Origin of the sequence: Brachybacterium sp. EE-P12 (assembly GCF_003711805.1) — a bacterium.
Classification (GTDB): domain Bacteria; phylum Actinomycetota; class Actinomycetes; order Actinomycetales; family Dermabacteraceae; genus Brachybacterium.
Map to the genome: position 1 here is coordinate 1 of NZ_QXCP01000001.1, position 174,573 is coordinate 174,573.

General features: G+C 72.7%; 160 protein-coding genes, 3 tRNA genes, 3 pseudogenes and 1 riboswitch. Of the genes and pseudogenes, 87 read left to right on the forward strand and 79 right to left on the reverse strand.

What is annotated here, in order from left to right; all coding sequences use genetic code 11:
• The first annotated feature begins 54 nt into the window (after positions 1 to 54).
• Entirely contained in the window at positions 55 to 810 is a 756-nt protein-coding gene (locus D1648_RS00005; protein ID WP_164518516.1) for a phosphotransferase enzyme family protein, read from the forward strand.
• A gap of 39 nt (positions 811 to 849) precedes the next feature.
• On the opposite strand, the gene D1648_RS00010 is transcribed toward D1648_RS00005, so the two are convergent.
• Entirely contained in the window at positions 850 to 1,650 is an 801-nt protein-coding gene (locus D1648_RS00010; RefSeq protein ID WP_122938773.1) for an SDR family NAD(P)-dependent oxidoreductase, read from the reverse strand.
• Position 1,651: 1 nt separating this feature from the next.
• Entirely contained in the window at positions 1,652 to 2,836 is a 1,185-nt protein-coding gene (locus tag D1648_RS00015) for an NAD(P)/FAD-dependent oxidoreductase (RefSeq protein ID WP_122938953.1), read from the reverse strand.
• A 261-nt stretch (positions 2,837 to 3,097) separates the two neighbouring features.
• On the opposite strand from D1648_RS00015, the gene D1648_RS00020 reads away from it, so the two are divergent.
• Positions 3,098 to 4,486 (forward strand): amino acid permease, encoded by a 1,389-nt coding sequence (locus D1648_RS00020; protein ID WP_122938774.1) that lies wholly within the window; start codon positions 3,098 to 3,100, stop codon positions 4,484 to 4,486.
• A 27-nt stretch (positions 4,487 to 4,513) separates the two neighbouring features.
• Here D1648_RS00020 and D1648_RS00025 read toward each other — a convergent pair whose 3' ends face one another.
• Positions 4,514 to 5,797, reverse strand: coding sequence for an LCP family protein (locus D1648_RS00025; protein ID WP_122938775.1), 1,284 nt, complete (start codon positions 5,795 to 5,797; stop codon positions 4,514 to 4,516).
• A 137-nt stretch (positions 5,798 to 5,934) separates the two neighbouring features.
• Positions 5,935 to 6,867 carry a LysR family transcriptional regulator gene (locus tag D1648_RS00030; RefSeq protein ID WP_122938776.1) on the reverse strand — a complete coding sequence of 311 codons (933 nt, stop codon included), beginning with the start codon at positions 6,865 to 6,867 and terminating at the stop codon, positions 5,935 to 5,937.
• A gap of 130 nt (positions 6,868 to 6,997) precedes the next feature.
• On the opposite strand from D1648_RS00030, the gene D1648_RS00035 reads away from it, so the two are divergent.
• Entirely contained in the window at positions 6,998 to 8,170 is a 1,173-nt protein-coding gene (locus D1648_RS00035) for an acetyl-CoA C-acetyltransferase (RefSeq protein ID WP_122938777.1), read from the forward strand.
• A gap of 8 nt (positions 8,171 to 8,178) precedes the next feature.
• The gene (locus tag D1648_RS00040; protein WP_122938778.1) at positions 8,179 to 9,081 is read left to right on the forward strand and encodes a phosphotransferase; all 903 of its coding nucleotides are present in this window, start codon (positions 8,179 to 8,181) and stop codon (positions 9,079 to 9,081) included.
• Here the strand turns inward: D1648_RS00040 and D1648_RS00045 are convergent.
• Together D1648_RS00045 and D1648_RS00055 are read right to left on the reverse strand one after the other, a co-directional pair.
• Entirely contained in the window at positions 9,042 to 9,572 is a 531-nt protein-coding gene (locus tag D1648_RS00045) for a GNAT family N-acetyltransferase (RefSeq protein WP_122938954.1), read from the reverse strand. The genes D1648_RS00040 and D1648_RS00045 overlap by 40 nt on opposite strands.
• A gap of 206 nt (positions 9,573 to 9,778) precedes the next feature.
• Positions 9,779 to 11,896, reverse strand: coding sequence for a heavy metal translocating P-type ATPase (locus D1648_RS00055; protein WP_370239725.1), 2,118 nt, complete (start codon positions 11,894 to 11,896; stop codon positions 9,779 to 9,781).
• 109 nt (positions 11,897 to 12,005) lie between these two features.
• On the opposite strand from D1648_RS00055, the gene D1648_RS00060 reads away from it, so the two are divergent.
• The 3 genes from D1648_RS00060 (at position 12,006) to D1648_RS00070 (ending at position 13,933) form a co-directional block, all read left to right on the forward strand.
• Complete coding sequence (locus tag D1648_RS00060) at positions 12,006 to 12,398, forward strand: metalloregulator ArsR/SmtB family transcription factor (protein WP_122938779.1); 393 nt, start codon at positions 12,006 to 12,008, stop codon at positions 12,396 to 12,398.
• Positions 12,395 to 13,333 (forward strand): cation diffusion facilitator family transporter, encoded by a 939-nt coding sequence (locus D1648_RS00065; protein WP_122938780.1) that lies wholly within the window; start codon positions 12,395 to 12,397, stop codon positions 13,331 to 13,333. Before D1648_RS00060 ends, D1648_RS00065 begins: the two co-directional genes overlap by 4 nt.
• 306 nt (positions 13,334 to 13,639) lie before the next feature.
• Positions 13,640 to 13,933, forward strand: coding sequence for a hypothetical protein (locus D1648_RS00070; protein ID WP_122938956.1), 294 nt, complete (start codon positions 13,640 to 13,642; stop codon positions 13,931 to 13,933).
• A 37-nt stretch (positions 13,934 to 13,970) separates the two neighbouring features.
• Here the strand turns inward: D1648_RS00070 and D1648_RS00075 are convergent, their stop codons facing one another.
• Positions 13,971 to 15,215: an MFS transporter gene (locus tag D1648_RS00075; RefSeq protein WP_122938781.1), complete on the reverse strand. Its 1,245-nt coding sequence runs from the start codon at positions 15,213 to 15,215 to the stop codon at positions 13,971 to 13,973.
• A 216-nt stretch (positions 15,216 to 15,431) separates the two neighbouring features.
• Positions 15,432 to 16,658, reverse strand: coding sequence for an MFS transporter (locus D1648_RS00080; RefSeq protein WP_164518517.1), 1,227 nt, complete (start codon positions 16,656 to 16,658; stop codon positions 15,432 to 15,434).
• A gap of 170 nt (positions 16,659 to 16,828) precedes the next feature.
• On the opposite strand from D1648_RS00080, the gene D1648_RS00085 reads away from it, so the two are divergent.
• The 5 genes from D1648_RS00085 (at position 16,829) to D1648_RS00105 (ending at position 20,568) form a co-directional block, all read left to right on the forward strand.
• Complete coding sequence (locus D1648_RS00085) at positions 16,829 to 17,737, forward strand: ABC transporter ATP-binding protein (protein ID WP_122938958.1); 909 nt, start codon at positions 16,829 to 16,831, stop codon at positions 17,735 to 17,737.
• 235 nt (positions 17,738 to 17,972) lie between these two features.
• Positions 17,973 to 18,515 carry an ABC transporter permease gene (locus tag D1648_RS00090; RefSeq protein WP_241155286.1) on the forward strand — a complete coding sequence of 181 codons (543 nt, stop codon included), beginning with the start codon at positions 17,973 to 17,975 and terminating at the stop codon, positions 18,513 to 18,515.
• A 75-nt stretch (positions 18,516 to 18,590) separates the two neighbouring features.
• Positions 18,591 to 19,151 (forward strand): hypothetical protein, encoded by a 561-nt coding sequence (locus D1648_RS00095; protein ID WP_122938782.1) that lies wholly within the window; start codon positions 18,591 to 18,593, stop codon positions 19,149 to 19,151.
• Positions 19,148 to 19,561: a BlaI/MecI/CopY family transcriptional regulator gene (locus D1648_RS00100; protein ID WP_241155287.1), complete on the forward strand. Its 414-nt coding sequence runs from the start codon at positions 19,148 to 19,150 to the stop codon at positions 19,559 to 19,561. Before D1648_RS00095 ends, D1648_RS00100 begins: the two co-directional genes overlap by 4 nt.
• On the forward strand, positions 19,558 to 20,568 hold the full coding sequence (locus D1648_RS00105; RefSeq protein ID WP_122938783.1) for a M56 family metallopeptidase: 1,011 nt from the start codon (positions 19,558 to 19,560) through the stop codon (positions 20,566 to 20,568). Before D1648_RS00100 ends, D1648_RS00105 begins: the two co-directional genes overlap by 4 nt.
• Before the next feature lie 27 nt (positions 20,569 to 20,595).
• Here D1648_RS00105 and D1648_RS00110 read toward each other — a convergent pair whose 3' ends face one another.
• The 4 genes from D1648_RS00110 to D1648_RS00125 all read right to left on the reverse strand — a co-directional run bounded on the left by D1648_RS00110 (position 20,596) and on the right by D1648_RS00125 (position 24,147).
• Complete coding sequence (locus tag D1648_RS00110; RefSeq protein WP_122938784.1) at positions 20,596 to 21,810, reverse strand: PQQ-binding-like beta-propeller repeat protein; 1,215 nt, start codon at positions 21,808 to 21,810, stop codon at positions 20,596 to 20,598.
• Positions 21,807 to 22,685: a cytochrome c biogenesis CcdA family protein gene (locus tag D1648_RS00115; protein ID WP_122938785.1), complete on the reverse strand. Its 879-nt coding sequence runs from the start codon at positions 22,683 to 22,685 to the stop codon at positions 21,807 to 21,809. Before D1648_RS00115 ends, D1648_RS00110 begins: the two co-directional genes overlap by 4 nt.
• 1 nt (position 22,686) lies before the next feature.
• On the reverse strand, positions 22,687 to 23,466 hold the full coding sequence (locus tag D1648_RS00120; RefSeq protein ID WP_122938786.1) for a thioredoxin domain-containing protein: 780 nt from the start codon (positions 23,464 to 23,466) through the stop codon (positions 22,687 to 22,689).
• A 96-nt stretch (positions 23,467 to 23,562) separates the two neighbouring features.
• Positions 23,563 to 24,147 carry an ABATE domain-containing protein gene (locus tag D1648_RS00125; RefSeq protein WP_122938787.1) on the reverse strand — a complete coding sequence of 195 codons (585 nt, stop codon included), beginning with the start codon at positions 24,145 to 24,147 and terminating at the stop codon, positions 23,563 to 23,565.
• Between the two features lie 92 nt (positions 24,148 to 24,239).
• Here D1648_RS00125 and D1648_RS00130 point away from each other — a divergent pair, with 92 nt between their 5' ends.
• On the forward strand, positions 24,240 to 25,304 hold the full coding sequence (locus tag D1648_RS00130) for an LLM class flavin-dependent oxidoreductase (RefSeq protein WP_122938960.1): 1,065 nt from the start codon (positions 24,240 to 24,242) through the stop codon (positions 25,302 to 25,304).
• Between the two features lie 55 nt (positions 25,305 to 25,359).
• The gene (locus tag D1648_RS00135; RefSeq protein ID WP_122938788.1) at positions 25,360 to 25,713 is read left to right on the forward strand and encodes a hypothetical protein; all 354 of its coding nucleotides are present in this window, start codon (positions 25,360 to 25,362) and stop codon (positions 25,711 to 25,713) included.
• On the opposite strand, the gene D1648_RS00140 is transcribed toward D1648_RS00135, so the two are convergent.
• From D1648_RS00140 to D1648_RS00150, 3 genes are read right to left on the reverse strand one after another with little or no spacing between them, the layout of a single operon-like run.
• The gene (locus D1648_RS00140) at positions 25,705 to 26,352 is read right to left on the reverse strand and encodes a TetR/AcrR family transcriptional regulator (protein ID WP_122938789.1); all 648 of its coding nucleotides are present in this window, start codon (positions 26,350 to 26,352) and stop codon (positions 25,705 to 25,707) included. The two genes, D1648_RS00135 and D1648_RS00140, sit on opposite strands and share 9 nt — an antisense overlap.
• Positions 26,353 to 26,393: 41 nt before the next feature.
• Entirely contained in the window at positions 26,394 to 28,817 is a 2,424-nt protein-coding gene (locus tag D1648_RS00145) for a beta-glucosidase (RefSeq protein WP_122938790.1), read from the reverse strand.
• 2 nt (positions 28,818 to 28,819) lie between these two features.
• The gene (locus D1648_RS00150; protein ID WP_122938791.1) at positions 28,820 to 30,121 is read right to left on the reverse strand and encodes an MFS transporter; all 1,302 of its coding nucleotides are present in this window, start codon (positions 30,119 to 30,121) and stop codon (positions 28,820 to 28,822) included.
• 214 nt (positions 30,122 to 30,335) lie between these two features.
• Between D1648_RS00150 and D1648_RS00155 the strand changes: the two genes are divergently transcribed.
• On the forward strand, positions 30,336 to 31,088 hold the full coding sequence (locus tag D1648_RS00155) for a sulfite exporter TauE/SafE family protein (protein ID WP_164518518.1): 753 nt from the start codon (positions 30,336 to 30,338) through the stop codon (positions 31,086 to 31,088).
• A 22-nt stretch (positions 31,089 to 31,110) separates the two neighbouring features.
• Here D1648_RS00155 and D1648_RS00160 read toward each other — a convergent pair whose 3' ends face one another.
• Entirely contained in the window at positions 31,111 to 32,085 is a 975-nt protein-coding gene (locus D1648_RS00160) for a GlxA family transcriptional regulator (protein WP_122938793.1), read from the reverse strand.
• A gap of 102 nt (positions 32,086 to 32,187) precedes the next feature.
• Here D1648_RS00160 and D1648_RS00165 point away from each other — a divergent pair, with 102 nt between their 5' ends.
• The 5 genes from D1648_RS00165 to D1648_RS00185 all read left to right on the forward strand — a co-directional run bounded on the left by D1648_RS00165 (position 32,188) and on the right by D1648_RS00185 (position 35,468).
• Positions 32,188 to 32,835: an isochorismatase family protein gene (locus D1648_RS00165; protein ID WP_122938794.1), complete on the forward strand. Its 648-nt coding sequence runs from the start codon at positions 32,188 to 32,190 to the stop codon at positions 32,833 to 32,835.
• A 104-nt stretch (positions 32,836 to 32,939) separates the two neighbouring features.
• Positions 32,940 to 33,362, forward strand: a complete 423-nt coding sequence (locus D1648_RS00170) for a VOC family protein (protein WP_122938795.1) — start codon at positions 32,940 to 32,942, stop codon at positions 33,360 to 33,362.
• A gap of 102 nt (positions 33,363 to 33,464) precedes the next feature.
• On the forward strand, positions 33,465 to 33,704 hold the full coding sequence (locus D1648_RS00175) for a TraR/DksA family transcriptional regulator (protein ID WP_370239728.1): 240 nt from the start codon (positions 33,465 to 33,467) through the stop codon (positions 33,702 to 33,704).
• Between the two features lie 16 nt (positions 33,705 to 33,720).
• The gene (locus D1648_RS00180; protein WP_122938797.1) at positions 33,721 to 34,686 is read left to right on the forward strand and encodes a ribokinase; all 966 of its coding nucleotides are present in this window, start codon (positions 33,721 to 33,723) and stop codon (positions 34,684 to 34,686) included.
• Between the two features lie 119 nt (positions 34,687 to 34,805).
• Entirely contained in the window at positions 34,806 to 35,468 is a 663-nt protein-coding gene (locus tag D1648_RS00185) for a carbonic anhydrase (protein ID WP_122938798.1), read from the forward strand.
• On the opposite strand, the gene D1648_RS00190 is transcribed toward D1648_RS00185, so the two are convergent.
• A complete protein-coding gene (locus tag D1648_RS00190; protein ID WP_122938799.1) occupies positions 35,458 to 37,236 on the reverse strand; it encodes a bifunctional chorismate-binding protein/class IV aminotransferase in 1,779 nt (592 codons plus the stop codon). The genes D1648_RS00185 and D1648_RS00190 overlap by 11 nt on opposite strands.
• Positions 37,237 to 37,265: 29 nt before the next feature.
• On the opposite strand from D1648_RS00190, the gene D1648_RS00195 reads away from it, so the two are divergent.
• Together D1648_RS00195 and D1648_RS00200 are read left to right on the forward strand one after the other, a co-directional pair.
• Positions 37,266 to 38,633, forward strand: a complete 1,368-nt coding sequence (locus D1648_RS00195) for a LarC family nickel insertion protein (RefSeq protein ID WP_122938800.1) — start codon at positions 37,266 to 37,268, stop codon at positions 38,631 to 38,633.
• Between the two features lie 43 nt (positions 38,634 to 38,676).
• A complete protein-coding gene (locus D1648_RS00200; RefSeq protein ID WP_316249084.1) occupies positions 38,677 to 38,934 on the forward strand; it encodes a hypothetical protein in 258 nt (85 codons plus the stop codon).
• 87 nt (positions 38,935 to 39,021) lie between these two features.
• Here D1648_RS00200 and D1648_RS00205 read toward each other — a convergent pair whose 3' ends face one another.
• From D1648_RS00205 to D1648_RS00220, 3 genes and pseudogenes are all read right to left on the reverse strand, one after another.
• Complete coding sequence (locus D1648_RS00205; RefSeq protein WP_241155288.1) at positions 39,022 to 40,458, reverse strand: alpha-amylase family protein; 1,437 nt, start codon at positions 40,456 to 40,458, stop codon at positions 39,022 to 39,024.
• Between the two features lie 604 nt (positions 40,459 to 41,062).
• A complete protein-coding gene (locus D1648_RS18345) occupies positions 41,063 to 41,614 on the reverse strand; it encodes an HIT family protein (protein WP_255414272.1) in 552 nt (183 codons plus the stop codon).
• Positions 41,581 to 41,943 (reverse strand): annotated as a pseudogene (locus D1648_RS00220) (L-lactate permease); the annotation flags it as partial. The gene D1648_RS18345 and the pseudogene D1648_RS00220, both read right to left, overlap by 34 nt.
• 336 nt (positions 41,944 to 42,279) lie before the next feature.
• On the opposite strand from D1648_RS00220, the gene D1648_RS00225 reads away from it, so the two are divergent.
• Positions 42,280 to 42,663, forward strand: coding sequence for a hypothetical protein (locus D1648_RS00225; RefSeq protein ID WP_122938803.1), 384 nt, complete (start codon positions 42,280 to 42,282; stop codon positions 42,661 to 42,663).
• Positions 42,664 to 42,674: 11 nt separating this feature from the next.
• Here the strand turns inward: D1648_RS00225 and ppsA are convergent, their stop codons facing one another.
• From ppsA to D1648_RS00260, 7 genes are all read right to left on the reverse strand, one after another.
• The gene (ppsA, locus tag D1648_RS00230; protein ID WP_122938804.1) at positions 42,675 to 45,041 is read right to left on the reverse strand and encodes a phosphoenolpyruvate synthase; all 2,367 of its coding nucleotides are present in this window, start codon (positions 45,039 to 45,041) and stop codon (positions 42,675 to 42,677) included.
• A gap of 27 nt (positions 45,042 to 45,068) precedes the next feature.
• Positions 45,069 to 45,995, reverse strand: a complete 927-nt coding sequence (locus D1648_RS00235; RefSeq protein WP_122938805.1) for a pyruvate, water dikinase regulatory protein — start codon at positions 45,993 to 45,995, stop codon at positions 45,069 to 45,071.
• Positions 45,996 to 46,183: 188 nt separating this feature from the next.
• On the reverse strand, positions 46,184 to 46,804 hold the full coding sequence (locus D1648_RS00240; protein ID WP_122938806.1) for a bifunctional 2-polyprenyl-6-hydroxyphenol methylase/3-demethylubiquinol 3-O-methyltransferase UbiG: 621 nt from the start codon (positions 46,802 to 46,804) through the stop codon (positions 46,184 to 46,186).
• A 22-nt stretch (positions 46,805 to 46,826) separates the two neighbouring features.
• Positions 46,827 to 47,867 (reverse strand): hemolysin family protein, encoded by a 1,041-nt coding sequence (locus tag D1648_RS00245; protein ID WP_122938807.1) that lies wholly within the window; start codon positions 47,865 to 47,867, stop codon positions 46,827 to 46,829.
• Complete coding sequence (locus D1648_RS00250; protein WP_122938808.1) at positions 47,864 to 49,243, reverse strand: hemolysin family protein; 1,380 nt, start codon at positions 49,241 to 49,243, stop codon at positions 47,864 to 47,866. The genes D1648_RS00245 and D1648_RS00250 overlap by 4 nt, the downstream gene beginning before the upstream one ends.
• Positions 49,244 to 49,426: 183 nt before the next feature.
• Positions 49,427 to 51,232 carry a hypothetical protein gene (locus D1648_RS00255; RefSeq protein WP_122938809.1) on the reverse strand — a complete coding sequence of 602 codons (1,806 nt, stop codon included), beginning with the start codon at positions 51,230 to 51,232 and terminating at the stop codon, positions 49,427 to 49,429.
• Positions 51,233 to 51,304: 72 nt separating this feature from the next.
• A complete protein-coding gene (locus tag D1648_RS00260; protein WP_122938810.1) occupies positions 51,305 to 51,982 on the reverse strand; it encodes an alpha/beta hydrolase in 678 nt (225 codons plus the stop codon).
• A gap of 294 nt (positions 51,983 to 52,276) precedes the next feature.
• Here D1648_RS00260 and D1648_RS00265 point away from each other — a divergent pair, with 294 nt between their 5' ends.
• Entirely contained in the window at positions 52,277 to 53,959 is a 1,683-nt protein-coding gene (locus D1648_RS00265) for a DUF4091 domain-containing protein (protein WP_241155289.1), read from the forward strand.
• Positions 53,960 to 53,969: 10 nt separating this feature from the next.
• Here the strand turns inward: D1648_RS00265 and D1648_RS00270 are convergent, their stop codons facing one another.
• From D1648_RS00270 to D1648_RS00285, 4 genes are all read right to left on the reverse strand, one after another.
• Positions 53,970 to 54,263, reverse strand: a complete 294-nt coding sequence (locus D1648_RS00270; protein WP_164518519.1) for a hypothetical protein — start codon at positions 54,261 to 54,263, stop codon at positions 53,970 to 53,972.
• 52 nt (positions 54,264 to 54,315) lie between these two features.
• On the reverse strand, positions 54,316 to 54,870 hold the full coding sequence (locus tag D1648_RS00275) for a type 1 glutamine amidotransferase domain-containing protein (protein WP_122938811.1): 555 nt from the start codon (positions 54,868 to 54,870) through the stop codon (positions 54,316 to 54,318).
• A gap of 97 nt (positions 54,871 to 54,967) precedes the next feature.
• On the reverse strand, positions 54,968 to 56,269 hold the full coding sequence (locus D1648_RS00280) for a mechanosensitive ion channel (protein ID WP_122938812.1): 1,302 nt from the start codon (positions 56,267 to 56,269) through the stop codon (positions 54,968 to 54,970).
• 118 nt (positions 56,270 to 56,387) lie between these two features.
• On the reverse strand, positions 56,388 to 57,821 hold the full coding sequence (locus D1648_RS00285) for a YdiU family protein (RefSeq protein WP_122938813.1): 1,434 nt from the start codon (positions 57,819 to 57,821) through the stop codon (positions 56,388 to 56,390).
• A gap of 139 nt (positions 57,822 to 57,960) precedes the next feature.
• Between D1648_RS00285 and D1648_RS00290 the strand changes: the two genes are divergently transcribed.
• The 6 genes from D1648_RS00290 (at position 57,961) to D1648_RS00315 (ending at position 66,668) form a co-directional block, all read left to right on the forward strand.
• Complete coding sequence (locus tag D1648_RS00290) at positions 57,961 to 59,085, forward strand: ROK family transcriptional regulator (protein ID WP_122938814.1); 1,125 nt, start codon at positions 57,961 to 57,963, stop codon at positions 59,083 to 59,085.
• Between the two features lie 25 nt (positions 59,086 to 59,110).
• Positions 59,111 to 59,992, forward strand: a complete 882-nt coding sequence (locus D1648_RS00295) for a sugar phosphate isomerase/epimerase (protein ID WP_122938815.1) — start codon at positions 59,111 to 59,113, stop codon at positions 59,990 to 59,992.
• A 34-nt stretch (positions 59,993 to 60,026) separates the two neighbouring features.
• Positions 60,027 to 61,088: a Gfo/Idh/MocA family protein gene (locus D1648_RS00300; RefSeq protein WP_122938816.1), complete on the forward strand. Its 1,062-nt coding sequence runs from the start codon at positions 60,027 to 60,029 to the stop codon at positions 61,086 to 61,088.
• 134 nt (positions 61,089 to 61,222) lie between these two features.
• On the forward strand, positions 61,223 to 62,449 hold the full coding sequence (gene fdhA / locus D1648_RS00305) for a formaldehyde dehydrogenase, glutathione-independent (protein WP_122938817.1): 1,227 nt from the start codon (positions 61,223 to 61,225) through the stop codon (positions 62,447 to 62,449).
• Between the two features lie 150 nt (positions 62,450 to 62,599).
• Positions 62,600 to 66,007, forward strand: coding sequence for a phosphodiester glycosidase family protein (locus D1648_RS00310; RefSeq protein ID WP_122938818.1), 3,408 nt, complete (start codon positions 62,600 to 62,602; stop codon positions 66,005 to 66,007).
• A gap of 70 nt (positions 66,008 to 66,077) precedes the next feature.
• Positions 66,078 to 66,668, forward strand: a complete 591-nt coding sequence (locus D1648_RS00315; RefSeq protein ID WP_122938819.1) for a TIGR00730 family Rossman fold protein — start codon at positions 66,078 to 66,080, stop codon at positions 66,666 to 66,668.
• A 21-nt stretch (positions 66,669 to 66,689) separates the two neighbouring features.
• Here D1648_RS00315 and D1648_RS00320 read toward each other — a convergent pair whose 3' ends face one another.
• On the reverse strand, positions 66,690 to 68,348 hold the full coding sequence (locus D1648_RS00320; protein ID WP_122938820.1) for an HNH endonuclease signature motif containing protein: 1,659 nt from the start codon (positions 68,346 to 68,348) through the stop codon (positions 66,690 to 66,692).
• A 578-nt stretch (positions 68,349 to 68,926) separates the two neighbouring features.
• Here D1648_RS00320 and D1648_RS00325 point away from each other — a divergent pair.
• Entirely contained in the window at positions 68,927 to 69,475 is a 549-nt protein-coding gene (locus D1648_RS00325; protein ID WP_122938821.1) for an NYN domain-containing protein, read from the forward strand.
• 239 nt (positions 69,476 to 69,714) lie between these two features.
• Here the strand turns inward: D1648_RS00325 and D1648_RS00330 are convergent.
• The 15 genes from D1648_RS00330 to D1648_RS00400 all read right to left on the reverse strand — a co-directional run bounded on the left by D1648_RS00330 (position 69,715) and on the right by D1648_RS00400 (position 82,730).
• Positions 69,715 to 69,798, reverse strand: a tRNA-Leu gene (locus D1648_RS00330).
• Between the two features lie 189 nt (positions 69,799 to 69,987).
• Positions 69,988 to 71,418, reverse strand: coding sequence for an amino acid permease (locus D1648_RS00335; RefSeq protein ID WP_122938822.1), 1,431 nt, complete (start codon positions 71,416 to 71,418; stop codon positions 69,988 to 69,990).
• Positions 71,419 to 71,498: 80 nt separating this feature from the next.
• Complete coding sequence (locus tag D1648_RS00340) at positions 71,499 to 71,738, reverse strand: hypothetical protein (RefSeq protein ID WP_122938823.1); 240 nt, start codon at positions 71,736 to 71,738, stop codon at positions 71,499 to 71,501.
• 140 nt (positions 71,739 to 71,878) lie between these two features.
• A complete protein-coding gene (locus D1648_RS00345) occupies positions 71,879 to 72,163 on the reverse strand; it encodes a hypothetical protein (RefSeq protein WP_122938824.1) in 285 nt (94 codons plus the stop codon).
• 167 nt (positions 72,164 to 72,330) lie between these two features.
• Positions 72,331 to 72,801 carry a 50S ribosomal protein L9 gene (gene rplI, locus D1648_RS00350; RefSeq protein ID WP_122938825.1) on the reverse strand — a complete coding sequence of 157 codons (471 nt, stop codon included), beginning with the start codon at positions 72,799 to 72,801 and terminating at the stop codon, positions 72,331 to 72,333.
• Between the two features lie 17 nt (positions 72,802 to 72,818).
• Complete coding sequence (gene rpsR, locus D1648_RS00355; RefSeq protein WP_010533203.1) at positions 72,819 to 73,055, reverse strand: 30S ribosomal protein S18; 237 nt, start codon at positions 73,053 to 73,055, stop codon at positions 72,819 to 72,821.
• A 99-nt stretch (positions 73,056 to 73,154) separates the two neighbouring features.
• The gene (locus D1648_RS00360) at positions 73,155 to 73,706 is read right to left on the reverse strand and encodes a single-stranded DNA-binding protein (RefSeq protein WP_122938826.1); all 552 of its coding nucleotides are present in this window, start codon (positions 73,704 to 73,706) and stop codon (positions 73,155 to 73,157) included.
• Positions 73,707 to 73,766: 60 nt separating this feature from the next.
• Positions 73,767 to 74,057, reverse strand: a complete 291-nt coding sequence (rpsF, locus tag D1648_RS00365) for a 30S ribosomal protein S6 (RefSeq protein WP_122938827.1) — start codon at positions 74,055 to 74,057, stop codon at positions 73,767 to 73,769.
• A 176-nt stretch (positions 74,058 to 74,233) separates the two neighbouring features.
• Positions 74,234 to 74,431, reverse strand: a complete 198-nt coding sequence (locus tag D1648_RS00370; RefSeq protein WP_122938828.1) for a hypothetical protein — start codon at positions 74,429 to 74,431, stop codon at positions 74,234 to 74,236.
• 13 nt (positions 74,432 to 74,444) lie between these two features.
• The gene (locus tag D1648_RS00375; RefSeq protein WP_122938829.1) at positions 74,445 to 75,284 is read right to left on the reverse strand and encodes an ABC transporter ATP-binding protein; all 840 of its coding nucleotides are present in this window, start codon (positions 75,282 to 75,284) and stop codon (positions 74,445 to 74,447) included.
• Complete coding sequence (locus D1648_RS00380; RefSeq protein ID WP_122938830.1) at positions 75,281 to 76,273, reverse strand: iron chelate uptake ABC transporter family permease subunit; 993 nt, start codon at positions 76,271 to 76,273, stop codon at positions 75,281 to 75,283. Before D1648_RS00380 ends, D1648_RS00375 begins: the two co-directional genes overlap by 4 nt.
• Complete coding sequence (locus D1648_RS00385; RefSeq protein ID WP_241155290.1) at positions 76,273 to 77,319, reverse strand: iron ABC transporter permease; 1,047 nt, start codon at positions 77,317 to 77,319, stop codon at positions 76,273 to 76,275. The genes D1648_RS00380 and D1648_RS00385 overlap by 1 nt, the downstream gene beginning before the upstream one ends.
• Before the next feature lies 1 nt (position 77,320).
• The gene (locus tag D1648_RS00390) at positions 77,321 to 78,370 is read right to left on the reverse strand and encodes an iron-siderophore ABC transporter substrate-binding protein (protein WP_122938831.1); all 1,050 of its coding nucleotides are present in this window, start codon (positions 78,368 to 78,370) and stop codon (positions 77,321 to 77,323) included.
• 142 nt (positions 78,371 to 78,512) lie between these two features.
• Positions 78,513 to 81,080 (reverse strand): transglycosylase domain-containing protein, encoded by a 2,568-nt coding sequence (locus D1648_RS00395; RefSeq protein ID WP_122938832.1) that lies wholly within the window; start codon positions 81,078 to 81,080, stop codon positions 78,513 to 78,515.
• Positions 81,081 to 81,251: 171 nt separating this feature from the next.
• Positions 81,252 to 82,730 (reverse strand): CCA tRNA nucleotidyltransferase, encoded by a 1,479-nt coding sequence (locus D1648_RS00400; RefSeq protein ID WP_164518520.1) that lies wholly within the window; start codon positions 82,728 to 82,730, stop codon positions 81,252 to 81,254.
• A 106-nt stretch (positions 82,731 to 82,836) separates the two neighbouring features.
• On the opposite strand from D1648_RS00400, the gene D1648_RS00405 reads away from it, so the two are divergent.
• The 6 genes from D1648_RS00405 (at position 82,837) to D1648_RS00430 (ending at position 91,916) form a co-directional block, all read left to right on the forward strand.
• Complete coding sequence (locus D1648_RS00405; RefSeq protein WP_241155291.1) at positions 82,837 to 85,218, forward strand: DUF6049 family protein; 2,382 nt, start codon at positions 82,837 to 82,839, stop codon at positions 85,216 to 85,218.
• Complete coding sequence (murJ, locus tag D1648_RS00410) at positions 85,215 to 86,963, forward strand: murein biosynthesis integral membrane protein MurJ (protein WP_122938833.1); 1,749 nt, start codon at positions 85,215 to 85,217, stop codon at positions 86,961 to 86,963. The genes D1648_RS00405 and murJ overlap by 4 nt, the downstream gene beginning before the upstream one ends.
• 55 nt (positions 86,964 to 87,018) lie before the next feature.
• Complete coding sequence (locus D1648_RS00415; RefSeq protein WP_122938834.1) at positions 87,019 to 89,616, forward strand: hypothetical protein; 2,598 nt, start codon at positions 87,019 to 87,021, stop codon at positions 89,614 to 89,616.
• Between the two features lie 20 nt (positions 89,617 to 89,636).
• Positions 89,637 to 90,179 (forward strand): hypothetical protein, encoded by a 543-nt coding sequence (locus D1648_RS00420; protein ID WP_241155292.1) that lies wholly within the window; start codon positions 89,637 to 89,639, stop codon positions 90,177 to 90,179.
• 85 nt (positions 90,180 to 90,264) lie between these two features.
• A complete protein-coding gene (gene trxB / locus D1648_RS00425) occupies positions 90,265 to 91,365 on the forward strand; it encodes a thioredoxin-disulfide reductase (RefSeq protein WP_122938836.1) in 1,101 nt (366 codons plus the stop codon).
• Positions 91,362 to 91,916: a hypothetical protein gene (locus D1648_RS00430; RefSeq protein ID WP_122938837.1), complete on the forward strand. Its 555-nt coding sequence runs from the start codon at positions 91,362 to 91,364 to the stop codon at positions 91,914 to 91,916. Before trxB ends, D1648_RS00430 begins: the two co-directional genes overlap by 4 nt.
• A 2,894-nt stretch (positions 91,917 to 94,810) precedes the next feature.
• On the opposite strand, the gene D1648_RS18050 is transcribed toward D1648_RS00430, so the two are convergent.
• A complete protein-coding gene (locus D1648_RS18050) occupies positions 94,811 to 95,854 on the reverse strand; it encodes a ParB/RepB/Spo0J family partition protein (RefSeq protein WP_241155293.1) in 1,044 nt (347 codons plus the stop codon).
• Between D1648_RS18050 and D1648_RS18055 the strand changes: the two genes are divergently transcribed.
• On the forward strand, positions 95,829 to 96,962 hold the full coding sequence (locus D1648_RS18055) for a hypothetical protein (RefSeq protein ID WP_241155294.1): 1,134 nt from the start codon (positions 95,829 to 95,831) through the stop codon (positions 96,960 to 96,962). The genes D1648_RS18050 and D1648_RS18055 overlap by 26 nt on opposite strands.
• Before the next feature lie 15 nt (positions 96,963 to 96,977).
• Here the strand turns inward: D1648_RS18055 and D1648_RS00440 are convergent, their stop codons facing one another.
• The 7 genes from D1648_RS00440 to rpmH all read right to left on the reverse strand — a co-directional run bounded on the left by D1648_RS00440 (position 96,978) and on the right by rpmH (position 101,329).
• Entirely contained in the window at positions 96,978 to 97,907 is a 930-nt protein-coding gene (locus D1648_RS00440) for a ParA family protein (protein WP_241155295.1), read from the reverse strand.
• Complete coding sequence (rsmG, locus tag D1648_RS00445; RefSeq protein ID WP_122938839.1) at positions 97,894 to 98,559, reverse strand: 16S rRNA (guanine(527)-N(7))-methyltransferase RsmG; 666 nt, start codon at positions 98,557 to 98,559, stop codon at positions 97,894 to 97,896. Before rsmG ends, D1648_RS00440 begins: the two co-directional genes overlap by 14 nt.
• An 8-nt stretch (positions 98,560 to 98,567) precedes the next feature.
• Complete coding sequence (locus D1648_RS00450) at positions 98,568 to 99,233, reverse strand: R3H domain-containing nucleic acid-binding protein (RefSeq protein ID WP_122938840.1); 666 nt, start codon at positions 99,231 to 99,233, stop codon at positions 98,568 to 98,570.
• Between the two features lie 65 nt (positions 99,234 to 99,298).
• Positions 99,299 to 100,408 carry a membrane protein insertase YidC gene (gene yidC, locus D1648_RS00455; RefSeq protein ID WP_122938841.1) on the reverse strand — a complete coding sequence of 370 codons (1,110 nt, stop codon included), beginning with the start codon at positions 100,406 to 100,408 and terminating at the stop codon, positions 99,299 to 99,301.
• Positions 100,409 to 100,494: 86 nt separating this feature from the next.
• The gene (gene yidD / locus D1648_RS00460; protein WP_122938842.1) at positions 100,495 to 100,791 is read right to left on the reverse strand and encodes a membrane protein insertion efficiency factor YidD; all 297 of its coding nucleotides are present in this window, start codon (positions 100,789 to 100,791) and stop codon (positions 100,495 to 100,497) included.
• The gene (rnpA, locus tag D1648_RS00465; RefSeq protein WP_122938843.1) at positions 100,788 to 101,156 is read right to left on the reverse strand and encodes a ribonuclease P protein component; all 369 of its coding nucleotides are present in this window, start codon (positions 101,154 to 101,156) and stop codon (positions 100,788 to 100,790) included. Before rnpA ends, yidD begins: the two co-directional genes overlap by 4 nt.
• A 35-nt stretch (positions 101,157 to 101,191) precedes the next feature.
• Positions 101,192 to 101,329 (reverse strand): 50S ribosomal protein L34, encoded by a 138-nt coding sequence (rpmH, locus tag D1648_RS00470; protein ID WP_102235578.1) that lies wholly within the window; start codon positions 101,327 to 101,329, stop codon positions 101,192 to 101,194.
• A gap of 380 nt (positions 101,330 to 101,709) precedes the next feature.
• Between rpmH and dnaA the strand changes: the two genes are divergently transcribed.
• From dnaA to D1648_RS00525, 11 genes are all read left to right on the forward strand, one after another.
• Complete coding sequence (gene dnaA, locus D1648_RS00475; protein ID WP_122938844.1) at positions 101,710 to 103,404, forward strand: chromosomal replication initiator protein DnaA; 1,695 nt, start codon at positions 101,710 to 101,712, stop codon at positions 103,402 to 103,404.
• Between the two features lie 487 nt (positions 103,405 to 103,891).
• Positions 103,892 to 105,016, forward strand: coding sequence for a DNA polymerase III subunit beta (gene dnaN, locus D1648_RS00480; RefSeq protein ID WP_122938845.1), 1,125 nt, complete (start codon positions 103,892 to 103,894; stop codon positions 105,014 to 105,016).
• Positions 105,017 to 105,035: 19 nt separating this feature from the next.
• On the forward strand, positions 105,036 to 106,295 hold the full coding sequence (recF, locus tag D1648_RS00485) for a DNA replication/repair protein RecF (RefSeq protein WP_122938846.1): 1,260 nt from the start codon (positions 105,036 to 105,038) through the stop codon (positions 106,293 to 106,295).
• The gene (locus D1648_RS00490; RefSeq protein WP_122938847.1) at positions 106,292 to 107,050 is read left to right on the forward strand and encodes a DUF721 domain-containing protein; all 759 of its coding nucleotides are present in this window, start codon (positions 106,292 to 106,294) and stop codon (positions 107,048 to 107,050) included. The genes recF and D1648_RS00490 overlap by 4 nt, the downstream gene beginning before the upstream one ends.
• An 82-nt stretch (positions 107,051 to 107,132) precedes the next feature.
• Positions 107,133 to 107,262: riboswitch (FMN riboswitch) on the forward strand.
• A 113-nt stretch (positions 107,263 to 107,375) separates the two neighbouring features.
• Positions 107,376 to 108,455, forward strand: a complete 1,080-nt coding sequence (gene ribD / locus D1648_RS00495; protein ID WP_241155296.1) for a bifunctional diaminohydroxyphosphoribosylaminopyrimidine deaminase/5-amino-6-(5-phosphoribosylamino)uracil reductase RibD — start codon at positions 107,376 to 107,378, stop codon at positions 108,453 to 108,455.
• Between the two features lie 17 nt (positions 108,456 to 108,472).
• The gene (locus D1648_RS00500; RefSeq protein WP_122938848.1) at positions 108,473 to 109,096 is read left to right on the forward strand and encodes a riboflavin synthase; all 624 of its coding nucleotides are present in this window, start codon (positions 108,473 to 108,475) and stop codon (positions 109,094 to 109,096) included.
• Complete coding sequence (ribB, locus tag D1648_RS00505) at positions 109,093 to 110,385, forward strand: 3,4-dihydroxy-2-butanone-4-phosphate synthase (protein WP_122938849.1); 1,293 nt, start codon at positions 109,093 to 109,095, stop codon at positions 110,383 to 110,385. The genes D1648_RS00500 and ribB overlap by 4 nt, the downstream gene beginning before the upstream one ends.
• Positions 110,382 to 110,864, forward strand: a complete 483-nt coding sequence (ribH, locus tag D1648_RS00510) for a 6,7-dimethyl-8-ribityllumazine synthase (RefSeq protein WP_122938850.1) — start codon at positions 110,382 to 110,384, stop codon at positions 110,862 to 110,864. Before ribB ends, ribH begins: the two co-directional genes overlap by 4 nt.
• Before the next feature lie 421 nt (positions 110,865 to 111,285).
• A complete protein-coding gene (gyrB, locus tag D1648_RS00515) occupies positions 111,286 to 113,436 on the forward strand; it encodes a DNA topoisomerase (ATP-hydrolyzing) subunit B (protein WP_122938851.1) in 2,151 nt (716 codons plus the stop codon).
• Positions 113,437 to 113,521: 85 nt separating this feature from the next.
• Positions 113,522 to 116,290 (forward strand): DNA gyrase subunit A, encoded by a 2,769-nt coding sequence (gyrA, locus tag D1648_RS00520; protein ID WP_122938852.1) that lies wholly within the window; start codon positions 113,522 to 113,524, stop codon positions 116,288 to 116,290.
• A 3-nt stretch (positions 116,291 to 116,293) separates the two neighbouring features.
• Positions 116,294 to 116,851: a DUF3566 domain-containing protein gene (locus D1648_RS00525; protein WP_122938853.1), complete on the forward strand. Its 558-nt coding sequence runs from the start codon at positions 116,294 to 116,296 to the stop codon at positions 116,849 to 116,851.
• 499 nt (positions 116,852 to 117,350) lie between these two features.
• Here the strand turns inward: D1648_RS00525 and D1648_RS00530 are convergent, their stop codons facing one another.
• Entirely contained in the window at positions 117,351 to 117,830 is a 480-nt protein-coding gene (locus D1648_RS00530; protein WP_122938854.1) for an aminoacyl-tRNA deacylase, read from the reverse strand.
• 18 nt (positions 117,831 to 117,848) lie between these two features.
• The gene (locus D1648_RS00535; protein ID WP_122938968.1) at positions 117,849 to 118,289 is read right to left on the reverse strand and encodes a GNAT family N-acetyltransferase; all 441 of its coding nucleotides are present in this window, start codon (positions 118,287 to 118,289) and stop codon (positions 117,849 to 117,851) included.
• Positions 118,290 to 118,416: 127 nt separating this feature from the next.
• Here D1648_RS00535 and D1648_RS00540 point away from each other — a divergent pair, with 127 nt between their 5' ends.
• Entirely contained in the window at positions 118,417 to 119,205 is a 789-nt protein-coding gene (locus D1648_RS00540; RefSeq protein ID WP_122938855.1) for a hypothetical protein, read from the forward strand.
• Between the two features lie 54 nt (positions 119,206 to 119,259).
• Here D1648_RS00540 and D1648_RS00545 read toward each other — a convergent pair.
• Positions 119,260 to 120,120: pseudogene (locus D1648_RS00545) on the reverse strand (molybdopterin-dependent oxidoreductase); the annotation flags it as partial.
• Positions 120,120 to 120,533, reverse strand: a pseudogene (locus D1648_RS18405) (fasciclin domain-containing protein); the annotation flags it as partial. The pseudogenes D1648_RS18405 and D1648_RS00545, both read right to left, overlap by 1 nt.
• A gap of 266 nt (positions 120,534 to 120,799) precedes the next feature.
• Between D1648_RS18405 and D1648_RS00555 the strand changes: the two are divergent.
• The 4 genes from D1648_RS00555 to D1648_RS00570 all read left to right on the forward strand — a co-directional run bounded on the left by D1648_RS00555 (position 120,800) and on the right by D1648_RS00570 (position 122,504).
• Positions 120,800 to 120,873, forward strand: a tRNA-Ile gene (locus D1648_RS00555).
• A gap of 21 nt (positions 120,874 to 120,894) precedes the next feature.
• Positions 120,895 to 121,065 (forward strand): DLW-39 family protein, encoded by a 171-nt coding sequence (locus D1648_RS00560; RefSeq protein ID WP_122938856.1) that lies wholly within the window; start codon positions 120,895 to 120,897, stop codon positions 121,063 to 121,065.
• 41 nt (positions 121,066 to 121,106) lie between these two features.
• Positions 121,107 to 121,182: transfer RNA gene (locus tag D1648_RS00565), tRNA-Ala, on the forward strand.
• A gap of 89 nt (positions 121,183 to 121,271) precedes the next feature.
• Positions 121,272 to 122,504, forward strand: a complete 1,233-nt coding sequence (locus D1648_RS00570) for a nucleoside permease (protein ID WP_122938857.1) — start codon at positions 121,272 to 121,274, stop codon at positions 122,502 to 122,504.
• Between the two features lie 21 nt (positions 122,505 to 122,525).
• On the opposite strand, the gene D1648_RS00575 is transcribed toward D1648_RS00570, so the two are convergent.
• Complete coding sequence (locus tag D1648_RS00575; RefSeq protein ID WP_122938858.1) at positions 122,526 to 122,954, reverse strand: Lrp/AsnC family transcriptional regulator; 429 nt, start codon at positions 122,952 to 122,954, stop codon at positions 122,526 to 122,528.
• A gap of 172 nt (positions 122,955 to 123,126) precedes the next feature.
• Here D1648_RS00575 and D1648_RS00580 point away from each other — a divergent pair, with 172 nt between their 5' ends.
• The 3 genes from D1648_RS00580 (at position 123,127) to D1648_RS00590 (ending at position 125,411) form a co-directional block, all read left to right on the forward strand.
• On the forward strand, positions 123,127 to 123,747 hold the full coding sequence (locus tag D1648_RS00580; protein WP_126281954.1) for a LysE family translocator: 621 nt from the start codon (positions 123,127 to 123,129) through the stop codon (positions 123,745 to 123,747).
• Positions 123,748 to 123,779: 32 nt separating this feature from the next.
• Positions 123,780 to 124,472 carry an SDR family NAD(P)-dependent oxidoreductase gene (locus D1648_RS00585; protein WP_122938860.1) on the forward strand — a complete coding sequence of 231 codons (693 nt, stop codon included), beginning with the start codon at positions 123,780 to 123,782 and terminating at the stop codon, positions 124,470 to 124,472.
• A gap of 162 nt (positions 124,473 to 124,634) precedes the next feature.
• Positions 124,635 to 125,411 (forward strand): VOC family protein, encoded by a 777-nt coding sequence (locus tag D1648_RS00590; RefSeq protein ID WP_122938861.1) that lies wholly within the window; start codon positions 124,635 to 124,637, stop codon positions 125,409 to 125,411.
• A gap of 15 nt (positions 125,412 to 125,426) precedes the next feature.
• Here D1648_RS00590 and D1648_RS00595 read toward each other — a convergent pair whose 3' ends face one another.
• Positions 125,427 to 127,052 carry a helix-turn-helix domain-containing protein gene (locus D1648_RS00595; RefSeq protein ID WP_122938862.1) on the reverse strand — a complete coding sequence of 542 codons (1,626 nt, stop codon included), beginning with the start codon at positions 127,050 to 127,052 and terminating at the stop codon, positions 125,427 to 125,429.
• 167 nt (positions 127,053 to 127,219) lie between these two features.
• Here D1648_RS00595 and aceA point away from each other — a divergent pair, with 167 nt between their 5' ends.
• Both aceA and aceB read left to right on the forward strand, forming a co-directional pair.
• Positions 127,220 to 128,557, forward strand: a complete 1,338-nt coding sequence (aceA, locus tag D1648_RS00600; RefSeq protein WP_122938863.1) for an isocitrate lyase — start codon at positions 127,220 to 127,222, stop codon at positions 128,555 to 128,557.
• 154 nt (positions 128,558 to 128,711) lie between these two features.
• Entirely contained in the window at positions 128,712 to 130,397 is a 1,686-nt protein-coding gene (aceB, locus tag D1648_RS00605) for a malate synthase A (RefSeq protein ID WP_122938864.1), read from the forward strand.
• Positions 130,398 to 130,492: 95 nt separating this feature from the next.
• On the opposite strand, the gene D1648_RS00610 is transcribed toward aceB, so the two are convergent.
• Positions 130,493 to 130,897: a MerR family transcriptional regulator gene (locus tag D1648_RS00610; RefSeq protein ID WP_122938865.1), complete on the reverse strand. Its 405-nt coding sequence runs from the start codon at positions 130,895 to 130,897 to the stop codon at positions 130,493 to 130,495.
• Positions 130,898 to 131,044: 147 nt separating this feature from the next.
• Between D1648_RS00610 and D1648_RS00615 the strand changes: the two genes are divergently transcribed.
• A complete protein-coding gene (locus D1648_RS00615; RefSeq protein WP_122938866.1) occupies positions 131,045 to 131,431 on the forward strand; it encodes a barstar family protein in 387 nt (128 codons plus the stop codon).
• A gap of 94 nt (positions 131,432 to 131,525) precedes the next feature.
• Here D1648_RS00615 and D1648_RS00620 read toward each other — a convergent pair whose 3' ends face one another.
• The 5 genes from D1648_RS00620 to D1648_RS00640 form a co-directional block, all read right to left on the reverse strand.
• Entirely contained in the window at positions 131,526 to 133,376 is a 1,851-nt protein-coding gene (locus tag D1648_RS00620) for a DUF222 domain-containing protein (protein ID WP_122938867.1), read from the reverse strand.
• Between the two features lie 290 nt (positions 133,377 to 133,666).
• A complete protein-coding gene (locus tag D1648_RS00625; protein WP_122938868.1) occupies positions 133,667 to 133,948 on the reverse strand; it encodes a hypothetical protein in 282 nt (93 codons plus the stop codon).
• Between the two features lie 26 nt (positions 133,949 to 133,974).
• Entirely contained in the window at positions 133,975 to 134,784 is an 810-nt protein-coding gene (locus D1648_RS00630) for an alpha/beta fold hydrolase (protein ID WP_122938869.1), read from the reverse strand.
• Entirely contained in the window at positions 134,781 to 135,323 is a 543-nt protein-coding gene (locus tag D1648_RS00635; protein WP_122938870.1) for a PadR family transcriptional regulator, read from the reverse strand. The genes D1648_RS00630 and D1648_RS00635 overlap by 4 nt, the downstream gene beginning before the upstream one ends.
• 32 nt (positions 135,324 to 135,355) lie before the next feature.
• Entirely contained in the window at positions 135,356 to 137,587 is a 2,232-nt protein-coding gene (locus D1648_RS00640; RefSeq protein ID WP_122938871.1) for an ATP-binding cassette domain-containing protein, read from the reverse strand.
• Positions 137,588 to 137,649: 62 nt separating this feature from the next.
• Between D1648_RS00640 and D1648_RS00645 the strand changes: the two genes are divergently transcribed.
• Together D1648_RS00645 and D1648_RS00650 are read left to right on the forward strand one after the other, a co-directional pair.
• Entirely contained in the window at positions 137,650 to 138,747 is a 1,098-nt protein-coding gene (locus D1648_RS00645) for a YafY family protein (RefSeq protein WP_122938872.1), read from the forward strand.
• Between the two features lie 121 nt (positions 138,748 to 138,868).
• The gene (locus D1648_RS00650) at positions 138,869 to 139,417 is read left to right on the forward strand and encodes a GNAT family N-acetyltransferase (RefSeq protein WP_122938873.1); all 549 of its coding nucleotides are present in this window, start codon (positions 138,869 to 138,871) and stop codon (positions 139,415 to 139,417) included.
• On the opposite strand, the gene fdxA is transcribed toward D1648_RS00650, so the two are convergent.
• Positions 139,369 to 139,698, reverse strand: coding sequence for a ferredoxin (gene fdxA, locus D1648_RS00655; protein ID WP_122938874.1), 330 nt, complete (start codon positions 139,696 to 139,698; stop codon positions 139,369 to 139,371). The two genes, D1648_RS00650 and fdxA, sit on opposite strands and share 49 nt — an antisense overlap.
• 109 nt (positions 139,699 to 139,807) lie before the next feature.
• Between fdxA and soxR the strand changes: the two genes are divergently transcribed.
• Positions 139,808 to 140,284 (forward strand): redox-sensitive transcriptional activator SoxR, encoded by a 477-nt coding sequence (soxR, locus tag D1648_RS00660; protein ID WP_122938875.1) that lies wholly within the window; start codon positions 139,808 to 139,810, stop codon positions 140,282 to 140,284.
• Between the two features lie 67 nt (positions 140,285 to 140,351).
• Here the strand turns inward: soxR and D1648_RS00665 are convergent, their stop codons facing one another.
• Positions 140,352 to 141,581: a macrolide family glycosyltransferase gene (locus tag D1648_RS00665; RefSeq protein ID WP_206424746.1), complete on the reverse strand. Its 1,230-nt coding sequence runs from the start codon at positions 141,579 to 141,581 to the stop codon at positions 140,352 to 140,354.
• Positions 141,582 to 141,753: 172 nt separating this feature from the next.
• Here D1648_RS00665 and D1648_RS00670 point away from each other — a divergent pair, with 172 nt between their 5' ends.
• Positions 141,754 to 142,383, forward strand: a complete 630-nt coding sequence (locus tag D1648_RS00670; RefSeq protein WP_122938876.1) for a superoxide dismutase — start codon at positions 141,754 to 141,756, stop codon at positions 142,381 to 142,383.
• Positions 142,384 to 142,407: 24 nt separating this feature from the next.
• Here the strand turns inward: D1648_RS00670 and D1648_RS00675 are convergent, their stop codons facing one another.
• Positions 142,408 to 143,397 carry a helix-turn-helix transcriptional regulator gene (locus D1648_RS00675; RefSeq protein WP_122938877.1) on the reverse strand — a complete coding sequence of 330 codons (990 nt, stop codon included), beginning with the start codon at positions 143,395 to 143,397 and terminating at the stop codon, positions 142,408 to 142,410.
• Between the two features lie 82 nt (positions 143,398 to 143,479).
• Between D1648_RS00675 and D1648_RS00680 the strand changes: the two genes are divergently transcribed.
• From D1648_RS00680 to D1648_RS00700, 5 genes are all read left to right on the forward strand, one after another.
• Positions 143,480 to 143,848 carry a cupin domain-containing protein gene (locus D1648_RS00680; RefSeq protein WP_122938878.1) on the forward strand — a complete coding sequence of 123 codons (369 nt, stop codon included), beginning with the start codon at positions 143,480 to 143,482 and terminating at the stop codon, positions 143,846 to 143,848.
• Between the two features lie 58 nt (positions 143,849 to 143,906).
• A complete protein-coding gene (locus D1648_RS00685; protein WP_122938879.1) occupies positions 143,907 to 144,284 on the forward strand; it encodes a YciI family protein in 378 nt (125 codons plus the stop codon).
• A 92-nt stretch (positions 144,285 to 144,376) separates the two neighbouring features.
• Entirely contained in the window at positions 144,377 to 145,813 is a 1,437-nt protein-coding gene (locus D1648_RS00690; RefSeq protein ID WP_122938880.1) for an MFS transporter, read from the forward strand.
• Positions 145,814 to 145,936: 123 nt separating this feature from the next.
• Positions 145,937 to 146,296, forward strand: a complete 360-nt coding sequence (locus tag D1648_RS00695) for a helix-turn-helix transcriptional regulator (RefSeq protein ID WP_122938881.1) — start codon at positions 145,937 to 145,939, stop codon at positions 146,294 to 146,296.
• Complete coding sequence (locus tag D1648_RS00700) at positions 146,293 to 147,189, forward strand: SRPBCC family protein (RefSeq protein ID WP_122938882.1); 897 nt, start codon at positions 146,293 to 146,295, stop codon at positions 147,187 to 147,189. Before D1648_RS00695 ends, D1648_RS00700 begins: the two co-directional genes overlap by 4 nt.
• 234 nt (positions 147,190 to 147,423) lie before the next feature.
• Here D1648_RS00700 and D1648_RS00705 read toward each other — a convergent pair whose 3' ends face one another.
• Both D1648_RS00705 and D1648_RS00710 read right to left on the reverse strand, forming a co-directional pair.
• Positions 147,424 to 148,176 (reverse strand): ABC transporter ATP-binding protein, encoded by a 753-nt coding sequence (locus tag D1648_RS00705; protein WP_122938883.1) that lies wholly within the window; start codon positions 148,174 to 148,176, stop codon positions 147,424 to 147,426.
• A 5-nt stretch (positions 148,177 to 148,181) separates the two neighbouring features.
• On the reverse strand, positions 148,182 to 149,258 hold the full coding sequence (locus D1648_RS00710; RefSeq protein WP_122938884.1) for an ABC transporter permease: 1,077 nt from the start codon (positions 149,256 to 149,258) through the stop codon (positions 148,182 to 148,184).
• Between the two features lie 187 nt (positions 149,259 to 149,445).
• Here D1648_RS00710 and D1648_RS00715 point away from each other — a divergent pair, with 187 nt between their 5' ends.
• A complete protein-coding gene (locus tag D1648_RS00715; RefSeq protein ID WP_241155297.1) occupies positions 149,446 to 150,843 on the forward strand; it encodes a histidine kinase in 1,398 nt (465 codons plus the stop codon).
• Positions 150,840 to 151,481, forward strand: a complete 642-nt coding sequence (locus D1648_RS00720) for a response regulator transcription factor (protein WP_122938885.1) — start codon at positions 150,840 to 150,842, stop codon at positions 151,479 to 151,481. The genes D1648_RS00715 and D1648_RS00720 overlap by 4 nt, the downstream gene beginning before the upstream one ends.
• Before the next feature lie 33 nt (positions 151,482 to 151,514).
• Here D1648_RS00720 and D1648_RS00725 read toward each other — a convergent pair whose 3' ends face one another.
• Positions 151,515 to 152,063 (reverse strand): hypothetical protein, encoded by a 549-nt coding sequence (locus D1648_RS00725; RefSeq protein ID WP_122938886.1) that lies wholly within the window; start codon positions 152,061 to 152,063, stop codon positions 151,515 to 151,517.
• Between the two features lie 217 nt (positions 152,064 to 152,280).
• Between D1648_RS00725 and D1648_RS00730 the strand changes: the two genes are divergently transcribed.
• Genes D1648_RS00730 through D1648_RS00740 form a run of 3 tightly spaced genes read left to right on the forward strand, consistent with a single transcriptional unit; the run spans position 152,281 to position 153,500 of the window.
• Complete coding sequence (locus tag D1648_RS00730) at positions 152,281 to 152,775, forward strand: flavodoxin domain-containing protein (protein WP_122938887.1); 495 nt, start codon at positions 152,281 to 152,283, stop codon at positions 152,773 to 152,775.
• A 41-nt stretch (positions 152,776 to 152,816) separates the two neighbouring features.
• Positions 152,817 to 153,095 (forward strand): type II toxin-antitoxin system prevent-host-death family antitoxin, encoded by a 279-nt coding sequence (locus tag D1648_RS00735; protein ID WP_122938888.1) that lies wholly within the window; start codon positions 152,817 to 152,819, stop codon positions 153,093 to 153,095.
• A gap of 3 nt (positions 153,096 to 153,098) precedes the next feature.
• A complete protein-coding gene (locus D1648_RS00740) occupies positions 153,099 to 153,500 on the forward strand; it encodes a PIN domain-containing protein (RefSeq protein ID WP_102237169.1) in 402 nt (133 codons plus the stop codon).
• A 25-nt stretch (positions 153,501 to 153,525) separates the two neighbouring features.
• Here D1648_RS00740 and pdxT read toward each other — a convergent pair whose 3' ends face one another.
• Entirely contained in the window at positions 153,526 to 154,071 is a 546-nt protein-coding gene (pdxT, locus tag D1648_RS00745; protein WP_241155307.1) for a pyridoxal 5'-phosphate synthase glutaminase subunit PdxT, read from the reverse strand.
• A gap of 71 nt (positions 154,072 to 154,142) precedes the next feature.
• Positions 154,143 to 155,090, reverse strand: a complete 948-nt coding sequence (gene pdxS / locus D1648_RS00750) for a pyridoxal 5'-phosphate synthase lyase subunit PdxS (RefSeq protein ID WP_122938889.1) — start codon at positions 155,088 to 155,090, stop codon at positions 154,143 to 154,145.
• Between the two features lie 292 nt (positions 155,091 to 155,382).
• Here pdxS and D1648_RS00755 point away from each other — a divergent pair, with 292 nt between their 5' ends.
• From D1648_RS00755 to D1648_RS00765, 3 genes are all read left to right on the forward strand, one after another.
• On the forward strand, positions 155,383 to 156,750 hold the full coding sequence (locus D1648_RS00755; protein WP_241155298.1) for an aminotransferase class I/II-fold pyridoxal phosphate-dependent enzyme: 1,368 nt from the start codon (positions 155,383 to 155,385) through the stop codon (positions 156,748 to 156,750).
• A gap of 178 nt (positions 156,751 to 156,928) precedes the next feature.
• The gene (locus D1648_RS00760; RefSeq protein WP_122938890.1) at positions 156,929 to 157,921 is read left to right on the forward strand and encodes a Gfo/Idh/MocA family protein; all 993 of its coding nucleotides are present in this window, start codon (positions 156,929 to 156,931) and stop codon (positions 157,919 to 157,921) included.
• Positions 157,915 to 158,931: a Gfo/Idh/MocA family protein gene (locus tag D1648_RS00765; protein WP_122938891.1), complete on the forward strand. Its 1,017-nt coding sequence runs from the start codon at positions 157,915 to 157,917 to the stop codon at positions 158,929 to 158,931. Before D1648_RS00760 ends, D1648_RS00765 begins: the two co-directional genes overlap by 7 nt.
• Positions 158,932 to 159,220: 289 nt before the next feature.
• On the opposite strand, the gene D1648_RS00770 is transcribed toward D1648_RS00765, so the two are convergent.
• Positions 159,221 to 159,691 (reverse strand): Lrp/AsnC family transcriptional regulator, encoded by a 471-nt coding sequence (locus tag D1648_RS00770; RefSeq protein WP_122938892.1) that lies wholly within the window; start codon positions 159,689 to 159,691, stop codon positions 159,221 to 159,223.
• A gap of 178 nt (positions 159,692 to 159,869) precedes the next feature.
• Here D1648_RS00770 and D1648_RS00775 point away from each other — a divergent pair, with 178 nt between their 5' ends.
• The 10 genes from D1648_RS00775 to D1648_RS00820 all read left to right on the forward strand — a co-directional run bounded on the left by D1648_RS00775 (position 159,870) and on the right by D1648_RS00820 (position 171,846).
• Complete coding sequence (locus D1648_RS00775) at positions 159,870 to 161,150, forward strand: thiamine pyrophosphate-dependent enzyme (RefSeq protein ID WP_122938893.1); 1,281 nt, start codon at positions 159,870 to 159,872, stop codon at positions 161,148 to 161,150.
• Positions 161,147 to 162,139 carry an alpha-ketoacid dehydrogenase subunit beta gene (locus D1648_RS00780; protein WP_122938894.1) on the forward strand — a complete coding sequence of 331 codons (993 nt, stop codon included), beginning with the start codon at positions 161,147 to 161,149 and terminating at the stop codon, positions 162,137 to 162,139. Before D1648_RS00775 ends, D1648_RS00780 begins: the two co-directional genes overlap by 4 nt.
• Complete coding sequence (locus D1648_RS00785; protein ID WP_122938895.1) at positions 162,139 to 163,527, forward strand: dihydrolipoamide acetyltransferase family protein; 1,389 nt, start codon at positions 162,139 to 162,141, stop codon at positions 163,525 to 163,527. Before D1648_RS00780 ends, D1648_RS00785 begins: the two co-directional genes overlap by 1 nt.
• 5 nt (positions 163,528 to 163,532) lie before the next feature.
• Positions 163,533 to 165,149, forward strand: a complete 1,617-nt coding sequence (locus D1648_RS00790; RefSeq protein WP_164518521.1) for a carboxyl transferase domain-containing protein — start codon at positions 163,533 to 163,535, stop codon at positions 165,147 to 165,149.
• A gap of 7 nt (positions 165,150 to 165,156) precedes the next feature.
• A complete protein-coding gene (locus D1648_RS00795; RefSeq protein ID WP_122938896.1) occupies positions 165,157 to 167,112 on the forward strand; it encodes a biotin carboxylase N-terminal domain-containing protein in 1,956 nt (651 codons plus the stop codon).
• Positions 167,109 to 167,594 (forward strand): MaoC family dehydratase, encoded by a 486-nt coding sequence (locus D1648_RS00800; RefSeq protein WP_122938897.1) that lies wholly within the window; start codon positions 167,109 to 167,111, stop codon positions 167,592 to 167,594. Before D1648_RS00795 ends, D1648_RS00800 begins: the two co-directional genes overlap by 4 nt.
• Positions 167,591 to 168,484: a CoA ester lyase gene (locus D1648_RS00805; RefSeq protein ID WP_122938898.1), complete on the forward strand. Its 894-nt coding sequence runs from the start codon at positions 167,591 to 167,593 to the stop codon at positions 168,482 to 168,484. Before D1648_RS00800 ends, D1648_RS00805 begins: the two co-directional genes overlap by 4 nt.
• Positions 168,481 to 169,692, forward strand: a complete 1,212-nt coding sequence (locus D1648_RS00810; RefSeq protein WP_122938899.1) for an acyl-CoA dehydrogenase family protein — start codon at positions 168,481 to 168,483, stop codon at positions 169,690 to 169,692. The genes D1648_RS00805 and D1648_RS00810 overlap by 4 nt, the downstream gene beginning before the upstream one ends.
• Positions 169,693 to 169,866: 174 nt before the next feature.
• A complete protein-coding gene (locus D1648_RS00815) occupies positions 169,867 to 170,967 on the forward strand; it encodes a sorbosone dehydrogenase family protein (protein WP_122938900.1) in 1,101 nt (366 codons plus the stop codon).
• A gap of 186 nt (positions 170,968 to 171,153) precedes the next feature.
• On the forward strand, positions 171,154 to 171,846 hold the full coding sequence (locus tag D1648_RS00820) for a GntR family transcriptional regulator (protein ID WP_122938901.1): 693 nt from the start codon (positions 171,154 to 171,156) through the stop codon (positions 171,844 to 171,846).
• Positions 171,847 to 171,870: 24 nt separating this feature from the next.
• Here the strand turns inward: D1648_RS00820 and D1648_RS00825 are convergent, their stop codons facing one another.
• From D1648_RS00825 to D1648_RS00835, 3 genes are all read right to left on the reverse strand, one after another.
• Positions 171,871 to 172,812, reverse strand: a complete 942-nt coding sequence (locus D1648_RS00825) for a hypothetical protein (protein ID WP_241155299.1) — start codon at positions 172,810 to 172,812, stop codon at positions 171,871 to 171,873.
• A gap of 238 nt (positions 172,813 to 173,050) precedes the next feature.
• Positions 173,051 to 173,545, reverse strand: a complete 495-nt coding sequence (locus tag D1648_RS00830) for a nucleoside deaminase (RefSeq protein ID WP_122938902.1) — start codon at positions 173,543 to 173,545, stop codon at positions 173,051 to 173,053.
• A 152-nt stretch (positions 173,546 to 173,697) separates the two neighbouring features.
• Entirely contained in the window at positions 173,698 to 174,471 is a 774-nt protein-coding gene (locus tag D1648_RS00835; RefSeq protein WP_122938975.1) for a triose-phosphate isomerase, read from the reverse strand.
• Positions 174,472 to 174,573: the final 102 nt, after the last annotated feature.

A 174,573-nucleotide genomic window follows, 5' to 3' on the forward strand; every position in this document is an offset into this window, starting at 1 on the left:
TCAACCACCTAGTCAAAACAGCCTGACCAAACCAACCGACTGACTCCAACCAGCTTGACAGTCAACGGGGACGAGCGCCAGTTCTCTCGCCTCGAGGCGACGACCGGGCTGATCACCCGCCTCGCTGACCAGGGGATCCCCGTCGCGGCTCCCGTTCCCGCACGCGACGGTGCCGTGCGCGTGGCCACGGACGGCCTGATCGGCCCGCTGTCGGTCGCGGTGCTCCCCGAGATCGACGGCACCTGGCTGGACGTGACCGACCTCGAGGCGGTGCGTACCGTGGGCGTCTGCCTCGCCCGGATGCACGAGGTCCTCGGAGGGCTCGAACTCCCCACGCTCGAGGGGCAGCCGCCGCGCCCACCGCGCGAGCGGGTGCGCGCCTGGCTCGAGGACCACGACCACGGCCGCGCCCCGTCGGCCTCGGCCCGGCTCGCCGCAATGCTCGAGGACCTGCCTGACCTCGTCGACACCCCGCAGCTCCTCCATGGCGACGTGCGCGCCGCGAACCTCCTGATGCGGGGCGGGCAGGTCGCGGCGGTGCTGGACCTCGACGAGGTCCGCGTCGACCATCGCATCGTGGAGCTCGCGCAGTCGAGCGTGCTGCTCGGGACCCTGTTCCGCGACTGGCGTCCGACGCCCGTCCCCGCCCGACGTGCGCTGCGCGAGGGCTACAGGCGGCTGCGTACCCTCGACGCCCGGGAGCACGCCTGGCTCGAGGCGCTCACCCTCTGGATCGGCCTCGCGTCGGTCCCCGCGGGGGACGCGGCGCAACCCTGGATCGCCGCGGTCGAGGACTCGCCGTTCGGCTGAGCTCGGCGCCGGCCCTCACAAGCCCGGGCCGACGCCGGGTCAGAGCGTCGCCACCGAGCCCCCGTCGACCCGGTAGTTCGAGCCGACCACGAACGAGGCCCGGTCCGAGCACAGGAAGGCGATCACCGCGGCGACCTCCTCGGGTTCGCCGCGCCGCTCGAGCTCGAGGTGCGGTCGCTCCTGCTCGAGGAAGGAGCCGATCGCCTCGTCCCGGTCCACGCCGAGCTGCGTGGCGCGCCTGTCCATCATCGCGTCGGTCATCGGCGTGCGGATGAACGCCGGGGAGACGGCGTTGACCAGCAGGCCGTCACGGGCGTAGGTGCGCGAGAGGCCCTTGGACAGGGCGAGCAGCCCGGCCTTGGAGGCGCAGTAGGGCAGCTCGTCGTCGTAGGGCTGCACGGCATCCTCGGAGGTGAGGAACACCAGACGGCCCCAGCCGCCGCGCCGCAGCGCCGGCAGGAACTGCCGGGTGATGCGCACGGCGCCGAGCAGGTCCGTGGTGAGCGTGTCCACCCAGCCCTCGTCGTCGATCTCGTGGAACAGCCCCTGCGCGCCGGTGACCCCGGCGGCGTGGACCAGGATGTCGATGTCGCCGACCGCCTCCTGGACCGCCGCGCCGAGCGCCTCGATCTCGTCGAGACGGGTCACGTCGGCGGCATGGTGCAGCACCCGCCCCTCGGCCACGTCGAGGGCGTCCGCGGCGCGGGCGAGCTCGTCGGGGTCGCGGTCGGTGAGGAACACCGTCGCCCCTTCGTGCAGCAGCTCCTGCGCGGTGTGCCAGCCGATGCCCGAGTCCCCTCCGGTGATCAGCGCTGTCTTCCCGGTGATGCGCAGGTCCATGTCAGCCGATGCTCCCTCGCAGCAGGTCCCGGTCGGTGATCCCGTCGGCGATGACGGTGCGGGCGGCGTCCCGCGCGCCGTCGATCTGCCACATGAGCACCCCGACGGGCCGACCCTGGTCGTCGAGGTAGTGGACGACGCTGCGCTGGGTGTCGTGGTGGACCTCGAGCATCTCGAGGGAGGGGTCGAGGGTGCCGACGGCCTCCCAGCGCACGCCGTAGACCATCGAGTAGAAGTACGGGGTGTGGTCGTAGGGGGCGTCGGAGCCGGCCATCGCCCGCCCGGCGGCGGCACCGGATTCGCGTGCGTGGTCGACGTGCTCGATGCGGGTGCGGCCGAGGATCGCGTCGGGGTATTCGATGATGTCGCCGGCCGCCCAGATCGCGGGGTCCGAGGTGCGCAGGTGCTCGTCGACCACGACGCCCTCGGCGACCTCGAGCCCTGCCTGTCGGGCGAGGTCGAGGCGGGGTTCGGCGCCCAGGCCGATCACCACGACGTCGCCGCCGACGGCGGTGCCGTCATCGAGGGTGACGCCGACGTCCGCGTCGTCCTGCACGGTGACCTTCTCGGCGCGGCGGCCCGGCAGCAGCTCGACGCCGTGGTCGGTGAACAGCTTCTGGTAGCGCTGGGCGATGCTCGGCGGGAACTGGGAGGCGCCGAGCACGTCGTCGGGGAACACGAGGGTGACGTGGGCGCCGTTCTGCGACAGCGCCGCGGCGATCTCGGCGCCGATGTATCCGCCGCCGACCACCACGGCGCGTGTCCCGTCGGTCACCAGATGCCGCAGCGTGCGGTAGTCCGCGAAGCTGCGGAAGTGGATGATGCGCTCGTCCTCGGGGCCTTCGAGGCGACGCGGCTCGGAGCCGGTGGCCAGCAGCAGCATGCCGTAGCCGATGCGCTCCCCGCCCTCGAGCTCGACCTGCTTCGCCTCGCGGTCGATCGCGGTGACGCGCGTGCGCACACGCAGCTCGGCGCCGGTGTCCTCGACCGTGTTCAGCGGGACGGCGTCCTCGCCGAAGTCGGGATCGACCCACAGCTTCTTGGTCAGGGCGGGGCGGGTGTAGGGGGCGTCCTCGTCGGAGCTGAGGATGCCGATGCTGCCCTCGGCTCCGTGCTCGCGCAGAGCGCGGGCGGCGTCGTCGGCGACCTGGCCGCCCCCGATGATCAGTTGGTCGTACGAGGTCATCTCGGAGATCTCCTTCGTCACGGCGTCGGGATATCCCGAGTAGACCCGCTGAGACGGAGGACGTCGAGCCCTGGGCGGAGGATCGACCGTTCGGTTCCTCGCCGAGGCGGGCAGTGCGGGGGTCGGCGACGCCACCGCGTCGGCCACCCGACGTGGCCGGACACACGTCGCCCGTCCCGTCCGACCGCCGTACCGTGTCAGGGGCACAAGAAGTGCCGCAGGCGCCTGAGCCTCCCTCCCCCTCCCCGGAGCCACCCAGCGATGAGCACGACCACGCAGCCGCCCGCCGCCCCCGCGACCACGCGTCGCCGGCCCGGGCTGAAGGCGCGGCATCTCCACTTCATCGCCCTGGGCTCCGCGATCGGGACGGGCCTGTTCTACGGCTCGGCCGGTGCGATCCAGGCCGCGGGCCCCTCGGTGCTGCTGGTGTACCTGCTGGGCGGCGCGGTCGTGTACTTCATGCTGCGAGCGCTCGGCGAGATGGCGGTGCGGATGCCGATCTCGGGCTCCTTCGCCGAGTACACCCGCCGCTTCCTGGGTCCCTGGGCCGGGTACATCACCGGGTGGATGTTCGCCTTCGAGATGCTGATCGTGTGCCTCGCGGACCTCACCGCGATCGCGATCTACATGCGCTTCTGGTTCCCGGACACCGCCCAGTGGGTCTGGGTCGCGCTCACGCTGCTGATCGTGGGCGCCGCGAACCTGGCCAGCGTGCGCTGGTTCGGCGAGCTCGAGTTCGCCTTCACGATCGTGAAGGTCGGCGCGGTGGTCGCGATGATCGCGGGCGGCGCGGCGATCCTCGCCTTCGGCCTCGGCGACGCCGGGACGCCGACGGGCCCGGCGAACCTCACGGCCGACGGCGGCTTCTTCGCGAACGGGCCCGGCGGGATGATCAGCGCCTTCATCCTGGTGCTCTTCGCCTTCGGCGGCACCGAGATCATCGGCGTGGCCGGCACCGAGGCGGAGGATCCCGGCAGGGCGATCCCGAAGGCCGTGAACACGGTCCCGGTGCGGATCCTGCTGTTCTACGTCCTCGCGATCGGGGTGATCCTGCTGCTGACCCCGTGGCGGCAGATCACCGGCGAGGAGTCCCCCTTCGTGCAGATCTTCGACACGCTCGGCGTGAGCTGGGCAGCCGCGGCGCTGAACATCGTGGTGATCACGGCGGCGCTCTCGGCGATCAACGCGGACCTCTTCGGCGCGGGCCGCGTCGTCGCAGGCATGGCCCGGCAGCGCCTGGCCCCGGCGGCCCTGTCCCGCACGATCCGCGGGGTGCCGGTGATGACGACGCTCGCGATGCTGGGCGTGCTCGTCGTGGGCGTGGCTCTGAACTGGGCGCTGCCGGACGAGGTGTTCACGATCGTCGCGTCGCTCGCGACCTTCGCGACCGTGTTCGTGTGGCTGATGATCCTGCTCGCCCAGGTCGCCTCCCGTCGCGGGATGAGCCGCGCCGAGCGCGAGGCGCTCGAGTTCCCGGTCCCGCTGTGGCCCTACGGGCAGGTGTTCGCGATCGTGTTCATCCTGTTCACGCTCGGGATCATGGTGTGGGAGAGCGAGTACCACATGGCCCTCGCCGTCGGCGCGGGGTTCACGGCGCTGATGTCGGCGCTGTATCTCGCGACGGTGCGGCGGCGGGCGCTCGCGGGCTGAACCGCCGCCCGGCGGCATGAGCCGGGCTCAGCCGGCGCAGAGGTCCGTGTCCGCCGTCCGTGCCGTGGACGACGATGCCGGGGACGCACCGGCGGCGCTCGAGTCCCGGCTCCCGGTGCCGTCCTCGCTCGCGGGAGAGTCCGACGCGTCGGCCCTGCCCGCTTCCGGAGCGCTGTCCTGTTCGGAGGACCCGTCAGACTCCGCAGCTCCGTCCGGAGCCGAGTTCCCCTTCGACCCCGCGCCCCTGCCCTGCTCCGGGTTCTCCCCCGGCTCCGGGCTCTCCGCCTGCGGGAGGGCCGGCTCGTCGGCCGCGAGCGCGGCGAAGAGCGGGGCGGCGTCCGCGGAGGGCACCACGCGGTTGTGGTCCGTGGGGGCGGGCTCCCACGGCATGGTCACGAAGGTGATGTGACCGGGGTCGACGCGGGAGGCCCGCGTCCCGAGACCGGCGAGGTCCGCGGCCCTGCCGAGCCCCGGGTCCACGGTGAGGGCGGAGGAGGTCGCGTCGAGGAAGGCGTAGAGCCGGTCGGGGCGGGAGAGGATGCGCGAGCTGGTGGCCTCCTGCACCACCGCGGACATCACCATCTGCTGGTGGCCGAGGCGGGCGATGTCGCTGCCGTCCCCGACCGCGTGGCGCGTGCGGGCGAGCGCGAGGGCGTCCTTCCCGTCCACCATCTGCGCGCCGCCTGGGAGGTCGAGATCCGCGGAGGGGTCCTCGAGCGGTTCGGGGAGGCACACCGGCACCCCGTCCAGCGCGTCGACGATGGCGATGAAGCCCTCGAAGTCGAGCTCCATGAAGTGGCCGATCTGCACCCCGGTCAGCTCCTCGACCGCCGCGACCGAGCAGGCCGGACCTGCGTTGAGGGCGGAGTTGAGCATCCCGCGACCGCCCTTCGAGGCGCCGCTTCCGGTGTCAGGACAGGCGGGGAGGTCCATGAGGGTGTCGCGCGGCAGCTGGACGGCGTCGATGCGGTTGTCGTCGGCGGAGAGGTGCACCAGCACCATCGCGTCGCTGCGCCGGGAGCCGTCGCCCTCGCCGTAGGACGCGTCCTCGAGATCGCGGCTGTCCGAGCCGATCAGCAGCACGTTCATGGCGCCCCCGCTCTCGTGCGGGGCGGGGGTCTCGCCCGTGTGCAGCGGGGCGGTGCTGAGGTTCCCCTCCAGGTGGGTCACGGTGCCCAGGAGCCCTCCGGCCACGATCAGGGTCGCTGTGATCGCGGAGGCCGCGAGACCGACGGCGATCCTCCGACGCCTGCGCACCGGAGCCTCGCGGCGGCGGTGTGCGGGTCCACGGACTCTCGGGGGATGCTCCATCGGTATGCCGTCCTCCCGCTGTGCGCTCGCCTCGTGCCTGGTCCGCAGGCCAGGTCACCACGGCAGGCCCCCTCACCGCCAATAGTTGCCGCGACCGGATCCATGCGGGCGGTGCATGCCGGGCCCGGCCGCGCAGGTCACGCGGGGTCGGCGGACTGCATGAGCGTGAGGAAACCCTGGAGGGCCGGGTTCGGCAGCGCGTCGCGGCGATGGACGATGCCGATCGCGCGCCGCACGGGGGCGGGCAGCGGAACCACCCGGCCGCCGTAGGCGGGGGCGGTGCGGGCGAGGGCGGCGGGGACGATGGTGAGCCCCTGCACCGCGACCGCGAACGGGACGAGGCTGTCGCGCTGGGTGGTGGTGATCCGGTGTGCCGGCGAGGCGTCGAGCCCGCGCAGGGCCTCGTCGGCGAGCTGTCGCATCGACGTGCCCCGCGGGAGGCTGACGACGGTGCGCTCACGGATGTCAGCTCTGGTCAGCGGGGCGTCCGCCGCATCGGGGCGCGCACTCGCGGGCAGCACGGCCGCGAACTCCTGCGCGGGCAGCGGGATCGCTGCGAGATCCGCCGGCACGCGGTCGATGACGCCGACGGCCGCGTCGAGGCGCCCCACACGGACCGCCTCGACCAGCTCCTCGGCGTCCTCGACGGTGGAGACCTCGATGCGCACCCCGGGATGCGCGAGGTGGAAGCGGCCCAGATGGGCGGGCAGCTCAGTCGCGACCAGCGAGGGCAGCCCGCCCACGCGCAGCGACCCCGAGGTCAGCGCCCGGGAGGCGCCGACCAGGGCCTGGATCGACCCCATCTCCGAAAGGGCTCGACGCCCCGCCGCGACCACTCCGCGGCCCGTCTCGGTCAGCTCCATCCGTCGGCCGACGGGGACGAGCAGCCGGGCGCCGAGCGTCCCCTCGAGCGAGCGGATGCGGCGAGAGAGGGAGGGCTGGGAGATCCGCAGGACGTCGGCCGCAGCGGTGTGGGAGCCGTGGTCGGTCACAGCGATGAGCGCCTCGAGCTGGGCGAGGCTCGGCCCGTCGGCCGTGGTCGACTCCCGCTCAGGGCTCTGCTGGCTCATCTCGCTGCGCCTCCTGCACCCGGCCCCCTGCCGCGGTCGCAGGCCGAGGATACCGACGCCGCGGCTCGCCGCGCCGTCTCCGCACCGGCACAATGACGGCAGACACCGTCGCCACCGCCGGGAGGCCCCCATGTCCGAGATCGTCATCGTCGCCGCGGCCCGCACCCCGCAGGGCCGCCTCCAGGGGGCGCTCGCCTCGTTCTCCGCCCCGCAGCTGGGCTCCTTCGCGATCCGGGGGGCGCTCGAGCGCGGCGGCGTGGACCCCGCGGCGGTGGACGCCGTGATCATGGGGCAGGTGCTGCCGGCGGGCTCCGGGCAGAACCCCGCCCGGCAGGCCGCGCTCGGGGCCGGGATCGGCTGGGCCACCCCCGCGCACAGCGTGAACAAGGTGTGCCTCTCGGGCCTGACCGCCGTGATCGACGCAGCGCGGATGATCGCCTCCGGGGACGCGGAGGTCGTGGTCGCCGGCGGCATGGAGTCCATGTCCCAGGCCCCTCACCTGCTGATGGGCACCCGCGCCGGCTGGAAGTACGGGGCCGTCGAGGCGCTGGACCACATGGCGCACGACGGGCTCACCGACGCCTACGACCAGGTGAGCATGGGCGAGTCCACCGAGCGGCACAACCCCCGCTTCGAGGTCACCCGCGAGGACCAGGACCGCGTCGCGGCCCTGTCCCATCAGCGCGCCGCCGCGGCGGCCGAGCTGCTCGCCGAGGAGATCGTGCCGGTCGCGGTGCCGCAGCGGCGCGGCGAGCCGATCCAGGTCACGGCCGACGAGGGCATCCGCCCCGAGACGACCGAGGAGAGCCTCGCCCGCCTGCGCCCGGCCTTCGCCGAGGGCGGCACGATCACGGCCGGGAACTCCTCGCAGATCTCCGACGGCGCGGCCGCGCTGGTGCTCACCACCTCCGCCCGCGCCGATGCCGAGGGATGGCGGGTCTTCGCCCGCCTCGGCGCGAACGGGCAGACCGCCGGGCCGGACAGCTCCCTGCAGGCGCAGCCCGCCGACGCAATCGCGCGGGCGCTCGAGAAGCAGGGGATCACCGCCGCGGATCTCGATCTCGTCGAGATCAACGAGGCCTTCGGCGCTGTCGTCGCGCACTCCCAGCGCGCCCTCGGCGTGGACGAGGAGATCGTCAACATGCACGGCGGCGGGATCGCGCTCGGCCACCCGATCGGCGCCTCCGGGGCCCGGCTCGTCGTGCACATGGCCCATGAACTGGCCCGACGCGGCACCGGAACCGCCGCGGTGGGCCTGTGCGGCGGGGGCGGCCAGGGCGAGGCGCTCGTGCTGCGGCGATGATCCCGCCGATGCACCCCGACCAGCTCGTGCTCTCGCAGGAGCTCGCCGCGCAGCTGGTCGCACGCCTGCTGCCCGGTGCGGACCCGGCGACCGTCCGGATCCTGCCCAGCTCGGCGACGACGAGCACCGTGGTGCGGATCGGCGAGGACCTCGCGGCGCGCTTCCCGCTGGAGCCGTCGGACCCGGACGCCGCTCGCACGGCCCTCGAGGCCGAGCACGAGGCGATGGGCGAGTTCGCGGCCGTCTGCCCGCTGCCCTGCCCGGAGCCGGTCGCGCTCGGGACGCCCTCGGCCGAGTTCCCGATGCCCTGGTCCGTGCAGACCTGGGTCCCCGGCGAGGTCGCGGACCCGCAGGCGATCGCCGGCTCCGATGCCGCGGCCGACGACCTCGCCGCCCTACTCCTCGCGCTGCGCGCCGCCCCCACCCGGGGACGGCGCTTCCGGGGCCCGGGTCGCGGCGGCGAGCTCACCGCGCACGAGGACTGGGTGCGCGAGTGCCTCGAACGCTCCCGCGACCTGCTGCCCGTCGGCTCCCTCACTGCACGCTGGGAGCGCTGGAACACCCTCGCACGACGCGATCCCGACGTGATGAGCCACCGCGACCTCATCCCCGCGAACCTCCTCACCGCGGACGGCCGCCTGGTCGGCGTGCTCGACTCCGGCGGGTACGGGCCCGCCGATCCGGCGCTCGACCTCGTCGCCGCCTGGCACCTGCTGGACGCGGAGCGTCGCGAGCGACTGCGGGAGCGCTTGGGCTGCTCGGACCTCGAGTGGGAGCGCGGAGCGGCCTGGGCGTTCGTGCAGGCCATCGGGCTCGTCTGGTACTACGTGGACTCGAACCCGACGATGGCCGCGCTCGGCCGCTCAACCTGTCAGCGGCTGCTCGAGGACCCGTCGGCCGGTCCGCCCTGATCGAGCACGAGCTGGAGGAAGGCGAGATCGAGCCAGCGCCCGAACTTCGTGCCCACCTGGGGCAGCACCCCCACGCGGGTGAAGCCGAAGCGCTCGTGCAGGCGCACCGACCCCTCGTTGTCCGCGTCGATCCCGGCGACCATCACGTGGATGCCCTGCGCGCGGGCGCGCTCGAACAGAGCGGTGAGCAGCGTCGATCCGGTGCCCCGGCCGCGCAGTCCCTCGCGCACGTACAGCGAGTGCTCGACGGTGTGGCGATAGCCGTCGTGCGGACGCCACGGCCCGTAGGTCGCATAGCCGAGCACGGTCCCGTCGTCCTCGAGAGCGACCAGCACGGGGAAGCCGCCGCCCTGCCGCTCGGCGAGCCAGGTCGCGCGGTCGTCGGCGTCGACGAGGCGCTCGTTCCAGATCGCCGTGGTGTGCACGACGGCGTGGTTGTAGATCGCGGCGATGCCCTCCGCATGGTCGGCGGTCGCGTCGAGGATCTGCATGGGGCCCTCCCAGGGCATGGGGAACCCGCAGAGCATAGTCGTCCTCGCTCCGACTCCACGGACGTACCGCTCCTCCACGGACGACGCCCCTGAGGTCCCGCCGGGCCGCGGTTCATCGACCTGGAGACCTTCTGCCGCGGGCCGGTCGAGTTCGGCCTCTCCCACGCCCCCGCCGAGGTGCGGGAGCGCGTCGGAGGCTGAGGCGCTCAGCGCCGGGCGGCGACCGTCTCGGTGCGCAGGTCCAGGCGGCGCAGCAGCTGCGCGTTCAGCGCGACCACGACGGTCGAGGCGCTCATCAGCAGCGCGCCGACGCTCATCGGCATGACGAACCCGATCGGGGCGAGCACCCCGGCCGCGAGCGGGACGGAGATCAGGTTGTACCCGGCCGCCCACCAGAGGTTCTGTCGCATCTTGCGGTAGGCAGCGCGGGACAGCTCGATCACGGACAGCACGGCGCGCGGGTCCGAGGAGGCGAGCACCACCCCGGCGGAGCCGATCGCGACGTCGGTGCCGGCGCCGATCGCGAGGCCGACGTCGGCTCGGGCGAGGGCGGGCGCGTCGTTGACACCGTCGCCGACCATCGCGACCCGTCGGCCCTCCTGCTGCAGCGCGGCGACGCGATCCGCCTTGTCCTCGGGGCGCACCTCGGCGAAGATCCGGTCGATGCCGAGCTCGGCGCCGACGTGCTCGGCGACGTTCTGCGCATCGCCGGTGATCATGACGACCTGGATGTCGCGGGCGTGGAGCGCGTCGATCGCCTCGCGGGACTCCTCCCGCACCGCGTCGGCCAGCTTCAGCACGCCGACGGGCTCGCCGTCGCGCAGCACGTGCAGCACGATCGCGCCCTCCTCGCGCCAGGCAGGGGATTCCTGCAGCTCGGCGGCGCCGGTCTCCTCGAGCAGGCGCGGCCCGCCGACGCGGATCTCGCGGCCCTCCACCTGGGCGCTCACGCCGAGCGCGGGGGCGGAGGCGACCTCGGAGGCGTCGGGGACGGCGACCCCGTCGGCCGCGGCGCGCTCGCGGATCGCGCCGGCGAGTGGGTGCTCGCTCTCGGACTCGGCGGCGGCCGCGAGGCCCAGCAGCGTCTGCTGGTCGAGCCCGCTCCCCGGGGCGACGGCGATCTCGGAGAGCTCGGGCTCACCGCGGGTGAGGGTGCCGGTCTTGTCGAACAGCACGGTGTCCACGGTGCGCATGCCCTCGAGCGCGAGCCGGTCGGTCACGAGCACGCCGGCGCGGGCCGCCCGCTCGGTCGCGAGCGAGACGACCAGCGGGATCGCGAGGCCCAGGGCGTGGGGGCAGGCGATGACCAGCACGGTGACTGTGCGGATGACGGCGTCATCGGGCAAGCCCAGCAGCGTCCACACGAGGGCGGTGATGACGGCCGCGCCGAGCGCGAACCAGAACAGCCAGGCGGCGGCGCGGTCCGCGATCCGCTGGGCGCGGGAGGAGGAGCTCTGCGCCTCGGAGACCAGGCGCTGGATGCCGGCGAGCGCGGTGCCCTCGCCGGTCTCGGTGACCTCGATGCGCAGGTTCGAGTCGGTCGCGACGGTGCCGGCGACCACGCGGTCCCCGGCGGTGCGCGGGGCGGCCCGGGACTCGCCGGTGATCATCGACTCGTCGACGTCGGCGCGCCCCTCGACGACGGTGCCGTCGGCCGGGATCGAGGCGCCGGGGCGGACCAGCACGAGATCGCCGGTGCGCAGGTCGGAGGGGGCGACGGTGACGATCTCGTCGCCCTCGATCCGCTCGGCCTCATCGGGCAGGAGCGCGGCGAGGGAGTCCAGCGCCGAGGAGGTCTGCGCGAGGGAGCGCATCTCGATCCAGTGCCCGAGCAGCATGATCACGATCAGCAGCGCGAGCTCCCACCAGAACTCGAGCGAGTGGTGGAGCAGGCCGAGCGTCGCACCCCAGGAGGCGAGGAAGGCGACGGTGATGCCGAGGCTGATCAGCAGCATCATCCCGGGGGCGCGGGAGCGGAGCTCGGAGAGGCCGCCGGTGAGGAACGGCCGTCCGCCCCACACGTACATGACGGTGCCGAGCAGCGGCGCGACCCAGGCGAGGCCCGGCACGTCCGGGATCTCGTAGCCGATCAGGTGCGCGAACATCGGCGAGAGGCCGACGACCGGCACCGCGACCACCAGCATGATCCAGAACAGCCGACGGAACTGCGCGACGTGGTCCCCGTGCCCGCCGTGGCCATGATGGCTTCCGTGCCCGGCGTGCATGTCGTGCCCGCCGTGGTCCCCGTGGTCATGGCCGTCGTGGGCGTCGCCGGGAGCGGCGTGGGAGGGGTGGGGCTTCGGTGCGTCGTGGTGCGGGCTCATGCCGACACCGTATACCCCCTAGGGGTATAACAGAAGGGGTGGCGCCGGAGGCGGCGTCATGCTCCGCCAGCCCCTCCCATTCATCGCCGCCAAGCGATATGATCGCCGCATGGCGATGCCGATGGAATCCGCTCCCCCGCTCTTCGACGTGGACGAGTCCCAGGCCGCGCTCTTCCACGCCCTGTCCGAGCCGACCCGTCTCACGCTCCTGCAGCATCTCTCCACCGGGGAGCACCGGGTGCGAGACCTCGTGGACCACCTGCACCTGGCCCAGTCCACGGTGAGCAAGCACCTGGCCTGCCTGCGCGACTGCGGGCTGATCAGCTGCCGCAGCGAGGGCCGCGCCTCATGGTTCTCCCTGACGGACCCGCAGCAGCTCCGCGAGCTGCTCGCCCTCGCCGCCGCACTGCTCTCCGGCGCGGGCGCGGCACCGACGGTGCACGAGCACCTCCACGACCCGCGCGTCGGCGGCGGCCCGGACGACGGGGGCGATGCCTCATGACCGCCTCGCACACCCACGAGCACGGCCACAGCCACGCCTCACCGGGCACCGCCCGCACCCGCCTCGCGATCGCCTTCGGGCTGACGGCCCTGATCGTCGTGGCTCAGGCGGTGGGCAGCGTGCTCACCGGCAGCCTCGCCCTGCTCACCGACACCGCGCACGCCCTCGTGGACGCCTCCGGCCTGCTCGTCGCCCTCATCGCGGCGACGATGCTGCTGCGTCCCGCGAGCCCCACCCGCACCTGGGGCTTCGCCCGGATCGAGGTGCTCGCGGCGCTGGCCCAGGCGACGCTGCTGATCGTCGTCGGCACCTACACCGCGATCGAGGGCGTCCGCCGTCTCGCGTCCCCGCCCGAGATCGCCTCGACGGAACTGCTCGTCTTCGGCGTGATCGGGCTGGCGGCGAACCTCGTGGCGATCCTGGTGCTCGCCGGCGGCCGGGACGCGAACCTGAACATGAAGGCCGCCTTCCTCGAGGTCGCCAACGACGCACTCGGCTCGCTCGGGGTGATCGTCGCGGCGCTGGTCATCCGCTTCACCGGCTTCCAGCAGGCCGACGCGCTCGCCGGCCTGTTCATCGCGGCGCTCATCGTGCCGCGGGCGGTCCGAATCCTGCGCGACACCCTGCGGATCCTCATGGAGTACACCCCCGAGGGCGTGGACCTCGACGAGGTGCGCGAGCACCTGCTGGCCCTCGAGCACGTCCAGGACGTCCACGACCTGCACGCCTCCTCCGTCGGCAGCAGCCTGCCGATCCTGTCCGCGCACGTGGTGGTGGCCGAGGAGTGTTTCGGCTCCGCGCATGCGATGGAGATCCTCGAGGAGGTGCACGAGTGCGTGCGCTCCCACTTCCCCGTCGCCTTCGAGCACGCCACGATCCAGATGGAGAGCCCCGCCGTGCAGGCGCGCGAGGCGGCGCGCACGCTGCACGCGTGAGTCAGGCGGGCCGCGGCAGCGCCCAGCAGCTCGCGGTGGAACTCGGCGAGCGCGCGCGGATCGCGGGCGTCGATCGCGGTGCAGCTGAGCTCGGGGTACGCCATCGTGGCCTCCTGGTCGGTCCCGTCATGGCAGACCGGCCCCGGTCCGTCCGCCAGAGGTCCGGGCGACGCGGGGCCCGACGGATCAGACCCCGGGTGGACCCGCTCCATCCCGTGGGATGATCCGGTGCGACGCACCGATTCCTACGCTGGGGTCAGCGACCTGGAGCACCAGGTCCGCACGCACCTCAGGGAGGGATCCTCCGTGGCCACCTACGGAACCACCATCAACCACGGCACGGGCAAGGGCACGGCGAGCCTGCTGCTGGGCATCTGCTCGCTGCTGGCGGGGTGGACGCTGATCGCGCCGATCCTCGGCCTGGTCCTCGGGGCCATGTCCCGCAGCGACGAGCCGTTCGCCCGAGGCCGTGCGGGCTGGGGCATCGTGCTGAACCTGCTGGCGATGCTGGGCTGGATCCTCGCAGGCATCCTCCTGCTCGCCGCCGGGGCCGGCTGGGCGATCGGGGAGGTGAACCTCGGCGCCCTGTTCGGGCGCTGAGCGATGTCCTCCCCGCTGCGGGGCCTCGAGAAGGGGTTCACGCTCGGCCCCCGGTGTCGTCGGCTGCTGCAGCCGCCTCGCTGACCGGTGGCGATAATCTGCGCAGCGTGCCGCGTCGAGCAAGGGTCCACGTCGCCGCCGCGGCGATCGACAGCGCAGGCACGAGCAGGAGGCCCCGGGCGCCGACGGCACCGACCAGCTGGCCGGCGCCGGCATTGCCCAGCGCCGTGGCGACCAGCCCGGATGCCACGATCACGGTGTAGGCACGACCCACCGCGCCCTCGGGGACGACGACGTCCAGCAGGGAGGAGGTGAGCACGGCGACAGGTGCCGCCAGCGCTCCGGCGACGAACATCGCGGCCAGGAGGAGTGCCGGCTGACCGGTCGAGAGGAACACACCGAGCGCCGCGAGGACGGCCATGGCCTGGACAGCGGGGAGCCGGCTTCGACGGCTCCCGGGCCAGGCGACAGCCCCGTAGACCAGCGCACCGCTCACCTCGCCGATGGCGAGCACGGTCAGCGCGATCCCGGCGAGCACCGGACGAGAGGTCTCCGTCGCCAGGGCGGAGATCGCCAGGACCGTCACGCCCAGCGCAGCACCGTGGAGGAACGTCAGGACCATCAGCGTCAGGAAGCCCCGTCCCCGAAGCGCTCCCTGAGCTCCCCGACGCCGCGGACGTCGCCTCCTCGGCGGCGGAACCCCGTCGTCGGCCCTCGCGAGGAGCACGGTCGCGGCCAGCACCAGCAGTCCCGCCGCCGAGATGGCCAGCGACGGCTCGTGCACGATCAGGGCAAGGGACACCGCTGCAGGGCCGATCGTCACGCCCGCCTGGAAGAGCGCGGCGAGCAAGGCATACGCCGCGCCCTGGAGCACCTCTCCCGAGAGCGCGCGCCCCAGCCAGGCCCGGACCGCCGCCGTCACCGCAGGGATGGTCACGCCGGACGACGCCGCAGCCAGCGCGGTCAGTGCGAGCGGGGCACCGAGCTGCCCGCTCAGGAGGAGGCAGAACAGCATCGCCGTGCAGAGCAGCCCCGAGGTCACGATGGTCCGACGCGCGCCGAACCGGTCGATGGCCGCTCCCTGGAGCGCGAGGCCCAGGGCGTTCCCTCCGCTGAAGAGCCCGCTGATCACGCCGGCGGCCCCGAAGGATCCGGTCCACTCCCGGACCGAGAGCACGATGGCCAGGGACAGCATCCCCAGGGGCATCGCGCTCATCAGCACCGCGAGGAGGCGAGGGATGAGACCCGGTGTCGACAGGATGGTGGCATAGGGGCGCGGCATGACAGCCTCCTCGGAGGATGCCCACCCGCCCGGGAGCCGAACTCCCTCGTGTGACGAGGCACCGGTCGGTCCTCGCGATGCGATGCACGCTACCCCTCCGGGCCCTCCTCGTCGACGACCTCCGCGCAGCGGGAGCGTCAGCTCGGGGCCGGTCGCCGAGACCTGGTCGGCGATGGCACGGTGGAACCGGCCCTCACCGCGGCCTCGCGCAGGTCCTCATCGCGCGGCCACGGTCTGCACCTGCTCGTCTGCCGTCGGCCGACGCACACCGGTCGCGGGCGACAGCACCACCGCCACCAGCACCACCGCCAGCGGGACCACGAGCGCGCCGCGCAGCCCGATCTCCTCGCCGAGGAACCCGAGCGTCGGCGGGCCGACGAGGAAGGCGAGATAGCCGATCACCGAGGCGAGCGCGACGCGCGCGGCAGGGCTCGGGCCGGAGTCCCCGGCGGCGGAGAGCGCGAGCGGGAAGCCGAGCGAGGCGCCGAGCCCCCACAGCACGACCGCGGCGACGGCCACGACCTGGCTGTCCACATACGCGATGAGCGCGAGACCGCTCGCGGCGAACAGGGCGCTGACCAGGAGCACGCGGGAGCGGCCCGCGCGCTCCACGATCGGTCCGCCGGCGAAGCGGCCGACGGTCATCGAGGCTGCGAACAGCGCGAACACGGTCGAGCCCATGGTGGCGCCGAAGCCGTGCCCGTCGACCATGATCAGCGGCAGCCAGTCGTTGGCGGCGCCCTCGGCGAGCGCCATCGCGAGCACGACCCCGCCGATGCACACGAGCCTCACGTCCTTCCACAGCGCCGGGCGGGGCGTCGCGGCCTGCGCCGCGCGCTCCGCGGCGGTGACCTTCCCGACCCCGGAGGGGACCGCGCGCATCGCCCACAGCAGCAGCCCGGCGCCGACGGCGGCGGTGGCGACGAGATGAGGCACCACCGGGAAGCCGGCCGCGTTGGCGAGGATGCCGAGCACCGCCCCGATCACGGTGCCGAGGCTGAAGCAGCCGTGGAGGGCGGGGAGGAAGGAGCGCCCGCCGAGGCGCTCGACGTCGGCCCCCTCGACGTTCATGGCGACCTCGCCGCCGCCCATCCCGCCGCCGAACAGCGCGAGCCCGACGGCGGTGAGCAGGGGCAGCCCGGCCCCGGCGCCGAGCGCGATCGTGGGCAGGGCGACGACGACGAGGGTCGAGCCGAGGATCACGACGGGACGGGTGCCGAGCCGCATCACGAGCGGTCCGGAGGAGAGGATCCCGGCCATCGAGCCGACGGAGAGCCCGAACAGCACCAGCCCCATCTGTGCGGTGGAGGCCTCGAGCAGGTCGCGCACGGCGGGGGTGCGCGTGACCCACGCGGACATGCTCAGGCCCGGCAGCAGGAACAGGGCGTAGAGCGCCCAGCGTCGGCGGCGCAGGCTGGGCAGAACGGGAGAGCGCGACGACATGAGGACGATCGTACGCACCGAGTGGGGATGGTGGACAGCCCGGCCCGGGCCAGAGAGCATGAGCGGCGTCATAGCGGGACGGGGCCCGCCTCCGCTCCCCCGATCGGCGGACCCCGCTCCGGCGAGACGGGGGATCCGCCGCTGCCCCGCCTGCGCGGATGCTCGACGTCATGGCACTGATCGAGATCGAGGGACTGACCAAGCGCTACGGACACCGCACCGTGGTGGACGACGTGAGCTTCACCGTCGAGCGAGGCGAGATCCTCGGCATCCTGGGCCCGAACGGGGCGGGCAAGACCACGACGGTCGAGATGATCGAGGGGCTGCGCCGGCCCGATGCGGGGCGGATCTCCGTCGCAGGCCTGGATCCGCACCTCGACGAGGCCGCGCTGCGGCTCGTGCTCGGGGCCCAGCTCCAGCAGAGCGCGCTGCCGGAGCGGATCACGGTGGGCGAGGCGATGGCGCTGTTCGCGTCCTTCTACCCCTCGCCCGTCGACTGGCGCGAGCTGCTGGAGGCGCTCGACCTCGGCGGGACCGTCGGCCGACAGTTCCGCCGCCTCTCGGGCGGGCAGAAGCAGCGGGTCTCCGTCGCGCTCGCGCTCGTCGGCGCCCCGCAGGTGGCGGTGCTCGACGAGGTCACCACGGGCCTGGATCCGCAGGCCCGGCGCGACGCCTGGGCGGTGATCGGGTCGATCCGCGACCGCGGGGTCACGATCCTGCTGGTCACGCACTTCATGGAGGAGGCCGAGCGGCTCGGCGACCGGCTCGCCGTGATCGATGCGGGGCGGCTCGTCGCCCTGGACACCCCCGCCGGCCTGATCGACGCGGTCGATGCGGCCCAGCACCTCCGCCTCCGCCTCTCCGCTCCGCTGCCCGACTCCGTGCTCACCGCCCTCCCGCAGGTCACCGCCGTGGAGCGCGAGGGCGAGCTGCTGCGGGTCTCCGGCACCGGCGACGTGCTCACCGCCGTGGTCACGGCCCTCGCCGCCGAGGGCGTCGCCCCGCTGGACCTGCGCACCGAGCGCGCCAGCCTCGACGACGCCTTCCTCGCCCTCACCGGCCGCCCGCTCACCTCCTGAGGAGACCTCATGACCGCCACCGCCGTCCCGTCCTCCCTCCCGGCGCTGCCGCGCCTGACGCTCATCGAGACCCGGCTGTTCCTCCGCGACCCCGCGGCGATCATCTTCGGCCCGCTGCTCGCCCCGGTGCTCATGCTCATCCTCGGGTTCGTCCCCCTCTTCCGCGAAGTCCGATCCGGCGCTCGGCGGGCAGCGGGTGGTGGACCTGTTCGCTCCGATCCTGGTAGGGGTGGGGGTGGCGAGCCTGGCCCTGACGGTGCTGCCTCAGCTGCTGGCCTCCTACCGTCAGCAGGGGATCCTGCGCCGTCTGCGCACCACGCCGATGCGCCCGGTGGTGCTGCTGCTCGCGCAGCTGGTGATGTGCACGGGCCTGGCCGCCGCCTCGGCCGCCCTCGTGCTCGCGATCGCGCGGATCCCCCACGGCGTGGCCCTGCCCCAGAACCTCCTCGCCTACGCGTTCTCGTTCCTGTGCACGTCGGTGGCGATGATGGGCCTGGGGGTGCTGATCGGGGCGCTGTCCCCGAACGGCCCGGCCGCGAGCGGCGTCGGGATGCTGGCCTACTTCCCGCTGCTGTTCCTGGGCGGGCTGTGGCTGCCGCGGGAGGCGATGCCGGAGGTGCTGCGCACCCTCAGCGACCTCTCCCCGCTCGGCGCGGGCGTGGCCTCCCTGCAGCACGCCGCGGTCGGCGACTGGCCGGAGCCGGGGCACCTGGCCGTGATGGCGCTGTGGAGCGCTGTGACGATCGCGGCGGCCTCCCGCTTCTTCCGGTGGGACTGATCCCGTGGGCGTCGTGCGACGAGCCTCCCTCGCATCGACTATGCACGGTAGTAATGGATAGGGCATAGTGGGGCCATGCCGCAGATCTCTCGATGGCCCCGACGCCTCGGGGAATCACTCCGCCTCTCCGCCGCCGCGCTGCGCGCCTGGGGGCCCCGGCAGGTGCTGACCGCCGTGGTCGCCGGGACCGCCGTCACCGTGGTGATGGGTCTGGCCACGGTGCTGATCCCGAACTCGCTCTTCTCCCGCGACATCCCCACCGTCCCCTGGAACTACCCGGTGTGGATCCTCAGCTCCGCGCTGATGGGCCTGCTCATCGCCACCTACGTGACCCCTGCGGAGGATCGGGCCGCACGGGAGGACAGTCCGGTCGAGGTCGGCGAGCGCCGTGACGCACGGACCGGCACCGCCGCCGGGGTGCTGGCCTGGTTCGCCGTCGGCTGCCCGGTGTGCAACAAGCTCGCGCTGCTCGCCCTCGGGTACGGAGGGGCGCTGACCTGGTTCGCCCCGGCGCAGCCCTTCCTGGCCGCGCTCGCCCTGGCACTCGCGCTGGTCGCGGTGATCTCCCGCCTGCGGGGCCAGGTCGCCTGCCCGCTGCCCGCCGCGGCCAGGGCCCGCCGGGTGACTGCGCTGTGAGCGGCACCGAGGGCTCCCGCCCCTTCGAGCAGCTGCGCCTGGGGCCGCTGGAGCAGCAGGTGATGGAGCAGCTGTGGGCCCATGACGAGCGGACGATCCGCGAGCTGATCACCGGCCTGGGTGATCATCATGCCTACACCACCATCGCCACGGTGCTCACGAACCTCGAGCGCAAGGACCTGGTGACCGCGAGGCGAGCTGGTCGTTCCGTGCGCTATCGGCCGCGCCATCCGCGCCCCGAGCACGCGGCCCGGCTGATGGAGCAGGCGCTGTCGAGCAGCGATGATCGCAGCGCCTCGATCCTCCACTTCGTGCGAGGCATGGACGAGCGCGAGACGGCGCTGCTGCGCCGATACCTCGAGGACATGGACGGCGGCGGCGCCCCTGACCGCACGACGGGAGCATCGTGAGCGTCGACCTCTTCGCCCTGTTCGCCCTCGCGCTGGTCGCCCTCGCGCTGGCCGGCCCCCAGCTGGTGCGCTGGAGCACCCCGGTGCTGATGCGCGCGCCGCGTCTGGCCTCCGCACTGCTGCTGGGCACGCTGGCGGTGTGGTCCGTCGCGGCGGTGGTGCTCAGCGCGGCCCTGGCGGGCCTCGCGCAGGGGCCGCAGCTGTTCGCCGGCGCCGCCGCCGACGTCTGCCAGCGCTGCGTCGCCGCAGCGAGCCCCTTCTCCGCCGGCGGACCGGTCCAGCTGCCGGTGCCGATGGCCGTGCTGGTCATGCTCCCGCTGGCCGGGACGGTGCTGATGGGGGTCCTCGCCGCGCGGGCCCTGCTGCGCCGGGCGGCGTCGAGCCGGTCGATCCTGGCCCAGGTCCGCACGACGGGGCTGCGCACCGTCGTCGCCGGGCACCCGGTGCTGCTGGTCCCGGACCGGGCCCCGCTCGCGTTCGCGCTGCCGCGCCGCCATGGCGGCATCGTGCTCTCCCGCGGCCTGATGGACTCGCTGACCCCGCAGCAGCTCTCCGCCGTCCTCGCCCACGAGCAGGCGCATCTGTCCCAGCACCATCACGCGATGCTCGCCGTGCTGGGCGCGATGCCGGGTCCGCTGCGGATGATCCCGCTGTTCGACGCGGTCGCGACCACGGTGCCGCATCTGCTGGAGATCGCCGCGGACGACGCCTCGCGGCATCGCAGCGGCACGCCGGCCCTGGCCAGTGCGCTGCTGCGACTCGCCGAGGCCGGTGCCGCCCCGTCGGCGTCCCTCTCGGCGGCACCGGGCGCGCTGCTGCATGCGACCGGACCGGCCGGAAGCGGCCCGGACCGGATCGGGCACCTGGTCTCGCCCGCCGCCGCGCGCTCGGCGCTGATGCCGACGGCGGCCCTCGCCGGCCTGCTCGCCGTGCTGGGCGGCTCCGCGGTCGTCCTGGTCGCGCCGTACGCGGTGCTGCTGCTGAACGGGTGCGCCGTGCCGCTGTGAGCCTCCGGTCACCGGGCGCTCGACCGGTCATCCCCGCTGGCCGTACTCCTCGTCGAACTCGGTGGTGACCAGGAGATAGCGCTCCTCGACCCGTACGGCGGCGGCGGTGTCCGCGGAGAACAGCTGAGGCACGGCCAGCGGCCCCTCCTGGTCCACGTCGTAGGGCTGGACCATGATCCCGCGGTTCGTGTCCAGCACCACGAGCGTGCCCTCCTCGGGGCGGACGGCGTAGGCCAGCCGCTCCCCGGCGCAGAGCAGCTGCAGCGGCTCGGAGTCCTCGTGCGTCCACTTCTCGGTGCCGTCGTCCTCGAGCCCGCGCACGGTGGTGCCGGAGACCACGACCGTGGTCTCGAGGACGTGGTCGCGGGCGACGGCGCTCGCGTCGCGGGCGATCACCCGGCCGTCGGCGAGATCGACCACCGCGCCGCGGGAGTCCTCGCCCGCGACCACGGCGAAGGAGGTGGTCGGGTCGATGGTGCCGAGCAGCTGCGCCCGGGCGGGTTCGATGCCGGCGGGCAGCGGGATGCTCCAGAGCTCCTCGCCGTCGGCGCCGCTGGCCCGCAGCTCGTCGCCCGCGAGATGCACCACCGTGCCCAGATGCTCGCCGAGGATCCGGCCGCCGGCGAGATCCTCCTCCCGCAGCAGCGGCTCCCCGGTGGCGCCGGACAGCGCCGTGCGGGGGCCGCCCTCGCCCTCCGGCTCAGCGGCCGCGGCCGCGTGGACCAGGCCCGGTGCGGCCTGCGGACCAGGCGCCTCGATCGGCCCCCACAGCAGCTCGGCGGTGCGCAGGTCGTAGCCCGTCAGGGTCGTGGCGGGCGGCTCCTCCGCGGCGGCCTCGGCGAGGTCCGCGAGCACGGCCACCGGCGCATCCTCCGCCCCCCGGGTGAGCACGAATCCGGTGCAGCCGAGCGGACGGTCCGCCCGCCACAGCACGGTGCCGTCCTGGTCGACGGCGAGGAACCGCAGATGGGTCCCCTCCTCCCGATAGCCGAGGAAGATGCCGTCCAGCTGGCGCGGGACGGCAATCCACCCGGGATCGACGACGACCATCGGCGTCATCTCGAGCGGGAGCCGCAGCTCGGTGTACGCCACCACCTCGGCACGTTCGCCCACCTGGACGGGCTCGATCTGCTCGACCGGGGGCACGGACGGCGATGCATCGGCCCCGTCCTGCTCCGGGCCGCACGCGGCGAGGCCGAGCACCCCCAGGGGCAGGCCCGCCAGGACCGCGCGGCGCCTCATGGCCGCCGTCCCGGGGCGAGGGTGATCGGGGCGGAGGGCTCCTCCTCCCGCCGACGACGACGGTCCCGCCTCCACCACAGCAGGAGGGCCAGAAGGCCCAGGACGAGGATCGCGGCGACCTGCACGACGGGGTCGTTGAGCCCGGCGCTGCTCGCCTGCCAGCGGGCGAGGGTGCTGGTGGGGACGAGCGACGGCAGGGTCACCAGCCCGTTGGTGGCCCAGAACAGGATGCCGAGCGCGATGATCACGAGACCGGTGATGAAGGTCGTGGTGTGCAGGCGCCGTCCCAGCAGAGTGAACTGGCGCCCGCGCAGCCTGCTGCGTCCCCGGTCCCCGAGCCGGTTCCAGACCGCCGCGAGCACGGTCAGCGGCACCACCATGCCGGCGCCGTAGACGGCCAGCAGGATCCCGGCCAGGAGCATGCTCCCCTGCCCCATGGCCAGGGTGAGCACGGCGCCGAGGATGGGCCCGGCGCAGAACCCGGCGATGCCTCCGACCGCCCCGAGCACGAAGGTGCGGGCGAACCCGGAGCCGCGCGTGGAGCGCTGCTGGAGCCGGTCGAAGCCCGGGAGCAGCCTGCTGAGGTCGAAGCCGAGCCCCAGGGCGTGCAGCGCTCCGAGCAGCACCAGCACCGCGGAGGTGAGCCCGATCAGCAGGGTGCGATGCCCGACCACGAGCGCGCCGAGCGCGCCCGCGCCGATGCCGAGGGGGACCAGCGTCACCGCGAGGCCGAGGTAGAACACCAGCGCATGCGGGAGCAGCGCCGCCCTCGAGGTCACGGTGGAGGCGAAGAAGCCCGGCAGCAGGAGCGCCCCGCAGGGGCTGAGCAGAGCGAGCGCACCGCCGAGGAAGGCGGTGAGGAGTCCGACCTCCATCTCAGCCCTCGCTCTCGGCCAGGGCCTCGTCCACCAGCTGGGTGAACACCTCGGTGGGCTGCGCCCCGACGGTCGGGGTGCCGCCGACGATGAAGGCCGGGGTGGACATCGCGCCGAGATCGATCCCCTGCTGGGCGTTCTCGGAGATCGTGGCCTCGACCTCCTCGGAGTCCATGTCGGCCTCGAACTGCTCGGCGTCCAGCCCGAGCTCCTCGGCGAGCGCGACCAGGGACTCCTGGTCGAGCTCGCCGGAGGAGCGGATCTCGCCGTCCGCGAAGAGCCGTGCGTGGTATTCGGCGTGCTTCCCCTGCATCGCCGCCGCGAGGCTCGCGCGGGCGGCGCGCTCGGAGTCCTCGCCGTAGATGTTCACATCCCGGTACTCGACCCGCAGCTCCCCGCGGTCGACGTACTCCCGCAGCTCGGGAAGGGTCTCGTCGGACCATTTCGCGCAGTACGGGCACTGGTAGTCCGAGAACACCACCAGCACGACCGGGGCGGTGGCCGGCCCCTCGGCGAGCAGATCGTCGGGATCCCTGCCCTCCTCCGAGCTGAGGTCGGGAGCGGCGACCGACTCCGGGTTCTCGACCGCCGCCGGCGCCTCGGCGCTCGAGGAGCTGGACGCGCCGCCCTGCGCGGGGGGCTCCGACGGGCGCTGCTGCGTCCAGAGCACCCCGATGATCAGGGCGGCGGCGGCGATCACGATCCCGAGCGGGACAGCCCAGCGGCGCAGGACACCACCCGTCGCGGATGACGTCGTCTCGGGTCGGTGGGCGCGAGCCATGGTGCCTCCGGTCAGGTCGAGGGGAGCGGACGGTCGCCACTATCCCACATAGTTACTATGGACGATAGTAATGGCGGGGGTGATCCATGCCGCCCATCACAGGGCCTCGCGCCGCCTGCGCGCATACGCCCGGGAGGCGCGCACCCGGTCGCCGCAGCGCGTGGAGCACCAGTGGCGCCGGGCGTGGGTGCGCAGCAGGAACCGGTCGCACGGCGGCGCGGCGCAGCGCGCGACGGCGTCGGCACTCTCGCCCGTCAGCAGCGCGGCGGCATCCTCGGCGATCTGAGCCATGGCGTGCTCGACGAGCTTCGTCACCGGATGGGCCGGCACCCGGTGGAGCCCTCGGTCCCCGTCGTGCCGAAGCAGCAGCGCGCTCGGCACCCGGGTGAGGGCGCGGTTGACGCCGTCGAGCACCTCGGGGTCCGGCGCGAGCCCCTCGACCTGGGCGGAGAAGAGGGCGCGCAGCGTCCCGCGGAGCTCCGCGAGCCGGCCCTGGCAGTACTCCAGCAGCGCAGCCCCCGCGGGCGCCAGATCCTGCTCGACCAGCCAGAGGGTCGCCGCCTCGGGGCTGTCCAGCTCATCCACGACCCGCCCTCCGGGCAGCGTGACGCGCGTATTGAGCAGGGCGAGGCTGACGTGCTCGTCAGCACCGGGCGCCGGGGGCAGGGGGATCATCGACATTTTCTCACGGTAGCACCGACGCCCTCGCATGAGGTGACTGCTACGGTTGCTCATGTATACATGACATCTTTACCGTGAGAATCGAGTTGATCGTGCACCCCGTCGCTCCGTCCGGCAGCGCCCCCTTCGCCCTCTCCGTCCTGGACAACGCCCATACCGGCGTGGGGCAGACAGCGCAGGAGACCTTCGCCGAGATCATCGCCCTCGCCCAGCTCGCGGAGCGGCGGGGCTACCACCGGTTCTGGATGTCCGAGCATCACGCCATGCCCGCCGCGGCGACCTCCTCGCCCCAGATGATGCTGGCCCGCCTCACCGGCGAGACGGAGCGGATCCGTCTCGGTGCCGGCGGGGTGATGCTCCCCAACCACGTGCCCCTGCTGATCGCCGAGCAGTTCGGGATGCTCGAGACCCTCGCCCCCGGCCGCATCGACCTGGGTCTGGGTCGCGCCCCCGGCACGGATCACGCGACGGCCGCCGCCCTCCGCCGCGGACGCGAGGCGAACGACACCTTCCCGGAGCAGGTGCTCGAGCTCCTGGCCTTCCTGGAGGACGACTTCCCCGACGGCCATCCGTACCGCGGCGTGCACGCCGTCCCCGGGCCGTGGCAGGCCGAGGAGAACCAGGTGGCGCGCCCGGGCACGCCGGAGGCATGGATCCTCGGCTCCTCCCCCTTCTCCGCGCAGCTCGCCGGCCAGCTCGGCCGCCCCTACGCCTTCGCGCTGCAGTTCGGGGACGCGGACATCGTCACCGCCCTGAACCTGTACCGCGACAGCTTCCGCCCCTCGGAGACGCTTTCGGAGCCGCACACTCTGGTCAGCATCGGCGTGGTGGCCCATGACGACGCCTCCGAGGCGCGCCGCCAGGCGCACACCGCCGCCATGGCGATGCTGCGCATGCTCACTCGGAAGTCCTACAGGCTGCTCACCCCCGAGGAGTCCATGGCGTACTCCCCCACCGTGCAGGAGCAGCAGATCCTGGACATGTACCTCCGGCGCTTCGTCAACGGCACCGGCGAACAGGTCGCCGAGCATCTGGATCAGCTGCACGACGCCACGGGGGTCGACGAGATCATGCTGGTGACGATGGGCCACTCCCGCGAGGTCCAGTCCCGCACCCTGGAGCTGATCGCCGATCACTACGGGCTCCCCCGCCTCTGAGGTCGTCGTGCCCGATCCCGCCACGGCGCTGCGGGAGTGCCGAGAGGAGACGGGGATGATCCTCCCGCGGCAGCTCGTGCTCGGGACGCTCCCGGCCCTGCACGTCCGGGTCAGCGGGAACGTCGTGACCCCGGTGCTCGCCTGGTCGCCGCACGAGGCCCGCGAGCACCGGCCCGCAGCGGCCCGCGACCTCGAGTCCGACGCGGTCGGCTGGGTCCGCCGTCGTCGTCTCGTGGATCCCGAGCGCCGGGTGACGGTCTGCGACGGGGAGGGGTTCACGGGACCCGGCTTCCTCACCGACGGCGGGGTGATCTGGGGATTCACCGGGAACGTGCTGCACTGGATCCTCCAGGAGACCGGGTGGGAGAGGCCGTGGGACGCCACCCGGACCCATCACCTGTCAGGATGACTCGGGCCCGATTCCCCAGAGCATCTTGAGCCCGCGCACGTAGGCGCGCACCCCTCCGGTCATCGCGACGGCCTCGGAATCGAGCACCCACTGCTGCTGGAGGCCGTCGAGCACCGCGATGGCGGTCGAGATCGTGGCCGCCTTCGGGAGCTCCTCCTTCATCGTGCCCTCAGCGATGCCGCGGTCGATCGCGTCGGAGAGCCAGGCACGCAGCCCGCTGTAGTGGCGGGCCAGCCAGTCGTGCGCCGGATGGGCCGGGTCGGTCGCCTCCGCCGCGATGCGCACGAACAGCTGCACCATCTCCGGCCGGGTGGAGTTGCGTGCGCTGAGCGAGACCAGCGCGTCGAAGGCGTCCCAGCCCAGCGGCACCTCCCCGTCTCCGAAGAGGAAGAGGTTGTCCTCGCTCTCGCGCTGCTCGAGGACGGCTGAGAGCAGCGCCGCCTTCGAGCGGAAGTGGTGGAGCAGCCCCGACTGGGAGACCCCGGCGTCCTTGGCGACGCTCGCGATGGACATCTTGTGGAAGCCGGCCGCCGAGATGTGCGCGGCCGCGACCTCCAGCAGGCGCTCCCTCGTGCCCTCGCCGTCACGGCGCCCTCGGGGATGCTCGGGCGGGCGCTCGTAGTGCGCAGGGAACGACACGGTCGCACCTCTCTTCCGGGGCTGCTCGGACGGGGGGAAGGCTACAGGACGGGGCGCAGGTCACCGCTGTGGCGGCCGACGAGGACCCTGCCCTCCACCAGCGGGTCCCATGCCTGCTCGTCGCGGTTCCAGCTGCGCAGCATCCGCGGCTCGCACATGACCTCCGCCGTGACCGTCTCGCCGGGCGCGACCTCGACCCGGGCCCAGCCGACCAGGCGTGTGGGCAGCTGCGGATCGGCGGGCTCGACATAGACCTGCACCGTCTCGATGCCGGAGTGGGCACCGGTGTTCTCGACCGTCACCTCGACCGACTGCGGGCGGCTCAGCTCATCACGACCGGTCACCCGCGGGTCTCTCCAGGACCAGCGGGCGTACCCGAGCCCCTCGCCGAACCAGTGTGCGGGCCGCTCCTCGTCTCGGATCCAGCCCCTGTACCCCACGTGACGGCCCTCCGCATAGGTGAGCACGCCGTCGCTCGGCGTGGTGGACCAGGCCGGCCCCTGGCCGTCGTGACGCGGATAGGTGGTCACGAGCCGCCCCTCGGGGAGGACCTCTCCCGTCAGTGCCGCGGCGACGGCGCGCCCCGCCTCCTGACCGGGCATCCCCGCGATCAGGATCGCGTCGACCTGGTCCTCCCAGGGCATCAGCACCGGGGTGGCGGCGTTGACGACCACCACGGTGCGCTTCGCGGTCGCGGCGACCGCGGCGACCAGCGCGTCCTGGTCGCCGGGCAGGCGCAGCGTGGTCTTGTCCTGCCCCTCGGTCTCCTGGTCGGGGGTGAGGCCCACGACCACGACGGCGAGCTCGGCGCGCGCGGCGGCCGTCGTCGCCTCGGTCAGGACGCTCGCCGAGGCGCGACGGGCCGGGGAGACGACGAGGCCGAGGATGCGGGCCAGAGAGGTCCGCGTGGTGCGCGCGGTGAGGACGTCCCCGGGGCTGACGCGCACGGTCCGGGCGTGGCTGCGGGGGCGGAAGAAGCCGCCTCCGGGCCCGTCGTGGAAGGGGATCGTCACGGTCTCCTTGAGCGAGGGCGCGGAGATGCTCCACTCGCCCGGCCCACGCACGCCGAGCTGCACGTCCCTCGGCTCGGGGACCTGGATCGCGGCGCTGAGCTCGATCGTGTACGCGTGCTCGAGCCATCCCGTGCGGCTGTCCTCGAGCTCGGCGACCTCGAGCCGACCGTCGTGGAGCACCTCGCCGTCGGCGTCGAGGGCGCGCACCCGGATCCCCTGCTCGCCCGTGAGCGGATGGGAGACGAGCTCGGGCGGGGCGACCGGCAGGGTCTGCCGGGTCTCGACCCCGTCGACCACCAGCAGCCGGTCCTCGCCGAGGGTCTCGGCGAGCCCGTCGGCGATCGAGACCGCGTACGGCTCGCGCACCCGGGCCGATCCTCCGCCCTGGACGATCGTGTCGGTGGCGTGGCGGCCGATGAGCGCGATGGCGCCCTCGCCGTCGACGGGGAGCGGCAGGACCTGGTCCTCGTTGCGGAGCACCACCATGCCGCTCGCGGCGAGGCGCGTGAGCTGCTCACGGCGCTGTGCGGAGGTCGGGGCTGGGACCTGCTCGGACCAGGCGCGCGGGGCCCCCAGGGCCCCGGTGCGCTCGGCGAGCAGCAGCAGGCGCTCGAGGTGGTCGTCGAGGTGGGCCTCGGCGACGACCCCGTCGTGCACCCTCTCGACGAGCTCTCGCGACCACGGGGTGTCGGGACCGGGCATGACGAGGTCGAGGCCGGCGGTCACGCTCTCGACGGTGCGGGAGACCGCGAACCAGTCCGAGACGACGACGCCGTCGTACCCCCACTGGTCCTTCGCGATCGTCTGCAGCAGCTCGTGGTGCTCGGTGGCAGAGGTCCCGTTGACCAGGTTGTAGGAGGCCATCAGGGTCCAGGGGTTCGCGTCGGCGAGCACCATCTCGAAGGGTGCGAGGTACACCTCGCGCATCGTCTCCTCGTCCATGCGCACATCGACGGTGGTGCGCTCGGTCTCCGACTCGTTGCCGAGGAAGTGCTTGAGGCTCGCCCCGATGCCGCGCTGCTGCAGCCCCGCGACGTAGGAGCTCGCGAGGCGGGCGGTGAGCAGCGGGTCCTCGCTGAACGCCTCGAAGAGCCGGCCGCCGAGCGGGGAGCGGTGGAGGTTGATCGTAGGACCGAGCACCACGTGGGTGCGCTGGTCGATCGCCTCCTCGGCCAGGATGTCGCCGACCTCCGTCAGCGCCGCCTCGTCCCAGGTCTGGGCGAGCAGGCTAGCGTTCGGCAGCAGGCAGCTCTGCCGCCCGCCGACGACCACTTCGCCGCGCACGCCGGTCGGGCCGTCGGAGAGGACGATCGGCTCGAGGCCGATCGAGGGTTCGCCGGCGAGGGCGAACTGGGCGGCACCGGAGAGCAGGCGGACCTTCTGCTCGAGGCTCAGGGAGCGCACGGCGGCGGTCCGGCCGGCGGAGCCGGCAGTGTCGGCGGAACGGATCATGGTCACTTCACCTTCTTGATCGGCAGGATGAGGAACGCTCCGACGAGCGCGATCACCGCGGCGAGGATGAGCATCGTGTCGTATCCTCCCGCGCCCCCGTTGCTGATGACGAGGGCGGCGACGCCCGGGGCGAGCACCTGAGGGCCGGCCATCGCGATGTTGAAGACGCCGAGGTCCTTCGCGGCCTCGTCGGGGTCGGGCAGGATGTCCACGACCAGCGCCAGATCGACGGCCACGTAGGTGCCGAAACCGATGCCCAGGACGACTTCGGCCGCGTAGAACCCGCTCGGGTCCGAGGTATGGGTCAGCAGATAGATGCCGAGGGCGAAGAGGATCGCCGAGCCGATGATGAAGGGCTTGCGCCGCTTCACCACGTCGGAGAGCCAGCCGGCGACCTGCCCCGAGACGATCAGCGCGATCGTGTAGGCGAGGACGCCCGTGGCCATGACCTCCGTGGCCCGGGCCGGCGTGAGACCGAACTCGTGCTGGATCCACAGCAGGCGGTAGGTGACGAACATGAAGTTCGCCAGCACCAGCAGGAACCGCGACCACCAGGCGAGCCCGAAGTCCGGGTTCTTCAGCGGGTTCACCCAGAACGTGGTCAGCAGCATCAGGAGCCCGAGTCGTCCCTCGGGCTTGCGAGGCAGCCGCTCGTCCGGGAGCACGGCGGCGTACAGGGCGATGAGCAGGAGCCCCAGGATTCCAGGCACCAGGAACAGCAGCAGCATGTGCGAGTTCAGCAGCTGAGCGGCGTAGGCGGCCCCCAGGAAGGCGGCCTGCTGCGCGACGCCGGTGGCGCCGCTGACCTTGCCGCGCTGGAGCGGGGTCAGCTGGTCCGCGAGGGTGGCGGTGTGCGCCCCGATCGCGGCGTTCCCGATCATCTGCGCCAGCACCCAGCCGATGCCGACGACCACGACGTTCGGTGCCGCCCCGATCAGGCCCAGCGCCAGCAGCAGACCGACCGCACCGATGATCATCCAGGGCCGGCGGCGCCCGAACCGGCTGGTGGTGCGGTCGCTGAGACGTCCGAAGATGGGGTCGAAGAAGAGCGAGCTGAAGGCGCCGAGCGAGGTGATGATGCCGAGCGTCGCGACGACGTCCTGCGCAGCGACGAGCTCCTGCAGCTTCAGGGTGAGGCCCGCGCTGAGGGGCGTGGCCAGTGCGGCCATGACGCCGAAGCGGGCGAGGATCATCGTGACCACGACGCGGGCGGGAGCCTTCTCGCTGGGCGGCGGGATCAGAGGTCCGCGATCGGCGGACCCGCCCTGAGCGGCGACCGGCGAACCCGGTGAATACGCGGACATGAGCTACCTCCACACTGAGCGCCTCCAGGAACCAACCGACTGCTCGGTCGGGCAATCGAGAACACTAGAGAGGCACGAGTCGACTGTCAACCCTCCTGCAGTAACATCGCGCTCACCAGGGACGGCTCTCAGGCACATCGTCTCACCATTGCCGACCGGTCGCTCGGTCTGGCATGATCCCAGGGGTCCGTGCCGTCCTGTCGAAGGAGACCCCATGCTCATCGGTGCCCTCGTGATCGGCGTCCTGGTGGGTTCCCTGACCGGCCTGCTCGGCGCCGGGGGCGCGATCATCGCGCTCCCCCTGCTGGTCTACGCGCTCGGCATCCCGATGGCGGACGCAGTGCCGATGATGCTGGCCGTCGGCGTCCTCTCCCCGATCTCGGCGCTGCTGCCCCGGCTCCGCACGGACGTGGACTGGCGCAGCGTCGCCGCCGTCGGTGCGGCAGGGATCCTCGGGGCCTACGGCGGGACGGTCGCGGGAGCGCATCTGCCCGAACGGCTCACCCTGACGGCCTTCGCCCTGCTCATGATCCTCGCCGGGGTCCGGATGCTGCGCCGCAGCCGTCCGAGCGACCAGCCCGCTCCGCAGCCGGGGACCGGGGCGAGGATCCTGCGCGGCCTCGGCGTGGGCCTCCTCGCCGGCTTCCTCACGGGACTGCTGGGACTCGGCGGCGGATTCATCGTCATCCCGCTGCTGATGCTCGCTCTGCATCTCCCCTTCAAGCGAGCTGTCGGCACCTCGCTCGCGGTGACGGTGATCAACGCCGCCGCCGGCCTGGTCTCGCACTGGGGCACGGCGCAGCTGGACTGGGGGCTCACGGCGACCTTCGCGATCGCGACCGTGCTCGCCGCCTTCCTCGCCGCACGGTTCGCGACGAAGGTCCCCGGGGAGCCGCTGCAGCGGGCCTTCGCCCTCCTGGTCCTGGTCCTCGCCGCGTTCACCCTGATCCAGAGCCTCGTCCTCTGAGGCGCGGGACCGGCGGGGCACCTCAGCGGTCCCGGAACTGTCGGCGGTACTGCGTCGGCGTGATGCCGAGGGAGCGCGCGAAGGCCTGGCGCATCGTGACGGCGCTGCCCCATCCGACGTCGCCGGCGATCTGCTCGACGGATCGATCGGTGGTCTCCAGCAGCCGCCGTGCGGTGTCGACGCGACGGGCCGCCACCCAGACCGCGGCGGTGGTGCCCATCGCCGCGGGGAAGGCCCGCGCGAAGGTGCGCGGACTCATGTGCGCCGCACGGGCGAGCCGGGCCGCCGGGAGCGGCTCGTGCAGGTGCTCGAGCGCCCACGCCAAGGCCCGGGAGAGCTGGTCGTGCTCATCCTGCTCGGGCACCGGGTGCTCGATGTACTGGGCCTGCCCGCCCTCGCGGTGCGGGGCGATCACCAGCGAGCGGGCGACCGCCGTGGCGGCTGCGGCACCGAGCCGGGACCGCACCAGGTGCAGGCAGGCGTCGAGACCGGAGGCGGTGCCCGCCGAGGTGAGCACGTCCCCGTGGTCGATGTAGAGCACGGTCTCGTCGAGCTCGAGCCCCGGGTGCCGCGATCTCAGGTCCTCGAAGGCCTGCCAGTGGGTCACGGCGGCACGCCCCTCCAGCAGCCCGGCGTCGACCACCGGGATCGCCCCGAGGCACAGGCCCACGACCACGGCGCCGCGGCGGTGCGCGTCGGCCAGGCGCGTCGCCATCTCCTCATCGGCGCGACGACCGTCCGCATGCCAGGTGGGCACCACGATCATCTCCGCCTCCGCCGCGGCCTCCCAGCCCGCGACCCCGTCGACGCAGTACCCCTCCGACGTCGTGACCGCCCCGGCTCGCTCCGCGAAGAGGAAGGTCTCCCACGGCGCGAGTCCCTGCCGGGCGACCTCGTCGAAGACCATCTGCGGCACCGCGAGGTGGAACATCGTGCTCCCCTCCACGGCGAAGATCCCGATGCGCACCGCGCCCTCCTCCACCTGGCAGGATTCCATCGTATATCGGCATCTCTGCCACTGGGAGGGGCGGGGGATCCCGACGAGGATCGACAGACGCCGCCGCTCGGCGGCGACCCGGACCGCTCAAGGAGATCCCTCATGACCAGCCCCCGCCGCGCCCTCGTCCTCGTCGACGTGCAGAGGGACTATTTCGACGGTCCGCTCGAGATCCAGTACCCGCCGCACGCCGACTCTCTGGCCCGGATCACGCAGGCCATCGACACGGCGACGCAGGCGGGCGTCCCGGTCATCGCGGTGCAGCACACCATGGGTGACGAGGCCCCCGTCTTCAACCCGACCCTGCCCGGCTACGCCGACCACCCCGAGATCGAGAGTCGCCGCACTGACGAGTGGAAGTCCGTCGTCAAGCGGTTCGGCTCGATCTACGCGCACACCGACATCGCCACCTGGCTGCGTGAGCAGGAGATCGATACGGTCACGCTGGTCGGCTACATGACCAACAACTGCATCCTCGCCTCCGCCGTGGAGGGCGAGGGCCTCGAGCTGGCCACCGAGGTGCTCTCCGACGCCACCGGTGCCATCGACATCGCCAACGACGCGGGCTTCGCCCCCGCCGAGACAGTCCACAGGACGATCATGACGGTCCTGAACTCGAACCTCGCCGCAGTCGCCACCACCGACGCGTGGGCCGACGCGGTCCGGGCCTCGACATCGCTGCCGAAGAGCGATCTCGGCACGTCCGCAGTCCAGGGTGCTCAGCGGGCCCTCGCCGAGCGGACGCTCTGACCCCGGGATCTGCCCTTCCCCCTGGCGGCTGTCGGCCCCCGGGCCTACGCTCGGCCCTGAGCGCCCGGCACCGGCCGGCGCCGACGCCGAGGAGGACGTCCGCCATGCCCGCAGCACTGCACCCCTACCTCAATTTCGACGGGAACGCCCGCGAGGCGTTCGAGTTCTACGGCGAGGCCCTCGGGGCCACGCCCCGGTTCGCCACCTTCGGCGAGTTCCAGGCGGTCCCGGAGGGGCATCCCGCCTCCGACAGGATCATGCATGGCTCGCTCGAGGTCACCGACCTGATCCGCCTGTACGTCTCGGACGTGATCGAGGGGATGGCCCCGTACGTCCCGGGCACCAACGTCACCCTCTCCCTCATGGGCGATGACGAGGCGGTGCTGCGCAGCGCCTACGAGAAGCTCTCGGTGGGCGGCGAGATCACGATGCCGCTCGAGAAGCAGATGTGGGGCGATGTGTACGGCTCCTTCACCGACCGCTTCGGCATCGTGTGGCAGGTGAACATCTCCGGGGCGGAGGGCTGAGCCGTCCCCGACGATCTCCGTGAGCTGCTCGCGGCGGAACGTTCCCGCACCCGGGAGCGGATCGCCGCGCTGCGCCGCGACCATGCCGCGATCGTCGAGGGCATGGCGCTGACCTCGACCGACGACGAGCACGACCCCGAGGGCCAGACCACTGCCGTGGACCGCTCGCGCACGGAGGCGCTGCTCGCGGGCGCCGAGCGGCGCCTCGAGGATCTCGACGCCGCGGAGCTGAGGCTCGAGGAGGGGACCTACGGCGTCTGCGAGGTGTGCGGGCGACGGATCCCGCTCGCGCGGCTGGAGGTACGGCCGACGGCGAGGACCTGCGTGGACCACGCCGCCTGACCGTAGGCTTCCTGCCATGACCCACCAGGCCGCCCCCTCCGGCGTTCCCGCGGGAACGTCCTCGTCCGACGGCTCGATCGTCGTCGTCGGCTCCGTGAACGTCGACCTCCTCGCCCAGGTGCGGCGCCACCCCCGGCCCGGGGAGACGCTGCACGGCAGCGGCGGGCGGATGCTGCCCGGCGGCAAGGGCGCGAACCAGGCCGTGGCCGCCGCGCGCCTGGGCGGCCAGGTCGCGTTGGTGGGCGCCGTCGGCACCGACGCCCAGGCCGAGGTGGCGCTGTCCGCGCTGCGCGAGGCCGGGGTGGACCTCGCGCATCTGGCCGAGGTCGAGGGGCCGACGGGCCTCGCGATCGTCACCGTCGCGCAGGACGGCGAGAACTCGATCGTCGTCATCGCGGGCGCGAACGGCGCGATGGGCGCGCAGCGGGTGCGCGCGGCGGGCGACGCGATCGCGGCGGCGCGCATCGTGGTGTGCCAGGGAGAGATCCCGCGAGAGGGCATCGAGGCGCTGCCCGCCCTGGTCACGGGACGGTTCCTCCACAACCCCGCGCCGGTCATGGAGCTGGACCCCGCGGTGCTGCGCGCCTCGGACCCGCTGGTCGTGAACCAGCACGAGGCCGCGCTCGTCCTCGCCCAGCTCACCCCCGATCTCACCCCGCCCGAGACCCCGGAGGCGGTGCTCCGCGCGCTCACGGACGCGGGCGTCCCGGCCGCCGTGCTCACCCTCGGCGCGGAGGGCGCGCTCGTCGCCGACGCCGACGGGCTCCACCGCATCCCGCCCGCCCCGGTCGACGCCGTGGACACCACCGGCGCCGGGGATGCGTTCATCGGCGCGCTCGCCCTCGGCCTCGCCCGCGGCGACGACCTGCCCTCCGCGGCCCGACTCGCCTCGCGCGTCGGCGCCTTCGCGGCGACCGGCGAGGGCGCCCAGCCGAGCTACCCGTCGGCGCAGGACCTCCTGCCGGAGCTCGACGAGGCCTGAGGGCGCCCATCGGGCCCGCCCCGGGGCGGGAGTATCCTGCGTCGGGGCGTGTCCCCGCGAGGCCGCGCCCCTGCGCCGGGCGGACCCGCTCGGCGGACCTCACACGAAGGATCTCCCCCATGACCTCTCCCCGCGTCACCGTCCAACAGGCCTGGGATGCCCTCGCCGAAGGGAACGAGCGCTTCATGGCAGGGGATCTGCGTCATCCGCAGCAGAACGCGGCCCGACGCAGCGAGCTCCGCGGCAGCCAGGCGCCGAACGCCGCGTTCCTGGGCTGCTCGGACTCGCGCGTCGCGGCGGAGATCCTCTTCGACTGCGGCCTGGGCGACCTCTTCGTGGTGCGCAACATCGGCCAGATCGCGAACGAGAACACGGTCGCGACCATGGAGTTCGCGGTCGCGGAGCTCGGCGTCGCGGTGATCGTGGTGCTCGCCCACGGCTCGTGCGGCGCGGTGAAGGCCGCGATCGACCAGACCACCGCGCACCCGAGCGAGGTCACCCCCGCGATCCGCAAGGAGCTCGAGGAGATCCGACCCGCCGTGCAGCAGGAGTGGTTCGCGACCCAGCAGGTCAGCCCCTACGTCGACACGGACGTCATCGAGCCCGACGCCGTGGGGCGGCGCCATCTCGCCGAGACCGTCAACGCGCTCATGCGCCAGTCCACCGTCATCTCCGACGCGGTCGCCGCGGGCGAGCTCGGGATCGTGGGCTGCCAGTACCAGCTCGAGGAGGGGCGCGTCGCCCCGATCTCCTGGGTGGGGCAGCTCGACATCACCCGCTGAGCGGCTCCAGCGCCGCACGCCGCCAGCCCCGGGCGGAGCTGATCACCGCGAGCTCCTCCGCCCGGGCCAGGTCCTCGACCTCGAGCGGGCGTTCCACGAGCTCCCCGGCCTCGAGCGCGAGCCGACGGCCCATCCCGTCGAGGCATCCGTCGGCCAGCGGCGGGGTGCACCAGATCCCCGCCAGCCGCACGGCAAGCGTCGCGATCGTGGTCTCGACGAGCCGGCCGTGGGCGCCGCGCAGGATCACGTCATCGACTTCCGGGTGGCGGGCACGCGCCGCGTCGAAGTGCTCGCGCACGGTGGTCTTGTGGGCGCTGAGCTGGGCGGGGACGACGGTGAGGCGGGTGTCCAGGGCCAGGCGCACCGGCTCCGGGGCGTGGCGGAGCGGCCTCGGCTCGAGCGCGCAGCCGCCGTCGCGGCGCAGTCTCAGCCGCATCAGCTGCTCGCCCTCGAGCCCGGCGATCTGCGCGAGCGCCGCGGCGAGCGCCGTCTCGTCGATCCTGATCCGGAAGTGCTCGGCCGAGCCTCGCAGGCGGCGCAGATGATGCTCGAGGTGCCGGGCGCGGCCGTCCGCGACCGCGAAGGTCTCCAGCAGGGCGAAGGGCTCCCGCTGCCCCGTCGGCAGCACGGCGGCCTTGGCGAGCAGCTCGTCGTACTCCCCGTCGGCGGTGGACTGCCAGGTCACGCCGCCGCCCGCGCCGTAGACGGCGGAGCCGTCGGTGCGGTCCACGACGACGGTGCGGATCGCGACGGAGAGGCTCGCCCGGGGTCGCTCTCCCGCGGCACCGGGGGCGATCACGCCGATCGCGCCGCAGTACACGCCGCGCGGGGAGTCCTCGAGGCGGGTGATCAGCTCCATCGTGGACAGCTTCGGGGCGCCGGTGATCGAGCCGCAGGGGAACATCGCGCCGAGCACGTCGACGAGGCCGGTGCCCGGCCGGGGACGGGAGCGGAGGCGGGAGACCAGCTGGAGCACGCTCGGGTACTCCTCGATGCCCAGCAGCTCGGTGACCTCGACGCTGCCGGGCTCGCTGATCCGGGCCAGGTCGTTGCGCAGCAGGTCCACGATCATGATGTTCTCGGCGCGGTCCTTCTCCCCCGTCGCCACCCCCGCGCGTGCCGCCTCGTCCCGGGCGGGATCGCCCGTGCGCACGGCGGTGCCCTTCATCGGCGCGGTCGTGATCTCCTCGCCGTCCCAGGTCAGGAAGCTCTCCGGGCTCGCCGAGACGACGACGTGCCGGCCCAGGTCGAGATAGGCGTGGTGGGCGCCGCGCTGGCGGTGGGCGAGGTCGCCGTAGAGCCCGTAGGGGTCGCCGGCGAGGCGGGAGCGCAGGCGGGTGGTGAGGTTCGTCTGGTAGGTCTCGCCCTCGGCGATCGCCTCCCGCACCGCGGCGATGCGCTCGGCGTGCTCGGCGCGGGACCAGTCCGGGCGCCAGGGCTCGAGGGCGTAGCCGCCGGCGGGGGTGAGCGGGGCGGGGCCCGGGTCCGGGGCGTCCGCGATCCCGCACCACACCAGCGGCAGCCCCTCCTGACCGGGGCGCACGTGCGCATGCGGGTCGAGTCCGGCAGCGGCCTCGTAGGCGAGCATCAGCACCGCCCAGGACCCGGCGGCGACGGCCTGCTCCGCCTCGGCGAGCACGGGGAGCACCTGCTCGGGACGCTCCGCCCGGAGCTCGCGCGCGAAGCGGCCGAACTGCAGCGTCGTGCCCGCGACGAGGTCGTCGAGCCGGGCCCGCGGCGCGGGGGCGGGGTCGGGGCGGGTGCTCACCGCGCCATGATGCCCGATACGCTCCGACTATGGATCTCGCCGCCTCTCGCCACGCCTACATCGACGCGACCGCCGGGATCGCCGGCGACATGCTGCTCGCAGCGCTCGTGGACGCCGGCGCGGACCTCGACGAGATCCAGCGGGTGCTGGATGCCCTCATCCCGGGCTCGGTGCGCCTGGTGTCCTCGCGCGTGGACCGCGGCGGGCAGCGGGCCGTGAAGGTCGACGTGGAGGTGCTGGTGGAGGATCCGCCGCACCGCACCTGGTCCTCGATCCGGGCCCTGCTCGAGGAGGCACGCGGCCGCGATGACGTCCCCGGCCGCACCCTCGACCTGGCGCTCGCGGTCTTCGGGCGCCTCGCCGAGGCGGAGGGCGCGACGCACGGGGTCCCGGCCGACGAGGTCCACTTCCACGAGGTGGGGGCGCTGGACTCGCTGGCCGACGTGATCGGGGCCTGCGAGGCGTGGCGGCAGCTCGGCATCGCCGAGGGCACCGGCAGCGTGCTCGCCGTGGGCTCCGGCCGGATCCGCGCCGCGCACGGCGACATCCCGGTGCCGGTCCCCGCGGTCGCGCGCCTCGCGCTCGGCTGGCCGACGGTCGCCGGCGAGATCCTCCCCCCGCGCGGCCACGGGCACTCCCACGACCATCATCACGCCGACGCCGACGCCGACGCGGCGCTGCCCGCCCACGCCCGGGGCGGCCCGCACGAGCACGGCGGCAGGAGCGTCCCCGCCGGTGTCGCTCCGGGCATCGGCGAGCTCGCGACCCCCACCGGCGTCGCCCTCCTGCGGGGCCTCGCGGCGTCGGCCGGGCCGCAGCCGATGATGACCACCGAGGCGCTCGGCGTCGGCGCCGGCACCAAGGACACCCCGGGCCGCCCCAACGTGGTGCGGGTGCTGGTGGGCCGCCCGCACGGGGACGGGCTGCCGCCGGACGCTCACGCCACCCCCACCGCCGCCCTCCAGCTCGAGGCGAACGTCGACGATCTCGATCCGCGGCTGTGGCCGCGCGTCATCGAGGAGCTGCTGGAGACCGGGGCTCTGGACGCCTGGCTCGTGCCGATCTCGATGAAGCACGGCCGCCCCGCCGTCACGGTCCACGCCCTGGTCCGGGAGGGGTCGGAGGACGCGGCGGCGACCCTGCTCATGGACCGCACCGGCACCCTCGGCGTGCGGAGGCACCGCGTCGAGCGGGTCATCCGCACCCGCGAGTTCACCGAGGTCGAGGTGCGCGGTCATCGCATCGCCGTGAAGATCGCCCGCGATCAGGACGGCGCCGTGGTGCGCCGCGAGCCCGAGTTCCGCGACGTCGCCGCTGCGGCGTGGGCCCTCGGCATCAGCGAGCGGACGATGCTCGACCTCGCCCGGGAGGCCGCCGCAGGGCTCGCGGGCAGCTGAGCTGCCGGAGCACAATTCCCCGCCCGCCGCATCGGTCCAGGTGATGCGCGGGAGCCTGCGGGTCACGGGGCAGGATCCGGTGGTGCTCCAGGCCGGCGCGCCCGAGGCGCTCACCCACTCCCGCCATGCGGTCGAGGCGCTGGAGGACACCGTCTTCCTGCCCACCACGGTCACCTGGCAGCAGGACACCGGCAGCCACGCCACCTCCACCGGAGAGATGCTCGTGCTCAGCGCCGAGGAGCAGGCCTCGGAGTATGCGGAGATGGATCAGGGCTCCGGCGGCGGCCGCACCGACCACTGAGCACTCCCGCAAATTCCTGCGCGTCCTTTCAGTGCGCGGACGCGTCGCCGCGTCACGGGACGAGCCTCCCGTGACGCGGCCGATGCATCACCGCGCCGCTGTCGCGGGACCCGCCATGTGCTCGACGTCGATCGCGACCGCGCCCTTCGCGGGTACGACCGCCTCGAACGAGCCGCCCTCGGCAACGGTCACCGTCTCGGTGCAATCGGTTCCGGCGGCCATGTTGCAGTAGGTGCCGGCCGGCAACGAGCTGCGGTAGGTGTTCGTCACCTCGCCCTCGGTGTTGTTCAGCGCGGCGAAGCCCTTCTCCCCGCGCCCGAAGGCGATGTTGTTGTCGCCGTCGTCCCACCAGTCGGTGACCTCGGTACCCGCGACTGCGTTGTGGAAGGAGACCATGCCCTGGATCTCCGGCAGCCGCTGCGTGCAGGTCCACTCCTCGGCGCCGCAGGAGGCATCCCCCACCTCGGTGGCGGTGGACCCAGGTGCGCCCGCGTCGGTGTCCTCGAAGGTGTAGCCCGTGTAGACACTGGGGCGGCCGTAGTCGTAGGCCAGCATGAAGTCATTGGCCAGGGTGTAGGTGTCGCCGTCCTTGTAGTTCAGCGTCTCGCCGTTGCGCTCGGTGTCGTGGTTGTCGACGAACACGCCGGCATCCTCGGAATCGAGCTTGCCCTCGGCGATCGAGTCCAGCCCGGCGATCGATCCGCCGAAGGCGGACTTCAGCTGCCGACCGTAGTCGAACTCGTGGACGTCTCCGGTGCCGGTGTACTCCGAGGGCTGGATCGGCTCACCGGCGGCGCCGATGACCTCCTGCACCCAGTACACGTCCGGGTCGGAGAGCTTCGACTTGATGGCGGCGAGGTCCTCAGCCGGCATGTGCTTCGCGGCGTCGATGCGGAAGCCCTCGACCCCCATGTCGAGGAGATCGTTCATGTAGGCGGCCAGTGTGTCCTGGACCTCCTCCGATCCCGTTGCAAGGTCTTGCAGCGAGGAGAGACGGCAGTTCTGCACGTTGTCGCGGTCGGTGTAGTCGGATATGTCCTCGCGGCAGTCGTTGAAGTGCTCAGGTCCGTAGATGCCCGGGAAGTCGTCCAGGGCGTAGGAGGATCCTGCGGTGCCGGTGCCGGCGCCCTGGTCGGCGCCGGTGGTGTGGTTGATGACGGCATCCGCGATGACACCGACCCCCGCCTCATCGCACTTCTGGACCATCTCCGCGAACTCTTCGCGGGTTCCCATCTTCCCTTCGATCCGGTAGCTGACAGGCTGATAAGAGGTCCACCACTCCGTGCCCTGGATCTCCTCCTGCGGAGGGGAGACCTGCACGTAGCCGAACCCTGCGGGGCCGATGGTGCTGCCGCACTCCTCGGCGACCGAGGTCCAGGACCACTGGAACATGTTGAGGATTACATCGCTGCCGCGAGCGTCTTCCGTCGTCTCGTCGGCACTCGCCGGGAGGCCGGCGTCGCTCCATGCGCATGCCGAGAGCATGATCGTCGCGCCGAGCGCGGCGGCCGTGCGGCGCATCATGCTCCTCGGTGAGCGGGCTGTCGTCGTCGTATGCAGCATCGCGTACTCCTGTTCGTCACTGCGAGCCCGGATTCCCGGGCTCTCCTCGGGCAGCGGCGCCCGAGGAGGACTGCAAGTTCTTGCACATTTCTTGCAGTCTCGACCGAGGATCGTAGCCCACCGGCTCGCGGGAAGTCGAGACGTGCATCACGGAGCGCCCCCGACGTGAGAGCGCACTCATCGGACATCCCGGACTCGACGAGGCGCCCTAGCGCTGCGCCGTCGCCTCATTTTCGCGGGCTCACCCGCTCACTCATGGATCGGGACCCTCCACCACCGATATGACCCCGATTTTGGACAGACTTCACCCACATTTTGAGAGATCCCCACAGGCCCTCAGGCGTTGCGGCTCCGCTCCTCGCCAGCCCTCGTCGCGGCGGAGCTGTCATGGCGAGGATCCCCAACAGGAAGCCGTCGTCGGCCGGTCGCAGGTCCCAGGCGCTGAAGCGCTGCTCGAGGCGCAGCGAGGAACCGCGTGGAGTGAGCTGCCGGCGACGAGCGCCGATCCTCGTGGAACCGCCGAGGGCGGATCGGCCGTGCCCCGGCACGATGCGCGTTCCTGCGGTCACGGCACCAGACACGCCCGGACCTCGTCGAACCAGTCGTCGTCGATCTGCCGGTTCGACACCGTCGAGGGCCACGTGTCGAGGCCGTCGCCCTGCCATCGCGGGATGACGTGCAGGTGGAGGTGCGGCGCGGACTGATCCGAGCCGGGACCACTGGCGTTGAGGGCGTTCACGCCCCGCGCACCGAGAGACGTCTCCGTGGCCCGAGCGGCCTCCTGGGCGAGCAGCAACACTGCCTGCAGAGCCTCGGCGGAGGCATCGTGGATGCTGACGGCGTGCTCATTCGGCACCGCGAGCGTGTGCGCCGGGGAGAGTAAGCTCTCCGCTTCTCCGGTTCGACAGCGCCCTCCCCCCCTTCCGGGCGATGGTCGAGGTGCGCGGCCAGCGCATCGCGGTGAAGATCGCCCGCGACGCCGCCTCCCGGGCGGCTGAGCGCCGCCCCGAGGGGCGACCTCGGCTCCCTGGTGTCGGCTCTCGTGGGATCCCCTGCAGATCGACCGGACCAGGTGCGGGTGCCTCAGGTCAGGACCAGGGAGAGCACGAGGTTCCACACGCAGATCACTGCCAAGATCCCGAGGCTGTACAGGATCGACGCTCTCAGGATGTCGCTCTCGCGCCCCGAGAGGCCGACGGCCCCGGCCGCTATGGCGATGGACTGCGGGGAGATCACCTTCGCGGCGTTCCCACCGGCCGTGTTGGCTCCGACGAACAGCGCGGGATCGGAGCCGATGCCCTCGGCCGTGGCGACCTGCAAGGGAGCGAAGAGAGTGTTGTTGTTGACGACCGAGCCGGTGAGGAAGACGCCGATCCACCCGATGACCGGTGCGATGAGCGGGAACAATGCCCCGGTCGCTGCGAGCGCGGATCCCATCGAGGAGGTGGCCGTTGCCGCACTTCTCCTTCTCATACTGCCCCTCACCACATTCAGCGCACTATTGACGGCGGGTGCGGCCTGACCGATGCTGATCGGGATCGGTGCCGTCGTGACGCTGCTCCTCACCCTACGGGGACAGACCCTCGAACGCTCGGCACCCGGCAGGGTGTGAATCGCCGACCAGGCATGGCTCGGGCCGGGAGACGCCTCCGTCGCGAGCACGATGTCGAGCGCACGGCCGGTGAAGGGCGGCCTCCCCGTCCTTCGCCGATTCGCCAGCGCCGCAGCAGCGCCTGACCGATACTGGGAAGGGACCCACGCCGCCCCGAGGAGGAGGACCCCATGCCTGCCCTGCCCGATGCGATCACCCGGGCCATGAACGCGGCCCGCACAGCGGAGAACGGCCGTCACGCGGAGCTCTTGGTGAGCGACGGCCCCCTGCGTCAGAGCGTCATCGCGCTGCGCCGCGGCGTGCGCCTGCCCGAGCACAACTCGCCGCCCGCCGCCTCGATGCAGGTGGTGCGCGGCGCCGTGCGCGTGACCGGGCAGGAGGAGGCGGAGCTGCGCGCCGGGGACCTCGAGGCGCTCACCCACTTCCGGCACGCCGTCGAGGCGCTCGAGGACTGCGCCTTCCTGCTCACCACCGTGACCTCGCAGCCCAGCGGCGGCAGCCACGCCACCCGCACCGGGGAGATGCCCGTGATGGAGGACGAGGACCGCGCCTGACCCTGCGGCGCTCAGCCCAGCTTCGCGAGCCGCAGCCAGGTGTCCACCACGGTGTCCGGGTTCAGGGACATCGAGGCGATGCCCTGCTCGAGCAGCCACTCGGCGAGATCCGGGTGGTCGCTGGGCCCCTGCCCGCAGATGCCGACGTACTTCCCCGCCGCGCGGCACGCCTCGATCGCGCGGGAGAGCATGAACTTCACCGCCGGGTCGCGCTCGTCGAAGGCGTCGGCGACGAGCGCCGAGTCGCGGTCCAGGCCCAGGGTCAGCTGGGTCATGTCGTTCGAGCCGATCGAGAAGCCGTCGAAGTGCTCCAGGAACAGCTCCGGGGTCGCGGCGTTCGCGGGGATCTCGCACATCATGATCACCTCGAGGCCGTCCTTGCCGCGCACCAGTCCGTGGGAGGCGAGCAGCTCGATCACGCCCTTGCCCTCGGCGGGGGTGCGCACGAAGGGGATCATGAGCTTCACGTTCGCCAGCCCCATGTCCTCGCGCACGTACCGCAGCGCCTCGCACTCCATCGCGAAGCAGTCCGCGAAGTCCTCCGAGAGGTACCGCGAGGCGCCGCGGTAGCCGATCATCGGGTTCTCCTCCTCCGGCTCGAACAGCGTCCCGGCCAGGAGGTTCGCGTACTCGTTGGACTTGAAGTCGCTCATCCGCACGATCACCGGCTCGGGGTGGAAGGCGGCGGCGATGGTGGCGACACCCTCGGCGACCCGCTGGACGAAGTACTCGCGCGGGCTCGGGTACGCCGCGACCTTCTCCGCCACCCGCGCGGCCGTCTGCTCGTCGAGGCGCTCCGGCTCGAGCAGGGCCCGAGGATGGATGCCGATCTGGCGGTTCACGATGAACTCGAGCCGCGCCAGGCCCACGCCCGCGTTCGGCAGGCGGGAGAAGGAGAAGGCCTGCTCGGGGTTGCCCACGTTCATCATGATCTTCGTGGACAACGGCGGCATCGCGTCCACCTCCGAGGAGGAGACGGTGAAGTCCAGAGCCCCCTCGTACACGTAGCCGGTGTCGCCCTCGGCGGCGGAGACGGTCACCTCCTCCCCCTCACGCAGCTCGCGGGTGGCGGTGCCGGTGCCGACCACGGCGGGGATCCCCAGCTCGCGGGCGATGATCGCGGCGTGGCAGGTGCGGCCGCCGCGGTCGGTGACGATGGCGCTCGCGCGCTTCATGATCGGCTCCCAGTCGGGGTCGGTCATGTCGGCGACGAGCACCTCGCCCGGCCGGAACTCGTGCATGCGGTCGATCGAGTCGAGCACCCGCACGGGGCCTGCGCCGATCCGGGCGCCGATCGCACGGCCCTCGACCCGCACCGGTCCGCGGGAGGAGAGGTGGTACTTCTCCACGGTGCTGCCGGTCCTGGACTGCACGGTCTCGGGGCGGGCCTGGAGGATGTACAGCCGCCCGTCGGCCCCGTCGAGCCCCCACTCGATGTCCATCGCTCGCCCGTAGTGGTCCTCGATGATCAGCGCCTGCTTCGCGAGGTCCTCGACCTGCTGATCGGTGAGCGACAGGCGCGCCCGCTCGGCGGGGTCCACCTCGACGAAGGCGGTGGTGCGGCCGACGGCGGTCTCGGTCGTGTAGACCATCTTCGTCGCCTTCTCCCCCACCTGGCGCTTCAGGATCGCGGGCCGGTCCGCACGCAGCCCGGGCTTGTGGACGTAGAACTCGTCGGGGTTCACCGCGCCCTGGACCACGCCCTCGCCGAGCCCGTAGGCGGAGGTGATGAACACGGCCTGCTCGAAGCCGGACTCGGTGTCGACCGTGAACATGACCCCGGAGGAGCCGATGTCGGAGCGGACCATCTTCTGCACCCCGGCGCTGAGCGCGACCGCGGCGTGCTCGAAGTCGTGGTGGACCCGGTAGGCGATCGCCCGGTCGTTGTACAGGGAGGCGAACACCTCCCGGATCGCGAGCAGCACGTCGTCGATGCCGCGCACGTTCAGGAAGGTCTCCTGCTGCCCGGCGAAGGACGCGTCCGGCAGGTCCTCGGCGGTCGCGGAGGAGCGCACCGCGAAGGACGCCTCCTCGCCGCTGCCCTCCGCGAGCTGCGCGTAGGCCGAGCGGATCCCCTCCTCGAGCGCGGCGGGGAAGGGCTGCGCGATGACGAGCTCGCGGATCTCGCGCCCCGCCTCGGCGAGCGCGATCGTGTCCTCGGTGTCCAGGCCCGTGAGCCGTGCGTCGATCCGTTCGGCCAGCCCCGTGGCGCCCAGGAACTCCCGATACGCCTCGGCGGTGGTCGCGAAGCCGTCGGGCACCGCGACGCCGAGGGCGGCGAGGTTCGAGACCATCTCGCCGAGGGAGGCGTTCTTGCCTCCGACCTGCTCGAGATCGGCCATGCCGAGCTCGGAGAACCACCGGATGCTCTGCGTCATTGCTGCTCCTTCGGGGGTGGGGGATGCTCACCGGGCGGTGGTGCCGCGGCGGGCGAGGGATTGGAGGATCAGGGTCGACATCTCCTCGACGGACTTGCTCGAGGAGTCGACGAAGTCGATGCCGTGGGTGTCGTAGACGCGGCGGGCACGGGAGAGCTCCCAGCGGGTCTGCGCGAGGGAGGCGTAGCGGGAGCCGGCGCGCCGCTCGGAGCGCACGGCCGTGAGGCGCTCGGGCGAGGTGAGCAGCCCGAAGCAGCGGTCGGCGAAGCGGGCGATCGAGCCGGGCAGCACCTCGCCGGCGAGGTCCTCGTCCACCAGCGGGTAGTTCGCCACGAAGATGCCGTGCATCAGCGCGAGGTACATCGAGGTGGGGGTCTTCCCGCAGCGGGAGGGCGCGATGAGGACGACATCCGCTTTCTCGATCGCGCGCACGGACTGGCCGTCGTCGTGCTCGATCGCGAACTCGACCGCCTGCATGCGGCGGTTGTAGCGGCGGGAGTCGCCGACGCCGTGGAGCCGAGCGGGGGCGTGGTCGCCGGTGACGCCGAGCTGCGCCTCGAGCTGGGCGAGGTGGCCGCTGACGAAGTCGACGACGGGGGCGCGGGTGCGCAGCAGCTCCTCGCGCACCGCTTCGTCGACGACGGTGAGGAACACGATCGGCGCGACCGCGCCGTCCATCGCGGCGTCGAGGTCCTCGCGCACCTCTCGCGCCTCCTCGACGCTGCGGAGGAAGGGGATCAGGTGCCGCTCGAAGGGGACCGACGGGAACTGCAGCAGCAGGGCGTTGCCCATGGTCTCGGCGCTGATGCCGGTGGAGTCCGAGACGAAGAAGACGGGCACCGCCTCCGGCGCGTCCGGGCGAGGGTCCGTCGAGCCGGTCGATGCGGCCGACGCGGGTGCCGCGCCCCGCGCGGCGCCGGGCAGCGGCGGCGGGATCGGAAGCGATGCGGTCATACGGCGCCCCTTGCGGTGGGCCCGACCTCGGGGCCGGGGACACGTCGATGTGCTGGCCACACCGTAGCGGGAGGGGAGACCGGCGGGCGCTCCGGTCCGGGAAGGTGGCGCGGCTCACCCCGTCGCTGCGCGAGATCGCCGTCGTGCGCGTTCACCCGAGCGCGATCGTGCACGAGGCGCCGCCGCGCTCAGCCGTGCTCGAGCACGCCCACCAGGAAGTCGTCCGAGGCGGGGCGGAGGTCCCAGGAGGAGAAGCGCTGGACGAGCACGAGCCCCTCCACCTCGGCGTCGGCCGTGAAGTCCTCGAGCGCGTACCCGCGGTCCAGGCCGAAGCCGACCACGAGCCGTCCCTGCGGGGCGAGATGGGAGGCGAGCGCGGCGAGGGCCGGGCGGCGCTCGGCCCCGGCGAGGAAGGTCAGCACGTTCCCGGCGCTGACCTGCAGGTCGAACAGCAGCCGCGCGCCGCCCTCGTCACGCAGGTCGAGGGCGGCGAGGTTCCCCACCTCCCAGCGCGCCCCGGGGTGCTCGGCGCGGGCCACCTCGATCAGATGGGGATCCAGGTCCACGCCGACGACGTCGTGCCCGGCCCGGGCGAGATGACCGCCCAGCCGACCGCTGCCGCATCCGGCATCGAGGATGCGGGCTCCTCGCTCGGCCATGGCGTCCAGCAGCCGCGCCTCCCCCAGGATGTCCTTCCCCGCGGCCTCGAGGCGGCGCCACCGCTCGGCGTACCCCTTCGCGTGCTCGGGGTTGCGGCGCAGCGCCGCCGTCCACAGGTTCTCGTCCGGGCCGGGGATGGGTGTCGTCATGCCCCCATCCTGCCCTCTCGGTTCACGCGGCCACTCTGGAGTCGTCGCGGATCTGGCCCACGAGCTCCTCGAGCATGTCCTCGAGGGTGACCACGCCGATCACCTCGCCGCCGGGCCCGGTCGCGGCGCCCAGATGCGCGCCGGAGCGCTGCATCTCGGCGAGCGCGTCACGCAGCGCCTGGTCCGCGCCGATCCGCGGCAGCGCCCGGATCCGGGCCGCGGGGATCGGCTCGTCGCGGGTGTCCTGGACCGAGTCGAGCAGGTCCTTGATGTGGACGTACCCGGTCAGGGCCCCGTCCGCGGCGCGGATCGGGAAGCGGGAGTAGCCCTCGACCGCCGCGGCCTCGGCCTGCGCGGCCGTCGCCCCCTCGGGGAGGGTGGAGACCTGGTCGAGCGGGATGACGAGGTTGGCGACGGAGCGGGCCTCGAAGCGCAGCGCGCCCAGCAGCAGCGCCTCGTCGTTGTCCTCGAGCAGCCCGCCCTCGCGCGACTCGCTCACCATCGCCGCGACCTCGTTGCGGGTGAAGGCGCTGGTGACCTCGTCCTTCGGCTCGATGCCCAGCATGCGCAGGACGAGGTTGCCGCTCGCGTTCAGCAGCCACAGCACGGGCCGCAGCACGGCGACGACGCCCATCAGCATCGGCGCGAGGATCAGCGCCATCCGCTCCGGCCCGGCGAGCGCGATGTTCTTGGGCACCATCTCGCCAAAGACGACGTGGAGGTAGGTGACCAGGGCCAGCGCGATCACGAAGCTGATCGGGTGGGTGAGCGCGCCGGGCACGCCGATCGCCTCGAAGGGTCCCTCGAGCAGGTGCGCGATCGCCGGCTCGCTGATCGCGCCGAGCGCGAGCGAGCACACGGTGATGCCCATCTGGGCGCCCGCCATCATCAGCGAGACCTGCTCCATCGCGGAGATCGTGACCTTCGCGGCCCAGTTCCCCTCGAGCGCCTTCGGCTCGATCACGGAGCGCCTCGCGGAGATCAGCGAGAACTCCGCGCCGACGAAGAAGGCGTTCGCGAGCAGCAGCGCGAGCGTGGCGAGCAGTCCGAGATAGTCGCTCATCGCTCCCCCTCCCGCTCGTCGTCCGCATCCTTCCCGTCGTCCACGGGGGTGGACTCGACCTTCACGTGCACGGTCTCGATCCGCATCCCGTCGACCTCGGTGACCTCGATCCGCAGCCGGGCCGGCCGCTCCCCGGGCACGGGGTCGGTGTCCACGACGATCTCGTCGCCCACCTCGGCCAGGCGTCCCAGCTCCATCGTGACCAGGCCGCCCAGGGTGTCGTAGTCCTCGTGCTCGGGCACGGTGACGCCGAGCCGCTCGGCGGCCTCGTCGGGCCGCATCCGGGCGTCGAGGTCCCAGGAGCCGTCGGGCTCGGGGGTGTCGTCCATCTCCTCGTCGTGCTCGTCGCGCACCTCGCCGACGATCTCCTCGACGAGGTCCTCGAGGGTGATCAGCCCGGCGTGGTCGCCGAACTCGTCGACCACGATCGCCATCTGCAGCCCGCCGGCGCGCAGCGTGTCCATCAGGTCGTCGAGCGGCACCGTGTCGGGCACGAACGTCGCGGTGCCCATGACCTCCTCGACCCTGGTGGTGGGCCGCTGGTCGAAGGGGACGGCGAGGCCGTGGCGGATGTGCGCGACGCCCGCGATCTCGTTGTCGTCGTCCAGCACCGGGAAGCGGGAGTGGCCCGTCTCCCGCGCCAGGGCCAGCAGCTCGGCGACGGACTGCTCGGTCTCCAGGGAGTCGACCCTGCCGCGCGGCACCATCGCGTCGTGTGCGCGACGGTCGCCGAAGGCGAGGGTGCGCTGGACCAGGGAGGCGGTCTCCTCGGCGAGGGCGCCCTCGTCGGCGGAGCGCTTGACCAGCACGGAGAGCTCGTCGGCGCTGCGGGCGGAGCCGAGCTCCTCCTGCGGCTCGATGCCGAGGGCGCGCACCACGGCGTTGGCGTTGCCGTTGAACAGCCGGATGGGCAGGCGCAGGACCGAGCTGAAGAGGCGCTGGAAGCCGACGACGAGCTTCGCGGTGCGCAGCGGCTGGGCGATCGCCATGTTCTTGGGGACCAGCTCGCCGAAGATCATCGTCATGCCGGTGGCGAGGACGAGGGCGAGCGCGACGGAGGCCGAGCGTGCCGCGACCTCGCCCACCCCGGCGTCCACGAGCGGCGGGCCGACGAGGGCGGCGATCGCGGGCTCGGCGAGGAAGCCGATGCCGAGGTTGGTGACCGTGATCCCCAGCTGCGCCCCGGAGAGCTGCGTGGAGAGGGTCTTCATGCCCTGCAGGACGCCGCCGGCGCGCTTGTCGCCGCTCTCGGCGGCGGCCTCCACGTCGTTGCGGTTGACCGTGATCAGGGAGAACTCCGCGGCGACGAAGCAGCCGCAGGCCAGCACGAGCAGGAGCCCGATCGCCAGCGAGACGAGGGGACCGATCAGGTCCATGGACGGATCCCCCCGCGGGAAGTGAATGAGTGCAGGCCCGAAGGCCTGGGACTGTCACTGGGGGCGTCGCTGGCGGCGCTCATGATCTCCTGGTGCTCCTCATCGCCCCGCCGGCGCTCGACGGGGAATGCAGGAATGCTACAACCCGCTCCCTGGATGCGGGAGCGGGCGGTGCAGGTCGTCTCAGAAGCTCGGTCCGGCCGGGCCCGAGGAGGAGTCCGGCACGTCGGTGTCCGACCCGCCGCGCAGCAGGCCCGCGATCTTCTCGCGGTGCAGGAAGCCGACGACGCCCGCGGCGATGAGCAGGCCGAGCACGGCCAGACCCACCAGGAGCAGCACGATCGTGACGCCGCTGAGGCCGGTGCGCTCGGCGGAGAAGGTCATCCACACGCCGTGGGAGTCCTTCACGGTGATCGCGTCCTCTCCGAGGGAGGCGCTGTCGGTCTGGTCGCCGGTCAGGGAGGTGGGGCGCAGCCCGTCGCCCTGGACGGTCCAGGTGCCGGGGCCGACGATCTTCTCCCCGATGTCGCCGCCCGGGCCCATCACGACCGTGACCGCGTAGGACTTCTTCCCGCTCTCGGCGACGTCGACCTGGGGCGCGCCGTCGGCGCCCTCGAGCCCGAGGGCCTGGAGCGCGCCGGGGAAGTCCTCGGAGGTCTTCGCCTCGGCGGTGCGGGTGTAGACGGCCGTGCCGTCCTCCTCGGAGCGCTCGGCGTCGCCGCCGAGGAACGCGAGGATCGCATCCTCGGTGACCACCTCTTCGTCGGCCACGGGGATCGACAGGGCCATCTCGAGGCTGCCGCCGCCCTCGCGGTTCACGGTGAGGTCGTAGTCGGCTCCGGTGAAGCCGTAGCTGCGGGTGATGGTCTGCGGCTCGGGGCCGCCCTCGAGGGAGATCTGCTCGGTGCCGCCCTCGGCCGCGGCCTGGGCGTCGCCCTGGAATCCGGCGGGCACCTCGAGGGACTGGCTGAGGGCGCCGTACTCGCCGCAGGCGACGGAGCACTCGATGTTGTCGACGACGTTGGTGTCGACGGAGAAGGGGTCCTCGGAGTCGGGCGCCGCCTCGACGGTGAAGACGCTGTCGCTCGTGGCGAGCGCCGCGTCGGTCCAGGTGCCCACCTGCTCGGCGGTCCCGGCGGGGAAGGCGAGGACCCAGGTGGTGCCGGCGTCCCCGGCGGGGGTGAGCTCGCCGCCCTCGGGGGTGGCCTCGGCGAAGAAGGCGTCGAACTCGTCCTTCGCGTCGAGATAGGTCTCGCGCGGCAGCTCGTAGGTGACGGTGCGGGTGTAGGAGTCCTCGGCGGGGTCCTCGACGCCCGCGGTGACCACGGAGACGCTCTCGAAGGAGGCGGTCGCCGCGTTGGTCCAGACGTCGGCCCCGTCGGCCTCGCCCCAGCCCTTCTCGAGCCCGTCCCCGTCGACCTCCACGGTGGTCTCGCCGGGATCGAGCGCGGAGTCGATGTCGCCCTCCTCGGCGTCGGCGATCTTCCCGTCGTCCACGAGCGCCTTGACGGCCCAGCGGGTGAGGTCCTTCTCGGAGAAGTTGCGGGTGAGGGTGTAGCCGGAGCTGAAGGGCGGGCTGGGCGGGGTGAAGGTGACCTCGGCGGTCTTGGTGAGCTCCCCGGCCTCGAGCGCCTTCTGGGCCTTGGCGGCGTAGTCCTTCGCGTCGGAGAACTCGAGGGTCATGGTGAAGACGGTGTCGGTGCCGTCCTTCTCGCTGCCCTCGTAGGTCAGCCCCGGGTTGTGCTCCTCGATCGCGGCCTCGACGGTCTTCGTGCCGCCGTCGATCTTGTCCATGTCGGTCTCGGAGATCGTCACGGCCAGGGTCTGCGTGCCGGAGCCGTCGGCCGCGATCTCGGTCGTGGAGCCCACCTTCCCGCAGGCCGAGAGGGCGAGCAGCGCCCCGAGCCCGGCGAGCAGCACGAGCAGCAGACGGGCGCGGGAGATCCCGGCGAGCGGACGGCGTGGTGACGCGACGGCGACAGAGTGCATGACCCCTCCTGAGCACTTCCGGCGGGGCCCCCGCCCCGTCGGTGACAGTTCGTCCGAGAATCCTAGCCGGGCTCAGGCCTCTCGTGGGCAGCTGTCCACGAGCTCCTCGGCCCGGCGGCGCAGGAACGCGGCGACGGCGCGCAGCTCGATCTCGTCGACCGCGTGGGCGAGGTGGGGTCGACGCTCCTCCTCGAGCGCGGTGTGGGCGGTGAGGAACTCCCGCACACGTGCCTCGGCGGCCTCGTCGTAGAGGGGGTCGGCGCCGCCGTGGCCCCACAGCACGGGCGGTCGACGGGCGGCGAGCGCCGCATCGCCCGGCAGGGCTCCCGGGGAGGGCCAGCCGGAGAGGTTCACGACGAAGTCCAGGCGGTTCGCGTCCCGGCGCAGGAGGTGCAGGGCGAGCAGGCCGCCCTGGGAGAAGCCGATCGCGCCCGCCACGGGCCGGTCCTGCGCCGCGATCCACGCCTCGACCGCCTCGGCCGCCGTCTCGGCCTCGACCGGGTGCGTGCGATCGGGCGGCATCGGGAACCAGGCATAGCCCTGCACGTAGCGGTGGGTGCCCCGCAGGGAGGCGTACTCGAAGACGGGCGGGAGGAAGGGGATGAGGCTCGCGAGGTCGCGCTCGTCGCTGCCGAGCCCGTGCAGGAGCAGCACGAGCGGGCGCGCCGCGTCGCCGCCGCGCACCACCGCGGTCTCGTCGAGGTGCGGGGAGATCAGCTCCACCGGGCCGTACTGGGGAGGTGTCGTCATGACCGCAGGCTACGGCCTCCGCCGGGGCGCTGGCGTGCGGGCAGGGAAGAACCCCCAGGTCGCGCGGTGCGCTGGTCGGAAGGACGAGGTCCGACCCCTGGGGGTCCCGGCAGCTCGGTGGGATTCGCTGCGCGTCCGGATGAACGGTCGCCTCAGCGGCGAGCCACCTCACATGTCCGATAAGAAATCACTTCTCGGATCACCTCCTTCCCTGTGTGCCTCCACCGTAGGGCCGGTCCCCCGCACGGGCAACGGATTATTCGGGGAGCGTGACGGGTCGGGGAGCGTGGCAGGATGGCTGCCGGCCACCGCCCCGTGCTCGACGAGGAGTTCCCCGTGCAGTCCGTGCTCACCGATTCCCTGGAGAAGGTCCTCGGGCAGGAGACGCCGCGGCCCGCGACGCCGCTCGACGGGGTCCACGTCTCCGGATTCCTCGACGAGCTGCTGTCGCTGCAGCTGGCGGTCCGTCTGGACGAGGGCGAGCAGGCCGGAGAGAAGCGGGTGCGCCTCAGCGGCTCCGCCGCCTCCCTCGCGCGGGTGCACGCGGTGCGTCGCGTGCCGGTCTCCCGTCCCGCGCCCGAGGACGCCGACGAGCACTATCTCGTCACCGCGCCGGGTGAGTACCCGGACCTGCTCGAGCCCCTCGACTCGGACACGGTGCTGCTGCGTCCCGGCCTCTGGGAGGCGCTGTGGATCGACGTGCGCGCCACCGAGGGGGCCGAGGCCGGGGACCTGGATCTCACGATCACCCTCGCCGGCGCCGGCGGTCACGTCCTCACCGAGCAGACCGCCCGGGTGCGGATCCACCCCCACCGCCTTCCGCCGCTGACGATCACGAACACCCACTGGTTCCATGCCGACAGCCTCTCGACCCACTACGAGGTGGAGGTCTTCTCCGAGGAGCACTGGGAGCTGATCCGCACCTTCCTCGCCTCCGCCCGCGAGATGGACGTGACCAGCGTGCTCACCCCCACCTGGACACCGCCGCTGGACACCGCCGAGGGGCGCACACGGCCGTTCGTGCAGCTGGTGGGGATCCGGGAGGACGGCGGCCGGTACGCGCCGGACTTCACGCAGCTGGACCGGTGGCTCGGGATCTGCCGCGAGCTGGGCTTCACCGGGATCGAGATCGCGCACCTGTTCACCCAGTGGGGCGCCCGGCACACCCCCGCGATCCAGGTGGCGACCGACGAGGGGCTCGAGCACCGCTTCGGCTGGCACGTCCCGGCCACGGATCCGGAGTACCGCCGGCTGCTGGAGACGCTGATCCCGGCGCTGCGCGCCCATCTGGAGGCGCACTGGGAGGGGCAGGTGCTCTGGCACATCTCCGACGAGCCCTCCGCCGAGCACCTCGAGGCCTACCGCGCCGCGAAGGCGCAGGTCGAGGACCTGCTGGAGGGCGCCGAGGTGGTCGATGCGCTCAGCTCGCTGGCCTTCGCCGAGCAGGGCGCGGTGGAGGTCCCGATCGTTGCGACGGACCACGTCGGCCCGTTCCTCGAGGCGGGCCGCCGGCCGTGGGTGTACTACTGCGTCTCGCAGAACCGGGAGGTCGCGAACCGCTTCATCGCCCTGCCCTCGGTGCGCAGCCGCGTGCTGGGGCGGCAGCTGTTCGCCTTCGACGCGCCGGGCTTCCTGCACTGGGGCTTCAACTTCTGGTGGACGCAGTTCGCGCTGCGCCCGGTGGATCCCTTCGAGGACACCTGCGCGGGCGGGCCGTTCTTCGGCGGGGACGCCTTCGCGGTCTACCCGGGGCCCGACGGCAGCGCCTGGCCCTCGCTGCGCCATCGCGTGCTCGCCGACGCCATGGCCGATCACCGTGCCCTGACCTGGCTGGCCCAGCTCACCGACCGGGCGCGTGCGCGGTCGCTGATCGACGAGGGCGGGACGCTGAGCTACGCGTCGTTCTCGTACGACGAGGTCGAGCACCTGCGCGCCCGGCGGGCGGTCGACGCGGAGATCCTCGCCGCTCTGGGCTGACCCGCCCGGCTCACTGCTCGGGCAGCTCCTCCTCGGGCAGCTCGGCGTCCATCCGGTCCTCGTCCCGGTTGCCCTGCTCGGCGGCGGTGGCGTCGTCCGTGCCGCGCTCCACGTCGCCGTCGAAGCCGTAGCCGTCGGCGTTGCGGGAATCGGGGCCCTCGGCGGCGACCCGATCGGTCTCCAGGGCGTCGTCGATGCTCACCTCGCCCGGCTCCTCGTCGGCACCGCGGTCGTACTCGTCCTCGCTGGTGGCGACGATCCGGTCGACCTCGGGGTCCTCGGCGGGGTCGTACGGCTCGGTCATGGCGTCCTCCTGGTCATGGGGTCCGATGTCGGTGCTCGGCGGCGGTGGGCGGTCAGCCGAGCGCGTCGATGATCGCCGCGTCGAAGGCGTCGAGGTCGTCGGGGGTGCGGGAGGTGATGAGGCGGAAGCCGCCGCGGTCGTCGACCACGACCTCGCGGTCGCTCCAGCGCGCGCCGGCGTTGACGAGGTCGGTGCGGATGGTGGGGACGGAGGTCAGGTCGCGGTCCGCGGCGAGGCCCGTCTCGACGAGCATCCAGGGTGCGTGGCAGATCGCGGCGACGACCTTGCCGTCCGCGGCGATCGCGCGCACGAGCTGCTGGGCGGTCTCGTCGGCCCGGAGGGTGTCGGCGTTCAGGGTCCCGCCGGGCAGGACCACCGCGTCGACGTCCGCCGGGCGGACGGCGTCGAGGGTGGTGTCGACGGGGACCTCGGCGCCGGGCTCGCGGTCGAGCTCGAGGGTCGTGACGGCTCCCGGGGAGGGGGCGGCGACGATCACGGCGGCGCCCGCCTCGCGCAGTGCGGCGATCGGTGTGCGGATCTCGCTGGTCTCTGTACCGAAATTGCTGGTCAGGACCAGGACCGTGCGTCCTTCGAGGGGGGAGGTCATGGGTGCTCCTTCCGTCGAGCGGATCGGGGTTCGACCGTAGCACCCGGGAGCGGGGGGAGCGGCGGGCGTCCCCGAGGGCCCCGCCGCTCCTCTCGGCTCACTCCTGCGGGGTGTCGGGCCGCGCCGGCGCCGCAGGGGGCGCGGCAGGAGCCGCGGGCGCAGTCTTCTCGCGCTCGAGCTTCGCGAGCTGACGCGCGGCGGCATCGCGGCCGCCGAGCCCGAAGGCGAGCACGGCCGCGGCGGCGGCGCCGATCACGAGGGCGCCGAAGGCCATCTCGATGATCGAGTCGGCCACGCCCATGGACTGCAGGCCCATCGCGGTGAACAGGATGATGATCGCCCAGCGCACCACCGTGGAGACGGTGCCGGAGAGGATCCGGCCGACGATCGTGGCGAGGAAGAAGCCCGCCGCGATGATCGCCCCGCCGAACAGCACATTGCCGCCCAGGGCGAGGATCTCGCTGAGGAACGAGGTGATCTGCGGGAAGCCGAGCACCTGGGCGCCCATCACGGCGAAGAACAGCACCACGGCGATCTCGACCACGCGCAGCACGGCCGGCACCACGGAGGAGCCCTGCGGGAGGATCTCCTGCTTGATCAGCCAGGAGTCCACGCCGGAGCTCTCCAGGAGCGGGCGGAACAGGCCGGAGACGAAGCGGGCGATGAGCACGCCGATGCCCACGAGCACGACGGCCGCGATGATGTTCGGGATCGCGGTGAACACGGCGGTGAGCATCGCGGCGGCCGGCTCGGAGATCGAGGCGATGCCGAGGATCTGCAGCGCCGCGATCGACACCACGATCATGATCAGCGCGAACACGACCTGCGCGAGGATCTCGGGCACCTTCGAGGGCTCGTTCGAGGACTGTCCGGAGGACTGCGGCGCGGCCGGGGCACCGGTCTGCTGCCCGGCAGGAGCGGTCTGCGCGGCGGGGCCGCCCGTGACGCCCCCTGTCGCGCGGTCCAGGCCGGACTGTGCGGTGCCCAGCAGCTTCCCGAAGTCGACGGTGTTCAGCGCGGTGCGGATCAGGGCGCGGACGATCTTCGCGATCGTCAGGCCGATGATGAAGACGAACGCGGCGCCGATGATGTTCGGGAGATATCCCAGGGCGCTCTCGAGCATCACCACGACGGGCGAGAGGACCTGGGAGAGCTGGAAGATGCCCAGCACGACGATCAGCCCCAGCAGCCACACGATCATCGAGGCGATCGCGCCGAGCGAGGTGCCGAGACCGGCGCCGTCGACGCCCGGCTTCTGCAGGGCGGGGATCTTCCGGGTGAGGCGGGCGACGGCTCCCTTGACCACTGCGGCCAGGATCGCGGTCACCACGAGAATGACGATGGCGGCGAGGACCTTGAGTCCCAGCTCCGCCCAGTTGACGCTCGACAGGAAGTCCACGAGGTCCTCCGATGCTCGGGGAAAGGGTCGAAGGCCGTGACCGGCCTTCGCCCCACCTTCCACTATGAGCTGCGTCACGTCCAGAGTCGCAGGTGAGCGGATTACCGAGCAGAAATGTTCAGGTCCCGCAGAACGTCAGGAAGTCCTCTCCGCCGTCCCCGGGCCCTTCGAGATGCGCCCGTTCCGGCCGGCGGACGAACGGCGCGCCGACGGCCTCGAGCATCTCGCCCGCGGGTCCGAGGTCACCCAGATGGGCGGCGCGCAGCGCGGCGTCGAGGTGGACGTTGCGCGGCACGTAGAGCGGGTTCGCGGGCGTCGCGCCGGCCGGGGCGGCGGGCGCGGCGCGCATCTCCTCCCGCCGCGCCGCCCAGCGCACGAACGGGTCCTGCTCGGCGAACAGCGGCTCCGCCCGGCCTTCGTCGAGCGCGCGGAAGAACCCGGTGTGGTCGATCCGCTGCTGCTCCAGCAGCGCGAACAGCTCCGTGCCCAGGCCCAGCACCTCCTCGCGCTCGCCGTCGATCCCGAGCTTCGCGGCGAGCCCGCGCGCGTAGGCGTCGAGGAAGCGCGTCTCGAAGGTCTCGAGCACCGCGGTGGCCCGCTCGACGGCGGCGTTCGGATCCTCGGGGTCGATGAGCGGCACGAGGGTCTCGGCGAAGCGGGAGAGGTTCCACAGGGCGATGCCGGGCTGGTTGCCGTAGGCGTAGCGTCCGCTGCGGTCGATCGAGCTGAACACGGCATCGCGCCGGTGCGCGTCCAGCACCGCGCAGGGGCCGTAGTCGATGCCCTCGCCGGAGATCGCCATGTTGTCGGTGTTCATCACGCCGTGCACGAAGCCGAGCAGCATCCACTGCGCGACGAGCTCCGCCTGCGCGCCCGCGACGGCGTCCAGCAGGCCCAGCGGCCCGTCGGCCGTGGGATGGTGCCGGGCGATCGCGTGCTCCACCAGGCGCTCGGTCGCCTCCGGTCCCAGGTGCCAGGCGGCGTACTCGAAGGTCCCCACGCGCAGGTGGCTCGCGGCGACGCGCACCAGCAGCGCGCCGGGCTCGTCCGTCACGCCCTGGCGCGGGGCGATCCGCTCCCCGGTGGTCAACACGGCGAGGGCGCGCGTGGTGGGGACGCCGCAGGCGTGCAGCCACCGTCCGATCACGGCCTCGCGCAGCATGGGCCCGAGCGGTGCCTTCCCGTCCCCGCCGCGGGCGAAGGGGGTGCGTCCGGAGCCCTTGAGGTGCAGGTCGACGCGTCGCCCGCAGGGGTCGACGAGGTCGCCGAGGAGCACGGCCCGCCCGTCGCCGAGCAGGGGGTTCGCGGTGCCGAACTGGTGGCCGGCGTAGGCCTGCGCGGTGGTGCCCTCGACCTGTCCGGTCAGCAGCGCGATCCCGTCCTCGCTGCGCAGCCATGCGGGGTCCAGGCCCAGCTCGCGGGCGAGCTCCTCGTCCAGCCACACGAGCTGCGGGTCCGGCGGCACGTCGGCGCGCCAGGGCACCGAGAGCTCGGGCAGGGCCTCGGCATAGGTCTGGTGGAGGGCGGGGGCGGGCGGCACGGAGCTCTCCATGTCCCCAGTCTCCCACCGGGCCGGCGGCGCCGTCCGGTCCGGGCCGGCGCGCTTGACTCGCCTCGCCCGGAGCGCGCAGACTTCTGATTGCGCAACCCCCTTACGAAATTCGTGGGGCGGCTCCGAGCGGGGGGATCACATGGCTGTGGAAGGCGTGACGCCGTCCGCTCTCCGGCGCGCGAACGCCCGGGACTGCCTGCTGGCCCTGCGCGAGGCGCCGGAGTCGCTGACCCTCGCCGAGCTCGCCGCCGCGACCGGCCTCTCGCGCCCCACCGTCGATGCGGTGCTGCAGGACCTGGCCGCCGCGGGCACCGTGGTCCCGGCGCCGCCGGCCCCCTCCGGCGGCGCCGGTCGCCCCGCCCGTCGCGTCGCCTTCGCCCCGTCGGCCGGGTGCGTGGCCGCCCTCGACATCGGCGCGCGCTCGGTGCGCTGCCTCGTCACCGACCTGGCCGGAACCGAGCTCGCGCGCAGCGAGGTGCCCCTGCCCGCCGGGGCGCCGCTGGACGCGCTCGTCGAGGCCATCACCAGCACGGGCCGCGACCCGGGCGCAGTGGGCATCGCCGCCCCCGGCATCGTCACTGCCGACGGGCGGATCGTGCAGAGCCTCGCCGCGCCCGCCCTCGTCGGCCTCGACCTCGCCGCCCGGCTCGCGCAGAGCCTGGGGAGCCCCGTGGTGGTCGACAACGACATCAAGCTCGCCGCCCTGGCCGAGCACCACCTCGGCGAGGACGCCGAGAGCATGCTCTTCGTGCAGCTCGGCCACCGCATCTCGGTCGCCGCGATCCTCGAGGGCCGGATCCTGCAGGGCGCGCACCGCCTCGCCGGCGAGCTCGGCTCCCAGCGCGGCATGCGCTGGACGCCGACCTCCGAGCGCGGTCGGCTGGTGTGGTCGACCGGTGCCGATGCCCGGCCGCTGCTCGAGCGCGCGTCCGACGGCGAGGAGGCGGCTCGCACGGAGATCGCGGAGTTCTGCGAGGAGATCGCGCCGCGCCTGGCCACCGTGCTGCTGACCCTCGACCCGGCCCGGGTGGTCGTCGGCGGCGGGCTCTCCCGGGCGGGCGAGACGCTGCTGGGCCCGCTGCGTCGTGCCGTCGGCCGACTGCTGATGACCGAGCAGACCCCCGAGCTCGTCGCGGCGCGCCTGACCACGGACGGCGCCCTCGCCGGCGCGCTCGGCGCCGCCTTCCGCCACGGCTCCGTCTCCCTCAACGGCGTCCCGGACGTCCCCGCCCCCTGGCCGCGCCTCGGCGCCTCCCTGACCTGACCCCTGCACAGAACGAAGGATCACCATGACCGCCGACATCGTCCTCGGCTTCAGCTCCTACAGCTTCCACTCCAAGCTCTCGACCGGCGAGATGACGCTCCCCCAGGTCATCGACTGGGTCGCGGCGAGCGAGGGCGAGCATCTCGAGCTCGCCTCCCTCGGCGACGACCCCGACTCGCCGATCCCCAACATCAACTCCCCGCAGCAGTACGTGGACCAGATCCGCGAACACGCCGCCGCGGCCGGAGTGCCGCTGACCAGCCTCGCCATCGGCGCAGACCTCTCCACCGGGGACCGCGCCGAGATCGCGCGGGTGACGGCGCACGTGGACCTCGCCGAACGGCTCGGCATCACCCGGATGCGCCACGACGTCGTCGGCCACGCGGGCGTCGAGGGCGATGACACGCCCCTGTTCGAGCAGGTCCTGCCGCACATCGTCGCCGGCGCCAAGGAGATCGCGCAGCACGCCGCGCCCAAGGGCATCACCACCAGCATCGAGAACCACGGCTTCTTCGTGCAGTCCGCGGACCGCGTGCGGCGCATCCTCCACGCGGTCGACGAGCCGAACTTCCGCACCACCCTCGACGTGGGCAACTTCGTCTGCGTCGACGAGACGCCCGAGGTGTCCGTCGCCCAGAACCTGCCCTACGCGATGGTCGTGCACCTCAAGGACTTCTACATCCGCCCGGCCGATGCCTCCCCCGGCGAGGGCTGGTTCCGCAGCCGCGGCGGCAAGCACCTGCGCGGCGCCGTCGTCGGAAACGGCGACATCGACCTGCGCGCCGTCGCCCGCGCGATCCGCGACTCCGACTTCCGCGGCTTCGCCGCGATCGAGTTCGAGGGCTGGGAGGACTGCCTGCTCGGCTGCGAGCGCAGCATCGCGAACGCCAAGGCCCTCTTCGCCTGACCCCGACCCCTCACCACAGAGAGTAGACCCCTTCATGACCACCTTCCGAGTCGGCGTCATCGGCGCCGGGAGCATCGCCCAGTCCCACCTCACGGCGTACTCGCAGAACCCCGACGTCGAGCTGATCGCCGTCGCCGACATGAACCTCGAGCGCGCCCGGCAGGTCGCCGAGCAGCACGGGGCGACGCGCGCCTACGCCGATCCGCACGAGCTGCTCGCCGATCCCGAGATCGACGGCGTCTCGATCTGCACCTGGAACGACTCCCACGCCGCCTGGGCGATCGCCGCGGTCGAGGCGGGCAAGCACGTGCTCGTCGAGAAGCCGATCGCGCGCACGCTGGCCGAGGCGGAGGAGCTGCAGCGGGTGGTGGAGGCGCACGATCGCGTCGTGCAGGTGGGCTTCGTGCGCCGCCACTCCCCGAACTGCCAGGTGCTGAAGTCCTTCATCGACGAGGGCGACCTGGGCGAGATCTACTACGCCAAGGCCTCGTGCCTGCGCCGTGCCGGGAACCCCGGGGGCTGGTTCGCGGACAAGGAGGTCTCCGGCGGCGGTCCCCTGCTGGACATCGGCATCCACGTGCTGGACCTGTGCTGGTACCTGATGGGCTCGCCGAAGGTCGTCTCCGTCAGCGGCAACACCTACGACCGTCTCGGCAGCCGCGGCAACATCACCACGATGCCCCGCTACAAGGCGGCGGACTACGACCCCGACCGCAACAGCGTCGAGGACCTCGCCAATGCGGTGATCCGCTTCGAGAACGGGGCGTCGCTGCTGCTGGACTGCTCCTACTCCCTGCATGCCACGAAGGACTCGATCGACGTGGCCGTGTACGGCGAGAAGGGCGGCGCGGAACTCGAGCCGTCCCTGCGGATCGCCACCGAGATGCACGACTCGGTGGTGAACATCGAGCCGCAGATCTCCTCGCGCACCTTCGAGTTCGGGGTCGGGTTCGCCAGCGAGATCCAGAACTTCGTCGACGCGTCGCTGGGCCGTGCGGAGACGATCGCCCCCGCCTGGCACGGCGTGGAGATCGTGCGGATCCTCGAGGCGATCTACGAGTCCGCCGAGGCCGGCCGGGAGGTCTCCCCGGGCTGACCCGCCGCCCGGCCCGTGAGCGCCGACGACGCGCCCGCCCCGGCGCCCGTTGACTTCCCGGGGCGGGCCCTGGAGGCTTCTGTGATCGGCCCGCGCACGGCGCGCCGACCGGGCAAGCAGGCAAGGAGGCCGCCATGTCCACGAACCGCGCGATCGCCTATCAGGGACCGGGGAAGGTCGACGTCGTCGACATCGACTACCCGGGCTTCGAGCTGAAGGACGGACCGGGGGTGAACCCGGCCAACGTGGGGCGGAAGCTGCCCCATGCGGCGATCCTCAAGGTCGTCACCACGAACATCTGCGGCTCGGACCAGCACATGGTCCGCGGCCGCACCACCGCGCCGGAAGGTCTCGTGCTCGGCCACGAGATCACCGGCGAGGTGGTCGAGACCGGCCCCGGGGTCGAGTTCATCGAGGAGGGCGACCTCGTGTCGGTGCCCTTCAACATCTCCTGCGGCCGCTGCGAGATGTGCAAGTCGCGCCGCACCGAGATCTGCCTGAACGTGAACCCGGACCGTCCCGGCAGCGCCTACGGCTATGTCGACATGGGCGGCTGGGTGGGCGGCCAGGCCGAGTACGTGGTCGTGCCCTATGCCGACTGGAACCTGCTGAGGTTCCCCGACAGGGACCAGGCCATGGAGAAGATCATGGACCTGACCATGCTCTCGGACATCTTCCCCACCGGCTTCCACGGCGCGATCACGGCCGGGGTCGGTCCCGGCAGGTCCGTGTACATCGCGGGCGCCGGGCCCGTCGGCACCGCCGCGGCCGTCGGGGCGCAGCTGCTCGGCGCCTCGGTCGTGATCGTGGCCGACATGAACGCGGACCGCCTGGCCAACGCCGCGAAGTTCGGCTGCGAGACGATCGACGTCTCGCAGGAGGACCCCCGCGAGGGCATCGCGAGGATCCTCGGCCGCGAGGAGGTCGACGCGGGCGTGGACGCCGTGGGCTTCGAGGCCCGCGGTCACGGCAAGGACGCGAAGGAGGCGCCGGCGACGGTGCTGAACACGCTCATGGACGTCACCCGCGCCGGCGGTGCCCTCGGCATCCCGGGCCTGTACGTCACCGGCGATCCGGGCGGCGTGGACGAGGCGGCGCAGGAGGGCTCGCTCTCGATGCGGCTCGGCCTCGGCTGGGCGAAGGCGCTGAGCTTCACCACCGGCCAGTGCCCGGTGATGAGGTACCACCGCCAGCTCATGGAGGCGATCCTGCACGACCGGGTGAAGATCGCCGAGGCCGTCAACGCGACCGCGATCTCGCTGGACGACGCACCGAAGGGCTACGCCGAGTTCGACTCCGGCGTCGCGAGGAAGTACGTCATCGACCCGCACGGCATGACCGGGGAGGTCCAGGCCGTCTGACGCGCAGCTCCTGCCGCTGACACGGGTGTGAGGTCCTCACGGGCCTCACACCCGTGTCAGGTCATGGGGAGTTCACCCGGAACCCGCCCGCATGTCGCCCAGGACACATAGGTTCGTGGGGTCCCTCCCCCTTCGCGAGCAGGATCCTCGATGCCCTCCGTGCCACCGCCGCCCGCCGCCGTCGCCCACCGGAGCCGCTGGCTCGCGCTCGTCGCGGCCCTCGCCCTCCTCCTCCCCGTCCTCCCGGCCCTCCAGCCCGCTCCCGCCGCGGCGGAGGTCACCGACGAGCAGCTCGCCGCCGGAGGAGTGCTGCGCGACTCGCAGGACCATCGCATCGCGCCGGGCCTGGACCTCACCACCTTCTCCCGCCTCGAGGAGGGCGGCTGGAAGGAGGGCGGCGTCCTCACCGCGGACCTGACCGAGCCCTCGCTGTCCGTCGACGTCACCGATGACGGCACGGTGACGGGCCGCGCCCCGCTGACCGACGTGATGCGCTCCGGCGAGCGCGGCGAGCGGGCCGTCGCCGCGGTCAACGGCACCTTCTTCGACATCGACCACTCCGACGCCCCGCTGCGCACCTCGATCAGCAGCGACGGCGTGCGGATGGGCACCTCGGAGGCCATGCCGGGCCTGACCCTCGCGGGCGGCCGCGCCGCGGTCCAGGCGCTCTCCGCCTCCGGCGAGCTGACCACGGCCGACGGCACCGTCCACGAGCTCGAGGGGATCAACAACCCCGCCCTGCCGGAGGACGGGATCGGGGTGTACACCCCGGCGTGGGGCGAGTACACGCTGGACCGCCCCGTCGGCGCGCCCGACGCGATGGCCGAGGAGGTCGCCCTCGCGACCCTCGTCGACGGCGAGGTCACCGAGGTCACGGAGGTGCAGGATGCCGCCGGGGATCCGCAGATCCCCGAGGACGGCCAGGTGCTGCTGGGTCGCGAGGACGGCGCGGAGCTGCTCGCGGGCCTCGAGGTGGGCGACGAGGTGGACGTCGAGATCGGCCCCGATCAGGACGTCGACCTCGGCATCGCCGGCAGCCACCAGATCCTCGAGGACGGCGTCGTGCCGGACATGGGCGAGGACTCCCTGGTCACGACCTCCCACCCGCGCACCGCAGTGGGCGTCAGCCGGGACGGCGGCGAGCTGTTCGTGCTGGTCCTCGACGGCCGCAGCACCGCCTCGACCGGGATGACGCTGCCCGAGCTCGGGCAGATCCTCGCGGACATGGGGGCGCACAACGCGATCAACCTCGACGGCGGCGGCTCCTCCGCCCTGGCCGCCCGCGCCGCGGGCGCCGAGAGCGAGGCGATCTGGAACACCCCCTCGGACGGTACGGTGCGTGAGGTGCCCAATGCGCTCGTGTTCTACTCCGACGCCCCCGCCGAGGAGCTCAGCGGGGTCGAGATCTCCACCGCCCTCGAGGACGAGGACGCGGTCTTCCCCGACCTGCACCGCAGCCTGCGGGCGACCGGCCTCGGCGCCGACCTCTCCCCGCTCCTGGTCGACGGCGCCTTCACCGCGGACGGGGCGGTGGAGCTCGAGGACTCCGATCCGACGGGCGCCGTCGTGCGCGGCACCGAGCCGGGCGGCGGCACCGTCACCTACAGCGCCGACGGCCATGAGGCGGTCCAGGAGCTGCGCGTGCTCGGCGATCCCGTCGGCCTGCAGCCCAGTGCCCGCTCCCTGAACCTCAGCGACACCGAGGACACCGCCGCCGTGACCCTCACCGGCTACGACGCCGACGGGCAGCGGGCGCGGCTCGAGACGCAGGACGTGGAGGTCTCCGTCGAGGGCGGCTTCGAGGTCGCCGACGACGGTCTGGGCGGCTGGAGCATCACCGCGACCGGGCAGACCCCGACCGGCACGCTCACCTTCCGCGCGGCGGGCCTGTCGACGACGGTCGCGCTCACCCACGGCACCGAGGTGCAGCAGGTCCTGGATCTCTCCGACCTCTCCGCCTTCGGCGACGACAGCGACCGGGCGACGGGCTCCTTCGAGGCGGCCGACGGGCCGGCCGGGGAGGACGGCACCCCCGCGTCCGCGGTGTGCATGACCTACGACTTCACCACCTCCTCCGCGACGCGCGGCTACTACCTGGTGCCCGAGGAGCCGGCCCCGATCGAGGGCTCCGCGCTCGCGGTCACGATGGACGTCCTCTCCGACGGCTCCGGCGCCTGGCCCCGCCTGCAGGTCCGCGACGGGGAGGGCACCGTGACGAACCTGGACGGGGAGCACCTGGACGGCGAGGGCTGGCAGCAGGTGCGCTTCACTGTGCCCGAGGGGCTGCCGCAGCCGCTGACCGTGGAGCGCCTGCGGATCATGGAGACCCGTCCCGAGGCGCAGTACACGGGCGACATCACGGTCGCGAACCTCCGCGCGGTGACGACCCCGTCGGCCGAGCTCCCGGAGGAGCCTCGGATCCACGACGCGGCGCTGCTGGGCCACGGCAGCGTCGCGGAGCGCCCGCAGCGGATCGCGGTGATGAGCGATGCCCAGTTCGTCGCCGCCTCGCCGGAGTCCGACGCGGTCGAAGGTGCGCGGCGCACCCTGCGCGAGATCCGTGAGGCGGCCCCGGACCTGCTGGTCATCAACGGCGACTTCGTCGACGAGGCCACCCCCGAGGACTTCGCCCTCGCGCAGCGGATCCTCGACGAGGAGTGGACGAGCGACATCCCGTACGTCTACGTGCCCGGCAACCACGAGGTGATGGGCGGGGACATCGGGAACTTCGAGGAGGCCTTCGGACCGACCTCGACCGAGCAGGACCTCGGCGGCACGAAGGTGATCACGATGGACAGCTCCTCCGGGAGCCTCGCCGGGGACGGGCTGGTTCAGCTGGAGGAGCTCGAGCGCCAGCTCGCGGAGGTCGCGGAGTCCGCGACTCTCACCGGTGCCGTCGTCGTCTTCCACCATCCGACGGCCGATCCGCTGCCCGATGCGCTCAGCCAGCTCTCCGATCAGCGGGAGGCCCGCGCTCTCGAGGCGCAGCTGGCCGAGTTCCGGCGCAGCTCGGGGAAGTCGGTCGCGCTGGTCGGCGGGCATGTGGGCGTGTTCCACGGCGGCGCGGTCGAGGGCGTGACCACGCTGGTGAACGGCAACTCGGGGAAGTCCCCGGCGGGGACCCCGGCCACCGGCGGCTTCACGGGCTGGACGATGCTGGGCCTCGATCCGGACGCGGGCGTGGTCGGCGAGCATCCCTCCACGCAGGACCGGGTGGACTGGCTCGCGGCGGAGACCCGGCCGTGGGTCGACGAGATCACGCTCGAGGGGCAGCAGCAGCTCGCCGTCGGCGAGGTCGGCGACGTCTCGGCGCACATCACGCAGGACGGCCGCGAGGTGCCGGTCGCCTGGCCTGTCACTGCGCAGTGGGGCGGGGCCGGCGTGCAGGTGGACACCGGCGGCCTCGACGCGGAGCGAGTCGATCCCCGCGCGGTGGTGCAGGTGGACCCTCGCACCGGGGAGATCACGGGACTGCGCCGCGGCGCCGCGACGGTGGAGGTCACGGTGAACGGAGAGACCGCCCGGCTCACGGTGCGCGTCGCCGGTGACGGCCGGTGAGCCGCCCCGGGCCGGCGGGGCCAGGGCGTGTCTCCCCTATCGTCGTGAGGCTCGCCCTAGGCTCCGAGGCATGACCGCAGCGCACGACCATCAGGACCCCCGCCGGATCACGGTCTTCACCGGATCGGCCCCCGGCGGCTCGCCCGTCTTCGCCGAGCGCACGGCGCAGCTCGCCCGCGCTCTCGCGGAACGGGGCATCGGTGTCGTGTACGGCGGCGGCAAGGTGGGTCTGATGGGAGTGCTGGCCGACGCCGCGCTCGCTGCGGGCGGCGCGGTCCACGGGGTGATGCCCCGCTCGCTCGTGGACGACGAGATCGCGCACGATGGCCTCACAGGCCTCGACGTCGTAGCGGACATGCACGAGCGCAAGCTTCGGATGGGCGAGCTCGCGGAGGCATTCGTCGCCCTCCCCGGCGGTGCGGGCACCCTGGAGGAGCTGTTCGAGGTCTGGACCTGGCAGCAGCTCGGCATCCACGCCAAGCCCGTCGCTCTCTTCGATGTGGACGGCTACTGGCGTCCGCTGCTGACGGCGCTCGAGGGCATGAGCGCGCACGGGTTCCTCTCCCCGCAGTTCCTCGCCTCGCTCGTGGTCGCCGACACCGCCGAGGACCTGCTGGCGAAGCTCTCGGCATGGACGCCGCCGCGCGCCAAATGGTCCTGACCTGTGCCGACGCGGTGCACCCTAGAACGGCGGGTCACCGATCGCGGCGATCGCGTCCGGGTCGGGCGGCAGGAGCCGGGTGCGGAGGTGGGGGTGCGCGATCGCCAACGCCTCCCGGCGCTGCTCGTCGACCCGTTCGCGACGGGGGCGCGCCCTCTCCGCCGCGGCGAGGCGCTCGGCGTCGGCGCGGGTGCGCTGGTGTATCCGCCATGCCGCCTCGAGGGCCTCGGCGGCCACGGGGGTGAGCAGGTCGGTGTGCTCGACGCTGCGGGTGCGGATCCCTCCCTCGACGGTCCACTCGGTGGTGACCGGGCCGGAAGCGGGGACCGGATCGCGGGTGGGGTCGAGGAGTCCGGCGGTCTTGAGCTGGTGGTGTCGCCAGCAGAGCCGGTGCAGGTTCGCGAGCGTGGTCTGCCCGCCTCCGCCGGGGTCGCGGTGGTCGTATTCGAGGATGTGGTCGTCCTCCGCGCCGAGCCGGGTGGGTCTCTCGCATCCGGGCGCCGCGCAGACGGGGTGGCGCAGCCGCAGCTGGAGCCTCTGCTGAGCGCTCGGGTGGTAGGTCTCGGCGGCCGCGTCGCAGGGGCTCCCGGTGATCGGATCGGTGAGGATCCTCAGCCAGATCGGCTCCCCGGCGGCGAGCTCCCGGGCGAGCTCGGCGGGGATCGGGGTGATCCCGTCGAGCATCGCGGGGGTGTTCTCCAGGCCCATCAGCGTCGTCACGGGCACGGTGACCAGGATCTTGTAAGGGCTGCGGGTCTCCTGGACGGGGTCGATGTCCATCACGGAGTGGGTGAGGATCGCGTAACGCAGGCTCGCGCGGGACATGGCCCGGCCCCGTGCGGCGAGGTCCCCGTCGATGTCGAAGGGCAGCGGCCCCTCCGCCCCGTCCCGGAGGGCGGCGCGCTGGGCCTTCTGCACCGTGCGCGCGGCGACGTCGAGCCGATGGGCGAGGGACTGGATCTCCGGGATGGGTCCGGTGACGTACAGCGACGCGGTCCCGGCCTTCGTGTCCAGCTCGACGAGCTCCACCGAGCGTGACGCGGTGGGCACGACGGGGACGGTGCCGGCGGTCGCGAGGCGCACTGCGAGGCGTACCTGGGCCTCGAAGGTGTCCTTCGAGACGGAGGGGATCTCCACTCCCGCCAGGTGCCGATCCACGGCCTCCTTCTGCTCGTCGTCGAGCCGGCGCACCTGGCGCAGCAGGTAGCGGTGGAAGTCCTCGGGGAGGTCGCCGGCGGAGAGGTGCACGAACGTCGCCGGCATCAGGTCCACCGACGTCCGCGCGTCCAGCACCATCGCCCAGGCACGCGCGGGGCTCGTGCGCAGCCCGACGGCGACCTTCAGCCCGGCCATGTCCGCATTCTCGGGGATCCCCTGCGTCTCGGGGTCCTCCCGGAAGAAGGTCGCCAGCTGGCGCAGCTGATGCGCATACAGGCGTGCCCGCGTCTTCATCGTGCGATGCAGGGCCAGGACCCGTGATGCCTCCACGGAGCCCGGCTCCACCTGCGAGAGCACGTACTCGTCGTCCAGCGGGCGCCGCGCTCGCACGCGCCATCGCGGACTGCGGGGAGGAGCGGAGGCGGGATCGGCTCCGGGCACGGCCCCGGGATCCGTGCCGAGGTCGGCGTCGGACTCGACAGGAAGCGAGGGCTGGTCGGATCCGTCGTCGAACTCACCCATCGTGCCCACCCTCCCTGGCCTCGGATACCGCGCGGCTCCGGCGCCGCTCGACGTTCTCCAAGAATACCCGTCACGCACCTCGGCAGAAAGGTCCGCGCCGCAATCGCATGAATTTGTGGATAACCCACCTCCGGGGAGGAGAGGTCACCTCGATCACCACGGCGAAGCACCCGGACAGAACCCCGCCGCTCCCGGGGAAGACAGCCTCCGAACCGTCACCTGAACGCGCATCACCCCTGTTCACAACGTCTTCGCCCCCGGTCGTCGGCTATTCTCGCGCGCGATGATGCGAGACGGACGCCGAGCCTCGCAGCCCCGGCGGATACCCCGACCCATCGCAATGCCGCGATGTCAATCGACCTCTCGAATATGTGGACAACGCGAAGTGGGGAGGAAACGTCAGGATTTATCTTCTCGCTTTTCCGGGCCGCGATGGGTGCCTCCTCGAGCGGATCAGCACCAGCTCCTCACGTCGTGCGCCGTTCCCCCGCGCCGGGATCTGCGCGCTGAATCCCTCCGCTCCCGTCCCACATCCTCCCGATGCACGCCCCACCCCCTGCAGCGCGTATGGTCATCCCATGACGGCACGCACCACGTACCTCCTGGTCGACGGCGAGAACATCGACGCGACCCTCGGCGTCTCGGTACTCGGACGGCGCCCCCACTCCGAGGAGCGCCCCCGCTGGAACAAGCTCCTCCAGCACGCCGAGGAGGCGTGGGACCAGCCTGTGAAGGGCCTGTTCTTCCTCGCGGTGAGCGACAGCCTCCCGATCGGCTTCGTGCAGGCCCTGATCGCGCTGGGCTACACGGCGATCCCGCTGCGCGGCGAGGGCAAGGTCGTGGACATCGCGATCCAGCGCACGGCCGAGGCGCTGCAGGAGCGCGAGTCGGACGTGATGCTGGTCAGCCACGACAAGGACTTCGTCCCCCAGATGGAGGGGCTCGCCGCGACCCCGGGACGGCGCACCGCGCTCGTCGGCTTCCGCGAGTTCATGGCCTCGGACCTGCAGCACATCCCCGGGATCGAGTTCCACGACCTCGAGTACGACGTCGGCGCGTTCACGAGCCCGCTGCCGCGCGTGCGGGTCATCGAGATCGACGAGTTCGACCCGCTGGAGTTCCTCTGAGCCGCTGCCGGCTCGCATCCATCCGCTGCGCCTGACGGCGGACGCCGCAGCATCGTCGCGTCATGACGGCTCTCGCCGACGCCCGTCTCGCCCCTCGAGGGCTCCGCCGGCACCGCCTCCGAGCCCTCGGGGCACGCCCTGGCCATCCACTCATCGTGGCCGATGACCCGACGCAGAGGGAGGGCCGCCAGAACGCGAAAAACCCCGGCTCACCTGGTGAGCCGGGGCAATCCCTGCGGTGCGCAAGGGGGGACTTGAACCCCCACGCTGTTGCCAGCACACGGACCTGAACCGTGCGCGTCTACCAATTCCGCCACTTGCGCGTATCTCCGGCACCGGGTCTCGAGGCGCCGAGGCCGAAGGTTCCCTCAGGTTACCCCCGCATCACCCTCGGCCCAAGTCGACAGCGGGCACAGTAACGAAGACCACTCCGAGCGCGGCCGACGGAGCGACGATCGACGGAGCGACGATCGACGGGTCCGTCGGCCGGGCCCGCCCGCATGTCGCGGGAGTCACCGCATCGAATCGGCCTCGTCGAAGGCGGCGTCGATGTCGCGGTGGTCTATGCGCCGGCGGCCCACCATCACGTAGAGCACGGTCGCGAGGAGGACGGCGGGGATCCCGACCAGCGCGGCGACCTGCATGCTCGGCCGCACGAACACGGTCGCGAAGACGGCGGCGAGACCGACGAGGCCCGCGCACGCGGTGACCACACCTCCGGGCATGCGGAAGCTGCCGCCCCGCTCGCCGCGACGTCGGAAGGCGATGTAGGTGGCGAGGATCAGCGCCCACACCATGATCACGGCGAAGACCACGAGGCTCATCATGTAGCCGAACACGCCGCCCACGCCGCTGAAGGCCAGCAGCGCCGCGCCGATCAGCCCGATGGAGCTCAGCGCGATGCCGACGGCGGGGACGCGGCGGCCCGTCAGGTGCGCGGCGAAGCGCGGGGCGAGCCCGTCGGAGGCGAGGGAGTGCAGGATGCGGCTGCCCGCGTAGAGGTTCGCGTTCGCGGCCGACAGCGCCGCGATCAGCACCAGCAGGTTCGTGATGTGGGCGGCGCCGGGGATGCCGATCCGGTCGAAGACCATCACGAAGGGCGAGGTGGCGACGTCCTCGCGGGTGCCGGCCGCCTGCTGCCACGGCACCAGACACACCACTATCCCGATGCACAGCACGTAGAAGAAGGCCAGGCGCACGATCGTGGTGCGGGCTGCGGTGCGGATGGAGCGGGCGGGATCCCTCGCCTCGGCCGCGGTGATCGAGAGCAGCTCGATCCCGCCGAAGGAGAACATCACCACCGACAGGGCGAGCCACACCGAGGTCCAGCCCATCGGGGCGAAGCCCCCGTCGGCCGTGAGCTCTGTGAAGCCGGGCGCGGGCTGGCCGGGCATGCCGAAGAGGACCAGCACCGCGCCGATCAGGATGAACACGAACACGGCGATCACCTTGATCGAGGACAGGAAGAACTCGATCACGCCGAAGGAGCCGACGCTGGCGAGGTTGATCGCGATGATCAGCGCGGCGAACAGCAGGATCCCGGCCCAGATCGGCACGCCAGGCAGCCAGTAGGCGAGATAGGCGGCGCAGGCAACGAGCTCAGCGCCTGTCACGCACACGGTGACGATCCAGTACAGCCAGCGGCTGAGATATCCCCAGAACGGGGAGAGGAAGCGTGCCGCGAGGGTGCCGAAGCCGCCGCGCACGGGGTGGCGGGAGGCCATCTCGCCCATCGCGAGGGCGATGGTCGCGGCGATCGCGGCGCCGAGGGCGAAGGAGATGATCACGGCGGGGCCGGCGATGCCGATCGCCTCGCCGGAGCCGAGGAAGAGGCCGGTTCCCAGCGCGGAGCCCATGGCGATCATCGCCATCTGGCCGTGGCCCAGGGAGCGGGCGAGATGCCCGCCGGTGCGCTGGTCGGTGGAGGGGGTCGAGGTGGTCACCCGACGAGGGTATCGGGGAGGTGCCGGGTGTGGCCCGCAAGTCCCCGTGGCGCTCTCATCGGCTGCCCGCGGCCGACGGGTCAGCCCTCGGCGTCGAGGTCGTCCCGCACGGTCCCCTCCAGGCCGATCAGCAGCAGGATCCCGGCCAGCACCAGGAGGAGCAGACCGAGGTCGCCGGCCTCCGGATGCAGGGCGAGGCCGAAGCCGGCGGAGAGCAGCAGCACGGCGAGGCCGACCAGCAGCATCGAGGACGGGCCGCGCGAGCGGGGCTCGCGCGGGGGGCGGTCCGGGGGTCGGGTGGGCTTCTGGAGCGTCGTCATGTCACGACTCTGCCGGAACCGTTGGCCGGGCACATCCTGCGATCGGAGGAGCCGACGGGGGGATGGTCGGGCACAGGGGCGACGATGGTCGTGGGGGCGAGCCCCCGGCCGACGGACGCGCGACGAGGCGGAGCGGCGGCTCAGCCGCGGCCCTCGCGATATCGGTCGATCGCGTCCTTGGCCTCCTTGAGCCCGGCCCCGGTGTGCTCGCGATAGACCTTGATGGCCTCGATGACCTCGCCCTCGGCGACCAGGCGCGCGCACGGCTCGGGGATCATCGCCCCGGCCCTGCCCCGCAGCTGCGAGAGCTCGGCCTCGTCCACGCCGGCCCGGTCGGCGAGCACCTGGACCAGTGCCTCGAGGTGGCGGTTCCTCTCCCGGAGGTGATCGATCTGCTTCTGCAGCTGCGCCGCGCGTCCGAACATGCGCCCGACCCTATCGGGCCCGCACAGCGCAGCACCCCGCCCACCATGCGGTGGACGGGGTGCTGCGAGGCTCGCTGGCCCGCCGGTGTCAGATTCTGAACCGCTTCCGCGCCGGAAGTGGTTCAGAATCGCTCAATCCCGCGGGTGGCGTCGGCGGTCGAGCGCTATCAGGCCTTGACGGAGCCCTTGGCGGCGACGACCTGGACGACGAGGTTCGCGAAGATCTCGTCGTGCAGGCGCACGGTCGCCTTGTGCTCGCCGAGCGCCCGGATCGGGGCCGGGAACTCGACGGTGCGGCGGTCGATGTCCTTGTCGAACATCGCCTTGACGCCCTCGGCGACCTCCTTGGAGGAGACCGCGCCGAAGAGGCGGCCGTTCTGGCCGGCGCGCTCCGCGATGACGACGGGCTTCGACTCGAGCGCGGCCTTCAGCGACTGCGCCTCCTCGATGTTCGCGATGGCGCGCTTGCCGCGGGCCGCACGGATCTGGTCGAGCTGACGCTGACCGCCCTTGGTCCACGGGGTCGCGAGACCGCGGGGCAGGAGGAAGTTGCGGGCGTAGCCGTCCTTGACCTCGACGACGTCGCCGGCGGCACCGAGGCCGGTGACCTCGTGGGTGAGGATGAGCTTGCTGGTCATGTGCTTCCCTTCCTCGCTCAGCGACCGGAGGTCGAGTACGGCAGCAGGGCGATCTCGCGGGCGTTCTTCACGGCCTTCGCGATCTTGCGCTGCTCCTGGACGGAGACGCCGGTGACCCGACGGGCGCGGATCTTTCCGCGGTCGGAGATGAACTTGCGCAGCAGCGCGGCGTCCTTGTAGTCGACGGTCTCGAGACCGGCGGCCTTCAGCGGGTTCTGCTTCTTCTTCGGCTTGCGAAGAACAGGCTTGGCCATCGTGGTGCTCCTTCTTTCTGAGGGGAGCCCGGGCGTGGACCCGGGATGGGGTTGTTCTATGGGGTTCTCTGTGCGGGGTGCCGGGATCCGGCGCGCCGATCAGAAGGGCGGGTCGTCGTACCCGCCCTGGTTGCCGCCGCCGGCCCACGGGTCGGCGGAGGGAGCGCCCTGGGGCGCGTTGTAGCCGCCCTGACCGCCCTGGTTGCCGTATCCGCCCTGGCCGCCGAAGCCGCCCTGGCCGCCGCCCTGCGGGGCGCCGCCGCCGAAGCCGCCTCGCCCGCCGCCGCGCTGGACCTTGGTGGCCTTCGCGGTCGCGTAGCGCAGGGAGGGGCCGATCTCGTCGACGTCCAGCTCGATGCTGGTGCGGTTGTTGCCCTCCCGGTCGGTGAAGGAGCGCTGCTTGAGGCGGCCCTGCGCGACGACGCGGGTGCCCTTCTCGAGCGACTCGGCCACGTTCTCCGCGGCGTCGCGCCAGATGGAGCAGCGCAGGAACAGCGCCTCGCCGTCCTTCCACTCGTTCGCCTGACGGTCGAAGGTGCGGGGGGTCGACGCGATGGTGAACGACGCGACCGCGACGCCGGACTGCGTGAAGCGCAGCTCGGGGTCCGCGGTGAGGTTGCCGATCACCGTGATGACGGTGTCATTCGCCATGGGTGCTCCTCTGCTCCGGGGGTTCTGGGGATCGTGCGGGGATCAGTCAGGGACGACGGATCACTCGGCGTCGAGGCGCATGAGCTTGGTGCGCATGACGGACTCGTTGAGCCCGAGCTGGCGGTCGAGCTCCTGCGCGGTGGAGGCCTTCGCGGTGAACTGCAGGACGATGTAGATGCCCTCGGACTTCTTGTCGATCTCGTAGGCGAACTTCCGCTTGCCCCAGACGTCGACGTTGTCGATGGTGCCGCCCTCGGTCGGGATGACCTGGACGAGCTTCTCGAAGGTCCCGCTGACGGTCCGCTCATCGACGGACGGGTCGAGGATCACGACCATTTCGTACTTGCGCATGTTCTGGTACCCACCTCCTGTGGTCTCTGCGGCCACGGTCTCTCCGTGGCAGGAGGGTTCATGCCGCCCGCGCGGGCATCGGCGATGCACGTCACGGACCGGCACAGCCTACCCGGCGCCCCGAGCGGGAGCCAGGGGCGGTCCCGACGCTGCGCCAGGTATCACAGGCGCTGTGCTCAGTCCTTCTTCCCCATCGCCCTCCGGGCGCGGGCGTACCAGCCGCCGGTGGCGCGGCGGCCGCCCCTGCCGAAGCCGCCCAGGGCGCCGGCGGTGCGGCCCTGCAGCCGGGCCCCGCAGCGGCCGCAGAGCCTGCGACCGGTCACCGAGACGTACGGCTCGCCGCGGATCTTCCGCTTGCACTGTTCGCATCGCATGCCCGCGATGCTGTCATCCGCGGCGCAGCGGCACCACCATCGGTGTGTCGCTCTGCGGGTCCGCGGCGATCTCCGCCTGCAGGGAGAAGACCTCGGCGACCAGTTCCCGGGTGAGCACCTCGGCCGGCCGGCCTGAGGCGACCACCCGCCCGTCGTCCATCACCACCAGGTGGTCGGCGTAGCGGGCGGCCTGGTTCAGGTCGTGGAGCACGGCCAGCACGGTGCGGCCCTGGTCGCGCAGGTCCTGGCACAGGTGCAGCACGTCGATCTGGTGGGCGACGTCGAGGAAGGAGGTGGGCTCGTCCAGCAGCACGTACTCGGTGTCCTGGGCGATGATCATCGCGATCCACACCCGTTGGCGCTGGCCTCCGGAGAGCTCGGCGACGGCCTGATCGGCGAGCTCGGCGACGCCTGTGGCGGCCATCGCCGCATCGACCGCCTCGTCGTCCCCGGGCAGCCACTGTCGCAGGGCGGAGTGGTAGGGGTGGCGTCCGCGGGCCACCAGCGCGCGCACGGTGATCGCATCGGGCACGACGGGGTCCTGCGGGAGCAGCCCGATGCGTCGAGCGATCGCCTTGGAGCGCCAGCGCTCGAGCGGGCGCCCGTCGAGCAGGGCGCCGCCGGCGCGCGGGCGGAGGGTGCGCGCGAGCGTGCGCAGCATGGTGGACTTCCCGCAGCCGTTGGGGCCGATGACGGCGGTGAAGACGCCGGCGGGGACCGCGAAGTCGAGCTCCTCCAGCACGGGGCGCTCGGCGTATGCGACGGTCGCCCCGGCCAGGCGCAGGGAGGAGCCGGCCGACGGGGGCCCGGCGGCGCCGGGTGCGTCGGGGGCGTCGGCGATCGGGGAGGTCATGCGTCGGCCCTCTTCCATTCGGTGATGAGCAGATAGCCCAGGTACATCCCGCCCACCCCGGCGGTGACGACGCCGACGGGCAGGTTCTCGAGCGGGCCCCCGTGCTGGACGGCGAAGTCCGCGAGCACCATGATCAGCGCCCCGACCAGGGCGGACAGGGTCAGGTGCGCGCCGGGTGCCCCGCTCATGCGGCGGGCGATGTGCGGGGCGGCCAGGGCCACGAAGGCGATGGGTCCGGCCACGGCGACGGCCGCGGCGGCGAGCGCCACGGCGAGCAGGATCGCCAGGGTGCGGGTGCGGATCGCGCTGCCGCCGAGGGCGTCGGCGAGCTGGTCGCCGAGGTCCATCATCCGCAGGTCGTGGCTGAGCAGGGCGATCAGCGGGATCAGCACCAGCAGCGCGACGGCGATGAACAGCGCCTGCTGCAGGCTGCGGGAGTTCAGGGAGCCGACGAGATAGCCGGCCAGCTGCGTGGACGCGTCCCGCAGCGCGACGGCGACCACGTACTGGGTGATCGCGAGCGCCATGGCGGAGACACCGATGCCGGTGATGATCACCCGGGACGGGGAGGCGAAGCCGAGCCCGGTGGAGACGTGGACCAGCGCGATCGCCGCTCCGGCTCCGGCGAGCGCGCCGACGGGGGCGGGGACGAGGCCCGGGGCGAAGAGGGTCGCGACGGCGACGCCCGCGCCCGCTCCGGCGCCGAGGCCGATCACGTCGGGACTGCCCAGGGGGTTGCGGGTGACGGTCTGGAACAGGGAGCCGGCGAGGCCCAGGGCGAGGCCCACGCCGATGCCCACCAGCAGGCGGGGGCCGCGCAGGCGCTCCAGGACGAACATCGTCTTCGCCCCGGCCTCGCCGCGGGTCGCCTCCAGCAGGTCCCGCGGGCCCACGCCGAGGTCTCCCCAGGCCAGGGTCGCGATCCCGCCGAGCAGCACCGCGGCCAGGAGCACGGCCCCGACAGCGGCGGAGCGGCGCGTCACGGCCATCAGCCCTTCACCGTCCCGCGACGCACGGCCAGCAGCAGGAAGGGGGCGCCGAGGAAGGCGGTGATCACGCCGACCATGAGCTCCTGCGGGCGGGCGACGACGCGCGCCAGCACGTCGGAGCCGATCAGCAGCGCGGCGCCCAGCAGCAGCGCGACGGGCAGCTGCCAGCGGTGGTCGCCGCCGATCATCCCGCGCACCAGGTGCGGGACCGCGAGGCCGACGAAGGCGATCGGCCCCGCGGCCGCGGTCGCGGCGGCGGCGAGCAGGGTGGCGCCGAGGATCGCGGCGGCGCGCAGCAGGGGCACGGGAGTGCCGAGCGCGGTGGCGACGTCATCGCCGAGGGCGAGGGTGTTCAGCCCCGGCGCGACCGCCGCGGCGAGCAGCACGCCGAGCACGAGGGCGGGCGCGATCGCGGCGAGCGTGCCGAAGGAGGCGCCGGCGAGGGAGCCGACGGCCCAGAACCGGTAGGAGTCGAAGACGTCCGGGCGGGTGAGGATCATGGCCTGGATGTAGGCGTAGAGCACCGCCGAGATCACGGCGCCGGAGAGGATCAGCGGCACCAGCGAGTGGGTGTGCGCGGGGCGGCCCAGCAGGTACACCACCACCACGGCGAGGAGCGCGCCGGGCAGGGCGATCCAGACCGTCGCCGCGCTGGTCGGGGTGCCGAGCAGCGCGGTCGCGGTGACGACGGCGGCCGCCGCCCCGGAGGTGACGCCCAGCAGGCCCGGCTCCCCGAGGGGGTTGCGGGTCACCCCCTGGATCAGCAACCCGGAGGCGGCGAGGGCGGCCCCCACCGCCGCGCCGAGCACGGTGCGCGGCACGCGCGCGGCGACGACCTGGCGCATGTGCTCCTCGCCGCCTCCGCGCAGCACCTGCCACACGGCACCGAGGTCGGTCTCGCGCGTCCCCAGGAACACGCTGGTGATCGCGGCGAGGCCGAGCAGCGCGCCGACCGCCCCCAGCACGAGCAGGGGCGGGAGCCGGTGCGACGGGGATCGTCGGGACGCCGCCCGGGGCGGGGCCGCCGCGGTCGGTGCAGTGCTCACCTCAGGAGGCAGGGACCTGCGCGATCGCCTCGTCGATCATCGGGATGTACCGCTCGAGGGCCCACGGCACGGTGAGCGGGGTGATGATCGAGGAGCCGGTGACGAAGGACTGGTCGGTGGGGGCGACCACCGCACCGTTCTGGACGGCGGGGATCGCGGCGTAGAGGTCCTGCGCCTCGGTCTCCTCGCGGTTGGCCTCGTCGGAGTAGAAGGTGAACAGCAGGTCGGAGTCCGCGAGCTTGTCCGCGTTCTCCAGCCCGATCATCGCGGAGTCCGTTCCGGGCACGTCCCACTCGTCGAGCTGCTGGTTCACGGGATCGACCGTGAGCCCGAGGGAGCGGACCATCACCACGCGCTGCTCGTCCTGGTAGAAGACGCCGAGGGTGCCGGGGCCGTCGTTGTAGACGAAGGAGAAGGTGTAGTCGCCGTAGCCCTCCTGCGTCGCCTCCTCGAAGGTCGTGCGGATCTCGTCGATCAGCCCGGCGGCGGCCTCGTCCTCGCCCAGCGCCTTGCCGATCACGGTGATCTGCTCCTCCCAGGTGATGACCCAGGGCTGCTCCTCGTAGGCCACCGTGGGGGCGATGTCGGTGAGCACGTCGAACTGCTCCTGGGTGATGCCGGACCAGGGAGCCAGGATAACGTCGGGCTCGAGCTCGAGGATCGCCTCGACGTCGAGCTCGGTGGAGCCGGTGAACTGGGCGGGCAGCTCGCCGCCCGCCTCGGTGACGGCCTCGTGGATCCAGGGGAGGTAGCCGGTGTCGTCGGCGCCCCAGGGGTACTCCTCGATGCCGACGGGAATGATCCCGAGAGCGATCGAGGTCTCCGCGGAGCCCTGGCCGAGGGTCACCACGCGCTGCGGCTTCTCGGTGATCTCGGCGGTGCCCAGCGCATGCTCGATGGTGACCGGGCTGAAGTCGCCCGAGGCGCCGCCGTCGGAGGCCGCCCCGGACTCCCCGCCTCCGCCGCCGCTGCAGGCGGCCAGGGCGAGCGGGGCGGCGAGCGCCCCGGCGATCCAGGTGCGGCGGGCGAGGCGTGCGGTCACGAGGGACATGGTTCTCCTGTGAGGGGGACGGCGTCGCCGGGGTCTCTCGCCCCGGACAGGTGAGGCGAGGCTATCCTCACAGACCGTTCGTGGAGGGCGCCACGGTCCTGCCGGGTGATCCGCGCAACTCCTGCCCGTCGGGCGTCAGCGGTCAGTCGCGCTCGCGGGCGGCGGGGTCCGACTGAGTGTCCTGGTTAGGCCCCTCCGAAGGCCCCTCGTCGGGGGACTCCTTCTCGGTGGGCTCCTCCTCGGTCGTCTCTTCCGCGGACGGCTCCTCGGAAGGCTCCTCCTCGGCGGGCTCTTCCTCCTCGGGAGTCTCCTCCTCGGTGGTCTCCTCCTCGGACGGCTCCTCGGAAGGCTCCTCCTCGGTCGTCTCCTCCTCGGAGGGCTCCTCGCTGGGCTCCTCGGAGGGCTCCTCGCTCGGCTCCTCGGCAGGCTCCTCCTCGGTCGGCTCGGGGGCCTGAGTGGGCTGGGGGGCCTGCGTGGGCGGCGGGGTGTAGCTGCGCTCGCGCGTCTCGTTCTCCAGCCGCACCCGGCCGGGGAAGTCGATGAACTCCTCGCCCTCGAGCGAGGTGGACATGATGTCGCCCCACACCTGGGTGGGGAAGGTGCCGCCGGTGATGTTCCGCTCGCCGCCGAAGGGGGTCAGCGACTCCTCGGCGGTCCCGTCCTCGGAGGGCTGGAACATGCCCACGGCGGTGACGAGCTGCGGGGTGAAGCCCACGAACCACGCGGAGCGGAACTTCTCGGAGGTGCCGGTCTTGCCGGCCACGGGGCGGCCGCCCATGACGTTCTGCAGGCTGCGGGCCGAGCCCTGGGTGGGCGGCCCCTGCAGCGCGACGGTCGCATTGATCGCGACCTCCTCGTCCATGGCCCGGGTGTCGTCGGCCTCGTGCTCGTAGCGCGAGGAGCCGTCGGGCCGGGTCACGGTCTGGACGATGTAGGAGTCGCGATGCACCCCGCCGGAGGCGATCGAGCCGTAGACCTCGGCCATCTCCGCGACGGTCGGGGAGGCGGAGCCGAGCACGTTGGAGGCGTCGGCGTTCAGCCCCGGGGTCTTCTCCGGCAGGCCCAGCGAGATCGCGGTCTCCTGGGTGCGCTCGGGGCCGATCTCGAGGTTCGCCTCCGCATAGGCGGTGTTGATCGAGTTGGTGGTCGCCTTCTCGAGGGTGACCCGGCCGTAGTCGACATTATTGAAGTTGTTCACGGTCCAGCCGCCGCGGAAGGACTTCGGGGAGTTGCCGTCCCAGCGGGAGTCCAGCGGGTAGCCGTCCTCGAGCGCGGCGATCAGTGTGAAGGTCTTGAAGATCGAGCCGGCCTGCATGCGGGACTGGGTCGCGTCGTTCTGCGCCTGGGTGACGTAGTCCGCGCCGCCGTACATGCCGCGGATCGCGCCGGTGGAGGGGTCCATCGTCACGGTGCCCACGCGGTTCGCCTCGGGGCGGTCATCGGGCAGGTTCTCGACGGCCTGGACGGTGTTCTCCTGGATCGCCGGGTCGATCGTGGAGACGATCGTGAAGCCGCCGGTGTTGATCTCGTCCTCGGTGAAGCCCTCGGAGACCAGCTCGTTGCGGACCTGCGCGAGGAGATAGCCGTTGGTGCCGCCGAGGGAGTTCTCGGACGTCGGCTCGACGGTCTCGGGGAACTCGAGCGCGTCCGCCTCCTCGGGGGTCAGCTGCCCCTCGGCGACCTGGCGCGTGATCACCCGATCCCAGAGCTGCGTGGCCTGCTCGGGGCTGTTCGCGGGGTCGTAGGTCGAGGGGCTCGGGATCACGGCCACCAGCAGCGCGGCCTCGGCCTCGTCCAGCTCGGAGGCGTCCTTGTCGAAGTAGGCCTGCGAGGCCTCCTGCACGCCGTAGGCGCCGCGACCGAAGTAGATGGTGTTGAGATAGCGGGAGAGGATCTCGTCCTTGCTGAGCTCCTGGTCGATCTTCAGCGCCATGATCGCCTCCTTCGCCTTGCCGACGTAGGAGGTCTCGGTGCCTGTGTAGTACCGCTCCACGTACTGCATGGTGATGGTGGACGCGCCCTGGCGGGCCCCGCCCTGGAGGTTGTTCACGGCCGCGCGGAGGATCCCTCGCGGCGAGACGCCGCGGTTCTCGTAGAAGCTCGAGTCCTCGCTGGCGACGACGGCCTCCTTGACGGTGTCGGGGACCTCGTCGGCCGGCAGCTCGGTGCGGTTGACCTCGCTGAACTGGCCCATCTCGGTCTCGCCGTCGGCGAAGTAGACGCGGGAGGTCTGGGCGAGGGCGAAGTCCGAGGGCTCGGGCACCTCGGTGTCGTTGTAGAGCCACACCGAGAAGCCGAGGCCGGCGAGGACGAACAGCGCGATCGCGCCGACGACCAGGCGCAGCGAGGGGATCCAGCGCCAGGGGTTCTCCTTCCCGGCGCGCGGGTAGTTCAGGAAGTTGGTCGCGGCGGCGTTCTTCCCGCGCGAGCCCGCGGCGCCCTTCGGGGCGGCGCCGGCATGGCGGGCGCTGACGGAGGTGCGAGAGGTGGGTCGCTTCGCGGCGGCCGACGTGCCCTTCGAGCCGGCCGACGCGCCTCCGGCGGTGCGCGCGGTGCGGCTCGAGCCCTTGGCGGACCCGGACGTCGCGGCGCCGGGCTTCGCAGCGCCGCTCTTGGCGGAGCCGCTCCTGGCGGACTTCCCCGCAGGCGTACGGCGCACACCCGCGGCACGGCGGCTGCCGCCGTTCGACGAGCGTCGGGACTCGCTCATGGCTGCTCCTGGTCCTTCGGGGGGCATGATCGGGGAGGGCGCCTCGGCGTCCAGCCCCCCAGTATGATCACGGCCCCGCGCCCGACGGAACGCCGCGGCGGCGAAGCACACAGGGTGTGCACGTCCGGTGCGTCCTCGCTCACACCGTCGTGCGTGCCCGGCGGCTCCCGCCTACCTCTCGGTCCGCGCCGCCCACCAGGCCAGCAGCTCCTGTTCGGCGCGCTCCTCGCCGAGCGGGCCGTGCTCCATGCGCAGCTCGAGCAGGTGCTTGTAGGCCTCTCCCACCTCGCGCCCCGGGGGGAGGTCGAGGATCTGCATGATCCGGTTGCCGTCGAGGTCGGGGCGGATCCGTCCGATCTCCTCCTGCTCGGCGAGGTGATCGATGCGCGCCTCGAGCTCGTCATAGGCGCGGGCCAGCGTGCGGGCCTTGCGCCTGTTGCGGGTGGTGACGTCCGCGCGGGTCAGCCGGTGCAGGTGCTGCAGCAGGTCCCCGGCATCGGTGACATAGCGGCGCACGGCGGAGTCGGTCCAGGGCGAGTCGACGTAGCCGTGGAAGCGCAGGTGCAGCTCGACCAGGCGCGCGACCTTCTTGGTGGTGTCCTTGTCGAAGGTCAGCGCCTTCATCCGCTTCGCGGTCATCTTCGCGCCGACGGTCTCGTGGAAGCGGAAGGTGACCACGCCCCCCTCCTCGAAGCGCCGCGTGGCGGGCTTGCCCACGTCGTGCATGAGCGCCGCGAGGCGCAGCACCAGGTCGGGGCGCTCGCAGGGGCCGCCGGAGCCGGCCGGGCTCTCGAGGTCGATCGCCTGGTCGAGCACGGTGAGCGTGTGCTGGTAGACGTCCTTGTGGTGGTGGTGCTCGTCGATCTCGAGCTGCAGCGCCGGCAGCTCGGGCAGCACGTGCGCGGCCAGCCCCAGCTCCGTCATCATCTCGAGCCCGCCGCGGGGGTCGGCGCCGAGCATGAGCTTCACGAGCTCCTCCCGCACCCGCTCGGCGGAGACGATCGTGATCCGCTCGGCGAGCTCCTCGACCGCGTCGGCCGTCGCGTCCTCGATCCGGAACCCGAGCTGGGAGACGAACCGGACCGCGCGCATCATCCGCAGCGGGTCGTCGCTGAAGGACTGCGCGGGCGCGACGGGCGTGCGCAGCAGGGTGCGGGCGAGATCGGCGAGCCCGTCGAAGGGGTCGACGAGCTCCAGGGAGGGAAGGCGCACCGCCATGGCGTTGACGGTGAAGTCGCGCCGGGAGAGGTCGCCGGCGAGGGTGTCGCCGTACTCGACCTGCGGCTTGCGGGAGGCGGGGTCGTAGGACTCGGTGCGATAGGTCGTGATCTCGACCTTCACCCCGTCGCGCATCCCGCCGAGGGTGCCGAAGTCCCGGCCCATGTCCCAGATCGCGCCGTCCCGCGTCCAGGAGCGCAGGATCTCCTCGGTCTCCTCCGGGCGGGCGGAGGTGGTGAAGTCGAGGTCCGCGCTCGAGCGGCCGAGCACCGCGTCGCGCACCGGCCCGCCCACCAGCGCGAGCTCGTGCCCGGCGGCCTCGAACAGCCTCCCCAGCTCATGGACCTCCTCCGGCAGGGCCCGGAACATGGAGGCCGCACGGGTGCGGGCGGTCGCGAGACGCTCGGCGGTGTCGTCGGCGGGTTCGGTCACGGGCGGTCCTGTCCTGGAGGCGGGGCGGGGAAGGGGCGGGGGCGCAGGTGTGGAGGTGTCGTGCCCCCTCAGCTCCTCTACGGTAGCGGCCGCTTACAGTGTCCTCATGCCGTCGTCCCTGCCTGCCGTGCGCCCGGCGCTCACGGCGCTGCTGACGGTGCTGGTCGTCGCCTCGTCAGCGCTGGTCAGCGCACCGGCGACGCAGCTGCCCGCGGCACAGGCCGTCGGCGCGGAGGCACCGGCCTCCCCGTCCGCGCCGCAGCGCGACACGCCGCTGAGCATGGACCTCGTCTCACTGACCCCCACCTCCCTCGCCCCCGGCGGCACGCTCCGGGCAGAGGTCGAGGTGACCAACACCTCCTCCGAGCCGCTCGAGGACCTCGACCTCGAGCTGCGCACCCGCGCCCCCCGGGTCACCGATCGGGCGGTGCTGGCCGACTGGCAGTCGCAGACGGACCCCGACACCGACGGCCCCGCCCTCGCCACCGCCGTCGCCGCGGACGACGAGGTCGATGCGCTCGCCCCCGAGGAGTCGCGGACCCTCGAGGTGGAGATCGACGCGGAGGAGCTCGGCTACTCCGAGGAGACCTACTTCTGGGGCACGCGCCGGCTGTCCCTGACCGCGGTCGCCGCCGACGAGCCGCTCACGAGCCTGCGCACCTTCGTGGTGTGGCGACCCGAGGGCACCGAGGCGCGGATCACCCAGTCCACGCTGCTGCCGCTGGCCGAGCCCGACGCCGCCGCGGCCGTGGCCTCGCCCGAGGCGCACACCGCCTCCGGCGAGGAAGGGCATCTCGCCGCGATGCAGCAGCTCGCGACGCGCGAGGACGTCGACTGGTGGCTGGACCCCGCGCTGCTGGACCCGCCGAACCTCCCCGAGCCCGGGAGCGAGGACGGCACCGGTGAGGAGAGCTCCACGACCCCCGAGCTGCGACCCGACCCGGTCTCGAGCACGATCGCCGACGAGCTCGACGCCGCCGTCGGCGCCCGCACCGTCCTCGCCGCCCCCTACGCCGACGCCGACCGGGTGAGCCTGCGCGCGGCGGGAGCGCTCGTGCTCGAGAGCGCCGCCCGGGACGCGGCCGACGACGTGTGGCGCAGCGCCGGGATCTCCCCGCGCGCCGAGGCGCTCGAGGTGCCCGGACCGGAGGCGGACCCCGAGGCGCTCGAGCAGGCGATCGAGGTGGGGGCGAGCACGGTGGTGGTGCCCTCGAGCTCGGTGCGCCCCGACCCCGCCGCCTCGGTGACCCCGAGCTCGGTGGGCAGGTACGAATCCTCCCGCACCGAGGGCGGCGAGCTCTCCGTGCTCGCCCCCGACCCCGTCCTGTCCCAGGAGTTCTCGCAGCTCACGACCGACGGGGACACCGAGCAGACCCGCCAGCGGCTGCTCGCCGAGACCGCGACCATCGCCTCGGAGTACACCACCGCCTCGCGCCACGTGCTGATCTCCCCGTCGGCCGCCGCGGAGCTGGACCCCGAGGCGGCCGGCAGCGTGCTCGACGCCTTCGCCGAGGTGCCGTGGCTCGCGTCCGGCAGCACCGCCTCGCTGCTGGACGCCGCCGACCAGCAGGACTGGACCACGGATCCGCAGGCCGGGGACGAGGAGCTGCTGGCGCTCGGCCGGCTGCGCGCCGAGGACATCCACCCCAGCGCCCCCTCCGACGGCACCTGGACGGTCCAGGACGAGGCGCAGGAGCCGCAGCTGCTGGAGGAGCGGACGCTCACCTCGCTCGAGGACAGCTGGCGCCGCCTGGAAGCGCTGGGCACCGCGATGGAGGACGACACGTCCCTGGACGCCGCCCGCCTCGAGGTCCTCGGCGCGACCTCCGCGCACTGGCGCGGGGATCCCGCGACGCCGGCCGCGCGGGCCCAGGACGCCGCCGAGCGCGCCGACGCGCTGCAGGAGCGGATCCAGGTGGTCCCCGCCTCCGGCTACAACGTCGTCTCCGACACCGCCGACGTGCCCATCACCATCACCAACGGTCTGGACACCCCCATCACCGTGAAGGTCGCGGTGACCTCCGACAAGCCGCTCGTGCAGATCGGGGAGCCGGCCGTGGTGGAGGTCCCCGCCCACGGACAGGTCAACGCGACCGTGGACGTGGAGGCGGTCGCCAACGGCGCCGTCACCCTCACCACGACCCTGACCACCGAGGACGACCGCGCCCTGGCCGACCCCGTCGAGGTGCCGCTGACGGTGAACCCGTCGTGGGAGAACTGGACCACGCTCGTGCTCGTGATCGCGATGGGCCTGCTGGTGATCATCGGCGTCGCCCGGGCCCGACGCACCGGTGCCAGCACCCGCGCCCCCGCGATCCGCGGCCCCGAGGATCCCGAGGAGCTCGCCCGCACGGGCCGGACCACGCTGGACACCTCGATGCCGCAGCGCACCTGGGCGGAGCGGGCGGGGTATCGCGAGGACGACCCGGGCCCCGCCGCCGACGACGCCCCAGATCCCGACGACCGCCCAGAGGAGGATCCCCGATGAGCAGCACCCGCCGGGTCCCCAGGGTCCATCACGTTCCCCGCCACCGCCGCCACGGCAGCCCCTCCAGCCGGTCCCGCCTGCTGCAGGCGAGCGTGCTCATGGCCTCGGGCTCGCTGGTCTCCCGCCTGCTCGGCTTCGTGCGGAACTTCCTGTTCGGCGCGATCCTCGGCGGGTCGATGTCCTCGGCCGCGAACGCCTTCAGCGCCGCGAACACCCTGCCCAACACGATCTGGCTGCTCGTGGGCGGCGGCACCCTGAACGCGATCCTGGTGCCCGCGATCGTGCGCGCCGTGAAACGCCCGGACCGCGGCAGCGACTACATCTCCCGCCTGATGACCCTCGTCGCGGCGCTGTCCCTGGGCGTGACGGCGGTCTGCATGATCGCGGTGCCGCTGCTGCTCACCCTCACCAGCGGCGTGCTGCCGCCGTCGACCTACGCGCTCGCGGTCCAGCTGGGCTACTGGATGATGCCGCAGATCTTCTTCTCGGCGCTGTACGTGATGTGCGGTCAGCTGCTGAACGCCCACGACTCCTTCGGCCCGTACCAGTGGGCTCCCGTGGTCAACAACCTCGTGGGCATCCTCGGGGCGGCGCTGTTCCTGGGCCTGTGGGGCACCGTCGGCGATCCCTCGCAGTGGACCCTGTCGATGGTGGCCGCGATGGCGCTGCTGAACGTCGGCAGCTCGGCGGCGCAGGTCGTGTTCCTGTCCTGGTACGTCAAGAAGCTCGACCTGCGGCTGCGCCCGAAGTGGGGCCTGCGCGGACTGGGCCTCGGCAAGCTCTCCCGGATCGGCCTGTGGTCGCTGGCGATGCTGGGCCTGGGGCAGCTGGGCATCTGGGCCTCGCGCTGGGCGACCGGCGGCGCGGTGGAGATGACCGAGCACTACCAGGGCCAGCCGGAGCTCGCGGCCCGCTATCCGGCGCTGCTGACCCTGGAGTGGGCGTATCTCGCCTTCATGGTCCCGCAGGGGATCATCGCCGTCACACTGGTCACGGCCGCCTTCCCGTCGATCTCCCGCAGCGCCGTGGCCGAGGACCATGCCGGGGCCCTGGCCCGCTACACCGACACCAACCGGATGCTGACGGTCGCGATGGTGCTGTGCACCGCTGTGTTCGTCGCGATGGCGGGCCCAATCATGTGGGTGATCGGCGGCGGCACCGGGGAGATCGGCGCGCGGGCGAACGGGACGGTGCTGGTCGCCTACATGCTGGGCCTGGTGCCCTTCGCCTCGCTCTACCTGATCAAGCGCCTGTTCTACGCCTACGAGGACGCCCGCACGCCGTTCCTCGCCCAGATCCCGATCGCCGCGGTGACGCTGCTGTCGGTGCCGGTGATCCTCACGCTCGTGGATCCGCAGTACGCAGCGGTCTCCGCCGCCGGAGCGACGAGCCTCGGCAACGTGCTCGCCTGGGCGTTCAGCCAGTGGAAGCTGCGCCAGCACGCCAGGCGGCACCGCACGGCCCCGCCGAGCCTCCTCGCCGAGGGCGTGCTGCTGGGGAAGCTGGCCGGGGCGGGCGCAGTGAGCTGGGCCGTGGGCACCGGGCTCGTCGCCCTCCTGAGCGACCAGTTCTGGCAGCACCGCAGCTACGCCGTGGTGCTCGGGATCCTCGTCGGGGCCGTGATGGTCGCGGTGTTCGCCGCGGCCGGGCATGTCCTGCGGGTGCCCGAGGTGCGCCAGCTGGTGGCCACGACGCGCCGACTGTCCGGCCGGCTCCGCCGTCGGGGAGCGGGGGCGACCTCGTAGCATGGTCGACGCAGGAGACGGGCAGCGTCCCGCCGGACGAGGAGAGGGAGGGTCCGTGAGCACGAACCCCGAGCAGGATGCACTGCGCGAGAGGTGGGCTCTCGAGGCCAGGATCCCGCTGTCCGGCGTGGCCGACGGCGCCGTCTGGCGGCGCGCCCGCTCCGTCTCCACCGGCGAGGACGTGGTGCTGTTCATCGTGCGCGGCGAGGCCGCGCTCGAGGCGGCCGACGCGGTGCGTCGCGCCTATCTCGTGGAGGACCCGCATCTGCTGCCGGTGCGCGAGATCGTCGTCCTGGACGATCCGCGCGAGGAGTCCGAGGACCCCGCCGGGCACGCCGCGGAGGAGCCGGCCGGCGAGGGGCCGACGACGGTCGTGGAGTACCCGATGCCGCCCGCGCCGCCGCTCGCTGCGCTGCTGACCGGCGGGCCGCTGCACCCGGAGACGGCGCGCGCGATCATCGGCGAGGCCGCGACGGGTCTCGAGGTCGCGCGGCGACGCGGGGTGCGCCACCAGTTCCTCGACTCGAACCGCGTGTTCGTCGACACCCGCTCCGGCACGGTGACGATCCTCGGGATCGGGGTCGAGGCGGCCTCGCACCCGGGGCTGGATCGTTCGCGGGAGGTCGCCTCCTTCCAGGACACCGCGGCGCTGGTCGCCCTGCTCTACCGGGCGCTGACCGGCCGCACCCCTCAGCACGACGCCGGCGGCACCGTGCCGCGACCCTCGACGCTGGTGGACACCGAGATCCCGGCGGATCTGGATCTGCTGTGCGATCTGGTGCTGAACGAGTCCGCCGAGGACATCCCCGAGACCACCCGCGGGCTGATCGAGGCGCTCGAGCCGTGGCAGTCGATCCCGGTGACCTTCGAGGCCTACGCGCGCACGAGCGCCGACGCGGGCACGGCGCAGCCGGAGGAGCCGACACAGGAGATCCGGCAGCCGGCGCAGGCGACCGAGGCACCCGGAGGGGAGGAGCCGGAGCCCGACTCCTCGGAGACCGAGGAGCCGGGGCACGAGGTTCCGACCTCGGCGGGCGCGGACCCTGCCGGCGGCTCGACGTTCGCGGTCGGAGCGGCGGGAGCCGCGGGGGCGGCCGGAGCAGGTCTGGTCGCCGACCCGGTCGGCACCGGAGCGTCCGGGACATCCGGCGAGTCCGAGTCGTCCACGTCGTCCGGGGACGAGGGGCCCGATCCCTCGGACGAGACCTCGCCCGAGTCCGCCCCGCCCGCTCCGCGCGAGGACCATTCCGTCACGGCGACCGAGCTCGTGAAGGACCTCCACCTGGACGAGAAGCGGGGCAGCAGCGCCTTCCCCGGTCATCTGGACATCACGCAGCCCACGCAGCAGGGGCCCGCGCCAGCGAGGCAGGACGCGCCCGCGCCGCACCCCGACGACCAGCCGCGTCCCGGCGCCGAGACGGACCACGACTCACCGGGCCCCGGAACCGCGGGAGCCGCGGCGGCCGGCGCCGCTGCCGCAGGGGGTGCCGGCCTCGCCGCCGCCTCCGCCGGCGACGCCACCGCCGCCGGCTCCGCGTCGAGCTCCGCGAACGCGCAGAGCTCCCCGCCCGCGGAGCCGGCGCCCCCGATCCCCGCCCGCACCTCGGGCACGCACTGGCCCCTCAGCCCGGCACGGGCCCCCGAGGGCAGCGGCGGCCGGGCCGAGCAGCCGGGCGACGCGGTCGGCGCCGCGACCGCGGACCATGCCGCGCCCACCCCGACGGCCGCCCCCGAGCAGACGACGGGCCCCGCTGCGCAGAGCGCCGAGGACCGTCCCACCGAGATGATGCCCGCCGCGTCCGCGCCGACCCCGGCGCCCCGGGAGACCGGTCCCATCGTCGTCCAGGGCCGGCGCACCTCGCTGCTGGACGAGACCGGGGAGCCGGTCTCCTCGGCGCATTCGCGCAGCTCGCTGCTGCGGGACGTGGTCGGCGTCGCGGTGGACGCCGATGATCCCGACACCTTCGCCCTCGGGCCGCGCGACCGGGAGAAGCGCTCCCTGCAGTCGCAGTGGATCATCGTCGGCGGCGTGGTGATCGTGATGGTCGCGCTCATCTTCGCGGTCACCGCGATCACCCGCGATCTGCGCGACATCATCTCCGACCCGCTGGCCACCTCGCAGCCCGCGACCACCGCCCCGCCGACGGAGGAGGACACGGGAGAGGCCCCCTCCGAGCCGACACCCACGGACACCGAGGAGCCCGAGGCGCCCGCCCCGGAGCTCTCCGGCGTCGAGGTGTTCACCCAGGGCTCCGATCTCCCGCCCGACAACGCCGACCAGCAGGACCGCATGACGGACGGCGATCCGGAGACGTTCTGGTCCACGAAGCACTACGGGAGCCCCGACTTCGGCGGTCTGAAGGAGGGCGCGGGAGTGCGCCTGACCTTCGCCGAGGAGTCCACCCTGAAGAAGGTCACCGTGACCACCGCCCGCAACAACGGCGGCCGGATCGAGCTGCGGGAGCTGAACGACGACGGCTCCCTCGGCGACGAGCTGGCCAGCGCGGAGCTCGCCGGCGACGGCGAGGTGCTGCTGGAGACCCCCGAGCCGCTCGAGACCGAGTCCGTCGCCCTGTGGATCCCGGAGCTGCCCCCGGACAGCAACGAGCAGGGCCGCTACCGCGCCCGCATCGCGGAGATCCAGGTCGGATGACGCCCCGCGACGCGCGCCGGGTGTCCGCACGTCGTGCGGGCGGCACCCGGCGACGCTTCCGCACCGTTCTCGGGGTCCCGGTGCCGATGGTGATCCTCTCGCTCGTGATCGCGGCCCTGCTCGGCGCGCAGCTCGCGAAGGCCCTCGAGCAGTCCACGACGAGCTCGTCGCACGTCACGGGTGCGTCGGTCGACTCCGACGCGAGCACCGGGAAGAATTCGGCCGGCCTCGCCGTTGTCACGGAGGCGACGCTCGGCACGGAGGTGCAGCGGCTCGTCGACACCGGCACCATCCAGTCGATGACGAGCTTCGACGCCGCCCAGTGCCTGCGGGAGCAGGGCATCACCGAATCGGTCCTGATCATGGAGGAGGTCTCGTGGGGAGCGGAGGACACCTCCGGCTGGCTCCTGGTCCACGGTCCCGTGGACCGCGAGACCCTGCGCGCCAACGGCGGGATCATCTCCGCGACCGTCGTGCTGCCGACCTGCGGGACGGGAGCGCACGACGAGGATCCCGGCCAGGACCGGCTGTGGGCCGGCCACGTGATGATCGGCTCCCTCTGACCCCGCCGCAGACGTCCCCTGCCCCATACTGGACGACGGTCCTCCCGCCGACCGCCTCCGCCCCATCCCACGGAAGGACACCCTCATGACCCAGCCGATCCAGGCCCTCAACATCCTCGGCACCGCCGCTCCCGCCGTGCAGCCGGCCGTCCAGGCCGCCGCGCCCGAGGACGGCACGGTGCACGAGGTCGTCATCGTCGGCTCCGGCCCGGCCGGGTACACCGCCGCGATCTACACGGCGCGGGCGGAGATGAACCCGATCGTCATCGCCGGTGCGCTCGACGCGGGCGGCGCCCTGATGACCACGACCGACGTGGAGAACTACCCGGGCTTCCCCGAGGGCGTGCAGGGGCCGGAGCTCATGGCCTCCTTCCAGGAGCAGGCCGAGCGCTTCGGCGCCGAGGTCGTGTACGAGGACGCCGTGGACCTGCAGCTGGACGGGGACGTGAAGACGGTGACCCTCGACGACGGGACCGTCTACCGTGCGAAGTCGCTGATCATCACCACCGGCTCCGCCTACCGCAAGCTCGGCGTCGACGGGGAGGAGGCTCTCTCGGGCAAGGGCGTGAGCTGGTGCGCGACCTGCGACGGCTTCTTCTTCAAGGACCAGGACATCGTCGTGGTCGGCGGCGGCGACTCCGCGGTCGAGGAGGCCACGTTCCTGACCCGCTTCGGCAGGACCGTGACGCTGGTGCACCGACGCGACGAGCTGCGCGCCTCGAAGATCATGGCGCGCCGCGCCGAGGCGGATCCGAAGCTGTCCTTCGCGTGGAACAGCGAGATCGTGCGCATCAACGGCGGGGACAAGGTCGAGTCCGTGACCCTGCGCGACACCGTCACCGGGCAGGAGCGCGAGCTCGCGACGAACGCGGTCTTCGAGGCGATCGGCCACTTGCCCCGCACGGACCTGGTGCGCGGCAAGCTCGAGCTCGACGACGAGGGCTACATCGTCTGCCAGGGCCGCAGCACCTTCACCTCGGTGCCGGGCGTCTTCGCCGCGGGCGATGTCGTGGACCACACCTACCGTCAGGCGATCACCGCTGCGGGCACCGGCTGCCAGGCCGCGCTGGACGCGGAGCGCTGGCTCGCCGACCGCGCCGCCGGGATCGAGGCCGAGGCCGGCGATGCAGACGTCCAGACCGTCGCCGCCGACGAGCAGCCCGCCGTGGAGGCCGTCGCCCGGTGACGTCCCGCCCGGGGCCCGAGAGCGATCCCCGCGGCCGTTCCCGCCCCGTCTCCTCCCCGGGGGCCGCCGAGGGAGCGGCCGCGGTTCTCGTGCTGCTGAGCGCGGACTGGGCGGGTCCGTCGCGTCCCGCGCCGACCGTGCTGCGCGAGCTCGCCCGGCGATGGGGACCCTCGATGCACACCCTCCTGCTGGACGATCCGGACGAGGAGACGCTGGACCGCTGGTCCGTGGAGCACCTGCCCACCTGGCTGCGCTTCGATCCGGCCCCCGCGCCGGACGGCACTGCGGAGACGTCCTCGAGCTGCACGGCACAGGCCGACGGCAAGGCGTCCGCAGCGGATTCGGCGGGGATGACGGCCACCGAAGACGACCCGACCGGTGCCGCGTTGCCCGAAGCCTGCTCCTCGACGCTCTACGAGGACGAGCTGCGCGGTCTCTCCGCCGGGGGAGAGCAGATCAGCCTGCCCGGACCGTGGGTGCTCACCCATCGCCACAGCGGGGCACTGCCCAAGCACGTCGTGGAGAGGGAGTTCGGTCCCGGAGCCGGATGATCTCCCTCCTGTCAACTTCACTGGAACCGACGCATCTGACGTGCAGGGATTCTCTGTGCACAGTCTCATCCACAGCGTTGTCCACAGTGTTCTCCTCCTCTTTCCACACCTCTATCCACAGTCGATTGTGGATAGCGTTGAGGGCGCTCTGACCACAGCCTTTGCGCACAGAGTCGCCCTGACCTGCATAGATGCCCCCTATGTGATCTCCCTCACCGTGCGTGTCGCTGCCGACCTTGCCTCGACGACGGGAGGCGCGCACATTCCGGACAGCCGTCTTGACGTGGTTGTCCACAACGTTCTGCACACTGTGCACGGCTGGTCTCGGACCACATGAATCACAGGTCGAAGGGTCGAATTGCTCTTGGAGACGCACACGGCTCTTCTGCGTGACCGTGCCGCTGTTCCGATGCGTCTCGCTGTCGGTCGACAGTGCCTCGTTCACCCGGGGGATCATGGTCGTCTGCTGACTCGGCTGCTAGAGATCCAGGTAGTCCGGGGCGATTCCCTGCCAGGTAGATGCACCCTTGCCGCAGCTGCCGGCCCGTGGGCGACGGCACCGCTTGCCAGGAGCCTGCCGGTCCGCTCGCGATGGAGGGTTTCGCGTGGAACGTCGGAGCTGGCCGTCGGGCTCTGAGACATCGGAAGTGATGCGGGCAGCAGCCTCCCGTGCTTTCGGCAGTGGTTTCACGGGGAACAGTGCGCTCTTGTCACGATGGCTCAAAGCAGGAGGACTCCAGCTTGGCGGGCCCTGAGCACCAGCATGCGCCGAGCGCAACGTCAGACCCGGCCGGAACGAGGTTCTGGCGAGGTGTTTCACGTGCATCGCACGGCCCGACGCTCGGTGTAGGTGGCTCCTCCTGGTGCGTCCACTCCTGCTGCGGTGCTCGACATCGACGCCCACGTACAACCAGCACACGTAAAGATTCGGAGAGCTCGGAAGGGCGGCGTCACGACGGTTCCCGGCGGACTGTCCCCGCTCGACTCCACGTTTCACGGGAAACCGTGGCCAGCAGCTGTCGGGACTCGGTCGCAGAACGACGCTCCGGTCCCCAGCTGGCTCGAGCATGCAGGTGAACGTGACGAGTGGAGGAGGGCGGTGCTTCCGTACGTGAAGGGCCCGACTCGCGCGACTCCGCCGCATGGAAGCACGTCATCAGGCGGGGAGCGTCTCTGCCGGCGGCACAGCCAAGAGTAGAGCCCGGGGTTTCACGGGAAACAGGATGATCAAGGGGTGACCCTCATGCGCGGGACGTCGTCGCCGTGACGCTGTAATCCCACCATTACGCCACGAACCTGGACTCAGTGCCCAGGCACGGTATGACTTCGCGCAGGCGCCGCGTCTGTTGCCCGTGGGTTTCACGAGAAACCTCGCTCGCTGTCGCTGCCGCACTTGTCACGTCATTACTCGGAGCGTGGGTCGCGTGCCCGCTCCGACCGTGCCGACAGCTCTCAACACACCACGACGTACTGCTCGGCACACCGCACGGGTTCACGTGAAACCTGCTCGATCGGCGGCAGTGTCGGATGTCGGGGCGAGGCGGGATGAGCGGACGACCAGGACGCTTGTCCGTGAGACTCAATCCTCGTCACCATCGTGCGGCTCCGCCCGCGCTGCCGATTCGATGCCGTCGAGCAGTTCCGCCACGGAGTTTCACGTGGAGCACATGCGCCAGCCGTCACCTCAGTGCCGACAGCGCTGCTCAGTGCTTCTGACAGCAAGGTGCCCGGCAGCTCCTTCGCGCATTAAGTCACGACCTGCCCTCTCGGACGGCGCCGTTGGACCGTGTTTCACGGGAAACAAGAGTGACGACGGGCATGAGCTGCCACAGGTGTCGCCACTTCCACGGCATCGACGCCCGCAATCTGTTCGACGGGCCCCGGAGGACGACAGGGGTGCTTCTTGCGTGGTGCGCCGCCCGTCGCATCCACAGTTTCACGTGCAACGTACTGCCTGAAGCATCCACGAACGCTGCGTCAGGGGAGGCCGAGCCGAACATGTCGACGTCGACACGGATCGCTGCGGCTTTGGGCAGACTTGCTGTCGCGCCGAAGCGCCTCACGTAGCGTTTCGCGTGAAACGCACCCCTGGGGCGGTGCCAGTCGATGCCATCACGACGCCAGCGTCCGCTCCAAGCCCTGACTGGATTCACATGGACAGTCCTGCGGCTCGTGTTTCGCATGAACCCGTCCTCGGAGAGCACCGGCCAGGCCTATCGGGAGTGAGGAGGAGAGGGGGCACCACCTCTGACCAGCGGTGATGCTGTCAGCGGCGTGCTTCGAGCACTCACCCCTTCACGCCACCCAGCGCCGGTACACCGGGGGACCAGGATCGTCCGCAACGACACGGCTGCGCCATGCAGGCGGGGCATAGTCCCGCCACGCACTCCCATCGAGGCTGGGCGGATCCGCACTGCCCGTGGGGCACTCATCTGGCTGCACCGGTGTTCCATGGGCAACCCGGCGCCGGCCAGGCCTCAGACACGTCACCTTGTTTCCCGTGGAACTGCTTCCTCGAGACCGACCACGTCCCACATGCCGGTCCAGCAGGCTCCCCCGCCCCGGCGCACGTATCCCCAGTCGTGGACGAACTTGTGGAAGACATCGCTAGTCGCCGCGGTGAATCCACAGAGTTGTGCACATCGGTGGACGAGCCACGAAGCACACGGTGACCAGGACGTCGACACGCCACGAGGTCCGAAGACCCGTCGAGGAGAGGGTCCCGAAGCGGGTGCAGGTGTGCCGCTGCTGACAGAGCCCGACCTTATCTGACATCTAATGTACGTTCGTCACTTCGAGCCAGAAATGTCACAGCTCACATCACAGGAAGGGGCCCACCGAACGGTGGGCCCCTTCACAGGTGAGTCCTCGATGCCAGAAGACGATGAGGTGGGTCAGTCCCGTTCAGGAACCGGGACGTCGAGCCCCATGTTCTCGATGAGCCGTTCGAGATCCTCGAGGTTCGTGAACTCGAGGGTGATCTTGCCCTTGCGCTTGCCCACGTCGATGCGGACCGGCGCCTCCAGCCGGTTGGAGAGGCGGCTGGTCAGATCGACCACGCGCGGGTCGTAGGTGCTGCGACGCACCGTGCGAGGCGTCTGCTGCTGGCCTCCCCTGGCCACGAGGCGTTCCACGGCGCGCACCGAGAGCCCCTCGCTGACGATCCGCTGTGCGAGCTCCTCCATGAGGGCCGGGTCATCGAGGGAGAGCAGGGCACGGGCGTGGCCGGCGCTGATCGCACCGCTGGCGAGTCGCCGCTGCACGAGAGCGGGAAGACGCAGCAGGCGGAGCGTGTTGGTGATCTGAGGGCGCGACCGCCCGATGCGGTCGCCGAGCTCGTCCTGGGTGCATCCGAAGTCGTCCAGCAGCTGCTGGTAGGCGTTGGCCTCCTCCAGCGGGTTCAGCTGGGTGCGGTGGAGGTTCTCGAGCAGCGCGTCGCGCAGGAGGTCGTCGTCGCTCGTCTCACGGATGATCGCCGGGATGGAGATGAGCCCGGCCCGGCGGGCGGCGCGCCAGCGCCGTTCACCCATGACGAGCTCGAAGGACTCGCCGTCCTCCGTCACGGGGATGGGCCGGACCACGACGGGCTGGAGGACGCCCACCTCACGCAGCGAGTAGGCGAGCTCGTCGAGCTCGTCCTCGTCGAACATCGTGCGCGGGTTGCGCGGGTTCTCCCGCACCTCATGGATCGGGATCTCGGCGAACTCGGCCCCAGGCACGTTCAGCAGCCCCTGGCTCTCCGCCTGACCGGCGGGCTGATCGACCGAGTCGGGCCGCTGGCCGACCACGTCGACGTCCTCGTCCTCTGCGGTCCGGGACGTTGCCGTCTCGTCCGGCGCCGGAGCCTCGGGCTCGCCCCCTGCGGGAGCTGCGAGATCTGCGACATCCTCGGCCGACGCGACACGTGCCGGGGTGTACTCGACCTCCTCGACGTCCACGACGGGGCTGTCCTCCGTCGAGGACGGCGCGGTCCCCTCGGATCCCCCGGCACCGGTCTCCGACGCGGTCCTGTGCTCCTCGGCCGGCTCCTGGGCGACCGGCGCCGCCGTCTTCTCCTGGGGAGTCGAGCCGGCGACGACGCTGTCCGGGGTGCGGTCGTCGTCCGCCGGAGCGGTCGTCCGCTGCTCCGGGGCGATGCCCTCCGCGGCGGTCGTGATGGCCGCGTCATCCGTCGGCGCTGCCGTGCTGCGACGCGTGGTCCTCGCGGTGCCCGTGCCCTTCTTCGCGGGACCGGAGCTCTTCGCGGCACCCGAGGTCTTCGCGGCGCTGGAGCCGTTCGCCGAACCGGTGCGCTTCGCGGAACCGGAGCTCTTCGTGGAACCGGTGCGCTTCGTCGACGGCGAGCCCTTCGCCGAGCCGGAGCGTGCGGAGCTCCGGGTGCGCGAGCTCGTGCCCGTGGACTTCGTCGGGGCCGTGCTCGTCGCCGCCTCGGCCCCCTCCGCAGCGGAGGTCTCCTCCACCGGCGAGGTGGAGTTCTTCGCCGCAGCGGTGGACTTCTTCGCCCCGGCGGAGCTGCTCTTCGTCGGAGCGGAGGTCTTCTTCGAAGCGGCAGAGCCGGCCTTCGTCGATCCGGAGGACCTCTTCGCGGGGGCAGAGGATCTCTTGGCCGGGGCGGTGTCGATGCTCTCCGCCGCGTCGGGATCGGTGGTCGCGCCGGCCGCCCTGCGGGAGGAGGAGCGCGTGGTCGTCGCCGAGCCGCCGCGCCCGGCCGTGCGGCCCCGGCGCTCGGCGGCGGCTCGCGCCATGCCGGCAGCGAGATCGCGGGCGCCGTCGGAGCCCCTCTGCGGAGAGTCGTCGGAGGAGACCTTCTCACCGGAGAAGAACATGTCCACGGGACGCGGGCTCGCGGCGGAGGAGCCGCCCTCCGGCTGGGGCCGGGTGCGGGTGCGCAGCTCCTGCTCGGGAGCAGGCGCGGAGCCCGCCCCCGGGATCAGCGCACCGAGACCTCTGCCGAGTCCTCGCTTCTGCGTCATGGCCGTTGTCCTTCCGAGAAATGTCGTCACCGTGGGGGGTGACCTCCGTGCCGGGCGCGACATCGCGCGGTGAAGGGGGAGGTCGAGGTCAGGGGGCGGGGCGTGAGTTCAGCTCGTAGGCCGCCGCCCGGTAGGCGAGGGCCCCGCTGGAGCCGGGATCGTAGGTGAGCACGGTCTGGCCGTAGCTCGGCGCCTCGGAGATCCGCACCGATCGCGGGATCGTGGTCTCCAGGGTCTGGTCGGGGAAGTGGTCCCGCACGTCCTGGGCGACCTGTGCGGCGAGGCGGGTGCGCGCGTCGTACATGGTCAGCAGGATCGTGGAGACCACGAGCTCGGGGTTCAGGTGCTGCCGGATGAGATCGATGTTGTTCAGCAGCAGCGTGAGGCCCTCGAGCGCGTAGTACTCCGCCTGGATGGGGATCATCACCTCGCGGGCCGCGACCAGCGCGTTGACCGTCAGCAGGCCCAGCGAAGGCGGGCAGTCGATGAGCACGTAGTCCAGGCCCGGCAGTCCCTGGGCCTCGCGCTCCTCGAGATGCTCGCGGATGGCGTTGCGCAGCCGGTTCTCGCGCGCGACGAGGGAGACCAGCTCGATCTCGGCCCCGGAGAGGTTGATCGTGGCCGGCGCGCACTGCAGACGCTCCATGTCGGGCACGTCCTGGACCACGTCCGACAGCGGCGCGGACTCGACCAGCACCTCGTACATGCTGGGCACCTCGGCATGGTGCTCGATGTTCAGCGCCGTGGAGGTGTTGCCCTGCGGATCCGCGTCGATCACCAGCACGTGCAGACCGCCCATGGTCAGCGCGGCCGCGAGGTTCACGGTGGTGGAGGTCTTGCCCACCCCGCCCTTCTGGTTCGCGATCGTCACGATCCGGGTGTGCTGCGGGGCGGTGAACTCCACGCCCTCGAGCTGCCGGCGGCGGGCGTGGTCCCGGGTGAGCTCGCGCATCAGCGGGGTGTCGTCCATCGACCCCGCCCCCTGGGAGGAGCCCTCGCGCTTCTCAGCCACGCGCATCTCCCTTCCTGCTCGCCTTCGGCCGGCGACGCACTTGGACCACTGTAGTGGGAACCTCGACCTCGCCCCTCCCGTACCGGGTGATGGTGGGGTCGACGCCGCCGAGCTTCGCGAGGACCTTCTGCGCCTTCTCGACCTCCTCCGCCGCGGAGGAGCCCTTCATCGCCAGCAGCACCCCCTCCTCCTGCACGAGGGGGAGCGTCCAGCGGGCCAGCTTGTCCAGCGCCGCGACGGCACGGGCCGTGACCACCTCGAAGGTGCGCCGCCCGTGCAGCTCCTCGGCGCGGGCGCGCACCACTTCGAGGCCCAGGTCGAGCTCGGCGTCGACCTCCTCGAGCCAGGTGGTGCGGCGCTGCATCGTCTCGATCAGCGTCACCTGCAGCTCGGGGCGGGCGATCGCGATGACGACGCCCGGCAGCCCGGCGCCGGAGCCGACGTCCGCCAGGGTCCGGGTCCCGGGCTCGATCGCATCGACCATGAGCGCGCAGTTGAGCAGATGCCGCTCCCAGAGCCGCTCGACCTCGCGCGGGCCGATGAGGCCGCGCTCGGGCCCCTGCTCGGCGAGCAGCGCGACGAAGCGCTCGGCGAGCTCGAGACGGTCGCCGAGGAGGCGCTCGGCCGTGGGGCGGAGCGGTGCGGGGAGCGTCGTCATGGCCGGCCTCAGGACGCGGGGTAGATCACGACGTGACGGCCCTTGCCGTCGCCGTCGGACTCGGAGCGCAGCCCCTCGCGCTTGGCGACGTCGTGGACGACCTTGCGCTCGAAGGGGTTCATCGGCCGCATCGGCACGGGCTGCCCGGACTCCTTCGCCTCGGCGATCGCGGTCGCCGCGAGCTCCTCGAGGCTGCCCTTGTGCTCGGCGCGGAAGCCGCCGATGTCGAGCATGAGGCGCGAGCGGGCACCGGTGCGGGTCTGGACCGCGAGGCGGGCGAGCTCCTGCAGGGCGTCGAGCAGCTCGCCCTTGGGGCGGTTCAGCGCGGCCAGACGGTCGGCGCCGCGGATCTCGACCGAGGCGCGGTCGCCCTCCACGTCGATGTCGATGTCGCCGTCGAGGTCGGCGATGTCCAGCAGCTCCTCGAGGTAGTCGGCGGCGATGTCGCCCTCCTCCTCGAGGCGGCGCACTCGCTCCTCGGCGGACTCGGCGTCGTCCTCGGCCTCGCGCTCGCTCTCGCCCGCGTCCTGCGGCTCGGCGGTCTCGCCGGAGCCGGCGGTCTCCGCGGGGGAGGCGGTCTCCGCGGACTCGGCGGCGGGGGCGTCCGTGCCCTCGTGCGCCTGCTCGGCGGCGGTCTCGTCGGCCGACGACGGGTCGGTGGTGGTCTCGTTCATTCAGGATCCTCCGGGGAATGCTGGGATGGACGTCCCGGGAGCGGCCGTGCTCCCGGGGCGCGAGGTCACTTCTTCCGCTTCTTCTTGCCGCCCTTGTTCAGGGCGCCGCCGCTCTTCGGAGGGGCGTCCGGGGTCTCGCCGGCCGCCTCCTGGGCCTTCCGACGCTCCTCGGCGGCCTTCGCGCGGGCCTCGCGGGCGCGCTGGAGCTTCTCCTCGTCGGTGAGCTTCTTGCCGCCCTTGTTCTTCGCGGAGGGCTGGATCCGGATGTTGCGCTCGGGCTCGGGGTCCGGGGCGGTCACCTTCTTCGGCGGGGTGAAGTCCAGCGGCTCCAGGCCCTTCCGCTCGCGCTTGGCGTTGATGCGCGCCTGGCGCTCCTTCTCCGCGTCGGAGCCGGGGGTCGGCGTCGCCCGGATGACGATGTACTGCTGGCCGAAGGTCCACACGTTCGTGGTCAGCCAGTAGATGAGCACACCGATCGGCATGCCCGGCCCCGTGATCACGTAGATGAACGGGAGCATGTACAGCATCATCTTCTGGGTGCTGGCCATGGGGCCCTCGAGGGCCGCCTTGGGCATGTTCTTCATGGTCAGCTGCTTCTGGGTGAAGAAGGTGACCGCACACATGGCCGCGATGATGATGCCGGCGATGATCTTGGTGGTGATCCCGCCGTCGCCCGAGTTCAGGAAGCTGTCGGCGATGGTGACGTCGCCAAGGATGGTGGAGTTGCTGGCGCTGCGGGCCAGATCGGAGGTCAGCGGGCCGAAGGCCTCCCCGCCGGCGGCCTCGGGAAGCTTGTAGAACAGCACCCGGAACAGGCCGAAGAAGATCGGCATCTGCAGCAGCACGGGCAGGCAGGAGGAGAACGGGCTGGCCCCGGCCTCCTTGTAGATGGCCATGGTCTCCTCGGCCATCTTCTGCCGGGACTCCTGGTCCGTCTTGCCCTTGTACTTCTTCTGGACCGCCTGCAGCTCGGGCGAGACCATCTGCATCGCGCGGGAGGCGCGGATCTGGCGCACGAACAGCGGGATGATCAGGGTCCTGACCACGACGGTGAGGCCGACGATCGACAGCACCCAGGTCAGGCCGGAGTCCGGTTCCATGAACACGGACAGCAGCGCATGGAACTTGACCATGAGCCATGCGACGGCCCACTCGATCGGGTACAGGGGATTCATCGGCCTGGTCTTCCTGCCGCACGGATGCGCATGTCGTTCATGCGAGGTGCCGGCTGTGGTCGGGGAGTCTCGGACAAGGGTAGGCCCTAGGGGGCCGGGCGCCGCAGTCGGCGTGGATTGCTCCACATGCCGGGCGCGGGGACCGGGTCGAGCCCGCCCCGGGTGAAGGGGTTGCAGCGGAGGATCCGCCAGGTGGTGAGCACCGTCCCCTTCACGGCCCCGTGCGTGCGCAGGGCATCCATGCCGTACTGCGAGCAGACGGGGTCGTAGCGGCAGGCTGGAGGGGTGTAGGGCGAGATGCCCACCTGGTAGCCGCGCACGGGGAGCATCAGCAGCCTCCGCGGGAGCCGGGCGAGGCCGCGCAGGCGCGAGGCCGCGCTCACCGCCGTCCCTCCCCGCGTCGGGCGAGCTTGCGGGAGGCGGAGCCGAGCGCCGAGTCCACGTCGGCGCGGAGCTCGGCGAAGGGCTGCTCGTCGATGCCCGGCAGGGCCCGCAGCACGATCGCGCTGCCCGGCGGGAGGGTCTCCAGATGCGGGCGGACGATCTCGCGCAGGCGCCGGGTGACGCGGTTGCGCACGACGGCGTTGCCGATCCTCTTGGACACGACGAATCCCACGCGGGGTGCCTCCTCCCCCTGCGTCAGCAGGGTCAGGTGCACGACCACGTGGGATCGGGCGCTGCGCGCTCCACCGCGGGTGACCGCACGGAACTCGTCGCCGGTGCGGAGCCTGTGACTAGACCAGTACACGACGCCGTGACGCCTCGGCCCTGGTCACGACCGGCTCAGGCCGAGAGCTCGGAGCGGCCCTTGGCACGGCGGGCGTTCAGGATGGCGCGGCCGGCGCGGGTGCGCATGCGGGCGCGGAAGCCGTGCTTCTTGGCGCGGCGGCGGTTGTTCGGCTGGAACGTGCGCTTGCTCATGGTTCTCCTCGATCGTGGGCACGGGCGTGCCCCTCGCGGTGGCATGTGGTCTGCTGCGCGGACGGATGTCCGGGCGCACCCGCCGGGGCGGGGCGGCTGCCGAGCCTCCGCAGGAGCGACACCGGATCGGTGCCATGGGCGGCGCGCAGCGCTGACTGCACGATGTTAGGCGCGGGGGTGCGCGGGGTCAACGGAGGAGGCCCCTCGCAGGCCGGTTGTGGCCGGATTCTCATCGACGACCGCGTGTCGCGCGGGCGAGCGCGGCGAAGACGTCCCGGGCCTCATGCCGCGCCCTGTTGTCCACATCGACGATCCACAGTACCGGGGATACTGTGGAAAACTATGCCGACCCGTGCCCGAGACCCGAGGGGGACAGCCTGATGCCCGAGGCGAACGCCGACGCGATCTGGGAGAGCACGCTGGGCATCCTGCGCCGCGACGACACCGTCTCCCAGCGCGTGATGGCTCTGCTCACCCTCTCCCGCCTGATGGCCGTCGTGGCGGACACCGCCCTGGTCGCCGTGCCCTCGACCTCGGCGAAGGAGCTGATCGAGAACCGGATCGCGAGCTCGCTGAAGGCCGCGCTCTGCGAGGCGACCGGCACGGACCTGCGCTTCGCGGTGACGGTCGACGAGTCCCTGCTGCTCGAGGGGGACGAGCCGGATCCGGTGCCCGCACCGCCTCTGACCTCCCGCTCCGCCGACCGTAGTGCACATCCTGTGGACAACGATGTGGACAGCCTCAGGGGGGATGTCCACAACGCCCCCTTCCGTCGTGGACCGGGCTCCGTGCTGCCCTCCTCCGGGCAGGCCGGCCGCGCCGCGCTGCCCTCGAGCAGCTCTCCGGAGCCGGACACCCCGTCGACCGGTCGCTTCCTCTCCCGCATCGAGGAGGACGTCTTCCGGGGCTCCGCGGCCGACGACCCCAGCGCCTACGCGGGCCTGTCCGGCGCCTCCGCGCCCTCCCCGGGCCCCGCGCCGCGACGCCCGGCACCGGCCGGCGGCGGGACGCTCGGCGAGGATTCGCGTCTGAACAGCAAGTACACCTTCGACACCTTCGTCATCGGCTCCTCGAACCGCTTCGCGCAGGCGGCCGCCTCGGCCGTCGCGGAGACGCCGGCGAAGGCGTACAACCCGCTGTTCATCTACGGCGGCTCGGGTCTGGGGAAGACCCACCTGCTGCACGCCGTGGGCCACTACGCCCAGAGCCTCTACCCCGATGTGGTGGTGCGCTACGTGAACTCCGAGGAGTTCACCAACGAGTTCATCAACTCCGTGCAGTCCGGCCAGTTCGGCAAGGCGCAGGAGTTCCAGCGCCGCTACCGCGACATCGACATCCTCCTCATCGACGACATCCAGTTCCTGCAGCGGGCGCCGGAGACGATGGAGGCGTTCTTCCACACGTTCAACACCCTGTACAACTCGGACAAGCAGATCGTCATCACCTCGGACCTGCCCCCGAAGGAGCTCGGCGGCTTCGAGGACCGCATGCGCTCCCGCTTCGAGATGGGGCTGATGACGGACGTGCAGCCGCCGGACCTCGAGACCCGCATCGCGATCCTCCGCAAGAAGGTCGCGCAGGAGAACACCGGCGAGGTCCCGCACGACGTGCTCGAGTACATCGCCAGCCACATCGCCACGAACATCCGCGAGCTCGAGGGCGCGCTGATCCGCGTGCAGGCGCTGCACTCCCTGTCGCGGCAGCCGATGGACGTCACGCTCGCCGAGTCCGTGCTGAAGGACCTGCTCTCCCACGACGACGGCGCGCAGATCACGGCCTCGACGATCATCGCGCAGACGGCGACCTACTTCGGGCTCTCGGTCGAGGAGATCGTGGGCACGGGCCGCTCGCGGCGCCTGGTCTCGGCGCGGCAGATCGGCATGTACCTGTGCCGCGAGCTGACGGACATGCCGCTGATCCGCATCGGCGAGGAGTTCGGCGGCCGCGATCACACCACGGTCATGCACGCGAACAAGAAGATCTCGGAGCTGATGAAGGAGCGTCGGGCGATCTTCAACCAGGTCACAGAGCTCACCGCCAGGATCAAGAGCTCGAGCTCGTCGTCGCGTCAGTGACACCGTCGGCGGCGTCCGGACCCCGTTCGGGCCGCCGGGTGCCGCGGGGAATGACATCCCAGGTCAGCGGCCGGTTCTCCCCAATTGTGGATAACTCTGTGGACAGTGTGGAACGAGCGACGTTCCCGCAGGAGCCGATGTGCACGGCCGAATGACAAGAATCTGCTGAGGAGGTCGCTCCGTGCACAGCCGGCCCACGGACGCGCTGTGATCCTCCACGAGTCGTGCACGCCTCGACCGATCGGCGTGACCTGCAGCGATGGCGGTTATCCACGAGATCCACAGCCGTGATGATGAGGTCTGTAGTTTCTTGCTCGTCGTGGATGTGGAGGGCGGGGGTCGGCAGGAGCGGCAGAGGAGCACGGAGGAGCAGGGAGCCGAAGTCAAGGATCGGAGCCGGTGTGTCGTCGGGAGGGCTCGGGAACCGATACGCTGTGCTCCGTTCGATCACGATCCGGCATTCGACCACTGCGAAGGAGTGGCAACGGTGAAGTTCCACCTCGACCGCGGCGTCCTCGGCGACGCCGTCTCCTGGGCCACCCGCACCCTCCCTGTCCGTCCGGCGATGCCGATCCTGCAGGGCGTGCGCATCGTCGCCGACGCAGGCGGCGAGCTGCAGCTGTCCACGTTCGACTACGAGGTCAGCGCCCAGATCCGGCTCGAGGCCGAGATCGAGCAGCCCGGCGAGGTGCTCGTCCAGGGGCGCATGCTCTCGGACATCGTCCGCGCCCTGCCGAACAAGGACGTCTCCGTCGCGCTCGAGGGCACGAAGCTCCAGGTCCGCTGCGGCAGCGCCCGCTTCGCCCTCGCCACGCTGCCCGTCGAGGAGTACCCGCAGCTGCCCACCATGCCGCCGGTCGCGGGCACCGTCGCAGCCGACGTGTTCTCCGAGGCGATCTCGCAGGTCACCGTCGCGGCCTCGAAGGACGACACCCTCCCGCTGCTGACCGGTGTGAAGGTCGAGATCAGCGGCGAGACCATGACGCTGATGGCCACCGACCGCTATCGCCTGGCGCTGCGCGAGCTGACCTGGACCCCCTCGACCCCGGGCGCGGAGCTGACCGCTCTGGTCCGCGGACGGACCCTGCACGAGGTCGCCCGCTCGCTCTCCACCGGCGGCGGGGTCGAGATCGCCCTGTCCGAGGAGGACTCCGCGACCCTGATCGGCTTCGAGGCCGGCGGTCGCCGCACCACCTCGACCCTCGTCGACGGCGACTACCCGCCGGTGCGACGCCTGTTCCCCGACACCACCGCGATCACCGCCGTGGTCTCCACCGGCGCGCTCATCGACGCGGTCAAGCGCGTCTCCCTCGTCGCCGAGCGGAACACCCCCGTGCGGCTGTCCTTCTCCGAGGGACAGGTCGCGCTCGAGGCCGGCGCCGGGGACGACGCCCAGGCCAGCGAGGTGCTCGAGGCGCAGCTCGAGGGCGAGGACCTCGTCGTCGGCTTCAACTCCGGCTTCCTGCTCGACGGCCTCGGCGCGCTCGGCACCGAGTTCGCGCGCCTGACCTTCACCGACTCGATCAAGCCCTCGGTGATGTCGGGCCAGGACTCCCTCGAGGGAGAGCCCGAGACGTCGTACAAGTACCTCATCATGCCGATGCGGATCTGAGGGAGGGCGAGCTCCCTCCGTGCACCTGACCACTCTCGACCTCACCGACTTCCGCTCCTACCGGCAGCTGAGCCTGCCCGTGCGCCCGGGGATCACCGTCATGGTGGGCCCCAACGGCCAGGGCAAGACCAACATCGTCGAGGCCGTGTGGTACCTCGCGACGCTCTCGAGCCACCGCGTGCCCCATGACGCGGCGCTCGTGCACCGCGGCGAGTCCACCGCGATCGTGCGGGCGAGCTTCGAGCGGGCGGGGCGGCCCCTGCAGGTCGATCTCGAGATCACCCCGGGCAGGGCCAACCGCGCCCGGCTCCAGGGCCAGAACGTCCCGCGGCTGCGCGACCTGCTCGGCGAGGTGCGGGCGGTGCTCTTCGCCCCGGAGGACCTGGGCCTGGTCAAGGCCGATCCCGAGGGCCGACGCCGCTTCCTCGACGAGCTGCTGTTCGAGATCGCGCCCCGCTTCGCCTCTGTGCGTGCCGACTACGACCGTGTCCTCAAGCAGCGCGGGAACCTGCTCAAGCAGATGCGCTCGATGCGCCGCGGCGGCTCCGGGCGCAGCGTCGGAGGGCTGGACCCGGCCGAGTCCGCCGCCTCGACCCTCGAGGTCTGGGACCAGCAGCTGGCCCGGCACGGCGCCGAGCTGCTGCGGGCGCGCCTCCACCTCGTGAACCGTCTGCGCCCGCACCTGGGCTACTCCTACCTGCGCGTCGCGACCGACGAGGGGGCGGAGCAGGCGCTGGACCTCCCGCCCGACCAGCGCGGCGAGGTGACCTCCCCGGCCGACGTCCGCTACCGCTCCGCCGTGCTCGACGAGCTGGGCACCGCTCCCGGCGAGCTGCCCGGCACCCGCGAGATCCACGACGCGCTGCTCGCCCTGATCGTCTCCCGGCACGACGAGGAGATCGACCGCGGCACCAACCTCACCGGCCCGCACCGCGACGACCTCGAGATCCGCCTGCACGACTTCCCCGCGAAGGGCTACGCGAGCCATGGCGAGTCCTGGTCCCTGGCCCTCGCCCTGCGCCTGGCCAGCTACGACCTGCTGCGCCTGGAGGAGGGGGACCTCGGCGACGGCGAGCCGATCCTCATCCTCGACGACGTCTTCAGCGAGCTGGACGTCCACCGCCGCGAACGGCTCGGCAGGATCATCACCCCGGCCACGCAGGTGCTGATCACGACGGCGAACGACACCGACATCCCCGGCTCCCTGGACGGCGAGATCCACGTGGTCGACGTGAGCCTCGGCGAGGCGGTGCCCCGCACGAGCGGCGGTCTGCGATGAGCGGCGAGGCGCGGCATCGGGGCACGGGCGGCGGGGCCCCCGCGCGCCCGCGGCTCGCGAACCCCTACGGGCTCGGCACCTGGAGCGGTGCCGGTCCGGAACAGCGCTCCGCCGAGCCGGCCCCGGCCGAGGCCCGACCGGTCCATGAGCGTGCGGCGGCCCCGGCCGGAGCGGGGCCCGCCCGTCGGCCGGAGGTCGAGGAGGAGGTGCTCTACGACCCGCCGGACCTCCCGGCGCCGGCCGATCCCTTCGAGCTCGCCCGCCGCACCGTGAACCGTTCCCGGGCCGCCGCCCGCGACCGCGGCCTCTTCCCGATCTCCGCGAAGACGCAGGCCAGGGATGTGCGTGACCGTTCGGGGCGGGCCCCCGGCTACTCCGGCTCGCGGCCGGACCCGCGCGATCCGCAGGGCATCGAGCTGGTGCTGAAGAAGGTGCTCGGCAACCTCGGCTGGAACGCCGGGATGAGCACCGGGCGGGTGCTGGACGAATGGGACGAGATCGTCGGGGAGCGCCTGGCGACGCACTGCCGCCCGGTCTCCTTCGAGGACGGCATCCTCGTCGTCTCCGCCTCCTCCTCGGCCTGGGCCTCGCAGCTGCGGATGCTCACCCCGCAGCTGATCACCACGATCGAGGAGCACGTCGGCTCCCACGTCGTCTCCGAGCTCAAGGTCACCGGCCCCGCCGCCGCCGAGCGCTCGTGGAAGAAGGGCCGCCGCACCGTGACCTGGCGCGGCCCGCGGGACACGTACGGCTGATCGATCTGCTGTGAGCTGCGGTTCACAGGCCGTCACAGCCGCGCGCAGTGCTGCTACTGTGCTCTCGACGAGCTGATGACGCTCGCGTGCACTGGGGTCGGTGAAATTCCGAGCCGGCGGTGACAGTCCGCGACCCGATGGCCTCTGGCCCTCGGCTGACCAGGTGGAACTCCTGGACCGACGGTGAGAGTCCGGATGGGAAGCGCACGTGGTCGACGTCCTCGGGCGATCGCGCCGTCCCTCCGGGCCCGGCCGGCACCCCGGGCGACGCCGCCCCCTCCTTCCTCTCCCTCCGGGACCGCGAGCAGCGGACCGAGGAGGGACAGTGCAGGATGCACCCGAGATCGACGCCGCGGAGACCCGCGCGCTGCGCCGCGCGCTGGAGATCGCCGCGGACCCCGCCGTGCCGCTCGGCCCGAACCCCCGCGTCGGCTGCGTGCTCCTCGCCCCCGACGGGATCGTCCTCGCCGAGGGCCGCCACCGCGGCGCCGGCACCGCCCACGCCGAGGCCGACGCGCTCGCCCGCGCCCGGGAACGCTCGGACATCGGCGCCGCCCTGGCCAGCGCGACCGCCGTGGTCACCCTCGAGCCCTGCGACCACACCGGACGCACCGGGCCCTGCACGAAGGCGCTGATCGAGGCCGGGATCGCCCGCGTCGTCATCGCGCGGCGGGACCCGAACCCCGTCGCCGCCGGCGGCATCGATCGCCTGCGCGCCGCCGGGATCGAGGTCGTCACCGCCGTCCCCGCCGAGCTCGCCGAGGCCGCCGCCGCCCTGAACCGCGGCTGGGAGCACGGGCTCGCCTCCTCCCGCCCCCTGGTCACCGCGAAGACCGCGCTCACCCTCGACGGCCGCGCCGCCGCGGCCGACGGCACGAGCCGCTGGATCACCGGCCCCGCCGCCCGCGAGGAGGTGCACCGGCTGCGCAGCACCTGCGACGCGATCCTCGTCGGCACCGGCACCGCTCGGATCGACCGGCCCACGCTCACGGCCCGCCGTCCGGACGGCACCCTCCACCCCCGCCAGCCGCTGCGCGCGGTGATGGGCACCTCCGCCGCCCCCGAGCTGCCCGAGATCGACGGCGCCGGAGCGGCGCTGCGCTTGCCCACCCGCGACCCGTCGGCCGCGCTCGCGACCCTCTTCGACCGCGGGATCCGCCACGTGCTGCTCGAGGGCGGCCCCGCCCTCGCCGCCGCCTTCCTGCGCGCCGGGCTCGTGGACGAGCTGATCGTGCACCTCGCCCCGACCCTGCTCGGCGCCGGCCGCTCGGGCATCGCCGACCTCGGCATCACCACCCTCGCCCAGCGCCTCGACCTGGAGCTCTCGGACGTCTCGCCGCTGCCCTCCCCGGGCGGGGCCACCGACCTCCGCCTCACCCTGCGCCCCCGCACCCTCACCGCCTGAGAAGGAAGGACACCATCATGTTCACCGGCATCATCGAGGAGCTCGGCACCGTCGAGTCCCTCACCCCCGGCACCGACCCGACACGGCTCGTGATCCGCTCCCCGCGCGTGCTCGAGGGGATCTCCCTCGGCGACTCGATCGCCGTCAGCGGCTGCTGCCTCACCGTCACCTCCCACGACGGGCAGACCTGGAGTGCCGACGTCATCGCCACCACCCTCGCCGCCACCGCCCTCGGCGACCTCCGCCCCGGCGACGTGGTCAACCTCGAGCGCTGCGTGCGGGCCGACTCCCGCCTCGACGGGCACATCGTGCAGGGCCACGTGGACGGCACCGGCGCGATCCTCTCCCGCCAGGAGCAGGCCGGCACCACCCTGCTGCGCCTGCGCCTGCCCGAGCACCTCGCCCGCTACGTCGTCGCCAAGGGTTCCCTCGCCGTGGACGGGGTGAGCCTCACCGTCGCCGAGATCGACGGGGACGAGGTCACGATCGGCCTGATCCCCGAGACGCTCGAGCGCACCACCCTGGGCCGGCGCGAGGTCGGCGAGAGCGTGAACCTCGAGGTCGACGTGCTGGCGAAGTACGTCGAGAAGCTCACCGCGGGGCTCGTCCCCGCCGCGACCGGTGCGGAGCAGGGACGATGAGCGGCCTGCGCCTGGATCCCGTCCCCGCCGCGATCGCCCGGATCGCCGCCGGCGAGCCCGTCGTGGTCGTGGACGACGAGGACCGGGAGAACGAGGGCGACCTGATCCTGGCCGCCGCGACCGCGACGCCGGCCCGGATCGCCTTCGCGGTGCGGCACTCGAGCGGGCTGCTGTGCGCGCCGATGAGCGCCGAGCGGGCCGACGCCCTCGAGCTGCCGCTCATGGTGGCGCAGAACGCGGACCCGCTGCGCACCGCCTACACCGTCAGCGTCGACGCCGCCGCCGGCGTCACCACCGGCATCTCCGCCGCCGACCGCGCCCGCACCCTCACCGTCCTCGCCGATCCCGCCGCCGCCCCGGCGGACCTGATCCGTCCCGGGCACGTCCTGCCGCTGCGGGCGAAGCCCGGCGGGGTCCTCGAGCGGCGCGGCCACACCGAGGCCGCCGTCGACCTCACGCGCCTGGCGGGCCTGCCCGCCGTGGGCATGATCGTCGAGCTCGTCCACGACGACGGCACCATGCGCCGCGGACCCGCGCTGCGCGAGTTCGCCGACGAGCACGGCCTGGCCATGATCTCGATCGAGGAGCTCGCCGCGCACCGGCAGGAGATCGGTGACCTGCCGCCCGCAGCCGCCCCGTCGGCCCCGTCGGCACCCGCCACGCTCGAGATCACCGAGGAGGTGCCCCTGCCCACCGCCTTCGGCACCTTCCGCGCCCTCGCGGTGCGGGAGGGCGATGCCGAGCACCTCGTGCTGGTGCGCGGAGAGGTCACCGGCGCCGAGCCCGTGCTCACCCGTGTCCACTCCGAATGCGTGACCGGCGACGTGCTCGGCTCGCGGCGCTGCGACTGCGGACCCCAGCTGCACGAGTCCCTCTCCCGGATCGACGCCGCCGGCCGCGGCGTGCTCGTGCTGCTGCGCGGGCACGAGGGGCGCGGGATCGGCCTGGTCCAGAAGCTGCGCGCCTACGCCCTGCAGGACGCGGGCCGCGACACCGTCGAGGCGAACCTCGACCTCGGCCTGCCCGTGGACGAGCGCAGCTACGCCGTGGTCCCGCGGATCCTCGCCCACCTCGGCGTCGGCGACATCGACCTGCTCACCCACAACCCCGAGAAGGCCGACGCCCTGCGTGCCGGCGGCACGGGAGTGCACCGGGTCCTCGACCTCGAGGCCCATCCCACCCCCGAGAACCTCGCGTATCTCACCACCAAGCGGGACCGGCTGGGCCACCACCTGACCGGACTGCCCGCGCCCACCCCCACCCCGGCCCACGAAGGAGCACCCCGATGAGCGGCCACGGAGCCCCCACCCCGCAGATCACCGCCCGCCCCGGCGCCCGCATCGCGATCGTCGCCGCGTCCTGGCACGAGGAGGTGATGGACGGCCTGGTCGCCGGGGCGCTGCGCGCCTGCGCCGAGGCCGGGATCGACGAGCCGACCCTGGTGCGCGTTCCCGGCTCCTTCGAGCTGCCCGTGGTCGCGGACCGCCTCGCCCGCACCCACGAGGCCGTGATCGCCCTCGGTGTCGTGATCCGCGGTGGCACCCCGCACTTCGACTACGTGTGCGCCGCGGCGACCGACGGGCTCTCCCGGGTCGCCCTCGACCACGGCGTCCCCGTCGGGTTCGGGCTCCTGACCTGCGACGACGGCCAGCAGGCGCGGGACCGGGCCGGGCTCGAGTGCTCGGTGGAGGACAAGGGGCACGAGGCGGCCGCGGCGGCGCTCGCGACCGCAGAGGTGCTCGCGGGGCTGCCCGGCGCCTCCCGCTGAGCTCGCCCGGATCGCCCGAGGGCGGACTCCACAGGCGCGCCTGTGCCGCGCCAGGACCCCCTCGGGCGTACCCGCCCCCATCGGAGGCTCCCGGAGCGCGTTGAAGAGGCCGTCACGGAGCGTCTGGGGCGGGTCCACCGTCGCGTCGTCCACAGGATCGGGGCGTCGAATAGGCCTCAGGGCCGTTCTCCGATAGAATGAGGGCGGTTCGGCCGACGTCGACCGGGGACGAAGCAGCCCGGCGACCTCGATGCCGTCGGCCCGATCATGGCGGCCTGCGGGTGCCGCTCGCGCGCGTGCGCGAGGAGCTCCGCGGGCCTCGTGCGTGTCGGGCCGCAGGGACACCGCCTCCCGCGGTGCCGTCGGACCACCCTCGGTCCTCCCGACCGAGGGACGCCCGGACTGCGAGGAGCCACATCAGGTGAGCGACAGCGACCGCCCCATGCCCGATCAGGACCTGCCCGAGGGCATCTCGGACCCGTCACCGGGAGCGGACGGCGCAGCACCGGCCCCCGAGGCGGCGTCGGCCCCCGCGGCCCCGACCACCGCCGGAGAGCGCGCGGCGCACGCCCCGGAGCATTACGAGGCCTCGGACATCACCGTCCTCGAGGGCCTCGAGGCGGTCCGCAAGCGCCCCGGCATGTACATCGGCTCCACCGGTGAGCGCGGCCTGCACCACATGGTCCAGGAGATCGTCGACAACTCCGTGGACGAGGCGATGGCCGGCCACGGCGACTCGATCGAGGTCACGCTCCTGGCGGACGGCGGGGTGCGCTGCGTCGACCACGCCCGCGGCATCCCCGTGGACATGCACCCCACCGAGAACAAGCCCGCCGTCGAGCTGGTGCTCACCGTGCTGCACGCCGGCGGCAAGTTCGGCGGCGGCGGCTACGCCGTCTCCGGTGGCCTGCACGGCGTGGGCTCCTCCGTGGTCAACGCCCTCTCGATCCGCATGGAGGTCGAGATCCGCCGCCAGGGCCACGTCTGGCGCCAGGCCTACTCCCGGGGTGTGCCCCAGGCCCCGCTCGAGAAGGGCGAGGAGACCGAGGAGACCGGCACCACGATCACCTTCTGGGCCGACGGCGAGATCTTCGACACGACCGAGTACGACTTCGAGACGCTGCGCAAGCGGTTCCAGCAGATGGCCTTCCTCAACAAGGGGCTGCGCATCTCGCTGACCGACGAGCGCGAGCCCGAGGACGCCGGCGGCGAGGACGAGGAGGTCGACGTCGAGCTCGAGGCCGAGCAGGGCGCCCAGGAGGAGGGCCCCCGCACCGTCTCCTATCTCTACGAGCGCGGCCTGCAGGACTTCGTCGAGTTCATCAACTCCGCCAAGCGCGCCGAGGTGATCCACCCCGACATCATCTCCTTCGAGTCCGAGGACACCGACGCGCAGATCTCCGTCGAGGTCGCGATGCAGTGGACCGGCGCGTACACCGACTCCGTCCACACCTACGCCAACACGATCAACACCCACGAGGGCGGCACCCACGAGGAGGGCTTCCGCTCCTCGCTCACCTCGATCGTGAACCGCTACGGCCGCGCCCAGGGGCTGCTGAAGGAGAAGGACGCCAACCTCACCGGCGAGGACATCCGCGAGGGCCTGACCGCGGTGATCTCGGTGAAGCTCGGCGAGCCGCAGTTCGAGGGGCAGACCAAGACCAAGCTCGGCAACACCATCGCCCGCACCTTCATGGTCAAGGTGATGACCGACCAGCTCACCGACTGGTTCGAGTCCCACCCGAACGAGGCCAAGGCCATCGTCATGAAGGGCCAGGCCGCGGCGATGGCCCGCGAGGCCGCCCGCAAGGCCCGCGACGCGACCCGTCGGAAGTCGCCGCTGGAGACCGGGGGCATGCCCGGCAAGCTGCGTGACTGCTCGAGCCGGAACCCCGCCGAGTCCGAGATCTTCATCGTCGAGGGCGACTCCGCCGGCGGCTCCGCCGTGCAGGGCCGCGACCCGCGCACCCAGGCGATCCTCCCCATCCGCGGAAAGATCCTGAACGTCGAGAAGGCGCGGCTGGACCGGGCCCTGGACAACCAGGAGGTCCGCTCCCTGATCACCGCCTTCGGCACCGGCATCGGCGAGGACTTCGACGCGACCAAGCTGCGCTACCACAAGATCATCCTGATGGCTGATGCGGACGTCGACGGCCAGCACATCTGCACCCTGCTGCTGACGCTGCTGTTCCGCTACATGCGCCCCCTGATCGAGCTGGGGCACGTGTTCATCGCGATGCCGCCGCTGTACCGCCTGAAGTGGTCCAACGCCCCGCACGAGTACGTCTTCAGCGACGAGGAGCGCGACGAGCGCCTCGCCGCCGGCCAGGCCGCCGGGCGCCGCATGCCCAAGGACAACGGCATCCAGCGCTACAAGGGTCTGGGCGAGATGGACTGGAAGGAGCTGCAGTCCACCACCATGGATCCCACCTCCCGCACCCTCAAGCAGGTCACGGTCGACGAGGCCGCCGACGCGGACACGATCTTCTCCGTCCTCATGGGCGACGACGTCGAGTCCCGGCGCCGCTTCATCCAGGAGAACGCCAAGGACGTCCGCTTCCTCGACATCTGATCGGGGCCCGGGGCGGCGCCGACGTGCTCGTGCGCCCCCGGGACCCCCACGACCCATCGGCCCCACCGGAAAGGCCCTCCCCGCCATGAGCGACACCCCGAACGACCCCACCAGCCCCGAGGACGAGACCACCCCGACCCCCGACCCGACCCCCGCCGAGAGCGCCGGGCTCGGGGGCCAGGAGACGCCCGAGGGCGCCAGCGAGCTCTCCGCCGAGGAGGCCGCCTCCCGCACCGTCACCCTCGTGGACCCGCTCGACGAGGGGGAGGTCGACCGCATCACCCAGGTCGACCTCAACCAGGAGATGCAGCGCTCCTATCTCGACTACGCGATGAGCGTCATCGTCTCGCGCGCCCTGCCGGACGTGCGCGACGGCCTCAAGCCCGTCCACCGCCGCATCGTCTACGCGATGTACGACGGCGGCTACCGCCCCGACCGCTCCTTCTCGAAGTGCGCGAAGGTCGTCGGCGAGGTGATGGGCAACTACCACCCCCACGGCGACTCCGCGATCTACGACGCGATGGTGCGCCTGGTCCAGCCCTGGAACATGCGCTACCCGCTGATCCTGGGCCAGGGCAACTTCGGCTCCGCCGGCGACGACGGCGCGGCCGCCCCCCGGTACACCGAGTGCAAGATGGCGCCGCTGGCCCTCGAGCTGGTCCGCGACATCGAGCAGGACACCGTGGACATGCAGGGCAACTACGACAACACCGTCGACGAGCCCTCCGTCCTCCCCGCCCGCTTCCCGAACCTGCTGGTCAACGGCTCCGCCGGCATCGCCGTCGGCATGGCCACGAACATCCCGCCGCACAACCTGCGCGAGGTGGCCGACGCGGTCCAGTGGCTCCTGCAGAACCACGAGGCGACCAAGCCCGAGCTGCTCGAGGCCTGCATGAAGTTCATCAAGGGCCCCGACTTCCCCTCCGGCGCCACGATCGTCGGCACCGACGGGATCGAGGACGCCTACCGCTCCGGACGCGGCTCCATCACCCAGCGCGCCGTGGTCTCCACCGAGGAGATAGGCGGGCGCATGGCGCTCGTGGTCACCGAGCTGCCCTACCAGGTCAATCCCGACAACCTCGCCCGCAAGATCGCGGAGATGGTCAAGCTCGGCAAGATCCAGGGGATCGCCGACATCACCGACGAGACCTCCGGCCGCACCGGCCAGCGCCTGGTCATCACCCTCAAGCGCGACGCCGTGGCGAAGGTGGTGCTGAACAACCTCTACAAGCACACCCAGCTGCAGGAGAACTTCTCCGCGAACATGCTCGCCCTCTCCGGCGGCGTGCCCCGCACCCTCTCGATCGACTCCTTCGTGCGCGAGTGGACGAAGCACCAGATCGACGTCATCGTGCGCCGCACGAGGTTCCGCCTGAAGAAGGCGGAGGAGCAGATCCACATCTACCGCGGCTATCTCAAGGCGCTGGACGCGCTGGACGAGGTCATCGCGCTGATCCGCCGCTCCCCGGACGTCGACGAGGCCCGCCGCGGCCTGATCGAGCTGCTCGAGATCGACGAGATCCAGGCCAACGCCATCCTCGCGATGCAGCTGCGCCGGCTCGCCGCCCTGGAGCGCCAGAAGATCATCGAGGAGCACGACCGGCTCCAGGCCCTCATCGAGGAGTACAACGCGATCCTCGCCGACCCGGCGCGGCAGCGGCAGATCGTCTCCGAGGAGCTCGCCGAGCTCGTCGACAAGTACGGCGACGACCGCCGCACCCAGATCCTCCCCTTCCACGGCGACATGTCGATGGAGGACCTCATCCCGGAGGAGGACGTGGTCGTCACGATCACCCGCGGCGGCTACGTCAAGCGCACCCGCGAGGACCAGTACCGCGCCCAGAAGCGCGGCGGCAAGGGCGTGCGCGGCGCGTCCCTGCGCGAGGACGACGTGGTCGAGCACTTCTTCACCACGACCACGCACCGCTGGCTGCTGTTCTTCACCAACCAGGGCCGCGTCTACCGCGCCAAGGGCTACGAGCTGCCCGAGGCGCCGCGGGACGCGAAGGGCCAGCACGTCGCGAACCTGATGGCCTTCCAGCCCGACGAGCACATCGCGTCGGTCCTCGCGATCGACTCCTACGAGGACGCCGAGTACCTGGTGCTCGCCACCGAGTCCGGCCTGGTCAAGAAGACGGCGATGACCGCCTTCGACTCGAACCGCACCGGCGGGATCATCGCGATCAACCTCCGCGACGTCGACGGGATCGACGGCACCCGCCCCGATCGGGTGATCGCGGCCCGCGCCGTGAACGGCGACGACGAGCTGCTGCTCGTCTCCCGCAACGGCCAGAGCGTGCGCATGCCCGCCTCCGACGACGTGCTGCGCCCGACGGGCCGTGCGACCAGCGGCGTCACCGGCATGAAGTTCCGCCACGACGACCAGCTGCTGGCGATGGACGTGGTGCGTCCGGGCACCTTCGTGGTCACCGTGACCGACGGCGGCTTCGCCAAGCGCACCAGCGTGGACGAGTACCGGATCCAGGGCCGCGGCGGCCTCGGGATCCGGGTCGCGAAGCTGCCGGACGACCGCGGCCACCTGGCCGGGGCGGCCGTGGTCGAGGAGACCGACGAGCTGCTGGTGGTGATGGAGCGCGGCCGTGTGGTCCGCTCGAAGGTGGCCGAGGTGCCGTCGAAGGGCCGTACCACGATGGGTGTCACCTTCGCCAAGCCCGACAAGGGCGACCGCATCCTGCTGGTCACCACCGGCCCGGAGAGCGAGATCGACGAGGACGAGGCCGAGAAGCCGGTCCTGGAGGACAGCGGCGAGGCAGTGAACGACGCGCAGGGCGATGCTCTAGGCTCTGACGAGTCCGAGCCGTCGACCGACGACGCCGACCACGACGAGGAGTGACCCGTGAGCACCAGTGACTCGAGGACCGGCACCCAGGATGCCGCCCCCGCCGAGGCCACCTCGACGCTCCCGTCCTTCGACAGCGCCTCCTCGCCGTCGGAGAAGGGGCTCGGCGAGGGCAAGGGCTCCGCGGCCCGCGGCGCGAGCCGCAGCCCGAAGAAGACCGGACAGTCCGCCGTCGGGGCCGAGAAGGAGCGCCGCGGCCCGCGCCGCGTGCGCCTGACGCTGGCCCGCCTGGACCCGTTCTCGGTGATGAAGCTCTCCTTCCTCATCGCGATCGCCGTCGGCATCGCCACCGTCATCGCCGTGGTGCTGCTGTGGAACCTGGTCGAGGCGATCGGGCTGTGGGACCAGATCGACCAGCTGGGACGCGACCTCAACGGCGGCAACCCGCTGCCGTTCATGGAGTTCTTCAGCTTCTCGAAGATGACCAGCTACGGCACCATCGTCGCGGTGGTGAACGTCGTGATCATCACCGCGCTCGGCACCCTGCTGGCCTTCCTCTACAACCTCGTCGCCGCCCTGCTGGGCGGGCTGAAGATGACCTTCACCGACGAGTGAGCTCCGAGGGCCGGTCGGGCGGGCACGTGCTCCGCGACGCCCGCCTCGCCCCTCGCCCGCCCGCCGGGCACCGAAGACCAGACCGACGCCGCCGCGCCTCCTCGAGGCCCGGCGGCGTCGTCGTGTCCGGACGATCTCGCCGGTGAGGTGGCGTCGGCGTGCGCCTGGATCCGTCCCGGCCCCGCCACGCACTCTCGGCGGGCCCACGTCGTCGTCCCTACCCGTGTCCCGTCCCGACGGCCGGCGAGACGTGGCCTTGTGGCGGAATGGGCCCTCATACCGACACAGATCCACGTCTCGGCCAGTCCGAGGGCAACTCTTGTGGCCCGCAGGACTCATGCGGGGGCCGACACGAGTCGCCAGTGCAGCAAACATGGGCGAATGATGGCCTCAATGCCCCGAGTCTGCTATCCGTCAGACATTCTTCGGCGATCCGGACGCGGGTCAGGTGGGCGGCACGGGGCGGTCGGGGCGTGGCCCTGGCGTGCCTCCCCGGGGATCAGGCGGTGTGGAGCTCGGTGACGTCGGCGACCCGGGCGTCGAGGCGGGCGAGGGTCTCCTCGGCGGGGACGGTCGCGGCGACGCCGTGCGCGCCCGCTCCCATCGAGATCCGCCGCGCGGGGTCCCCGGCCAGCGACGCGTCGGCCACGACGGGCCAGGCGGTGCTCGCGCCGAAGGGCGTGATGGTGCCGCGCTCGTAGCCGGTGACGTCCCTGGCGACGTCCTTGTCCGGCATCGACAGCCGGTTCACGCCCAGCAGGGCGCGCAGCTTCGGCCAGGAGATCTCCCGGTCCCCGGGCACGAGCACGAAGAGGAAGTCGCCCTCGCCGCGCCGTACCACGAGGGTCTTGACGATGTCGCGGGGCTCGACCCCGCGGGTCGCGGCGGCCTCGGCGAGGGAGCCGACCCGTCCGTGCCGGGTGATCTCGTGGGGGAGGCCCAGGGCCCGGAGGGCGTCGGCCGCGCGCTGCTCGCTCATGGAGCCAGGGTAGGCCCGTCAGCGGGAGCGGAGCTCCATCCAGTCGTCGGGGCCCTCGAGCGGGGTCCAGCCGGCCCGCTCGTACAGCGGCCGGCCTGCGGCGGAGGCCTTCAGCACGATGCGCTTGAGGCCCAGCGGATCGAGGTCCTCGAGGATCCCGTCGACGAGTGCGTGTCCCAGGCGCCTTCCCCGGTGCGCGGGCTCCACGATCACGTCGGCGAGCCAGGCGAAGGTCACGCCGTCGGTGACGGCCCGGGCGTAGGCGATCTGCTCCCCGTCGGGCCGTGTGTAGAGGCCGTAGTTCCGGGACGCGTCGACGATCGCCCGCTGCGCCTCGAGGGTCCGTCCCTCGGCCCAGTAGGCGTGCTCGGCCAGGAGGTGGTGCACGCGGCCGACGTCGATCCGGTCGGGGTCTGCGGAGAACTCGTAGGTATCGGGGAGAGGGGAGGAGGCGGGCATGTGCGCCATTGTGGGGTCGCACGCCCGCGGCAGGCGCGACGGTCCGAGTCGCGGTGGGAGGGGAAGGTGATCGTGAGCGGCGTCGCGCGGAGCTGGGAGCTCGCGGACATCGCGCTACGGTCGAGGGATGTCCCTCGCACGCCCCGACTCCCTGCCTCGCACCGTCGCCCCCGAGGACTATCCCTGGCTGGGCCCTGCGGCGAGCTCCGCGCTGCTGCTGGGCGACGGGGTCGTCGACCTCGAGCCCGCGCAGGACCCGCCGGCACCGGCGGAGGACCGGGCCGCGTCGGCGGTGGACCGCGCGGCGATCGAGCGGGCTCTCGCCGCGGAGGGTGCCGCCCCGCTGGCGGAGCGCACGCTCGTGCTCGCGGTCGGCTCGAATCAGACCCCGCGCACCATCGCCCGGAAGTACGCGCGCTCCGGCGCGGACGTGCCCGTGACCACCCCGTTCGTGCGCTGCACCGTGCACGACCTGGCCGTCGGCCATGTCCCGAGAGCTGCCGCCCCCGGCTACGTGCCGGCGGCGCCCTATCGCGCCGACGGGCAGCGGATGGAGCTGGTCGCGACCTGGTTCGACGCCGAGCAGCTCGCCGTGGTGGACCGGACCGAGCCGAACTACGACCGCGTCCGCCTGCCGGCCGCACGCTTCCCGGTGCGTCTGGCCACGGGCGAGGAGCCGGAGCACGTGGACGTCTACGCCTCCCGCTGGGGCGTGCTGGCCCGCGACGGGGTGCCGATCCCGCTGCGCCACCGGCAGCAGGAGCTGTTCGACGAGCTCGTCGCCCTCACCGGGGACGAGCGCCTCATCGGCGATGCTGCGGAGATCTGCGCGCGACTCGCCGAGGATCCTGACGCGCTGCTCGCGCTCGGCCGGAGGCACGGTCTCGTCGCCGCCGACGGGCTGCCGAGGGGCTGAGCACCTCGCGGTCCCGGTGCCCCGTCCTCGCGCACCGCACCGGGTGCCGGCCGCTCAGGTCACCGTGAACTGCACCGTGTGCCATCCGCTCGCCCCGTCGGGGACCGGGTCGGCTCGCTCGTCGGTCTGCACCTCGCCCGTGCCGTCGGTGGCGCGCACGGCGACGGTGTGGTCCCCGGGCTCGGCGCCTTCCCAGCGCAGGGACCACTGGGCCCAGGTGTCCGACGAGACCTCGGCGCCGAGCTCGGCCGGCCGCCACTCGCCGTCGTCGATCCGCACCTCGACGGCGGCGATGCCGCGCTGCTGCGCCCAGGCGGTGCCGCCGAGCATGACGGCCCCCTCCGCGTCTGGGGCGAGCTCCGCGAAGGAGCGGGGCACGTCGATGCGGGAGGCGATCTTGATCGGGCCCCGTGCGGACCAGCCGCGCGTGGTCCAGTAGGCGGCATCGTCCGCGAAGCGGGTGACCTTGAGCTCCGTGACCCACTTGGTGGCCGAGACGTAGCCGTACAGGCCCGGGACCACCATCCGCACGGGATATCCGTGCTCGGCCGGCAGCGGGTGGCCGTTCATGCCCACGGCGAGCAGCGAGTCCCGCGCGTCGGTGAGCGCTTCGAGCGGGGTGGAGGCGGTGAAGCCGTCGATCGAGCGGGAGAGGACCATGTCCGCGCCGTCCCGCACCCCGGCGCGCTCCAGCAGCGTCCGCACGGGAACGCCGAGCCATGTCGCGTTCCCCGCGAGGTCCCCGCCGACGGGGTTGGAGACGCAGGTCAGCGTCACGTGCGAGGTGACCATAGGCTCCTCGAGCAGGTCGGCGAAGGTCATCTCGAGCTCGTCCTCGACCAGGCCGTGGATCCTCAGCGTCCAGGAGGACGGGTCGACCCGGGGCACGGCGAGGGCCGTGTCGATGCGGTAGTAGGGGCGAAGACCGTGAACTCGTCCCCGTCGAGGGTGTCGGCGAGGTCCACGTCCGGGTTCAGCTCGCCGGAGACGGCGTCCGTCAGCGTGGTGAGCATGGGGTTGTTCGATGCGGCGACGCTGACCGGGTCCTGGGCCATGCCCTCCACCGAGCCGTCGCCGTCCGGGACCATCGCGGCGTAGTCCGGGCAGCCCGTGCCGACGAGGTCCGCGGCGGGGTCCATGGCGGTCCCGTCCATGTCGTCGCCGTCGGAGGCCGCGCCGTCCCCGTCGGAGCCCTGCTCCTGGCCGGCGGCCGGGTTCTCGCCGCCGTCGGGCATCGGGTCCTCGTCCATCCCGCCGGAGCAGGCGCTCATCAGGGCGACGGTCGCCGCCAGCGCCCCGAGGCGGGGAAGCATCTTCCGGGTGTTCATGACGATCTCCTTCGTGGTGCCGGGCCGTGCTCGGAGGTCCGAGGGCGGGACGCCCCGGGAGGGGCCTCACACAGAGGATTCGGAGCCGACGGACGAGCGGATGGGAGGAGATCGCGTCGGCCTCACGTCCCGGTGCTTCGCACGGAGCCGCGCGGTTCTGTGACCTCGCGAACAACCTGCCGGACCGGTTGGACGGAGCGACCCGGCTCGGGGTAGCGTTGTGCGTCGGCGGTCACCACCGGATCCTTCCGGAGATCACCGTGCACGGGCCTATAGCTCAGTCGGTTAGAGCGCTGTCCTGATAAGACAGAGGTCGCTGGTTCAAGTCCAGCTAGGCCCACGTCGAGGATCGGAGGAACTCATGAAGAAGTTCATCACGACCGCCGTCGTCGTGCTCACCACGGCCGTGGCCGGGATCCTCACCTGGCGGAAGGTCGAGTCCGACCGCATCCGCGACGATCTGTGGACCGAGGCGGAGCGCGTCTCCGCCGAGCAGGACCGGGCAGCGCAGAAGCAGGCGCAGCACTCCTGAACCGCAGCGGTGCCGCACCGAGTACCATCGGCACCATCCATGGGGACTTAGCTCAGTTGGTAGAGCGGTAGCTTTGCAAGCTTCAGGTCAGGGGTTCGACCCCCCTAGTCTCCACCAGGGATGACGAGGGCTCCTCCGCACGGAGGGGCCCTCGTTCCGCGTCGAGGGCTTCCCGGGTGCTGGACGACCGGCTAGATTCTCAGGGCATGACCCTCGACCCCGTCCTCCGCCTCCGACTCTCGACGATGATGTTCCTGGAGTTCTTCGTGTGGGGCGCCTGGTTTGTCACGCTCGGCACCTATCTCGCCGCGGACCTCGGCGCGAGCGGCAGCCAGATCGCGCTGGCCTTCCTCACCCAGTCCCTCGGCGCGATCCTCGCCCCCTTCATCGTGGGGCTGATCGCCGACCGCTTCTTCGCCGCGCAGCGCATCCTCGGCGTGCTGCACCTGTTCAGCGCCGTGATGCTGTTCCTCGCGGGCAGGCAGCAGGAGTTCGGCGCGTTCTTCGTGTTCGCGCTGCTGGCGATGATCTCCTTCATGCCGACGCTCGCGCTCGCCAACTCGATCTCCTTCCGCCGCCTCGACAGCCCCGAGCGGCAGTTCCCCGCGATCCGCGTGTTCGGCACCATCGGCTGGATCATCGCAGGGCTCCTCATCGGCTGGCTCGGCTGGGAGGCCGGCGGCGCCCTGGGGAACACCTTCGTCATGGCGGCGATCGGCTCCGGCCTGCTGGGCGTGTACGCCTTCACCCTCCCGCACACCCCGCCGGAGCCGACGGGCGACCGGGTCACCGTGCGCGACGTGCTCGGGCTGGACGCGCTCGCGCTGCTGAAGTCCCGCTCCTATCTGGTGTTCTTCCTCGCCTCGATCCTGATCTGCATCCCGCTCGCGTTCTACTACAACTTCACCAACCTCTATCTCAACGAGATCGGGGTGCGGTCGGCGGCGGCCGTGCAGTCCCTCGGCCAGGTCTCCGAGGCGCTGTTCCTGCTGATCATGCCGCTGATGCTGAAGAAGCTCGGGATCAAGCGCACCCTCCTGATCGGCATGCTCGCCTGGGCGCTGCGCTACGCCCTGTTCGCCTTCGGGGACGCCGGATCGCTGCTGTGGCTGGTGATCATCGGGCTGGTGCTGCACGGGGTCTGCTACGACTTCTTCTTCGTCGCCGGGCAGATCTACACCGACCGCTTCGCCCCCAAGCACGTGCGCAGCGCCGCCCAGGGCCTGATCTCGCTCGCCACCTACGGGGTGGGCCTGCTGATCGGCTCGCTCATCTCCGGCCCCATCGTCGACGCCTTCCTCGCGGCCGACGGCACCCACCAGTGGCGCGCCATCTGGCTCATCCCGGCGGCGCTCGCCGTCGGCGTCGCGCTGTTCTTCGCGGCGCTGTTCCGCGAGCGGGAGACCGCCGCGGCGGCAGAGGTCCCGCAGTCGGCCTGAGCAGCGGTCCCCGAGCCTCCCCTACACCGTCCGTAGCGAGCTGAACAGCAGGTTCGTCTGCGTGGAGCGCACGCCCGGGATCGCCCGCACCCGCTCCAGCACGAGGTCGAACTCGGCGAGGTTCCGGGCCCGGATCTGCAGGACGAGGTCCCAGGTGCCGGTGGTCGAGTGGAGCTGCTCGAGCTCGGGATAGCCGCGCAGCTCTCGCACGATCTCGGGGCTGCGGCTGTTCTCTGTCGCGACCAGCATCACGCCCTGCACGGAGTCGTGCTCCAGATCGCCGCTGACACGGATGGTGAACCCCTCGATCACGCCGTTGTCCACGAGGCGGTCGATCCGAGAGGTGACCGTCGAGCGGTTCACGCCGAGCTCGCGCGCGAGGACCGCCACGGGAGTGCGGCTGTTCGAGCGCAGGAGGGCGATGAGGCGGTAGTCGAGATCGTCGAGCACGCAGTCAGCGTACTGCCACCCAGCAGAGTGCGCGGGCGAGTGGCACTCTGCCCGGCATCTCGGTGATTGCGGCACCGCAGCGACGCCTCCTACAGTCACTGTCGGCCCAGGTGAGGGCGTGATTCCGGGAGCTCTTCCCGCAGTGAGAACATGGTGGTGAGAAGTGCTCGACGTGTCCGTCCTGCCCGCGTTCCTGCTGGCCGTCACGGTCATCCTCGTGACCCCCGGACCGGACATGGCGTTCATGGTCGCCACCGGCATCGGCCAGGGCAGGCGCGCCGCCGTCCGCGGCGCGTTGGGGGTCACCTCGGCCATGACGATCTGGGTGCTCGTCGCGGCCACGGGACTCGGCGTCGCACTCGCCCAGGTGCCCGCGGCGCTGGACGCGATCCGCCTCGCCGGCGCCGGCTACCTGGCTGTCCTCGCGATCACCACCTGGCGCCGCGCGGGCGCCCCGCTCGCCGAGGCCGCGACGGTGCCGAACGTGTTCCGCCGGGGCTTCGTCGTGAACATCACCAACCCGAAGATCGCGCTGTTCTTCGTGGCCTTCCTGCCCCAGTTCCTGGGCACGGCGGGCGGCTCCGGGGAGAACCCCTTCGCGCAGATCCTCATGCTGGGCCTGCTCCTGCAGCTGACGGGCCTGGTCACCGATCTGGCGATCGGCGGCGCGGCGGGGCTCTTCCGCGACGCGGTGCTCGGCCGCCCCCGTGTGCGGCACGTCCTCGACGGCGCGGCCGGCACCGTCTACGCCGCGCTCGCCGTGCTGCTCGTCCTGGGGGTCATGCGGCAGTAGCCTGCGCCGCGCACCGGCGGCAGACTGGGGGCATGACCATCTCCGACCAGGACAGCACCCAGACCCTCACGGCCCTCGTCACCGGCGCGACCAGCGGGATCGGTCGCGAGGTCGCCCTGCAGCTCGCCGAGCTCGGCTGGCGGGTGATCGCCGTCGGCCGCGACCGGGAGGCCCTCACACAGCTCGACGAGGCCTCCGCGCTGATCACCTCGCGCGCCGCGGACCTGCTCGCGGACGACCTCGCCGCCCTCGTGCCCGAGAGCGTGGACGCCCTGGTCCACGCCGCCGGGATCTCCCCGTCCACTCGCGTCGAGGATACGGCCGACGAGGACTGGGAACGGGTCTTCGCCCTCAACGTCACCGCCGGCGCGTCGCTCGCCCGGCACGCCCTGCCCGCCCTGCGTCGCTCCCGCGGCACCGTCGTGTTCGTGAACTCCGGCGCCGGCACCGCCGCCCGCCCCCGCAACGCCCCGTACGCCGCGAGCAAGCACGCTCTGCGCGCGCTCGCCAATGGCCTCCGGGCCGAGGAGGAGGCGAGCGGGGTGAGGGTCACGACCGTCTACCCCGGGCCCACCGACACCCCGATGTTCGGCGGGGACGTGGACCGCAGCGAGCTGATCCGTCCCTCCTCCGTCGCGAGGGCGGTGGTCATGGCCATCACGGCGAGCGAGGACGTGCAGCTCACCGACATCCACGTCCGGCCCCGCCGCGAGCTGTCCTGGTGAGTCGGAGGCCGTCGGTGCGCCAGCCCGCGTGACCCGAGTGCCGCTCCGTCGACGGCTCCGCACCCTCCATCTGGATCGCCGCGCTCAGTGAGGTTAGGCTCACCTCATCGGACGGGGGCGGCGGTGTCCTCCCTCGCGACGGCCACGAGGAGGAGACCCCCGATGTACGACCAGAACCCGCGCTTCGACCACCTGATCCACTGGGTCGAGGACCTCGACGCCGCGATGGTCGCGTACGACGCGCTCGGCCTTCCCGCCCGCGCGGCCCTGACCATGCCCGGCTTCCGCAATGCCGCTTGGGGCGTGGATGATGCGCGCTACGTGGAGCTGGCCGCGGTGGAGGACTGGCGGGCGGTCGCGGACTCGAAGTACGCCGAGGGGCTCGCGCTGCTGCGCCCCGCGGTCGAGGCCCTGGACGGGGAGGGACCGCTGACCTTCGCCGTGGACGTGCACGACGCCCGGGAGGTCGCGGCCCGGCTGCGATCGGCCGGACGGCAGGTGCGCGAGGTCGAGGTGCGCTTCGAGGAGAAGGACGCCGGTTTCGTCGAGGTGCTCCTCGAGGACGCGCCGCCGTCCTTCCCCTTCTTCATCAGCTATGACCCACCGCGGGACGTCATCGCGCAGATGCGGGCGGAGCGCCGCGAGGCAGCACGGGCGGAGGCCGGAGACACAGGCGGAGCCCCGGCTGCTGGCTCCGAGGAGATGGGCCCCGACCTCGCCGCCCTGCTGGTGCGCAGCCATGACCCCGAGGGCGGGGCGAGGATCCTCGGCGAGCTGCTCTCGCTGCCCGTGCTCGGCAGCACGGTCGAGCTGCCGGGTGCGGAGGTGCGCTTCGAGGCCGGAGGCCCGGCAGGGCTGTTCGGGATCGCGGTGCGCGGCGCGGGCCTCGGCGCGGAGCCGCGCGAGGTGGCGGGCCTGCAGGTGGTCCCCGAGGAGTGAGCCGGTGATCCCGACTCACTCGTCGGCCGAGGGCGCGTGCCGCTCGAGGAACTCGAGCATCGCCACCCGGTCCACCCCGGTGAAGGTGCCGGTCGGCATCGCCGCCAGCAGCGAGGCGTGCAGGCGCGCGACCGGCCACACGGAGCCCTGCCACCGCTCCACCAGCTCCGGCGCGGGCTCGCGGCAGCAGTCGGGGTCCGGGCAGCTCGAGGCGTGGCGCACGTTCGTCTCCCGCCCCCGGAACCAGCGCGTGTGGGCGAAGTCCGTGCCCACCGAGATCGAGAACTCGCCGCCGGAGCCGGACTCGATGCGGGAGGTGCACCAGTAGGTGCCGCCCGGCTTGTCCGTGTACTGGCTGTACTGCCGCATCCGGTCCTCGGCCCGGAACACGCGCCGCGCGCTCCACCACCGGCACACCAGCTGACCCTCGACCGCGCCGAGCGCATCGGTGGGGAAGCGGACGTGGTCGTTCTGGTACGCCTTCACGATCGTGCCCGAGGAATGCACCTTCAGGAAGTGCACGGGGATGTCGAGGTGATGGGTGGCGAGGTTCGTGAAGCGGTGCGCAGCCAGCTCGTAGGTCACCGCGAACTCGTCGCGCAGGTCCTCGACCGACAGCTCCCGCTGCGCCTTCGCGGCCTGCAGGAACGCGCTGGCTCCGTGCTCGGGCACGAGCATCGCCGCGGCCAGGTAGTTCACCTCGACCCGCTGCCGCAGCAGCTCGCCGTAGTCCGCGGGCTCGGCCATCCCCAGCACGTGCGCGGCCAGGGCCTGCAGCACGGTGGTGCGCGGGTCGGCGGCGTCGCGCCCGAGCGGCAGGTAGATCCGCATGGACGACGCGTCGGTGATCGAGCGTGCGGAGTGGGGGAGGTCCGGCACGGAGTGCAGGGTGAAGCCGAGCTCCTCGGCGAGCAGCGAGACCTTGCGGTGGGAGAGCGGTCCGCCGCTGTGACCGATCCGGGCCAGCAGCTCGCGCGCCGTTTCCTCGAGGGAGGGGTAGTAGTTGCCCGCCTCGGACTGCTCCTGGCGCAGCTGCCCGTTGACCCGCCGCGCCTCCTCCGGGGTCGCCGCGCGCTGCTCGTGGAGGCGCCGCAGCTCCTCGTGCAGGGTCAGGATCGTCTCGATCGCGGCGTCGGAGAGGGTCTTGCGCACGGGCAGGTCGGGGAGCCCGAGCCCCTGGTAGAGGGCCCCGGCCTGCGCCTTCTCGAGCGCGATCTCGAGCGCCGCCCGACGGGACGGAGGCTCGGGATCCAGCAGGTCCTCGACCCCCACCTCGAGCGCGCGGGCGATCCGGCGCAGCTCTCCGAGGCGGAGCTCGCGCCTGCCGTTCTCGATCACCGACAGCTGCGAGGGGGCCCGGTCCAGGGCCGCGGCGAGCTCGGCGAGGGACAGGCCCCGTGCGGTGCGTGCGGCGCGGATCCGTCGGCCGATGAGGAGCGGGTCCACCTCGTCGTCGGGGTCGGGCGCGCGCCCGTCGACCGCAGAGGAGGGGCGGCCGACGAGCGTCCGGACATCGGTGACGGTCCGGCGCGCGCCCTCGGCGGCCCTGCGCGCGCCCTCGGCGGGTCGGGGCGCGGCGGCGCCGGGGCGGCGCGGGGCGGCGTCGGGTCCTCGGCCGGGGGTGCGGGGCTGCGCGGTCATGTCGGCCAGAGTGACACAGGTTACTTCTGAAGAACAGAAATTTCGCAGAAGTTCTTCCGGTTCGGGTCTTCTGAGCGGGTCCGGGAGCGGCAAGTGTGTGACCACTCGACGAAGTTCGCCGAGAGCGGCACCCCCAGTGGATGCCCCTTCACCCCGAGGAGCCGACGATGACCACCCCGACCCACCCCGCCCCGCGCAGCACCAGCCGTCCCGGGGACCCGACCATGACCGCCGAGGAGCTAGCCCGCGACTGGGAGATCGACCCGCGCTGGAAGGGCGTCCGCCGCGACCACACCGCAGACGACGTCCTCTCCCTCGCCGGCCCCGTCCGCGAGGAGCACACCCTCGCCCGCCGCGGCGCACAGCGCCTCTGGGAGCTGATCCGGGAGAACGACACCGATCCCGGCTCCTGGATCTCGGCCCTCGGCGCCCTCACCGGGAACCAGGCCGTGCAGCAGGTGCGTGCCGGGCTGAAGGCCATCTACCTCTCCGGCTGGCAGGTCGCGGCCGACGCCAACCTCTCCGGCCAGACCTACCCCGACCAGTCGCTCTACCCCGCCAACTCGGTCCCCGCCGTCGTGCGCCGGATCAACAACGCGCTCCTGCGCGCCGGCCAGATCGAGTTCGCCGAGACCGGCAGCACCAGCCGCGACTGGCTGGCCCCGATCGTCGCCGACGCCGAGGCCGGCTTCGGCGGCGCGCTGAACGCCTACGAGCTGATGCGCTCGATGATCGAGGCGGGCGCCGCGGGCGTGCACTGGGAGGACCAGCTGGCGAGCGAGAAGAAGTGCGGCCACCTGGGCGGGAAGGTGCTGATCCCCACCTCCCAGCACGTGCGCACCCTGAACGCCGCCCGCCTCGCCGCGGACGTCTCCGGCACCCCGACCGTGATCATCGCCCGCACCGACGCGCTCGCCGCGACGCTGCTGACCAGCGACGTCGACGAGCGGGACCGGCCCTTCCTCACCGGGGACCGCACCGCGGAGGGCTTCTACGAGGTCACCCCCGGGATCGAGCCGGTCATCGCGCGGGGCCTGGCCTATGCCGAGTACGCGGACCTGCTGTGGGTGGAGTCCTCCACGCCGGACCTCGAGCTCGCCCGGCGCTTCGCCGAGGCGATCCATCGCGAGTTCCCGGAGCAGAAGCTGGCCTACAACTGCTCGCCGAGCTTCAACTGGAAGCGGCACCTGGACGATGCGCAGATCGCCCGCTTCCAGCGCGAGCTCGCGGCGATGGGCTACGCCTTCCAGTTCATCACCCTGGCGGGCTTCCACTCCCTGAACCACGCGATGTTCGAGCTGGCCAGCGGCTATCGCGACCGGCAGATGAGCGCCTTCGTCGAGCTGCAGGAGGCGGAGTTCGCCTCCGCCGAGCACGGCTTCACCGCGCACCGTCACCAGGCCGAGGTGGGCACCGGCTACTTCGATCGGGTCGCCACCGCCCTGAACCCCGCCTCCTCCACGCTCGCCCTCGCGGGCTCCACCGAGACGGCGCAGTTCCACTGAGCACCGTCGGCCCCGTCGCCGGGGCCGCGAGCGGAGACCCCGCCGCCCCCGGGCGAAGAACCAGCGTCCACCTGATCCGTCCCCTCGGCCCGCCACCCCGCGCCGGACCCCAACGACCATCCTGACCAGCCACGTGTCCCGGAAGGACCTCGCCATGACCCTCATCGACTACCGCCGCCCCCTCTCCGAGCAGCGCCCCGCCGCCGGCACCTCGACCGACCCGTCGGCCCCCGACCGCAGCACCCCGCGCGGACGCCTCGAGGTCGTCGGCCCTCTGGGGCCCCGCTTCGAGGAGATCCTCACCCCCGAGGCGCTCGACTTCCTCGCCCTACTGCACGACCGCTTCGCGAGCCGACGCACCGAGCTGCTCGCCGCCCGCACCCTGCGCCGGGAGTCCATCGCGGGCGGGGCCATGTTCGACTTCCTCCCCGCCACCCGTGCGATCCGCGAGGACCGCAGCTGGCGCGTCGCCGGCCCCGGGCCCGGCCTCGAGGACCGACGCGTCGAGATCACCGGCCCCACCGATCGGAAGATGACGATCAACGCCCTGAACTCGGGGGCGAGGGTGTGGCTCGCCGACCACGAGGACGCGCTGAGCCCCACCTGGGACGCCGTCATCGACGGGCAGCTGAACCTGCACGACGCGATCCGTCGGCAGATCGACTTCACCGGCGAGAACGGCAAGGAGTACCGCCTGGCCGAGGAGACGGCGACGATCGTGTTCCGGCCCCGCGGCTGGCACCTGCCCGAGCAGCATCTGCGCTGGGTGCGGGCCGACGGCCGCTCGATGCGGGCCTCCGCCTCGCTGGTCGACGCGGGGCTGTACCTCTTCCACAACGCGCGCGAGCTGATCGAGCGCGGCTCCGGCCCCTACCTCTACCTGCCCAAGCTCGAGTCCCATCTCGAGGCGCGGCTGTGGGACGAGGTGTTCGCCACCGCCGAGCGCCGGCTCGGGATCGAGCACGGCACGATCCGCGCGACCGTGCTCATCGAGACCCTTCCCGCGGCCTTCGAGATGGAGGAGATCCTCTACGAGCTGCGCGATCACTGCGCGGGGCTGAACGCGGGGCGCTGGGACTATCTCTTCTCGATCATCAAGATGTTCCGCGACCGGGGCCGACGCCGCGTGCTCCCGGACCGCTCGCAGCTGACGATGACCGTGCCGTTCATGCGGGCGTACACCGAGCTGCTGGTCGCGACCTGCCACCGCCGCGGCGCTCATGCGATCGGCGGGATGAGCGCCTTCATCCCCGACCGCCGGGACCCGGAGGTGACGCGGCAGGCGCTGGTCATGGTCGCCGAGGACAAGCAGCGCGAGGCGAGCGACGGCTTCGACGGCACCTGGGTGGCGCATCCGGACCTGGTGCCCGCCGCGCAGGCCGAGTTCGACGCGGTCCTGGGCGAGCGTCCGCACCAGGTGGACCGGCTGCGCGAGGACGTGCATGTGACCGCCGAGGACCTGCTCGACCTCGAGGTCGAGGGCGGGGCCATCACGGCCCAGGGGATCCGGCAGAACATCCGCGTCTCCCTGCGTTACCTCGATGCCTGGCTGCGCGGCGCGGGCGCCGTCGCGATCGACCACCTCATGGAGGACGCGGCGACCGTGGAGATCTCCCGCTCGCAGCTGTGGCAGTGGATCACCCAGGGGATGCTCACCGACGAGGGCATGCCGGTGACGCGGGAGCGGGTCGAGTACTTTATCGACCGCGCCGTGCTGGAGCTCGACACCGAGCAGGGCAGCCGTATCCCGGAGGCGGCCGAGCTGCTCAAGGAGGCGGTGCTGGGCGAGGAGTTCCCCGCCTTCCTCACCACGGGTGCCTACGAGCGCCACCTGGGGTGAGGCAGGGGCGGCGAGCAGGTCGAGCGACGGTCGGTCGGGCCGGCGCACGGGCGACGTCGGGACGGTCCGGTCGCCCGTGCGCCGACCCGGCGCGCTCAGCGAGCGCCGGCGAGCTCCTCGAGCACCTCGTCGAGGATCTCCGCCGTGTCGCGGAGACGGGCGATCCGTCCCTCGAGCTCGCGGCGATGGGTGCGCAGCGAGCTGATCCCGTCGGCCCCGCCGTCGGACCGACCCAGCAGCGGCGGCAGCAGGGGTGCGATCTCGGTGCTCGTCAACCCGGCGGCGAAGAGTCGCTGGACGAGCAGCACCCGGTCCACCGCCTCGGGGTCGAAGCGGCGGTGACCGGCTCCGGTGCGATCCGGAGAGAGCAGGCCCTGCTCCTCGTAGTAGCGCAGGGACCGGGCGCTCACGCCGGTGCGCGCGGACAGCTCGCCGATGCCGAAGCGTGCGGGAGCCTCGGCGCGCGCAGCAGGGTTCACACGGGTGTCAAGAGCGGTCATGGCGTCACCGTACGGGTCGCATCGGCTCGGATCGTGCAGGTCAGGGGTGTGTCGTCGTGAATGACATCGATGTGATGCCTCACGGGCGTCGCCACGGCGAGCTGCGGGATATCGGCCCCGGGACGGCTGTCGGGGGAGACTGTGCTCATGCTGACCCTCCGGATCGACGGCCGCCGCGTCCACGACATCCCCTCCTTCTACGACGAGATCAATCGTGTGTTCATGACGGGGGTCGACTGGCAGCTGGGACCGAGCCTCGATGCGCTGGACGACATGCTTCGCGGCGGCTACGGCGCGCTGCACGGCGTCGACGGGGCGCGCGTGCTCTGGGAGGAGCATGCTCTCGCCGCTGAGGCGCTCGGCGTCGGGACCACGCGGGAGCAGCTGCTGGCGAAGCTCGAGGACCCCCGGTTCGACACTGCCGCGGCGCGGCGGAAGCTGGAGCGTCTGGAGGCCGACGGCGGGCCGACGTACTTCGAGACCGTGCTCGAGGTGTTCGCCGACCATCCTGCGATCGATCTCGTGCTGGCCTGAGGGCCGGGGAGTCGTCGGTCGGTCGCGTCCGATGTGCCTCACGGGAGGGGCGGACGGAACAGGCCGGGTCGAGAGGAGGGGAGCGGAGCTCTGGTCAACGCCGACGGCGCTCGGAGGTGCCCGGGGACTCAGGCGGCCGCGGCGTCACGGGGTCGGAGCCGCTGGTGCGGACGTCCCCGAGGACGTGCAGGTCGTCGCCCCGGCTGCGTGGCGGGATGATGGTCGCCGGCACGGGGAGGTCGGTGATCCGCAGCCGCAGGCGGTCGAAGGCCCGGTAGATGGTCGAGTGGCTGTCGCTCCGCGGGCCCTGCCCGGTCGCGGGTGGCGGATCTGCTGAGGCCGGCACGACCAGCGGGGTCGAGGGGCGCCCTCCCGGCGATCCGAGAGGTGGTGCGGGCCGTGATCCCGCCGGGTCCCCCGCGAACGCCGCCTCCGCTGACCTGTCACCCTGCGGCGGGACGGAGGTCTCCGGTGGCGCCTGCTGGTGGCGGAGGCTGCGCAGGTAGGTGCCGACCGGGTCGAGGTTGACGCCGCCCCGGTGGGCCTTCTGGCCGTAGCGGGTGGTCCATTCGACGGTGCGGCGCTTCCCACTCCCGTCGCGGACCACCCGGACCGTCTCCCCGGAGCTCTCCTTCTGGTTGTCCCCTCCGCACAGCCCGTTCCCGTTGTCGAGACTCGTCGGCCCGCCCTGAGACCACGGCACGATGTGGTCCATCTGCCGGATCGGCGCGTCGCAGTACGGTGCCCGACAGGTCTGGTGGGCGAGCATGAGGAAGCGCTTCAGCGAGGCGGGGAACGCCCGGGAACGGGCCTCGACCGCCACGAGATCGCCGTCGTCGAGGTCGGCGTAGAGCTGCCGGATCGTCAGCGCGAGATCGGTGTCCTCCTCGCCCTGCTGCACGGCCTGGAGCATCGCCTCGCGCACATGGTCGTAGGGCACGGTCCCGAATCCCTCGATCGTGGCCGCATCGGCATGGGCGGGGGCCAGCAGGGAGCGGTCGGTGATCACGATCCCGATGTCCAGGGTGGTCGGATCGATGCCGTCCCCGCGTCCCACCAGCGCATCGGCGAAGAGATCGGCCATGATCTGCTGATGACCGCGACGGTCGCCCCGCGCGCGGGCGCCCTCGGCTGCGACGGACAGTCCCTTCCGGATCCGTGCCGCATCGATCCCCGGGATCAGCGCCCTGACGGTCGCCATGCCGTGATCGCCGCGGGTGATCGTGACGTGCCGGTCCTGCGTCGCCCGCCGGTGCCGCTCCGCAGCACCCTCGGGATCCAGCGCGTGCAGGATCCGCTCCACATGATCGGCGATCTCCCCGGTGCCGCAGTCCTTCAGGGCGGGCAGCTGAGCGGTCAGCATCTCGTCCACCAGCGCGCGCAGCTCCGGAGGGACCGGCCCCATCATCGAGCCGACCTTGTGCACCGAGCGGGGGCGCAGCGTCCCCTCAGCCAGCGCGGTGAGCATGCCCGGCATGCTCCGGACCAGCCGGCGGCACGTCGCCAGGCTGCGACCGGCCACCGAACGCGACTCCTTGAGCGCCCTCGACGCCTCGGAGCGGGCGACGTGCGCCGCCTGCCGCGGCGTCTCCTCGCGCCGCAGGCAGTCCTCCTTCACCGCCGCCTCCAGGTGCACGAGCGCACGGGCCCGCACGGACTCCAGCGCCTCCTCGATCCCGACGATCCCGGACAGCAGCGCCGTCGTCTCCTCCGCGGACAGCCCGCCCAGCGACCGCGAGCCCGACGCGCCGAGATCGGCCAGGACCGAGCGCACCGCGACGAGGTCCACATCGCCGATGACCAGCTGCTCGCCCTCCACGCGGACCAGCACATCATTCCCCGTGCGACCGGCGGTCGACGCCGCTCCGTCCGACGCGCCGTGCACCGCGGGGCGGCCGTCGTCGGCCCGCCCGTTGTGCTCGCGTCGCTGCGGATCCTGTGCCATGCGCTCAGTATCGCACTGATGCACGATATGTGGAAGAGGGCTGTGGACAGTGTGCACGGAAGGCGTCGCGATGTGGATAACTGTGCTGTGTGGAGGGAAGGTCGGTGCGAAGCGGCACGTTGTAGGCACTCCCGTGAGTCTGAGGGAATACACGCGGAGAAATCATCGGTGTGACATTGGAGGAATCGCCACGAACTCTACTTCGGAAATAGATCGATGGACCGCTTGCAGAGTCGAACAGATATACGAACCAAGCATCATCATTGCTGGCGACGGCAGTGTCGCCGGCCTCAGACCGTGACGTGCGTGGCGATGGAGGAGACGATCACGAGGAACAGGGCGATGCCGCCGAGGATGGCACCCGCGTAGGCGGCCGCCGCGCGGTGCTCGAGCCCCCGGTCGTGTCGGCTGACACCGAGATACCCCAGCACCACGGCGGCCAGGCCTGGCGGCACCGCGAGCACGTCGCCGATCACCGGGATCAGGGCGCAGAGCAGCGCGATCAGTCCGAGGGCGAGGGAGAGGTCGCCGGGGGAGCGCCGCCCGCGTCGGGGCGGACGGGCGTCGTCCATGCAGGCATCGTAGAGGGAGACCTCGGTCAGACCGGGAGCAGTCTCGGGTCGACCTCGCCGCGCAGCCACGCCAGCAGCGCCGCGTTGAACAGGTCCACGTCCTCGATGCTCCAGATGTGGTGCATCCCCGGCGCCACTCGGAGCTCGGCCTGCGGGGCGGCCGCGCCCAGCAGTTCGAGGGAGCGGTGGATCGGCGCCGGGTCGTGCTCCGCCGCGATCGCGAGGATCCTCCCCGACCCGTAGCCGAAGCCCTGCGGCACCCCGCCACCGAACACCTCCCGCGTCAGCGCGGCCATGTTCTCGCGGCGCAGGGTCAGGCCGTGGGCGACGAAAAGCCTCCGCCCCTCCTCGTCGAGCCCGTACATCCTGGCCTGTGCCCGCCAGAACCAGCGGGCGTCCCACAGCGCCAGCTGCAGGCGGGCGAGTGCACGGGTCCGTCGGCTCACCGGGGCGAGGATCGCCCCGGTCGCGAAGGTCGAGAGCACGGCGTCGGGGTGCCGGGCGAGCACGCGCAGCGCTGTGATCGCGCCGAGCGAGAGGCCGACGAGGTGGAACCGCCCGGTGACCCCGAGCCGACGCACCCTCGCGACCACGTCGTCGGCCGCCGCTTCCAGGCCCGGCCACGGTTCCGCGGCGCGGCGCCCGAAGCCGGGCAGATCCAGGGTGAGCGCGGCCCGGTCGCGGAGCACGTCGAGCTGCTCCTGCCACATCCAGCCCGCGGCGGTGCCGCCGTGGAGGAGCACCACCGGGTCCGAGGCCGGCGCGACGGCCGCCGGGTGCAGCTCGCGGTGCTCGGTCGTGTCGGCATGCTCCGTCGTGTCGCCGTGTTCGGTCATGTCAGAGCCCTCTCCGTATCGTCGAGCCAGGTCAGCTCGGTGCGAGCGTGTGCGATCCCGTGCTCGAGCGTGGCGAGGCGAAGCGTGCCGGCCCGGTCGCCCGTGGCGCGGCCGTCTGCGGCCTCTGCGAGCACCTCCGGTCGCAGTCGCTCGTACTCGGCCAGCTGCTCCGTCACCGTCGCACGGCGCTCGGCCAGCAGTGCGTCGAGCTGGTCGTCGTCGAGCTCGCCGGCGAAGAAGAGGCGGGCGAGGAACGGATGCCGCACGGTGCGGTGCTCCGGCGGCGAGACCAGCCACTCGGACAGCGCCGCGCGTCCCGCCTCGGTGATGTGGTGCTCCTGGCGGTCCGGCGCCCCGCGTCCCGGCACGGTCTCGACCTCGGCGAGGCCGCCGGCGACGAGTGTCGCGAGCGTGCGATAGATCTGTGCCTTGTCTGCCCACCAGAAGTGCCGCACCGACGAGTCGAAGTGCCGCTTGAGGTCGTAGCCCGTCATCGGGGCGAGGGCGAGGAGGCCGAGGATGATCCGCGCGAGAGCCATACCTCTAGTAGACCCTGCATCTAGGTGTGATGTCAACTAGCTGCGAGGGCCTCCGCGGTCGCCGTCCCCGTGATCCCCGCGACCGGTCCCTCGTACAGGACCCGCCCGCCGTGGCGCCCGGGGCCCGGCCCCAGGTCGATGAGGTGGTCGGCGCGCCGGACCACCTCGAGGGCATGCTCGATGACCACCACGGTGTGCCCCGCCCCGAGCAGCCGGTCGAGCACTCCCATGAGGGTGTCCGCGTCCTCGAGGTGCAGCCCCGTCGTCGGCTCGTCCAGCACGTACAGGCTCCCGGGCGCCGCGGAGCGCAGCTCGCGGGCGATCTTCACCCGCTGGCTCTCCCCACCCGAGAGCGTCGACAGCGCCTGGCCGAGCCGGAGGTATCCGAGCCCCACCGCCTCGAGCCCCGCCAGCTCCTTGCGCACCGCGGCCGACGGCAGGCGCTCCACGGCCTCGCCGATGGTCAGGGCCTCGACGTCGGCGATGCTGAGCCCGTCCAGCCTCATCTCGAGCACCTCGGGCGCGAAGCCCGTGCCTGCGCAGGACTCGCACTCCGTCTCCTGGCCGTCCATGAACGCGAGATCCGTGCGGAGCACGCCGAGACCCTCGCAGGCCGGGCAGCCGCCGCGCGAGTTCGCGCTGAACATCCCCGCCTCCACGCCATGTCGCGAGGCGAACAGCCTGCGGATCGGGGCGGCGATGCCGGTGTAGGTGATCGGGGTGGAGCGCCGGTTGCCGGCCACGGGACGCTGGTCGACGACCACCGCCTCGTGCTGCGCGACCAGCTCCGCGGCGAGGCTCGACTTCCCGGAGCCCGCCACCCCGGTGAGCACGGTGAGCACACCGAGCGGGATGTCGACATCGAGGTCCTGCAGGGTGTTCCGGCTCGCTCCGCGCACCGGCAGGCTGCCGCGCGGGGTGCGGGGAGTGCGGTCGAGGGGCCGGTGCCGTCGCAGCGCACGCCCGGTCGCGGTGTCGGCGTCGGCCAAGGAGCCCGGCGTGCCCTGGAAGACCAGGCGTCCGCCCTCGGCGCCGGCGCCGGGACCGATCTCGAGCACGTGATCGGCCGCGGCGATCACGGCGGGGTCGTGCTCGACCACCAGCACCGAGTTGCCCTTGTCGCGCAGCTCCTCGAGCAGGTGCAGCATCGCGCCGACGTCCTGGGGGTGCAGCCCGATCGTCGGCTCGTCGATCACGTACAGCATCTGCACGAGGCTCGAGCCGAGGTGCTTGACGGTCTTCAGCCGCTGCGACTCCCCGCCCGAGAGCGAGGTCGTCGCGCGCGCCAGCTGCAGATAGCCGAGCCCGATGTCGCACATCGCCCGCAGCCGGCGCACCAGCGCGTCGCGCACGGGCGCCACCGCCGGCTCGTGGATCCCGGCGATCACCCGGGCCAGCTCGGTGATCTCCAATCGCGACATCTCGCCGATCGTGAGGCCGGCCAGGCGGGCGGTGCGGGCGGGGGCGGCCAGTCGATCGCCCTCGCACTCCGGGCAGGGGGAGGAGCGGGTGAACTCGCGGATGGCGGCGGCCTTGCGTTCGGAGAGCTCGTCCGAGGTGTGCAGGAAGATGCGCTCGAAGCGGTCGACGACCCCCTCGTAGTCGGCGGACGGGCGGACGCCCAGGCGCGCCGCGGCCTCCCCGCCGTGCAGCAGCGCCCGCCGCTCGTCCTCGCTCCACTCCCGCAGCGGGGTATCGGGGTCGAAGCTGCCGATGTCCGCGTACTGGCGATACCAGTAGCCGCCGTTGCCGAAGCCGGGCAGGCGGATCGCGCCGCCGGCGAGCGAGCGATCGAGGTCCAGGAAGCGATCCACCGCGCTGGTGACCACCTCGCCGAGGCCCGAGCAGGTGGGGCACATGCCGCCCGGCAGGTTGAAGGAGAAGCGCCCGGAGTCGCCCACCTGCGGGGTCGAGAGTCGGGAGAACAGCAGCCGCAGCGCGTTCCAGGCCTCGCTCGCCGTGCCCACTGTGGAGCGGGCCGAGCCGCCCAGGCGCTTCTGGTCGATGACGATCACGGGGGAGATGCCGTGGATCTCGTCGACCTCGGGCCGGGACCAGCGCGGCAGGCGGTTCCGTGTGAACGGGGGATAGGTCTCGTTCAGCTGGAAGCCGGCCTCCGCGGCGATCGTGTCGAACACCAGCGAGGACTTCCCGGACCCGGACAGCCCGGTCACGACCACCAGGCGGTCGCGGGGGATGTCGACGTCGAGAGCGCGGAGGTTGTGGGTGCGGGCGCCGCGGAGGCGGATCGTGGGAGTGCTCATGGCGGCGACGGTAGCGAGGGATCCGGTCAGTTCCCGGCCGGATTCCCGGATACGCTCTCGCCATGACGGAGACGACCGGGCGGGCGCTCGAGATGCTCGCCGTGCTGCAGACGGGGCGGGAGCTGACGGGGCCGGAGCTCGCCGCCCGCCTCGGGGTGAGCGAGCGGACCCTGCGTCGGGACGCGGAGCGTCTGCGCAGGCTCGGCTACGGGATCGAGTCCCGGCGCGGTCCCGGCGGCGGGTACCGGCTCACCGCCGGCTCCAGGATGCCGCCGCTGCTGCTCGACGACGACGAGGCGGTCGCGATGCAGGTGGGACTCGCGATGGTGGCGGCGACGGGCGACCGTACGGCAGACGGATCGGACGACGGAGCAGCCGACGGAGCGGCCGACGGAGCGGCCGAGGTGCCGGGCGGCATCGCCGAGGCCGCGGAGCAGGCCCGCGCGAAGCTCGTCCAGCTCCTCCCGCCCCGGCTCCGACCCCGGGCCGGAGCCCTCCACGACGCGCTCGAGGTCGGGGTCCCGTCGGCCCCCGGCATCGGGGCCGACGACCTCTCCGCACTCGCCCAGGCGATCCACGACCACCGCACGGTGCGCATCGAGCACGTGCCCGCGGGACGGGAGCGCACTCGGCGGGAGGTCGAGCCGCACCGGCTCGTCCACCGCTACGCCCGCTGGTACCTGCTGGCCTGGGACCGTGCACGGGAGGATTGGCGGACCTTCCGCGTGGACCGCCTGCAGGCGATCGCTCCGACCGGGGCGCGCTTCACCCCGCGGACCGTGCCGGAGGGGGCGGGCGGCGAGCATCTGCGCGAGGGCGTGCGCCGGGGGCGACAGCGGGTGGAGCTCGAGGTGTCGGCCACGGCCGCGGAGATCGCCGATGCGCTGCCCTACGAGGAGCTCGAGCTCTCGCCGAGGGAGGGAGGACCCACGCGCGTGGTCGCCCATGTGCGCGATGTGGCCTGGGTGCCGCATCTGCTCGCGGTGCTGCCGGGCACGGCGCGGGTGCTCGAACCCGCTGAGGTGCGGGACGCGGTGCTCGCACAGGCGCGCGCCGTGCTCGCGGCGCACGGGGCCGACAGCACGCTCCGGCGTGATGAGCAGGCACGTCAAGGCGAACTGGGCTCGAGTTGCTCCGAGGACGACCAGGAGCCGGGATGAATGCGCCACGACGAGAGGGAGGAGAGGGGCCGGGCCGCTGAGCTCCCTCCCCAGGTCACGATCGGATCTCGGCCTGCTGGGGAGTGGGGACGCTCCCGGGGTCCGGTGCTTCACTCCCGGAATGCTCGACATCATCCGTGCCGATTTCAGCGATCCGACCCTGGTCGAGTTCTTGCGGGCACATCACCGCGACATGGAGCCGACGGCACCGCCCGAGAGCCGTCATGCCCTCGACCTGGACGCGCTCCGTGACCCGGGGGTGCGCACATGGCAGGCGATCGACGGGATGATCACGGTCGGTACCGTCGCTCTCGCGGCGATCGCTGCGGGGCATGAGGAGCTCAAGTCGATGCGCACTGCGCCGGAGCGCCGCGGGCGGGGGATCGCCTCGGCGCTCCTGGATCGCGCCGTGGGCGACGCTCGGGCACGGGGAGTCTCCCGCATCTCGCTGGAGACCGGCACGCATGACTTCTTCGCCCCGGCGCGGACGTTCTATCGTCGCGCGGGGTTCCGGGAGGCGGCGCCCTTCGGGCGCTACGAGCCCGATCCCCACAGCGTGTTCCTCACGCTGACCCTCGATCCGGTCCCCGGGCACGGGCCGACGCCGCGTGCCCCGCGACCTCAGTCCAGCGGGTTCTCCTGCGGAGGCAGCGCCGCGACCAGCGGGTGATCCTTCTCGATCACGCCCGTCTTCGCGGCGCCGCCCGGGGCGCCGAGCTCATCGAAGAACTCGACGTTGGCGTTGTAGTAGGCCGCCCACTCGTCGGGGGTGTCGTCCTCGTAGAAGATCGCCTCGACGGGGCAGACGGGTTCGCACGCCCCGCAGTCCACGCACTCGTCCGGTTGGATGTAGAGCATCCGGCTGCCCTCGTAGATGCAGTCGACGGGGCACTCGTCGACACAGGCGCGGTCCTTGACGTCCACGCAGGGCAGGGCGATCACGTAGGTCATCGAGCGCGGTCCTCCCGGGGCGGTCTCCTCCGCGAGGCCTTCCCACGGAGTCGAGCACGACCGTAAGATCTCAAGCGCACTTGAAGTCAAGGCAGGGGTGAGGGGCAGGATGAACGCGGCGCACGAGCCAGAGGAGCTCATGACCATCGGCGAGATGGGTCGACGCACCGGCGTCGCCGCGAGCGCCCTGCGCTACTACGAGGACCTGGGTCTCATCGCCTCGGTGCGCACCGCCGGGAACCAGCGCCGCTACGCCCGCCACATGCTGCGCCGCGTCTCGCTGGTCTCGGTCGCCAAGCGCCTCGGGATCCCGCTGGCCGACGTCGGCGACGCCTTCGGCGACGTCCCCATGGACCGCACCCCCTCGCACGACGACTGGCAGCGGGCCTCCCGCCGCTGGCGCCGCACCCTCGAGGAGCGTCGGCGGGCGATCGAACGGCTCGAGCACGAGCTCACCGGCTGCATCGGCTGCGGCTGCCTGTCGCTCAAGGCCTGCGCGCTGCTGAACCCCGACGACGCCCTCGCCGCGACCGGCGCCGGCCCCCGCCGGCTCGAGGACGTGCTGGAGGAGGACGACGAGGGGTGACGAGAGGGCCGGGTCGACGCGCCGTCCGCGACGGGTGCGGCAGCCCGGCCGGCTCTGGGGTCGTTCCTCACGCGGGCGTGCCCGCGAGAAGGCCCTCGATGTGGTCCGCGGCCGCCTCGGCCCCGCCGCCCTCGTGCAGGGTGGCTGCGAGAGAACGAGCGGAGGCGGTGCATGACGCCTCGTGCAGCAGCGCGTCGACCGAGGCGCGGATCTGCTCCGCCGGGATGTCGACACGGCTCAGGTGGTGACGCAGCACGACCCCCGCTCCGCGGTCGGCGACGGCCTGCCCGATCAGCAGCTGCTCGACCTGCTGCGGGATCACGACCATCGGCACCCCGAAGTGCAGGGCCTCGAGCACGCTGTTCATGCCGCCGTGGGTGACGAAGACCGAGGCCTGCCGGAGCGCCTCGAGCTGAGGGACGAACCTGCGGACGACGACGTTCGCCGGCGGCGTCCCCAGCTCGGCGGGATCGGTGGCGGAGCCGACGACCAGGAGGACGTTCGCAGGCAGCGGTCCGAGGGCCTCCACGCAGGCGCGGAAGAAGGACGATCCGCCGGTGTGGAGCGTTCCCAGGGAGACCACCACCAGGGGATCCGTCCCCCCGAGGACGTTCTCGAGCTCGGGATCGGACTCCTCGGTGCGTGCCGTGACGTCGAGGGTCGGGCCGACGAAGCGACAGCTCGCGTCCAGACGGGGATCGCTGCCCTGCATCCACTCCGGGATCGGGAAGAGGGTCAGGTCCCCCCGGGTCGGGAGCACCGGGCTGGGCGGCAGCAGCTCCGCGTCGGCGCTCCGGAGCAGGCGTCGCCGAGCGCGGAGGGCGCCAGGCACTGCCGGCGCCGATTCCCGGAGGGCGGCGAGCATCTCGCGGGCCCGCAGCGCACGGAATGCCGAGGACCCCACGAGCATCGTGGTCATCAGGGAGATGGCGGGACGATCCAGGCGGCTCGCCAGCATCCGCCCCCACAGGGCGTTCGAGTCGAACATGACGGCGTCCGGCGGGTCCGCGCGCATCTGCGACTGCAGGTCGGCGAGCAGTGCCGACGTCGCCTCGAGCAGCCGCTGCGCCACCCTGGTCGATCCGCCCTCGGCGGTGGCCTCGGCGATCACCTGCGAGGAGATCGTGTTCCCGGGGTAGACGCGGACGTCGGCGCCCAGGGACTCGGCGAGCGGGCGGAACTGCTCGGTGGCGCAGACGGTGACCCCGATGCCGCGACGGACGAGCTCCTGGACCAGGGGCGCGCCGGGGTTGATGTGGCCCGATGCGGGCATGGCGGTGAAGACGATATGAGTCATGGGAGCCTCTCGGTTGTCCGGGACAGCGTCATGGCGCCTCACGGTATCGCAGGAGATCCCTCCGCTCATGGCGAAGTGTGACCGGACGGTTTGCCCTCAAGCGCGCTTGAGGTTCTAGGGTCGAGGCATTGCTCGCCGGGGCTGCCGACGGGCGTCGACGAAAGGACTGACCATGGCGGAGTACACGCTTCCCGATCTCGACTACGACTACGGCGCGCTGGATCCCTCGATCTCGGGGAAGATCATGGAGCTGCACCACTCCAAGCACCACGCGACCTACGTCAAGGGCGCGAACACGGCGCTGGAGAAGCTGGCCGCGGCGCGGGAGTCCGGGGACTTCGGCACGATCAACCAGTTCTCGAAGGATCTGGCGTTCAATCTGGGCGGTCACACGAACCACTCGATCTTCTGGAAGAACCTCTCGCCGGAGGGCGGCGACAAGCCGACCGGTGAGCTGGCTCAGGCGATCGATGAGTTCTTCGGCTCGTTCGACTCCTTCCGTGCGCACTTCACGGCGGCGGCGCTGGGGATCCAAGGTTCGGGCTGGGCGGTGCTGGCGTTCGAGCCGATCGGCGGGAACCTGGTGATCGAGCAGTTCTACGATCAGCAGAACGGTGTGCCGGTGGCGACGATCCCGCTGTTCCAGCTGGACATGTGGGAGCACGCGTTCTACCTGGACTACCAGAACGTGAAGGCCGATTACGTGAAGGCGATCTGGGACATCGTGAACTGGGCCGATGTGCAGGCCCGTTTCGAGGCGGCGCGTTCGTCCGCGACCGGTCTGGTCGTCCCGCAGGCCTGAGCCTCGTGCCTCCGGCGGGCGGGTTCACCCGCCGGAGGCCAGGGCCTCGCCCAGCGGCGTGCGCGTGTGCAGCACGCTGCGTCCGCGGCGGTGGCTGTCGATCAGCCCGGCCTCCCGCAGCACCGTCAGGTGGTGGGAGGCGGTGGAGAGCGAGACGTCCATCAGCGCCGCGCACTCGGAGGTCGACAACGGCTGCTGCAGCTCGAGCACGAGATGCGCCCTGGCCTGCCCCAGCAGGGCGGAGAGCGCGGCGAAGGCGTCGTCCCCGCTGCGGAACCACGCCGCCGAGAGCCCGTGCACCGGGTAGAAGATCGTCGGCTGCGCAGGCCGCTCGGTGAGCACCGCGCAGCCGCTCGCGGGCATCGTCACCGACGGCACCAGCACCAGTCCGGTCCCGCCGCAGTCCACGACCTCCTCGTGCGAGGTCATCGCCACCCGCACCACCTCGCCCTCCCAGCTCACCGTCGAGTGGAGGGTCGCCCCCATCTCCGCCAGCCCCGCATCGCTGCTGCGACGGGCCCGGACGGCGATGTCGGCGCGCAGCAGGCGCAGCATCTGCGGCCAGACCGGCGCCAGCAGCGCCTCCCAGGCCTCCTCCCAGGCCTCGGCGATCCGCTCCCTCGACCGCTCGGGGTCCTCGATCATCCCCCGCAGCTGCCGATGTCGGGCGCCCGTGGCCCGGGCCAGCATCTTGTGCAGGTCGGCACGCAGCCGGGCGGCGGGGACCGTGCGCAGTCGGGCCAGCTCCTCCTGCGGGGTCATGTCGCCCGTCGGCGTCGCGGTGAGGAAGTCCGGCAGGTAGCCGCGGGGACCCGCGACGGAGGCCAGCAGGCGGAACGCCGGGCTCGTCGTGACCGGTGGCAGCGTGCGGAACCACGCCCAGTGCAGCGGCACGACCGGCGGCCGCAGCAGGGCCCGCACAGCGTGCACGAGATCGTGCCCCGGGGAGATCCCGAAGCGGACGGAGGAGATGTCGCTGGACCCGAGGTGGAACTCCACGAACTTTCGATCCACGTCGAAAGGCTAGTCAGCCGGGCGGGGACAGGGAAGGCTCGGTGCCCTCAGAGCCCGTCCACCGCCCCGAAAGGTCGGCACGATGACCACCTCCGACACCCGCCTCGATCCCGCACCGATCCCCGCCGAGCAGATCCGCGTCCCCGACAGCCGGGTGCTGCGCTTCGAGGGGGAGGGGCACGGATCCTCCGTCTCCTTCTTCCTGGTCACCTGCGACCCCGGCCAGGGCCCGAGACTCCACCGCCACCCCTACGACGAGACCTTCCACGTCCTCGAGGGCGAGGCCCGGCTCGTCGCCGGCGACGTCGAGCTCACGCTGCATCCCGGGGACACCGCGATCGCGCCCGCACAGTCCTGGCACCGGTTCGCGGCGACGGGCGAGGGGACCCTGCGCATCCTGTGCATCCACGCCTCGCCCGTGATGATCCAGGAGTACCCCGAGGAGGGATGAGGGGCCCGAGCCGCACCACGCACCTGCACGCACCGCACTCGCACGAGGAGATGTTCCGATGACGCAGTACTTCCTGACCCTCCCGCACGACAGCGCCGAGGAGCCCACCATGGAGTCCATGCAGGAGATGGACCCCGCCGAGCTCGAGGCCGTCTTCGCCGCCGTCGACGCCTTCAACACCGCCCTCCACGAGGCCGGCGCCTTCGTCACCGCCGGCGGCCTCATGCCGCCCTCGAGCGCGGTCACCGTGGACGCCGCCGGGGACGCCCCGACGCGGACCCCGGGGCCGTTCGTGGAGGCGGACGCCTATGTCGGCGGCTTCTGGATCATCGAGGCGGCCGACGAGGAGGCCGCGCTGGGATGGGCCGAGCAGGCCTCCGCGGCGCTGCAGTCCCGGATCGAGGTCCGGGCCCTGCAGGAGGCGCCCGAGGCCTGAGGCGACCGTCGCGGAGCCCTGCGAGCTGGGCCGACGGCGGATCTGCGGGAAGCCCTTGACCTCAAGCTCCCTTGAGGTCGTGGACTCCTCCCATGACCGCCGACACCGACTGCCTCGACGGCGACGCCTCGCCCGCGGGGCCCGCCCCTGCACCGCCCCGGCTGTGGAGCGCCCGCACCGCCCCGTTCATCCTCGGCGCCTTCCTGCAGATGACCTTCATCGCCGTGGAGGCCTTCGCCGTGACCACCGTGCTCCCCGGCGCGATGGTGGATCTCGGGGCCGAGAACTGGTACTCCCTCGCCTTCGCCGCCACCCTCTCGACCTCGCTGGTCGGGATGGTCGCGGGCGGGAACTGGTCGGACCGCAGCGGACCCCGTGCGCCTCTCGCCGTCGGCGGCGGGCTCTTCCTCCTCGGTCTGGCGCTGTGCGTCCTCGCCCCCGGTGCGGCGACCTTCATCCTCGGACGGCTGCTGCAGGGCATCGGCGGCGGGATCGTCTCCGTGGTGCTCTACGTGCTGATCGCCCGGATCATCCCCGCCCCCGCGCGGCCCGCGATGTTCGGGCTCCTCACCACCGCCTGGCTCGTCCCCTCCATGGCCGGGCCCGTGGTCGCCGGAGCCCTCGCCCAGCTGCTCTCCTGGCGCGCGGTCTTCGCGATGATCCTCCTCGGCTCGGGCCTCGCCCTGCTGGTGCTCGTGCGCGTGGCCCGCGACGGGGGAGGGGCGGCGGGGCCGTCGGCCCGAGCAGGCGCGTCGGCCCGAGCGGGCGCGATCGTCGGCCGCACCGGTCGGCTCTCCCTGCTCGCCGCCGGGGTGCTCGTGCTGCTGCACCTCGGCGCCCAGGTGGACGGTCTCCGCGCTCTCCTGCTGGTCGGTGCGGGCCTCGTCGCCCTCGCGCTCGTGGCCCGCTCCCTGCTCCCGCCGGGGACTCTGCGACTGCGCGGTGCGGCGCAGCGACTCGTCGCCCTGCGCGCCGGGTTCGGGATCTCCTCGGCGGTGCCGGACGTGTACCTCACGCTCTACCTGCAGACCGAGCGCGGCCTCAGCCCCACCGCCGCGGGACTGATCCTGGCCGTCGGCGCGCTCGGCTGGGCGGGCGGCTCCTTCGTGCAGATCCGTCGGCCCAGCACCCAGGCCGAGCACCGCCTGCTCATCCTCGCCGCCGCACCGCTGGTCGCCGCCGCCCCCGTCGGCGCCCTGCTGCTCGCGACCGGCCTCGTCCCCGTGCCCGTCGTGGTGCTCACCGCGCTGCTGAAGGGGGTGGGCATGGGGATCGCCTCGGCGCGCGTCGCGACCGCGACCCTCGACCTCGCCCCGCCGGCCGAGCAGGGCGCGTACAGCTCGGCCCTGCAGTCCGGGGAGGCGATGGCGATCGCCGCGAGCACCGCCGTGATGGCCGTGCTGCTGAGCGTGATCGGTGCCGGGTCGGCAGGGTTCGTCGGTGTGTACATGCTGCTCACGGCCGTCGCCGTCGGCACCGCCGTCGTCGCCGCCCGGAGCCCGCGGGTCGTCGCCCAGCCGGCCGCCTGAGGCGGGGAGTCCCGGTCGACGGAGGCTCCGGGCGACGACGGGGCGCCGCTCAGGGCGAGTCGGCGCGCGCCGCGCGATCCACATGCCTTGACCGACATATGCCGCCAGGGGTATACATGCGTCATGTCCTCCGTCGACCACGACGCCGGCCCCGATGCCCCGGCCACCACCGTGCACACCGTGCTCTCCCTGCCCCTGCGCCGGGAGATCCTGGACGTGCTGCGGAAGGGGCCGGCGCCCGTCGGCACCCTCGTCGAGCGGACCGGCGCACCGCAGGCCGCGGTGTCCAAGCAGCTGCGGGTGCTGCGCGAGAACGGCTTCGTCGAGGTCCGCGCAGAGGGGCGTCGGCGCTGGTACGCCCTGCGCCCCGAGCCCTTCGCGGAGCTCGCCGACTGGCTCGCTTCCTACCGCTGGCTGTGGGAGGACCGGCTCGACCGACTGGGCGAGCGACTGGACCGCATGCAGGACGAGGAGATGCCATGACCACCACCGACCCCGACCGCGACCCCCGGCTGCACGACCTCGACGGCGGGACCGACATCGTCGTCCGCCGCCGCTACCCCCACCCGATCGACCGCGTCTGGCGCGCCGTCACCGAGGCGGAGCACCTCGCCACCTGGTTCCCCGGCGCTCCCGAGATCGAGCTGCGCTCGGGCGGGACCGTGCGCTTCGCCGAGTTCGCGGGCGACCCCGCCGAGTTCGGCGAGGTGCTCGCCCTCGATCCGCCCCGCCTGCTGCGCTTCACCTGGGACACCGACGTGGTCACCCTCGAGCTCGCCCCCGAGGGCGAGGGCACGGAGCTCGTGCTCACCAACCGCCTCGCCGACCGCCCCGCCGCGGCGAGCGTCGCCACCGGCTGGGAGTCCTGCCTCGAGCTGCTCGGCGCCGTCGTCGCGGGGGAGACCCCGCAGGAGCCGGGGCCGCGCTACGCCCGCCATGAGGAGCTCGCCCGCCGCTTCGACCTCGGCCGGCCCGAGGTCGAGGAGAGCGCCGAGGGCTGGTCGGCACGGTTCGAGCGTCAGCTGGTGTGCTCGCCGGGGGTCGCCTGGGAGCTGTTCCTCGGCGGCGCCGCGGAGCCCGAGGTGACCCACGAGGTGCCTGTGGTCGGCGAGGAGCTGCGGGCGCCGCGGGCCCCGGAGGTCGTGCTCGGCACCGTCACCGAGGTCGAGGCCCCGCGCGTGCTCGCCGTCGACACCGGCGCCGGGGAGCCCGGCGACCACGTGCGCTTCGAGCTCGTGGAGGGCACCGGCCACGGCGCCCGCATGGTGCTTACCGTGCGCGGCGCCGACCCGGCCGAGAAGGACGCGGCCCTCGAGCAGTGGGGACTCGGCGCGGTCGAGGCGATCGCTGCGGCGGCGCTCGCGCACGTCGGCTGACTCCGTCGTCCGAGCTCCCGCGGGACGGCTCGGACCGGAGGGCGCCGCGCCGCGCCCCTCCCGACACTCCGGGTCGACCAGGGCGCGAGCATTCCGCTCCCGGACCCTCCTGACGCCGGGGGCTCGCTGGAGTAGGGTCACCGGCACCTCGCCGGTGCGCGGCGGCCCGGACCCGCCGCGCGCCGGCGTCGGCCTGCCCGGGACCGTCGGCCGCGCCCCGCCGCCCCGGGGCGCTCAGGCCGCCGGGTCCTCCACCCGGCCGTCGCGGAGGGTGATCACCCGGTCCGCGTCCTCGGCGAACTCGCGGTCGTGGGTGACCATCACGGTCGCGACCTTCAGCTCGCGCGTGATCCCCACCAGCAGGTCCACGACCTCGCGGGAGCGCTCGTGGTCCAGGGCGCTGGTCGGCTCGTCCACCAGCAGCACCGCCGGATCGGTGAACAGGGCGCGGGCGATGTTCACCCGCTGGCGCTGGCCGCCGGAGAGCTCGTGCGGCCGACGGTCCGCGTACCGGCCCATCCCGACCCGCTCGAGCATCGCCTCGGCCCGCTTCCGCTCGGCGCGGAGGCGCCTGCCGCGCACCCCCGCCAGATGCAGGGTGACCAGGAGCTGGTCGCGCACGGTCAGGGCGGGCAGCAGGTTCGGCTGCTGGAAGACGACGCTGATCCGGTCGCGGCGCATCGCGGTGCGGCGCTTCTCGTCCAGCGCGGTGAGGTCCGTGCCCTCGATCTCGACGCTGCCGGAGCCCGGGACGACGAGCCCCGCGGCGACGCTGAGCAGGGTGGACTTGCCCGAGCCGGAGGGGCCGAGGATCACGGCGAACTCGCCGCGGGCCACGTCCAGGCTCGCCGCGTGCAGCACGGTGTTCAGGCGCTTGCTGCCGTCGGGATCCCGTCCGTCGGGGTAGGTGACGGTGACGTCCCGCGCCGAGAGCGCAGGGGTGGTCGTGGTGGTGTCGGGTGCTGGGGTGGTGGCGGTGGTGGTCATGGGGTTCAGTTCCCTCCGAGGGCGAGCAGCGGATCGACGCGGGTGACGCGCCGGGTGGCGTGGACCGAGCCGAGCAGGCCGATCGCGAGCACTCCCGCGACAGGCAGCAGCACGGTCACCGCCGAGGACTCGAACGGGGCGACGGTCGACAGCGCCGCACCGCCGGTCCCGCCGATGACCCCGCCCACGGCCGCACCGACCGCGAGCAGGATCGCGGCCTGGCCGACGGTGTCGCGCAGGACGTAGCGGGCGGTCGCGCCGAGGGCGCGCAGCACCGCGATGTCACGGGTGCGCTGGATCGTCCAGACGGACAGGAAGGCGATCGTGACCAAGGCGGAGATGCCGTAGAGGAAGCCCTGGATGAGGGTCAGCGAGCCGTTCTCCGAGGAGTACGAGGGCAGGGCTGCGAGCGAGTCGTCGACGCTCACGGCGCGGGTGCCGGAGTCCCAGGCGGCCTGCTCCACGATGTCGTCGCCCGCGGAGGCGCCGTGGACCAGCAGGGCGGAGCCGGCGGTGTCCTCGGCCTGGTGGGCGAGGTCTCCGAAGGTGGTGACGTCGACGTAGCCGACCGGGGAGTGGGAGTACCACGAGGTGGGCGCGGTGCCGGCGACGGCGAGGTCCTGGCCGTTGACCTGCACCGTGTCCCCGGCGGTGACGCCGAGGTCCGCGGCGACGTCCTCGGGCAGCAGCACCTCGCCCGGGCCGGGCGCGGAGGGCAGGGCCGCCGCGGCCTCGCCGTCGGGGGCGACGCCGAACAGGGCCAGGGAGGTCACGGCGCCGTCCGCCTCGATGCGCATCTGGCCGACGGACAGCGGCTCGGCGGTGATGCCGCCTGCCGCGTCCCAGGTCGCGGCCTGGTCGGTGGAGACCTGCGAGTCGGACCAGGAGATCTCGTCCCCGAGGGTGGGGGTGAGCACCACGGCGTCGGCCGGGAGGTCCTGGATCGCGGAGATGTTCTGGTGGGCGAGGCCGCGGGTGAGGCCGGTCAGCAGCACCAGCAGCAGGGTGAGCAGGGCGATCACCCCGATCATGAGGGTGAAGCGCCCCTTGGCGTGGACGATGTCTTTCAGTGCGACGAACATGGCTCCATGCCATCGCGGATCCCGGCCCGCGACATCGACCGCCGCGGTCGGTCCCCGCTCCACGGAAGGACGAGCCGGGGGTGGTCCTTTCGGACGATGCGCGCCCCGGGCTCGGCCGTCCCGTGCCCTCGGCCCGTGTCGTCGCTGCTCCAGCCCTCCGCCAGCCCCGGACCCTAGAGTGTCGGGCGTGAGCGTCGATCGACACCCGGACCAGGACCCTGCCAGCCCGGCGCCGTCCTGGCGTCCCGTGCCGCAGGCACCGCCCGCGCCGGCGGGGGAGCCAGAGCCGCAGCCCCTGACCGCGCCGGCGGGCGACACCTCCACCGCCCTCGCCGCGACGCTGCGCGGGGCGATGCACGCCGCGTTCCTGGTGCTCCCGGTGGTGGGCGCGGTCCGCGCGATCACGGCCGACGGGGTCCCCGCCCCGCTCGCGATCCTGTGCGCCGCCGTGCTCGCCGCGCTCTACCTGCTCGGCTCGCAGCGGGCCCTGCGCCGCGGCGCGGCGGGCCGGGCCGCGACGACCGACCTGCTGCTGCCGTCGGCGCCGTGGGTGCTCGCGCTGACGCTCGCCTGGATGGCGACCACGTTCGTCTCCGCGTCCTTCGTGTGGATCGCGTTCACGCTTTTCTTCCTGGTCCTGTTCGCGCTCGGCCCCGTCGGCGGGCCCCTCGCCCTCGCCCTCGTGACGCTGTGGGCGATCGTCTCCCCGGTGCTGGGGCGGGAGCAGGGCCTGCTGGGCGTGGGCGAGATCCTCGGTCCGCTGATCGGGGCGGTGTTCTCCCTGGTCGCCCACGCGGTCTACCGTCGCCTGCTGCGCGAGACGGACCGCAACCGGGCGCTGGTCGCGCAGCTCCGTGCCGCACAGGCCGAGCTCGCCGACTCCGAGCGGCGAAAGGGCGTGGCCGAGGAGCGTCAGCGCCTGGCCAGCGACATCCACGACTCCCTCGCCCAGGGTCTGAACTCGATCGTGATGCTCTCCCGCGCCGCGGGCGCCGCCCACCCGTCGGCCGCGGGCGAGTTCTCCCGCATCGAGCGGACCGCGCGCGAGAACCTCGCCGACGCGCGCGGACTCGTCCGCGACCTCGCCGACCGGGCACCGCGCACCACCCTCGAGCAGTCGCTGCGGGGCGTGATCGCGAGCGCCGAGGCGCTCGGCGACCCCACCCGCTGGGAGCTGCGGGTCGACGGGACTCCCGCCGAGCTGGCCCCCGACCAGGTCGAGACCCTGCACCGGGCCGCGCAGTCCCTGGTCGCGAACGTGCAGCGCCACGCGCACGCGCAGCGCTGCGTGCTCACCCTCGCCTGGTGGCCGGACCGGGTGAGCCTCGACGTGGTCGACGACGGGCGCGGATTCGACCCCGCCGCCGTGGCCGCCGCGCCGGGCGGAGCCGAGGCGGGCTCGCGGGGAACCGCGCGGTCGGAGCCGGGCGATGGGCGCGACCGCACCGAGGGCGGCGACGGGCTGCGCCTGCTGCGGGCGCGGATGGACCGGGCCGGGGGTACCGTGACGATCGATTCGATCCCGGGGGAGGGCGCCGCCGTCGGTCTGTCCCTTCCGCTGCGCGACCAGGAGGCCCGACCGTGAGCATCCGACTGATGATGGTCGACGACCACCCCGTCGTCCGCGCCGGGCTCCGCGCCCTGCTCGAGGCCGATGCGGAGGTCGAGGTCGTCGCCGACGTCGGCTCGGGCGACGAGGCGCTGCAGGCGCTGGACCGGCTGGTGACCACCGGTGACGGCGCTCCCGACCTGGTGCTGATGGACCTGAACCTCGGCGACGGGATCAGCGGGATCGAGACCACGCGGAAGCTCCGTGCGCAGCACCCGGGCGTGCAGGTCCTCGCGGTGACCACCTTCGACGCGGAGGCCGACGTGGTCGGCGCGCTCGAGGCCGGCGCGACCGGCTACGTGCTCAAGGACGCACCCACCGAGGCGCTGCTGGACGCCGTGCGCGAGGCCGCCGCCGGCCGCTCCGTGCTCTCCCCCGAGGTGCAGCAGCTGCTGGTGCGGCGCATGGCCGAGCCTCGCACCGCCCTGTCCCCGCGCGAGACCGAGATCCTCGAGGTCCTCGCCACCGGCGCCACCAACCGCGAGGCGGCCAAGCGGCTGTTCATCTCCGAGTCGACCGTGAAGACCCACCTCGTCCACCTCTACGAGAAGCTCGGGGTGGAGAGCCGCACCGCTGCGCTGAGGGTGGCGCGGGAGCGTCGGCTGATCCGCTGAGCGCCGTCCCCGCAGGTCGCGACCCCGCGGAGCTCACCAGCGATGGGCGACGTCGATGACCAGGCGTGAGCCGTCGCCAGGACCGTCGAGCACGAAGGCCCGCATCGGGAGCCGGGCGCGGACGCCGAGCCCGATGAGGGTCTGCCCCTCGAAGCTGCCGGTGAAGGCGACCTGGCGGAAGGTGCGATAGCCGGTCACGTCCACCGCGCGCGACGGGGTGCGCGGCGAGTAGGTCGCCTCGCCGCTGTCGTCGTAGGCCGCGGCCTCGACGAGGACCTGCAGGTCCGCCGCGCCCGAGAGCGGGACGACCTTCCCGGAGCCGAGCTGCTCCACACGGCTGACGTAGGAGACGGAGTACCCGGTGACGGTGCCGTCCAGGTCCACGACGAGCCGGTCGAAGCAGTCGTGGCGGCCGGAGCGGAGGTTCTCGACCTGGGCCGAGGTGGTGGCGGTGACCGACTCGGGGAGCGACCCCCAGCGGATCCCGCAGTACGGTGCGGCCGACGCGGTGGCCGGGGCGACGGCGCCCAGTCCCACCAGCAGCGCGCCCGCAGCGAGGACGGACAGGATTCTCTTCTTCACGGCTGCCTCCTCCAGGAGACGGCGAAGGCCACGGCGGCCAGGGCCGTATGACGGGATTGTCCGCTTCTGCGCGTCGGCGATCCAGTGACCGACGAGTCATGAGCACCGAATCGTGACCTGGGAGCGGCCTGGGGCGAGGGGCGTTCGGTCGGTCACGGACCCGTCGGCGGACCTCGGTCCTGGCCGACCGGGCCGGGCGGCTGGCACTATTTCTGCCATGACAGCGCTCGTCGCCTACGCGACCCACTCCGGAGCCACCCGCACCCTCGCCGAGACCCTCGCCGCCGCCCTGCGCGAGGTCGGGATCGACTGCGACCTCGCCGACATCGAGGAGGCCCCCGACCCTGCCGGCTACGACGCCGTGGTGCTCGGCTCCGGGGTGCGCGTCGAGTCGATCGAGAAGAGCGCCGCGGCCTGGGCGAAGGAGCACGCCGAGGTGCTCGCGAGCCGTCCCTTCGCCTTCTTCTCCTGCTCCGGCTCGGCCGCCGATCCCGCCAAGGCCGGCAGGCAGAAGGCGACCGACGCCTTCCTCGCGACCCTCGACCGCGCTCCCGTCGCGACCGCGAACTTCCCCGGCTGGGTGCTCATGGACCGCATCCCGCTGCACGAGCGCGTGCTGCTGAAGTCCATGCGCACCCCCACCGGCGACTTCCGCGACCTGCCGGCCGTCGCGGCGTGGGGGAGGGAGATCGCGCCGCTGCTGGGAGCCTGAGCTGCAACGATGATGTCTGACGCAGGTAGTACAATCGCGTCATGACAACGATCAGCAAGCGCGAGCTCAATCAGAAGACCGCTGCGGTGCTGGCCCGTGTCACGGACGTGGAGGATGTGGTCGTGACGGAGCGGGGCGTGCCGCGGTGGCGCGTCATCAGCGCCCGGGAGCCCGAGGACGTGCTGGGGAGGCTCGAGCGGCAGGGACGCTTCACCCCTGCGCGGTCGACGCCGTCCCCGTGGCCGTCGCGGGTCGGCGGGCCCGCGTACACCTCGAGCGAGGCGGATGCGCTCCTCGCCGAGATGCGCGGCGATCACTGAGTCATGAGCAGTGACCTCGTCTATCTCGACTCCTCGGTTGCTCTCCGCGCGATCCTCGATGTTCCGGAGCGCACGAACGTCCAGTCCTGGATGGACCGGGCCGGGACTCTCGTCTCCTCCCGCCTGCTCCGCACCGAGGTGGTGCGCGTCCTCCGCCGTGAGGGACGGTCCCTCGTCGACGGGACGCCACTCCTGGATCGGGTGGGACTGCTCGAGATCGGGCGCGACACGCATGCCGTGGCCGAGTCCATCGAGCGCCACGTGAAGACCCTCGATGCGCTGCACCTCGCCACCGCGCTGCTCCTGGGCGAGCCGGTCGTCGTCGCCACCCATGACAGGACGATGAAAGACGTCGCGGCGCATCTCGGGCTGGAGGTCCTGGACCCTGTCGATCGCGTCGGATGAGGCCGAATCGACCGTTCCGTCTCACTCACCCTTCGCGCACGACCTGCAGGAACAGCTCGTGGAAGCGCGTCTCGCCCGTCGATTCCGGATGGAAGGCGAGCCCGAGAACCCGTCCCTGCCGCGCCGCGACCGCCCGCCCGTCCGGCAGTGCGGCGAGCAGCTCCGCGGCCGGGCCGATCTCCTCGATCAGCGGGGCGCGGATGAACGCGGCCCGCACCGGCGGCACGTCGGCCCCGCGCCCCTCGAGCGCGGGCACCACGAGATCCGTCTCGAAGGACTCCGTCTGTCGGCCGAAGGCATTGCGGCGCGCGGTCACGTCCAGGCCGCCGAAGGTCTCCTGACCCGGGCCGCCGTCCCGCAGCCGCTCGGCCAGCAGGATCAGCCCCGCGCAGGTGCCCAGCACCGGCAGCCCGCCCGCGATCACCTCCCGCAGCGGCTCCCGCAGGCCGGTGAGCCCGGTGAGGCGATCGATGACCGTGGACTCCCCGCCGGGGAGCACGAGGCCATCGACCTCGGCCAGCTCCGCCGGCCGTCGCACCGGCATGACCTGCGCGCCGAGATGCTCGAGCATCCGGGAGTGCTCGCGCACGTCGCCCTGCAGGGCGAGCACCCCGATGCGCGGCCCGGGGTCCAGGTATCCGCTCACCAGCCGCGTTCGGCGAGGCGGTGCGGAGCGGGGAGGTCGGCGACGTTGATCCCCACCATCGCCTCCCCGAGCCCGCGGGAGACCTCCGCGATCACGGCCGGATCGTCGAAGGACGTCGTGGCCCGCACCACCGCGGCGGCGCGCTTCGCAGGCTCGCCGGACTTGAAGATCCCGGAGCCGACGAACACCCCGTCGGCCCCCAGCTGCATCATCATCGCGGCATCCGCAGGGGTCGCGACCCCGCCCGCGGTGAACATCGGCACGGGCAGCGCACCCGCCTCCGCGACCTCCCTGACCAGCGAGTACGGGGCCTGGAGCTCCTTCGCGGCGAGGTACAGCTCGTCCTCGCCCTTCGCGGCGAGGGCCCGGATCTCGGCGGTGATGGTGCGGATGTGCCGGGTCGCCTCGGAGACGTCGCCCGTGCCGGCCTCGCCCTTGGAGCGGATCATCGCCGCGCCCTCCGTGATCCGGCGCAGCGCCTCGCCGAGGTTCGTCGCCCCGCACACGAAGGGCACGGTGAAGCGGTGCTTGTCGATGTGGTGGACGTAGTCGGCGGGGGAGAGCACCTCGGACTCGTCGATGAAGTCCACGCCCAGCTCCTGCAGCACCTGCGCCTCGACGAAGTGGCCGATACGGGCCTTGGCCATCACGGGGATCGAGACCGCCTCGATGATCCCGTCGATCATGTCGGGATCGGACATGCGGGAGACCCCGCCCTGGGCACGGATGTCGGCCGGGACCCGCTCTAGCGCCATGACCGCGACGGTGCCTGCGTCCTCGGCGATCCGCGCCTGCTCCGGGGTGACGACGTCCATGATGACGCCGCCCTTGAGCATCTCGGCGAGGCCGCGCTTGACGGTGCCGGTGCCGGTGGCGGGGGTGTGGGACGGGGCGGCGGCAGTGCTGGCGGCGGTGCTGTGGCTGGTGGGGGCAGGGGTGCTCATGGCAGTTCCTTCGTCGCTCGCGCGGCGCGGGCCGACGGCATTCGCCGCGTCGACCCTCCCTGCACCACTTTGATCTAGGCCAAAAGGTAGCACGGGGTCGGGCGAGCGTCTCCAGGCGTCCGCGGGCGGGAGGGGCGGGGTGCGGCGGGTGGATTCGGGGAGGTGCCCACGGTGGCATTGCGAGAGGCGGCGCTCTGCGAGGAGCGAGGGGCGTATACGGGGGTGGATGCGGGCTGAGCGCCACCGGATGCACTCGCCGCTCCGCGGGGGGCTTCGCCCTACACTCGGCCACGTGGAGACCCCCTCGACCGTGCAGATCAGCGGCACCACCGCCGCGGAGATCGCGGACAGCGTGCGCGCCCTCGTCGAGCGCGGCGAGCTCGGCCCCGGCGACCTGCTCCCGCCGGTGCGCACCCTCGCCGAACGGCTCGGCGTCAACCGCAACACGGCCGTCGCCGCCTACCGCCGCCTCGCCCGCGACGGCGCCGTCGTCGCGCAGGGCCGTGCCGGGACCCGCATCGCCGGCCGGCAGCAGACGGCGCAGGAGGGCTTCGCCGCCGCGGACGCCCTCGCAGGACTCCGCTCCGACACCCCTGCGGGGATGCTCGGCGATCTCGGCAGCGGCAACCCCGATCCTGCCCTCATCCCCGACCTCGCGCCCGCGCTCGCCGGCGCCGTCGGCCGGCCCGTGCTCTACGGCGAACCGGTCATCGATCCCGGCTTCGAGGCCTGGGCACGGGACTGGGTCGCGCCCGATGTGCCCACCGGCACCGCCGCGGATCTCACGCTGACCAGCGGCGCCGTCGACGCGATCGAGCGCCTCCTCGCCCAGGCCCTCGTGCGCGACGACGCCGTGGCGCTGGAGGACCCGTGCTTCCTGGCGAGCATCCAGACCGTCCGCCATGCCGGCTACCGGACCCTGCCCGTCCCCGTCGACGACGAGGGCATGACCGCCGGCGGGCTCCGCGCCGCGCTCGAGGCCGGGGCCCGCGCCGTCGTGCTCACGCCGCGGGCCCAGAACCCCACCGGAGCCTCCCTGAGCGCCCGCCGTGCGGAGGAGCTGCGTGCCGTGCTCGCCGAGCACCCCTATGTCCTCGTCGTCCTCGACGACTACTACTCCTTCCTCTCGCGCCGGCCCTTCCGCTCCCCGCTGCCGCCCGGGCACCGCCGCTGGGCGCTCGTGCGCTCGGTCTCGAAGTTCCTCGGCCCGGACCTGTGCCTCGCCGTCCTCGCGACCGACCCCGAGACCGCCGGGCGGCTCGCGCTGCGGCTCAGCTCCGGCACCACCTGGGTCAGCCACCTTCTGCAGCGCCTCGCCCACGGGGTGCTCGCGGATGAGGCGGCACGTGCCCGGATCGAGCAGGCCGCAGCGCACTACGCCGCACGGAACGCCGAGGTCGCCGCGCTGCTCGCCGCGCGGGGGCTCGACGCCCCGGCGGCCGACGGGATGAGCCTGTGGGTGCCGCTGCCCCGCCCCGCGACGGAAGTCGCGGCGGCCCTCGCGCGGCGGGGCTGGCTCGTGCGCACCGGGGACGAGTTCCGCCTCGCGCCGGAGGGCGAGCCCTCACGGCACCTGCGGGTGACCGCACACGGACTGACGGGCGAGGACGCGGAGCGGCTCGCGGACGATCTCCTCGCGGCGATCGCAGAGGTCTGCTGAGCCGGCCGTGCGGAGCAGGGCGAGGGCTGGGTGCGTGTCCCGGCGAGGCGGGTGCCGGATCTTCCCGCTGCCGCGCGGCATGGCTCCCCTTGACTCCGCGGGCAAGTCGGGGAAGGCTTTCCGAAAGCCGCTTTCATAAACTCGAGCCGCTCCCCCGAACGGCCCCGGAAGGTAGACCATGACATCGACGTCACCCCCCGCCGCCCTGCGCGTCGGCATCGTCGGCACCGGCGGGATCTCCCGCGCCCACCTGCCCGGATGGCGCGAGATCGGCGCCGAGCTGCACTGCCACAGCCACGAGGGCGCCGAGGACTTCGCCGCCTCCTCCGGCGCCGTCGTGCACGGGACACTCGAGGAGCTGCTGGCCGCGGTCGACGTCGTCGACGTCTGCACCCCCACCCCGTCCCACCCCGAGGTCGTCCGCGCGGCGCTGGAGGCGGGCCGGGACGTCGTGTGCGAGAAGCCGCTCGCGCTGGATCCCGAGGTCGCGCGCGAGCTCGCGGCGCACGCCGAGCGCGTCGGCCGCCGCCTCTTCCCCGCGCACGTCGTGCGCTTCTTCCCGCAGTACGAGGCGGCGGAGCGGGCGCTCGACGCGGGCGCGATCGGCACCCCCGCCGTGCTGCGCTTCGAGCGCACCGGCTCCCTGCCGGACCGCTCCTGGTACGCCGACGAGTCGCTCTCCGGCGGCATCGTGATGGACCAGATGATCCACGACATCGACCAGGCCCTGTGGCTGGCCGGACCGGTCGAGCGGGTCTTCGCCCAGCAGTCGATCGCCGCCTCCGATTCCGCGGTCCGCACCGCGCACGTCGTGCTGACCCACGCCTCCGGCGCGCTCAGCCACTGCCGCGGCTTCTGGGGCCCGACCGGCACCGCCTTCCGCTACACCTTCGACCTCGCCGGCGACGGCGGACGCCTGCAGTACGACAGCGCCGGCGACCCCGGGATCATGTTCGACGCCGTCGCCTCCCACCGCCAGGCCTCCGGCGCCGGCTTCCTGCCCGACGTCTCCACCCTCCGCGACCCCTACGCCGCCGAGCTCGTCGAGTTCATCGCCGCCCGCGCCGACGGCTCCGACGCCCGCGTCACCCCGGCCGACGGCGTCCGCGCCGTGGAGGTCGCCTCCGCCGCCCTCGAATCCCTGCGCACCGGACGGAGCATCGCATGCTGACCGCACACGACCAGGACCCCGCCGCACCCTCGGCCGCGGCCCCGCTGAGGATCGCGCTGATGAGCTGCGCGCACACCCACGCAGCCGCCTACGCCGCCCAGCTCGCCCCCCGCGGCGACGTCGAGCTCGTCGTCGCCGACCCCGACGGCTTCGGGGACCTCCACAGGGCGCGCGTGGTGGGAAGCTACGAGGAGGCCTGGAACACCTGGCCGGGCGGCCCCGACGCCATCATCGTCACCAGCGCCAACGCCCATCACCGCGATCTCGTGCTCGAGGCGGCGCGCCGCGGCGTGCACGTGCTGTGCGAGAAGCCGCTGGCCACCACGGTCGCGGACGCCGAGGCGATGGTCGCCGTCTGCCGCGAGGCCGGCGTGGTGCTCATGACCGCCTTCCCCGTCCACTTCTCGCCCGCCGTCCAGGCGCTGCGCACCGCCGTCGCGGACGGCACCCTCGGCGAGGTCATCGGCCTGACCGGCACGAACAACGGCAAGCTCCCCGCCGGCCGCGACTGGTTCACCGACGTCGAGCTCGCCGGCGGCGGCTCCCTCGTGGACCACACCGTGCACATCGCCGAGATCCTCGACTCCGCCTTCGGCGCCCCCGCCACCGTCCACGCCGTCTCCAACCGGATCCTGTACGCCGACCGGGCAGGAGAGGGCGCCGAGACCGGCGGCCTGGTCACGCTCACCTACGACTCGGGCCTGGTCGCCACCATCGACTGCTCCTGGTCGCAGTCGGCCGACGCCCCCACCTGGGGCGGGCTGCGCCTCCAGGCCGTCGGCACCGGCGGCCAGCTCCAGATCGACGCCTTCGCCCAGCACGTGGGCGGGCCCGGGACGTGGCTGCCCTACGGCACCGACCTCGACGCTCTGCTGCTCGACGCGTTCCTTGACGCCGTGCGCGCGGGGGAGGCGGCTCCGCCGACGGGCGAGGTGGGGCTGCGGACCGTGCGCGTCGTCGCCGCCGCGCAGGAGTCGGTGCGCACGGGCCAGCCGGTCCCGCTCGGCTGACGCAGGCGGCGGGGCCGGCGCGGGCGGCGGGGCCGCATCGCCTCTCGATCTCCTCCGATCCCCGCTCGATCCCCTCCGATCCCCGCTCGATCCCCTCCGACCCCGCTCGATCCCCTCCGACCCCGCTCGATCCCCTCCGACCCCGCTCGATCCCATGAGAAGTGCTGGAATGGCGGGTCTTTCCGACACTTCTCACGGGGTGGTCGGGCCGGGATGGGGTGGTCGGGCCGGGACGGGGTGGTGGGGCAGGGATGGGGTGGCCGGGCCGGCCGGGACGGCGCGAGCTCGCTCATCCCTCCAGGTCGCGCTCGAGCACCGGGGCGAGGCGGAAGGGGATCAGCTCGCCCATCGCGAGCGAGGTGTCGGTGCGGATCACGCCCTCGCAGCCCAGGATCAGCTTGTTCACCCGGTAGAGGTCGTCGGTGTCGCGGCACACGCAGCGCACCAGGATGTCGTTCAGTCCGCTGAGCCCGTGCACCTGGACCACCTCGGGGATCTCCCGCAGCTGCGCGATCACGTGCTCGAGGCGCGGCTGATCCACCTGCGTCTCCATGAAGGCGGTCAGCGGATAGCCGAGGGAGGCGGCGTGCAGGCGCCGGTCGTAGCCCTGCAGGGCCTGCCCCGCCTCGAGCGCGGCCAGGCGCGCCTGGATCGTGTTGCGGCTCATCCCGAGGGACTGCGCGAGGGAGACGATCGTGGCCCGCGGGTTCTCCGTCATGGCCAGGAGGATGCGTCGGTCGGTGTCATCGACGGTGTGCATATTGCGTGATCCTACGCGTGCGTAGCCACGAGTCCAGAGCATTCTGCACTCTTTTGTGGAGAGTGATTGTTCGGCATGCACTCCCGGCGTAGCGTGGATCGGGACGAAGACGTCCCCTCGGCGCCCACCCCTGCGCCACCCCGGCACCCACCCGGTGCCACGGATCTTGGAGGTCCGCATGTCGACGACGATGTCCGCCGGCTCCACCCGGTCACCCCGGGACGAGCACCACGACCCCGCCCCGTCAGATCCCGCCGCGCCCCGTGGCGCCGCCGCGCCCCACCCCGCTGCGGCGCGCTCCGCCGGGCCCCGCTCCGCTGCGCCCGACCCCGCGGAGCCCGACCCCGCCCCGTCGCACCCCGACCTGGCCGGCGCCGTCGACCAGCCTCTGCAGGTCCTCGCTGTGGACGGCACCCGCCGTCCCGAGGCCCAGCTGGACCCCTGCCTGCGCGATGTCGACGAGGCGCAGCTGGCGGCGCTGTTCCTCGACATGTCCGTGATCCGGGCGCTGGACGACGAGGCCGTCGCGCTGCAGCGCCAGGGCGAGCTCGGGCTGTGGCCGCCGCTGCGCGGGCAGGAGGCCGCGCAGATCGGACTCGCCCGCGCACTGCCGGAGAGGGACTTCTTCTTCACCTCGTACCGCGAGAACGGTGTGGCCTGGTGCCGGGGCGTCGAGCCCGCCGAGATGCTCAGCGTCTGGCGCGGCACGACCCTGTCCGGCTGGGACCCCTTCGCGCGCCGCATGGCCACCCCGCAGGTGATCATCGGTGCGCAGACCCACCACGCCGTCGGCTACGCCATGGCGATGGCCGCCCGTGGTCAGGAGGACATCGCGATCGCCTGCTTCGGCGACGGGGCGATGAGCCAGGGGGACGTCAGCGAGGCGATGGTCTTCGCCGCCTCCTTCCGCGCTCCGGTGCTGTTCTTCTGCCAGAACAACCACTACGCGATCTCCGAGCCGGTGGCGCTGCAGTCCACCGTGCCGCTGTCCCATCGTCCGCTCGGCTTCGGCATCCCCTCCCTGCGTGTGGACGGCAACGACGTGCTCGCCGTGCGCGCGGCGACGCGCCTGGCCGCGGAGCGGATCCGCTCCGGCGCCGGCCCGATGTTCCTCGAGGCCGTCACCTACCGGCTCGGCCCGCACACCACCAGCGACGACCCCACCCGCTATCGCGACGAGACCGAGCTCGAGCGCTGGCGCGAGCGCGACCCGATCCTGCGCCTGGACCGCCATCTCGAGCGGCTCGGCGCCCCCGTCGCGCAGCTGCGCACCGAGGCCGACGAGCGCGGCCGGGAGGCGGCCGACGCCCTCCGCGACGCAGTCGCTGCCCTGCCCGTCCCCGCCCCGGAGGCGCTCTTCGAGCACGTGCTGACCAGCGAGCATCCGGGTCTGGCGCGCCAGCGCGAGCAGCTCACGGCCCTCGAGGCCTCGCTCGCCCCCGCCGGGAGCGCGTCATGACGACCATGACCATGGCCGCCGCGCTGAACGCCGCGCTCGCCGACGCCCTCGCCGCGGACGAGGACGTGCTGCTGATCGGCGAGGACATCGGCACCCTCGGCGGGGTCTTCCGCATCACCGACGGCCTGCAGGACCGCTTCGGCGCCGAGCGCGTGATCGACGCGCCGCTGGCCGAGTCCGGGATCGTCGGCACCTCCGTCGGCATGGCCTATGCAGGCCGGCGCCCGGTGTGCGAGATCCAGTTCGACGGCTTCGTGTTCCCGGCCTTCGACCAGCTCGTCGCCCAGGTCGCGCGCCTGCACTATCGCACCGGCGGGCGGGTGCGGATGCCGCTGGTGATCCGGATCCCCTTCGGCGGCGGGATCGGCGCGGTCGAGCACCACTCCGAGTCCCCGGAGGCGTTCTTCGCCCACACCCCCGGCCTGCGCGTGGTCACCGTCGCCGACCCCCAGGACGCCTGCTCGACGATGCGCGCCGCGATCGCCTGCGACGACCCCGTCATCCTCCTCGAGCCCAAGCGCCGCTACTGGGGCAAGGGCGAGGTCGACACGTCCCTCACCGCCGATCTGGACTCCGCCCGCGTGCTGCGCCGCGGCCGCGACGCGACCCTCGTCGCCTACGGCCCGCTCGTGGTCACCGCGCTCGAGGCGGCTGCGGCGGCGGAGGACGACGGCATCGACCTCGAGGTGATCGATCTGCGCTCGCTCGCGCCGCTGGACCGCGACACGGTCGCCGCGAGCGTGCGACGCACCGGGCGGCTGGTCGTCGCCCACGAGGCGTCCGGCACCGTCTCCCTCTCCTCCGAGGTGATCACCTGCGTGATCGAGGACTGCTTCGAGCACCTCGAGGCCGCGCCCGAGCGCGTCACCGGCTATGACGTCCCCTACCCGCCGGCGGCGCTCGAGGACCACCACCTGCCCGGCATCGACCGGATCCTGGACGCGGTGGACCGCACGCTCGGCCGCCGCAGCTCGCGAGAGGCGGCGTGATGAGCGACTTCCTGCTCCCTGATCTCGGTGAGGGCCTCACCGAGGCGACGATCGTGGCCTGGCACGTCGCCGTCGGCGACGAGGTCACCCGCAACCAGGCGCTCGCCGAGGTCGAGACCGCCAAGGCCCTGGTCGAGCTGCCCAGCCCGCGCGCCGGACGGATCAGCGCCCTGCACGCCGCGGAGGGGGAGACCCTCGGCGTCGGCGCGCCACTGGTCGGCTTCGCGGAGGCGGACGCCGCAGACGCGGAAGCGGACGCCGGGCCGGGCGCGGCGCCGGCAGAGGCGGCCTCGCCGGAGCCGGAGCAGGAGCAGGAGCAGGAGCAGGAGCAGGAGGCTGCGTCGGCGGCGGGGGCCGGGGAGGCCCGGCTCGAGCGCCAGCAGGTGCTGGTCGGCTACGGACCCGTCCTGCCCGGCACCGGTCGTCCCCGCCGACGCGCGCGCACCTTCCCCACCACCCCCTACGAGCGCCCCGCCTCGGCGACCGGCGACGGTCCGACGCCCCGGGCGATGCCGCCCGTGCGGCGACGGGCCCGCGACCTGGGGATCGACCTCGACGCCGTGCACGGCAGCGGTCCCGGCGGACGGATCCTGCGGGCCGACGTCGAGGCGCACGCCCACGGCGGCGGCACGGCCGGCCGGCGCGACACCGGGGCTCGCGGCTCCCGCCACGTGCCCGTGACCGGGCTGCGCAAGCAGACCGCGCGGGCGATGACCGAGTCCGCGTTCACCGCCCCGCACGCCTCCGTGCACGTCACGATCGACGTCACCGACACCCTCGAGCTGCTGGACCGCGACGGACGCGCGGAGCACCGCACCTCCTTCCTCGCCGCAGTGTGCCGGGCGATCCTCCCCGCCGCCGCACGCACCCCCGCGGCGAACGCCCGCTACGACGCCGAGACCGGCCGGATCGAGGTGTTCGACGAGGTCAGGCTCGGGATCGCGGTCGCCACGGAGCGGGGCCTGCTCGTCGCGACCCTGCCACGTGCCGGCGGCACCCCGACCGCTGCCACGCCGTCCGGCGCGACCGCGCCCGGCACAGCCCAGGGCCCCGCCCTCACCGCCGCGATCGCCGAGACCGCCGCCCGGGCCAGAGAGGGCGCCCTCAGCCCCGAGGAGCTGACCGGCTCCACCCTCACCGTCACCAACGTCGGCGTGTTCGGCGTCCACGGCGGCACCCCGATCCTCAACCCCGGCCAGTCCACGATCCTCGCCCTCGGGGCGCTGCGCACCCAGCCCTGGGAACACCGCGGCGGGATCGCGCTGCGCACCGTCGTCACGCTGACCCTCTCCTTCGACCACCGCGTGCTCGACGGCGCCGAGGCCTCCGCCTTCCTGATGGACATCGCCGAGACCCTCGCCGACCCCGCGACCCTGCTGGTGCGGTGAGGGCCGTGGAACAGCTGCGCACCGCCGTCGACCCCGCCTCGCCCACCGCGATCGCCCGCGCCGAGGCGATGGACGCCCTGGTCGCCGAGCTGCGGGAGCGTCTCGCCGCCGCGTCCCGGGGCGGGAGCGAACAGGCGCGGGCGAAGCACCGTGCCCGCGGGAAGCTCCTGGCGCGCGAACGGATCGACCGCCTGCTCGATCCCGGCAGCCCCTTCCTCGAGATCGCCCCACTGGCCGCCGAGGGGATGTACGACCGGGCCGCGCCGAGCGCCGGGGTGATCGCCGGGATCGGGATGATCCACGGCCGCCACTGCCTCGTCCTCGCCAACGACGCGACCGTCAAGGGCGGCACCTACTTCCCGATGACCGTGAAGAAGCACCTGCGCGCCCAGGAGATCGCCGCCGAGAACCACCTGCCCTGCCTCTACCTCGTCGACTCGGGCGGCGCGTATCTGCCGATGCAGGACGAGGTCTTCCCCGACCGCGACCACTTCGGCCGGATCTTCTACCACCAGGCCCGGATGAGCGGCGAGGGGATCGCGCAGCTCTCCGCGGTGATGGGCTCCTCCACCGCGGGAGGCGCCTACGTGCCCGCCATGAGCGACCAGACCGTCATCGTCCGTGACCAGGGCACGATCTTCCTGGGCGGGCCGCCGCTGGTGAAGGCCGCCACCGGCGAGGAGGTCAGCGCCGAGGAGCTCGGCGGCGGCGCGATGCACACCGAGGTCTCCGGCGTCGCCGACCGCCTCGCCGAGGACGACGAGCACGCCCTGGCGATCCTCCGCGACATCGTCGCGACCCTGCCGCCGCCCCCGCCGTCGTCGGCCGACGGGCGCGAGCGCGCCCACCCGCCGGAGCCCGCCGTCGACCCCGCGACCATGGGCGCCGCCGTCCCGTCGGACCTCGCCACCCCCTATGACGTGCGCGAGGTGATCGCCCGGATCGTCGACGCCGGCGAGCTCTCCGAGTTCAAGCCCGCCTACGGCACCACCCTGGTCACCGGCTTCGCCCGGATCCACGGCCACCGCGTGGGGATCGTCGCGAACGACGGGGTGCTGTTCAGCGAGTCCGCGCTCAAGGGCGCCCACTTCGTCCAGCTGTGCGACCAGCGCGAGATCCCGCTCGTGTTCCTCCAGAACATCGCCGGGTTCATGGTGGGCGCCGAGTACGAGCGCGGCGGCATCGCGAAGGACGGCGCGAAGATGGTCACCGCCGTCGCCTGCGCCCGCGTCCCCAAGCTCACCGTCGTGATCGGCGGCTCCTTCGGCGCGGGCACCTACTCGATGTGCGGGCGCGCCTACTCGCCGCGCTTCCTGTGGCTGTGGCCGAACGCGCGCGTGTCCGTGATGGGCGGGCCGCAGGCCGCGGCCGTGCTCGCCACGGTGCGCCGCGACCGGATCGAGGCCGCCGGCGGCACCTGGAGCGACGAGGAGGAGGCCGCGTTCCGTCGGCCGATCGAGGAGGACTACGACCGCCAGGGCAGCCCGTACTACTCCACCGCCCGGCTCTGGGACGACGGGGTCATCGAACCCGCCGAGACCCGCACCGTCCTGGGCCTCGCCCTCGACGTCGTCACCCGCACCCCGCTGCCCCCGCTGCGCCGCGGCGTGCTGAGGATGTGAGGCGACGATGAGCCTCCACAGCGTCCTGATCGCCAACCGCGGCGAGATCGCCCTGCGCATCCTCCGCAGCGTGCGTGCGCTCGGCCTCGCCGGCGTCGCCGTCCACACCGCCGAGGACTCGGCGTCCCCGCACGTCGCCGCCGCCGACGCCGCCGTGCGGATCGACTCCTATCTCGACCTCGACCAGGTCCTCGCCGCCGCCCGCACGAGCGGGGCCGACGCGATCCACCCCGGCTACGGCTTCCTCTCCGAGAACGCGGAGCTCGCCCGCGCCTGCGCCGTCGCGGGGATCGTGTTCGTGGGCCCGCCCGCCGAGGCGATCGCGACCATGGGCGACAAGATCACCGCGCGCGAGACCGTCTCCGCGCGCGGCGTGCCCGTCGTGCCCGGACTGGCCGCCCCCGGGCTGGACGATGCGGCGCTGCTCGCCGGCGCCGCCGAGATCGGGGCCCCGCTGCTGGTCAAGCCCGCCGCGGGCGGGGGCGGCAAGGGCATGCACCGCATCGAGGACCTCGCCGCGCTGCCCGCCGCGCTCGTCACCGCCCGGCGCGAGGCCGCCGGCGCCTTCGGCGACGACACCCTCTTCCTCGAGCGCTGGATCACCGCGCCCCGCCACCTCGAGGTGCAGATCCTCGCCGACGCGCACGGGCATGTCATCCATCTCGGGGAGCGGGAGTGCTCCCTGCAGCGCCGCCACCAGAAGGTCATCGAGGAGGCGCCGAGCCCCAGCCTCACCCCCGCCCAGCGCGAGCACCTCGGCACGATCGCGATCGAGGCGGCGCGGGCGGTGGACTACGTCGGCGCGGGCACCGTCGAGTTCATCCTCGACGCCCACGCCCCCGACGAGCCGTTCTTCCTCGAGATGAACACGCGCCTGCAGGTCGAGCACGCCGTCACCGAGGCGGTGACCGGCATCGACCTCGTCGCCGCGCAGCTGCGCATCGCTGCGGGGGAGCCGCTCGACCTCTCGCAGGAGGACGTGCAGGTCAGCGGCCATGCGGTCGAGGCCCGGGTCTACGCCGAGGATCCGGATGCGGGATTCCTGCCCACCGGCGGGACCGTGCTCGACCTCGCCCTGCCCGCCGGGGCGCGCGTGGACCACGCCCTCGCGAAGGGGCTCGAGATCTCCGCGTCCTACGACCCGATGCTCGCCAAGGTCATCGCCCACGCCGACACTCGCGAGCAGGCCCTCGCCGCGCTGGACCGGGCGCTCGCGGGCACGCACGTGCTCGGCGTGGTCACCAACACCGCCTTCCTCCGCGCCCTGCTCGCCCTGCCCGAGCTGGGGGAGGGGCGCCTGGACACGGGCCTGATCGAGCGGAGCATGGACGCGCTGCGCCGCCCGCCGGTCACCGCCCGGGCCCTCGCCGTGGCCGCGCTCGTGCACCGCGCCCACCTCGACGACGCCCGCCCCGCCGGGCTCTGGCACCGCCCCTCCGGCTGGCGCCTCGGCGCCGACGCCCCGTTCGCGGTGCGCTTCGCCGTGGCCGACGGGGGCGCGGCCGGCGCCGGGGCGGTCACCGTGACCCTGACCGGCCCGTCCACGCAGGCCACAGCGCGGATCGGAGAGACGGAGCTGCACCTCGGCCTGCACCCCGGGACCGTCACGGTCGACGGGGTGCGCCTGCCGCTTCGTCATCACACGACGGAGGACGCGGTGTGGATCGGGCTGCCCGGGGAGGACCGCGAGCTCGTGCTGCACCGTCCCGATCGCACCGGCTCCCGCCGCGCGAGCGCCCCGACCCTCGCCTCGCCGATGCCGGGCGCGGTCACCGCCGTGCTCGTCGCCGACGGGGAACGAGTCACCGAGGGGCAGCCGGTGCTCGTCGTCGAGGCGATGAAGATGGAGCACACCCTGCACGCGCCGAGCGCCGGCACCGTCCGCCTGCACGCCGGCGCAGGTCAGCGCGTCACCCGCGGACAGCAGCTCGCGCAGGTGCTCGCCGAGGAGGCGCCGCTATGACCCATGACCCCCGGCCCCGGATCGTGCAGCGCGGCCTGTACGCCGAGGAGCTGCAGATCGGGGTGGTCTACGCGCACCGCCCCGGCCGCACCCTCACCGAGGCGGACAACGTCCACTTCACCACGATGACCATGAACCCGCAGGCACTCCACCTCGACGCGGCCTGGGCGGAGGGCACCGAGTTCGGGGAGCGCCTGGTGAACTCGATGCTCACCCTCGCCACCGTCGTCGGCGCCTCGGTCGCCCAGCTCACCCAGGGCACGCTGGTGGCGAACCTCGGCTTCTCCGAGATCAGCTTCCCCCGCCCCCTCCGCCACGGCGACACCCTCTACTCCGAGACCGAGGTCCTCGCCGTGCGCCCCTCCCGCTCCCGGCCCGGCCAGTCCGTCGTCTCCCTCGTCCACACCGGCCGGAACCAGCACGGTGACGTCGTGGTCCGCGCCGCCCGCTCCACTCTCATGCACACCCGGGAGGAGACATGACCGCGTACGAGCCGCTGCCGCTGGGGCCCGCCCTGCTGTTCTGCCCCGGCGACCGCCCCGACCGCTTCGCGAAGGCCGCCGCCCGTGCCGACGCCGTGATCCTCGACCTCGAGGACGCCGTCTCCCCAGGTCGCAAGCAGGCCGCGCGAGAGGCCGTCGCCGCGCACGAGCTCGACCCCGCCCGCACGATCGTGCGCGTGAACCCGCCCGGCGCCGCCGACTTCACCACCGACGTGGACGCCCTCGCCTCCCTGCGCCCCCGCTGGGTGATGCTCCCCAAGGCGGGCGCGACCGCCGAGGTGGGACGCCTGGTCGCGGCGCTGCCGAGCGCGAAGGTGATCGTGCTGTGCGAGACCGCGCGCGGCATCCTCGCCGCGCCCGCGCTCGCCGCCCACCCGGATGTCGCCGCCCTCATGTGGGGCGGGGAGGACCTCGTCGCCGACCTCGGCGGCATCTCCTCGCGCGGCGCCGACGGCGGCTACCGCGAGGTGGTGCGCCATGCCCGATCGGCCGTGCTGCTCGCCGCCCGCGCCCACGGTCGCTCGGCGATCGACGCCGTCCACCTGGACCTCGAGGACCACGACGGCCTGCGCGCCGAAGCGGCCGACGCCGCCGCGAGCGGCTTCACCGCGACCGCCTGCCTGCACCCCGACCAGGTCCCCGTCGTCCGCGCCGCCTACGCGCCGCAGCCCGAGGAGCTCGAGCGCGCCCGGGCGCTGCTCGCGGCCGCCGAGGAGGCCGGCCCCGGAGTGTTCGCCCACGAGGGCCGCATGGTCGACGGGCCCCTGCTGCGCCACGCCCGCACCCTGCTCGCCCGCGCCGCCGCCGACCCCACGCCCGCCGCCGACCCCGCACCCGCCGTCCGGCCCGAGAAGGAGACCCTCCGATGAGCGCCACGCTGACCCCCGCCCCTCCCGCCGGCACCGAGATGCTCCCCGAGGAGCACCAGCGCCTGGCCGCGCAGGTGCGCGACTTCGCCGACGAGGTCGTCGCCCCCGCCAGCTACGAGTACGACACCGCCCGGCGCCTGCCCATGGAGATCATCGCCGAGATGGGGAGGATGGGCCTGTTCGGCCTCCCCATCCCGCGCGAGTACGACGGGCAGGGACGCGACTACCTCTCCCTCTGCATCGCCGTCGAGCAGCTCGCGCGCGTGGACCAGTCGATCGCCGTGACCCTCGAGGCCGGGCTCGGCCTCGGCGCCATGCCGATCCTCTCCTACGGCACCCGCGCCCAGAAGGAGCGCCACCTGCCCGCCCTCGCCCGCGGGGAGGAGCTCGCCGCCTTCGGCCTCACCGAGGCGGAGGCCGGCTCCGATGCGGGCGCCACCCGCACCACCGCACGGCGCGAGGACGGACAGTGGGTGATCGACGGGTCCAAGCAGTTCATCACCAACTCCGGCACCCCCATCACCTCGCTCGTCACCATCACCGCCGTCACCGGTCGGCGGGAGTCGGCCGACGGACGGTCCGTCCCGGAGCTCTCCAGCATCATCGTCCCCGCCGGCACGCCGGGCCTGACCGTCCTGCCGAGCTACGACAAGGTCGGCTGGCACACCTCGGACACCCACCCCCTCCTGCTCGAGGACGTGCGTGTGCCCGAGGAGAACCTGCTCGGCGAGCAGGGACGCGGCTTCGCGAACTTCCTGGCGAGCCTCGACCAGGGCCGGGTCGCGATCGCGGCGCTGTGCGTCGGCGCGGCGCAGGGCTGCCTCGAGCAGGCCGTCCAGCGCGCGAGGAGCCGGATCGTGTTCGACAAGCCGCTCGGCGAGCACCAGCACATCGCCTTCACCCTCGCTCGGATGCAGGCCCGCGTCGCCTCCGCCCGTGCGCTCATGCACGAGGCCGCGCGCCGCCTCGACGCCGGCATCCCCTTCTCGCAGGAGGCCTCGATCGCGAAGCTCGTGGGCAGCCACGCCGCCGCGGACAATGCCCGTGACGCGTGCCAGATCTGGGGCGGCTACGGCTTCCTCAACGAGAACGTCGTCGCCCGCCATTACCGCGACTCGCGCGTGCTGCAGGTGGGGGAGGGCACCGACGAGGTCCAGCTCGGCATCATCGCCCGGCACCTCGGCTTCCCGGGAGCGCTCGCGGGGTGAGGTGACGGGCGGAGGCGGGGAGGTGCTCCTGACGCCTGGAGCCGCGCAGGGCGCACCAGGAAGGGACTTCCTCCCGGCGATCGCGCTCCCTAGCGTGGAGGACACGGACGGCGCCGGATCTCCTCCGGGACCGACGCCCTGCCTGCCCTCGACCGCACGACGGAAGGACCCCTCATGAGCACCGGCGCCGCAGCGCGAGGACGGGCGTCCCGGCTGATCGCGCCCCTCGCCGTGACGGTCCTGCTGACCGGCTGCACCGCGGGGCCCGATCCATCGCCGACGGGAGACGCCGCCGAGCCGACGGCCTCCACGGCGCCTGCGGGGAGCGTCGGGGTCAGCACCCTCGCCACCGGGCTCGAGGCCCCGTGGTCGCTCGCCGTCCTCGACGGGACCACGCTGGTGAGCGAGCGGGACTCCGGCCGGATCCTCGAGCTCGACGCAGAGGGCGGACAGCGCGAGGTCGGCACGATCGACGGCGTGCGGGCCCGGGGCGAGGGCGGCCTGCTCGGCATCGCCGTCCACGACGGCCACCTGTACGCCTGTTCCACCGGCGCCGACGAGAACCGCCTCCAGCGCCTCGAGCTGACCGGCGAGCCCGGCTCCCACGGCCTGGGCGAGGCGGAGACGCTCCTGGACGGCATCGAGGCGGCGAGCGTCCACAACGGCGGCCGGATCGCGTTCGGGCCCGACGGGATGCTGTACGTGACCGTGGGAGATGCGGGGAACGCCGCGGCGGCCCAGCACCGGGACTCGCTGCCCGGCACGATCCTGCGCCTGACCCCGGACGGCGACATCCCCTCCGACAACCCGTTCGACGGCTCGCCGGTCTACAGCTACGGGCACCGCAACCCGCAGGGCCTGGCCTGGGACGAGGACGGCACCCTGTACGCGAGCGAGTTCGGGCAGGACACCTGGGACGAGCTCAACGTCATCGAACCCGGCGGGAACTACGGATGGCCCGAGGTCGAGGGCACGGCGGGCGACGACCGCTTCGTCGACCCGGTGCAGCAGTGGGAGCCGGCCGACGCCAGCCCCAGCGGCATGGCGGCCGCCGACGGCTCGCTCTGGATCGCGAACCTCCGCGGCCAGCGCCTGCGCGAGGTCCCGCTGGGGGACCTCTCCACCTCGGTGGAGCACCTCGTCGGGGAGCACGGACGCCTGCGCGACGTCGCCGTCGGCGAGGACGGCGCCCTGTGGGCCCTGACCAACAACACCGACGGCCGCGGCGACCCCGACCCCGGGGACGACCGCGTCCTCCGGCTCGACGTCCGCTGAGCCGCGCTGAGCCGGAGCTCCACCTCGCGCACAGCCGCGGTCGGCGAGAACAGCAGGCGGACGCATCCGAACTTCCCATAGGATGCCGGAGAGGGCGAGACCGACCGGGTCGGCCCTAGCGAGCGAGGACCGACGCCTCCGGGACGGACGGGGGAGCCCGGCCCGGGCAGAGAGGGGAGTGCCGAGATGGCAGTACGACGGCAGGTGCTGCGCGCCGAGGTCGAGGAGCTGATCCTGCAGCGACTGCTCGAGGCCCGCTGGCCCCCTGGCTCGCGCCTGAGCATCGACGGACTGGCCCGCGACCTCGAGGTCTCCCCGACCCCTGTGCGCGAGGCGATGGTGTCCCTGGAGCGCTCGGGCCTCGTGGAGTACGTGGCGCTGCGCGGCTACGTCGTCGCGCCGATGCTCGATGCCGAGCAGATGACCGAGCTGCTGGACGCCCGCCGCGTGGTCGAGTCCGCGGCGCTCGCCCGTGCCTTCGAGGACGTCGACGCGCTGCTGGCGGATCTCGAGCAGGCGCATGCCGCGCACGGAGACGTGATCGCCCGGATCGAGGCGGCCGGGGAGGTCTCCTACGAGCTGCTGCAGGAGCACTTCCACGCCGACTGGGCCTTCCACCAGACCCTGTTCGACCATGCCGGCAACCGCTACCTCTCCACCATGGTCGAGACGGTCCGCGCCCACACCCACCGCATGCGCCAGACCTGGGTGGGCGGTCCGCCGGCCCTCGACGTCCACGAGGCCTACGCCGAGCACGGCCGGATCCTCGAGAAGGTGCGCTGCCACCACCACGACGGTGCGCTGCGCGCCCTCGTGGAGCACCTCGATGCCGTCCTCGAGCGCTCGCACGCCATCGCGGAGGCCGAGCAGGCGGGCTGACCCCGGCCGATCGTCGTCGGCCGTTCAGCGCTCCGTGGGGGATCCCGTCGACCGCGGCGAGCCCTGCGCGCGCCGCTCGGGGAACTCCGCAGGCTGCTCGGCGAAGCGGGTGCGCAGGAACTCCGAGTGCACGTCCAGCGAGCGGCTCACCGCCGTGACGATCTGGTTCTCGAGCCGGTCCAGCCGCCCGTCCAGCACCGCGAGCTGCTCGTCGATGCGCTGCAGGTTCGCCGCCGCGCGGGCACGGGTGTCCTCCGTCGAGGCCTCCCCGAGGAAGCCGACCGTGCCCTCCAGGGCGCTGACCAGCTCGGGGACGTAGCGCTCGGTCATCCCCTCGAGCAGCATCACGTCGGGGTCCGAGGCGCGGCGGGACTGCAGCGCCGCCGTGCTCAGCAGCGCGTCCACGCGCAGCAGCAGCGTCTCGGCCCGGTCCAGCAGATGCCGCTCCGTGGGCCCATGGACGGTGCGGCGCATGCGGTGGATGCGTCGGCGACCCTGCGTGGAGTCCTTCACGATCTTCTCGAGCATCGCACGGGTCCCGACGGAGACGTCCTCCGCCGTGCGGGCGAGCCGCGCGGGCCGGGGCCGACGGTTGCGCAGCAGGAACCCGCTGCCCCCGCCGACCACCGCGGCGATCCCGAGCGCGGCGAGGAACGGGGTCAGCAGCCCCGCACCGCCCACCAGGCTGCTGACGCCGAGCACCATGAAGCTGGCGATCCCGAACCCGCCGGCGAGCACCACGGGCACGCCGACCGTCAGCCAGCGCCCCCGGCGGCGCCGCACGGAGACCGCGCGCGAGCGGGGAGCGTGCACGGTGCCCTCGAGCGGAGCGGTCCCCGCGGCCCAGGACCCGGGCGCCGGCGGGGCCGGGGCGCGCAGGCCGGGCCGGGCAGACGGGCCGGGGCGTGACGGCATCGCGCCGGGGCGGGACGTGCGCCGCTGCGACGACGGCTTCCGGGTGCTCATGGGGACCGCGGACCTCCCTGTGGACGGAGCTGAGGTCGGCGACGGGGAGGACGCGGCGATCCGCGGTGCGGGAGGGTCGGCCCGCGGGCGGACCCTGGCCGGACCCGGGCGCGGGACCTCGCCGTCGGCGTCCTCCAGGCTATCGTGGCGGTGTGGGCGTCGGCTGGGGGCTGTCCCCCTGATCCCGCGCGGGAGAGCCCGGGGTCCGCTGCGGCGAGAGCGCCGATCGGCCGACGGGTCAGCGGCCCTGGACGGTCCGGGCGTGCAGGTCCCTGACCTCGGCCGAGAGCTCGGGGTCGGGTCCGACGACCGGGATGCCCGGAGCGACCTCCGTGACCCGCAGCGGTGCGACGGGCCCGGGGGCGACCCCGAGCTCGCGCTGCCACCGGATCAGCTGCGGGGTGCTCGAGGCGTAGACGATCCGGTCCAGCCCCACCCAGGCATGCGCGGCCGCGCACATCGGGCAGTGCTCGCCCGAGGTGTAGACGGTCGCCACCGCCCGCTCCTCGGGCGTGAGGTGAGCGGCCGCCCAGCGGGCGATCTCGAACTCGGGATGGCGGGTGCTGTCCCCGCCCCTGATGCGGTTGCGGTCGGCGAAGCGCTCGCGGCCGTCGGCGTCCACGAGCACCGAGCCGAAGGGCGCATCGCCCGCCGCGAGCGCCTCGGCGGCGAGGTCCACGCAGCGGCGCAGATGGCGGCGGTCGTCGGGGCTGAGGGGCGAGGGGGTGTCCATGTCCCCACCACAGCACATCCGGGCCACGCCCGCGAGCGGCCGGGGGCTGCCGATGCGACGCGGATCCGCGCCGCAGGGCGGGCGCGGGGCCCCGCGGGCGGTGCACCGACACGGTGCGGGGCCCTGCGGGCGCAGCGCCGCGGGTCACCCGGTCAGGCGGCGGCGTGCGCAGCGGCGATGCGCAGCAGCTCGAGATACCCCTCGAGCCGCCAGGCGGTGCGGCCGACGAACAGTCCGGTCACGTGCTCGATGCCGAGCAGGTCCGCGGCGTTGTCGAGGTTGACCGAGCCCCCGTACAGGAGCCCCGTGACCTCCCCGGAGTACTGTGCGCCGAGCGCGGCGAAGGGCTCGACGAGCTCCTCGACGACGGCCGGGCGGCCCTTCTCGCCGATCGCCCAGATCGGCTCGTAGGCGATCACGACCCGGGAGAGCTCTTCCGGGCTGAGGCCGTCGAGCGCACCGGCGGCCTGCGCGAGGATGAACTCGCTCGAGCCGCCCGCGTCCTTCACCTCGGCGCTCTCCCCGATGCACAGCAGCGGCGTGAGCCCGTGACGCAGCGCCGCGGCGACCTTGAGCTGCGTGGTCTCCACGGTCTCGCCGAAGTGCTCGCGCCGCTCGGAGTGCCCGATCTCGACGACCTGGGCCCCGGCGTCCTTGGCCTGCGGCACGGAGACCTCACCGGTCCATGCCCCTTCGTCCTCCCAGTGCGCGTTCTGCACACCGAGCAGCACCGGGGAGTCCTCGCCGAGGATCCCCCGCACGGTCGTGGTCGCGGTGAAGGGTGGGATCACGAAGGGCTGCACGCGGGCCGGGGCCTGCCCGTCATGGGTGCTCGCGAGGTGATCGCGCAGGCCCTCGGCCCAGGCACGGCCCTCGGCGAGGGTCTTGGTCATCTTCCAGCTGGTGCCGATCCAGAGGGGGGACATGCTGCTCCTTCGACGATTCGACGATTCGTTCCGTGCGGGGGTGGGGGCGACGAGCCGTTCCGCCCGGCCCGGCCCGGTCAGGTCGGGCCGGTCAGTGCGGCT

Bases quoted from the DNA above. Each gene is read 5' to 3' on its own strand.
- D1648_RS00800 (WP_122938897.1), top strand. From the start codon at position 167,109: ATGACCCATGACCCCCGGCCCCGGATCGTGCAGCGCGGCCTGTACGCC.
- D1648_RS00040 (WP_122938778.1), top strand. From the start codon at position 8,179: ATGCACCCCGACCAGCTCGTGCTCTCGCAGGAGCTCGCCGCGCAGCTG.
- D1648_RS00640 (WP_122938871.1), bottom strand. From the start codon at position 137,587: ATGAGCACTCCCACGATCCGCCTCCGCGGCGCCCGCACCCACAACCTC.
- D1648_RS00290 (WP_122938814.1), top strand. From the start codon at position 57,961: ATGGCTGTGGAAGGCGTGACGCCGTCCGCTCTCCGGCGCGCGAACGCC.
- D1648_RS00780 (WP_122938894.1), top strand. From the start codon at position 161,147: ATGACGACCATGACCATGGCCGCCGCGCTGAACGCCGCGCTCGCCGAC.
- yidC (WP_122938841.1), bottom strand. From the start codon at position 100,408: ATGAATCCCCTGTACCCGATCGAGTGGGCCGTCGCATGGCTCATGGTC.
- D1648_RS00015 (WP_122938953.1), bottom strand. From the start codon at position 2,836: ATGACCTCGTACGACCAACTGATCATCGGGGGCGGCCAGGTCGCCGAC.
- D1648_RS00650 (WP_122938873.1), top strand. From the start codon at position 138,869: ATGCTCGACATCATCCGTGCCGATTTCAGCGATCCGACCCTGGTCGAG.
- D1648_RS00155 (WP_164518518.1), top strand. From the start codon at position 30,336: ATGCTCATCGGTGCCCTCGTGATCGGCGTCCTGGTGGGTTCCCTGACC.
- D1648_RS00610 (WP_122938865.1), bottom strand. From the start codon at position 130,897: ATGACCGCTCTTGACACCCGTGTGAACCCTGCTGCGCGCGCCGAGGCT.
- D1648_RS00245 (WP_122938807.1), bottom strand. From the start codon at position 47,867: ATGAGCGACTATCTCGGACTGCTCGCCACGCTCGCGCTGCTGCTCGCG.
- D1648_RS00160 (WP_122938793.1), bottom strand. From the start codon at position 32,085: ATGGAATCCTGCCAGGTGGAGGAGGGCGCGGTGCGCATCGGGATCTTC.
- D1648_RS00285 (WP_122938813.1), bottom strand. From the start codon at position 57,821: ATGGAGAGCTCCGTGCCGCCCGCCCCCGCCCTCCACCAGACCTATGCC.
- D1648_RS00770 (WP_122938892.1), bottom strand. From the start codon at position 159,691: ATGCACACCGTCGATGACACCGACCGACGCATCCTCCTGGCCATGACG.
- D1648_RS00775 (WP_122938893.1), top strand. From the start codon at position 159,870: ATGTCGACGACGATGTCCGCCGGCTCCACCCGGTCACCCCGGGACGAG.
- D1648_RS00630 (WP_122938869.1), bottom strand. From the start codon at position 134,784: ATGACCGAACACGGCGACACGACGGAGCATGCCGACACGACCGAGCAC.
- D1648_RS00625 (WP_122938868.1), bottom strand. From the start codon at position 133,948: ATGGACGACGCCCGTCCGCCCCGACGCGGGCGGCGCTCCCCCGGCGAC.
- D1648_RS00540 (WP_122938855.1), top strand. From the start codon at position 118,417: ATGTCCCTCGCACGCCCCGACTCCCTGCCTCGCACCGTCGCCCCCGAG.
- rsmG (WP_122938839.1), bottom strand. From the start codon at position 98,559: ATGACGACGCTCCCCGCACCGCTCCGCCCCACGGCCGAGCGCCTCCTC.
- D1648_RS00815 (WP_122938900.1), top strand. From the start codon at position 169,867: ATGAGCACCGGCGCCGCAGCGCGAGGACGGGCGTCCCGGCTGATCGCG.
- D1648_RS00325 (WP_122938821.1), top strand. From the start codon at position 68,927: ATGACGGCACGCACCACGTACCTCCTGGTCGACGGCGAGAACATCGAC.
- D1648_RS00250 (WP_122938808.1), bottom strand. From the start codon at position 49,243: ATGGACCTGATCGGTCCCCTCGTCTCGCTGGCGATCGGGCTCCTGCTC.
- D1648_RS00570 (WP_122938857.1), top strand. From the start codon at position 121,272: ATGACCCTCGACCCCGTCCTCCGCCTCCGACTCTCGACGATGATGTTC.
- D1648_RS00205 (WP_241155288.1), bottom strand. From the start codon at position 40,458: ATGATGCGCCGCACGGCCGCCGCGCTCGGCGCGACGATCATGCTCTCG.
- fdhA (WP_122938817.1), top strand. From the start codon at position 61,223: ATGTCCACGAACCGCGCGATCGCCTATCAGGGACCGGGGAAGGTCGAC.
- D1648_RS00175 (WP_370239728.1), top strand. From the start codon at position 33,465: ATGGCGCTGACCTCGACCGACGACGAGCACGACCCCGAGGGCCAGACC.
- gyrA (WP_122938852.1), top strand. From the start codon at position 113,522: ATGAGCGACACCCCGAACGACCCCACCAGCCCCGAGGACGAGACCACC.
- D1648_RS00170 (WP_122938795.1), top strand. From the start codon at position 32,940: ATGCCCGCAGCACTGCACCCCTACCTCAATTTCGACGGGAACGCCCGC.
- D1648_RS00740 (WP_102237169.1), top strand. From the start codon at position 153,099: ATGAGCAGTGACCTCGTCTATCTCGACTCCTCGGTTGCTCTCCGCGCG.
- D1648_RS00560 (WP_122938856.1), top strand. From the start codon at position 120,895: ATGAAGAAGTTCATCACGACCGCCGTCGTCGTGCTCACCACGGCCGTG.
- D1648_RS00710 (WP_122938884.1), bottom strand. From the start codon at position 149,258: ATGTTCGTCGCACTGAAAGACATCGTCCACGCCAAGGGGCGCTTCACC.
- D1648_RS00690 (WP_122938880.1), top strand. From the start codon at position 144,377: ATGACCGCCGACACCGACTGCCTCGACGGCGACGCCTCGCCCGCGGGG.
- D1648_RS00705 (WP_122938883.1), bottom strand. From the start codon at position 148,176: ATGACCACCACCGCCACCACCCCAGCACCCGACACCACCACGACCACC.
- D1648_RS00115 (WP_122938785.1), bottom strand. From the start codon at position 22,685: ATGGAGGTCGGACTCCTCACCGCCTTCCTCGGCGGTGCGCTCGCTCTG.
- D1648_RS00785 (WP_122938895.1), top strand. From the start codon at position 162,139: ATGAGCGACTTCCTGCTCCCTGATCTCGGTGAGGGCCTCACCGAGGCG.
- D1648_RS00345 (WP_122938824.1), bottom strand. From the start codon at position 72,163: ATGTTCGGACGCGCGGCGCAGCTGCAGAAGCAGATCGATCACCTCCGG.
- D1648_RS00315 (WP_122938819.1), top strand. From the start codon at position 66,078: ATGACCGCAGCGCACGACCATCAGGACCCCCGCCGGATCACGGTCTTC.
- D1648_RS00810 (WP_122938899.1), top strand. From the start codon at position 168,481: ATGAGCGCCACGCTGACCCCCGCCCCTCCCGCCGGCACCGAGATGCTC.
- D1648_RS00590 (WP_122938861.1), top strand. From the start codon at position 124,635: ATGTACGACCAGAACCCGCGCTTCGACCACCTGATCCACTGGGTCGAG.
- D1648_RS00735 (WP_122938888.1), top strand. From the start codon at position 152,817: ATGACAACGATCAGCAAGCGCGAGCTCAATCAGAAGACCGCTGCGGTG.
- D1648_RS00255 (WP_122938809.1), bottom strand. From the start codon at position 51,232: ATGCACTCTGTCGCCGTCGCGTCACCACGCCGTCCGCTCGCCGGGATC.
- D1648_RS00825 (WP_241155299.1), bottom strand. From the start codon at position 172,812: ATGAGCACCCGGAAGCCGTCGTCGCAGCGGCGCACGTCCCGCCCCGGC.
- D1648_RS00145 (WP_122938790.1), bottom strand. From the start codon at position 28,817: ATGATCCGTTCCGCCGACACTGCCGGCTCCGCCGGCCGGACCGCCGCC.
- rpsR (WP_010533203.1), bottom strand. From the start codon at position 73,055: ATGGCCAAGCCTGTTCTTCGCAAGCCGAAGAAGAAGCAGAACCCGCTG.
- D1648_RS00765 (WP_122938891.1), top strand. From the start codon at position 157,915: ATGCTGACCGCACACGACCAGGACCCCGCCGCACCCTCGGCCGCGGCC.
- D1648_RS00405 (WP_241155291.1), top strand. From the start codon at position 82,837: ATGCCGTCGTCCCTGCCTGCCGTGCGCCCGGCGCTCACGGCGCTGCTG.
- D1648_RS00225 (WP_122938803.1), top strand. From the start codon at position 42,280: ATGCCTGCCCTGCCCGATGCGATCACCCGGGCCATGAACGCGGCCCGC.
- D1648_RS00095 (WP_122938782.1), top strand. From the start codon at position 18,591: ATGCCGCAGATCTCTCGATGGCCCCGACGCCTCGGGGAATCACTCCGC.
- D1648_RS00060 (WP_122938779.1), top strand. From the start codon at position 12,006: ATGGCGATGCCGATGGAATCCGCTCCCCCGCTCTTCGACGTGGACGAG.
- D1648_RS00165 (WP_122938794.1), top strand. From the start codon at position 32,188: ATGACCAGCCCCCGCCGCGCCCTCGTCCTCGTCGACGTGCAGAGGGAC.
- D1648_RS00150 (WP_122938791.1), bottom strand. From the start codon at position 30,121: ATGTCCGCGTATTCACCGGGTTCGCCGGTCGCCGCTCAGGGCGGGTCC.
- ribH (WP_122938850.1), top strand. From the start codon at position 110,382: ATGAGCGGCCACGGAGCCCCCACCCCGCAGATCACCGCCCGCCCCGGC.
- D1648_RS00065 (WP_122938780.1), top strand. From the start codon at position 12,395: ATGACCGCCTCGCACACCCACGAGCACGGCCACAGCCACGCCTCACCG.
- D1648_RS00185 (WP_122938798.1), top strand. From the start codon at position 34,806: ATGACCTCTCCCCGCGTCACCGTCCAACAGGCCTGGGATGCCCTCGCC.
- rpmH (WP_102235578.1), bottom strand. From the start codon at position 101,329: ATGAGCAAGCGCACGTTCCAGCCGAACAACCGCCGCCGCGCCAAGAAG.
- murJ (WP_122938833.1), top strand. From the start codon at position 85,215: ATGAGCAGCACCCGCCGGGTCCCCAGGGTCCATCACGTTCCCCGCCAC.
- D1648_RS00370 (WP_122938828.1), bottom strand. From the start codon at position 74,431: ATGCGATGCGAACAGTGCAAGCGGAAGATCCGCGGCGAGCCGTACGTC.
- D1648_RS00025 (WP_122938775.1), bottom strand. From the start codon at position 5,797: ATGGAGCATCCCCCGAGAGTCCGTGGACCCGCACACCGCCGCCGCGAG.
- D1648_RS00490 (WP_122938847.1), top strand. From the start codon at position 106,292: ATGAGCGGCGAGGCGCGGCATCGGGGCACGGGCGGCGGGGCCCCCGCG.
- D1648_RS00595 (WP_122938862.1), bottom strand. From the start codon at position 127,052: ATGACCGCGCAGCCCCGCACCCCCGGCCGAGGACCCGACGCCGCCCCG.
- rplI (WP_122938825.1), bottom strand. From the start codon at position 72,801: ATGACCAGCAAGCTCATCCTCACCCACGAGGTCACCGGCCTCGGTGCC.
- D1648_RS00055 (WP_370239725.1), bottom strand. From the start codon at position 11,896: ATGAGCCCGCACCACGACGCACCGAAGCCCCACCCCTCCCACGCCGCT.
- pdxS (WP_122938889.1), bottom strand. From the start codon at position 155,090: ATGAGCACCCCTGCCCCCACCAGCCACAGCACCGCCGCCAGCACTGCC.
- fdxA (WP_122938874.1), bottom strand. From the start codon at position 139,698: ATGACCTACGTGATCGCCCTGCCCTGCGTGGACGTCAAGGACCGCGCC.
- D1648_RS00110 (WP_122938784.1), bottom strand. From the start codon at position 21,810: ATGAGGCGCCGCGCGGTCCTGGCGGGCCTGCCCCTGGGGGTGCTCGGC.
- soxR (WP_122938875.1), top strand. From the start codon at position 139,808: ATGAACGCGGCGCACGAGCCAGAGGAGCTCATGACCATCGGCGAGATG.
- D1648_RS00380 (WP_122938830.1), bottom strand. From the start codon at position 76,273: ATGGCCGTGACGCGCCGCTCCGCCGCTGTCGGGGCCGTGCTCCTGGCC.
- dnaA (WP_122938844.1), top strand. From the start codon at position 101,710: ATGCCCGAGGCGAACGCCGACGCGATCTGGGAGAGCACGCTGGGCATC.
- D1648_RS00180 (WP_122938797.1), top strand. From the start codon at position 33,721: ATGACCCACCAGGCCGCCCCCTCCGGCGTTCCCGCGGGAACGTCCTCG.
- D1648_RS00535 (WP_122938968.1), bottom strand. From the start codon at position 118,289: ATGCCCGCCTCCTCCCCTCTCCCCGATACCTACGAGTTCTCCGCAGAC.
- D1648_RS00360 (WP_122938826.1), bottom strand. From the start codon at position 73,706: ATGGCGAATGACACCGTCATCACGGTGATCGGCAACCTCACCGCGGAC.
- D1648_RS00240 (WP_122938806.1), bottom strand. From the start codon at position 46,804: ATGACGACACCCATCCCCGGCCCGGACGAGAACCTGTGGACGGCGGCG.
- D1648_RS00635 (WP_122938870.1), bottom strand. From the start codon at position 135,323: ATGGCTCTCGCGCGGATCATCCTCGGCCTCCTCGCCCTCGCCCCGATG.
- D1648_RS00730 (WP_122938887.1), top strand. From the start codon at position 152,281: ATGACAGCGCTCGTCGCCTACGCGACCCACTCCGGAGCCACCCGCACC.
- D1648_RS00700 (WP_122938882.1), top strand. From the start codon at position 146,293: ATGACCACCACCGACCCCGACCGCGACCCCCGGCTGCACGACCTCGAC.
- trxB (WP_122938836.1), top strand. From the start codon at position 90,265: ATGACCCAGCCGATCCAGGCCCTCAACATCCTCGGCACCGCCGCTCCC.
- D1648_RS00820 (WP_122938901.1), top strand. From the start codon at position 171,154: ATGGCAGTACGACGGCAGGTGCTGCGCGCCGAGGTCGAGGAGCTGATC.
- D1648_RS00075 (WP_122938781.1), bottom strand. From the start codon at position 15,215: ATGCCGCGCCCCTATGCCACCATCCTGTCGACACCGGGTCTCATCCCT.
- D1648_RS00085 (WP_122938958.1), top strand. From the start codon at position 16,829: ATGGCACTGATCGAGATCGAGGGACTGACCAAGCGCTACGGACACCGC.
- D1648_RS00020 (WP_122938774.1), top strand. From the start codon at position 3,098: ATGAGCACGACCACGCAGCCGCCCGCCGCCCCCGCGACCACGCGTCGC.
- D1648_RS00390 (WP_122938831.1), bottom strand. From the start codon at position 78,370: ATGTCCCTCGTGACCGCACGCCTCGCCCGCCGCACCTGGATCGCCGGG.
- D1648_RS00265 (WP_241155289.1), top strand. From the start codon at position 52,277: ATGGCTGCCGGCCACCGCCCCGTGCTCGACGAGGAGTTCCCCGTGCAG.
- D1648_RS00310 (WP_122938818.1), top strand. From the start codon at position 62,600: ATGCCCTCCGTGCCACCGCCGCCCGCCGCCGTCGCCCACCGGAGCCGC.
- D1648_RS00270 (WP_164518519.1), bottom strand. From the start codon at position 54,263: ATGACCGAGCCGTACGACCCCGCCGAGGACCCCGAGGTCGACCGGATC.
- ribB (WP_122938849.1), top strand. From the start codon at position 109,093: ATGAGCGGCCTGCGCCTGGATCCCGTCCCCGCCGCGATCGCCCGGATC.
- D1648_RS00235 (WP_122938805.1), bottom strand. From the start codon at position 45,995: ATGACCGCATCGCTTCCGATCCCGCCGCCGCTGCCCGGCGCCGCGCGG.
- D1648_RS00030 (WP_122938776.1), bottom strand. From the start codon at position 6,867: ATGAGCCAGCAGAGCCCTGAGCGGGAGTCGACCACGGCCGACGGGCCG.
- D1648_RS00680 (WP_122938878.1), top strand. From the start codon at position 143,480: ATGACCACCTCCGACACCCGCCTCGATCCCGCACCGATCCCCGCCGAG.
- D1648_RS00125 (WP_122938787.1), bottom strand. From the start codon at position 24,147: ATGTCGATGATCCCCCTGCCCCCGGCGCCCGGTGCTGACGAGCACGTC.
- D1648_RS00275 (WP_122938811.1), bottom strand. From the start codon at position 54,870: ATGACCTCCCCCCTCGAAGGACGCACGGTCCTGGTCCTGACCAGCAAT.
- D1648_RS00530 (WP_122938854.1), bottom strand. From the start codon at position 117,830: ATGAGCGAGCAGCGCGCGGCCGACGCCCTCCGGGCCCTGGGCCTCCCC.
- aceB (WP_122938864.1), top strand. From the start codon at position 128,712: ATGACCCTCATCGACTACCGCCGCCCCCTCTCCGAGCAGCGCCCCGCC.
- D1648_RS00035 (WP_122938777.1), top strand. From the start codon at position 6,998: ATGTCCGAGATCGTCATCGTCGCCGCGGCCCGCACCCCGCAGGGCCGC.
- D1648_RS00645 (WP_122938872.1), top strand. From the start codon at position 137,650: ATGACGGAGACGACCGGGCGGGCGCTCGAGATGCTCGCCGTGCTGCAG.
- D1648_RS00440 (WP_241155295.1), bottom strand. From the start codon at position 97,907: ATGCGCGTGGCTGAGAAGCGCGAGGGCTCCTCCCAGGGGGCGGGGTCG.
- D1648_RS00670 (WP_122938876.1), top strand. From the start codon at position 141,754: ATGGCGGAGTACACGCTTCCCGATCTCGACTACGACTACGGCGCGCTG.
- D1648_RS00695 (WP_122938881.1), top strand. From the start codon at position 145,937: ATGTCCTCCGTCGACCACGACGCCGGCCCCGATGCCCCGGCCACCACC.
- D1648_RS00260 (WP_122938810.1), bottom strand. From the start codon at position 51,982: ATGACGACACCTCCCCAGTACGGCCCGGTGGAGCTGATCTCCCCGCAC.
- D1648_RS00300 (WP_122938816.1), top strand. From the start codon at position 60,027: ATGACCACCTTCCGAGTCGGCGTCATCGGCGCCGGGAGCATCGCCCAG.
- D1648_RS00135 (WP_122938788.1), top strand. From the start codon at position 25,360: ATGATCCTCCCGCGGCAGCTCGTGCTCGGGACGCTCCCGGCCCTGCAC.
- D1648_RS00665 (WP_206424746.1), bottom strand. From the start codon at position 141,581: ATGACTCATATCGTCTTCACCGCCATGCCCGCATCGGGCCACATCAAC.
- D1648_RS00010 (WP_122938773.1), bottom strand. From the start codon at position 1,650: ATGGACCTGCGCATCACCGGGAAGACAGCGCTGATCACCGGAGGGGAC.
- ppsA (WP_122938804.1), bottom strand. From the start codon at position 45,041: ATGACGCAGAGCATCCGGTGGTTCTCCGAGCTCGGCATGGCCGATCTC.
- D1648_RS00450 (WP_122938840.1), bottom strand. From the start codon at position 99,233: ATGAACGAGACCACCACCGACCCGTCGTCGGCCGACGAGACCGCCGCC.
- D1648_RS00375 (WP_122938829.1), bottom strand. From the start codon at position 75,284: ATGACCTCCCCGATCGCCGACGCCCCCGACGCACCCGGCGCCGCCGGG.
- D1648_RS00500 (WP_122938848.1), top strand. From the start codon at position 108,473: ATGTTCACCGGCATCATCGAGGAGCTCGGCACCGTCGAGTCCCTCACC.
- rpsF (WP_122938827.1), bottom strand. From the start codon at position 74,057: ATGCGCAAGTACGAAATGGTCGTGATCCTCGACCCGTCCGTCGATGAG.
- D1648_RS00320 (WP_122938820.1), bottom strand. From the start codon at position 68,348: ATGGGTGAGTTCGACGACGGATCCGACCAGCCCTCGCTTCCTGTCGAG.
- D1648_RS00835 (WP_122938975.1), bottom strand. From the start codon at position 174,471: ATGTCCCCCCTCTGGATCGGCACCAGCTGGAAGATGACCAAGACCCTC.
- D1648_RS00685 (WP_122938879.1), top strand. From the start codon at position 143,907: ATGACGCAGTACTTCCTGACCCTCCCGCACGACAGCGCCGAGGAGCCC.
- D1648_RS00760 (WP_122938890.1), top strand. From the start codon at position 156,929: ATGACATCGACGTCACCCCCCGCCGCCCTGCGCGTCGGCATCGTCGGC.
- aceA (WP_122938863.1), top strand. From the start codon at position 127,220: ATGACCACCCCGACCCACCCCGCCCCGCGCAGCACCAGCCGTCCCGGG.
- D1648_RS00805 (WP_122938898.1), top strand. From the start codon at position 167,591: ATGACCGCGTACGAGCCGCTGCCGCTGGGGCCCGCCCTGCTGTTCTGC.
- D1648_RS00045 (WP_122938954.1), bottom strand. From the start codon at position 9,572: ATGCAGATCCTCGACGCGACCGCCGACCATGCGGAGGGCATCGCCGCG.
- D1648_RS00120 (WP_122938786.1), bottom strand. From the start codon at position 23,466: ATGGCTCGCGCCCACCGACCCGAGACGACGTCATCCGCGACGGGTGGT.
- D1648_RS00395 (WP_122938832.1), bottom strand. From the start codon at position 81,080: ATGAGCGAGTCCCGACGCTCGTCGAACGGCGGCAGCCGCCGTGCCGCG.
- pdxT (WP_241155307.1), bottom strand. From the start codon at position 154,071: ATGCTCGAGCATCTCGGCGCGCAGGTCATGCCGGTGCGACGGCCGGCG.
- D1648_RS00195 (WP_122938800.1), top strand. From the start codon at position 37,266: ATGGATCTCGCCGCCTCTCGCCACGCCTACATCGACGCGACCGCCGGG.
- D1648_RS00295 (WP_122938815.1), top strand. From the start codon at position 59,111: ATGACCGCCGACATCGTCCTCGGCTTCAGCTCCTACAGCTTCCACTCC.
- D1648_RS00585 (WP_122938860.1), top strand. From the start codon at position 123,780: ATGACCATCTCCGACCAGGACAGCACCCAGACCCTCACGGCCCTCGTC.
- D1648_RS00615 (WP_122938866.1), top strand. From the start codon at position 131,045: ATGCTGACCCTCCGGATCGACGGCCGCCGCGTCCACGACATCCCCTCC.
- D1648_RS00080 (WP_164518517.1), bottom strand. From the start codon at position 16,658: ATGTCGTCGCGCTCTCCCGTTCTGCCCAGCCTGCGCCGCCGACGCTGG.
- D1648_RS00200 (WP_316249084.1), top strand. From the start codon at position 38,677: ATGCGCGGGAGCCTGCGGGTCACGGGGCAGGATCCGGTGGTGCTCCAG.
- D1648_RS00795 (WP_122938896.1), top strand. From the start codon at position 165,157: ATGAGCCTCCACAGCGTCCTGATCGCCAACCGCGGCGAGATCGCCCTG.
- D1648_RS00830 (WP_122938902.1), bottom strand. From the start codon at position 173,545: ATGGACACCCCCTCGCCCCTCAGCCCCGACGACCGCCGCCATCTGCGC.
- D1648_RS00340 (WP_122938823.1), bottom strand. From the start codon at position 71,738: ATGACGACGCTCCAGAAGCCCACCCGACCCCCGGACCGCCCCCCGCGC.
- D1648_RS00620 (WP_122938867.1), bottom strand. From the start codon at position 133,376: ATGGCACAGGATCCGCAGCGACGCGAGCACAACGGGCGGGCCGACGAC.